This window comes from Corynebacterium sp. c7Ub_26, assembly GCF_053760365.1.
On sequence record NZ_JBSNBL010000002.1, the window covers coordinates 288,356 to 517,802 of the forward strand.

The following is a 229,447-nucleotide window of genomic DNA, read 5'->3' on the forward strand; positions in this document are numbered from 1 at the left end:
AAGCACATCTCGTCAGTCACGAAGAGGCTAAAGACGCTTATAGGATAGAATATAAGTTCGAACTGGTAAACTTTATTTTGCATAATCCACGGGGGCGAGCATATGGGGGTATGTCTTAGCGAAGAGGCTCCTGACGGCGCGTGGGTGGTTGGACGACCTCTACTCAACGCAGTCAACGAGACTCACGCATTGTTTTTTAGCCAAGGCGACTACATGACAGGACGATCGGTGATGGAATCACTATCCCCGACACTGCACACGCTATTATCGAATAAACGTTCGACAGGCAAGTAAAAGAGGGGTAACTATGCCACTGTACGGACTCGATGTCTCTGAACATCAAGATGGAATGTATCTACACCGCGCACAAGCCGAGGGCTATGACTTTGTCATCATCCGACTCTGCGACGGCACCTACCGAGACAAGATCTTCGGCTCCCACCTTCAAGACGCCGAAAGCGCAGGTCTGATCACGTCGGCGTACTGGTATCTCCGCTCCCCCTCAGAGGGAAGCACCATCGCCCAACAAGTCGACGTTATTGACCAACAAATGGGAGGACGCCGCGACCTCGGCGTATGGATCGACGTCGAATCAGTCAGTAGAAACCACCAACTACTACTCACTGGCGACGACGTATGGGCCGCCAAACGCGAACTCGAATCACGCGGCTACCACGTACCCGGCATCTACTCCGGTGCCTGGTACTGGGAAAACATGCCAGGTGGTGAACCACCCATGGACGGACTCGGTGCACTCTGGGTATCCAACTACGGCTCCAACGGCTACGGAACCGCCGCCCAACTCTACCCCGGCGACACCGACCGCCGATGGAACTATCCACTCGGCAACCACGCCCCCGACATCCTCCAATACGGCTCCAACTGCCATGCCGCCGGCTACCCCGGCGTCGTCGACGTCAACGCCTACCGGGGAAGCCACGACGAACTCCGACACCTGTTCACCGGCAACTAACCACCCCCTAGCGCAGCCACCACAATCCTGACCGCGAACCACGTAGAGGATCACACCATGGCTAAGCACAACATCCCACACATCAACAATATTCATCCAGGCGAATTCCACCTCGACCGAGGCATCACCCACTCACCCTGGTACCTCAGGCAAGTCGTCTACACCACCGCAGGGATCATCGGGCTAGCCGTCACCGCCCTCGGTATTGCCACACCAGGACAAGTCAGCGACTGGTTCCAAACCGCCGCCGGCATCGCCGCAGCTATCAGCGGCGCACTCGCAGCCGTCTCCACTGGAGAGCACTCCGACTATCGCCCCACAGGGCGCCCGAAAGACGCAGAAACCCAACCCGGCGACAACAACACACTCCACGCCCCACAAACACCCCCATCACCGCCCATCACCTACGCCCCCACCACACCCAACAACGACACCTACCAGCCACCACGCCCCACCATCACACCCCAAGGCGGAACACCCGGCCACCCCACACCAGCCCCCGAACACTAACCCCGGCCACACACCCGAAAAAACACCAACTAACCACACAGGGGGCACTATGCACGGGCCACTCACCACCCTCCTCATCACAGGAGTCTCCAGCGCCATCGCAGGGCTTGCCTCATGGTTCGCCGCCATCACCAACACCCACGGCAAAGAAAAAGTCGCCAAAGAACAAACACGCTACCCCGAATGGAAAGCATTCGTCGACGCAATCCAAAAGGAAACCGAACGCACCAAAAATGAACTCACCGGAAGAATTAACAACCTACAAACCCAAGTCGACACCCTCCGTGAACGAGTCAACACTCTTAGCAACAAATACGATGCTGCCCTCGGCCACATAGCCGAATGGCGCCGCGCCCACCCCGACGAAATTCCCGACAGGCCAGCCCCCGCCGCCATCAAACACGACCTATGAACACACACAACCCGAACAAACCCGAAACGCCCCGACACCTCCGCACACACATACGGCAGCGAGACCACTACACCTGCCAGGTCTGCGGAGCCCCCGGCAAAGAAGTAGACCACATCATTCCCACCAGCCAAGGCGGCACCCACCACCCCACTAACCTGCGAGTTCTCTGCCACACCTGCCACAGCCGCAAAACCACCCAGGAAACACGCGCAGGAAAACGCGCCAAAGACCAGCTCCTGCGCTTACCCGCCGAACATCATCCCGGAGTGACATGGAGGTAGCACCGAGTGAGGGGCCGCCGACAAATTGTATTTTGTGAAAAGCCGAAGTAATCTAGCTTTCCAATCTGGTACCTAACCAAAGTAACGACCGAATGCGGGGAGATAATGAAGAAGAGCAAACTGGCAGCCACTACCGCATCACTGATCGCTGGGACTGCCCTAGCCATATCCATGTTCCCCGCCCAATCAGCACCACTGGGTAGTGATGATCGCCAGCTTCCCACGTTTGACTTCAACCGGCTCACTCAGGCGGACCTAAACCAAGACTACGATCACCAACAGCCACAACCGGGAAACCTGGTCACTTTCGGTGATTCCATCTTCGCAAACCCCACGGCTGGTGATGCTGTGTTTGGTATCGCAAGTAGAAAAATACCTGACCAAACCGTAGCTAAGACCATTCGACGCGCCGATCCCAACATAAACCCCCAGGGCTGTGCACAGGGCCAACCAAGCATTCCTAAAAACCTCGCGGCCGACCTTGGCGTTCCCCTCAATGACTACTCATGCCCAGGTGCCACGGTCTACCACGAAGGGAATAGTGCCTCGCCATCATCCCCTGGTCAGCAAAACGGTAACACTTTAGCCACCCAGGTGGAACATGCTATTCAGGACAACACCCTTAACCCAGACACCCGGTATGTCGCGATCCAGGGCGGGTACAACGACATATACAATAACTACCTCAAACCAAGTGGTGAGCTCCCCTTCGACGAGCAGCTCGCTCAAGCTACTAATCAGCCCACCCAAAAAGCAGCTTTTGCCGAAGCTATGGATGCCGTCCTTAATCGGATTAAAGAGGTAGCCCCCAACGCACAGATTAAAACCATCGGCTATCACACAATCACCGAGGACACCCCCTCCGGCTGGCAATGCCTGTACCACGTAGGCGAAGGAACCGAAGCGAACAACAAGTGGGACATCACCTACGCGTTCCCCGTCTATTGGGACACACGTGGCGAAATCAACACTAATAATTGGCTAAGAGAAGCCGCTGACCGCCATGACGGCGTAGAGTATGTAGACACCAGAGAGTTCTCCAAGGACCACGGCGAATGCGCCGCCCCCGAGGAGCGGTGGGTAGGTGGCATCCTCATCGACACCACCACCGGTGAACATAACCTGGCGCTTCACCTCACAGACACCGGCATCGATCAAGTTTCCGGCCATATCGCGTCCAACTACCAAAGATAGGGATATCCCCGTTGCTCATCGACACAAAGAACCCCGATAGTTTTCTGACACAGACCTTCTACAGCGGATCAGTTTTACTCGACCGTTCTATAGAAGCAACGATCGGATTCCTCGAACAAAACCTCCCCGCTTTCCTAGGCAACCTCTCCCAACTCTGGTGACCAGTATCATGCATGCGCTAAGCAAAAAGGCCACAGCAGCTTTCGCAATCACTGTCATCCCCGCGACATGTCTTGCCTATACCAATAGCCCGGCTCACGCCGATGCCCCCAACGCAGGAGACAAGTACGTCGCTTTAGGCGATTCCTACGCAGCAACTGGGACTGTCAGCAAGCGAACACCTAATGCTAGTTTCGCTTGCGTCCAAGACCAAGACAACTATCCCCACCAACTCGCCAACAAGCTTGGCCTCAAACTCGACGACGCTAGCTGCAGCTGGGCGTTCACCGCGCAATACGACCAACCACAAAACCACGCCCTACCGGGCACAGCCCCCACCCCCCAAAAAGAACACCTCACACAAGACACCAAACTCATCACCATCAGCCTCGGCGGCAATGACGCCGGACTAGCTGATGTCTTCCTCGAATGCTTCTCCCGCATCCACATACCAGGGCTACCAGACTGCAAAGACGCTGCAGCCCCCGTAGTAGACGCGAAAATCAATAACCCCGACCCACAAGGCCGAACCCTCCACCAACGCCTCGTCGACATCGCCAACGACGCTCGACAACGCTCACCGCACGCAAAGATAGTATTCACCGGCTACTACACCGCCGCAATGAAAGACTACCGATGCATCGACGACGGCTTCCTCTCCGACAACGACCGCGCATTCCTCGAACAATACGTGGCAAACATCAACAACGTCATCAAATCCGCCGCCGAAGAGGCCAACGTTACGTACGTCGCCCCACCGAACCAACCCGACGGATGGTGCAGCCCACCTAACGAACGCAACTCAAGCTACTTCGGAATCCCCGAAGGCAGCCTCACCGCCCACCCCACCCACACAGGACAACAACGAATGGCGGATTCTATAGCCAACCAAATCTAGCCCCCTGACGAAAAAGCCTTGGAAGGACAATACGATGAAAAAGGCAACGCTCATATCCCCTATTTTTTGCTGCGCGCTAGCAATGAGCGCCTTCTTCACAGCACAAGCGGAACCTAACGACCCCGCGCCACAAGACACCCAACAGCAACCACCTTCACCAGGGGAATTCCAAAACCAACTCCCCTCCCCACCACCCGAACCGGAAGACGGCAAAGACCTCATCACCATCGGCGACTGATTCACCGCCAACGGCCCCACACCAAACCCCCTCGTACACAACTACAACACCCCACCACGCCAACCAGACATCGGACCAAACGGCTGCAAGCAAGACAAAGAGAACTGGCCCCGATTAGTCGCACAAGAAAAACAATGGTCCTTCGCCGACTACTCATGCAACGGAACAGAGGCAGCACAAGTAGCCTTCTACCTAAAGAAAGCGGTCGACAACAAAGACCTAGGCCCCAACACAAAGAAAGTCATCATCTCGTACGGCGCGCTCCAAAAACGAGAACACTTCAAAACAGCAATCCAAACCCTCAACCTCCCCGACCTCACCCCCAACCTCTACGCCGCATACCTCAAATCCATTAAAAACTGGCTCCCCAGCGTCGCGCCAAACGCCGAACTCCTCACAGCCAACTACCAACCACTCAGCGCACCCGGCGACCACATCTGCCCCGCCACACCCCAAGCCAACAACCCAATCCCCCTCTTCATCCCCTTCATCAACAAAGCCGAAGAGACGCTCAACAACAACATCACAGCATCAAGCCAGCAAGCCGGAATCCGGACGATCGACATCCACAACGCAGCCAAAGGCCACGACACCTGCAACCCCGACGACAACGAACGATGGACCGCCGGATGGTGGGCACCAACCACAACACAAAACATGGTCTACCACCCCACCATCACCGGAACCCATGCCGTCAGCAAAATCGTCACCGACCAGCTCTAACACAACCCCACGAGCCCCACAGTCGAGGTAAACACATCTTTCTCCAAAGCGATCAGTCGCGGATCGCTTATAACGACAGGTGAAAGATAGTCAGCCTATGTAACGCAACCGAACCCCACATGAACGACTCTTCCGCATGCAACCATGTGTACTAGATACTCCAAGCTCGGTATGGTATGCTCCTAACGTCAGATTCTGGTACGCAAAACGTACAGCCCGGTAGGAAGTCCGGACGATGACCTTAGTGCAGGCATCCATCGCTCCAGTACCTTAATATTGGAGAATCCAGCGTCCCCAGGTTACCTTCGCATACCTGGAGACAACTATGCCTGCACAATTCACCCTTTTTCACGACGGCCAATTCTGGCGCGGCCTATACGAAACATCAGATCAGCGTGGACTCTATGCAACCACAATCATCTTTGGTTCCGAACCAACGAACGCAGAATTCTATGAATGGTTCATCGCCCACGGATCCGAGCTGATTCGACAGGTATACCGCACCCAACCAGTCCCAGGACAAGTAACCACCCCAACTCGAGGCAACCCCAAACGACTACGACGAGCCATCAACAAACAACAACATAAACCCACATCATCGAAAGCACACGAAGCACTCAAACTAACCTTTGAACTCGAAAAAGCTCAACACAAAAAAATAAAATCCCAACACCGACAAGCACATAAAGAATACACGCGCGCCGTACGCGCAAAAAAGAAAAAAGATAAACACCGAGGAAAATAGAAACCCCAAACCACACCCCCAGACACAAACCTCACCCCAGGGGCAAACCCCCTACCCCACACCACCCCCGAGCGACTAAGACGCTATCGGTGTGTACGAGTCTTAGCCGTTAGGCGTATGACGTGCTTTGTGCTTTTAGTGGGCTGAGGGTTAGTTTTTGTTGTAGTCGGGTTTTGGGCTGTGTACTGGTTCTTCGGGTTGTGGCAATGAGTAATACCCCATGATATTAGTCTGGCTGTTATCATGGTGCGTTACTTTTCTTCCGGTTATAGTTGGGGGTACAGGTGTACTGGCTTTGCCGGAAGTTTTTCGTGGGCGGTAGTCTGGGATCGTTAGGGCTGGGGTGATCTACTTTTTGGTTGGGGCGTCAGAGGTCGAGTTTTGGTTCTTTGCCACATTGTTCCTGTTAGGCTCCACCGCACAGTCTATGAGGCAGTAGATGAGGCGTGCGGAGGCTTCGATGACCCCGGGTTCTTCTTTCCCAATTGCGGCGAAGTCTTGGAAGACTAGTTTGGCTGCTTGGTTGATGTGATGTTTATCGAGGGATTCTTGGATGGCGTTTGAGTCGGCGTCGACGCATTCGTTGAACTTTTCGAGTTCTTTGACGCGTTCTATGATTCTGTTGACGTTGACTTCGCCGAGGTTTTCAGCGGCTTTTTTGTGGTCGAAGATTAGTTCGCCGTGCTTGCCTTTGCTGAGGACTTTGTCTTTGACTTTGGAGAGCATGAGCGCCTGTTGTTTTGATGGTGCGCCTGTTTTGGTTGTGGTGGGTTCTTCGGCGTTTGCGATTGGGGTTGTGCTGATGCCGATCGTTGTTGCGAGTGCGGCTGAAAGTGCCAGTTTCGCGGTTTTTAAATGCATGGATTTGCCTTTCTTGAGTTGGGCTGTACTTCCGAATATTTACAAAACCATGTTGTGAGTTTGTCGGCTACTCGAGCGACTAGCGACCGCCCCTTTTTGGGTTAGTGTGGGTTTTTGTGAGCAGTGTTTATTTTTCCAGGAATCTATTGCGTTAATATTTGGGTTCGGTTATGTTTCTTATTGGCATTTGTTCCCCCGAGGAAAGGTTCCCTCTATGATTGATGTAATGCTTCAAATCAATGAAATCACCGAAGGCCCTATTAAGGACTTAACCCTTCATGTCACCCAGTCGTTGTTCCCTTCTCTTCCCGATGTGGAAGTGAAGCTTCCTGAGACTGTTGGTGATTTTGCGCCAAACTTCTCTCATGGTGATTTTGCGCCGCATCTCGAGGGCAGCTTGCTCCCCCAGGGTCAGGATAACTAACTATTGCAGGCTAATTCCTGAAATGGTAGGATCAAGGTGGAAGTTTTTCTGGTGTCGTGACTGCCAGCTTTTGTGGTAGTTTCGATTTCTTATTGGCCCATCTTCAGCCCCGTTACCGCTTGTTGTGGTGGCGGGGTTGTTGCTTTGAGGTAGTGATTGGCCGGTCGCCACGAATGAGGGCGACCAGATCATTCACGGTCATCAATACGTATTGGGCTCCGGGGTTGGTGGTGCCCCTGCGTTTGGCGACGACTATTCCCGCCACGGCAGAATCGTTGCCCATTTCGATGTGGGCTTCTTCAACCCACGGGCCGGGGGTGATGCGCCCTCCGTAGTTTTTGCATTCGATGACGAGTCTTTATCCTCGCGCGTCGCGCACGCCAGCAATATCCCCACGGTCATTAGCGCCGGTGAGACGTCGCCTCTCGATGAAATCGCTCTCCAGCTCACGGGCTAGGTAGGTGGCTATCGCGGTTTCAAACGCAGTCCCGGCTTTCTTCGCAGACTGTCGGTTACGCGGCATAGGTGCGCTCCTCTCGTCGTTGAGCTGTATAGTTGCGTTGGGTGAGCTGCTCGCACGTTCTGCAGTAGAGGTAGCCGGATCGCATAGCTGTGGTGTTGGGGGTGAGTGGGTCGCCGTTGCGGCAGGTGACGCGGCCGGTGTCTCCCCATTCACGCCCGGCGATGACACCGGCGATGGGGAGTTTGGCATCTTCATAGGCCTTTAGGTAGGCCTCGCATTGAGCGAGGGCCGGGCACTGGTGGCAGATGCGTGTGAGCCGGTCGCGTGCACTCTCGGGTGGATTAGGCGTTGACCATTCCGGTCTCCCCTCACACAGCCTGCGGCGTGTAATAAGAGGTGGGTCAATATCGGGTGTTTTCGGTAGAAGTCTCGGGTCTTTCATGAGGTTTCCTTCTTGCGGTAGGTTCTGCCCGCCACCACGCCAAACACCGGGACACCGGCCCGTTCATGAGCCTTCAGGTAGGCCTCGCACTCGGTGAGGGCCGGGCATTGGTGGCAGATGGCGATGAAATCGTCGGCCATATCCTCCTTGTCGCTGTCAGTCGTCCATTCGGTGTTGCCGTCACACAGTCTGTGTGCGGTGATGGGTGGAGGGCCGAATTCTTTGGGTGTTTCTATCCTGAAGAGGTTGAAAGTGCTCACGGTTGTGCTTTTCGTGGGGTGATGTCGAGCCAGACGGGGTGTGGGTTTCGTCCCGGCGGGTGGAGTTGGGGGGTTTCAACGGTGGCTGTGGGGTACATCGTGCGGGCTACTTGGTTCAGCAGCCTGTTGGTGAGTGCGAGTCTGAGTTTGTCGTCTGGCTCGGGGTGTAGGGGCTGGTAGTGCAGTGTGATTGTTCCCGGTGTGTGAGTGTGGTGGGTGCTGCACCATTGGCGGATGTGGGCTTCGAGCATGCGGCCCATGAGGGTGGCGAATTTTTTGTTTTGTGGTGTGGGTCTGGGGTCGTGGATGGGTGGGTGTGTGTAGGGGATTTTGATTGTGCTCATTGCGGCGTCTCCTTGGTGGGAATGTCTATCAGAAGGGAGGTTCATCGTCGGCGCTGAATCCTCCCGCGTTCCACCCGTTGTTGCCCGGGGTAGTGTTATTCCAACCGTTTCCGTTTGACAGGTTTTTGTGTTGGTTTCGGGGCTGACTTGTGTTGCCCCCGTTTTTGTCGCCCGCGACTAGAACACTTGTTCCAGCTTCGCCGGCTGTCAAATCCAACTTCGACCGTTTCTGACCGTCCCGCGACTCCCGCCTGCAGCGCCTCAGCGCACCTAAGCGGACTCACACTGGGTAAAGTCGTGCTGTTAAACAGACTCTTAACCGGGTGAAGTGGTGGAGCGTGGAACTGCCGCCCTGATAAGATGAAGTCGATACGGGACACCCCGTCGCTAAGATAGCGACACACTGTTGCTAACATGTAACGTGCCAGCTTGGCAGCTTGCCTTTCCCCACCTCTATCCAGAAAGTCTTCGCATGTACCTAGCTTGGCGCGAAATGTTGTTCGCGCGTACCCGGTTTCTCCTGATGGGCGCCGTATTGGCACTCATGTCCGTGCTTGTTGTCATTATCTCCGGCCTGACAGCGGGACTGGTTAACGACGGCGTTTCCAGCCTCAAGTCCTTGGATAGCGATGTCATAGCCTTCGCTGATGGAACCCAAACGGATTCCGCCTTCACCCGTTCTGTTGTTGATTCTGCCGCGGCCGAGGATTTCTCCCACATCGACGGCGTGACCGATTCCGCCCCATTGGGGTTGTCCATCGTCAACGCACACAATCAGGACGCAAAGCCCGTGGACCTCACGCTTTTTGGTGTTAACCCCGACTCGTTCCTCGCTCCGGAGGGGTTGCCGAAAATCAACTCCCGGCCACATCCGGGCAGCCCCACAGAGACGAAGCACGACATCATCGCATCCTCCACGTTCCAGGAAAAAGGAATCGCGGTGGGTGACACCATCACGATCGATCGCCTGGACATCCCCCTGCATGTCGTAGGCTTCACTGACGGCCAACGCACCTTTGGCCACGTCGATGTTGCCTATCTTCCGCTCGACGTGTGGCAGGAAATCCAGGCCGGTGCACGCAACGGTGAGCCGGTAAATCCCGCCGCCTACGAAGAAGCGTCCGTCATTATCGCGCGCACCCAGGACAAGGCCGATACGGAGGCATTGTCGGAGCAGTCCGGGTTGGACGTTCGTACCCCACAGGCGAGCTTCGACTCGTCACCCGGGTACACCGCGGAGATGATGACTCTATCCATGATTAAATGGTTCCTTTTCGCCATCGCCGCTTTGGTGACGGGTGCTTTCTTCCTTGTCTGGACAATCCAGCGTGCGGGTAACATTGCCACCCTGCGCGCCATGGGTGCGACAAAGGGGTTCCTCCTGCGCGACAGCCTGGGCCAGGCGATCGTCATCCTCGCTATTTCGATCCTTGCAGGGCTCTTGATCGCAGTGGGCATTGGAAGCCTGCTTGAAACCACCGCAATGCCCTACGTCACCGAATTCGCCTCGGTTCTCGGCGGAGGAGCAATCCTCTTCGTCTCCGGATTTATTGGCGCGCTCGTTGCGGTCGTGCGTGTCACTCGAACCAACCCGCTCGCAGCACTAGGAGAGAATCGATGACCCCCGCGTTGGAACTGACAGATGTCACCGTAACTTACAGTGACGGTGATTCACAGGTCACTGCACTCGACGATGTAAGTATCAGCGTCGAACCCGGAGAGTTTGTTGCGGTCGTGGGCCCGTCTGGGTCAGGAAAATCAACGCTGCTCGCGGTAGCTGGAGCATTGACCACCCCTGCCTCCGGGCGCGTCTCGGTAGCGGGTGAAGACATCACCGAGTGCGACGATGCCACCCTGGCGCGTGTCCGACGCGACCACATCGGTTTCGTTTTTCAATCCTCGGGGAACCTTCCGTCCGCACTCACCGCAGAGGAGCAGCTCGAGTTGGCCGCCCGGGTGTCGGGGAAGTGGGGCCGGTACACGGGCGCGGAACTGTTGGACAAGGTGGGTATGGCTCAGAGGTCGAATCACCGCCCGGGCGGTCTGTCCGGTGGTGAGCGGCAGAGGGTGGGCATTGCGCGTGCCCTTGTCGGTGACCCGCAGGTCCTCCTTGTCGATGAACCGACCGCAGCTCTCGACCGGAACCGTTCGCAGGAGATTGTCGCGCTTCTGATGCAGGAATGCCACGACTTCCACATCGCCGGCGTCATGGTCACGCATGATCATGAAGTCCTGGGGAATTGCGACAGGGTCTACGAAATGGTTGACGGGCGTCTTAACCTCGTAAAGTAACGGCTATCTAAACTCGGGCACTGCCGAAAAACATGGTGACAACTGCCACCTCCAGCACCGCGCGGTGCTGGAGGTGGCAGAGCGGTTGATCGTCGTTGGTGTAGCACTGTTCGGGGTCGGCGGCGAGGCGGCCGACGACTGTGCTGTGGATAGTGTTTTGTGCCATGTGGGGCACTCCTTTCACAAAACAGGGTTTTAAGACGTTTGAACACCCGTCGGTAGGCTTACTACACCCGGGAGGGTATGTTCGTGCCCCTAAGGGGACAATGAGAGCGAATTTAGAGCTTCTTAGGACTCCAACAGTGGCCCGGCTCAGCCTTGTACGGCGGGGAATTCGTCCGACGCTCGACCATCTCAGCGATCATCCGGGCTACTCGCGGATGAACACGCTGCTGGTACTCACGCGGCGTTTCACCGCTTTGAACAGCTCTTTTGTCGTAGTAGGCCTCGATCTCCGCCCGCGTGGTGGGCTGGTCACCCCGAGCTTTCGCTATCGCTGCGCGACCTTCCGACGACCGCTCCCACCTGGACTTAGCCACCCGAGCAGCCTCCAGAATGTCCAGCGGGGTCACCATCCGCTGGTTGATCTTCTCGGTGCAGAAGATCGTGACCGCCTCGAGCCACAGCCAGCCTGGCAGGTGGTAGCGGCCCACCACCTCAGCCCAGGCCTGCACGGTCTTCGCGTCAGGGACGGGAAAGCGGTCTTTGGCCAGGTAGCGACCCTTTTCAAGGATGTCGAGGGTCAGTTCTTCAGCCTGATCTTGGTTCATGGCTCGATCTCCTGCTGGTCCAGGACTTCGCCGTCAACGATGGTTGCTTGGTTGCGCATTTCTCGTTGTTGTCGCAGCTCACGGCGCACATCGTCCCACTGCTCGGCTTCACTCTTCCGCTGCGGTACCTGCCTAAACGGGGAACGGGACGGGAGCGGTTCGTCGTCCCAGCCGCCACGCTCCAACCAGGTGGTCGGGTGAGGAATGAACTGGTTATCCGGGAGGTTGGGATCAGCCGCCAACCTCAGTGCCCCGTCAATGACGCGTTGAGCATCCCCGGCGGCCTTACCGGCCGCCGCGAATTTGGCACGAGCTTTCTTCTTGCCGACCTTCCGCGGGTAGGCATCCCAGAATTCATCAAACCGATCAGACTGTGGATCACACTCGCTCAAGTTGTGGGTTTGCGAACCAAAGGTTCGTGAACCAACGTTTTGAGCATTAGTGTTATCTAGTTCAACTGGTTCTAGTTTGTGTGACCTATAGGTCACTACCCCCGTTACCTATAGGTGACGGGGGTAGTGACTTTTTTATATCCCCGGTGGGTATCCCACAGTGTCATAGATCACATAGCCATTCGATGTCCGAACGTTGAACTCATCCGACATTTCAAGCGACACATTCCCCTCCGTATCCCGATACCGAGGGAACGTTCGAACCAGCCCTAAAGCCTTCAACTTATCCAGCGCTCGATACAACGGCCGATACGACGTATACCCCAACGCCTCATATAGCGTTTTCCTTGACGGGTGAGACTCCCCATCCCCATTCGCGTACTTCTTCAAGATCGCATACAAGGCAATGGCGTTCCCATCCTGAACAGTCTTAATCACATCGTGGGGGACCATCGCAAACTTCCGGGAGTGGTCATACACGTCAACCCGATTACGACTGTTAGTCATCATTTTTCACCTCCTACGGGTTTCGCTAACTGCATCCGGGCCAACCAATGAGCACAAAAATCCTCACCATGCAGCCCGGCCATAAACTCAGTCCATGACTTCACAACAAACTCCAAAAATAAAACACACATTCGATACAATGATTAGAAAAAAGGCGAAACAAAATACTCACAAAACAAACGTCGAAAAAATACCGCCTACCCAAAAACCCGTACCGCCAGGTACAATCGCTAACGAAAGAAGGAAGGAGGACTGATGTCACATGACAACCCCCACCAGCCTGAAAGCCGCGACCAAGTGGCAGGGGATAAGACTCGGGATACTGTCCCTGTTTGACCTCAAAGGAGCCTGGACGATGCGTCAGACACAGAAACTGATGCCACCCCGAGAACACGGACATCAGTAACCGGAACACTCCTCAACGGAGCTCAACTAGTGAACAGCCAGAAGAGCCCGAAAAACTCATAGCTTTTCTTCAACAAATCAACATCTCCCTACCGCTTCCCATCCCTGATGTTGAGAAGATGTCCGAGCTAAAGAAGGAAACTCCCGAACTCTATTCCGCCTATATTCACGCCCTTAACAGCTCAATTGAGGCTGACTATATCGAGCGAACAGCCCCCTACACCAAGCCTATCAACAACGCTGCGAGTGGCCGAAAGTATGGCTTGATTGTCGTACTAGCAGTTCTCATTGTCGCGACAATCGCGCTATATCTTGACCATCCCTGGTTTGCTGCCTTTCTCGCAGGTCTTGATCTAGTTGGGCTAGCTGCCGTATTTGGTTCAACCGGAGACAACAGCGACAACCGACAATCATCTGACTAGGACTACGTCTCCGGCTTATCGAGATACGAATACGTCACCCCGCCCACATCATCCAGCACAGCTGGGCGGCCCCGATACGCCACACGAACATCCCCCGGGTCCTGCCACCAATGAACACTCAAACCAATATCAGCGGATTCTTTCGGGTGCGTATGTATCCAGTCATGACAAGCCCTACAAATCGAAACTAAATTCGTGACCGTATGCTCACCGCCCCGCGACCTGTACTTCCTATGGTGAAGCTGCTCAGCACCCCCAGTACACACCGGAAACACCATCGCCTCACACCGGCCAGCAGCACGCTCAACAACAACACGGGCCACCTCACCAGGCATCCTCTTTCTACCCATCGTGACCCGCCGCCTGATACGCCGCATTCACCGACTTCTGCACCGACTGCAACGCCGACAACTTATCCCTATACGAGCGCTGATAATCCACAATCCGCTTATACTTCGCCTCCGCAACACGAGCCGCCGTCGCAGCATCATACGACTTCAAAACCGCCTTTTGTTTACGGTCCTCGACAGACCCCGACTCAGAGACAAAATACTCAGCGAACACCTTCTTAAACTCCAGCTCCGCTAGCTGCCATTGGCTATACGCCTCACTCGCTGGCTCGATACATTGAGCAATCTTCGTTGTCGCTCTACGTACCTCAGACTCAATCTGAACCGGATTCAACGGCGCATACTCACTCATCCGGCCCGCCACCTTCCAGCTCATCCGTGCGCTTCTTAAACGCCTGCCACAACGACTGGTCAGTAACCTGAGCAGCCTTCGCATCCTCCCACAACGCGCGCAAAGCCCCCACATCAGGCACCGACTTCAACCGATCAACAATCCCCCGGCGATCCTCATCACGCTTCACCTTCCGCATCTCCTCACGGGTGACACGCCTATTGCCCCCATACCCAAGATTCGCCAACGCCCGACCAATAGCCGACGTCTCACACGTCTCCAACGCCGCAGTCCGCTGGGTCATACCCGCACCATCAAGCTCAAACGCGTAGCCGGTCGCATCCGGCATCCCCGTATTCTCCGCATCCCGCCACACACTGGCCTTAATAATCCAGCGTGTTTGACCCGGATCACCCTCATACGTCAACTCAGTCAAACAACGAAAATTCGGATAATCCCTCCGAAAACGCAGTATGCGCTCCTCAACAGACTCATAATTTTCAAGATCAATCTTGGCCATTACGCGGCCCCCTTCCACTTCAATGTGACCCGCTGAGAAGGGGCCTTCCCCGGCTTCACAAACCGCTCATACAACTCAGGCTCCGCCCTCTTGAACCCCGCGGTATCAAACCGGGACGACCGCTTCGGCGTCGACAGCGTTACCTGCACATCATCATCCGAATAACTGAAATCCTCCCCGCCCGTAAGCTCCCTGATCTCCGCCTTCAACTGGTCCTCCAGCTCGCGGGCCTGCTCCTTCAGCTTCGACAACTCGCGGACACGAACAGCAAACAAATCAGGCAACGAAGCCTCCACATGCCCGGCCTCAAAATCCTTCTGCCGGGCCAACAAAGCCACAAGCCGGTCCTGCCTATCCTTATCCGGGCGAATGATAAAACGGTCAATCCCGCGTGACTCGAAATCCTCGTGATACTCAAACACCAGAACACACGCCTCAGCGCCCGTCACCAACAACTGCCACTGAACCTGCCACAAATACCGCTCCGGCACATCCTCCAGCTTCCACCACATATTCGTCGTGGTCTTCACCTCGGCCAGCACCGCAACAGTGCCATCCTCACGACAACCCACCGCATCCGGGGTATACGCAGCCCCCTCTACTGCCGTGGACACATACAACCCAGTGTTATGCTCCAGCCTGGAGTCCACATGCTCACGTGCGTAATTCACCAACACCGGCTCACGCTCATGCCCCCACTGCGTATACGAATTACCCGCAAACGGCTTACTCAAACCATGCCGATCCCGGTAGACTTTCTCACACGCAGCCGAGCTGCCCGTCGCCAGATCAGCCATCATCGTCGCTGTAAAATACTGCTTCCTAGCTTCCAGCCACTCCTGCTCATCATCAAACGAAAGAACTTCAAAAGGTAAACCATCCACCGCTACAGCACCCCAAACGTAGTAATTGAAACGAACAACATAATCAACGCCACAAGCAGGCAAAACACGTCAAAAATCCACTCCAACGGAACCCTCCACGGCTCATCGCCATCATCAAGGAACGGCAAATCCAGCTCCCCCTCATCGCCGTGGCAACGTCTCCCGGCCGGGTGATCTACCATCGACTTGAGCCACTCTTCATCCTGAGTCAACTCCTCACGGACATGTGGAGTAGGTGACAACCGTTCTGTATGCTTTCCCACTACAGACTCCTTTCTTATTGGTCTGTGAATGTGTGAGACCCCGCGCGTAGATCGCCAAATCCATACCGCGGGGTCTCCTTGTAAAACAGGGAACACCGACGCGTTCCCCTTGTGCCCTGGTGGGGAATCGAACCCCACGCCCAGCCTCATAACACCAGGCCAGACCCACCACAACAAGGCTCATGAAATAATCAAAAACATGACTAACTCCGCCCACATACTCCACGACATATTCATCACCTGGAACACAGCCCCCAAACCGCAAGAACGAGAAACCACGCCACTAGCCACACATCGCCGAGCAGTACAACTCCTCGACGACGTCGAAGACATCGCCATCCGACTCGCCGACGACACACCAGCCGCCAGCGTCTACCAAAAACACTTTCCCACCTGGGCGGCATTCATCTACAACTACCCATATAACTGGCAATCTAAGAACACCATCAATGAAAACAGCCTCGACCAGCTCTATACCCTCAGCATCATCGCAGACAGATACACGCCGAACATCGACACTGATACCTTCGACCAATTCCGCAACTACCTCGACAAAGTCGAAGCCAAACTCGCCAAAGAGCCAGAACTACCTGCCACGACCCGAAAAACAACCCATCTACTCATCGACCACATCCGGGACGTCCTCGACCATTACGACCAGTGGGGGCCAACCCAACTCGATAAAGCCTGGAAACAATTCACTGGCCAACTCGTCGTCGTAGCCAACACCAGCGCAGACCAAGCCACATGGAAAACACTTCTCAACCAGCTAGTCATCCCCTACGCCGTAAACCAACTGCCCGGGGTACTCACTATCGGCGCAGTTCTCGGCATCACCAACTAGTAGCGGTAAATCTTTCACACAGTGCCGCATAGGCGTTATCAGCAGCCTGCTCAAAACCAAGCCTCTCAGCGTCCACATGTAACTGCGCAAGGAATTCCCTCAACAGCATGACCTGAGAGCGGTCAATCGGCCCCAACGTATCAAGATTCATCGTCCTTGCCTCTTTCCTTAAAAATTGTCACGAACCCAGACCCCATTCGGGCCCTTGTGGGTGGGTGAGGAATCGAACCCCACAAGTGGCCATAAAGCGTTGACCACCCCGCAATACCTTGTTGCACGGGCACACCAGCGCCACCCCAAAAAAATTGTTAACACCCTGTGTCGTTCCCTCCACCACGGCCGACGCCAGCAGCAGGTGTAGGAAGGTTCATCGCGATCTAAGAAACACGCTCACTCCCCGTATCCCACAGGGCTATTCACTATGCGATTAATCAAATAACACCGGCCGTGAGGCCTTGTGCCCGGACACGGAATCGAACCGCGTAGTAACCATTCGGGCTAACATCCGTTTTATGAACATTGAGAACTGGATCGCAGCCGTATCAGCAGCAATCGCATTCGCCTCGTTCCTCTTGTCACTGTGGAAAGCACACCAAGCAAGCGAATCTGAGCAGCAATCTAGAAGCTCTGCTGAGCGCGCCACCTCCGCTGCCGAGCAAGCAGCGGACTCCCAACAGCGCATCGCGAATGCATTGGAAAAGCTTGAATCGAGGTATTCCAACCCGTGGAAAGTCAGACACCAAAAGGGCGCCATATACCTGCTCATCAATGACTCCGATGAAAACGCTGTCGACGTCGAGTTCGCCACCGACTCGCCCTCTGACCAGGGGCAGGTGCACGACCTCGGCGCTCTCGGACCCGGCGAGGAAGTGCAATTCTGGTATGAGGCAGTTACGGGGTGTGATCGCCAGATCGTCGTTCAGTGGCGTCGCCCCTCCGAGACGGAGCCTCGTCAATGGAGGGGTCATCTCCCCGCCTGAACTCCCATATAGTCACCGCCACCGTGCCTACAGCCGAGATGGCTGCGATGATCGCTGAAATGAGTGCTACCATTTTGCTTTCTTTCCCTTCTGATGTTTTTCTGAATTACCTCAACGCGGGCGCATTTTGTCACCGTGACTTATATTTTGGTTAGTAGTACCAACTACCCACTAGACAGCAGTGCAGTGTTACCGCGATGAGGTAGGCACAATTCGCCACTCATCGCCAAATTAAAGACCCCAACTCTCAACACCGAACAACTTGTCAATATGAGCCTTCGGAAACACCGTCCGAGTTCCACACCGAACAGGCCGAAGCTCAGGACAACGCCCCTCCCTGATCTGCCCATACAACGTCTGCTTGGGGATGCCGCTAATCTCCGACACCTCCGCCACCGTGTACGCCCTGCACACCAAGCCCCTCGTCTTCATGTGATAACCTTTCCTTGTTGTAACTCTCTCTTGCCCCTCGCCCCACAGCGGGGGCTTCACTTATACGCCCGGCTGGCCTCATTTCCGTGGGACACTTTTACGCAGTGACGGCAAAGTATTCGTCCCAGACCTCCTGCATCAAAGACCGGTCCGCCTCCGTGTAGCCATAAGCCTCAATAACTCGACCATTCGGCAACTCCACCGGAACCTTCTGTGGAACCACGCCATGAGCATCCGTCCACGCAGCCTTCAACCGCTTCCCAAACATGGGGGTTTTAGCTGACAACTGCTTTTTGGATAGGCCCTTCTCTTTTAGAAACATTTGCACGTAGAGAGGCTTGCGGGCCGGGTCCAGCTGTGGAGTTTCCCCCATTCCCCGGGCCAGGATGATGCGGGCCTTCGCCTCAAGAAAATCGTCATGAATGAGGCCTTTAGCCGCCCGGGCTAGCTCCATTTGCGAGCGCAGATCGAACATCAACGCCTTTTGTTGGTGCTCGGTCGCGCGAGGATTAATCGCACCGCCCTGGTGGAAGTAGCGGTCGAGCGCGTCTGCTGCTTCGTTCTGGAACGCTTCGAGCGTGGGCCGGGCTTCCGGGGCGACGCGGTTGGTGTCGATAGTGGCTAGCCACATCGTGAGTGTGCGACGATCAACCATGAACATCTCACGCTGCTTGCCATCCTCAGCAACCGAGGTCATCATGACCCCAGTTGCCCATGACTTGTCATGAAGCTTGCGACGCTGCGACTTACCGTCAATGCCAAGAGCGTCGCAGATCGGGCGAATAGCCGCCCATTGTTTACCGTCCTCAGTCTGCACAGCTTTCAGTTCCGCGTTAGCACCTGGAACTGGTATAGTTACTAACTGGTCCATTTTTCCTCCTTTGGAACTCCTCGCCCCTCGTTGCTGCGAGGGGCATTTTCTATGCGGCGATTGAATTGTCTTCGACCACGATCTGGTCGAGCAGCTCGCGAGCGAACTTCGCGACAATGAAAGCTGTCTCCAACGAAGGGGTTGTTTCCCCTCGGAAATACTTCAGTGTCGTAGCGCGCGATTTATTGAGAAACTTCCAGCCGCGTACCCTTTTCATCTTCATCAAGGCGTCGACACATATTAGAGGTATCTCGGTAGCCGAGGACTTTTGCCACGTCGGTGACGACCCATTCCGGCTCGTCTGACTCATTGACAATGATTCGGACGTCATCGCCCCGGAAGTTGAAAAGTTGAATACTCATTGGTAAGATCCCTACTAGGGAATCAGTTGTGTGGTTTTCCTTTTGCCCCTCGTTGCTACGAGGGGCATTTCTTATGCAGCTTGTGTGGTGGGTAATGGATCAATACACGGCAACCCCAGCTTCTTGCGGATGAAATCAATCCCACTAGGCTGCGCATACGTCGTATAGCTCGTACCCTGCGTTCCATCAGACCGCTCAAAATAATGAGGCAGAACCTCGAAATGGTGCATGTACTGCTGATACGGCGTGTTGTACAGGTGGCCCTTGGGAATGAATACCCCCACGTTTCGCAGCTGGCGGAACAGTTTGTTCTGCCCCATGCCCAGCATCTTCGCCACCGCCCCGACCGAGTATTTGCCAGTTGCGTCAAGGAAGGTGTCGTAGGCGTCCGCCTTCGGCTCCAACTCCTTATTCTTCGCTTCCAACGCGAGTCGTTCTTCATCAGCATTCAACGCAATCTGCAGAATGTCCGCCCGAGTCAACGTGGACGGATCAAAGGAAGGTTTCGTCTCCGCTTCGCGGGTGCGAAACGCAAAGTAGGCCTGGGCAGCCGCAACCTCAGACTTATTCGGGTCGCCATTCATAGCCACCAAGTAAGCTGCGAAACGGGTTAAGTGGAAGTCTGCGCGAGGCCGCCCGCCCTCCGGGGATTTTTCGGTGATCTCCGAAAACCCCCCTGCCCTGAATTCTTCGCAGATGCCTCGGCTCGACGAGTGATCTTGTAGAAGTCTTCCCACCGCACGTACCCCATGAGCGGCATGAGATCGCGGGCTGACCAGTATTCGGTACCGTCTTCACGAACTCGCTTAACCTGGTCGAACGGGGTCGCCCCGTGTGGTGTGGAAGTCTCTAAATACTTCATGGTTTCCTTTCAGGGAATCTCTTGCCCTCTGTTCCCTCAGAGGGCCTTTCTCTATGCGGCAACACTGTCATAGACCATGTCGAAAAGACCGGAAATATAGTTCTCATCGCCCTGCAACGTGCTCACACGCAACGCAAACCGAGGCGTCACCTCAGCACCAGCCCGCAGCTGCGCCAACTCATCAATAGAAACCAGCAACAATGCGGCAAGCTGAGAATCTGTCCTCAAATTCCTCGACCGCATAATGTGATCCAAAGCACCCGGCCGGAAACGGTATACAGGCCTAGTCTGCGTCGATGCCGTCATAATCTCCTCCTTCTTGCAACTGTGTTTGAGCACCACCCCACCGCTTAACAGCGGCGGCAATACGTTCCGCGCCCATCGGCGTCACCTTCAGCGTTTGCTTCACTTCGCCGTTGATACGCGGCGCTTCATGGCATGGAATAGGCCGGAAATAGCGTTTCTTATCGGAGCGCGCACGGTACTGGTTTTCAGTGACCACGGCTTCACATTTGTTTGACCAGCGTTTCCCAGTGATGCGGTAAATCCAGTTATGCTCAATGAGAAGCTCGCGTAGGTCTTGTTCCCCGATGTTGAGCTGATTAGCTAGTGTGCGGAACTGGATTAGGTCTTCATCGGCGACGTAGGTGTCCACATAGGCGGCTTTGGGTGCCATCTCTGCGTTGGCCATCTCGAGTTCACATACTTGCCGGTAGGTGACCTGGAGGGCACGCTGGACAAGTCTGGCTTCGTCGAGTTCGGATAGGTCGCCGTCTTTGTAGCGGCGTTCCACCTCGATGAAGTACTGCCGCGCTTGCTTGCCTCGGTCTGTGCGTTGGATCATGGCTATCTCTTTGGCCATATCCAATGTGAGTATGTGGTCTTGCATCGAACGACCACCGGTGCTTTTTTCGATTTTTCGAATAAAGTCCTTTCCCTCTTCGAAGCCGTAGCCAACCATCCGAGGAAACCACTCCATGTAGTTCGCCTTGACTTTGAGGAATTGGTGTAGGTCGCGCCCGAGGACGGCTTTACGCCTCTCTTTGTCATCATGGATGGGGATGAGATCGTTCATTTGTGAGTCTCCTCTGCGATTCCAGTCAGGCAGGTACACACTGCGACCAGCACGAAGTACCATTTCGACGAATTAGCTACGAGAAACAAAGCGATGCTGATCAAGTAACCCAGGTAAGGCCAGTAGCTCGGCAGCCTCATGTTTTCTCCTTGTGTGGTGGTAGTGTTAGGGGCTGTAGCCCGCCGGGGCTGGATAATTCTGGTATCCAGCGCCGGGGGCTACTTTCTTTGCCCTCTCCGGTATCTCTTTCGTCGCTGGTGTTTGCCTTTTGGTCTGTCCTGCGCGGTCCAGACGAAGGTAACTACCAGGTTGAGGAGTGAGATTCCTTCGAGGACGTGATGGAGGACTTCCATCTTGTCCCCTTTCAGCACTGCTCTCTGCGGAGCTGACTAACGATTGCCAGATTTGACTACTCATAGCAACGCCAACACAGTGAACTACCCCCTTTTACCACCCCCGCTACCTATTTTAAGCTGGGAATACAGTGTTTGACCACACTTTGCTATATACTACATCTTGTGAACGTCAATGACTGGCTAAACGAGATAAAAGGTAGCGACTCGATGCGCGCTGCCTCCAAGAAATCTGGGTATGCGCAAACCACTCTTCAAAGGCAGATCGACAAAGGTCAGCTTTCACCTGAGATGGTTATTGCGTTGTGTCGTGCGTATGAGCATTCCCCCGTCACCGGCCTCATCGAAACCGGCTACATCAACGAATGGGAAACCGAAGGCGTATCCATCCCCTACGCCCTCCGACAAGCCACCAATGAACAAATCCTCGACGAAATCAATCGCCGTTCCGATCCCGAAGCGCGCTACCTCTTCACCAACGACAGCGACGACACCCTCATAGACTTCGACCCCGGCACCCAAACCGACGAACTCGCACAGCGTCGTCATGTCACACTCCCCGCCTATAGTGACACCACACCCGACGAAGAGGACCTCCCCTACGTCGCCGACGACTCACCCGACGAACCCATGCCAGGAGATGACAACTACTCAGATGGCCCCTAACCTCGAAACACTCGCCGCCCTCCACCACATCACCATCACCACCCACACCGGCGGCGAAAAAGGCCGCTGGTACAGCGACACTCGAACGATCAGCCTTAGAAAACACCTCCACCCGATCGCCTACCGCTGCACACTCGCCCACGAACTAGGCCACGCCATCTGCGGCCACGACGGCAAAGCCGAAGGATGGTTTAAAGAACGGCAAGAGCACGAAGCCGACGTTTGGGCTGCTAATCTACTTATTGAACAAGCCGATTACATGGATGCCGAACTAATCCATAGCTCCTCCCCAGGAGCTATCGCCTTGGAACTAGGCGTGACTGTTCACTTCGTCGAAATCTGGCGCGCCACCCACATACCACAAACCCCAGGCCACCCACAGGCCGTTTAGCAACCAGGAATATCCTCATGGAATTCGGTACCAATCAAGACGCCATCACACTCGACGACACCACCCAAACCATCACTATCACCCACAGACACAGCAAAAGCTCCACCAAAACATCCACGCAAACCATCCCATACCAAGCCATCAGCAACTACACCATTACGGACAACCACCTACCTGACATTAGGAAACTCTCACTCGAATTCCCCAACTGTCCACCCTGCTCTAGCTACAGTCCCGACCCTTATTCCGTGTTACTCAACGCAGAAACAATCAACCAACTACAACCCGAGCTCGACCGCGTCATCGCCACCACCGGTCGCACTCATTGGAAACCCACCGCCCGCATCCAGTATCTCTGCAACTACAGCGACCAAAAAACGTTCTACAAAGACTTCGCCTACACCGACCCCAAACTCACCTACAACGTATCCATCGACAACGACGATCACTGCGCTCAAGATATCGTAGGAAGCCACTACTACCTCGACACCTACGAAAAAATCATCGAAATCAACAACGCCCAGCCACAGGTACCATTTTTCGTCGAAGTCCAACTCATACTCGAACCCGACAATCCCTACGCCGAAGACGGCCACGCCATCTCAGTACGCTGGAACAACAAACTAGTCGGGTACATCCCCCAACAAGACGCCCACCCCTACTGGCAACTAGCACGAATCACAGCCAGCGGATACACCCCGACTACTCGCTGCAAAATCTACTACAAACGAACCCAAACCGGCGAAGTATACGTCCGGCCAAGCATATCGCTTAGACCACCACACGCCATTGCTCCACTCAACGACCCACCCCAATGCACCTGGGCACTCTTACCTCGAAAAAGCCCTATTGCGGTAGCCAAAACATACAACCACACCAACACACTCCTCGATTTCGTCCCTCCCTCAGGAGACGGTGAACTCTTCGTCACCTTTGAAGAACAAAAGATCAGAGCAAGAACCAGACACCCCACCCTCACCGTTAAAATAGACGGTAAGAAGGTCGGAGTCCTCCCTAGCCCAATAGGCGCGCACGTCCTACCTCTATACAGGCACTTCGAAAACATCGGGGTAGAGTTAGTGGCTATAGGTCGCATAAAAGGGTCATCACACGTGGCCAGCCTTATCCTTGACACCTCTATCGCGGACACCTTTCTCGACGACCCTCACCTATCACCGCTGCCACGCCTGCTCCCCCTCGAACTTGACCCAGATCTCTACCAAGTACCTGACTGTTATAAGGCGTTCCCAAGTACCGTCATGCAGCTACCCCCCATTGAGATAGCAGACATGGTGGAAGAAAGTCTAATAAACGAAGAGAAGTTTTTTTCGACTACACCGGACGCCGATTCATCTCTTTTAGCCGAAGATAGCCGATTCTTCTACGAAAAGTCTGAAGCACTTTGGATTGAAGAGGAGCAGGTCGTTATCGAGACCGTGGATGCTGAGCCTGATCACGAATTCTACGACCAGACGATGCCTCCATCAGCTCCTGCAAAGGCAACGACCCCACAGCATGACTTTGTACAGCATATCCCAACGGTGGATAATCATGGCAAGCACCGAAGAGTCCACAGCACTTCCACCGCTAGACGATCCAGCCGAGCATCTACAGCAGTTTTCACTGTACTCATTGGAATTAATACGATCGGCCTTATCGCTAATCTATTCTCAGATAAAGCAAGGACACGGGAATTCCTCGGTACGCTAATATTCATTTTCAATCTCACGGTAGCCTTTGGCTATTTACTATATTGCCGATGTAAGGATGCGAAGAAATGGAAAGAGTGACAGGCTAGCCTGGTGCTCACTCTTGCTTGGAAACCTCTTAGTTGAACGTCGCGCGCTACTCATGGAAGCTTGCGGAGAAGGCTCCTGGAAGACATGACGGTTACGCCCTAGACCATAGGGATATTCAAAAGCATAAAACCAACAACGGGTAATGAAAGAACCTTCACTGTTTGCCTGAGCATAGTAAATAGCAAGGAGTGAAGGTTCTTTAGGCGACCCAATTCAATGTTACCACACTATAGCGCTTCATACCGACCCAAGAAACATTCGAATGGCTATCAGCAAACGCACCACCAGCACAGGAAAAACCAAATGGGTCGCCCGCTACCGCGACCACACCGGAAAAGAACACGCCAAAACGTTCCCCACACAAAAACAAGCCAAAGCCCACCTCCAAGAACAACAACGCGCACTCAGACGCGGCGAATGGATCGACGAAAAAGCAGCCCCCACACTCAACCAACTCTGGCCCACGTGGGAAGCCACCGCCACCACCCCCGGAACCCTCACCGCCCGACAACAAGTAGGCAGAAACCTCGGCGACCTCGCACCGCTACAAATCACCCAGATCACCCCCGCGCTCCTACGAGCCTGGGTAGCTCACCTACACACAGGGCGCCCCTGGGTCACCGGGGACACCGGGCTGGCCGACAACACCGTACGCAACTATTGGACGCAACTATGCGGATGCCTACACATGGCCGTCGAAGACGGGCTACTCGCCGCATCCCCCACCGATAGGGTCAGCATAGGCCACGCCTCAAAAAATACGGTCGAGAAATACCGCATCCCCACGATGGAACAAGTCAACAACCTGATTCAGGTTTGCGACTCCACAGGACGAGACACACTAGCCACTATGGTGATTCTGGCTGCATCCACAGGCATGCGATCCAGTGAAGTCGCGGGGCTGAGGTGGAGGAGCATTGACCGCCGACGACACATTGTGCGGGTCGTTGAGCAAGCCGCCTCCTCACACACCAAAGACCAAACAACCGGGGAGGCCAGGTGGGCGAAACTGAAAACACAAAGCTCCCGACGCGACATACCGCTACCCAGGGCGACACTGCAGAGGCTTCGACAACACCGGCTCAAGCACCATTCCTCCCCGGATGGGCCGTTGTTCCTCACCCCGTGCGGGAAGATGTGGAGGTTCGATAATGTCAGCGCGGCGATGGCCCCGTTCGGGTTCCGGTTCCATGATCTCAGGCACCTGTACGCGTCCCATTTAATCCGGCAGGGGTTAGGGGTGAAGGCGGTTCAGGAGTTGTTGGAGCACGCCTCGGCATCGACCACGTTGGATACCTATACCCATTTGTGGATGGATGACACGGAGCGTGCTCGCGGAGCTGCCGACGAGCTGGTGCGGACTTTTTGCGGACTGGACGGCGAAAATGGCGCTGATTTGGGCAGTGCGAAATGATCTACAAGGGGGGCAAAAATAGACTTTGACCTGCTATTTCAGTATCTGCCGCCCCATCACCATGCGGCAGATCTGGTTAGTTCCTTCGTAGATCTGCGTAATTTTGGCATCGCGCATCATACGTTCAACCGGGAAATCGCGGGTGTATCCGTAACCACCGAACAACTGCACAGCGTCCGTCGTCACCTGCATAGCAACGTCTGACGCGAAGGCTTTCGAGCCCGCCGCAAGCATACCTAAGCGCTCCCCGCCCTCGGCGTGGCCACGCTCGGCATTCGATGCCGCTGTGTACACCATGAGGCGCGCAGCGTCGATCTTCATTTTCATGTCGGCAAGCATGAATTGCGTGTTTTGGAAATCGGCAATCCGACGGCCGAACTGCTCACGCTCTTTCACGTACTTCACAGTTTGATCAAACGCCCCCTGTGCGATGCCGAGAGCCTGCGCACCAATCGTCGGGCGCGTGTGATCCAGGGTTTCCAGGGCAGTCTTAAAGCCTGTCCCTTCGTCGCCAATGATGCGGGCAGCAGGGATGCGGCAATCCTCGAAGTACAGCTCAGCCGTCGGAGACCCCTTGATCCCTAGCTTCTTTTCTTTGGGGCCTACGAGGAAACCTTCATCATCGGCGTGAACCATGAATGCGGAAATGCCGTTAGCGCCTTTATCCGGGTCGGTGACCGCCATCACGGTGTACCAGGTGGACTTGCCGCCGTTAGTGATCCAACATTTCGATCCATTGAGCACCCACGAGTCACCATCTTTGCGGGCACGCGTTTTCATCGATCCCGCATCGGAACCTGCACCACGCTCTGACAACGCGTACGAGGCCATCTTCCCGCCCGCGATATCTGGGAGGACCTGCTGCTTCAGCTCCTCCGAACCCTTCAAAATGAGCCCCATCGTCCCTAACTTGTTCACGGCCGGGATCAACGAGGACGAACCACACACGCGCGCGACTTCCTCAATGACGATGCACGCCATGACCGAATCCCCGCCGGCTCCGCCGTACTCCTCTGGAATGTGCACAGCATTGAAACCCGTCTCTACCAGCGCGTCCAGGGCTTCCTGAGGAAAACGCTCGTTTTCATCAACATCCGCGGCATGCGGGGCGATGCTTTTTTCCGCAATCTCCCGGATGGCTTCACGCACCCCTTGGTAATCCTCCGGCAGCTGGTACAGATCAAAATCAGAGTTCAGAGCCATGACGGTTCCTCTCACACATAGAAATTGGTAAGACGCACGCCCGCAATCAGACACAGATACGCCACTTTTTAACAACGAATGACTGTGATTTTAAAGGTTGCCGACGATCTATGAGACATAGTTCACGTAATTGGGCGCTAATTCGGTTTTCTCCACCCAGCCCCACCATTGCCGACGGCTACACTCGGATATATGAACCGCTCACCGAAGCCACAGCGACACGCACGCTCTCATGGACCGGCCCGGCGCCGCGTATCAGCCCGGCGCGGCGCCGTCTTCGGTGCACTCACGGTGAGCGCGTGCGTCCTCGCAGCATGTGGGAGCGAATCATCCCCCACGAACACGGGGTCAGAGTCAACGATTCCTTCCGCGAGCTCACAGGCACAGGGCACCCCGTCAGACTCATCCGCCGCGCCGTCGCCGTCGTTGTCTGGTTCGTCGACAGTAGAGCCGTCGACGAAGAATGGTTCAGGATCTAGTGACGCTGCAGCACAACAGGCGGCGGGTGCTGCGTCGAGCGGGCGCGGCGATCGGTGCCATACCGCGGATATCTCAGCTTCCCTGAAGACTGAGAGCGGAGCAGCCGGGTCCAGTTATCTCACGCTCACGCTGACTAACCAGTCCGATCATCCCTGTACGTTTTATGGGTATCCCGGTGTCAGTGCCGTCGGTGGGAATGATGGGCACCAGATTGGTAAGCCAGCCGACAAGGACCGCAATGCCACGGCGTCTCTGGTCACCGTTGCCGCTGGGGAGGCTGCCACTGTGACGGTCAAGAAGGCGCAGGCGGGGAATTACTCGCCAGAGTCATGTAAGCCCCAACAGGCTCGTGGCCTGCGGATATATCCGCCTGATGAGAAGGCTGCGCTCTTTGTTGATTACCCCACCGACGCATGTTCGGGCGATACCATTGACATGCATGTTGGGCCGATCACTAAGAAATAGGGATTTGCCGGAGCTGCCGGGGAGCTCGACCAGTAAACGCGGCCGGTGGGGACGGCGAAGCCTTATCCAGCAGTGAGGTCGTTCCATATAGCAACGGTTGGCTTTCCGCGGGAGGCTTCATATTCGTTTTCCTGTTCAGCCCACATCGCCCAAAGCTCTTTAAATCCTGGGTCGCGATGGAGTGCCCGCTGCTGTCGACGGTGTGCATCCGCACGCACCTCAATAGCCACGATGTCTGCATCTTCATGGGTTTTCGGCGGGTGACCACTCCGACGTGACCGCTGATCACGCAAATGCTGCTGATCACGGCCCTGATCTAACAGCCGCCGACGAGCAGCCTCCAGCGACGCGGGTGTGACCGCGCCGACGCCCTCAACGATGAGCGGCTCGGCAGGATCCACGGATACCCACTCTCCGGGAGCGTCGGCAGTCCAATCCCACCGACGATAACCAGCGTCGGCGGACGCCAACACGGAATCCGCCACGATCCGGGAGGCCTCCATCAGGCCAGACCATCCGGGATAAAACTCGTCACAATGGATCACCCGGGTCCTGGTCGCCTCCGCCATGTATTTCGCGAGCGTTGTTTTGCCCGAGCCCGATAATCCATCGATGAGCACTGTGCTCCCCGGCTCCGTCGAAAAACAATCGGGAATCGTTCCTTGGTCAACTAACCGACGCAGTTCGACAAGGCCTTCGTCGGTACTGGCCACTCTGATTCCAACAGCGGAGGCTAACCGAGATGACGCTGCCCCCGATTCACGGAACAACGTGGTGATGTCGTTTATCATCGCCGCCTCCGCATCATGCTCCCAAGAAGCGCAAATACCCGGTCATCCATGCCGTCACCAGAGCCATCAGCGCAACGAGGAGCGCGCCGATCATTAACACCCAGTCCGGCCACCGCAGGCGTGATTCTCGCGCCCAGGTCCGGGGCCGGTCCGAGCCGAACCCGCGGGCTTCCATGGCCGTCGCCAATTTCCCGCCACGCCGCAGCGCGAGCACCAACAACCCGAAGAAAATAGTGAGCGTCCGACGGATCCGGCCGGAATCTGCCAGGCCACGGGCGCGACGAGCACGGTGCATCGCCGAATAGTCACGCTCGAACAAACTCACCAAGCGCACTCCGGCCACGGAGCCGATGACGAATCGCTCCGGCAGATGCCAGATTTGCGCTAGGCCGTCGCCAAGGTCGGTGGGATCGGTATCAGCGGACAAGATGACGGCGGGCAGGGCGATGGCCAAAACCCTCACCATGATCGCTAGAGCTAGGGACACCGAATTGTCGGTGATGTGGGCGAACGCAAAGGACACATATTCTTTGCCCTCAGGCCGGCCATAGAGCAGCATCGACACACCCGTGAGCGGCGCGAGCATAAAAACCGGCCATCCACGGCGAATAATTCGGCCCCACCCCATCCCCAGGAACGGCGCAACCAGCAGTTCACATATCAGCGCCACACCGGCTGACACGATATCGACCGAAATGAGAAGTGGCGTCGCAATAAGAGCCATCGCGGCAATGCGCGCCGTCGGGTTGAAGTTCACGACTCGGGGCGTCGCGCGGGTCATCGCTGGACCTCCATTCCTCCCGAGGCCAACCGGACGTGGCGCACACCGAGTAGATCCACTACCAGCGGATCATGAGTAATGGCGAGCACCCCCACCCCGTCGTCGCTCATCTCACGCAGCAGCTCAATAAGCTGGATAAACGTGGTCCTATCCTGGCCAAACGTCGGTTCATCCGCAATCACCACATCGGGATGGGTGGACAGCACCGTCGCCACAGAAAGCCGACGTTTCTGACCGCCCGACAGGGTAAACGGATTCGCCTTGACTAGGTTCTCCAGGTGCAGTCGTCGGAGCAGCTCATCGACACGGCGCTCACCGACATCGGGATCAATCCCACACACCCGGGGGCCGACGAGCAATTCGTCGCGGACGGTGCGGGCCACAAATTGGTGCTCGGGGTCTTGGAACACGGTCCCGATGCGCTGAGCTAGAGCCCTCGATGACCACTCCATCGGGTTGCTGCTGGCGTCACGGTTTCTATGGATTGCTACCCACGCGGCCTTGTCCGACCTTTCCCTGGCGATGAGTGCTGATGCATCGATGTCCCCCTCCACCGGCGCCAATAGCCCCGCGAGCGTCAAGGCAACGGTTGATTTACCAGCACCATTCGGCCCGGTGATGACTGTCGGCTCGGGAGTCACATCCAGCGAGATTCCCGTGTTGACCGCGCGACCATCCCAGCCCACGGCCAGGTCATGCGTCCGAAGCAGGGTGTTCGTCGATGACGGCCCACGGCCCTCGCCTGCATCACCCGACGCAGCGCGGTGCTGGTCAGACGCAGCGGGGTCCTGACGCTTTCGTCGCCACGAAGTATCAAGTGGCAGAGGAACGTCGGGAATCCACACTCCATCATGCGCGAGCTGCTCCCCCATCGTGCGAATAACTTCGTCGGTGGGACCGTCGGCACGAATCGTGGAATCGCCCACCACCATGATGCGGTCAACGACATCGCGCCAGACGTCGACGCGGTGCTCCACGATGACGACTGTTGCACCGGTGCTCTCGGCGGCGGCGATCACGGCGTTGCGGACATCGGCCACGCCCTCGGGGTCGATATTCGCGGTGGGTTCATCCAAGAGGATCAAGCCGGCACCCATGGCCAGGACGCCGGCGAGGGCCAAGCGCTGCTTCTGCCCGCCGGAAAGCTGCTCAGTGGGGTGGTCAAGGGGAACAGTCAGCCCGACGAGGTCACAGGCCCGCCGGACACGCTCCCAGATTTCGGCACGCGGGAAACCCAAATTCTCGCAACCGAAGGCAATATCGTCACCAACCCGCGAGGAAATGACCTGTGAATCGGGGTCCTGCAGCACCAGGCCGGCCTGCCCGCGAACACTGCGAGCATCCACCCCGTTTATGAGCAATCGGCCAGCGTAATCGCCGTCATCCGAGTCGCCGAGGACCCCGGCCATCCCCGCCATCAGCGTCGACTTCCCCGAGCCTGATGTGCCGAGGAGCAGAACTTTCTCGCCGGGGTCGATGTGAAAATTCACATCGACCAGCGCCGGTTGCCGACGTCCCGCGTGCCGCCAACCGAAACCCTCGGCCACAACCCGCGCGGGCGTCCGAACGTCGTCGTGTACGTGCGCCACTAGACCAGCTCAGTGCTTTCCCGCCCAGCAGCGAACCGGTCCAACGCACCCGCATGCGCGAGCGCCCGAACCAGGAAGAAGCCCAGAGCGCCGGCGAGAATGGCCCCCGACACGGACAGGGAGACAAGGTAGATCAGGTTGTATTGGATGGACCGGGCATAGTTTCCCGACGCCCATTCGTAGCACCACTCGATGACCGACGCGCCCACCCCGGACAACATAGCGACGGTCAAGGTGTAGCGGGCGTACATGAACGCCATGAAGACGAGTTCGGCGCCGATTCCCTGGGCCAAGCCGGAATACACCGTGGTGATCCCCCACTGGTTTCCCAGTACCGCAGAGATGATGGCGGCGATGACTTCCACCATGATCGCGGCGCCCGGTTTGCGGATGATCAAGCCACCCAACACGCCGCCGAGCAGCCAGACCCCGGTCACGAGCCCGCCGAAACCAGGCAGTAGCGACTCGATGGCGCTGTACCATGCGCCGCCCAGGCCGTTCCAGACCCAGAAAATTAATCCCGTCGCCACACCCAAAACGGCTGCTGCAATAATGTCGACGACCCTCCACCGCCGGGCGGGACGCGCAGTACCGGTATTTTTGTTTTTCCTCACAGCTTTACTCCCTATCGCCGGTATAACCCGGATCAGGTTCATACGGTCAACATTCTTCCCCGGCGCGGGACATCCGTTCGCGATCTCGGCACGACGAAGATATCCACACGTTGAAGGAAAAGTGTTTTCTCAGCCCTCTATGCTGGGCTCCCGCGAAGTACTGATCTGAGGATAACACTCGGGTTATGCTGAGTTTATGATGTCATCTGCTGAAGATCCCTCGACCGCCCCGTGGGGAACGTCCGATTCTCCCCTCAACTGCCCAGATGTTGCCATTGTTTTCGAAGGTGGCGGAATGCGGAATAGTTACACCGTTGGTACAGTTCAGGCGCTGATTGACCACAAGGTTAATCCGGGGTGGGTCGGCGGAATATCAGCGGGAACAACGCATGTTGTCAATTTCCTCATTAAGAATCGGACGCGAGCGAAGGCGTCTTTTGTGGACTTTGTTGAGGACCCACGGTTCGGAGGGTGGAAAACCTTCGCTAAAGGTAAAGGGTATTTCAATACTGAATTTATCTACACGGAATCCGTTATGCCTGGCGAAATAGCGGAGATGGATTTCGACGCCTTTATGAAAAGTTCTCCCGAATTCGCTATCGGCGCTCTACGTGCTGATACCGGGGATATGACATGGTGGCGACGCGACGACGTGCAGACGTTGGAACAGTTATCTGCTTATACCCGCGCATCCTCAACAATTCCGTTCTTTATGCCTGTGACCCATGTTGACGGGCATGACTATTATGACGGCGCGATGGGGCCGACGGGTGGGTTTGCCTATGATGCTGCCATCGAAGATGGCTATTCCAAATTCCTCTTCATCCTTACTCGTCCGAAGTCTTTTCGACGGGAACCCATGTCACAGGCCCGTCTGATTCGGAGTTACTTCCGCAAACAACCTGCTGTTGCAGAAGCTATTCTTCAGCGCGCAGAACATTACAACCATTCGAAAGAAAAAATCGCACAATGGGAAAAGGAAGGACGGGCGATGGTGTTCTATCCCGACCAGATGCCTGTTCACAATAAAGAGAGAAACGTGGAGAAATTGCAGAAGTCCTATGAGATGGGCGTTGACCAGGTAGCACGCGAATGGCCGCGGTGGGAGGAGTTTTTACGCGGGTAGGCCGCAAATCGGTTCACCCCACGGGCCCAGGTTTATTTCCAGGTCTGCCTTTCCAGTCCACCGAGGAGCAACTCTAAGCCGTAGGAGTATTCGGCAATATCATCATGCTCGGTAAATTCCTCCACAATATCGTTAACGAACGGAAACTCCACTGGATCTAATTGTTCCCATTCGTTAATTTGAGCGTGCATATCTTTTTCAGTTTCAGCTGGATCTAAGTTTTTATGCCCTGTGTGGCTCGACGCTTCCGCACCAATTCCCGATGCATAATTGACGACGGCGTTGGTGGCGAATAGCTCTTCGCGTTTGTGTAAACCAAGCCGTTGAATTTGTCGGCCAATTAGCTCCCAAAACCGGAGCGCATACCACTGGTCGGGGCCATTATTCATTAATTGAAGCGCGAGCCAACGGTGTTCAATCATTTGTTCAAAAAGGCACAACAATAAGCGTCGAATCTGCGCCAAGGCCTCGGCCGCTACCTCACTCGTTGAGGGATGAGGTTCAGCAAAGGAAACTTCAGAGAAAGCGTCCGGCGCCAGTAGTCCGTGCTGCTCAAGTTCTTCACTCTTTGCGATCGCTCTGCGGATGAGTTCATCCGACACCATAGCGAGAAGTTGATCTTTTCCGCTGGCGTACCAATACAAACTCGCCACACCAGCGTCGAGTTCGGACGCAATCTTGCGCAAGGTCAGCTTGTCCGCGCCACCACGGTCCAGAAGCGCAATTGCCACGCGAATAATGGATTCTTCTGACAGCACCGCGCGGCGGGCCGATCGGCGGGCCGATGGTCGTTGCACCGAGGGAAGCAGCTTTTTACCTGGTGATGGCTTCCGATCGGTTGTCTTTTCGCTGCTGGGCATGTCTCGATCGTATCAGCCGGCCTCTCCCCTTGACACCAAACGAACGCCGTTCTATGTTCGAACACAATTCGAGTATACGGACACCGTTCGATAAGGATCAACCCCGATAAGGATCGCTGCTCAGAATGCGGTACTCAATCACTCTTTTCACGAATCTGTTCCACGAACACGAACTCACAAACACGAACAAAGTACACTCATGACAACCATCACAGCCCCACCACAAGAAGACAGAAAAGCTCAATCGCTACTCGAAGCGTGGCCGGCCCTCCTCGGCCTCTGCCTCACGATGCTCGTCGAAATGCTCGACAACTCAATCTTGAACATCGCCCTCCCCGTCATCGGACGCGACCTCGGCTCCACATCCACAGGTTTGCAATAGATCGTCAGCGCCTATTCACTCACCTTCGGTGCGTTCCTCATGGTCGGCGGCACCCTGGGAGACAGACTCGGTCGTCAACGAACATTATTGTGGGGATTAGCCCTCTTCGGCATCGCCGGATTATGCGTAATGTTCTGCCACTCCACAGGACAGCTCATCGCCATCCGCGCAGTATCGGGTGCCATCGCTGCCGCCATTGCACCACTGACCATGTCTCTGGTTTTTAGATTGCTTGACGACGACGCCCTGCGCGGAAAAGCCATCGGCGTGATCATCACCGTATCGATGGTAGGCTTCGCCATCGGGCCGGTACTGTCAGGTTTGGCCGTCGAAAACTGGGACTGGCACTGGCTGCTGATGCTCAATGCTCCGACAGCGCTAATCGCCTGGTTAGGCGTCTACTTCGGACTGGCCCACGACGACACCCAAACGAAAAAGAGTGGCCCGATCGATTTCGCCGGAGCGATCTTCTCCGGGTTGGCCGTTAGCCTGTTGCTCTACGCGTTGACGAACGGTGCAGAACTCGGGTGGGGTGCTCCACGAACCCTGATATCCCTTGGTGGATCCGTTCTCGCGCTCGTCGCGTTTATTTGGCGAGAACACACGGCTAAAGACCCGATGCTGGACCTATCCTTCTTCCGGATCCCCACCCTGACTGGCTCCGCTATCCTGCAGGTCGCAACCCAGTTGGCCATGGCCGCGGTCATGTTCGCCTCGGCCGAACTGTACCAATACGCCTGGGGATGGCGGCCCTGGGTCGCGGGCGTTGCAAACCTACCCTTCGTTATCGGCATGCTGGCCGCTGGGCCCGTCGTCGACAAGATGGTTGAGAAGTATGGGCAGCGTTTCACCTGTGCCGTTGGTACCGCATTCGTCCTGATCAGCTTGGTTGTGTGGTGGGTCGGTGTTGGCACGAACTATGCCTGGTGTGCGACCGGGATGCTGCTCATGACCATCGGCATGCGGACCGTGATGACCACGGCTGCTGTGGGATTGATTGGCTCACCGCCCGAGGAGCACACCTCGATCGGCGCGGCACTGAACGACACCGCGCAGGAGCTTGGCAACTCGATCGGTGTTGCGGTCATCGGTACTGTCATGGCGATCGTGGTTGGCGTGGACCTTCCGCATGGCGCATGGAGCGACGCCGTCGTTGACACATTCGTTCACTCGCAGCGTATTGCCTTCACGATTATTGCCGGATTGCTCACGGTCACGGCGGCTATTGGGCTCCGAACGCTCAGCAATTCACATGACACCGAAGGTCTGTAATGAGTTGTAGGGAAAGTGGCGATCGGGTGCAGCAAGGGGGTGGAAAACAGCTCGTGGGGGTTGTTCGTCGGCTCTCCGGGTAGACAGAATAAATACATGACCGCACCGGAACCGAAAACCCTTCCCCTGCCTTCACTTGAACAGACTGTCGCAGCGCTCGTTTCCGCTGCTCGTGCAGTCGCACCCGCGGACGTCGTGAACACCACGCTCACCGCGGGTTCAGCTTTCTTGCAGAACTCGGGGCCAGAAATCCAGGCCGAGCTTGAAAAATTCGCGGCCACCGAGCAAGAGGCGGGCCGAAGCTGGTTTTCGGCGGAATGGTTACGCGGCTACCTCTCTATCCGAACCTCATTACTTCACAGCACGAACGTGTCGTTTCAGATCAACCCGGGATTCTTGCCCTATACCCCGGGAGTCGGCCGGGCAGCCGAGTTCATCTACCGCGCCGCAACCATTCACCTCGACCAAGCCCGAGGCGCCACTTCTCAGGAAACCGATGCCCGCGGAAACCCCACCACCATGGACCAATGGGAGTGTTTCGCTGGCGGAATACGCCACCCACAACCCGGCCTCGACACCATCCATCGCGCCGACTTGGGTGACCGTAACAGGGAAATAGGTGTGTTCTGGTCGGGGCATCTCTTCGCCGTGTCCGTAACCGACCATAACGGCTCACTCCGCGATGTCGATTCCCTCGCGGCGTCGATCAACGCAATTATTCACCCCAGTGAGGACAACTCTGAATCACGTGAGCAGACCCCTGCTGAACTCGACTTTGCCGTACCGTCGGCCGTCGGTAGCAAGACCCTCGCCCCCATCCTGGAGCGGGCACTCAAGCAGCCCCACAACCAAAACACCTACCGACGCCTGACAAACTTCCTCTTCACCGTCACGCTCACCGACAAGGTCCGTGACGACGCCGACCACCTCTGTCGCTCCGCATTCGAACCCGGACACAGCTGGGCATACAAACCCATTAGCTACGAGATGAGCCTGGCCGACTCCTGGTTGGGCCTGAACGTGGAACACTCCACCGTGGACGGCGCGACGCTGGTCACCGCGATACGTCGTATGCACGATGTCACCGTTCCCACTCCTCATTCTTATAAGACTCCCCCACCCACCGGCAGATCAGCTCCCCTTCCGAATCAGTGGCGACGCTGCGCAGCAGCTTATCTTGACGATTGCACAACTCCAGGCCTACGGACGAGCGCGAGGAGTGTACGAAGCCGTTGACATGCGTAAATATTGCGCCGGGCGCACAGAGTGTTTGCGTGCGGTCACTCCGCAAGCTGTGAAATTCGCGTCATTGTTACTTAGTGGGAACGCAACGCGTCAGGATCTTGACGATGTCCTCGACGCCCATCGAGCGTGGGTCAAGGCGTGCAAGCGTGGGGACGGCGTTGACCGCCACCTTTTGGGTCTCCGGTTTACCGCCGCCACGATGGAAGCGGAAGGTAAGGAGCTCACCGGGACAGAGTTTCTAACCGATCCGGGTGTTGCTGCAACGACATGTGATTTTCTTTCTACGACGTCGATTGGTGGGGCCGACTATTTCGTGCGCTATGCCTTTGTTCCCAGTGTGCCGGAGGGTTTTGGGATCAGCTATACGCCCCAGCCAGAATCATTCGAATATTGCGTGACATGGCATCCTTCACGTGCTGATCAGCCTGATGTCTTCCTTCCTGCGCTTCCGCAGGCATCGGGCCTGTTGTGGTCTTTTATCACGTCACTCCACGAATAAGGAGCATGAGAACGTCGGGACTGTAACGGTCATGTATCAATAATTGGTCATAACACTAAATAGAGGGTTATATGCGCCCACTTTTGATGAACTAACTACTAAACTTGCTTCCGGCGATTGCCCTAACAATCTGGACTTAGAACTCAGGAGAATTATTCGTGTCAACGTCATTCATCTATAGAGATCCTTTTACCCACACTAAGCATCAGGTATCTGCGCCAGACGCTGCCACCTATGTGGTCGTTAAGAATAACGGTGAAAAGAAATCAGATAGTGACGTACTCGGCTTTTTTGATGACTACGACAGAGCACGCGAAGCGGTCATGGCGGAGCTGAATAAAGAACTCCAACAGCCCACCGGTGATCGCGAAGTGTTAGTCACTCATACGAAACTCTATAACCCCATGGCGTGACATTGGCATAGCTTTCCTTCGGGATCCGGTGGCGCACCACTCCGCTCGGATCCATAGAGTCGCGCTAGCCACATTTCGGAGCTGGCCATATCCCGACGCTGTCTGTCTTTCGACGCAGCGATTCCTCCTCTTCTGCCACTCACGCGTGTGAGCATCGCGGTTCTCAACCCCGCCCTTCGTCGGCACGTCGACGATACACACGTTGGCAAGTAATCCACGGAGTTGAATTGCCATGCCTGAACAATGGTTCGCCGACAATGGTGCGCAATAAAAGTAAACCGCTACCAACGTAAAAAGTGTCGTATTACAGTGGGCGTATTAGAGGTATAGAACAGCGAAGTATAAGAAATAAAAGAAGAGGGATCATGCGTTCATTACGCCGCCGAAGCCGTATTGCCTCACTACTCACTGTGGGCGCTGTCAGCACTGCACTCGTCCTCAGCGGGTGCACGATCGATGAGGATTCTGACCAGTCATCCGAGGACACGACCTCAACAACCACCACTGCGTCTCAGCAGTCGTCATCATCCGAAACGGGCACGTCAGAGTCGTCTGCACCGAGTGATTCTCAGGACAACGACGCTCACCAAGGGATGAATCATTCCATGGACGGCGGTGCCGCACCGGAGGGTATCACGGTTGATGCTCACCCTACCTACCCCGTTGACAGCACCGTCACGTTGACCGCTGACCATATGAAGGGAATGAAGGGCGCGAAGGCCACGATCGCAGGAGCGTTCTCCACATATACATATGAAGTGGATTACACGCCGACGGATGGTGGCAAGCCAGTGAAAAACCACAAGTGGGTGGTCCAGCAAGAAATAAAAGATGCTGGCACTGAAAGAATTCCTGACGGCACCGAGGTCACTATCGAAGCAGACCATATGAAAGGAATGAAGGGCGCCAAAGGAAAAATTGTGTCCTCTACAGACCAAACCGTGTACATGGTGAATTATGAAGCCGATGGCATGAAAGTCACCAACCACAAGTGGGTCGTCGAGGACGAAATCAAGCCCGCTAACAACTAATCTCCATCAGTTAATTAATCCTGGTTAGCTGGTTCCCAGCCGAGCTCAGGCGCGACATATAAAGCGAAGGACTTAAGAATTTTCTTATTCGCTTCGGCGCCGAGCTGGCTCGGAATGGTCAGCATGAGCGTATCCGCATCCATCACGGCTGCGTCATTACGCAATTGTTCGACGAGTTGGTCTGGCTCGACCGCGTAGGTCTTTCCAAAGGTTGCATTCACCCCGTCGATCACGCCAATACCGTCTTTGGATTGGCCCCCTAAGTACAGTTTGCGGTCGTAGCCGTCGATAATCGGGAAAATAGTCCTGCTTACCGACACACGCGGGGTCCAATCGTGGCCCGCCCGTTTCCACGCTTCGTGATAATGCTGTAGTTGTTGCGCCTGGAGGTCCGCGAAGGCTTCGCCAGTGGCCTCCGTAAGTAGCGTCGAGCTCATCAGATTAACGCCCTGTTCAGCAGCCCACTCTGCGGTTTCACGACGCCCAGCACCCCACCAGATGCGGCGATCCAAACCGGGCGACTGAGGCATAACCGGCAGACCAGCGCCCGGCCGGTACATCGCCGGATACTGATCCTCCGCGGCGGTGGCCATGGGTTCCCCGCGCACTGCACGGAGGAAGGTGTCGAAATGCTGGTGAGCAATATCAGCACCGCGAGGATCTGTTGAGCCGGTGTACCCAAAGGACTCCCAACCGCGGTCAGCAGCTTCAGGTGATCCCCGTGACACGCCGAGGGCAACGTGGCCATTACTGAGTAAATCGAGGGCAGCGGCCTCTTCTGCCAGGTAAAGCGGGTTTTCGTAGCGCATATCAATGACGCCAGTGCCCACTTCGAGATTCTTCGTTACCGCTGCCATGGCGGACAATAACGGAATGGGGCTCGCGTGCTGCGGAAGATAGTGATGCACACGAAGATATGCACCATTGACGCCTAACTTATCGGCGGCTTTGGCTAATTCGACGGCTTCTTGCAAGGCATTGCGTGCCGTGTATCCGTTGCCGTCGGTCGCGCGTCCCGAATAATGGCCGAAACTCAGAGACCCAAATTTCTTCATGCTTATAGGAACACCGTTGATTAGTAAGACATTCCTCACGAAGAAAATGAGGGGATACATGATCCCCTCATCGTGGCGACGGTTCAGTCGCTTCTTACTCAATCACTCGCTGCTAAATCACACCCTGTGCGAGCATGGCATCGGCAACCTTCTTGAAGCCGGCGATATTGGCGCCGACAACGTAGTCACCAGGGACTTCATACTCGTTGGCGGTATCGTTGCAAGCCCTGAAGATGTTATGCATGGTGTCACGCAAACGCTGGTCGGTGTAGTTGAACGACCATGAATCACGCGACGCGTTTTGCTGCATTTCCAGCGCGGAGGTCGCCACACCGCCGGCGTTAGCCGCTTTACCAGGGGCAAACAGTGTGTGGCGGGTATTGAAGACGTCGATCGCTTCCGGCGTGCAGGGCATATTCGCACCCTCGGCCACATACTTGCAGCCATTGTCCGCGAGCATCTTGGCGTCTTCCTCACCCAACTCGTTCTGCGTTGCACACGGGAGCGCGACGTCGGCCTTACCTTCCCAAATGTTGCCTTTTTCGTGGAACGTCGCCTTGTCGGTTTCGTTGGCATAATCCGACACACGGCCACGACGCACCTCTTTGACATCTTTGAGAAGCTCGACGTCCACCCCTTCGGGGGTAGAGACATACCCCGACGAATCGGAAAATGCGACGACCGTGGCACCAAGCTCTTGCGCCTTTTCGATGGCGTAAATAGCTACGTTCCCCGAACCAGAGACGATGACTTTGGCGCCATGAAGCCGCTCTTTGTTCGACGCCATCATTTCCTGCATGAAATAGACGACGCCGTAGCCTGTTGCTTCCGTGCGGACGAGGGATCCGCCCCAGGTGAGGCCTTTACCAGTGAGAACTCCGGACTCGTGACGGCCCGTGATGCGTCGATACTGACCGAAAAGGTAGCCGATTTCGCGCCCACCGACGCCGATGTCACCTGCAGGAACGTCGATATCCTCGCCGATATGGCGTTGGAGCTCCAGCATGAACGACTGGCAGAACCTCATCACTTCGTGTTCGGACTTACCTTTCGGATCAAAGTCAGAACCACCTTTACCGCCACCGATGGGTAGGCCGGTCAAGGAATTTTTGAAGATCTGTTCAAAACCAAGGAACTTAATGATGCCCAAGTTCACCGAGGGGTGGAAGCGGAGACCACCCTTGTATGGTCCGAGGACGGAGTTAAACTGAACACGGAAACCGCGGTTGACCTGGACATTCCCCTGGTCATCAATCCACGGAACACGGAAGATAATTTGACGTTCAGGTTCGGCGAGACGTTGGATGAGCCCTTCATCTGCGTAGTGATCGTCTTTTTGGAGGACGTACTTCAGACTGCTGAGGATCTCCTGAGCGGCTTGATGAAATTCAGGCTCGCCCGGGTTCCGCTTGAGAATCTGCTGGTAATACTCATCAACTGTCTTGTCGACGTCCATGATCTCCCTTCCAGGGTTGATTTCAAACATGCGTCGATCAGTATAGTGCACGAAATTCCAGCGACGATCGAGTTGTGACTTATCCCTCAGGGCGGACTACACCATTGGTGGAGTCTGGCCGAACCAATGGTGTGTGAATGGAGCGCGAATAGTCGTAACGGGGTGGACTATGCACCCAGCAGCGAGCTTTATTTCCCGGAATACACGGGGAATTGGCTGCTCTCGCCATAATCCCGGGCATCTAGTTTCTTCAGAGCATCCATTTCTTCATCCGATATAACGAAACCAACGTCTACATTGCTCTGCATATGATCCGGATTGGCGGTCTTTGGCAGTGATACCGTTCCCAATTGCAGGGTGTAACGAATGCACAGTTGCGGAATACTTACGCCATATTTCTCCGCTATCTCGGCAACGTCTTTATTCTTCAGCATTTCGCCGTGAGCAATTGGCGAATAGGCTTCAACAAGTATGTCGTTAGATGCGCAGAAAGACAGCAGTTCATGGGGTGTATTTCCCACATGCACAAGCAGTTGATTAACTAGTGGCTTGACCGAACAAGAATCCAGGATGTTATTGAGGTCCGACTCCAAGAAGTTCGAAACGCCGATAGCACGAATTTTCCCAGCTTGATACGCTTCCTCCAAAGCACGCCATGCTTGGCGGTTCCCCTCGGAGTAGTCGCCACCACGGAAATCACCCCACGGTTGTGGCGAATGAATGAGCATCAGATCCACATAATCCAAACCCATGGTCTCCAGGGACCCATCGATGGCCTTAACTGCTTCATCATAATTTTTAATTTCAGCAGCTAGCTTCGTTGAAACAAATAAGTCTTCTCGCGGAATATCCGCCGTCCGTATTCCTTCACCAACGCCACGCTCATTGCCATACGCTTGAGCAGTGTCGATGTTGCGGTAACCAATCTTCACGGCGTCGCGAACAGCTTGCGATGCTTTGTCGTCGTCAACAAACCAGGTACCAAGTCCTAGTTTCGGAATCTCAACTCCATTGGACAACGTATATTTCTCTTCTATGACACTCATGTTGTCACCTCTCTCAAATAAATGAAACTATTACAACAATTGGGAGCCACTTCGCGAACCACATGGTTTTCTACAACGAATAAGCATGAACTGACTGAAATAACCGAAAATGTTAGAGTGGCCGACAATATAGTGATAGTTAGACCGCGATTCATCTACGTCACGGTTAGGAAAAATCCTTCCCGAGTTTCGGCGGTACACCGTTCGAGCCCAAGAGGGCGTGGGCTTGCGCCATGGTTAAAGGATCGACGGGCAAGGGCGAAACACCATCACGCGCAGGTTTGAGACCGTCAAGCATCATCCACAGATACCGTCGATACACCTCTGCAACATCATCACGTTTACTCACACCTTCTCGATCTGCGCAGGTCAACGCGACTGATACGACGGCAATCTGAATCATGACAAGATCCGTTCCGACAATGTCACGTCGAATCACCCCTGCCCGACGAGCACGGTCAGCGAGGGAATTAATCAGCGGAGCAAGCCGATCCCGTTCGCGGTCGAAGCTCTCGGGTGACATATGGCGTCCAGAAAGCAACTGTGCCATGGCGCGGTCGTGCGTCTGGAGGACCAACGACCTCTCTAGATACGTGACGATGCCCGCCCATGTATCATCTTCCTCGAGCGCATCGTGAAGAATCTCTTCCAATTCGTCTACTTGTCGTTCGACGATCGCCTCCAGCAGCGCTTCCTTATTTGGGAAACGGCGGTAAGCAGTTCCAACCCCTACCCCGGCGTGATGAGCAACATCATTAAGAGTGACGCGCAAGCCCCGCTCGGCGAACAGGTCTCGCCCAGCCTCGAGGAGCAACTCACGATTGTGTGCAGCATCTTTTCGCAATTTTGATTGAGCCATCAGGGTAGGTTTCCTCCACTGTTTTCCCACTCGGAGCTAACGAAGGTATCGGTTCGCGCGCTCTCTCCACAGCAACCATAACAAGCGGATGCACGATATCCACATCTTTGCTACGATACATGGTAGCGGATACCTGATATCCACTTAAGACCCCGCACCGAACTCGCACCCGACAATGACTTCGTGTAGGTGACATTAGTGAGCAGCAAACCAACAGCGACCGTTGCCAAAGGCATATGACGTCCTGTCGGGTAAGCAACTCGAGACCCCCAACTTTTTGCTAATAATTCCACCAAGATTCACAACGTTTTTATCGTCGTCGCGATTGTGTAAAAAGAATTTATTTTCTCAGCGAGCATTTCCGACGAGTGCTTGTCGACGCGCACTGCGATGAACAGCTATCAAATCTGATTGGAGAATCATGACGAATTCCATCCCTACCCTAACTTTGAACAATGGTGTTGAACTCCCATCCCTGGGTTTCGGCGTTTTCCAATCCAGCCCGGAAGACACCGCACAAGCTGTAGAAACAGCGTTACGAACCGGATATCGCCATTTCGACACGGCGGCCATCTATGGCAACGAACGCGAAGTTGGCGAAGGCCTCCGGAACTCCGGTGTTCCCCGCGACGAGGTTTTCTTAGAGACCAAGGTGTGGATTAACGACTTCGGCTATGACGAAACCCGCCACGCTTTCGATAAATCCGCTGGGAAATTGGGTGTTGACACTATTGACCTGTTGATTTTGCATCAATCACTGCCTTCCCACTTTGACCGCACGTTCGATGCATATCGTGGATTGGAATCCCTCTTAAAAGAGGGACGTGTGCGAGCCATCGGCGTCAGCAATTTCCTGCCCGAACACCTCGACAAACTTGTCGAAGAGACAGAGGTAGTTCCCGCGGTGAACCAGGTGGAAATTCATCCTTATTTCCGAAACACGGAAACACTCGAGGCCGACGCCAAACATGGTGTTCTGTCACAAGCATGGTCACCGATTGGTGGAATTACGTTCTACCCGGGATGGGGAGAAAACCGGACCAGTACTCTTGATAACCCCACTCTCAAAGAAATTGGGGCGAAGTACGGCAAAACCGCAGCACAAGTTATGTTGCGGTGGCATATTGATGAGGGTCGTTCTGCAATTCCAAAGTCAGTGCACAAGTCTCGAATCACGGAGAATTTCGATGTATTCGATTTCTCGTTAACGGAAGATGAACTGGCCACCATCGATGCGTTGGATACCGGACACCGTACTGGCCCGGCACCCACTGACATCACGATCGAAGAATATGGTGCAGATATTCCCGAAGCATAGCGTTTCATATCACCCAATTACCTCCGAACCCCGATCGACGAGAATATCGTTATAGGACAAGGACGGTGATTGTTATGCCTCAACAAGCATGGAATAAGAAACACGAACGGCAATACGAGCACATTAAGGATTCACTCAAGGACAAGGGGCGCTCGGAAAGTACTGCCGAAGAGATCGCAGCCCGCACGGTCAATAAAACCCGTGCACAACAGGGTGAATCTAAGCAGGCTTCATCGACGTCTGTCAATGACAAGTCTCCCTCTGAGCGAGGGGGACAGCGCTCCCATCAGTGTCCACAAGGTCGGACGAAAGCTCAGCTCTACGAAGACGCTAAGCGCCTGAATATCGGGGGCCGATCCGACATGGATAAAAACGAGCTCGAGCACGGCGTCAAGCAGGCAAAGCGTCAGAAAGGCGCTAAGAAGGATTAAGCATCCAGGAAATCAGCCATTGTTAGTTCAGCACGGAGAAGTCCAAGTGCTGAGCTAACGACACGCTGTCCGTGTAATCGACGGACACATCAACGATGGACACCCCGTCGTCCTCCATTGCTTGGGAAAAAGCGATAGAAAAGTCTTCCAACGTGTGAACGCGGTACCCTTTGGCCCCGAATGCTTCTGCGTATTTCACCGCGTCATAGTCCCCTAATTCAACGGCTGACGGGCGGCCAAATTTGTTCTCCTGTTGGAACTTGACCATGTCATACGAATTATCTCGCATAATAACGTGGACAAGATGAAGTCCTAAACGTGTCGCTGTCTCCAATTCCTGCGCTGAATAAAGGAAACCGCCATCGCCGGACACAGAAACGACTGGATGATCGCGGTTAACTAATGCCGCTGCGATTGCCCACGGCAACGCAACGCCGAGGGTCTGCTGCCCATTAGAAAACAGCAACGTCCGGGGCTCATACGTGCGGAAATACCGCGCGAGGTAAATGGAATGCGTCCCGATATCCGCCGCCACCGTTGTTTTGTCGTCGGTAATAAGCTCCCGAAGAGTAACCACCAGCCGAGCAGGATTAACACCCGAATCGCTCGTCGCCTGCTCTGCACCCTGACGCTGAGTACGAGCCAAGGCTTCAAGCCGTCGATCAATAAATGAGCGCTCAGTCTCTTCAACGTCAATCGGATCCATCACACTATTTAGCTCATGAAGTGTGCCCGAAATATCGCCGACAAGTTCTAGGTTTGGCCGGTAGTGAGTATCGATGTCGGCCTGAATGGAATCAATGTGGATGATGTCGTGCTGGCCATTGAAATTCCACACACGCGGATCGTATTCCACCGAATCGTAACCGACAGAAATAATTAAGTCTGCCTTATTAAGCAAAACATCACCAGGTTGGTTTTTAAACAAACCAACACGCCCAAGGAAGTTATTCTCTAATTCACGAGAGATAACTCCCGCTCCTTGGAAAGTTTCAACAACAGGAAGATTCGTGGTCTTCACTAATTGGCGGAGTTCGCGGACCGCACTCTCCCCTGCCCCTCGCATTCCCACGAGCAAAACCGGCAATTTAGCGTTTTCAATACGTTCTTTAGCCTTTTCGACGAGCGCCTGCGATGCCGGCCCCAGAGGCGCCGGGTCAGGGAATTCAAGAAGAGGGGCAGATGTTTCAGATCCCGCGACGTCCGCCGGGACCATGACAGCGGCGGCACCGCGCGGCTCTTGCTGGGCTTCACGGAATGCGTTGGTGATCAGTTCCGAAACATCATCGACACACGTCGATTCAGCAGTGAATTTGGTGACCGGCGCTAAAAAGTTCACAGCATCGAGAGACTGGTGCGTTCTCTTCAGCCTGTCTGGTAACCCCACGGTGCCCGCAATTGCAACCACGGGATCCTGCTCGGTATTTGCAGTAACAAGCCCGGTTGCCAGGTTCGTTGTTCCTGGCCCCGAGGTAACCAAAACAACCCCCGGTTTCCCCGTCAATCGGCCGATAGCCTGGGCCATAAACGTGGCATTTTGCTCATGACGGCATACAACAACCTCGATATCGTCCGCGTCGACAAGGGCGTCGTACACTTCATCGATTTTCGCCCCGGGAACACCGAAGATATACCGGACACCTTGAGCTCGAAGGGTTTGGACAATGAGCTGTGCGCTTTTCACTGAGTCACACTTTCTTATCAGACAGGAGAAAAGATAAGGATGAGCCGTTTGCTCCACACGTCAGACTCAAGAGCCGACGTGATTAAGAGACTGCGTTGTACCGTCCGCCGATGGTACACCATCAAGCATGACCGGCTATAACTTAGAGCTAAGCAGTTCAAACCGAAAAGCAGTAGATCGACTATTCAACCGAAAATAGAAATCCTTAATCCGGCCCCTTCTAACTAAAGAAGCGTGGAATAAGAGGGATCACTTTTCGTCATAGTGAAGCAATAAAAATTTTTCTTCGGTACCCCCAATGGCCCATGATGTATTAAAGAAGGATGCACTAAAGAAAACAGCATCGAGGGATTTGCCGAAATGCTATGCATCCTAAGATCAGGGCACCGTTAGAGCACGGCGACAGTTTTCCCTCCCGATTTGCCTGCAGCCATCTCCACGAGCCTATGCGGCACCTCTTCGAGACCAATCGTTGAGGTCACCATCGGATCAACATCGCCGTCGCGAACCAGGGCAAAGAGCTCTTCCAACATCAGCCCCAGCTCCTCAACATCACTGTCGGTTCCATGTAAGTAAGCCAGCCCGGTGGCCAGTCCAAACCATGACAGCCCGGTATCAAGCGAGTTCACTGTGCTGAAATCAGGGTCACCCGCCGTCGTCGCAATCCGACCACCAAACGCCAGCAGTTGAAGCTTTTCAGTCGCTGACTCAGACCCCACTACATCAAGAACGGCATCAACGCCCCGCCCGTTCGTGATCTCCTTCACCCGATCACCGACGTCGGTAGTCCGATAATCAATAAAATCGTGAGCGCCCAAGGACCGCACACGATTTTCATGCTTTCCCGACGCGGCCCCGACGACATGAGCACCTCGGTTGGCCGCAATTTGGACAGCAAAGCCACCGACACCGCCACCTGCACCGGTGATCAGAACCGTATCACTGCTCGTCACCTGCATGCAGTTTCCGATAAATTGCCTGGTAAGCGGTCAGGCCGGCAGAAGGAACAGCAGCTGCAGACGTGCACGACACATTATCGGGAATGATCGCGGTGGCACGCGCGTCCACCACCGCATATTCCTCAAATCCACCGCGTCGACGAATATCGTTATGGACAGCTACCCGATCACCGATCTGACAACGGCGAACATCCGGGCCGATCGCATCAACCACGCCGGCAACGTCGATTCCCAGAACAAATGGGTATGGAGCACCAGGTAACTCGTAACCAGCACGCTGGAAATCAGAGGGATTGAGCCCGCTCGCCCGAACCTTCACCCGGATCTCTCCCGGTCCGGGCTCGGGAATGGGGAGCTCGCCGGGCGGAGAAGAAACGCGAATCAGTTAAACATTGAATTTGAATTCAACAACATCGCCATCTTGCATGACATAATCCTTACCTTCTTGACGGACCTTGCCATGCGCCCGGGCCTCCGCCATGGAGCCCAACTCATTCAAATCGTCATACGAAACGATCTCTGCCTTAATAAATCCGCGTTCAAAATCCGAGTGAATAACGCCGGCAGCTTGAGGCGCAGTATCCCCCTGATGAATAGTCCACGCGCGCGCCTCTTTCGGGCCAGCAGTAAGGTACGTCTGCAACCCCAGCGTGGCAAAACCAGCGCGTGCCAGCTTGTTCAGACCGGGTTCATCCTGCCCCACGGATGCCAGCAGTTCCGCGGCTTCGTCGTCGTCAAGCTCCAGTAATTCAGCCTCGGTCTCGGCATCGAGGAACACCGCTTGAGCCGGAGCAACCAACTCCGTCAATTCCTTCTTCTTTGCCTCATCAGTCAGGACGGCTTCGTCCGAATTGAAAACATAAAGGAACGGCTTTGCCGTCAACAGGTTCAATTCTTTCAACGCCGATAAGTCAACCGAATCTTTCGCGGAGAACAACGTGTGGCCATCCTCCAGCACCTTCAAGGCCTCGCCGACGGCGTCGCGTTCCGCCGCCTTGTCTTTATCCTTCTTCGCTTCCTTCTCCAAACGAGGAAGAGCTTTTTCAAGGGTCTGCAGGTCCGCCAAGATCAGCTCGGTCTCAATAACGTCAATATCGCTCGACGGATCTGCCTTGCCGTCAACATGCACCACGTCGTCATCCGTGAAAGCACGAACAACCTGGCAAATCGCGTCTGCCTCGCGAATATTCGCCAGGAACTGGTTGCCTAGCCCCTCCCCTTCAGAGGCACCTTTCACGATTCCCGCGATATCAACAAACGAGACCGTCGCTGGGATGATCTCCGCAGAATCGAACATCTCCGCCAAGCGTTTCAGGCGTGCGTCCGGTAATTCGACCAGGCCGACGTTGGGCTCGATCGTCGCGAAAGGGTAATTAGCCGCCAGCACATTGTTGCGGGTCAAGGCGTTGAAAAGGGTGGATTTTCCTACATTGGGTAGACCGACAATTCCGAGGGTAAGACTCATGCCACACATCCTACGTGCAGTAAAAATCGCCAACGATGCGGGGACCTCGACTCAGCGGGGCAGCCCACCAGCGACACACTGTCGCACTTCACGCGCCCTTCGCGCTGACAGAACACCGGCACAACCTCGGCGGAACGCCGTCGGGACGTCGAACACAGGGTGATAGTATTTTCACGGTCGAGCACGCCACCACCCCCGGCGTGATGGCGGCTTGCGTCCCCCACCCGTACGGACCAATCCATTTCTCCCCATCACGGCAACTCCCGTCGAGCCATGCAGATGCGCTTACTAGCCGCCTGACTCGGTTGGGTCGAAGCCTTAGCGGAAAGGCATCTTTTATATGTCTCATTCCCCCTCAGAGAGTGACGCTTCCGCTGCATCGCGCGAAACGTTCTCTTCCCGCTCAGCTTTTCTCTTGGCTGCCATCGGTTCAGCCGTCGGTCTAGGAAATATTTGGCGCTTCCCCTATGTGGCGTATTCCAATGGTGGCGGCGCGTTCCTCATTCCGTACATCATCGCGCTGTTGACTGCAGGAATCCCGCTCCTATTCCTCGACTACACCCTGGGGCACCGGTTCCGCGGGTCAGCTCCCCTTGTGTTTAAGCGCATCAGCGGTTGGACCGAGCCCATCGGCTGGATCCAGGTCGGCATCGCCTTCTTCGTTTCGATTTACTACGCGGCCATCATTGGGTGGGCCGGGTTGTACACAATTAAGTCATTCACCCGCGCATGGGGAAGCAAACCCGACGCCTATTTCTCCGACGAGTTCCTTCACTCCGAAGCAACACAAACATTTTCGACCTCGATCGTCTGGCAAATCGCTATCGCCCTAGCTTTAGTGTGGGTGGCGACGATCATCGTGTTGGCAATGGGGGTCGACGAGGGCATCGGCAAGGTCTCTAAGCTGTTTATGCCCTTGCTCACTGTGCTGTTCCTCATCGTGGTGATCTACGCGCTGTTTATGGACGGCGCGTCAAAGGGATTGGACGCACTCTTCACCCCGAACTGGTCCGCGCTGACGAATACGGAAGTCTGGGTCGCTGCGTACGGGCAGATTTTCTTCTCCCTATCTGTGGGCTTCGGCATCATGCTGACCTATTCGTCGTACCTGAAACCGCGAACCAACCTCACCGGAACTGGGCTGGTCACCGGCTTCGCAAACTCGGGATTTGAACTTCTGGCCGGCATTGGTGTCTTCGCCGCATTGGGTTACATGGCGACGCAGGAAGGCGTCCCCGTGGACAAGGTCGTGTCCAACGGTATTGGCCTTGCATTCGTGGCATTCCCGACGATCATCAATTCCATGCCTGGTGGCGCTGTCTTCGGTGTCCTCTTCTTCGGTTCACTGGCCATCGCGGGCTTCACGTCGCTCTTCTCACTGCTGGAAGTTGTTGTCTCCGCGGTGAAAGACAAATTAAACCTTGATCGCAAGAGCGCGGCCATCGGCACCGGCGTGGTCATGGGCATTATTTCCTTGGCCCTATTTTCCACGACGTCCGGCCTATCCACGCTGGACATCATGGATAAGTACACCAACAACGTCGGCATTGTGTGCGTCTCCTTGATCACCATCGTGTGCGTCGATTGGATTTTGCGTCGGCTGGACGAATTCTCCCTGCACCTCAATGCGGTGTCGTCGTTCCAAGGGGGTAACTTTTGGCGAATCTGCGTCACCAACGTCACGCCGATCATTCTTGGCTACACGCTGATCCAGGAGCTCCAGAACCTGTTCAAGTCCAACTACGGCGATTACTCCGACCAGCAGATTGACCTCTACGGATGGGGCGTTGTCGGGCTCATCGTGGTCGTCGCCTTCATGATGTCCGTTGTTCCTTGGCGCGGAAACCCGTCTCTATCCGGCCCGCCCGGTACGGACTTCGGCGTGGAGTTCAACGTGCATCAGCGCATCGTCACACCTCAGAGCCATGAAGCGCGCAAAGCTGGTTTCGCCGCCGAACAGCGCCGACGCCAACGTCGCGGTCGCGTCGAAGCGGTCTCGCTCGATGCGCAGCGTGGCGGTTCAACGAGTCAGCCCGTCACGAGTGGCAACACCGCGGATACGACGTCGACAATGAACGACGCGAAGAACGGAAAGGATAAAGATCAATGAGTGGAACAGCAGTCATGATGATGGTCCTGTTCATGTTGGTCATCTGGGGTGGGCTCGCGACGAGCACGTACTCGCTGATGAAACACCCCGATGAGACCTCCGGGAAGCTCGGCGACAACCCCGAAGCCACCGATGAAAAGCTCTACGATCAGGGTTATTAAAAGCAACGGTGCTTCAGAGATCACACTAATCTGACCAAATAGTGCACAATAGTCCGTGATGATGAACTCCTCTTCCGAACCAGAACCGGGGCGCGTGCCCGGTTCGCTCGCTCCCCTCAGCCAAAAACATGCGAGTCAGCTGGCCAATCGCGATAACGCCGACGGTGTCATGGGCGTTCCGTATTACGCCCATGCACCGCTCACCGAGGCAAGCCGTTCGGCGTCGATAGCCGTAAATATCAAGCGCTTAGCCTTGTGGTGTTTGCGGTTCCTCGCGATTGCCCTAGCTGCGTTCCTTCTCTGGTATGGGTTAGGACTGATCTGGAGTGCGCTCCTGCCAGTGATGATCTCAATCATTGTCTGCACCCTGATGTGGCCGCCGGTTCATTGGCTCACCAAGTACAAGGTCCCGCATGCGCTGTCGGCGATTGTGGTGATCTTGGGTGCCGCAGTCATTGTGATTGGCACGCTCAGCCTCGTGACCACGAGCGTTATCGACCAGTCTGAGTCTTTGGCCCACCGCGCCTCCCACTCCTTACGGGAAACTAAAGAAGCGCTCAACGGACCGCCGCTCAACATCAAGGACGCCCAGCTTAACCAGGCTCTTGACCAAGCTGCGGCTCACATTCAGGAGCATTCCGGCTCCCTTGTTAGCTCCGTCTTGTCAGGAGCGTCGGCTGCATCGTCGGTCGCGGTCACCTTGGGCATTGTCCTCATGCTGACCTTCTTCTTCCTGAACGACGGCCACAAGTTTTTACCGTGGATTGACCGTCAGTTTTCCGGCTCGATTGGGACGCACCTCCACGAAATATTCGCCAGGTCGTGGAAAACTCTCGGAGGGTTCATCCGTGCGCAGGCGATCATTTCCTTCCTGAACTCCGTCTTTATCGCGATCGGGCTGTCGATTCTTCATGTCCCGCTGGCTCTCGCGCTCGCTGTACTCAACTTCTTCTGCGGGTTTATCCCGATTTTCGGCGCGCTCGTTGCGGGTGCTGTGGCGGTTGTCATCGCGTTCGTCACCAATGGGTGGATTTCGGCGCTGCTGACCGCGCTGCTCATTCTGTTGGTGCACCAAATTGAAGGCAATGTGCTCTCCCCCATCCTGCAATCGCGGGCAATGAATCTGCATCCGGTCATCATTCTGGCGTCGGTGGCCATCGGTGGGAGCGTTTACGGTGTTGTCGGAGCGTTCCTCGCCGTTCCCCTCGCGGCCGTGGGTGCTGTCCTACTCCGATACGCCAGTGAGCAGGTGGATAGTCACGTTGTTGATCCCGTGCAGCCCATCGTCGTTCTTGATCCTGAAACAAGCACAACGACGGACCACAGTTCGGTGACGGCACGGCCTGGGCCAGAGCCGGAACACTCGGACGCACGCGGTACCACATCTACTAACGACGACGGCACGGAGGAGAACAAATAATGTCACTCTTCAACCGCCGCACAAAGCACGGTCAGGACGCGGAAGACTCGGCCGCCTCGAAGGGAAGCCGCAAGGTAGACCCGTCGACGAACGCGGACAACGCGGAGGGCCACTCTCACGACCCCAGTACGCCATTCCGCGGTGGCGAACACCACCCCGAGGTCGACCCCTCGGACGCCCCCAAGGACCGCCTCGCAGTCATTGGTGACGTCGTCTCCATCACCGCTGCTTGGTCAATACGGCTGATCCTCCTCATCGCCGGTGGCATCGTCGCATGGCGAGCAATCGGTCTGCTGTGGCGCGGCGTTCTTCCTATCTTGATCGCCCTCATTATCTGCACGCTGCTCTGGGTTCCAACGAATTGGATGCGCAAAGCGCACTTCCCCCGGTGGCTCGCGGCCTTGGTCTCTGTCTTAGGAGCCTTGGCTATCATCGTCGGACTGTTCAGCCTCATCGCGCCGAGTGCTGTCGAACAATCCTCCCAATTGGCGGATCAATCTATCAAAGGGCTGGAAAAGGTTCAGAACTACGTTCAGGGCCCGCCGCTTAATCTCAACGATCAACAGGTCAATGATTACCTGGACGAGGGAATCGACAAGATTAAATCCAGCTCGGATCAAATCATTGCGGGCGTCGTCACCGGTGTGAATAAAGCATCAGAGTTAGCAGTGATGCTCGGCGTTATTCTGATGATCACCTTCTTCTTCCTGAAAGACGGCGATCGTTTCCTCCCCTGGCTTGGGAAAATTTCAGGCAAACGGGGCGAAGGCCACATCGTTGAACTCCTGCAGCGGTCCTGGAACACGCTCGGAGGGTTCATCCGTGCTCAAGCGGTTGTTTCCCTCATCGACGCTTTCTTCATCGGCCTGGGGCTGATCATTCTCAACGTGCCGCTTGCTCTGCCGCTGGCCGTCATCACGTTTATGGGTGGTTTCATCCCCATCGTTGGTGCGATCGTCGCGGGTGCCGTCGCCGTTCTTATTGCCCTCGTATCGAATGGACTCACGACAGCATTAATCGTGCTCGCCATCATCATCGCGGTTCAGCAACTTGAAGGAAATGTTCTCTCCCCTGTTCTGCAGTCAAAGGCGATGAATCTCCACCCGGTGATTGTTCTTCTTTCGGTCACCGTCGGCAGTAATCTGTATGGAATTATCGGTGCGTTCCTGGCCGTCCCCGTTATGGCCACCATTGCGGTGTGGTTGCGATACTTTAGTGAACTTATCGATAAAGAAGTCACGACCCGAAAGAAAGCGCTAAGCAATCGTCAATATACTGAAAATGTACGACGAGACTCCGAAACAACCCCAACAATGCCCGTTACCGGTCTGCCTACCAATAAATAGGACTTAAACGGGTACCCTAATTCCCTGTGTCAGAATATCGAACTCCTGCTGCCTCCCCGAGAACTTCTTCGGGGCGCTCCAACAGCAACGACAATCGGCTCTGGGGGCTGCTCTGGTGGGCTCCCCTGGCGATCATCGCTGCCTCCATGGCGACCGGCATGCTCATCAGTTCGGCCGGTGAAGGAACCCTGGGCCGGTGGTACTTCATTTTCTTCGTTGCATCGTCGCTCATCACGACGCTGCTCGTCCAGGTACAAGGGCTGCTCGTCACCGTCTGTGTGCAACCCATCCTTTTCACGGTGCTCACGCCCATCTGTTCCCTCCTGGCTGGAAAGCTGAGCGGGCATTCCGAGGGCGTCGGGGTGTTTTCTAAGACCTCACTGTTGGCGAACTTCTTCCCGGTTGTCCAGCACTTCTTCGTTCTCTTTTGGACGGTCCTGGTCAGCGCCATCATTGCGGTCGTGCGATGCTGGTTGTATCGACGACAAACCGCGCGCGTCACTGCACGACGTCAAGCTTCCTCATCGCGAGCACCTCGCAATGGGCAACAGAAGCAACGCACTTCTGCATCGCGTGGCCACCGCCCGCAGGACTATCGCTCGGACTCGACGAGCACGTCGGTAGATTCGGCACGCACCGATTCCCGACGGTCCTCGTCGCCGCCGCGACGTCACCAACCGCGTTCTTACGAGACGAACCGCTCCTCGCGAGTGAGCAGCCGGTATGAGGATCGATATGAGGGCTCCGAAGTATCGCGTCGGCAGCATGACGCCCCTTCCCGGCCGACGCACCAAGGGGATCGCGAACGGTACCGGGATCAGTCTCCCACGTATCCGCCGAAGAAATTCACGCCACGCACTTACCGTCCTGACGACGGCACATCCTCCCTTCCGCCGCGGACGACGCGGCCGCGGCATTCACGTCGGAACTGAATCGGCGCCCGCGGCGAAGCTACATAGCCCACGTCGAAGCCACAGAGAAAACCAGTGGCAATCAGCACTTTCGCATGAGCTGTCGGTTGTGTCCTAGATAGCCATTAAAGTGGGGCATATGACTGCGAAACAGGATCCGACCACGTCGGGGTCACGCACCGCTCGAGGCGGACTTACCTCCCCCGAAGCCCCGTGGCCCGTCCGCATCCTTAACCGCAAAATCGGAGACTGGATTTCTAAGCTCGGTTCAGTGTGGGTCGAGGGTCAGCTCACTCAGATGAAGCAGACCCGGTACTGGACGTTCCTTACCCTCCGTGACGTCGAAGCGGAGATGTCGATTGAGCTGATCGCCAAGAATCATGTCATTACGTCTCTTCCCACTCCCCTTTCACATGGGGACCGGGTCATTGTTCTGGGGAAACCGAATTATTCCGTCAGCCGTGGCCAGCTGAAGCTATCCATTACCGACATCCGCCCGGTTGGGATTGGTGAACTACTCGCTCGCATCGAGCAACTCCGTAAACTCCTTGCTGCTGAAGGATTACTCACACCGGAGCGGAAAAAACCACTCCCCGTTCTCCCCCAACGCATCGGGCTCATTACCGGCCGAGGCTCCGCTGCAGAACGCGACGTGATCTCTATCGCGCAAGAGCGATGGCCTGCGGTGAACATTCGGACACTCAATCCACCAGTCCAGGGCGCCAGCGCTGTCCCTGAAGTCAAAGAGGCGCTCACCATTCTTGATCGTGATTCCACCGTCGACGTTATCATCGTGGCGCGCGGCGGCGGTTCCGTCGAAGATCTTCTTCCGTTTTCCGACGAAAACCTCGTTCGCCATGTCAGCACGCTGAGAACACCCATCGTCAGCGCTATTGGTCACGAGACCGATAACCCTGTTCTCGACGACGTAGCCGACCTGCGGGCGGCGACTCCCACGGATGCGGCAAAACGAGTCGTGATCGATATGGCTACTGAGCTCGAGGGAATCCGTGATTGTCGACAGCGCGGGCAGCAAGCGCTCTTCCGGTGGTTGGACTACGAGCGCGATCGTCTGAATGATCTGCGCCAACGGCCCGTGATGGCTGACCCGATGACGCCGATAAACCGCCACGCAGAGGACGTGGCACGTGATGCGTCGTCCATTAGGCGAAATATCACGCTCTTGCTGGAACGAGCGAACTCCGAGATCGCTCATCTGCGCGGGCAAGTCTCAGCATTGGGCCCGTCGGCAACACTTGCACGAGGATATTCCATCGTCCAAGTACAGCGTCCCGGTGAAGAGTCCGAAGTGGCGACCTCGATTGACCAAACCCCACCGGGGTCTCAGCTGCGAATCCGGCTCAACGACGGATCAATCGTTGCGGCCACGATGTCGACCTCCCCGGCTCAATGAGCCAACTCCACACATCACGATTATCCACACACCACGCTTAACCACACGTAACGCTTTCGAAGGAGCTATCTATGACACAGCCCGACCGCAACGATTCCGACTCATTCACCATCGGTTCCGGCGAATCCAACCCCCGCTTTAAACCCGTCGAAGAATTATTCTACGAAGAAGCACGTCAGGAACTCATTGAAGTCGTACGCATCCTCGAACTTGGCCAAATGAGCCTTGATGAGTCGCTTCTGTACTGGGAACGGGGCGAGGCACTGGCCCGGACCTGCGAAGACTACCTCGAGGGAGCCCGCCACCGCGTGGAGAAAGCCTTAGAGGATAGTGATTACGCCGAGGGTGAAGACGACACGTCGGACGGGGCCGATTCTCCCGCAGACGGCTCTGGCTTTGCTTCCTGAATAGCCTTCGCCATCGTCGAAAATTCATCGGTGCTGCCGGTGCCCGATACAGCCCATCGCACGTCTTTCTTATCCACGACCCATGCCGTGCGGACGTCATCGTCGGAACCCTCAAACACATGCCACGTTGTTCCGTCGATGTCTTTCGTTCCTTTTTCTTGCCGGGCTTTACCATCGAGCCCCTGGGCTACGTCGTCGACGGATGCGCTCGTTTGAACAAACCGGATCCAGTCTTTGTCGTGGACCCACCCGACTGAGGAGCCAGAATGGCCGTTGAGGTTGATCCGAAGGGCTGAATTGGGAATCCACCCCTCGGGCGACGCAGGTATGCGAACGGGATAATCGGCGGATTGCGCCTCGCTCTGTAAGAACGTGGTGTAGTCAACGCGGGTGACCTTGCCTTCTTTGGGGTTGCCCGGCTGGTAATGGCACAGGCCTGTCCCTCCGATGACGACGAACATCACGATGAGCATGACTCCGAGCGAGATAATCATGTCACGGCCGTCTTGGAAAATCCTTGGCTTCTCCACCTTTTTCGTGCGCACGCGAACGATTATGGCTGTTCATCATGGGGGATCACAAAACCACCGGTGGACGTCCGCCACCAACCACCCACGACGACCACTCACTATGGGTTCCGTCTTGGGCCCGCACCACCCGCATCGCGGTGGTCACACCAACCAACAGGGAGAACCTGTGGTCACCTCCGAAAAAGTACAAGATTCACCACATTTTGCCCCTATTTGGGAGTGAGATTAATCGGCTATTGGGCGCATAAGTGAAACAATGAAGATGATCAACCCCATCACTGAAGCCAAAACAGGAGGCATGTGCCACCCATGAGTGACCACAAACAAACACCACCGGACCGTAACCTTGCTATGGAACTGGTCCGCGTGACGGAAGCCGCCGCCCTTGCCTCGGGCAGGTGGGTCGGCCGCGGAAAGAAAAATGAAGGCGACGGAGCCGCTGTCGACGCCATGCGCCAGATGATCAACACCGTGGCAATGCGCGGTGTGGTCGTTATCGGCGAAGGTGAGAAAGATGAAGCCCCGATGCTCTTCAACGGTGAAGAGGTCGGAACAGGCGAAGGCCCCGATATCGACATCGCTGTCGACCCTGTTGATGGGACCACATTGATGGCAGAAGGCCGTCAGAACGCTATCTCGGTGCTCGCCGCAGCAGAGCGTGGAACCATGTACGACCCATCCGCCGTGTTTTACATGAAGAAAATCGCGGTCGGCGCGGAAGCCCGCGGCGTTGTTGACGTCAACGCCCCCGTCAAGGACAACATTCGCGCAGTGGCGCACGCCAAGGGTAAGAGGGCGTCTGACATTACCGTCGTCGTTTTGGATCGTCCCCGCCACGAGCACCTCATTCAGGAAATTCGCGACGCCGGAGCCAAGGTTCGTTTAATTCACGACGGTGACGTCGCTGGTGCTGTGGCAGCCGCCCAGAACCAGACCCAGAACAGCATCGACATCATGATGGGTGTCGGCGGAACCCCAGAAGGCATCATCACTGCGTGTGCTATGCGATGCATGGGCGGAGAGATTCAGGGCGTGCTGACCCCGCGTAATGATGAAGAGAAACAGAAGGCCCTCGATGCTGGCCACGAACTGGGCAAGGTTCTCACGACCGAGGACCTCGTTCATTCACAGAACTGTTTCTTCGTTGCGACGGGTGTAACCAACGGCGATATGCTCCGTGGCGTCACGTATTCACCGCGCGGTGCGATCACGCGGTCGCTGGTCATGCGGTCGAAGTCCGGCACTGTCCGCATGATTGAGTCGCATCACCAGTTGACGAAGCTGGAAGAGTACGCCGTCGTCGATTACAGCTAGGACCCGTTTTTGGGTCGGTGTGATGCCCGGGGATATCTGTTGTTCTCCGGGCATTCACGCGTACACACAAACCACGCGCTTGCCGCATGCCTCGCTGATCTATGACCTACACCACTAGGTTGTATTTTTGGCAACATCGGTCACACATCGAGGCTCCCGATGGGCCATACTTGAAGTGGCATGAATTCTGCCACTTTGCACATATCCTCATAGCACATATGAAGGTGGGACTTACATAACATGAGCGATCAGGAATACCGCATCGAACACGACACCATGGGTGAAGTCAAGGTTCCGGCCACAGCACTGTGGCGCGCGCAAACCCAACGTGCGGTTCAGAATTTCCCAGTGTCGGGGCGTGGCCTCGAACACGCACAAATCCGCGCCATGGGCCTGCTCAAGGCCGCATGTGCGCAAGTCAATCTTGACCGTGGCCTACTTTCAGAGGACAAAGGCAAAGCCATCATCGCAGCGGCCACCGAAATTGCCGACGGCAAACACGACAAAGAATTTCCTATCGACGTCTTCCAGACTGGCTCCGGTACGTCGTCGAATATGAACACCAACGAGGTTATCGCCTCTATCTGTAAGAACGACGGCGTTGAGGTTCACCCTAACGACGATGTCAACATGGGCCAGTCTTCGAACGACACCTTCCCCACCGCGACGCACGTTGCCACCACGGAGGCTGCCGTTAAGGATCTCATCCCCTCATTGACGACGCTGCACAAGTCGCTGTCCGCCAAGGCGACCGAGTGGGAAGAGGTTGTGAAGTCCGGACGCACCCACCTGATGGACGCGGTACCGGTGACCTTGGGGCAGGAGTTCTCGGGCTACGCTCGGCAAATCGAAGCTGGTATCGAGCGCGTGAAGGCCACCCTGCCGCGCGTCGGTGAACTCCCCATCGGTGGTACGGCCGTCGGAACCGGGCTGAACACCACCGAAGATTTCGGCGACAAAGTCACCGCTGAGCTGGTGAAGCTGACGGGCGTTGAGGAACTGCGTCCATGTGTTAACCACTTTGAGGCTCAGGCAAACCGCGACGGGCTCGTCGAGATGTCGGGTGCGCTGCGGAGCATTGCTGTCTCCCTCAACAAGATCGCTAACGACATCCGGTGGATGGGCTCCGGCCCGCTGACCGGCCTCGGCGAGATTCACCTTCCTGACCTCCAGCCGGGCTCGTCGATTATGCCGGGCAAGGTCAACCCGGTCATGTGTGAGACCGCTACCCAGGTTGCGTGCCAGGTCATTGGTAACGACGCCGCGATTGCTGCCGGTGGCATGCAAGGCGCGTTCGAGTTGAACGTGTTCATCCCGATGATGGCACGCAATGTTCTGGAGTCAATCCGCCTGCTGTCGAACACCGCGGTGATCTTCGCCGAAAAGATGGTGGACGGAATTGAGCCCAATGCTGAGCGCATGCGGACACTGGCTGAGTCGTCGCCGTCGATCGTTACTCCGCTCAACAGCGCGATCGGTTACGAGGCTGCCGCGAAGGTTGCCAAGACCGCGCTGAAGGAGGGCAAGACTATTCGCCAAACTGTCATTGACCTCGGGTTTGTCGACGGTGAGAAGCTCACGGAGGAAGAGCTGGATAAGCGCCTCGACGTGCTTGCGATGGCATACACGGATCGCGATAAGTAAGCGAATGCATCGCTAGTCGCCTGCGTCGTCTAGTCGCCTACAAATACTGGGCCGCCCCTTGAGGGTGACCCTTTTTTATGGCCTCCAGCGGCCCCACCATGACCCAAGTCACACTTGAAGGGCTTTTGATTTCTTTCACACAATGCAGACTTATACCGCCCGCAACTTTGCACTCAGTGCATAATTGGGTCTAAGGTTGGCTCTCGTGGAAAGCAACCGTAACTACCTCGACACCGAGGGAATTCATGCGCCACGGGGTCTTCGGGAACGCAAGCGCTTAGAAACCCTGTGCGCTATCGAAGATCACGCCACTCGGCTTGTCCTCGACAAAGGCTATGACAACGTCACCATCGAGGACATCGTCGACGCGGCCAACATTTCGAAACGTACGTTCTTCAACTATGTCGACTCCAAGGAAACCGCCGTCCTCGGCCACCCTGTTGTCGACCTCCCTGAGAAAGAACGAAAAGAATTCCTTGCTGCCGACCCGCAACATGTGACCGTGGCCTTGGTGGACCTCATCCTCCAGACCAGTTTCGCGTCGCGCGGCCGCAGTGACGAGTTCTCAACGCTGCTGCTGAGCCGTCGGAAGCAAATCTTCCGCAACAACCCTAATATTGCAGCTCCGCAATTTGGACTGACTATCCAACGCTTCCACAACATCGTGGAACTGATCGACGAATTCTTCACCCTCCACCCGGAGCACCGATCGCTTCCACAAACTGCTTTTCCGGCCACAGAAAGCACAGGTGGCGTCTCTGAGGAAGCCGTCACTCTGGCAATGCTGTGCCAAGACGCCGTCCGGATCGGAACGCTCCGGTGGACCAGGCAACCCGATGGCACCAATGGGCATCGTCGCCTCCGCGATTGCTGCCTGGGCGCTTTCACCCTGTTCTACGACGTTTTAGGAGCTCCTCCCCCAGAATGTTTAGCCAGCACGACGCCACCGAGTGCAGCGTCGGAAAGAAAAAGCAGTGACTACATCAATCTGGACATCACTGACGACCACTCAACCAACGTCGACAAACAAACCAACAGCAAACAGAACGTCGACAAGAAAAATAAAAACAACAACAACGACGAACGTAACGATGAGAAATGAGAGGATGATGCACAGTGAGTAAACACAATGGCGCACACAGCGACGCCACCAGCGACAACGCTGTGAACACGTCCGGGCAGCACATGTCCAGCCGTGTGATTACTCCGGAATCAGTGAAGGACATTGATTCGCCGGCAGATCAGACGTCACCAACCACTGAGAGAACATCCTCCAGGCCGAAGAATAAGAGCAACATTCCGGCGATCATGGTGGCCATCATGTCCGCCATGCTGCTGGCGAGTTTGGACCAGATGCTGTTCTCGACGGCCCTTCCGACGATCGTCGGCGACCTTGGTGGCGTCGAGCACATGTCGTGGGTCATTACTTCCTACCTGCTGTGCCAGACGATTATGATGCCGATCTACGGCAAACTCGGTGATCAAATCGGCCGCAAACCGATCTTCGTCGGCGCGATTGCTATCTTCCTTATCGGGTCGATCATCGGTGGACTCTCGCAGTCGATGGCACAGCTGATCATTGGCCGCGGTATCCAAGGCCTCGGCGGCGGCGGACTCATGATCCTCTCGCAGGCGATTATGGCCGACGTCGTTCCCCCTCGGGAGCGCGGAAAGTACGCGGGCTGGATGGGGTCTGTTTTCGGTGTGTCTTCGGTGCTCGGCCCCGTGCTTGGTGGTTGGTTCACGGATGGCCCCGGATGGCGATGGGCTTTCTGGATTAACCTGCCGGTCGGCCTTCTCGCGGTTGCTATTGCACTGTTCACTCTGAAGCTGCCCATGCTCGGAACCGGACTAAAGCTCGATTACTTCGGCATTATCTTCATGGCGACGTCCGCATCATGCCTCATCCTCTTCACGTCGTGGGGCGGAAACCAGTACTCCTGGAGCTCACCCACGATCATCGGTTTGGAGATCGGAACCGTCGTTGCGGCCGCAATCTTCGTCTTCATCGAATTGCGCGCTAAAGATCCGCTGATCCCGATGTCGCTGTTCAAGAACCGCAACTTCAACCTGGTCACCCTGGGCGGTCTGTGCGTCGGAATCGTGATGTTCGGCGTCATGAGCTACATGCCCACCTACTTCCAGATGGTCCACAACATGAACCCGACCACCTCTGGTTTCATGATGATCTCCATGATGGTCGGATTGATGGGAACGTCCATCGGGCTGGGCAATGTTGTCACCCGAACCGGCAAATACCGGATCTATCCCCCTCTCGGCATGCTCATTGTGGTTGCCTCCTGTGTGCTTCTGCACCGGATCACCGTTGATACGTCGCTGTGGTACCTCGGCCTGTGCCTCTTCATCATGGGTGTTGGCCTGGGTATGACCATGCAGATCCTGATCCTGGTGGTCCAGAACTCATTCCCGATCCAAAAGGTCGGCGTTGCCACAGGAAGCAACAACTTCTTCCGCCAGATCGGTTCGTCACTCGGCTCTGCCTTGGTTGGTGGGATTTTCACCAACCGCATTAGCGAGCTGGTCGCAGAGCGTGTGCCGGCCGCCATGGCGCAGCTTCCGCCGCAGGTGCAGCAGAAGTTCGGACAGCAATCGAGCGGGCTCGACGCCGATAGCCTCACGCCGGAACTGGTTGCTTCGCTGCCTGGTCCGCTCAAAGACATGTTTATGGGAGCCTACAACGACGCATTGACTCCGGTGTTTATCGTCGTGATCCCGTTCGCTGTTCTCGCGTTCATCTTGTTCGCCCTCGTCCGCGAAGAAAAACTGCGGAACTCGGTGTAAAGACGTGGTATAAATACAACGCTGCTATAGAACGGCCCCCCCCCCCGCGCGTCGGCACAACCCGTATTGTGTCGGCACGCTATTCTGGGTTATACGACAAAATGTGTCCGCGTGCCGGAAAACTGCGGGGGAATATGCGGGGTGCGTGGCAAAACTGCGGGGGAATATGGCCAAAAAATGGCCGAAAATTGACCATACACCCCCGCACTTTTATTCGAGGCGGATATATGGTTGCCGAGCATATATCTTTCATTTTTCCTAGATCAGAGGCCAGAAATCACCGGGCTCGGACACGCTTTCTTTCGTATTACCCGCGATTTTTTAGCCGACGGTATTATGCCGGCCCGGGTCGTTGCGCAGCCCCGGGTTGTTGTGCCAGCCGAAGCTATTGCCCCGACCCAGGTTGTTCTACAGGAGCTTTTCGTAAATGGCGCACTGGCGGTATTGGTCCGACCACGGACCAATAATCCATCCACCCGTGACGCTGGAGTGTGCCTACTTTCCTGAACCCCGCCTTCGCATGCAGCGCTTGGGACGCGGAGTTGTCCTCAAAAATCCACCCAGTGATGGTCCACGCACCCCACTCCTTCGCCTTCACGGCAGAGTGCTTCAGAAGAGCAGTACCCACTCCACGTCCCGACGCAGCCGGATCGATATAAATCGAGTCCTCTAAGAAACCAGTCAGGGCCGGCCGATGGTAGAACGGCATGAGAGCAACCCACCCGAGAATCGTCCCCTCATCTTCCGCGACGAAACACAGCTCAGGGATTTTCTTGTCGACGAACTCCTCCCACGTGACCGGTGACGCTTCATATGCACCGTTGCCCGTATCCAGCCCGGCCTGGTGGATACGGGCCACGTCTGGATAATCGTCGCGCATCATAGGGCGGATAGTTCCTGTGAACGATGCTGTCATGGCGCTCTATTGTTCCATCCCGTACAGACGTCCCGTGTACGCGTCCCAGGACCCTATCGCGACGACCGTGCCGTGCGCCCCCGCACGATCCCGACAAAATTCTGTATGTCGCGGTCGTCACGGGATTGCAACCACACCATGGCCAGCTGCGTCGGGCGAGCATCGCTCAAAGCAACATCTTTCACCCCGCGCTTATTAATTACCCGCAACAATGGGCGGGGCGCGATAACAACACCGACGTTCGCGGCAACAACCTCAAGCGCGGCACGAACGCCGGCAATATCGACTCGGAAGTGAGGTGGCTGCGGTGCCCACATGATCTTTTCGTCCTCCAGATCATGGGAACTGACCTGCGGAAACAACGCAATGGCATTGTCCTTCGGGACTGCGACGCCGGGCTGTTCCTCGTACAGCTCAATGAGGTGGATAGATTGACCACTCGCTTCAGCATCCTTGACGACGCCCTCACGTCCACGATCATCCATGCGGACGAAAGCCACATCGGCCTTTCCGTGCAAGACATAAGGAAGTGGATCGTCAGCGACGGCCGACGCAATGCGCACACGACGGTTCGAGTCACGCGATGCACCACCATGGCGTTCATCAAACCGTCGGAACCACTTGTCGGGAAGAAGTCCCGGAACGAAAACGACCTTGAGATATTCGGTCATGAACAGATCGTAACGTACGACGCTCACACCTGGCGTGGAGAGTGACTCGAACTTGAGGGCGTCGGGATCGGAACCGCTTATGCATTACTCTGGTGCGCATGAACGATGCTCATTCACATAATGATCACGCGTCCCGGGCGCAGCCGTCAAGTACTCGTATGAAGCCCATGACGGCGGCGAAAAAGTTGAATATTTTTCTCCCTGCCACACCTGAGGAGTTCCAGAAGACGGCGCTGACCCATGAGGAGTTTGTGGGCTTACAGAACAATCCGCCTCAGTGGTTGAAAGACTTGCGGGCGAATGGGCCTCATCCTCGGGCGGAAGTTGCGCGGAAGCTCGGCGTCACTGCTGCAGCATTGAAGCGCAATGACATGGATAAACCACTCACGACTGCCGAAATTAACGATCTTCTCAACGATCAACCCGAGTGGCTGAAAGAAGAGCGGAAGTCATTGGCAGAGGAACGCGAACGTCGTCACGCTGCCAACGAAAGCCATAAGTAATTCGTGTGGGGTGGCGCTACTAGCGCCCTTTGAACTGGGGTTTTCTCTTTTCGACGAAGGATCGCACTGCCTCTTGATGATCCTCCGTGAAAGCTAGGCGCGCTTGTGCATCCGCCTCTCTGGCAGCCGCGGCCATCACCGCCTGCTCGTCTCTCACCAGGCTTTTGATTTCGCAGAACGACTTCGTTGGGCCATTCGCCAACGCTAGGGCGAACTTGGTCGCGGCCTCGTCGGCTCGGTCGTCGTCGGTGACCTCGGTGACAAGTCCCAGGTCATACGCTCGCTCGGCTGTGAGCTGCTGGTCGCGGCACAACAGATCCAGAGCCTTCGCAGGTCCCACGATGGATGTGAGTGTGTGAGATAGCCCGCAATCGGAGGCCAATCCGACGCCAGCGAAGGACGCCGTGAAGGATGCTCCCCTGGAGGCAATGCGGAAGTCGCAATTCAAAGCTAAGGACCACCCTGCGCCGGCCGCTGGTCCAGAAATAGCCGCAACAATAGGGACTTTGATACCGAGTAAGGCCTCAACCATGGGGTTGTATTCGTCGACAACCTTGCCCATCCCCTGCCCAGTGGACAAGTCCTGGAGATGCTCCTTCAGGTCTTGCCCAACGCAGAAGGACTTCCCCTCAGCGGCGATAAGCACGGCACGGACGCTCGGGTCAGTGGCCGCTTCAAACTCTTCGCGGAGACGCGTACGAAGTGCCTTGTTGATGGCGTTATATCCCTCTGGCCGCCGCAGCGTGATCACACGCACAACGCCCGAGGCAGCCTCGGCCGCACTGGTTGGTTGTCCTGTCTCAACATCCAGGTTATCGACGCCCACCACGTCTTGTTCGTCCGACATAACAGCCTTTCTGGTTGCCGTGGGGCATGCGGAGCCCGCTCACCGCACCGTGGTTTCGTCGTGCCTTACTTGCCAGCGCCCTTGGCAAGGCGACGGGCGATGATTTCCTTCATGATTTCGTTCGGGCCACCGTAGATTGGCTGCACGCGCGTATCCAGGTAATGCGTGGCGATCGGGTATTCCATCATGAAGCCGTAGCCACCGTGCATTTGCAGGGCGTTGTTCACCACTTCGACCTGCAGGTCCGTGGTCCACCACTTGGCCATCGCCGCTGTTGTTTCATCGAGTTCGCCCTTGACTTTTGCTTCAATACAGGCGTCGACGAATGACTGGGCGGCTTGGATCTTGGTTGCCATTTCGGCGAGCATCCACCCGTAGGCCTGGTGGTCAACCAGTCGTTTTCCGAACGTCTTACGGTCCTGGCTGTGCTGGTAAACGAGATCGAAAGCGCGGCGTGAAGTCGCTACAGAGCCAACGGCAATCGATAGCCGCTCTTGCGCCAAGTTGTGCCTCAGGTAACCGAAGCCGGCACCTTCCTCACCGAGGAGGTTCTCGGCGGGAACGGTGACGTTTTCAAAGGACAATTCCGCGGTGTCCTGCGCCTTAAGGCCGACTTTCTTCAGCGGCCCCGTCTTGGTGTACCCTTCCATACCGTCCTCAACAATGAGGAGCGAAACACCGGCGCGGCCCTTTTCAGGGTCAGTAACGGCCACGATAATCGTGAAGTCTGCTTGGACACCATTGGAGATGAATGTCTTGGCGCCATTCACGATGTAGTTGCCGTCGGCGTCTTTCTTAGCGAGCGTGCGGATTCCCGCGAGGTCAGCGCCGGCACCCGGCTCCGTCATAGCAATAGCGGCGATCTTCTCACCAGCACAAAGTGGACGCAGGAAGCGCTCTTTCTGCTCGTCATTGGCGAAACGCTCGAGGTACGGAACGACCAAGTCATTGATCGTCTGCACGGAAACAATGACCGAACCGCAATCAGACTGGGCCAGCTCTTCCGAGAGGATGGCGTTAAATCGCCAGTCGTCCATGCCTCCACCGCCGAATTTTTCGTCGGCAGTAATTCCTAAAAGTCCGAGTTCACCGGCTTTTTTGTACATGTCGCGGTCGCAATAGCCCTGTTCATGCCACTGATCAACATGAGGGGTGATTTCCTTGGCAACGAAATCGCGGGCGGTTTCACGAAACATCTTGTGCTCGTCATCGAAAATCGTGCGAGGTAAGAAGTTCTTCATGGGATATGCGCTCCTTATCTGTCCTTTTTGTGATTAGCAGCAGTTTTCGAGGTCTGACAGTGACCGCGACGTGAACACTACTTTAGGTGGTAGGTCATGATTTACATGCGATCGTAACCCATGTCACAGATTTACGAGAGCTAATTCTCAATCACGACATGGCGAGATAAGAAGGCCGGGGGTAAAAATTACCCCCGGATTAGATTGGTCAAAATCCCACTGACCAGGCGATTTCAATTATTGATACAAATAAGTTGCTTAAATCATTGACGGATTGCTTTAGGTAAGGCTAAATTGAAGGTCGTACCGCAGCGGGATGTTCGAGAACGCTCTACCACCCGGGGACATCAGGGGTTCCCTAGGTAGGCGGAGCATCTCAGAGTGGTGCACAGTGATGAAAATCGATACTGGTTGTGCTGGCTCGATCGGCAAGGGTCATTCCTCTTCTCCCCTTCCTGATCTGCCTTCCCTCAGCGCTCGTCACCTCCTCCAGGCGCCGAGGACACCAGCACTGTCGTCGCCAATATCGACCTCCGGAATAGAAACGGCACTGTGATGGCCTCGTCAACCATCACAGTGCCGTTTCACTTATCAGAATCAAGAGCTAGCGCACCGACACACCTGCATGCTTCATATCTTCCACAGCTTTCATGCTGGACTCGGGGGCAACACCTGCACATAAGTCCGGGAGAAGAGTGACAGCGAATCCCTCCGCGATACCATCGAGCACCGTCGCCTTAACGCAGAAATCTGTCGCGATCCCGCAGACGTCGATGGACTCGATCCCCTGCTTACGCAACCAGGGGCCTAGCCTCTCCGGCTGCCCGCCGCCCGAGGCCTCATCGGTTCCTTCTAGATACCCCTCAAAGCCGCTATATGCAGCTTCATATTCGCCCTTCAGGAACCAGTAGTCGACAGATGAGACATCAAAGTTAGGGTGCGAGTCAGCCCCCGGGGTACCGACCTTGCAGTGGACGGGCCACGTCTCGACGAAATCGGGCTCCACACCGGGTGGTGCAAAGTGCGAACCAGGGTCGATGTGCCAGTCCTTAGTCCCCACAATGAAGTCATACTTGGCAGCCACGTCCGGACGCTGGACATAGTCGGAGATTCCCGTGGCCACAGTGTCGCCGCCCTCGCAAGCCAGCGCACCACCTGGGCAGAAATCATTCTGAACGTCGACAATGACTAAGCATCGGTGGGTGCGTGAGGAACTATTTGTATCGCGCATGATTACATCAGTGTCCAATCTTCCAGACCGTCATAGAGGGGGAATTGTGCCGCTAGGGCCTCAACCCGCTGACGTAACTCATCGCGGACCTCGTCGGATTTACCTTGATGGCCGCTGATCAACGTCTCCGCGATAATGTCGGCAACTTCCCCAAATGCTTCTTGATCAAATCCGCGGATCGCCAGTGCCGACGTCCCGATCCTGAGTCCAGAGGTGACCATGGGCGGACGCGGATCAAACGGCACGGCATTGCGATTCACCGTGATTCCCACATCATGGAGGGCATCCTCAGCTTCCTGGCCATTTAACGACGAATGACGCAGGTCAACGAGGACGAGGTGAACGTCGGTACCGCCGGTGAGGACGTCGATACCCGCCTCACCCGCATCGTCCTGAGTCAGACGGTTGGCCAAAATACGGGCTCCGGCGATGGTTCGTCGCTGGCGATCCCGGAATTCCTCTGACCCCGCGATTTTCATCGCGACGGCTTTCCCAGCGATCGCGTGCATCAAAGGACCACCCTGCTGGCCTGGGAAAACAGCCGAGTTGATCTTCTTGAAGAGGTCGAGATCATTCGTCAGGATCATTCCCGACCGAGGACCACCCAAGGTCTTATGAATCGTCGTAGAGACAACATCCGCGTACGGAACCGGAGATGGGTGCAGACCCGCAGCCACCAACCCCGCGAAGTGAGCCATATCCACCCACAATGTGGCGCCCACCTCATCGGCGATCTCCCGGAACGCCGCGAAATCCTCATGACGTGGGTAGGCGGACCACCCGGCAATAATGACGGAGGGCTTTTCCTCCAGAGCCTGCTGGCGAACCTTCTCCATGTCGATGGTCATGGTGGTGGGGTCTACTTCATAAGCGACCGCGTTATACAGCTTTCCGGAGAAGTTGAGCTTCATTCCGTGGGTCAAGTGTCCCCCATGAGCCAGGGAAAGGCCCAGGATCGTGTCGCCCGGCTTCGCGATGGCCATCAGCACGGCTGCATTCGCCTGAGCACCAGAATGGGGCTGCACATTGGCGTACTTCGCGCCGAAGACCTTCTTGGCACGGTCCCTGGCGAGGTCCTCAATGATGTCCACATTTTCGCAGCCCCCGTAGTACCGACGCCCCGGATATCCCTCCGCATATTTGTTCGTCAGCACCGAACCTTGGGCTTGAAGGACCGCTCGGGGAACGAAATTCTCACTCGCAATCATCTCGAGCGTATTCCGTTGGCGGCTCAATTCGCCGACAATGGCGTCGGCAACCTCGGGGTCGAGCTGGGATAAAGGCTGATTAAGTAGCTGATCAGGGGTGTTAGCGGTTGACGGGGTCGTGCGTGATGAAGAATTACTCATGAAGGCCCTTCCTCGCTGGGGATGGCGTGATTGCAGAACTACCCCATAGCTTAATGGGAGTATCGATTATGTACCCCACTTATGAGATAGGTCATTCGGCGGGGCACAATGGAAGACATGTCACGTGCGACTGAATCCAGCCCCTATCTGGAATTCAACAGACACCAATGGAAACGCTTGCGCATGTCTCAACCTCAGGTGCTGACCGAGGCCGAGGTCAAAGAGCTCCGCGGTGTAGGCGAGAACATTGCGCTGGATGAAGTGACCGAGGTGTATTTGCCGTTATCGCGTCTCATCCATCTTCAGGTGGAGGCCCATCAACGGTTGGGCCAGGCGACAGCGACGTTCTTGGGGGAAGACGTTCCCCATATTCCTTTCATCATTGGTATCGCGGGGTCCGTCGCCGTCGGCAAATCGACGACAGCTCGTTTGTTACAGAGGTTGCTTCAGCGGTGGGATTCTCATCCTAAGGTTGATCTGGTCACAACGGACGGCTTTCTTTATCCCACTGCCGAGTTAACGCGACGCGGCATTTTGGATCGAAAGGGCTATCCCGAAAGTTTTAATCGGCGTGCATTATTGCGTTTTATTACCGACGTGAAAGCCGGCTCTCGTAATGTTCGCGTACCGGTGTATTCCCACGAGTTGTATGACATTGTCCCCGATACGTTTATTACTGTTGACCGGCCGGATATTTTAATTATTGAAGGGCTCAATGTTCTTCAAGCAGGCCCGACGCTGATGGTTTCTGATTTCTTTGAATTCAGCGTTTATGTCGATGCCCATCCCCGTGACATTGAGCAATGGTATGTAGATCGCTTTTTGCAATTGCGACATATCTCATTTTCCGATCCCGACGCGCACTTCCACCATTTTGCCGAACTTGACGACGACACCGCCATCCGGGAAGCCCGTGAAATCTGGCAGCGAGTCAATTTGCCGAACTTGACAGAGAATGTCTTGCCGACGCGACCTCGTGCGTCTTTGGTGCTCATGAAGGGCGAAGACCACTCCGTACAGCGCGTTCGCATGCGGAAAGTGTGATGCGTTACCGGCCGAATCGACGGTTCCGTCGTGAAAAGTCGCGTAATGCGCGGAGGAAATCGACCCGTCGAAAAGCTGGCCAATACGTATCAGTGAACCAAATCTCCGAATAGGCCGATTGCCACAAAAGGAAACCGGACAACCGCTGTTCCCCGGACGTGCGGATAACCAAATCCGGATCAGGCTGGCCAGAGGTGTACAAGTGGTCAGAGATTCCTTGTACGGTGATTGCTTCCGCTATGTCGTCAAGAGAGAACCGCTGGTCATCCCCCAGTTCGCTGGCCTTGGAAGCGGACGCCGAATCAACCTGATGAGCGCTTTCACCGTCCTTCGCCGAGGATTCCCGAGATGCCTCATGCTTCTCTTTAACCCGGTCTTCCAGCAAGGACCTCACGGCGTCAACTATTTCCTGCCGCCCACCGTAGCCAACGGCCATGTTGACGCACACTCCGGTATGGTCAGCGGTCGCTTTTTCATTCGCCGCAAGACGGTCGGTGAGAGCGTCGGGAAGAATATCCCGGTGGCCGACCACCCGAAGCCGTGCATTCAACTTCGATTTCGCCAATTCATCGGACACATCCCCAATGATTCTGTACAAAAGTTCCAGCTCAGCCTTATCGCGGTGGAGGTTCTCCGTGCTCAGCAGGTAAATAGTGACAAGTTCAACCCCTCGTTCACCGGACCACTGAACAAGCTCACTGATTTTCTTCGCGCCGACGCGGTGGCCGTGACTCACGTCGATAAACCCGGCTTCCCGCGCCCACCGTCGGTTACCGTCGCACATGACGGCGATGTGCCGGGGTACGGGCTTCCCCTCAAGTGCCCTCACCAAGCTGGCCTCGTACAACGGATAGGTCGCCATGAGGGCAACGCGTTTGCAAGCGGCGCGAGCACGTTTCCCAGCTTGGCGCGCTGATGACACCAGCCGGCTTTCGGGCGCGCGGCCATCATCGCAGCGGGTGTTGGGCGGAATAGTCACGCTCATATGGTACGCCTATGCGCCGTGTCCCCTCGTGTGAACGGCACGGGCGAGTTCGTCGAGCGCACTCACCGTGGCATCCCACCCCATGCAGGCGTCGGTTATCGATTGACCATATGTCAAGGCCGCTTTTCCGTGCCGACGGATCATGTCCTCATCGTGGGCCTGTTTGCCGGGGACCAGGAAGGATTCCATCATCACACCATTGATTCCCGGCTCCCCCTCGGCGATCCGTTCGGCAATATCAATGACGACGGCACGCTGGCGGATGTGGTCTTTGCCAGAATTCCCATGTGAGGCGTCAATGGTCACTGCCGGGTGCAGGCCGGCTGCCGTGAGCCGGTCGGTGGCGGTGAGGACGCTCTCTGTTCCGTAATTCGGCCCGGATTCGCCGCCGCGGAGAATCACATGGCCGTCTGCATTTCCGGGAGAGCTAATCACTCCGACGTGGCCGTCGTCATCAGCCCCGACGAAGCGATGGGCCGCCGACGCTGCACGAATCGCATCAATGGCCTGCTGAATACTGCCATCAGTGGCGTTTTTGAATCCGATGGGCATGGGCAGCGATGACGCTAACTGCCGATGTACTTGGCTCTCGACGGTTCGGGCTCCGATGGCGCCCCACGACACTGCGTCGTGGATGTAACTTGTTGCAAGCGGTTCCACAAACTCGGTCGCCGTCGGCAAGCCTAAAGAAAGAACGTCGCGGAATACTTCTCGCTCTAGAGCCAAACCCCGGGCGATATCCCCGCTCCCGTCGAGGTCGGGATCGTTAACAAGTCCTTTCCATCCCACCGTTGTCCGAGGCTTTTCGCCATACACCCTCATAACGATGAAGAGGCGATCGGAATAACGCCGAGACTGTTCAGCGAGCCGAGTGGCGTAGCCATATGCTGCATCACGGTCGTGAATAGAACACGGACCAACAATAACGAGCAAACGACGATCCCGCCCGTGAATAATGTTCGCGATAGTTCGCCGGCTCGACTCGACTAACCGACGGGCATCCGCGTCCAGCTCAATGTCGTGCCGGAGTTCCCGAGGCGACGACAAAGGACGAACAGGTGAGACGTCGGTACGCGGAGCAGATGCGGTGGTCGCGGCATTATGCGATGCGACAGGCGAGGTTCCAGAAGTAGGGCGCATAAGAAAAGTAAACGATCGTAGCTAGATTCTATTTATCCGTTGTTCCATCTGCTTTTTCAACCGTGCTTGTGTTGGCCGTGATTTATGCTTCAATCGAACTTCCGGAAAACGGGAATTCGCATTGACGTCTTGTATGCCATTTTCAGCCATGCGACGATCGATTTCTTCGGCGTCAAAGACGTCGATGCCCTCTTTTTCTGCAAATGCGCGGCGCCGGTTTAAATTTTTAATTCGCTTCGTTGCTGAGCGGCCAAGAATAATAACGACGACTAAAAGCGCAATGAGTATAAGAAGGCCCACCGGTGACGCTTTACCGAATTCAGGCCCCAGCGGACCGCCCTTTTCCTGCTGGGCGAGGATCCCTCCCGTAGTAACCGCCAGGTGAGTAGACATCGTAGAGAGTTTCGCCCCACCGAGAGACACCAACTCTGCTGCTACGTCATATCCCATGATCACTGCCACTACTCCTGCTCCTTTTTCATGACCGTCCGACTAACCACGCGACGCTTCCGCCACGGCCGAAATACGCGGTGGGTAAACGACACAGCGGATTAGCCTCGGGAATAGTGTACGCCGTTGCGCTCCCCCTGTGACATCACCGTCGAAAAGCGATGTCATCGACGGTGGGCGTGCTATCCGCGGCGCGCGCACTAAAACCCAGCGTCGCGTTAAAGCGACAGGCTAGTCGTCGTCGCCCTGGGAATACTCTTGACGAGCAGCTTCGGACACCATCCCCGGAACATTCTCCGGCTGGTGATCAGGATCGATGCCAGCAAACAGATCGTTTTCCGGAAGCGACGTGTCAACGCGGCTGGCAGCCAACTCGAATTCCTCGGTCGGCCACACTCTTCTCTGGTCCTCGGGCGAAACCGCGAACCACCGGCTGTGCGGATCGATTTGCGTGGCATGAGCGCGGAGAGCATCATCACGCTTGTGGAAGAAATCTGCCACATTCACCTGCGTGGTTACCCGCTCCATCAAATCCGGCCACTCATCGGCCTTGTCGACGCGGTCCTGGTACGGGCTAGGCAGTCCGCGATTAATAAAGTCGTTGTTGAGGGCGAGGAACCGGCTCTTCACGAATCCGTGGGTGTAGTACATTTTCGACACAACCCACGGCTCGCCTTTTTCTGGGTGGAAGTCCGGGTCCCCGGCGCGCAACCATGCGCGGACAGAGACCGCGTGGGTCTTGATGTGGTCGGGATGCGGGTATCCACCGTTCTCGTCGTACGTGATCATGACGTGCGGGCGGAATTCGCGAATGACCTCAACGACGTCTGCGGTGGCTCCCTCTGTATTAGCTAATGCGAATGAGCCCTCCGGCAGCGGTGGCAACGGGTTCCCTTCGGGCAGGCCGGAGTCGACATAACCTAACCAGCGCTGCTTAATTCCCAGAATTTCGGCAGCTTTGGCCATTTCTTTCTTACGCAATTCAATCATGTTCTCGCGGACCTCGGGGCGGTCCATGGCAGGGTTAAGGATCGAGCCACGCTCCCCACCCGTGCAGGTCAAGACCATAACTTCATTGCCTTCGTTGGCGTACCGGGCTAACGTCGCTGCGCCTTTACTAGATTCATCATCCGGGTGCGCGTGAATTGCTAAGAGTCGAAATCCGGTCATGACATATCCTCCGAGTTTGTTAATAAATTAATCGGCCTTGTTGAACCACTGTTGGCCTTGTTGAGCCGTCGATGTACGAGCTTAACGCGCTCACACTATCGGGTATAACCAAGATATTTGGTACCAGCAAGAAATCCACATAAGGGTTGCAAACAAAGTTGATATCCAAAGTTGATAACACGAAATGGTTGTCACCAGGACGGTGCGATCGCCCGCAACTACCCCATGGCCAAGCCACAACAGCCATTTCTGTGACATATCACTTTTTACGTGGAATGTCCCCGGTTTTCAACTAGATCCGGTTTCTGAGCGTCGCCAGGTTCCACATCCCCTGCGGCTCTATCATCGGTAACTCCTGTCGTACTATAGGAGACATGACCGACCAGGATTCCCAGTCGCCCACAAGCCAGACCATCGAAGAACAACGTTATGGCTCATCACGGTCGGCATCGATCTCCGGCAAAGTCATCATTATCGGAGTTGTTCTCGTGCTGGTCATCAGCGGTTTATACATGTGGAATCAGTGGCGCAACGAATCCTCCCCCGACGTCTCTATTTCGTCGGCAGGTTTTGACCGCCCCAACGATTCGCTCCTGAATTTTACTGTCGACGTCACACGTGACGACGCTTCTCGCGCAGCGTATTGCATCGTGACCGCGCTGGATTACGACAAAAACGAGGTCGGGCGTCGAGAATTCGTGATCCCGTCAGGTGGCGAGAAGACCGAGCGCTTTAAGGTGGCTATTCCCACACGTGCTCGAGCGGTCGCCGGTAAAGAATATGGGTGTTCGACGGAGATTCCGGGCTATCTCGACAACTCGGATACATAAGCCACCGTTGCTGGCTTTGAATCCACCATCTCAGTGGTACCATGCACTGCGTTATACGAATCGAAGCATTTTATCTTCATGGAATCTTCATAGACCGCAACGATTGAGAGGCTGAATAAACATGGCTGAGGACACAAACACCCGTTGGCTAACCCAAGAAGCCTACGACCGTCTGAAGAAGGAACTCGACGATCTTAAAGCTAACCGCCCCGTCATCGCTGCCGAGATCAACGAGCGCCGCGAAGAGGGAGACCTGAAAGAAAACGGCGGTTACCACGCAGCCCGCGAGCAGCAGGGTCAAGAGGAAGCCCGCATCGCTTACCTCGAAGAGCTACTCGATTCCGCAACGATCGGCGAAGCGCCCTCCCAGAGCGGTGTTGCCCTCGTCGGTTCCGTTGTCCACGTGTACTACGACGGCGACGAAGATGACACTGAAACCTTCCTCATCGGTACCCGCGGTGTTCACTCACCCAACACCGACCTGGAAACCTACTCCACCGACGCTCCGCTCGGCGCGGCTATCGTCGGAGCTAAAGAGGGAGAGACCCGCGAATACCAGACTCCCAATGGTTCGACGGTGTCGGTCACGATCGTTAAGGCAGAGCCGTATGACGAGTCGAAGAAGTAATTCTTTACCGCGTCTTTAACAGCAACGCGAAAAGCCCTCCGTGAATGGTTACGGAGGGCTTTCTTATTGCCAGGGCAAGCGTACGGATTCTCGACGTGTCTGCTTTCTCGAGATGCCTGGCGTCTCAATATCGCGATATCAAAAATGCCGGCCAACAAACGATGCTGGCCGGCTACTTTCTCACCACGGAGAACCGCGGTGAGATCAATGATCTTGCGCTAGTTTCTGTTCGCGTACGAGAGCAGACGGAGGATTTCGGTGTAGAGCCAGACCAGCGTCACGGCCAACCCGAGAGCAACGCCCCACGCCATCTTCGACGGTGCACCTGCACGAACCAGTTGATCTGCGGTGTCAAAGTCCTGCAGGAAACTCAGCGCAGCCAAGCCGATGCACAGCAGCGAGAAACCAATGGCTAGCGGGCCACCGTCGGTAAGAGGATTGTGACCGGTGAAGACCGCGAGAAGCATGTTGCCTAGTGCCAGAACCAGCACGCCGACGAGCGCGCCCAACATGATGCGGTTGAACTTTGGAGTGACGCGGATAGCACCGGTCCGGTAAACGATCAGCATCCCGATGAACACGCCGATGGTGCCCAACACTGCTTGACCAATGATAGTGCCGGCATTCGCACCACTGACCATAACATTCGCAAAGACGCTAGTCAGGCCACCAACAAAGAGGCCCTCAAAAGCGGCATAAAGAAGAGTAACGACGGGTGAGCCGAACTTTTTACCGAACGTCGACACCATGACCATGATGAGTCCGCCGATCGCGCCAACCATGGTCAGCAAGCTGGAGACCTGGGGGTTCGACAGGGACAGCATGTAGTTGATGACGGCGCCGACGATAATGACCCCGAGCGTAATGCTGGTCTTGACGATCACGTCGTCAATGGTCATTCCGCGCTCTGCAGTTGTGCCCTCGGCCTGCTGCTGCATGGTCTGTTGACCGAACTGCTGGGCACCAGCCATCGATGCACCCCGCTGGCCGAACTGCTGGGCGTCTTGGCCTTGGCCGAATACGTACTCGCCCTGACCGGAACGGGCTTCACGCTTCCGTTCTTCCGTCAGGGAGCTGAAGTATGGATTTGAACTACGCACGGGGGGTAAATCCTTTCATCGTGCACTTAACTCATTAAGCGTCATCGTGGTGACCACTATAGGTGATCACCATGTTTGCGTTAACTATCTTCGCCACCACGCGGTATCTCAGAGCCGAGCTGACCTCAACAGATGAGGCTCGGCTGGCACCTGCGCTGCCGAAGACAGATACAACGGCTCGTCGTTAAGAGTAACGGACAAAGTAGAAGGTTTGTTCCCGCCCCTCCGCATGACAGGAAGTCTCGTCCCGCATAAACGAAGAAATCGATGTGACGCCCATAACGGATCGGAGCGACAAAACGATGTATCGTACAGGGTTTTAACCACCGTAGATCCCTTTACACAGCAAGCGATAACAAACGGTGGCATTTACAATACATCCGACGACAATTACGAAACCACACCAACAATTTAAGGAAACGAAAACACTATGCGCCTTTCCCGTTCCACCGTTGCACTCGGTTCCGTTGTCGTTGCCGCAACACTCGCTCTGACCGGTTGCTCTCACGACAACTCATCGTCGTCAACATCAACATCGCTCGTGACGTCATCAGTGACGACGTCTCCCTCGTCTTCACCTCCTCCGTCACCGTCCTCTGAGTCCCCTTCTTCTGAAGAGCCGAAGAGCACGGACAATCCTGACGATAAAGACAAGGCTGACAAAGAGAACGATCGCAAGGACGACAACAAAGACAAGAAGGACAATAAAGACGGGGATAAGGATAAGGACAAAGAGAACAAGAAGCAGGCGGACAACAAGCCGAACAACAACAAACCGGCCGACAATAAGCCAAAAGACAATCCCGCCCCACCTGCTGCACCAGCCCCGGCACCTCATAACGACGGTGGCAACCAGCAAACTGAGGCGCAAAGCCAGCAGCCCAGCAAAGAAGAAACACAGCCCAGCGAGACTTACCAGTTGCGACCGTGGGAAAACTTCACCGTAAAGCACCCAGTCGTGGAAAACTCACCGTGTGGTCCGGAACTTGATCGCGGTGCCACTGGACAAACAGAGCAAGGAAAGCCACTGCATTGCTCAGACAGCACGAACCCCAAGTGGGTTCCCTGGTGACCACACCACCCGGGAGAACTGACCGGTAAAACGTCTGTAAAAAGTGGGTCAGCCGGTATGAATTATCGCTCAGGGGGGTGGTGTCCAACCTGGGATTAATATATAATATATGTTGTACATGTCACCATCGAGATCGTTGAACCTGTATCAGCCAGGAAGACGTGCGGTGGCGTGCCCATCCCTCTGAAAGGACACCGTAATGAAGAATACAAAGGCTATCCTCGGTAGTCTGGCGCTCGCAGGTGCACTCACCGTCGGAGCCCCGGCTGCACAGGCGGCAGAAGCTCCCTCAACCCCCGCTGCAACTGCAACGCACCAGGAGGAATCCGCAGCTTCCGCCACGGATCAGCAAAAGGAATCTGCGACGGATGGCTCTGACAAGGATAGCGCTGAGCACAAGGCTTACGTTGCCAAGTGCACGCTCAGCACACTCGGTGGAGCGCTTACCGGCATCTTGACCGGCGCTACTGCTGGCACTGTCTTCGGCCCCGGCGTCGGCAACATCGTTGGAGCAGTAATCGGTGGCCTCGGTGGAGGCATCACCGGTGGTCTGAAAGGCTGCTTGCCCGCTGAGAACGGCGCGGCCAAGTAAAAACCTCGGCCCCACGACCAAATAAGGTCGATTCCATACCGCCCCGACGTGGGCGGTTTTTTATTTTTTGAAGAAGTTTTCTTATCTTCGTTTTGTACCGCTAAAGGGTTCACCCTTTAGCGAGAGGGATAAACGGAATTGCTACTACCGTCCCTTTACTGAGCGAGTATTCATCTTTAATGCCCTCATCACCCAGGGAATGGTGTATCAACTCTTTTTGCCAATACTCGGCATTTGTGAATGGCGATTTCTGTTAGGAGCGGGGTTCGTCGCGATTCAACATTGCCAGTCCGAAGGTAGCTTCAGTCCCTCCGAAAACCGATACGAGCCACCTTGCATTACCTTCCGAAAGTGGGAGCCCGAGTTCGTTTGCCAACGCCCTATTAGCCACCGCAAGACACGCCGGGTCATGAACGGGGGGAAGGATTGCCGGCCAGCGATACCCCCATTCGGCGGCCGAAATATTCCCTATAACCCAGTACTGCCGCCTCGAACACGAGCTAGCCTGCGCATTTACATCTAGAACAGTACAAGTGAAGCGCTTATACGACGGGAAAAGATGTAAAGCTGACATTTTCTCAGCTAACGTCGTGACTTTCCCGCGCGAATATAGAGTTGCCAGACTGATCCACTGCCCCGAATCCCTGGGGTGTAGCCGAAGAACTAGGTGTATTTATCCACCTAATTCAGGTGTGGACAGCGGAACAAAGGAACACCTAAACATGCACAAGCAACGTCAAGGCGTCGCCCTCGCCTTGCTACTCACAGCACTACCTCTTTCGGCTTGTTCCGACAATGGCGGAAACAACACAAAAGCATCATCCGTAACGACAGTGACATTAACCAGCCCGACATCCTCCTCGTCCAGCAGCGCACCATCCCAACCAACGCAACCCGAAACTACTCCTGCTAATCCGTCGGCTGAACCAACAGAGCAACCCGCCGTCACACAAACTCAGACTCAGGCTGATGGCGTCATTGGCTACACCGGGGCACCAGGGTTTGATCACCCACATCTTCTCAACAAGACAATTAGCAGCTGCGGAAACCCCCAACTACACGAAACCGGAACCACATTTTTCACTGACGGGACCTCAGGGTGGACGCAGCATTGCGCCGCCCAAATGGCAAACCAGCGGACCGTAACCACCCAACCACCGCAGGTTGGGCCAAGCTCTGGAGAGATCCAAAGCTGGTGGATGGGCTGTATCTCATCCCACGATGAACAGTACTGCCGAGACACCGACCCCTACCAGTAATCCATTACGAAAGAGAGAGCATCTCATGAAGATCGTCCCCACAAACACAAAGACCGGTAAAGACAAAGCTATCATTGTTGCCTGGTGGTTAGTGGTATTATTCGCAATTATCAGCTTGTTTACTGGTGGCAACGCATCTAGCAGGATCGGCGGATTTTTATGCTTCGCTATCATCGCTGCACTTCTCTCCTACGTCGCCGCTCGCCGTATTCAGGATCAACAGACCGGGGAGCACACACCAAGAAACTGGAAGGTCGTTGCACCGGTGGCTGCCATCGCGCTAATCGCCGCTATGGCAATTGGTGGATCCGGCAGTGGCACAAATGCGAAAGATAGCAGTACAGCTGCCACAGGGAAAAGCGCTTCCACGGAGCCTCCAACCCAAGAGGTTACAAATGATACTGCGGACGCAGTAGCTCCAAATCCTGCACCACAAGAAACTTCCACAAAGGTCTCGGCTCCAACGACAGACAGTGATAAATCATCCTCCTCTGTTGAACAGAAGAAGGCGCTAGCTAAAGCCAAGGTCTACACCACAATGGCGGGTTTTTCTAAGGACAAACTTTACGAGCAGTTGACCAGTGATTACGGAGAAAAATTCTCGCCTGACGCTGCGCAATACGCGGTCGATCACGTAGACGTCGATTGGAATGAACAAGCGCTGAAATCCGGGAAAAACTACGAGAAAACGATGAATATGTCTCGTAACGCGATCTACGACCAACTGACCAGCGATTATGGGGAGAATTTCACTCCTGACCAAGCGCAATACGCAATCGATCACCTTCACTAGTTTGAAAGTTTTCCGACAAACAGAATCACAGAAGAAAAACTGCTATGCAATGTACACAATGCCACAGCGATAATGTTCAAATAAGCATGATTCAAGAGGCGGGAAGAGTACGTCATACCGGGGTAGGAATCGCAGGTCACACTAACAACGCTGCACGTGGCCTCATGGCCGTATCCACGCTGGGAATGTCGAATCTCGTCTGGAAGAAATCAAAAGGCGGCAGCTCTCAAAAGTTTAAAAATCGAAAGATGTGCGTCTGCCAGGACTGCGGACACAGTTGGAGAATTAAATAACCCTGTGCCACAGAAAACTCTCGATCTCATGACCGGCCAATCACGTGATTATGCCGGAGCAAGCATCACCAGCGAAAGCACCGCCTAGGGCCCCGAGCATCACAAAATAACTACGGCATATCTTTGTATGTACACGGTTCATCTACAGGTGGCTGAGAGCCCACCTCCTAGTGGGACTCTCCCCCTTTCCCCTCACTGGTGGCGGGACTGAATTCGGTGCGGACACTTTTCTGGATCACCGTGTAAACCGTCATAGGCACTATCAATACTGGCCGAGCAGGCGTTTGGACTTATTCACACATGGCTCAGTTCTTTCATATGAGGTCGCCGAATGACAAGCCGAATCCTTTTAGCTGACCAGTAAATCCTCTGGAGTGAGGTCTCCTTATCACTGCGCTACTCGTAACATCCGCCACAAACCGCACTCAACGCAAAGGCCAGTCTGGGAATAAAACAATCCTTCGAACACACCAATACCCGAGCTTCCGGGGAAAGATTCACAACTTTACGATCGACGACAGTCCAGAAGGGGCCGAAACTTTCCGACGAACATGCCGGTGAGGACCACAGTGTAAGCTACATCCGCACGCAGTGAATGGGGCACTAATAAAGCCCGGCGGGGTCTCAGTCCCGGGCAAACGCAATAGAATAAGCAACAGTTCATTAAATTAAGGGGCGGGCGGAATCATGACTACGATCCGACAGACCCTGACGAGCATGTCTCAGATCAGCATGGACCAAACTCCACGAATCAAACAAGCGGAACGGGAAGCACACCAGAGAAACGCGACTCGGACATTCCGGGCATACCACAAGATCAACCGAACAATTCAGAACCGAATCACTCAGGCTTACCTGGATTGCCAGATGTAAAACCTGTACGCCTCGAAATGGCGCAATACAGTGAGCCTACTCCACATTCGTCGGAAATAAAGCGACTTAATGACATTGCGCCTCTGTTGGGGAACCCGAAACAAGTAACCGGGCCCCAAGCCAAGGCCATGCGCTCCATGCGGGACTAAACATAGAAGAAACGGGCGGAATAGCACTCGTACCGAGACGCTAATTCTTAACGAGCGATTCCGCGTTACGTCCCCATATGAACCACACAATCGGTCCCAGGATGGGGAAGCAGAATGTAACAACAATCCAGATTACTTTTCCGAAAACGGTATAGCGGCTCGATGACACGATTGAAATCAGAGCACCAATAAAAATCACAAGCGGGATCGCAATGAGCGCTACTACCCCGATTAACAGCACCGCTGATCCCCAATCATCACTAGTGGCAGCTAAGTTTACTAAAGATAATCCAAAAATAATTAAGCCCCTTTTCCTAAGACAGCCAAATCACTCGACCATAGCTAACCTAAACGGTCGAGTCCCAGACTATCCGAGGTTGCGGAGCAAAGAAAGTGGAACGAGGATTACACTTCTAGTGCACGACAGCCTCAGGGAACTGCAGAATCCTAAACGCACCTCCTCTTGCTACTTACCCCGCTATGGATATTAGTAAGGTTCCGGTGTGCTAACCGTTTGTCGGCCGGTCGCGGCAGATAGCAGACAATACATACTCGGGTCTGCCGTCACCCCTGTTAGCCCCGGTTTATTACAGGACAGAGTGATCCGAATGTATACTGTAGTAGCGTGCTTGCCCCTATGACATACCGAGTGGGTTGCGGTGTCATGTTGTGGAGTCTTTTTTCATGGTGTTGTAGCTGACGTGGTAGGGATCGGCTAGCTGTTGGGGTGACCATGCACCGGTTGAGGGTGGGGTTTGCGTTGGGCTAACTTTGGCTTGGAGTTGTACGAAATCATAGAGTTCTTATTCGTAGTCGTTCCGCCAGGGTGCTTGGAGTATGTCACCGTGTTGATTGACTAGCCGAGTGACCCACCATTGGCAGCTTGTATGATAAGCCCATGCTTACCGAGCCGAACACTGCTATTGACCGTGGGACAATTCGCCGTCGATTGCAGAACATGTCGACCCATTGGCAGGAACGAGTGGAGGGGTGGAAACAATCGGGGGCGAAACATATAGAAAAGTCTTACGCCCAGCAATTGTGGTCAGACTTATTGAAGTGTTTTGGTGTCATCCCTGAGCGCATTGATTTGTTTGAGCAGGACGCTGTTCGTGCTTCATCTGGCCGGACTGGCTATATTGACCTGTTTTGGTCAGGGCTGCTTCTGGGTGAAGCGAAGTCGCCAGGAGAAGATTTGGCCGCTGCATACGATCAAGCCCTGGATTATCTTAGGGGAGGTTCAATCGGGCAGCATGAGTTTCCGCGCTATGTTCTAGTCACCGATTTCGATTCTTTCGATCTCCGAAAGTTAGGAGATGAGGGTTGGAAAGTTCATTTCGACCTTGCCGAATTAGCCGATCATGTTGATCAGCTCATTTTTTTAGGCGGCCAGGAAGCAGTCAGTAAGGCGGAGGAAGAGGAAGCATCCATCCATGCCTCTAAGCTCATGGCAACCCTCTATACCGCCATGCTCGACGATGAGGATGCTGATGAAGCCGTCGGTGAGGACGCACCCACAGACCCGGACGAAGAGGACTGGCAGGTTCAGAAAACCAGTGTGTTTCTTACTCGGGTGTTGTTCTTGCTATACGGTGATGATGCCGGTCTGTGGGAGGAGGACCTCTTCTATCGATTCGTGTTGTATGACACGACCGCAGACAATCTCGGTGCTCAGCTGGCCCAGTTGTTCCAGGTTCTCAACACTCCGGAAAATCGTCGTCGTCACCTCCCGGACTCTATGGCGAAGTTCCCCTATGTCAACGGTGGCTTGTTTGCTGATTCCTGGCCGTCGGAGTTTTTTACTGCTCACATGTATGAGGCGTTGCTGGCTGCTTGCCGCTTCAGGTGGACTCGAATCTCCCCTGCTGTTTTTGGTTCGATGTTTCAATTGGTGAAGTCGAAAGAGGCAAGGCGGGCCGATGGTGAACACTACACTACCGAGACGAACATTTTGAAGGTCATCAAGCCACTATTTTTGGACGGGTTGCGGGACAAGGCCCGTCGCCTGATTAGCAATAAGTCCACCACAGCCAAAGCTCTGCGAAAATTCCGCGACTCCTTGGCTGAGATGGTTTTTCTCGACCCTGCGTGTGGCTGTGGTAATTTCCTCGTCGTCGCTTACCGTGAGCTTCGAGCTATTGAGACCGATATCATCGTCGCGCTGCGCGCCAAGGAGGGACAGTCCACAGCATCAATGGACGTATCGCTGGATCAGCGTCTGTCTATCGGCCAGTTTCATGGTTTCGAGTTAAATTGGTGGCCGGCGAAGATCGCCGAAACAGCAATGTTTCTTGTCGATCACCAGGCCAACCGCGCGTTGGCCGCTGCTGTCGGTGATGCCCCGGAGCGGCTGCCCATTACTATCACCGCGCATATTCACCACGTCAACGCACTGCGACTCGGGTGGGAGGCCGAGATCCCCCGCACCAGTGGAGCAACCTACGTCTTCGGCAACCCGCCATTCCTCGGGCATAAAGAGCGTTCAGAAGCACAAGGAAAAGAGCTCAGAGACGCGTGGGGAAGAAAGAATGTAGGGCATCTCGACTATGTGACCGCTTGGTTCGCTAAGGCACTTTCGCTGCTAAAGGAGAGGCCGGGGGAGTTCGCATATGTGGCAACAAACTCTGTCACACAAGGTGAGTCTGTAGCTGGATTGTTCGACGTTATCTACAAACAGAGATGGAGAATCAAGTTCGCCCATAGATCGTTCGTTTGGGACTCTGATGCTCCAGGGAAGGCTGCAGTTCACTGTGTCGTTATCGGTTTTACCCGAGACAAGGAAACATCACCTCTCCTGTACGGGATGGATGACCGAGGCGCTTATCGCGAGAGAGTTCGTGAGGTGAGTCCGTACCTAATTCCCGGCCCCCCGGTCACAGTGGTCCATCCCACACGCAAGGTGCAGAGTCCTGCTCTTAGTCCGCTAAGAGCAGGGTCTACTCCGCTGGATTGGGACAATTTTGTAGTGACTCAAGAGCAGTACGATATGGTATCGGCGGATCCTGTCGCGTCAAAGTACTTACGCCCGTATATCGGTGGAGATGAGCTTATTAACAACCTCCCCAGGTGGTGTCTCTGGCTCGCGGGAGAAGATTTTGATCCCGCAGACATAAAACGGTCTGAAGTGCTCAAAAAACGAATTAACACCGTGCGTATCCATCGCCTATCACGAAAACGGGTCGCCACGGTAAAAGCCGCTGCGACACCCCACTTATTTGGTGAGATACGGCAACCGGAGACCGACTATCTTGCGGTTCCAAGTCATTTGCTGAGAAACGGCGATACGCGACGGTGAAACGCCTAACAGCGGACAACATCGCATCTGTGAAGCTATTCACTGCAGAAGATCCGGATGGCTTCTTGTTTGCCATTATCAGCTCTTCGATGTTCATTCTCTGGCAGAAGACGGTAGGTTGACGAATCAAATCCGACCCGAGTGTTTCAAGTACGCTGGTATGGAACACATTCCCTGTCCCTAAGCTCAACGAGAAAACCCGTACTGCGATTATCGAAGCTGGTCAGGGCGTCATCGACGCAAGAGCGCTGTACCCCGAACGCAGCTTGGCTGACGCCTACAATCCTCTGGCTATGGATTCCGCCCTGGTAAAAGCGCATACCAGGCTAGATCGCGTAGTAGACAAGGCTTTCGGTGCGGACCGGAAGCTAACCACCGAGCGCCAACGCCTTGAGATTCTTTTCGCACGATATGCTGAGCTAATTAAGGAGCCATGACCTTCAGTAAGCCTGTTGGCTCATTTTATCTGCCGGTGGAGCCGTGGCGATTGTTTCCGCACCGGGTTGTTCTGTGTTGCTCGACCAGACTATATCCGGTAGGTTGCGATGGCGGTTATGACGAGTTGTGCCATGCGGTGGCCTTTGTTTGTACGGTGGTTGAAATGGCTGTTGTTAATGAGGTTGACCATGATCTCGCCCGTATATTTGGCATCGACCACACCGGCCACGTTCCCGAGTGAAGTGTCCGCACCGTCTTTTGTGGGCTAGACCTGAGCGTGGGCAGATGAGTTCCCCGTAGCCTGCCGGTATGCCACCCCTGGTTTCGACGGGAATAAATTCGCAACTTCCTCAGATAGGACGTATGCCGCGGACGGCGGTGAGGCCTATCCCAGCAGCATAGGTGGACTGACTATTGGCGAGCACCGTCGTGTACTGACGGCATAGCATCTCCCAAAAGTGTCTGCACCGCCTTTTGCTACTTATCCCCAAAAAGCCTGATTCGACAAAAAACCACCCTCTGAACTGCGCATACAGCAAAGAGGGCGTTGTGCCCCCAGTGGGATTCGAACCCACACTGAATGGATTTTAAGTCCACTGCCTCTGCCAATTGGGCTATAGGGGCACCGCCATTGACGACACACCGAACCACGCCGGTGAGCACAACAGCGAGCCTCATCTTACCGCGTTACCCCACAGACACAGAATCCCGTGGTCACGCCTCAAAAGACGCACGTTGCCTGGCTAATCCTGCAATAATCCCGTCCAAAATATCCTTCTCGCTCACGGTGATCTGTTCGATGCCGGCCTTAGCGCGGAAGAACTCCACGATCGCGTCAATAATCAGCGTTCCTCCACCAATAACATCGGCACGGCCAGGCAAAATCTCCGGCCGGGCCTTCCTCTGCTCCACCGTCTCCGCGCGAACCTTCGCCGTCGTCGCCAAAATATCGTCCGCGTCAAGCGTCGAAAGGTGAATCTTTTCTGGCACGTATTCAGGCAAGTCCTGAACCACTGCGGAGACCGTCGTAAAAGTACCCGCACAACCAACAACTGTCGCCACTTCAGCAAGAGGCAATTCTTCCGCAGCCTCACGCAGATTCTTGTCGACGATCTCCCGCGCGGCCGCGCACTCCGCGTCCGTCGGAGGATCCGTGTGCAAAAAGCGCTCCGACAACCGGACGCTGCCCATCTGAGTCGAAACCGCCCCCACAACGTCCCCATCCTTGTCCCCCACGACGAACTCGGTCGAGCCGCCACCGACGTCAATAACAACGACGGGCCCCTCGGCATCCACATCCATTGTCGCGCCGAGATATGACAGGCGAGCTTCTTCCGTGCCCTCGATCACTTCCGCAACCGCCCCGGGAGCAACCCGACCGAGCTCGGCCTTCGTCATGGCGAAGAAATCATCCCGATTCGATGCATCCCGCGTTGCCGACGTCGCAACCATACGAACAGCACATACGCCATGATCGACCACCATGTCAACGTATCCGTGCAGCGCAACCCGCGTCCGCTCAATCGCAGCTGGCGACAATTGCCCAGAACTATCGACGCCCTCGCCAAGACGAACAATCGTGTTCTTCCGGGTAACCTCGCGCACAACGTGACCAGACTGCGCATCGACGTCGGTGATGAGGAGGCGGATGGAATTGGTGCCACAATCCACGGCAGCTAAAGAGAGCGTGCCGGGGGCGTCGTTCGGGCCACTACTCGATTCCGACGACTGAGCATCGAGCGTCGAATCGGTAGCCATGGCCAGGCTAATCCCCAGTTCCTCAACCGTCGGCCATTGATCCGGGAGAGCAGTCCCGCGCAACTCGGGATTGTGGGCCAGCGCCAACGCGACGGTCTCGGTACCCAGGCGAACGGTGTCAGGCCCCTCCGCCAGAGCGTAAGCCATAAGAACGTGCAGGCACTTCACCCGGTCAGGCATTCCGCCGCCGGAAAAGGAGGTTCCCAAGTCCTCAATGCTGTTGCGGACGCTCAGGTAGTGTTCGTGCGCGGCCCGGTAATCGGCCGCCAGCGCTTCATCGGTTTCCAGCCGCTCGGTCATCCATTTCATGACTCCGGCGACTTCGAGTCGCGACGCCTCCGCCGTCAGACGCGGGTCAGTCAGGTAATACAGCGTCGGAAAAGGGGTACCGTCGTCGAGCCGGGGGGCCGTCGTCACGACAGCCGGCTGACCATCGGGAGTGCGATAGGCCACCTCGAGGGCACCACGGGGACGCCGCCCTAATTGGTCGGTCATGATGGCCATATCTTCGTCGGACACTCCGGAGAAACTCGTCATGTCCACTTATTTTAATTCTCCCCCATGCCGAAACGAATTCCTCGGCCGGACCTAATTGCCGGGCTGAACCTGATTCCCGTTAGCCGGTGCAGGCGCTTGACTGTTCGGATCCGGATCATTCACCGTCGGAACGCCCAATGATGGAGCTTCGTCGTCGTGCTGCTCTTTATCCGACGGCTTCTCGCGGACCGAGCTCCACAACTGTGTGTACCACGGATCCTGGTGTTCGTCTTTCTTTGAATCCGATTCCTCCGGGGTGCCCGTCGTAATCGAAGGGTCGATAATCCGCCAGGAGGTCTCCCCCCGCTCGACCATGCCTAGCCGTAGCCGAGCCTGCTCTTTGACGAAATCATCGTCGTTGTACAGATCCAGCTGTTTTTGCAGCTCAGCCTTCTCTTCTTCCTGGTGAGCTATATCAATATGGAGTTGTTGCAACTCACTACGTTGCTGAAAGTATGACTTCAGTGGCGGGGCAACCGTCATCGTCATCGCCACCACAAGACAGGCCAAAATAATCAGCCTCACCGCGGACTGTTGACTAGGAACAGTCAACACCCACTGTTTACGGCTCCCGCCGAAGCGGAATTCCCGCAATCGACGTTGCGCACGACGCCGACGCGACTGGCGCGTCGGCTTGGGCAACGTGCCCTTACGTTCCGACGCGGTAACCGACTCAACACCAGCGTCGGAATCGGACACAGTGACACCCTCATCAGGTTTGCCGACCTGCCGGCCGTTCATGCGATGGTCGGCAGCCGTTGACGCAGCAGTAGCGCTATCGACGTGATCGCGCTCTCCCCCTGCTGCGAGAGAATCCGATCCTGCCGGCGATCCTGATTCAGGTGTACGTGCCATAGGCTGTGATCTTAGCCGTTAAAGCGCGGGAAAGCTGAGCGCCCAGCGTAAACGGCAGCGTCGCCCAAGAATTCCTCGATACGCAGCAACTGGTTGTACTTCGCAACACGCTCAGAGCGAGCCGGAGCACCGCTCTTAATCTGGCCACAGCTGTAAGCAACCGAGAGGTCAGCGATGGTCGTGTCCTCGGTCTCACCGGAACGGTGGGACATCATGCAGCGGTAGTTGTTGTTCTGAGCCAGCTGCACAGCGTCGGCAGTCTCAGAGAGGGAACCGATCTGGTTAACCTTAACCAGCAGGGCGTTCGCAGCCTTCTTTTCGATGCCTTCCTTCAAGCGAGCCGGGTTGGTGACGAAGAAGTCGTCGCCGACGATCTGGACCTTGTCGCCGATCTCAGCGGTGAGCTTGGTGTAGCCCTCCCAGTCGTCTTCCTGCAGCGGATCCTCGATGGACACGATCGGGTAGTTCTCGACGAGCTCCTCGTAGACCTTGACCATATCCTCGGCGCTGTGCTCGCCGCCCTCGAAGTTGTAGACGCCCTTGTCCTTGTCGTAGAACTCGGAAGATGCAGCGTCCAGGGCGAAAGCGATGTCCTCGCCGAGCTTGTAGCCGGCCTTCTTCACAGCCTCAGCAATGAGGTCCAGAGCTTCCTTGGTGGAATCAACCGACGGAGCGAAGCCGCCCTCGTCGCCAAGACCCGTGGACAGGCCCTTGGACTTAATGACGGACTTCAAGTTGTGGTAAACCTCCGCACCCATGCGGAGAGCCTCGCGGAAGGAATCTGCACCAATCGGAGCAATCATGAATTCCTGAACGTCGACGCCGGAGTCCGCGTGAGCACCACCGTTGACGATGTTCATCATCGGTACGGGGAGTACGTGAGCGTTCGGGCCGCCGAGGTAGCGGAAAAGCTCAAGGTTGGCGGAGCTGCCAGCGGCCTTCGCCGTAGCCAGGGAGACACCGAGGATCGCGTTCGCGCCCAGGTTGGACTTGTTGTCCGACCCGTCAAGATCCAACATCACCTTGTCGACGAGGCGCTGGTCGTCAGCTTCAAGACCGGTCACTGCCGGAGCGATCTTTTCATTGACGTTCTCGACGGCCTGACGAACGCCCTTGCCCAGGTAGCGGTCGCCACCGTCGCGGAGTTCGTGAGCCTCGTGAACACCGGTGGAAGCACCGGACGGAACGCCTGCACGGCCGAACGAAGCGTCGTCAAGAAGAACCTCAACCTCAACAGTCGGGTTGCCGCGTGAGTCTAGAATCTCGCGAGCTTGAACATCGATAATCTGAGCCACAATGGCCTCCTGTTTATTCGACTACAACCTATCTAATCAGGGCCCCGCGCAATCAACTGACGCCACCGGCAACGCTGTGGCTAACACAGCACATGATGGCGAGGACGCAGCGCGACCTACGCCTTCTATTGTGGCACGATCCCGAAATAATGGCATCCATGATGAAGGTCACTCCGTTATGACGGTTACCCTACAAACCGGGCACAAAACAACAATTATCCTGCATAAATGGATATTTATAAACGCAAACGGACATTTTGGCGGGCTGGACTGTGTCCAAGAACACGCCCGTAAAGTGCGCTCGGCGTCGCGCTAACAATGTATTCAGCGTCGCGCCAGGACTTTTATGCCGGCTTCTGTTGGAGCGAATAATTGGCTGCAGCTCGTCGCACATCCTCCACGTACTGCGCCGAGTTATTGTACGAGCGCACGGCCGATTTCCACCCGTCCGCCGTCGATAAGTCACGATCAAAATCGCACAAAAGATTCACTGCTGCGACTGCAGCATCATCAATATTGTCGGGGTCAGCCTTCCCATCAGCATTGGCATCAACCCCATACTTCTCCCACGACTGCGGAATGAACTGCAAGGGGCCCATCGCGCGGTCCTTTTCCTTATCGCCGTCCAGTTCGCCATTGTCAGTATCGGGCAGGTTCTCCAAACCGGGTGCACCGTCCAGCTGAACGCCGCAAATGTGCGGCTTAACGTCGCCATTGGAATCAATGGAAACCGAATCAAAATGGTGCCCGTTGTAGCTGCCGTGGCGGGTTTCTACCCAGCCCAGACCAGCCAGCGTCGTCCAATCCAGATGACACCCGGGCTTCGAATGACGGGCCACCACATTCGCATTCGCGTACGCGCTCAAGGCCTCAACAGAAATGCCGGTTTTCTTCGAAATCGGCTCCGCCCAAGTCCGAAATTCTTCCGACGTGCGCGTGTGTTTAGACGTATCGACCGCCGGAGCCGCAACCCCATTGGGCGGCGGAACGTCGGACGGAATCGGCTTCCGCATCGACGAACTATCGGTATGGACGTGTGACACCAACCAACCAATAGCGACGATAACCAACGCCAACACCGCGAAAACAGCAATGAGGGTACGTGCAGATTTCATAACCCAGAACACAGACTCCGATTCGGTGAGATAACGGCGTTACGACGACGAACCGGGGTCCTCGTGAGAAGCCGGAGCCGACCACGACTCGTTGGCAGCCGACTGCTCACGTCGTTTCCCTTCCTCCCACAGACGGTTCTGCTCATCCAGGCCGACTGGACGCTCCGTCTCCTCGAACAGATAGGGAGCGCGCGTCTGCATCTTGTGAACAAACGACGCCGCAACGTGCCCAATATCGAAAGCGCCGCGTCGGTTAGCTATCTCCGCGTGGAACAGAACCTGCAAGAAAATATCCGACAACTCATCACACAGCCGCTTTTCCGACGCCAGATCCCCGGCCTGCCACGTGTCGATGGACTGGGCTAACTCCTCAACTTCCTCACGCAGATACGCAAAAAGAGACTGGTGGCTCTGGCTCTGCTCCCACTCCCCTTGGCGCAACGCCCGCGACATCACCGCAATGGCCTCTTCGATCTCGTTGAGGACAGCCTCCGGGATCTCGCTCTGGCTAGGGCCGGAAGCGTCGCCCGATTCGGTGGTTTCGTCGACGCCACCAGTGTTCTCGTCGTCAGCGGTTTCGCCATCGGCACCATCGCCCACGACAGCGGTCCCGTGAATCACACCGGCACCGGCGCTCCCCGTACCGTCCTGGTCTCCCCCGTTGCGTTGGTCAGAAGGATAATCGGACTCCCCTGCCGACGAATCCTCTGCGTACGCTTCTTCCGACGTCTCCGCACCATCTGTCAACTGCGGAATTGCTTTCAATGCGAAGTCATAATCCGGATACGCCGCCGGATTCTCCGCCTCAATCCCCTCAAACTCGCCCGAAGCACCAGAGCTCAGCGCATTATTCGACGAGCCCGAAGCCAGCGCGCGGTCCGGCCGTCGTTGGAAATACAAGGAGGGCGCTACTAACAGCTGGTCACCACTGTGGAGCCTCTCGCGCACCCATTCGTTATAGGGATCAGTGGTGATCAATGTGTCGGTGTCATCCACCACATGGCCGCCTAGATCGGCAATCACCCAACGGATGCGGACTGGGACTTCTTCGGTGTAGCACACGTCATTGCCCACCAGAGAAACAGCGTCGACGGGCAGCATGCCAGGGAAACGAGGATCGAGGACAATGACAGACATGGCTATATATTAACGGACCTTACTTTTAGTGGAATTCTTTTGGTGACTCTTGCCCCCAGTAGTGTCCGGCTGCACACCAGAAGCAACCTCCCGGTGCGGCTTACCCAGCAACGACGTCATCACGTCCGCACACCACTGCAACAATTCCTCATCTTTGACGGCTTGGGCCCGAATACCCCGCCCTTTCTTGGGCGCTGGAACCACAACATTATGGGTTGTGGCACGGTATTGCGCACCGGGGTACAGCCGGCCCAAACGCACTCGCCCTGAATCGGGCAGTTCAATCGGCGAGAACGAAATAGCGGCCTTGTTCGCGCCGGTTGCCACAACATCGGTCACGCCACATTCGCGGCAGACCATGCGTAACCGGGCGACGGCGAGCAGCCGGTCAATTTCCTGTGGTGGCTGGCCATACCTATCCACCAATTCCGCGCGGACATTCTGCAAGGCCTCTTCGCTCTTCGCTTGAGCGAGGTCCCGGTACGCGGCCAAACGTAACCGTTCAGAGGCGATATAACTGGTCGGAATGTGTGCATCGACGTTGATATCAATGCGCGTTTCCTTATTCTCTTTATCGCTTCCGTCGATTGGCTTGCCGTCGGCCATCGCTTTGAACGCCTCGACGGCCTCACCAACGAGGCGGACATAGAGGTCAAAGCCGACGCCAGCGATGTGGCCCGACTGCTCAGCGCCCAACACATTGCCGGCCCCGCGCATTTCAAGGTCTTTCATGGCGACGGCCATCCCGGCGCCGAGATCATTGTTCTGCGCAATCGTCGATAAACGGTCATAGGACGTTTCGGTCAATGTTTGCGACGGAGGATACAAGAAATAGGCATAGCCTCGTTCGCGCGACCGGCCGACGCGACCACGAAGCTGGTGCAGCTGGGCCAATCCCATGTGGTGGGCATTCTCGACGATCAGCGTGTTGGCATTCGAAATATCCAATCCCGTTTCGACGATCGTCGTGCAGACCAACACGTCGTACTCGCGGTCCCAGAACCCTTCGACAGTGTTCTCCAGCTGATCCTCATTCATCTGCCCATGTGCCACGACCACGCGCGCTTCCGGAACAAGCTCACGAATATGTTGCGCGACCTGTTCGATAGAACGCACACGGTTGTGCAGATAAAACACTTGCCCATCGCGCAACAATTCACGACGAATAGCCGCCGCGATTTGCTTATCCTCTTGCACACCGACGTAGGTCAACACGGGGTGACGATCTTCCGGAGGGGTGAGGATCGTCGACATATCGCGAATCCCCGCCAGCGACATCTCCAACGTGCGGGGAATCGGCGTCGCGGACATTGTCAACATGTCAACGTGGGAACGAAGCGCCTTGATGTGCTCCTTGTGTTCCACACCGAAACGCTGTTCCTCGTCGACAATAACGAGCCCCAAGTTCTTCCATTGCACCCCTGTCTGCAGCAGGCGGTGGGTACCGATCACGATGTCGACCTGTCCCTCGGCCAGCCCGGTCAGGACTTCGCGGGCCTGCTTCGGCGTGGTGAAGCGGGACAGTTGGCGGATCGTAATGGGGAAACCTTCCATGCGCTCGCTGAAGGTAGCGAAATGCTGCTGCGCCAGCAACGTCGTAGGAACAAGGAGAACCACCTGTTTGCCGTCCTGAACAGCCTTGAATGCGGCACGGACGGCGACCTCGGTTTTGCCGTATCCCACGTCGCCCACAATCACGCGGTCCATGGGGACGGGCTTCTCCATATCCTCTTTGACCGCTTCGATGGCGTTGTACTGGTCTTCCGTTTCCGTGAACGGGAAATTATCCTCCATTTCCCGCTGCCACGGGGTGTCCGGTGAGAACGCGTAACCCGGCGCGGCTTGGCGCTTGGCATAGAGTTGCACGAGGTCGGCGGCTATATCGCGAACCGCGGCGCGCGCTTTCTTCTTGGTGTTTTTCCAATCGGATCCGCCCATTTTCGATAGCGACGGGTTTTCACCGCCGACATACCGCGAGAGCAAATCCAGACTGTCCATAGGAACGTAAAGGTGGTCGGCTGCACCGCCTCGCTTCGACGGGGCATATTCCAGGACCATGTATTCCCGACGGGTCGCGTCAGTACCCTTGCCGACGGTGCGCTCCTGCATTTTCACGAATCGGCCGATGCCATGAGTCTCATGGACCACGAGATCGCCCGGGTTGAGCGAGAGCGGGTCGACGCGGTTGCGTTTACGCCGTGGCCGACGACGGCCATCGCCATAAGCAGCGATGCGGTTACCGGTGAAGTCGGTTTCGGCGACGACGAGCAGGGGCCGGGCGTCATCAACGTGCGGGATGACTAAGCCCCCGTGCAACACTGCCCGAATAACAGTGGCTTTACCCGGCGCGGGCGGATTCTGGGGATCCGCATCGGGCGTCACACCGATTCCGGCCTCACGGAAACGACCGCTCATGCGTTGTGCGGAAGCGGGGGTGAGTGCCGTAAACACGAGCCGGCCACCGTGTGCCACGTGGTCGTGAAGCTCCGACATCGCTTTCTCCACGTCGCCCGGTTTCCCCTTGGGCTGAGGCCCGGGGGAGAAATCCAACTCTAGGGTGGACGATGCCTCCGCGCTGCCCAAGAACCCCGGAGGAGCACACGTCCACCAGGACAAACCGTGGTGTTCCGCCGTCTTCTCCATGGCACCCAGGGAGCGATACGCGCTCTGGTCCACGTTCAGATCATCGTTGCCGTCCTCAGCTTCCGCCAGCGCAGCGGTGTCAATCGGTGACTCCGCCCCCATCGCGGCAGCCTCCCACCCGGCTTTGACAAACTCTTTGCCGGTGGCAATCAAGTCGTCGGCCCGGCGCTGTACTTTCTCCGGCGACATCACCAGCACCGTGGTCGTCACCGACGGATCTGCGGCGGCCACTTCCTCAGGAAGCGTCACCATCGGACCGTCGAAAAGCACAGGAATGAGGGACTCCATCCCCTCAACGGCGACACCTTCGCTGATCTTCGTCAACGCGTCCGCCAGCGTGGCATTCGATGCGTGGGTACGTGCCATTTTCTCGGCGCGGGCTCGGACGGCGTCGTCAATAAGAAGTTCACGGCACGGGTAAACAGGCACGACACCAGGATCAAAATTCTCGATTGTTCGCTGGTCGCCCACCGAAAAAGCGCGCAAATCGGAGATCTCGTCGCCCCACAATTCGGCGCGCACGGGGAGCTCGGCGGTGGAGGGGAAAATATCCACCACACCACCGCGAACGGCGAATTCCCCCCGCTTGCCGACGAGATCCACGTGCTGATAACCCATCTCGGCTAAACGAGTGGCGATCCCCGTGACATCGGTGTCCTCCGCGAGGATGATCGGTTCGCGCTCCCCCAGGCCCTTCATGATGGGCTGGATGAACGACCGCGCCGGGGCAACGACAATGCGAATTGGCAGCTCACCGGGGATGTCATGGGGGTGAGCAAGGCGGCGAAGGACCTTTAACCGGGCACCTACTGTTTCCGAACCAGGGGACAAACGCTCATGCGGGAGCGTTTCCCAGGCGGGGAACATGGCGACGGCATCACCCATCATGTCGCGCAATTCTGCAGTGAGATCCTGGGCTTCGCGGCTGGTCGCGGTCACGATGACAACGACGGATTTTTCGGCGATTGCCCTGGCCACCCACGAACGCGCCTCGTCGATGGCTGAGATGTGCAGCCGTGGCTCCCCCACTGAGGCCAGGACTCCTTGGAGTTTCGGCGATTGCAGCGCCAACTGCACCACCCCGGCCAAGGGTGGCCAGCCCAATCCTTCCGACGCGTCCTTCCCTTCAGGTTTGCGCGCTGCCGCACGAGCAGCGTCGGACGCGGACGCATCGGATGAGGGCATGGGAGTCTGTGCAGAGGTGTGCGTCATGAGGCTGATTGTAATGGGGAGCCTTGCGGCGGAGTGTCGCGGATACTAGTCGTCGGCCTCCTCCAAAGCCTGGCCCTCTGAGGTGGACGAACTGGACTGCTCCGCGTCCCGCTGCTGTTGTCTGTACACCTCGGCCGGGTCGGCATCCTTACCGGCACCCAGCCTGACACCTTGCTGGCCGGCTTCACCCTCGACGTCCTCATGGAGGATCGGGTCCTTCTCCATTCCCGCGAGGCCATTCCACATGAGGTTCACGATGTGGGCAGCAACCGCGTCCTTGGGAAACACGTGTGTGTTATCGCTGTCGCTATCGCCGTCACTACTGCCTTCTGCGGCTCCACCTTTTTCACTGCCGACGCTGTTCGCACTGCTTTCACTGCCGACGCTGTTCGCACTGCTTTCACTGCCGACGCCCATCGAGTTGACGGTCCACCACTGCGCCACCATCGCCACGCACCCCATCATGCCCTGGGCATAGAGCTCCGCGAGACGCTCATCTAAACCATTCCGTTTAAAAGCGTCGGCAAGAATATGGGACGCGCGATTCACCGAAAGGCCGAGCAAAGTGGAATGGACACCGTCCTCAGCCGACGAGTGATCCTCCTCCGACTTCCCATGATGCGATGCCGCCTTCGACTGCGACGATCTCCCCACAGCCCCCACAACAGCTCCATCGCGAGCGAGGATCCGGAAACCTTCCTCATTTTTCTCCGCGAAATCCAGGACCGCGTAGACCGCCCGTTCAATTCGGATACGCGACCGCCCCTGAACGAGTGCTTCGTCGATAGTGCGGTCGAGAGCGACCATATCTTCGTCGATAACTGCCTGGTAGAGGCCCTCTTTCCCACCAAAATGTTCATAAATGACGGGCTTGGACACCCCGGCGCGCGCAGCGAGCTCTTCGACGCTAGTACCTTCAATGCCTTTTTCAGCAAAGACAGGCCTACTCATAGCGATCAATTGGGAGCTACGTTCTGCTGCCGACATACGTTGACGTGTCATGTCTTCAGGATATCTGGAACGCACCCCCACGTTGTCGTAGTGCTAGAAAAATGTAGAACATCATGATTCGAGGGGCAGAACTCTCACGATGGCTAGGCATTAATCGCGCCTGATCGCGGGGTTGCGCGGGACGAAGTATGGGGTGGTTGGTGTGTTGTTCAGGGGAAATGGCACTTTGGGCGCCTCGTCGGGTAGAGTAAAGCGCCGCAGCGACGGACATTGTCCCGCAGTGTTCTCCTGTGTTTTCTCCCGTGGTGTAATAGGCAACACAGCTGGTTTTGGTCCAGCCGTTCTAGGTTCGAGTCCTGGCGGGAGAGCCACAACTATATGATCGGATCTATCACCCGAATACACATAAACGATGGGAGAGTCCGTGAGTACTACCCCAGTTGCAGTCATTGTTTTGGCCGCAGGGGCTGGCACCCGAATGAAGTCAGATACCCCAAAAATGCTTCATCAGATTGGGGGGCGCTCACTACTCTCCCATTCTTTATATGCCGCGAAGGGGTTAAGCCCCGACCACCTCGTGGTCGTCGTCGGCCATCAGAAGGAGCTCGTTGCGCAGGCTGTTGAAGCCTGGCAAGAAGAAACCTCGACGACGTATGGCGTCGCATTGGCGCATCAGGAGCAACAGAACGGCACCGGTCACGCCGTCATGTGCGGCATGGACAGCGATGAATTAGCTGGCTTCACGGGGACGGTCGTCGTCACGAATGCCGACGTTCCTCTTCTGTCGTCCTCGACGCTCGATTCGCTGGTCAACGCCCACACCCATGCACCGGCAGCGGCCGTGACCGTACTCACTGTGGAGGCACCCACCCCGACGGGCTACGGACGCATCATCCGCAATGCCGATGGCGAAGTAACCGCCATCGTCGAGGAAAAAGACGCCACCGAGGACCAGCGCCGAATTAAAGAAGTCAACACCGGCGTCTTCGCGTTCGATGCCGACGTCTTGCGCAACTCATTGGGCAAGTTGGACACCAACAACGCTCAGGGCGAGATGTACTTGACCGATGTTCTTGGCATTGCCCGGAACGAGGGGCTCATCGCTCGCGGGCACATGGCGCATGATCCCGCGGAATTGGCCGGTGTGAATGATCGCGTCCAGCTTGCCGCCGCCGGGCGAGTGCTCAACCGGCATATTTGCGAGCAGCATATGCGCAACGGGGCCACCATCGTTGATCCCGAATCCACGTGGATTGATGTCGATGTCACGATCGGACGTGATGTCACCATTCATCCGGGGACCCAGCTTCACGGCACAACGCACATTGAAGACAACGCGGAGATCGGGCCCGATACCACCCTCACCAATGTCACCGTTGGTCCGGGAACGCAGGTTGTTCGCTCGCACGGTTCTGACTCCACCATTGGCAGCAACGCCCACGTCGGGCCGTTCTCTTACCTGCGCCCCGGAACTCACTTGGGCGACGAGGGGAAGATCGGGACCTACGTCGAGACCAAAAATGCCACCATCGGCCGTGGTACGAAGGTTCCGCACCTGACGTATGTGGGCGACGCCACCATCGGCGAGTATTCGAATATCGGATGCTCCTCGGTGTTCGCGAACTATGACGGGGTCAATAAGCACCACACCACCGTCGGGTCCCATGTCAGGACAGGCTCTGATACCACCTTTGTCGCACCTGTGACCGTCGGGGATGGCGCCTATTCCGGGGCTGGAACGGTGATTACCGACGACGTTCCCGCTGGTGCTCTCGTTGTCCCCGGTGCTCGGCAGCGGATCATCGAAGGGTGGGTGGCCAAGAAACGCCCGGGAACTGCAGCGGCACGCGCGGCAGAGGCTGCAGGTAAGGGAAAGGGCGTTGGCTCCGCCAACACACAGGCCGGTGACAAGCACGCCAGTACCCCCGAAAGCACAGGTAAAGCCCCCGACACTACTGCACCTACCGACAACTCGCTGACTGATAGGACGTAGTATCACTAAGTGTCGGTGATAGTTGGTGAGTCCCACTATCCCACGCCTGCATAGTCGATCAGATTTCCACTCTGACTGTTGATAATCGTGATCACCGTGGTCAACACAGAAAGGCATACCGTGAATTCACACTGGACGGAAAACCAGAAAAACCTCATGCTCTTCTCTGGGCGCGCCCACCCCGCCTTGGGAGAGCAAGTTGCCAAAGAACTAGGTATCGAGCTCACCCCCACTACCGCCCGCGACTTCGCCAATGGAGAAATCTTCGTTCGCTTCGAGAAATCCGTCCGTGGTTGCGACGCTTTCGTCTTGCAGTCCCACCCGCAGCCGCTGAACAAGTGGCTGATGGAACAGCTCATTATGATCGATGCACTCAAGCGTGGATCTGCAAAGCGCATCACAGCAATTCTCCCCTTTTACCCCTATGCCCGGCAGGATAAGAAACACCGTGGCCGCGAGCCGATTTCTGCTCGCCTGGTCGCAGACCTCTTGAAGTCTGCCGGGGCAGATCGCATTGTGTCTGTTGACCTCCACACAGACCAGATCCAGGGGTTCTTCGACGGACCTGTTGATCACATGCACGCCATGCCGATCCTCACGGATTATGTGAAAGCCAACTACGACACGTCGAATATCGTCGTGGTATCCCCCGACGCTGGACGTGTCAAGGTGGCCGAAAAGTGGGCCCAAGTGCTGGGTAACGCACCCCTCGCCTTCGTCCACAAGACTCGCGATATCGACGTCGCAAACAAGATTACGTCCAACCGCGTTGTTGGTGACGTGTCCGGACGCACCTGTGTGCTACTCGACGACATGATCGATACCGGTGGGACCATTGCAGGCGCTGTCAAGGTGCTTCGTGAAGCGGGGGCGAATGACGTCATCATCGCCACCACCCACGGTGTGTTCTCCGATCCAGCCCGCGAGCGCCTCTCCGAATGTGGAGCGCGCGAGGTGATCACCACCGATACTCTCCCGCAAAATACGGACCACTGGGACAACCTCACTGTTCTGTCGATTGCCCCGCTGTTGGCGAAGACCATTCACGAGATCTTCGAAAACGGATCCGTTACCAACCTCTTTGAGTAAGCAACCTGCATCGTCGCTACGCTTTGAGCAGGTGTTCGGCCGGAGGAACGTTTGGTTCTCCCGGCCGATCTTGCTATCCTGGGCCAATATGTCTCGGCGAGGGTGGCCCAGAAAAGTACAGGTATAGTAAAAGTACAGGTATAATACAGGGCCCCGTTATCGACGCGATGAAAATCTACAGCGGTTTTGGAATTCAGACCATTCCGCTTTTTCTGCGTGATCCTCTCTCCGGGGCGACAGGCGCGCAGATATCCTTTATGTCCTTTCTATCTGCGCGTTCATCGCTGATGATTGGAGATTATTGTGGCAACTAACATTACTGACCTTGAAGCTTTGCCCCGTCACGAATTCGGCAAAGGTGCTTCCCGTCGTCTGCGCCGCGAAGGCCGCATCCCTGCCGTGATTTACGGCAAAGAGCTCGACGAACCGATCCACATTTCGGTTGACTCCATCGAGTTCCACGCAGTCCTGCGTAACCACGGCGCCAACGCCATCGTCGACCTGAATGTTGATGGCGAAAAGCACCTGACCATGGTTAAGGCCGTCGACCAGAACGTCTTGACCCTGGATGCCGACCACGCTGACCTCTTGGCTATTCGCCGCGGTGAGAAGGTTGAGGTTGAGGTTCCGGTTGTCACCGAGGGCGACGTCGCTCCGGGCGCCATGCTCATGCAGGATGTCGACGTCATCGACGTTGAGGCCGACGTTCTGTCCATTCCGGAAGAAATCACCATTGATGTTGAGGGTCTGGAAGTTGGTACCCAGATCACCGCTGGCGACGTTCAGATGCCGGCCAACACCACGTTGATCTCTGATCCGGAGACCTTGATCGTTAACGTCGTCATTCCTGAGGTTGCCGACACCGATTCGGACAACGAGGAAGACACCGAGGGTGAAGAGACCGAGGGCGAGTCCACTGATACTGAGGGCTAGTCCGAAGCCGGCGAACCCGAAGAGTAATCCAAAACCTTGACCTAGGCTTTGATCTGGGTTTCTAACCTGTTGTCGTATCAATCTTGATAGCTCCTAGACAGCTCCTTAGGAGTTTTTTGGGAGCTGACACCATCCTTATTAAGGCCGTTTTCCGTGGGTATGTTTTCACCGTCTCAACCACGTGGCAAAGGTGCGCCGCGACGCATTCCTCGGAGCACCGACTCAGAGTCATTTCTAGTTATCGGTTTGGGGAATCCTGGCCCACAGTATGTAGGCACCCGCCACAACATTGGCCAGATGGCTCTCGACGAGTTGGCGTCCCGGGCACTTCCCGTCCCCGTGACCTTATCTCGACACAAGAAAACGAACACGGATTCGGCGCAGATGTCACTGTCTAGTCCGACTGATTCGCCCGTCTCCATCATTCTTGGCCGTCCTCGGTCATACATGAATCTTTCGGGTGGACCGACCTTTGCTTTGGCTCGTTTCTTCCATATTCCTCCCCGGAACATCATTGTTCTCCATGACGACCTCGACCTCGGTTTTGGGGCAGTTCGCCTCAAGCGGGGAGGTGGCGAAGGTGGTCATAACGGGCTGCGGGACATCACAAAAGCCTTGGGAACGAAGGATTATCTCCGAGTGCGGTTAGGGATCGGCCGCCCACCAGGGAGTATGTCTCCCGCAGACTTTGTTCTAAAAAAGTTTTCGACGCGCGAATCCACCGATGTGGCTCTTATGTGTTCTGCTGCTGCCGACGCTGTAGAGCTGCTTGCAACTCAGGGGCTTGCTTATGCCCAAAATACGATTCATGGACGCTGATTAGGGCCGGTCTATCGTCGGATCGATAATCGCCTCATGGGGCGGCTATTGCATAATTCGGAAGGCAACTATTTCTGGCTTTACGCGCGGTTTCTTAACTTCTTAAGTGTTCGCTTAAGATTCTCGTCATCCAGCCGTGCGACGTCGGCTTTGCGCAATTGCGCGAAAACATAGGGGCATCGCATACACCGCGGGGATGAGTGACAACACTTCTTTTTAGGACCCTTTTTTAGGCACTTCGCAACTTCCTCGTGCAGCGCGGTGGAGCCCATCATAGACGGTGTGTCATTAAAAAGTACGCCGTTTTTCCGGGCTTTTAGCCGGGCATAATATTGCGCTTCATATGCCGCCTCGGCATCACGAAAAGGACACGGTTTTTTTAAGCCCTCGCATTCCGGTCCCGAATCACAGCTACGCGAGAAAGTTAAATCCGACGTGGAATGTGAGTAAGCGGTCACCACGCGCTGAGTTAGCGAGGTCCTCTTTTGCTTACCCACAGTGATCACCCCTTATGACTCGCCCTTGACCTCACTATGACGGCCGGATGAAACCTGAGGTAGGCTAGCAACTCCGTCTCTAGTGAAGCTTCCGTGCACTCTCGATGATCACCATAACACCACATAGCGAGCCTTCGTAAGAAAAGGGGCAATTTTTTGGCCCCCTTAATTACCAGCGTCGCCATCGTGGAAGGATCACTACGCTCGCCAGCCTCGAGGAGGCGTCAGCACATATTCTCCCCCATCCTCAGTTTTCTCAGTGATCACGGCGAGTATTCCACGAGCTGCCTCATCCATAGAAAGAGTGGGTAAACCTGGTACTTTTGTGACGCTACCTTTCGATACAACGTCGACCGAACCTTTACTCTTATCAGTAACTTTGAGATTGACAGGGTAGATCAACGAGTAGGGTAATCCAGATTCTCGAACTAGCTGGTCAGCTTCCGCCTTATCTGCAAGGAACCCACGTAGAACAGTTCGATAGATCACGCGAGCAAACCACGATGCTTTATCAAATGTGTCGCCCGCACCAAAGACGGAGGTCACGACAATCCGGGGTCCGCCAGCGTTCGTCAACGCCGTTATAACCCCTGGCATACGTTTCTTCATGAACGACGAATCACTCATCTTCCCTGTTATGGCTACGAACACTACGTCAACGTGACGAGCAGCCTCGGTGAGACTAGCTGTATCTTCAACTGCGCCTTTCACCACCGTGATATGTGAGTCAGTAGCCACAGCTTCGGGACGGCGGACAAAAGCTACGACATCATGCCCGGCCTGTGCTGCCTGGCGAGCAACCCGTGAGCCTACGTTTCCTGTTGCCCCAACAATTAGCATTCTCATTATGCACCAACACCTTTCTCGACTATGAGAGACCATGCCACTATTTATGTCTCAGCGATCCTTGATTCCGTTGTGGCAGTTAAAGCTTGCGATTAAGTGCACCCTCCAAAGCTCGTATGCACAGATCTTCGATGTCCGCAAGTTTCTGACCATCGTTCATTGCGACGGTTCCGCGGACAATATGTTGGACAAAAACCAGCCAACCCCCTATCACCAGGCGATTGTGAGTTGAATCATCCATACCAAGCATCTGAATAATCCACGTCTCTTGTTGGCGGTGATTGTTTTCCACCAGTTCCGATGCTGGTAAGGCTATTCCCTCTGGGTTATACAGCTGACGCACGTCCTCACCCGCTGCAGAAATATGGCCTAGATAACTGCTGAGCGCTTTCCGCAGATTGTCACGACGGCTAAGGGCTGGATCTGGGCGTGTGGCCTCTAACAAGCTACGTGCTTCGCGACGCCACAATCCCTCCAAAAGGGCGTTTTTACTGGGGAAATAGTGATATATCAAAGATCGCGTCACACCAGCATCACGCGCAATCGCACTAACCGATGCTGACGCCACACCATGACGAACAAAGTGTGCTGCCGCAACGTCAAGAATTTGGTTTGCCCGAGCGTCCGGTTCCATACGTAGTTGACTTTGGGTGAATGGCGGGGTGGCTGGATCGGAACCTGATGTTAAAGGCATGCGCTCATGTTACCATTTATTATACAGGTGTAAAATAAAACACCGTCTACTAACCGTCCCTCACATTCTCGAAACTAGAGTAAGAAACTGGAGTAAAAAGACTCATCACACTCCCATGCCAGTACAGAAAAACAACAAATTCTACCTTCATCGAAGACCTTCGACATAAGAAGGATTGCCTCTTACCTGGCTTATTATCGACCGCGCATTAACAAATCAACCACGCTACCAGCAGTTCCCCCATGGACTTGTGCAACGCTCTGCCCAGACCACAGTGACATGTAATCCGTCTCTCCTTGCTCAGTTGCTGCCTTCCGAATCGGTGAGGTGAGCCCATTGACCGCGGGATAGACCGATGGTGCGTCGGGGTGCGCATCAATAAAGGCGTTGCGACGCCCGCGTGCTGGTCGCCCGGAATACGCGCGAGTAATTACGGTGTCATCGGCCGTCGCTGAAATGAGCGCCTGTTTGTAGGGGTCATTCGTTCCCGCTTCGTCGGTCGCGGCAAATATGGTTCCGGCTGCGACAGCGTCAGCACCATGTCGTAAAACTTCCCCTACGTGATCCGGAGTAGCGATTCCCCCTGCTGCGATGATGGCTGGGCGTGTCGAAGAGTCTATTTTCGCGAATAGATCGGATACTGCCTGCACAAGGGACATCAATGGTTCGGAGCTGGGCCCTTCATCGGGTGTCGCTGTCGCGCGATGCCCACCGGCTTCCGGCCCCTGGACTACGACCGCGTCCACACCTCGCTCGTCCGCGACCTGCGCCGCGTGAGTGGTGGCGACAGTTGCCCACACTTCAATTCCGCACGATTGGAATTCGTTGACCAGGTCCTCGGGCGGGAGACCAAAAGTAAAACTCAGGACATTGGGAACCGAGGCACCCTTAGCGTGATTATCACCGTCAGCGTGTCCGCCTCCTTGCTGCTCTCGCCGTCCGAGACACCGCGAGCTTCCCCTCCCAGTGGTCGTCAGTGGTCCAGTTCAACTCCGGTTCGGCCACACCAACCCGTTCATAATCCTTCGCCAGCTCATCGCGATATGCCGCAGCGCGATCGCGGTCCACTCCGGAAGGGCTGGGTTGAGGCACAAAGAGGTTGAGGCCATAGAAGGGTTCCGCACCGCATTGTCGTGCCCGGCGGGCGACGTCGTCAAGTTCTTTGTCTACTGCTTCTGGAGTTTTATATCCTGCTGCTAAGAAACCGAGCCCTCCGTGGGCAGCGACTGCGTCAACCAGCGCCGGCGAGGAGGGGCCTCCCGCCATGGGGGCGGCTATAACGGTCCGGTAGGCTCTCGATCTCACTGTCAAGGAAGTGTCTTCTGTCGATTGTGTGTTCTGTATCTTATTCATGGCACTGAGAGTACAGGGTCATAACCACGCAGAAGGGTAAATCACTAAAAGCACTGCCCCACAGAGGTGCGGCTATCATAGAGCGGTTAGGTTAACGACGGCCTACACTAACGGCATCGTGGCAGCCGAACATAACCGGCGAGACGACCCGGCGAAATAAAGGCGAAATAAGACAGCCCAGAGACCAGCGAGAGGAAAAGGAACGCTCAGATGAGTACAGTCGCGGAGGAAAGCGCACGACGCCGCACATTCGCAGTGATTGCACACCCCGACGCTGGTAAATCCACTCTCACCGAGGCTTTAGCGCTTCACGCCCATGTGATCGCCGAAGCGGGGGCTGTTCATGGCAAGGCCGGCCGTAAGTCCACCGTGTCGGACTGGATGGAGATGGAAAAAGATCGTGGTATTTCCATCGCATCGTCGGCTCTCCAGTTCGAGTATCTTCCCGAAAATGCGCCGAAGGGCACCGAGCCCTATGTCATTAATCTCGTTGACACCCCTGGTCACGCGGATTTTTCGGAGGATACCTACCGTGTCCTCACAGCGGTGGATGCTGCGGTCATGCTCATCGACGGTGCGAAGGGCCTGGAGCCCCAGACGCTCAAGCTGTTCCGCGTGTGTAAAGCGCGTGGGCTTCCCATCATTACGGTGATTAACAAGTGGGACCGCCCCGGCCGCGCTCCCCTCGAGTTAATGGACGAGATTGTCGACGAAATCGGCCTCCAACCAACCCCACTCTTCTGGCCCGTCGGAATGGCCGGTGACTTCCACGGCCTCGCCCGGCGCGACGCCGAGGGTAATGTCACGGAATATATCCACTTCTTGCGCACCGCGGGTGGGTCAACAATCGCTCCGGAGGAGCATTACTCTCCCACCGAGGCATCGTCGAAAGAAGGCGATGTGTGGGATACGGCGGTCGAGGAGTGCGAGCTTCTCACGATGGACGGCGCGGTCCACGACCAGGAGCTTTTCCTGGACTGCACAACATCTCCTGTGGTGTTCGCGTCGGCAATGTTGAACTTTGGTGTTCACCAAATTTTGGACTTGCTCTGCCAGCTTGCCCCTGAGCCGGGGCCACGCAAAACAGATCCCAAGGTTCTCGAATCAGCAGGCAAGGCGACAGGGGCAATCGATACGGAGCGTTCACCAGAAGATCCGTTTTCCGGCGTAATTTTCAAGGTCCAGGCTGGCATGGATACTCATCACCGAGACAAGCTGGCCTTTATGCGGGTGGTGTCGGGCGAGTTCGATCGCGGGATGCAGGTTACTCATGCGCAATCTGGCCGCTCATTTTCGACGAAGTATGCGCTCACCGTGTTTGGGCGAACGAGGTCGACGGTCGAAACGGCGTATCCCGGCGACATTGTGGGGCTCGTTAACGCGGGATCATTAGCTCCTGGCGACACGATTTATGAGGGCACGAAGGTGCAATTTGCCCCCATGCCCCAGTTCGCGCCGGAGAATTTCCGTACGTTGCGTGCTCGCTCGCTGGGAAAGTATAAGCAGTTCCGCAAAGCGTTGGAGCAGTTATCGTCCGAGGGCGTAGTGCAGATTCTCCGCAACGACGCCCGTGGCGACGCTGCGCCGGTGATGGCTGCGGTTGGGCCTATGCAGTTTGAGGTGATGCAGGCCCGAATGGCCAACGAATACAACGTCGAAACGGAAACGAGCCCTGTACCGTATTCGGTGGCTCGGCGTACCGACCACGAATCCGCCCCGGAACTCAACCGCCAGCGCGGTGTGGAGGTGTTCACCCGTGATGATGGCGAGCTCATTGCCCTATTCGGCGACAAGTGGAAACTGCAGTTCATTGAGCGTGAGCATCCGGAGTTCACACTCGAGCCGATGATTGCTGACTAGTCGGGGCCGTACTGATCCTGGCTGCCTCGTCTACGACGCCGTCTTTACGACGCGAACGTTTCAGCAAACCTGTCTGTCGCCGACACTAATGTCGACGTTGTTTCTTCTTCATACGACGCATGTCCGGACGTCGGTGACCACACGAATGTGGCTTCAGGCCAAGCTTGATGCAGCTGCCACGCTGTGATGGGCGGGCACACAACATCGTAACGTCCTTGGGCAATAACGGCTGGGATATCGCGGATCTTATCGACGTCACGCAAAAGCTGCCCTTCCTCAAGGAACCCATGATTGACGAAATAGTGGTTCTCGATGCGTGCGAAGGCGAGGGCGAACCGCTCATCTTCATGGGTGTCGGTGGGCTGTTCGTGCAGGTAGGACGTCGATCCTTCCCACACGCTCCACGCCCGGGCGGCAGCGACAGCTGTGTCATGGTCGTCCGACCGCAGCAGTTCATGGTAGACGTCGATGAGGTTGACATCGGGTAGGTGTGTCAATCCAGCCGGGTTGAGCGGATCAGGTTTTTTCTCATCGGGAATGACAGAGACGAAGCGTTCCCACTTGTCGGGGAACATGTAAGCTGCGCCGCCGTTGTAGTACCAATCGAGCTCGGTACGTCGCAGCATAAAAATGCCTCGAAGGATGATAGCCAGGGTGCGCTCTGGATGGCTCTGGGTGTAGGCGAGTGACAATGTGGAGCCCCATGATCCGCCGAAGACGACCCACTTCTCGATGCCTAAGTATTCTCGGATCGCTTCGATATCACCGATCAATTCAGATGTGGTGTTCACCGAGAGTTCTGCGTCGATATTGGTATCAGGATCTGCCAGGTGCGGAGTTGATTTCCCACATCCGCGCTGGTCAATGAGGATAATTCGGTACTTCTCGGGATTAAAGAAACGAGCATCCCTGGCTGTGGTTCCACCGCCTGGGCCACCGTGAATAAAGACGGCAGGAACTCCCTCCGGATTTCCATATTCGACATAGGCGATGTGTTGGGTGCTAGCTGGGGACTGAGGGTCAACCGGTCGTTCGATGGTCCCTTCATTAAATGGGGTCGTCTCCGGGTAGAGACCCTTGTTTACTGCCGCAATCTGGACGTCATGTACGTTCATGGGTTCCACCTAACCACATTGGCCCGAGTTCCGGCCCGCGGCCCGTTTTCCGGTCCATCGCCCATTTTCCGACGGCTCACCGTTATCTACGCATCCGTAAAGTAACAATTTCATATCGACGTCCTGAAAAAGTTGCACACAGCATGCAAGTTTTTCTACTGTGGCAACGTCTTCCTCCTACGCGTCGAGAATGAGGTTCGCGTAGCGCCCCCTTAGGAGACACCTACCCCTCTAAGAAAGGCTGGCTACCTATGGCGCGGTTCCTTTACCGTGTAGGCACTGCTGCCTACAAGCACAAATGGCGGTTTATTGCCGTCTGGCTGCTCATCCTCATCGGGATGGGCGCGGCTTCAGCTGCTTTGTCAACCACAACAAGCTCCACCTTCTCGATCCCTGGTATTGAGAGCGAAAAAGCTCAAAACACCATGAAGGAGCGTTTCCCTGGTTCGGAAGACCAAACCACCCCCCCCACCGGCACACTTGTCTTCCAGGCTGAAAATGGAAAGAAGCTCACTGATCCCGACGAGCAGCAAGCGGTCAATGCCACTCTGACCAAGCTCAAAGACGCAGGCATCCTCAAAGACACCGATTCGATGGTGGATCCTGCTACCGCTGCTGCTGGCATCACCCAGAAGATTACGGCCGTCGGCCAGCAACAACAGTTGCCGGAAGAGCAGATTGCCAAGAATGTTCAGTCGGTCTCACCGCTCTCGAGCGATCAGAAAACCGGCACCGTGGACATCACCTTTGATGCCGATACCGTGTCCGATATCCCTTCGTCGGATATCGACAAGTTCGAAAACATTGTCGACGATTCACGGTCGTCTAATCTCGACATCCAGTATGAAGGCCAGGCCTTCACGATGGAAGAACCGAATTCTGCCACCTCAGAACTCATCGGTATCGCCGTCGCCCTTGTCGTCCTGATCATTACCTTCGGTAGCCTGATTGCGGCTGGTATGCCGATTATCACAGCCTTGGTCGGTGTCCTCATCGGTAACTTGGGCGTGATGGCGCTGACCGGTCTGGTCGATAGCGTGAATGACTCTACCCCGATCTTGGCTTCGATGCTCGGTCTCGCGGTGGGTATTGACTACGCGCTCTTCATTACGTCGCGGTACAAGAACGAGCTATCGAACTCGACCTCGAACCGGGTTCATGCCGCTGGACGCGCTGTGGGGACCGCCGGTTCGTCAGTGGTTTTCGCTGGTCTCACCGTCATTGTGGCTCTGTGCGCACTATCCGTCGTGAGGATTCCATTCTTAACGACGATGGCGCTGACCGCTGCCGCAACGGTTGCCATCGCTGTCCTCGTTGCCTTGACTTTGCTTCCCGCTGTCTTAGGTCTCTTCGGCAAGACGTTCTTCAAGGGCAATGTGCCCTTTATCGAGGCACCTGATCCGGAACGTGAAAAGCCAACCATGGGTCTGCGCTGGGTTCGCATCATTCGTAAGCAGCCGTGGGCCTTTTTGGGTGTCGGAGTCATCGCGCTAGTGTTGGTTGCACTTCCTATGGCCCGTATGAATCTCGCTTTGCCGACGGACGCTACCTCTGACCCGAGCGAATCTCCCCGGCAGGCCTATGAGATGGTTGACGACGCTTTCGGCCCCGGCCGTAACGCACCTCTCGTTGCCGTCATCGACGCCAAGGACGTGCCAGAGGACCAACGCCAACCGGCATTTGCCAAGGCTGTTCAGGAGTTCAACACTATTGACGGTGTTGAGAACGCCATGCTCAGCCAGGTTAATGACTCCGGTGACACTGCACAGGTGTTGATTGTCCCCACGACAGGCACGGTGGATGACAAGACGAAGGACACCATGCAGGCAGTTCGTGATAAGGAGGATGCATACTCTGAAGAGACCGGCGCACACTATGGCGTCACAGGTGTCACAGCCATTGAAACGGACATCTCCGATCGTCTGAACAATGTGCTGGTCCCCTACATCGCTATCGTCCTCGTCCTGGCGTTCTTCATCCTGATGCTGGTCTTCCGTTCAATCCCGGTCCCGCTCATCGCGGCTCTCGGCTTCGGTCTAACAGTCTGCGCTACCTTCGGTTTGACCGTCGGGTTCTTCCAAGAGGGTTGGTTGGGCATCATTTCCGACCCGCAACCCATCATTTCGTTCCTGCCGATCATCCTGATTGGTATCGTCTTCGGCCTGGCCATGGACTACGAAGTGTTCTTGGTATCCCGTATGCGCGAGGGATGGCATCACGGAAAGACAGCCGGCAATGCGACCGCGAACGGGTTCAAACACGGTGCCCGCGTCGTTACCGCTGCTGCCTTGATCATGATCTCCGTGTTCGCAGCCTTCATGCTGCAGGATATGCAGGTCATTAAGACAATGGGCTTCGCGTTGGCCGTCGCAGTGTTTATCGACGCCTTCCTGGTACGCATGACACTGATCCCAGCCACGATGTTCATCCTCGGCGAAAAAGCCTGGTGGCTCCCCAAGTGGATGGACAAGATTACGCCACGGGTCGACGTCGAAGGTGAAGGTATTAAAGACATCACTCCCGACGACGAGACCCAGGATGGCTCGCAGAACGGATCTCATGCCGCGTCCGACGACGATGCCACCGACGATCCGACCGTGTCTGAACCAGTCGTCCCTGAAACTCGCAATCAACGCCCTGATGGGGGCCACTCGGCAGGCAGTACGAAAGTAGATGCTGACTAATGACTGGCCTTCGTGAATCGAAGAAAGCGGCCACAAGACAGACAATCGGCGACGCTACGCTCACCGTCATCACGAATCGTGGGATCGACGGGTTCACCGTAGCGGCCGTTGCCGAGGAGGCCGGAGTGTCCGTCCGGACATTCCATAACTACTTCTCCTCAGTCAACGAAGCCCTGCAGTACCAGTGCTCTACGCTGCTTGATTCGTTTGCGCCGATTTTCGGCGATGCACCCGCGGAGTGGGACACGATTTCGTGCTTCGAGCACGCGGCCGAACAACTTGTTCGCACGATCTTCGATAAAGGATGGGCGGCAACGAACCCGGAAGCCATCGGACTCTATCTCCTGAGATCCGACAATTCCGAGTTCGCGGACCAGTTCAAAGCGAATATTGAGACCTTGCACGACGCCATCGCCGACCGAGAGTCGGCCCGGTGTGGCAGGCCTATCTCTCCCCATTCGTTACACGTGTGCTTACTCTATGAGCTCTCCATCGCCGCGATGAACGCCGTCATCACCAGCTTCGGTTTGCGGCGCGGCAAGTCTCTGGCTGACCAGGGCATCACCAAGGAGGAGTTCTTGACGGCAATGCATAAGTCCTTCGCGACGATCCGTGAACATTTCATCGACGCGCCTATGGACTCATAGTGATCGACGATTGCTGAGTAATATAGCGACAGTGGCTCACCCACCGACGGGTGAGTGATGTCGTGGCGCTGCTGCTTCCCGTTATTGGGTTGCGGCAGCGCTATTTGTGTGAGTGAGTAATATAGAGATCATTCTCAGGGCGGGGTGAAATTCCCCACCGGCGGTAAACCTCTTCTGATAGAGAGGACGAGGCAAGCCCGCGAGCGCCCTCGTGCGCACATCCGTGCACACGAGGGGTCAAGCAGATCCGGTGTAATTCCGGAGCCGACGGTCATAGTCCGGATGGAAGAGAATGTAGTTCTGTATGCCTCTGAGGATCACGTCGTCTTGCTACGGAGAACATCGTGAATCCTTTTTCTCATCTTCTCAACGCCACAGTCGTCATCGCCGGCTACCCGATCTTGTGGAGGGAAATCGTCGGCAATCTTTTTGGTCTCGCGTCCGCCATTGGTGGCATGAAACGCGTGGTGTGGGCATGGCCGGTGGGCATCGTCGGCAATATTCTGCTTTTCACCGTGTTCTTGGGTGGGGTGTTTGACACCCCACAGAATCTTGATCTCTACGGCCAGGCTGGACGCCAGGTCATGTTCCTCATTGTCAGTGCCTATGGCTGGTATCAGTGGCGAGCCGCCCGGCTGCGCGGAATCCGGGAATGCCAAGACACCGACCCGTCGCGATCAATCGTCTCGGAACCCACCGAAGCAGCGGTGGAGCCTCACTGGGCAACGGCACGTCAACGCCTCACCATGGCCGGTGTGGCGGTCATCGGAACTATTGTCTGCGCCTGGATTTTCAGCGCCCTGGGATCGTGGGGACCGTGGTCTGACGCCTGGATTTTCGTCGGCTCGATGCTCGCCACCTACGGCATGGCGAAGGGGTGGACCGAATTCTGGCTCATTTGGATCGGCGTCGACCTCGTCGGGATTCCGCTCCTTCTCGCAGCCGGCTACTACCCTTCCGCCGTGTTGTACATCGTGTACGCCGGCTTCGTCATCTGGGGATTCGTTGTGTGGGCGCGGCTACAGCAGCACACACAATCCCTGCAGATAGACCACCAGAAACACTCAGTCACCGTGTAGTGCCAGTGCGTAGCAGCCCGTGTTACGTAGCAGCTGCCCGTGCGACGTCGCAGGCCGCGTTACTCGGATTGAGCGGCAGCTAACGCTTCTTCAAACGGCTCCGGATTCACCTCACCGGTGACATGTGGGTCAAAGCTCGCTCGCATGTCTTTATCCACCAGGACCGCACGCACGCCCTCAGCAAAATTCTCCTGATAGCGCAGGACTTTCCCTACCTCAAACTCATTCTTCAGGCCTTGGCGCAGATCTTCCGCTTTTTCATTCGCGCGGAATAATAACGTCGTTGCCACCAGCGATGATGGATTTGCAGAGCTCAGTAGGTTATCAATGACAGCGATGAGTTCCTTGTCATAGCCACCCTTGTCGAGTTTCGCCTCAATATCGAACCAATCACCCTCGCTGAAGATGTCGTTAATCTCCTCGATATGGCGAGCTAAATACGACGGACCGGCCTCCGCTGCCGGGCGGGCGTACGTGTCTAATGCGGAATCGAGTCCGTGCTCATCAATCGTAGCCACAACGTTCTCCACCTCGTGCGAGGAAATAATGTGCGTGGCCACCCCTGACCACAACATGTCGGCCTGCGTAAAGCGGTAGCCGGTCAAACCCATAAACAGCGCTAAACCGTTCGACGTCGTCCCGTCGGGATCTCCACAGGGCTGACGAAGGTGCTGCATGGCGTAGGACACTCCCACGTCCGTCGAAAAGCCAATAGCCATTTCTGGCATCGAGGCCCACGTGCGTTCCGTAATCACCCGGTGGGAACCGTGCAAGGAAATCCCCAGGCCACCGCCCATGACGATGCCGTTCATCACGGCCACGAAGGGCTTCGGGAACTCTGCCAGCAGAGCGTTCATACGATATTCGTTCGTGAAGAACTCATCAGCGGCTGCGCGCCCCTCTTCCGTGCCTTCGAGCTGAAGTTCACGGACACGCCTCACGTCACCCCCGGCACAGTACGCTTTCGGCGTCGACGATGTAATAACGACAACATCAACCGCCGGATCAGTTGACCACGCGGTCAATGCATTTTCTATCGCCGCGCACATGTCGGTGTTCAGCGAGTTCAGCGCCTTGGGCCGGTCAAGAACAATATGGCCCACAGAACCGTGGACAGAGAGGTGAACATCATCCGTCGGTGACGTCACCGACGCGGTATCCCCTGCATTGGCTGCGGTGTGCTGATTGTCACTACTATGTTGCTGGTCACTTTTTTGTGCGTCTGCCATGAACGCAGTTTTCCACTCCCCACCCGTTTATGACAGTGATTTCGCCAAAAAAGAGCGAAATTACCCTCATTTATGCCCCCGGAATGGAGAGCACCGCACTCCCCCCGAGCGGTGGCTTCCCACCAGTGATTACTTCTTCTTATCTTTGTTCTTCTTGCCCTTCTTCTTGGCCTTCTTTTTCGCCTTGACCTTGTCTTTCTCTAAGTTCGAGGCCACATCAGGCACATAGCGGAAATCACTGCGCGGCGGGCGCTCATAGTCACGTCGCGCCGGATGCTCGGGCATTTCAGGAATGTCCTGTTCAATGTGCTCATACGGAATCGAGGAGAGGAGATGGTTGATCACGTTGATACGCGACCGCTTTTTATCCTCGCTCTCGACGGTATACCACGGCGCGGTGGGAATATCCGTGTGGACGAACATCTCGTCCTTCGCCTTTGAATAGTCCTCCCACCGGGTGATGGACTGCATATCCATCGGCGATAGTTTCCACCGACGCAGCGGGTCATCCCGGCGCGACTCGAACCGACGCAGCTGTTCCTCGTCGGACACCGAGAACCAATACTTACGCAGCATGATCCCGTCTTCGACGAGGAGACGCTCGAAAATCGGCGCCTGGTGGAGGAAACGTCGGTACTCTTCCGACGTCGCAAACCCCATTACACGTTCCACACCAGCGCGGTTGTACCACGAGCGGTCGAAGATGACGATCTCGCCCTTCGTCGGCAATTTTTCGACGTAGCGCTGGAAATACCACTGCCCCTGCTCACGCGAGTTGGGAGCCGGCAGGGCCTCGATGCGGCACGTCCTCGGGTTGAGATACTGGGTGATCCGCTTGATGGCAGAGCCTTTACCTGCGGCGTCACGGCCCTCCATGATGATGACCAGGCGAGCGCCAGTGGATACCACCCACTGCTGCATTTCCACGAGTTCAGCTTGCAGACGCTTCAGCTCTTTTTCATAGGCTTTCTTGTCGAGTTTCTTCGGTTTCTGCCGAGATTCCTCTGATCCAGAATCCTGTGTATTCGTGGTCTGCGGCGAATCGCTCATCGTGGGGCCTCTCCTGGTTGATCACATACCCTATTTCGAATAGTACATACCGGCAGGTGACACCTAACATTCAGGCACATTGACGGCGACGTGCAAAGCAAGGCCACCGCCGGCGGTCTCCTTATAGCGATCAGACATGTCCGCGCCGGTTTCCTTCATTGTGGTGATGACCTCATCCAGGCTCACGCGGTGAGTACCGTCGCCACGCAAGGACATGCGGGCCGCGTTAATGGCTTTACCAGCAGAAATGGCGTTCCGCTCAATGCACGGGACCTGGACTAGCCCACTAATCGGATCACACGTGAGGCCTAACGAATGCTCCATCGCGATTTCCGCGGCATTTTCCACTTGCTCGGGTGTTCCGCCCAAAACCTCGGCTAACCCCGCGGCGGCCATCGACGCTGCTGAGCCCACTTCACCCTGACATCCCACTTCGGCCCCGGAAATCGAAGCCCTCTCCTTATATAAGGACCCCACTGCTGCGGCAGCTAAAAGGAATCGACGCGCAGTGTCCTGAGGATCCTTGCGACCCGCCGGGGTGAAGGTGAGGGCATAAAAACCGACCGCCGGAATGATCCCCGCCGCCCCATTCGTCGGCGCTGTCACAACGCGGCCACCAGAAGCGTTTTCTTCGTTCACCGCGAGGGCAACTAAGTTCACCCAATCGGTGGAAAACTCGGCCGTCTGATGGGGATCGTCGACGATAAGATCGCTATACCACTTCCGAGCACGACGCCGCACGCCCAAGCCACCAGGCAGAATGCCCTCCTGGGTAACTCCGCGTTTAGCGCAGTCAGACATTGCCTCCACGATGGCGTCGAGGTCAGCGTTGATCTGCGGATCGCTCCGGCGCGACTGCTCACACTTGCGCTGAACTTCCGCGACGGAACCTCCCAGTTCCTCGGCTTTTGCCACGAGCTCTTTGCTCGAGGTGAACAACCACGGGCCGGTCAAGGCGTCTTGATCAGGGACTTCTTCCTTTGTTCGGATAAAGCCCCCACCAATAGAATAGAACGTTTGTTTATAGCGCTGGCCACGCACGATGGCGGAAAAGGTGACCGCATTCGTGTGAATGGTCCGCACCACCGTCGGGCGAAGAACGATATCTTCAAAACCACACTGGACCTGCAGGGATTCATCCCCCGCAAGATTGATTGTCCGTGTGCGCCGAATCTCCTCCAACCGTGGCCCCATGAAGTCAGGGTCAACGGTTGCCGGATCTGCCCCGTCGAGCCCCAACAGGCACGCGCCTAAGGTTCCGTGCCCAGCCCCCGTCGCGGCGAGCGAGCCGTAGAGAATAACGGTGATGCTCTCTGGATCTTGAGTGACAGCACCACCGACCAGCTCGACGTACTCGTCGTCGGCAAGACCCGAATCGGCCGTGGACGGGATGTCGTCGGCCGATGTCGTGGTTAAGCGCTCACGTAAGCTGCGTGCAAATTCGAGCCCAGCACGCATTGGTCCCACAGTGTGCGAACTCGATGGCCCCACACCAATGCGAAATAGTTCAAATGTGCTCACAGTCATATGGACGAGGATAACGCGCTACCTACGCTCCTGTAATGTCACACGTGCTGTCGAGTGAAAATATCACTCATCACCATCAATGGTGACCTCGGACATATCGTCCCAGCCGGAGCGATCTTCCATGGTCGTGTTGATAATCTTCGGCCTGGACTGCAGAACTTTGTTCATCTCCTCAATGCCCTTGGCAAAGTGATCGGACTCGGCATGGACTTTGCCGGCTTCCGCATCCTCATAGGCCTCGATCAGGATGTATTCGTTGGGGTCATCGGTGTTCCGGTACCACTGGAAGAACAGGCATCCGGGCTCCTGGCGGCATGCCTGGGTGAATTCATCCATTTTCTCGCGGAATGATTCGACGAATTCTGGCTTCGGGCGGTACCTCACATTAATAAGAATCATGCCACCCAGGGTAGCGATTCGGCTCTGCCTTCGTGGGAGGGGTGGAGGCCCCGGGGCGACGGTCCTCCCGCCGGCGGAGGCCCTCGCTAGTTGCCGTTCATCTTCTTTTGGTCGACGCCGACTTCCTTCTCAGGGCCTTGCCCGTCCATCGCCGTCGCTAACTGCTTCTTCAGACGCGGCATGTCATCTTGGGTGAATTTCCCGTTCCCCGCAACCGCGGCCAACCCGTCGAGGAGCTGGTATCCATAGTTGTGGCCGTGCCCGTTGGGGACATTCGCTGCGACGGGGAGATCCAGCGTGACCTGCCAAAACGTGAGAATCGGCACCCACGTCATCGCGGGCGAACGATCTCCTTTAGGCGGTTCTTTCAACCAATCGGGCCGGTGGAAGAGAAGCTTCGGGGACCACCACACCACCGGATCCGACGGGTGCTGCAGATACAGCACGCGGGGACCCGGCCACAGCGGGCTATCTTCACGAGTCGCTTGTTCGTGCGACTCTTCCCACGACCAAATCTTCTTCGGGCCATTGGCGAAGCGCACGGTCAACCCATCGGAATAGGTGGGCTCTATTTCCGGAGTTCCGAGGTCGCGTCTGGCCACAAATTGGCTCCACAAATTATTACTATTTTGCGGGCCCACCCACAGAACGCCATTGACCGAGTTCACGATGTCTCGAAGGCCGGAAAAAGCGCCCTCACCTGCCGATGTACCCAGGGACTCGCCGTACACATAGATGCGTGGCCGATGATCTTTGGGCAACGTATTCCACCAATCGACCACGCTGTTAATTAAAACCTTGCCGGCCTCTTTCACTCGCTGTCTGTCCGCAACGAACTGCAAACCACTGGGGAGGAATGAATACTGATCCGCCGCAATCGCGGTATTTCCGTTAAACATCAACTCGATGGCCTGAGCAGCAGTCGGATTCACCCACCCGGTCCCCGTCGTCGGGATAACAAAAAGAACTTCGCGGTTGGCAGCGTGTGTTCGCTCGAGCTCACGGACGACGAGATTCGCGCGGGCTTGATCATCCGGCTCATTCTTCAGCCCGCCGTAGACACGGATCGGCTCCTTCGCAGGCTGGCCAGTGAGTTCTTCCAGCTCATCCTTGTGCAAACCCAAACCCGTGAACCGCGTGCCAAACGCACCAAGCCCGTCCCATGCCGCCTCAGACTGTTGGCTGCCCGAGCGCTCGGGGACCGTCGGCTGGACCAGGTCAGAACGGATCTTGTTATTCCGTACCGAAAACACCCGTTCGGCCACCGACATCGTCGTTCCCGGCACGATTTTGTCGCCCACAAAAACCAACACGACGACAACGACGAGCCACGCGGCGATGGTTCTCGTGGCATCGCCCCATCGCTGCGGGCCATGGTCGGCCAACCACTCGACGAGGTTAATGAGCAGGCGGACAACCCCCACGACAGCAGCCCAGAGACCCAGGCCGACCGGGATGACCAGCAAGAACTTCGCTGGCGTGTAGGCTTCCGCCCCCATCGTCCGGGCGATCTGGTTCTGCCACCGGACCGCGAACAGAGACATGATGATCGTCGCAATCGGGACAGCGATAAACAGCGCCGCGTCAAGAGCAAACCGCCACCGGAAACGTAACGATCCGCCCATGAACGTGGGTTTTCGTGCTTCGGCCTCTAGACGACGCATCGCGGTTTCGAGCCGACGGTCCGACCCCCACCGCCATCGGGGCAGACGCAAGGACAAATCCTCCACCCGGGGCGCGATGAGGTCGTCGAGCCACAGGTCCCATATCCAGTGGATGATCACGCCGAACGCGTACGCCGTCACGGCCGACACCCCACAGACCACGCCTTGGAAAAGCCATGTGCGGGGCAGAAGGGACGGGGTCATGGCCATCAAGAACGCAACCGTTCCCAGGACTACACCAACAGGATCAGGGCGGAGCCACAACCAGGCCAACATGAGCCGGCGTCGAATCGGGGCATCACGGTCCGAATAAGAGTCCACCGCGGTGCTGAGGAAAACGGGGGCATCGTCGGCACGGCGATAGAACTCCACGTCACGGTCGAAGTCTTTTCCAAAGTCAAAGGTGAGCTGCTGGCCTGGTTTCGACACATCCCGTGACGAGCGTTGTCCCTGGTTCGCCGACGCCATCCGCTACCCTCCTGGTCCGTTCTGACCGCCGCCGGATGTTGTCCACTCCCTCAGCGAGAATCCGGGGCGAGCTTACTGTTGCTCGAGCTTTTCACCGTACTCCATCCAGACCATTTCCAGTTCTTCCCTTTCTTCACGGGCCTGGGATAGATCTCTATCCAATTCAGTCAATTTTTCTGTGTCCGCGCCATTCGAACTGCTCGCGACATCAGCCATGTCCTGCTGGATTTTCTCTTCTCTCTTCTGAACTTTGGCGATCTTTCGTTCAAGAGAGTTCATTTCCTTAGAGATTTTATGTTTTTCAGCCGCCGAAAGGGAACCCTGCTTCTGTTGGCTCCCCGTAGCAATGGCCTCTGTTCCCGCGGCAAACCCAGTTCCCGACGCCGCATGATCGTCCATGGACCGTCGGCGCTCGAGATATTCGTCGATACCGCCAGGTAGATGGGTTACGTCGCCATCGCCGAGTAAAGCGAAAACGCTATCGCAAATACGCTCAATGAGGTAACGATCGTGCGAAATCACGATCAGCGTTCCCGGCCACCCGTCTAGCATCGACTCCAATTCCTGGAGGGTGTCGATGTCGAGATCATTGGTGGGCTCGTCGAGAAGCAAAAGATTAGGTTCCGACATCAAGATTCGGGTGAGTTGTAGCCGACGACGCTCGCCACCCGACAAGTCACGCACGGGCTGACGCTGCCGCTTGACCGGGAAACCTAAGCGCTCGGCGACTTGCGAGGCGGACATTTCCTTCGTGCCCAAGACGACGTACTCGGCCACCGCCTTGATCGCGTCGATGACGGTGAGGTCCTCGGGAATATCCTCGAGTTCCTGCCGCAACCAGCCCAAATGGAGCGTCTTACCCTCGCGACGATGCCCCGCCACCATCGAGTAATCGCCGGCGATCGTCCGCATCACCGTCGTTTTGCCCGAACCATTGACCCCGACGAGGCCGATGCGCTCCCCCGGGCCGATCCGCCACGTCAGGTCATCCACCAACACGCGCCCATCGGGCGTGGCAATCGTCGCGTCCACGAGGTCCACAACGATTTTCCCCTGGCGCTGCTTGGAAAACGCCATCAGTTCCACCGTGTTGCGCGGCGCCGGGACGTCGGCGATGAGTGCTTCGGCGGCTTCCACCCGGTATCGGGGTTTCGACGTACGGGCGGGTGCTCCGCGACGCAGCCACGCCAACTCTTTCCGCGCCAGGTTTTGGCGGCGCTGCTCTGCTGCGTCGGCTTGGCGTTGGCGCTCGGCGCGGGCGAACATCCAGTCGTTATATCCGCCTTCATAGGTGTCCACCGAACCGTCGTGGACCTCCCATGTGCGCGTCGCCACGGTGTCCAGGAACCAGCGATCGTGGGTCACGATCACTTGAGCGCAATTCCTGTGTCGCAAATGATCGGCCAACCACTGGACGCCCTCGATATCGAGGTGGTTGGTGGGCTCGTCGAGAACTAGGACATCGACTTTTCGCACCAAGGCGGCGGCGAGCATCACTCGACGGAATTGGCCACCGGAAATGGAATCGGTCGGCTCGTCCAACAGTTCCGACAGGTCAAGGCCGGCGATGATGGACCGCACCTCGGGGTCGGCGGCCCACTCGTAGGCGGCTTTCTCCCCGACGATCGTCTGGATAACGGAGGCTGAGGAGCTCTGCGTACGCTGGGCCACGGTCGCGATCTGGACAGAGCGCCCATGGGTGACTCGGCCCGAATCGGGCTCGATGCTTCGAGTCAGAACACCGAGCAAGGTGGACTTTCCGCCGCCGTTGAGCCCCACGACACCGATTCTGTCGCCCTCATTCACCGCCACCGTCACGTCGTCGAGCACCGTCGTGATGCCGCGGGTCATGGTGACGGAATCCGTCGTGATGAGCGGGCGTACTGCTGCCATTAGTTCTGTGAACTCCTTACTCGTGTGGGCGTGGAACAGGCGGCGCTGGTGGCATTCGATCCAGGCAGGCACAGGGTGACGGTTAGGGCGATTTTTCATCCTCATCAGAGACAAGGTGCGCACCACTCTGGCTTCCCGGCCTGTGGCTGGGTGCAATTCTAGCTGTGCGGACAACGCCACTCCCCGCCAATTCGGCCTGCACGTCGCGGGCGTGGTCCTCGTCGGCACACAGCATTGCGCAGGCTGGCCCTTGCTGAGCCACGATGGTGCCGAACGCACCCGCCCGCGTGCCCGCTTGAATCACCCGACGAAGGGACGGGACGACGCTGGTCGCTGCCGGGTACAGGTCGTTGCCCATCGTCTTCGCAACGTCCACGGGATCACCCGACACGAGCGCGCGCTCAATGTCTTCTATATTGCCGACGCTGTACTGCGATCTCTTTCCCGACGCCATCTCCGCACGTTGTACGGCCAAGCGCTCGACGACGCGGTGGCACAGCTTTTCCCCGCTCTCGTCGGCGTCCTCGTCTTCGTCGTCACTGTGCTGGACGGATGGGCCTCGGCGGCCGTGAACGGCCTGTTCCTCGTGGACTGGCGATGGCGCGGCCCAAGGCATCGCCATCTCTGGCGACGTCACCACCGGCATCGTTATCACCCACCACAAGGGACCTCGCGCCAAAAGAGGTGTCCGCTGGGATGTGACGTCGGATCCTGGTTGGGCATCGTGGTCCAGGTTGATCAGGCTCGTCCCGCCCTCGAGGGCAAGTTCGATCGCGGCGTATTCGTCAGGGCATTCTTCCCGCGCAATGCGGCGCAGAACGTCACTGGACAGAGAGCCGACGCTGCTGGTCTCGGTTCCGCCTGGTGCGGAGAATCCCATCGCGCGCACGATGAAGTGATAGCCAAAGAATCGGTCGGCGGCCACGATAGCTGCTGCGACGTCGGCTGCTTTACTTCCTAAGCCCGCCGACAACGGAATGCGCTTCGTGATCTTCACGTCGACTCGTGGCAGCGCGAGAGATGGCGACATCACGGAGCGGTAGGCGTCGGCGATCCGCTCGATGACCCTCCATACGACGTTGTCCGGGCCGGTAGGCAGCTGACCCATCGGCACATTGCCGCCGACGGAAAGATCGTGGACGACGTTGCCCGTCGTCAGTGGCGATCTATCGACGGTTGATGTATCTCTTAGACCACGGTGAGACACACTTTCCACGTCCGTGACCGGCTGGATGGTGACGGAATTCTCTAAGGAAACCGACTGCGCGACGGATGTGAAACCTGACGAGTGGGCCTGGAGATACACCGACAGGACGGCTGGTGCTTGTCCCGTGACACCGTCCCAGCCGTCGATGTACTGGTCCCAGTCTGAATTGAACACAGGTCTATCGCTGTTGCTGGACGTCATGGTTTCACCTCCTCAACCACCCGTTATCGACTAGTGGGGTGCTTCTGTGCCCGCCGGCAGCTGTGCCAGCGAGATAAATTCGTCGATGGACAGCGTCTCCCCGCGACGTTGCGGATCAATTCCTGCTTCGCGGAGAGCGTTCTCTGCTGCGGACGCGTTTCCATAGTGCCCTTTCAGGGCAGCGCGTAGGGTCTTTCGACGCTGGGCGAACGCGGCATCAATGATCGGCCATAGTTGGGCTCGTGCGGCGGAATCAGTTGGCCACGGCCGGTTGCCACGGGTGAGTTTGACCAACCCAGAATCGACATTGGGCGCCGGCCAGAACACGTTTTTCCCGATGGCACCTACGCGCTGAACCTGGCCGTAAAAGCGAGCCTTCACGCTGGGCACACCGTAGACGCGATTCCCCGGTTCGGCGGCAAGGCGGTCGGCGACCTCAGCCTGGACCATGACAAGAACGCGCGTGATCGTCGGGAAGATCTCCAGGACGTGCAGAAGAATCGGAACTGCCACGTTGTAGGGCAGGTTGGCGACGAACGCTGTCGGAGGATTCGTACCCAAGTCCTTGGCAACTGAGCCGGTGAGTGCTAACGCATCAGCGCAGATCACGTGGAGGTTTTCTGCGCGTGTCGGGGCGTACTCAGCTACGGTGTGCGGGAGTTGTTCAGCCAGCGTGGTATCGATCTCCACCGCCGTCACTTTTGAGACAACATCAAGAAGGCCAAGCGTTAACGAGCCCAACCCCGGACCGACTTCGAGAACGTGATCGTCGGGCGACAAGTCAGCAGTGGCGACGATTCGCCGGACTGTATTGGGGTCAACGACGAAGTTTTGTCCACGTTTTTTAGTTGGAACAACCCCCACGGTCCTCGCGAGGTCTCTTATTTCTTTCGGCCCCAAAAGCTGGACGGCTGAAGAAACATGATCGGCGGTACGCGGAGGAGTGGGGGGTTGATTCACACCGTTAGGTTAGCGGATTCCGAGCTTCGACGTGCAGGCCGGCCATGCTCCCCAACCCTGGGCAGCCTGAACCTTGTTAGCGACGGCGATCTGCTGCTCGCGGGTAGCGCCGGCAGCGGTAGGAGCGTATGCCCCACCACCGAATGCTTGCCAGGTCTGGTCGGTGAACTGCAGGCCACCGGAGAAGCCGTTGCCTGTGCTGGTGTTCCACTTTCCACCAGACTCACACTGAGCGATGGAGTCCCATACCGATCCGCCAGCAACAGCGGGAGCCGATGCCGAAGAGGACTTGGTCAAGGCGACGGCTGCCTTCGTGCCGCGGGAGATGACCTTTTCAGTGGCCTCAGAGAGGATCTTGGAGGCTTTTTCCCAGCGCTGAACTTCCTGGCCGTTACGGGACTTGACGGTGTAGGTCACTTCGCGCTCGCCAGCTTTACCTGGCTTAACGACAGTCTCCGAACCCTTCGGGCTGTTGGGGTCGTCAACGTAACGGACGGTCGGCTCCACAGCCTCTTTCACCGTCTGGTCTTCGGTCTTGTTGCGCTCAATGGTGATCTTATCGCCACTGACCAGCTTCTTACCGAGCTCCGGCGTGACTTTGTCGTCGGCACCCAGCTTGATTCCACGACGGTCAAGGAAGTCCTTCACCGTGACAGCGGGGACCTTCATGTCGCCGAGCTGGCCACCGTCGTCAAGGGTGATGTCCTTGAGCGGCACAACCTCGAGCTTCATGCCACTTTCCGGGATCTTGGTGCTGCCCTGGGCAGACACGTAATCGTCCGGATTGATGGTGCCGACTTGGTTAAGGAAGTCCTTAACAGTGAGGGCGGTGGACTGGATGGTCTTTTGGACGCCATCGACAGTCAGGGTGACGGGGCGGGCGGTGCGAACCGTGATCTCCTGCTTGTCCTTGACGGAGCTGTTCGCAGCGGGGGAAACGAAGTCGCCATCTTTAAGGTCGACATCGTGTGAGGCGAGAATGCTCTTGACATCCCCGGACATCGCGCTGACGTGGGAGGTTTCGCCGTTAACGTTCAGGATGAGGTTCTTCTGAGCGTTAACTGCAACAGCGCCACCGACAACCAAGGTGGCCAGCATGCCGCCGGTAGCGACACGCACTGGCGTGGAGGAGGTGTGGTTAATGCGGTGGATGCGAGATTTCTTCTGAGTGCTCACGTCTTTCTCTCCGGCTCAGAATGGTGGAGCCTGCCCAAAGTCACGATCTGATAACAACTTCGACAGAGTAGCAACTAGATGGGGGTGAAGCAACGGATCCGTAACCAAAAGTTGCCATCACTTGTGACACTTTCGTAACATTTGGCCAATTTTCCTTCTATGAACTGGCCATATGCTGAACTTAGCCTTGGAACCAACCCCCTCGATTTGTGATAGAGGACACAGAAAAACGGGGCCGATCGCCCGAAATTAGTCCTCCGAGCTCGAGCGCTCCACCCCGAAAATCCTTGCTGCGGTCTGGCCTGTGTGGAGGGCAAACTCCTCAGACGTCTCCCCTCTTACTTCAGCCAACCGACGGGCCGTGTAGCCGACATATGCGGATTCGTTCTTCGCACCGCGGAATGGCTCCGGAGTCATATAGGGCGCGTCGGTCTCTACCGTGATCTGCCCCACGGGGGCGCGGCGGGCCGCTTCGCGAAGCTCGTCGTTACGTTTAAATGTGGAGTTCCCCGCGAAGGACAAAATATATCCCCGACTCAGCGCTTCCTCAGCGACGTCCAGTGGCGACGAGAAGCAGTGCAGCATCACCGTGAGATCGTCGCCATAGTCGGCGAGAATGGCCAGCAAGTCCTCGTCGCCCTCACGATTGTGAATCATGAGCGGTTTATTAACCCGGCGCGCCAAGTCCGCGTGCCAGCGCAGGGCCTCGCGCTGGGTGTCCTTATCCGCACACTCGTCGAGCTTGCCTAGCCAGTAATAATCCAGCCCGGTCTCCCCGACCGCGACACAGCGGGGATCCTCAGCCATTTCTTCGATTCGGGCGCGCACGCTGTCGGTCAGCTCGCCGGCTCGCGTCGGGTGGATGGCGCACGCTGCGACAACATCGGGATGGAGATGCGCGGCCTCGAGGGCTTTCTCCGCTTCGTCTAATCCGTCGCCTACGGTGCACACCCATTCCACACCACTGCCGGCGGCTCGGGTCATCAGCTCCGAAATCCCGGCTGCATCATGGGCTCCGGTGGCCCATAAATGGGTATGAGCGTCCACAAGGTGCGGCAGGAATTCGGGCGGTTTCGGTTCAGGGCGACGCTTCTTGCTCATACCTTTAGGCTAACTAATCCAGTGGGCTGGACGTGAACAGTCATGTCCCCGTCCCCTACTATGTTCACACATCACACACAATGCCCGAGCACACCCTGTTCGTGGCCCATCTGTACCCCATGTGTGAAACGCTATGTCGAGCCACATTGCTGAACTGTATTGCTGAACCGCATTGCTAAGGAGACAAGCATGACCGAATCTTCGTCTACCTCACCATTGACTGCGCTGTCAGATACACGCCTATCTGAGCTTCGTGCCAATATTGCCGACGATCCCACCCACCGCGTCGCGATGAACGCCGTGACCACCACCGACGTCGATCATGTTGCTCTGAACAGGGACGCCGTCGTCGCATTAGATGAATCGTCAGAAATAAAGCTCGATGCCTTAAAGGTGACCGATCAGAAACAGTCTGGCCGGTGCTGGATGTTCGCGGCGTTGAATGTTTTCCGTCACGATATCGCACGTTCTCTTAATCTTGAAGATTTTGAATTCTCGGAGTCTTATCTTCAATTTTTCGACAAGTTCGAAAAAGCGAATTACTTCTTGCGTTCCGTCGCAGGACTGTATGACGGCTCCATAACATCAGCGGATAGCCCGTCACATACTGGCTCACCACAAGAATTACGCGATCGCGCCATTGATACATTATTTACTTTCACCGTCAGCGACGGCGGCCAGTGGAGTTACGTCGTTAATTTGGTGAAGAAATATGGTGTTGTTCCCAAATATGTCATGCCGGAAACGCAGTCGAGTTCCTCGACCTCTCACATGGATCGGGCGTTAAACACCATTGTGCGCAAGGCCGCTCTTCAGCTGAGGGATGCGCTGGACACTGAACGGGACACCCACACTGAGGGCTTTGACCCGAATGGCATCATTGCCTCCGCACTTCGCGACGTTCACCGCGTGCTATCCATTCACCTCGGTGTTCCACCCACCGAATTCGTCTGGCAGTATCGCGACAAAGACAACACCTTCCATCGCGGTGGCACCTACACACCGCAGCAATTCGCGCAGGAATTCCTGCCCGATGACCTGGACAATTACGTCAACATTGCGCATGATCCGCGCGCGGACGTGCCCGTCGGGCATCGGTACACAACCCAGTTCCAAAATGACATGTGGGGCACGGAGGACTTCACCTATCTCAACGTGAATCTGCACACCATGAAGTCGCTGGCCATTGATCGCCTCCGCAAAGACAAGCCGGTGTTTTTCTCGTGCGACGTCAACCGCCAGTTCCGGGCGGATCTCGGAGTGTGGGACGCCGATCTGATTCAGCTGGACCAGCTCTACGGCATCACCACCGAAACGACGAAGGCTGACCGCATGCTGACCGCCGAGTCCCGGTTGACCCACGCAATGGTCTTCACCGGCGTTGATTTCGACACCGATTCCGACACTCCCCGTCGGTGGCGAGTGGAGAACTCGTGGGGAACCAAGCACCACAAGGAGCACAAAGAAATCGCTGGTAAGGGCTACGGAACGATGGCCGATTCCTGGTTCAACGAGAGTGTGTTCCACATTGTTGTTCATCGCGACGAGCTGCCCGACGAGCTTCGCGCACACCTCGACGACGAACCCACTGTCCTTCCTCTGTGGGATTCCATGGTCTAACCCGCTGCACATCACGCAGAACTCCCGCACCAACCACCAACTATGACAAGGACACCTATGACTTCCTCTGACAACCACAGCACCCCGGCACCGCAGTATTCTTCGCGCAACACCGGCGTTCTGGCTCCTCAAGCCGTAGCGAGTCTCTCTGAGGCAGTGGCCTCCGACTCGTCTGCTCGGATCGCGATGAACGCGGTCACCACGACCGACGTCGATAAAGTCGCTCTGAACCGCCAGCGCGTCATTTCCCTCGACCATTCTGTTTCGCATAAAACGGATACGTGGGCCGTCGCTAATCAAAAGAAATCTGGCCGGTGCTGGATTTTCTCGGGACTTAATTCCATGCGCGGCAATGTTATGTCAGAAACTGGGATTAAAGACTTCGAGCTTTCTCAAAACTATGTTTCTTTTTATGACAAGCTAGAGAAAGCCAATTATTTCCTCACCGCGATGCGAGAATTAGCCGATCGCCCTATCGAGGATCGGACTATTCAGCATCTTTTGCAGGCACCCATTGACGACGGTGGCCAATGGAATATGTTTGTCGCTTTGATCAACAAATATGGTGTTGTTCCGCAATACACAATGCCCGAAACGCAATCGAGTTCTAATACGCGGCATATGAACCGCGACTTGGCGTCGGTTCTGCGCGCTGGGGCGACACGCATCCGCAATGCCGTCGCAGAGGACAACGAGCACAACACCGATAGCGACGCGGTCAAGGCCATTCATGACGAGACCATGACCAGCATTTACCGCATTCTCACCATCCACCTCGGTGTGCCGCCGGAAAAATTTGTGTGGCAATACCGCACGAAGGATAACGAGTTCGTGCGGAAGGGCACGATGACGCCGCAGGAGTTCGCCGCGACCTACCTCCCTAGCGACCTCGACGACTATGTGTGCGTCGTAAACGATCCGCGCTCGACCAGCCCCTACGGTGACACATTTACCGTCGAATACCTGGGCAATGTTGTCGGCGCGAAGCCGGTCACTTACCTCAACGCGCCTATCGAGGTGCTGAAGAAAGCTGCTGTGGGTGCGCTGGTTGATGGCAACCTTGTGTGGTTTGGGTGCGACACGCTGGCACAATCGAACGCTGACCAGGGATATTGGTCGCTTGACCTGTACAATTACGACACCCTTCACGGTGTGGACCTCTCCATGTCCAAGGAAGACCGGCTGCTGTCTGGCGATTCCATGATGACTCACGCCATGGTGTTCACCGGGGTTGATCTTGTCGACGATTCCAACGACGATTTCGACCCGACCTCTGTCACGTCGTCCGACGATCTGCCGGAGACTGTCCACCCCCGCCGGTGGCGCGTCGAAAATTCCTGGGGTCCGGATAAGGCCGACAAGGGTTTCTGGACGATGGATGATTCCTGGTTCTCCGAGAACGTGTACGAAATCGCTGTTCCGAAGTCACGGCTGCCCAAGGAATACCAGGACGCGTTGAGCAAGGAACCCCATGTCCTCCCCGCGTGGGACCCTATGGGCGCACTGGCTTAGGCGCACTAGCTCTCGGATAACAGCCAGCGCTATTCTGAATGTCATGCGTACGTGGAATGACATTGTTGCTGCCAACCCTGACCACTCCCATCGCTATGCAAAGCGGTGGGATGTTTTCGTTGCCCAAGGGAGGGATATCGACGGCGAGGCACGCCTCATTGACGCGTTGGCCCAGCGCGGCTCACGGATGCTCGACGCCGGGGCCGGCACCGGGCGAGTAGGAGCATATCTGCTTAAGAAAGGGCACTCGGTCACGGGCGTCGATATTGACCCCTACTTAGTGTCGGTGGCGCAGAACCGTCTGCCCGACGGCGACTGGCATGTTGCCGATTTAGGCGATGAATCCCCCGACCCCCAGGACTTCCCCGAGGGGCCGTTCGACATTATTTACTCGGCCGGAAACGTGTTCCCCTTCATCGCCCCCGACCACCGCCCAACGGCCGTCGCAAACCTATCGAACCGGCTTGCCGACGGCGGTCGGATGGTCCTTGGCTTCGCCCTCGACCGGGGCTACACGGCACAACAATTTCTTGCCGACGCTGACGCCGCCGGCCTCACACCACAACACATGTTCTCATCGTGGAATGCGGATCCGTACGACGAGACCAGCACGTTCCTCGTTGCCGTGCTGACGCGGAACTAAGGAATGAGCACCAACGATCCTGTCGTCTTCCGCGCCTGCAGCTGCTCATGAGCTGTGCGTGCCTCAGAGAGCGGGAAGGTCCCTCCAATGCGGAATTTCACTGACCCGTTGGCAACCATGCCAACAACCGCCTGAACTCGCGATTGCAGTTCACCCGGGCGCGAAGTCCAATCCTTAATGCTCGGCCGGGTCAGGAACACCGACCCCGCCTCATTCAACAGTTGCGGATCAATCGGCGGCACCGGCCCGGACGCCGCACCAAACAACACCATCGTTCCCGTCGGCCGCAGCGAAGGAATGGACGTATCAAACGTGGTCTTCCCCACGCCGTCATACACGACGTCCGCACCGCGCCCATCCGTCAACTCACGGATTTTCTCCGGCGAGTAGTCGTCGTAATTAATGGTGTAATCAGCACCATTATTCCGCGAGAGCTGCGCCTTTTCCTCCGTAGAGGTGATGCTGATGACAGTGGCTCCCCGCGCTTTCGCCATCTGCGTCAGAAGCAAACCGACGCCACCCGAACCCGCGGTAATGACGCACGTGTCGCCCTCACCCAGCGAGTAGCAGCCGTCGGAAAGGTAATGGGCCGTAATCCCCTGCGTCATTAACGACGCGGCCGTCGGATCGTCGATTGTTTCCTCGATAGCCACGGCTGCCGACACGGGCACCGCCGCGTACTCCGCGTACGAGCAGTTCGTGTTATAGAAAGCGACGCGATCTCCGACGGACAATTCGCCCGAGGAGGAAGCGTCGCCATTATCCTCCCCCTTGGCGACGATGCGCCCGACGCCCTCAACGCCTGGTGTGTAGGGCATGTCCGTGGGATAAATTCCCTCGCGGAAATAGGTGTCGATGTAGTTGACGCCGGCGGCGTCAATCTTCACCAGAACCTCGTCGGGCCCGGGCTGGGGAACGGGGACGCCATCCTTGTATTCCAGGACGTCAGCGCCTCCCGTGTGGGATACCCGGATCGCGTGCATGGTGTTAGGGATAGTTACTGTTTGAGAAGAGCTCATGACCCCCACCATAGGTGAAGACCGCGCGTCCAGCAGGGAGAGAATCCCCGGTAGGAGGAATAGAACCCCGGCTTAGTGGACGACGGGCGCCCACTCCGGGCCGGTTTCCGCCAACTCGGGGTCCAGCTTCGCGAAGATCGGCTTCGGCTTCTTCAGTGTCGTGCCGGCTTCGATGGGGATACGTTTCCAAGCTGCTTGCTGGTGGGAATACTCACCGGTGATCACGTGGTAGGTCCGCCCTTCCTCGGGAAGGCCAACCCCCATGAGCTCAACCGGGGTGTCATCCGTCACTTCGTCGATTCGCGGCATGGCCGCCCACTCGCCGGTGCGCCCCAGGGTTTCATGTACCTTCTGCGCAGCGTGTGGCAAATACGGGGTGAGCAGCACATTGCAGTCGGACACGACCTGCAGCGCCGTGTGCAAAACGACGGCCAGGCGGTCACGCTGGTCCTCATCATTGGCCAGTTTCCACGGCTCCTGAGCAGCAATGTAGGCATTGGCCTCACCGACCACATGCATGGCCTCGTTAATCCCGGCGCGGAAACGCGAATGCTCGATGTTGTCCGCAACAATGTCGAAAGTTTTCTCCGCGAGGTCGAGGAGGGCGTTATCGTCGTCGGTAAGTTCAAGCCCGGAAATATCGGGGACTTCACCGAAGTTCTTCGCCGCCATAGACACCGTGCGGTTGATCAAGTTGCCCCACGAGTTGGCTAGCTCGTTGTTGTTGCGTCGGACGAATTCGTCCCAGGTGAAGTCCGTGTCGTTGTTTTCCGGCCCGGCGACGGCAATGAAGTAGCGCAACGGGTCGGGGCCAAAGTCGCGGAGGAAATCTTGCACGTAGATCACCACGCCCTTGGACGACGAGAACTTCGATCCCGACATGGTGAGGTATTCGGATGACACGACTTCCGTCGGCAATTGAAGGTCACCCAGCTTGCCTTCGGTGCCTCCGCGTGACCCGAGACCACGGTATCCGAGCATTTCAGCGGGCCAAATCTGGGAGTGGAAGGTGATGTTGTCCTTGCCCATAAAGTAGTAGGACTTGGCCTCAGGGTTGGTCCACCACTTTTTCCACGCGTCCGGGTCCCCAATGCGATGAGCCCACTCGATGGATGCAGACAGGTATCCGACGACGGCGTCGAACCACACATAGAGCTTCTTGAACTTGTTATCGGCCCATCCTTCGAGGGGGACGGGAACACCCCAGTCGATGTCGCGTGTCATCGCGCGGGGTTTGATGTCCTTCAAGATGTTCAGGGAGAACTTGAGGACGTTGGGCCGCCAGTCTTGGCGGGATTCGAGCCACTCCCCTAGCGCGTCGGCGAGTGCGGGCAGATCGAGCAAAAAGTGCTCGGTTTCGACGAACTTCGGTGTTTCGCCGTTGATCTTCGAGACGGGATCAATCAGGTCGGCGGGGTCCAGCTGGTTGCCGCATGTATCGCACTGATCGCCGCGCGCGCCGGGAGAGCCACAGATTGGGCAGGTGCCTTCAATGTAGCGGTCAGGAAGGGTGCGCCCCGTCGACGGGCTAATAGCGCCCAGGGTTGTTTGCTTCACCATGTAGCCGTTGGAGTACAGCGTCGTGAAAAGCTCCTGGACGATGGCGTAGTGGTTGCGCGTCGTCGTCCTGGTAAAGAGGTCATAGGAAAGACCAAGTCCGGCCAGGTCTTCAACGATTTGCTTGTTGTATGTATCGGCAAGTTGCTGCACACTGACGCCTTCTTTTTCCGCCTGAACCAAGAGCGGAGTTCCGTGCTCATCAGTGCCGGAGACCATGAGTACGTCGCGCCCACGCATTCGCTGGTAACGGGCAAAAACGTCGGAGGGAACACCGAAGCCGGCGACGTGTCCGATGTGGCGGGGCCCATTGGCATAGGGCCAGGCGACAGACGTAAGTATGGGTGCAGACATACCGTCTAGGCTACAACGCGCTGCAAATTTTACCGACATGAAGGGCAGTCTTAGTGCTCGCTTAGTGCCCGTCGTAGGCCTCCGACGTCCCCACCGGCCGTTCAGGCCGACGCCCACGCCGGCAGTTACAGTATTTTTATGCTCCCCGGCATCTTCGACGCGCCTCACGACGACTCCACATCCGTCACACGCCTTGGTTACAGCTCACTGGACCCCGTCGATGTGGGTGTATCACTTCTTATCGACGACGACCTCCCCGCGATGGCTATCGGCGCCTGGGGTGGGCTCGAGGCCGTCATCGCACCGGATGCGTTATGCACGTACTGCGATCCGGACGACGCGTTAACGCCCCCACCTGGAGTTTTCCCGCCTTCTGGCGACGACAATAAATCGACGCCGAACGCTTCTGATCCCAGCAAGGGCGTTCGGTTTGGTTTTATCTCGTACCCCGACCCCACGGTGTATGCCGCCGGCGTTACCGCTCACCAGGTGATCTGGCGACGCGACGGGGAATGGTTCACCAACGGCGACCCCGATTGGGCTGGGAACATTCTCGCTACAGCGGATCATCGTCGCCACCATCACTCCGCTGAAGAACTCTCCGTACCCACGCGCTGGAGCACCGGCGACCGTGACGCCCATCGCCGGGGTGTCCTCAGCTGCCTGGACGCCATTCGCGCCGGGGAGGTCTACCAAGCGTGCATCTCCGCTCAGTTTCGGACACCAATGACGTCGCGTGCCGAGGCTGCCCGGTGGTGGCTCTCGACTGTCCATCGCACCCGCCCCAGGTACGCGATGTTCCTGGCAACAAATGACCGCGCCATTGCCTCGCTGAGCCCCGAACTGTTTCTGGAACGCAGGGGCTCCACGGTGTGGTCGTCGCCAATTAAAGGGACTATTCCCATCGATCGCGATCCCGAGGAACTCGCGCGGAGCAGGAAGGATGTTGCAGAGAACATCATGATTGTGGACCTTGTCCGCAATGACCTCAGCCGCGTGTGCAGAGATGTGACCGTGCCCTCGTTGCTGAAGGTCGTCCCGGCACCGGGGGTGTGGCATCTCGTATCGACGGTGTCTGCGCAGGTGGACGATGTGTCGCCGGCGCGGGATTCCCGCATTATCGATGCCTGTTTCCCGCCGGCGTCGGTGACGGGCACACCGAAGTTACGGGCGCGGGAATATCTGGCCGAGTGGGAGCCGGTGACGCGCGGTATTCATTGTGGAACAGTGGGGATAAACTGGGGAGATATCGTGGCGAATGTGGCCATTCGCACCGCGGAATGGGTGAATGGCGAGCTGGTTTTGGGCACCGGGGGCGGGATCACCATTGACTCCACTCCCGACGCTGAATGGGCTGAGATCATGGCCAAAACGTCGACTTTACGCTGGTAGCAGCGTCGTCAATGCCGCGTTGATCACAGAAACCACGCGGTCATTCACACAACAAATCACACGAACCACACGTGAATCGTCGGGCCGGTTCTCGTATTTTTTGGCCCTGGCCCGTGGCGCTACGCTGAAACTGTGAATCTTACGAAGTTCTCTGATCTCGGTTTACGTGCCCTCATGCATATGGTGGGGTCAGGGAATGCGCGGACAACAGCCCGCGAGGTAGCCGAAGCGATTAACGCTCCGCGAACCCATGTTTCGAAGGTCATATCGCGGTTGACGGAATTCGGCATTATCGACGCCACTCGTGGCCGCGGAGGGGGAATCACTTTGGTCGACGGCGCCGAGGATTATTCCGTCGGGGCCATCGTCCGTTTCCTCGACGGGCCGAGCCCGGTGATCGACTGCGAGCACCCCCACCCCTGCCCTTTTAACGTCAACTGCCGGCTGCAGCACGAATTAGCTCAGGCACAGGAGGCGTTTTTCGCTTCCTTGGATGCAGTGACAATAAAAGACATCACGCCCGCGAGGCCTCAGGTTCCTCACCAGGCGTGATGTCTTTCGTGTTCCTTCATTGACGACGGCTAGTCGTCGGCCGTCACCACGGTTCAGCTAGTCAGCTGCTAGTCAGCTCTCGTCATCGCTGTCGACGGTCCGTCTGACGAACCGCCAGTAGCTTGCTCAGAGGTCTGTTCAGACCGCCGGTCCTTTCCTCGGATCTTGTCAGCGCGACGACGCTGGCGCGCAGCATGAGCCGCCTCCACCCGTCGCTCGCGAGCAAGCTTCAACGCGAAGCGTCGGTGCTCACGGTGATCCAAGTACACAGGGTCTTCCCTAAACCCTTTCACCAGCGCAAACATCAGTGCAATGATAATCAGGAGGAAGGGTGACGCCGCAATAATCGTGACCGACTGCAGGTTATTCAACGCGTCCGATCCGCCGGAAACCAGCAGCACAACACCGATTGCGGCGGTGAGCACACCCCACAGGCACGTGACGCGAACGTCGGCAACAATACGGCCGTTCTGGGACATCGAGCCCATCACCGTCGAGGCCGAGTCAGCGGACGTGATGAAGAACGTAGCAAGCAGAATCATCGCCAAGATGGAGAAGATCTGCGCCCCAGGCATGGTCTTGAGCAGCGAGAACAGCTGGTGGGTGGAATCACCGTCACCCCAAATGGAGCGGCCAGTTTCCTCCAGGTGAACAGCCGTCCCACCGAAGATGGAGAACCACACCACCGTAATTGCCGACGGAACCAGCAACACCACGCAGACGAACTCGCGGATGGTGCGTCCGCGCGAAGTGCGGGCAATGAACATTCCGACGAAGGGTGACCAGGAGACCCACCATGCCCAGTAGAAGATCGTCCAGGTGCCCAGCCATTTACCGGCCGTACCATTATCGGTGTCGGCAGTGCGGGCAGCCATTTCGAAGAATTGCTGGACGTAGCTGCCGAATGCCGTCGGGATCATATTCAGAATAACGACGGTCGGGCCCACGATCAGCACGAAAATCCCCAGGACGGCGGCCATGACCATGTTCGCATTCGAGATGTACTGAATTCCCTTGCCGACGCCCGACGCGGCGGATGCCAAGAAGAACAGGGACAGGATGACCACGACACCGACCAGCACCGGCGTACCCGGGTTGTGGATGATGCCGGTTTCGTCCATCCCTGAGCCGATCTGCAGCGCGCCCAGACCCAGCGATGCGGCGGTACCGAACACAGTGGCAAAAATGGCCAGGACGTCGATGGTTTTACCCATCCAGCCTTCGGCCCTCTTGGCACCAATAAGCGGGATGAATGCAGAGGACAAAAGTTGTTTACGGCCCATGCGGAAGGTGCCGTAGGCGATGGCCAGTCCCACGATGGCGTAGATTGCCCAGGGGTGCAGAGTCCAGTGGAACAGTGTCGACGCAAATGCCGAGTTCAGGTCTTCAGGCTCTGAGCCGGGCACACCTTCGCGGAAGAACGTGAGCGGCTCTGTCGTGCCATAGAACATCAGGCCGATTCCCATGCCTGCCGCGAACATCATCGCAATCCAGGATGGCGTCGAGAATTCGGGTTCTTCATCGTCGCGGCCTAACCGGATGGAGCCGAACCGCGAGAACGCGATGGACAAAATGTAGAAGACGAAGACCGTCCCGAACAGGACGAACATCCAACCAAGGTTGTTGACGATCCAGCTCAGGGCGTCAGAGGCGAACTCCGCGAACCCGTTGGGCGCGATAAGTCCCCATAGGATGACAGCGAGCACGAGTGCTGCCGCGGGTCCTACGACTCTCCAGTCCGTGGGAGCGTCGTCGGTAGCGTCGGACATGCCGAGCTGCCCCTCCCCCGTCAGCACTTCGGGATCATAGTCACCAAGAATGACTTCAGGATCGATATTCTTATGGTCCATTCGTCCACTATGTAACAGGACTCTTTTTTATTCAATTGCTACTCAGTTTTCAGCAATTATTAAGCTCCGCCTATTCACTGCCTATTGGCTGCCTATTCACTCGCCTTTCTGGCGTCGACGACGGCCTCATAAAGATCCTTTTTCCGCATCCCCCACTGGTCAGCGACAACTTTGCACGCGTCCTTGAGACGAAGACCGTCAGCCCGCACACGCGCTTCAACATCATCAATGAGGTCTTCCACCGGCGGATGAGTATTTGCGTCACGAGCACCTTCCAGGACGACGGTGATCTCACCACGGATCCCCTCCGCAGCCCAGGAGGCAAGCTCCTCCAGCGTCCCGCGACGAACCTCCTCATAGAGCTTGGTGAGTTCACGGCACACAGCGGCACGACGATCGCCACCAAGAATCTCCACCGCCGCGTTCAAAGTCTCTTCAATGCGGTGAGGCGATTCGAAGAACACGCAGGCGCGTCGTTCTGTGACTAACGACGCTAACCACTCCCGACGGGCCCCGGCCTTGCGCGGCACGAAACCGTCAAAACAGAAGGTACCGACGTGAAGGCCGGACATCGCCAGCGCGGTGGTCACGGCCGAGGGGCCCGGGATACAGCCCACGTGGGTGCCCTCGTCGTGGGCTCGTTCCACAACGGGGAACCCGGGGTCGGAAATGACGGGCATACCGGCGTCGGAAATGATGAGAACAGTTCTGCCACGCTGGGCTTCTTTAATGAGAGCATCGACGCGGCTGGATTCATTGTGGTCAAAATTCGACACCAGATGCCCGGAGATGTCGATGCCCAACGCATTGGCAAGATTGCGTGCTCGGCGGGTGTCTTCTGCTGCGATAACGTCCGCGGTGGCGAGGGCATGACGCAGCCGTGGCGACGCGTCGTCGATGTTGCCTAATGGCGTTCCCGCGACGACGATCCCGCCGCGATAGGACGAATTATCCTGACTCATATGTCTAGCTTCCCATACAGCTGGCATACTAATTTGCGTGACTGCCCGGAATTCTTCGCCGACACCTCTCATTTCGCCCTACCGGTGGACTCAAATCGTGATAGGCATCCTGGCTTTCTTGACGCGGTTCATCGGTTTGAGTTCTCCGACAGATAAAGGTGCCCCGGTTTTCGACGAAAAGCACTACGCGCCGCAAGCGTGGCAAATGGTGAGATCGTGGAGTAACCCCTTTGTCGGCGGGATTGAAGATAATCCAGCGTACGGCTTGGTGGTGCACCCGCCTGTGGGCAAACAGATCGAAATGATTTCCGAGTGGCTCTTTGGCTACAACGCGTTTGGGTGGCGGGCAGCCTCCGCAACGTGCGGTGTCATCATCATCCTGCTGATTATGGGCACCGTGAAGCGCTTGGCGGACTCCACCATGATCGCCTGCATGGCGGGCATTATCGCCATTTGCGACGGTGTTCTGCTGGTTACGCAGCGCACGGCAATGCTGGACGTTTTCCAGTGCATATTTGTGGTGGCGACGGCATATCTGTTGGTGCGCGATGCACAACAGATGCAGGAGCGGATGAAAAAGGTCCGTCACGAAGACCGGATGACAGATTCCCCCTGGGGACCACGCATGGGATATCGGTGGTGGCGATTCGCCGCCGGAATCAGCATTGGTTTGGCGACCGGAGTGAAATGGTCAGGTCTCTTTTACATTTTCTTCTTCGGATTGCTGTCGGTCATGGCCGATTTAGCCCGACGACGCCGCTTCGGTGTACAGCGCCCTGTGTTGGGCACGCTGCGCCGGGATACGTTCCCCGCGATTGCGTCGCTGGCTATTCTTCCTCTGGCGGTCTACATGTTCTCGTGGCGGGCCTGGTTTGCCGACCAAAACAGTGTGTACAGGCATGCTAAAGAATCGGGGCTCATTGATGATGGAAGCATTCTGAAACATGTTCCCTCCCCTTTGAGCAATTGGCTGTATTACCACCAGCAAGTACTCCAGTTCCACGCGACCTTAACGAATTCCAACGGGCATTATCATCCATGGGAATCCAAGCCGTGGTCCTGGTTGGCCTCAACGCGTCCCATGATTTACTACGACTCAGTTCACGACGACGGCACTCACTACGCGCAGATGCTCTTCGGGACGCCCATTATTTGGTGGATATCTGTTCCTGTCATCGCGTGGGCCGCCTGGTGCTGGATTGTGGGTAAGGATCGACGCTGGGCTGTGCCGGTTGTCGGCTACGCGGCCGGATTCCTGCCGTGGCTCACCGACGTAGACCGTCAGATGTATTTCTTCTACGCGACAAATATGATCCCATTCCTTATCATGGCGATTGCGCTGTGCCTGGGGCAGCTGTATTCGTGGTCCATTGCGGATTCGCGCTTGAAGAACCGCGCTTTGGGCAAGCATCTTGGGGGCTACCTGTCACGGCGTCGACAAGGGGGTGCTAGCCGACGTCGGGCTGATGCACAGTCTGGTGTCGCAGGGAACCCGGGCTCGTCGCGCATTCGACCGCGCGCGGTAGGAGCGTCGGGAAGTGTAGCGATGCGCGCTGCCTCGTCCTCCCGCTGGGCACGCGTGAAATCGCTGTGGATCAATGACACCGGATCCATCCTGGCGTGCCTGTACCTGGGTGCGGTGGTCGCGATGTTTATTTACTTCCTGCCACTCATGGTGGCCATGCCCTTGTCCGGCTCGGAGTGGGATGCTCATATGTGGCTTCCGAGCTGGAAATAAGCCACGCTCCCCGGCGCCGGGAAGGGGCCCCCGGCACGGGCACAAAACACTGTCACGCGGCCTACTGATCCCCCACGTGATGGTGGACGTCGTCATTGGCCTCGTTAATGAGGCGGGCCGTTTCCCTGGCATCGGAAAAAGTGGACTTGACGGGCCGGGCGCTAAATGATTTCAAGGAGCCGGTCACGTCGCCGGCGCTGACCCCAAGGTGGCTGAACCAGCACCACACCATGACAAGGACGGTCACGATGAAGAGAACGAGGCCCATCAGCTGCTGAGGTGTGGCAAGCCCGAGGACAATGTCCCTGGAGGCGAAACCCGCGGTAAAGGCCCAGAGGGCACCGAAGAGGGGGATCATTCCGGCGGTCATGCGTGGACGCCACGCACACCAGAAGAGGGAGAACCCGAGGGATAAACGCATGGCGGCGGCGTCGATAAATAAACGTGCGACGTCGGGGTCGTGAGAATCCCCCACTGCACCATCGGAGTCGCCGCCCGACGGGACTGGACTTCCGGTGAGCGTCGTCGAGTGGCTCAACAAATAGATGGCCCAACCGACATAAATGAGCCCAAGAACGATGAGGACGATCCGGGATAAGGACAGGGAAATGACTCGCCATGACCGGCGGTGTGGCAGTTGATCTTCCGGTACGGATTGGACGAGGGACTCGGAAAAATCGGGGATGGATTCGGAGTCGTCAGCGGGGGCCACGCGCAAGGTGCGCCCGAGAGTCAGAGCTTGGGTGTACCAGTTTTGGCAGTCTTCGCATTCCGCCAAGTGGGCGTCGATCACGTCGTCGTCCCAGGTTGCGCGGGACCGTTCGCCGTCTATGCGCGCTGATAGTGCTTGACGCACCTCACTGCACTCCATAATTCCCCTTCATCATGCCGACCAGACCGTCACCTCAGGGCAACTACCCCAGAACAGCCGTTCCAAAGTAGCAGCCCCAGAATCGTCAGGATCGTCGCTGGAAGAAGTAATCGAGGCTAGCTCTGCCGGCACCAAAAATGGCGATCACGATGAGAGTGACGATAAGGAGAGCAACAAACTCCACTCCGTCGTTGGCGACAAAGAAGCCTCGATGAAGATGGACAAAACAGAGCGCACCGACCATGTCCATAATGAGGACAACAGAGGCAGCGGGTGCCAGGATCCCCACAAAGATCATGGCGCCGCCGATCATTTCGACGAATGAGACCAGAGCAGCGATGAGCTCTGGCTGAGGGATCCCGAGCTGATCAAATTGTCCCCCGGTTACGGATAAGCCTGTCATCATCGCTTTATCCCAGCCGTGGGCAATGAAGATCAAACCGACGACAATGCGCAGCAAGAGAAGTGCTGCGTCACGAACCTCCGGTTTATTCATAAACACGACCGTACCCGAGCTAGACCCGGAGCCGGAAAAAAGAGGATTTGCACATCGTGGTAATAAAGACCCCATCTTAGGCAAGAGTGGGTTCTAAGCCCTCACGCGGCTGGGTGATCTCGCTATGCGTGGGCCCCACGGTGGAGCTCTTCTTCCACCCAAACAGGAGTTTGTCAATACTAACCGCACCGGCTCCGGTCAAGAGGAGTAAAAGTGCACATGCGCCCAAGATGAGGACGTATTCATAGCCACCATCGCTGCTCCACAAGCCGGCATCCTTATGCGCAAACCAGAACGCTCCTACCATATCGATCAATAAGACAAAGCTGCTAAGACGAGTGAGAAAACCCAAGATTAAAAGAACGCCAGTGACCAGTTCACCCCAGCTCGCCAGGGTTGCTGCTACATCAGTAGCCGGGATGTTCATGGCTGCGAAGGAGTCGCGAGTACTCCCCCAGCCTTTAGTGACGGCGTTTTGCCAGCCGTGCATGACAAAGAGAAAACCAAGGACGAGGCGAAAGATAAATAAGCCTGCGTCACGGAAGAAAGAATCCAATTTCATTGACATATCAACTACATTAGCAAACATAGCCAACCAAGTATAGAAAGCAGAGCGTCGATATGGGTAGCCAAACTCTAGGGCTCTAAAGAGCTTTTGTTAGACCAACTATAATGAAGTGCATGCCAACAGATACTCACCCCTCGTCGACAGGACCTATTCACTTTGAACTCAAAGTGCCTGGCGGGAAACTCATTGTTATTGACACCACCGTCGACAACGACACCATCACATCATTACGGCTCTCTGGTGATTTCTTCCTCGAACCCGATGAAGCCTATGACGAAATTGGGCCTGCATTGGTAGGAACAAAAACCTCCGCGTCTACTGAGGCACTTGAATCGCGACTTAATTCCGCATTAGCTCATTTCGACAATCTCGATCTCGAAGGACTAACCATTCACGACATAGCCGTCACCGTGAAACGAGCGGTCTCAGCCGGCAAAGATTTCACCGATTACGAGTAGGAAATTCTTCGCCCCGGTGTGCTCCCCACCCCAGTCAACGTTGCTCTCGACGAACTGCTCTTGAACCAGGTCGCCGATGGACGCCGCGGCCCCACCCTCCGTTTCTGGGAATGGGATGATAAAGCCGTCGTTTTTGGTTCCTATCAATCGTATTCAAATGAATTAAACCAAGAGGGAATCGACAAATACGGAATTACTCCCGTGCGTCGAATCTCCGGTGGCGGCGCCATGTTTATGGAAGGCGGAAACTGCATTACCTATTCGCTCTATGCCCCCATCGAACTGGTCCAGGGCTATTCGTATGTCGCATCCTACGAATACCTCGATCAATGGGTGCTAGCAGCTCTGGCCAAGCACGGGGTCAACGCCTGGTACGTTCCCATTAATGACATCACGTCCGACGGCGGAAAAATCGGTGGAGCTGCACAAAAACGCCGGCATGGAGCTATCCTTCATCACACCACGATGAGTTACAACATTGACGCCGACAAGATGATGGACGTCCTCCGTATCGGGAAGGTCAGGGTGTCGTCAAAAGGTCTGGCGTCGGCAAATAAGAGAGTTGATCCCCTGCGACGTCAAACCGGTGTCCCCCGAAAGACGATCATCGACACCATGGCTCACGAGTTCATGACGCGGTACGGCGCGACACCCGCGTCGCTGACGGACGCGGATATGAAGGAAGCGGAAGAACTGGTCGCCACCAAGTTCGGTAATGATGCATGGACAAAGCGGATCCCGTGACAACCAGGCTGTCAACTAATCATTCCGGCGAACGTGCTGACTAATCTGCTTCTGGCGCAATGGATCGACAATTACTACTGCGACCACTGATAAAATCAAGCTCATCACGAAAGCTGCGATAATCCACGTTAATTGCGGCCCCACTGAGAGGTCCTCGACAAACTGTCCGTACGAAGTCCAACCCAAATACAGGCCGAATAGGAACATAAAACCACTGGTCATGAGGAGCGGATAAAAGGTCTGCTTCATCGCCACCCTCTTATGCAGTGACGAGGGCACTCCTACGAGATCAAGCGCACGGGTAAGCTCCGCTTCTTCAAAAACAGTGGATGCCTGGTTCAACATGGTTCCACTGATCGAAATGAGCAAGCCAACACCATAAGTAACGACTGCTCCAGTGAACGTGTCCCGACTGACTGTGGGGTCACCTAACTCATCCCCCGGATTCTCTGGCATGACTGCTACGTAGCCCAACAGGAGTGCGAGGAAAGTGAGGGCATTCGTCCGTTTCCATGCGGTACGTCCGTCGGTCATGACCCTACGCGTCGCCAAGAAATTAAGCCGACCCGGAAGAAAGCTTGATATGCGGGCAGCGATCTGGATCAGCCAGGGGACCACAAGGTTGATGCCGAACACGATCACATACAAGATGACGGCGACGATAGTTAGTGTCTGAGTTAAGTTTTCGGCATCGGCCTTGATGTGGGACAAAGCGACGCGGGCAATCACGAAGATCGCGACAAAAAGAATCAGACGCCAGAACCGTAAAGCCGTAGGAACGTCCCGCTTCGATACCCCCAAAGGGGACACCATGACGCGCTTGAGACCAACTACCGCAGCTACCGCTGCTAAGACAAGGATGATTGTCCATAACGCTGGGTAGCCCCACCACGGCAAGAGGATTTCCCAGAGACCGATGTGGGTGTTTTGGAAACTAACTAGCGACCACGCCGGTGCCGTCACCACATAAAGCACAGTTCCCAGCACTAAACCGAGGAATGCTAACGCACTGGTTTCCACCAAGGTAAGCCGTGTGATGTCTCGGTTGGATAGCCCCAGTAACCTGAGCATTGCTAAGCGCCGCTCACGGCCGGAAGCTCCTAAAACAGCTGATTGCGCCACGAGAGACATCATCGCGGGAACAACAAACACACAGGCGAGGGCGGCAAGGCCAACATAGGTTTGCCGTAACCCATCACTCATCGCCCGGAGTGATGCCGCCGAGGGGTGGCGGTAGCGTTCATAGAACATCCACGTCCCACCGGCAACAGTCATAGCCATCCACGTACTCACGGTAAAAGCAGAGACCGCTAACGCTGACAGCCATTTATTTCCCGTCCCCGCCGTGTGAGACGCTTTTTGTAGCTGGACGCCTAGGCGAGAGAGCGTCGACAAGGAAACAGCCATTTAACTCACCGCCCCGGACAACATGCGATCGTCGTGAATGATGCCATCGCGAATTTCAATCCGACGCTGGCACCAATTCGCGACACTTTGATCGTGAGTCACCATCACCAACGTGGAGCCGGCCTGCTCGGTGATCGCGATCAGCTGCTGCATAACTTCATGACCGGTCGATTGGTCGAGAGCACCCGTCGGCTCGTCGGCAAAAATAATTGCCGGTTTAACCGCGATAGCTCGGGCGATGGCTACACGTTGCGCTTGGCCACCAGACATTTTTCCTGGTCGACGACGAATCAGCTTCCCCAACCCCAAGCGCTTCAGTATGTCAGTGGCGTCAGCATAAGCTTGCTTACGGGACTCGCCCTGAAGAATTGCCGGGAGAGCCACGTTTTCCTGGGCCGTGAGCTCTGGGAGGAGTTGTCCGTCTTGGAACACAAACCCGAACTCGCGCAGCCGGAGCGCCGACCTTTTCGCATCATTCAGCCGTGAAACGACGGTATCACCGTACCGGATTTCACCGTCGTCCGGAACAAGCACACCGGACATGCAATGCAAAAGAGTGGACTTGCCCGACCCCGACGGCCCCATGACCGCAACGGATTCGCCCTGACCGATCTCCAAGGAGATACCCGTCAACACGGGGGTTGAGGCGAACGATTTCGTGATGTCGTGGACAACCAGCGAGGACCGGGAGGAGCGTCGCTGGCTCTGTTGCGCGTTGTGATCTTTCATGGCACCTATTTCACAGTTTGTCCACCGAGTTCACCACAGCTCTAGCGCCCGAATCGTGGTAGATCTAGCACTACCCCCATCGCTGGTGGAGAGGATGCGGCCGCTACTCACGCGGGGTTTAAATTTCTATCATGGCACACATGGCATTATCAGCCTGGCAACGATTATCGCACCACTTACGGCCCTGGAACCGGTCCGCTGATTCACGGTCGCATGAAAGCGTGGCCGCCGAGCGCATCAACGAGTTGACGGCGTCGCGCCGGGCAATTGCCGATGCTTATGAAGTCGAGCGGCGTCGCATAGAAAATGACCTTCACGATGGGGCTCAGCAGTATTTTGTGGCTGCGTCTCTTAAGCTCGGGGAAGCCGAACTTGAGGCAGAGAATGGGAGCCCGGAGTTACAGCAGCTCCTTGAGGAGACGCGCTCGCACCTTGACGATGGGCTTGATGCTCTCCGCCGGACTGTCCACGGTATTCATCCGCAAGTGCTGCGCGACCAGGGCTTATATGCCGCCGTTCAGGAGATAGCCGAATCATATGGCTCGAATATCGCCGTGCATTGTCCGCATCCACTCCCCGAGCTTCAGCCCAGTGTGCTGGCGTCGGCCTATTTCTTCTGTGCCGAGTGCCTGACCAATGCTGCAAAGTATGCTCCCGGCGCGCCCGTGACCGTGCTTTTGGTCTCTGACCAGGATTTACGGATTTCTATTGTCGACGAGGGGGACGGCGGAGCTCGCCTGGGCCCGGGATTATCGGGAATGCGTGAGCGCTTGGCCGCCTTCGGAGGCTCGATGCAGCTGAACTCGCCGGTGGGCGGGCCGACGACGGTGATTGCGTCGATTCCTGTCATGCTCAACCGCGGGCAGAGCGGATATCCCACGGCCGACTCCCCTAGTGCCGCGACTGCTTCTACGACTACTTCCACGGCTGCTTCCGCGGGGTCTACTTCCGCGACGTCCGGTCGGAATGTGAACCAGGTTGGTGGGGATTCATAATGAAAATTGTCATCGCCGACGATTCCGCCTTGTTGCGCGAAGGCGTCGCAGGGTTAATTGAAAAACGCGGATATGAGGTTATGGCGAAGCCGACGTCCGCCACGGAATTACTCGACGCCGTAACCACCCTCGGTAATGATCACGGATTACCTGATCTCCTCATTACCGACGTGCGCATGCCTCCTGACATGCGTGAAGACGGTTTACGAGCCGCTCTTCAGTTGCGCGAGCGTTTTCCGTCGTTAAGCATCATGGTGCTCTCTCAATACGTGGCTCCTGCTTATGCGCGTGAACTCTTCACTCCTGGAACCTCCCACGGTGCGGGCACGGGCTACTTGCTGAAAGATCGGATCGGAAAAGTCAAAGACTTCCTGGAGTCCATCACGATCGTCGCGCAGGGCGGAGTGGTCATCGATCCGGATGTTGCCACAGCATTGATGAAATCCGGCAGATCAGGTTTGCGGCTGCTCACCGCGCGCGAACGTGAAGTGATGGAACTCATGGCGCGCGGAAAATCCAACGCCGAAATAGCGCAGGACCTGTTCCTTTCTGGTGCTGCGGTGGCGAAACATGTGTCCAATATTTTCCTAAAGCTCAATCTCGAACCGGGTGAAGATAATCGCCGGGTACGCGCGATTCTGGAGTATTTAACGGAGACGACGGGGCTGATCTGACCGAGTTAATCCGAGGGGTTAATCCGACGCGGTTAAACGATAAACCTGCAGTACACTCCGGCTCTAGATTTGGGGCTATCTTTACTTTTGCACGTCCAGTAGTATGGGGACCCTCATTTGTTTGTTTCTCTAGAAGGAGTCACCTTCGTGTCCCGTTTCAGGTCTCCCCATCGCTTGCGCTCAGTGCGGGCGGTTGTAGCGTCAACACTCGCTGTATCACTCATCATGGGTACAGCCGCATGCTCACACAATGAGGATTCAACCCAGTCGTCATCGGATACGGCCTCTTCTTCATCTTCTGAATCAGGTCAGAGCTCATCCGCACAGGCCAACGAAACGTGGCCCCGCACTGTGGCCACCGATCACGGGGAAGTCAAGATCCCGGCCAAGCCGAAGAAAGTCGTGTCGGCTGCGGTAACACTGACTGGTTCCTTGCTTGCCATTGGTGCACCGGTCGTAGCGTCGGCAGGCGGACAAAAGGGGATGCCTCTCACCGATGACAACGGCTTCTTCACTCAGTGGTCCCAGGTTGCGGACAAAGAGCATGTGAAGGTCCTGGATCTCAACCCCTCGGCGGAGTCCATCCTTGCTGAAAAACCTGACTTGGTCGTGATGTCCTCCACGGGCCAGGACGCCACGCCTGACCTCTATGAACAGATTTCAGAGGCTGTCCCCACAGTGATGATCGACTACTCCGACAAAGACTGGCAAGATATCGCCACAATGCTCGGGAAAGCGACAGGCCTCGAGAAGAAAACCTCTAACGTCATTAAGAAGTTTGATGACACCGTGGCCGAAGCTCGTGATGAGATCAAGAAGCCTGCGCAACCGGTCACACCGTTGGTATACACGCCACAAAACAAGTCGGCACGTGTGTGGACAAAAGAGTCTGCACAGGGCAAGTTGCTCACCAAGCTCGGTTTCACCCTTGCCGACGTTCCAGAAAGCGCACGCGGAGCAAATTCGATGGGTCCCCGGTCTGACGTTTATGTGGTCTCCGCTGAAAATCTACCGACGGCGGCCACCGGCAAGACCGCGTTCCTCTTCGCCGCAGATGATAAAGCCGTGGATGCATATAAGAGCAATCCGGTGCTGGCCGATACCCCGCTGTGAAGAACAAGTCCGTGTATTCCATGGGGACTGACACGTTCCGGATGGATTACTACAGCTCACTGGCCATGATTGACCGTTTAGAGGACCTGTTCGATTAAGACTCCGCCTCCCGCATCGTTGAGATCAAATCCCGTTGTGTGTCCCGGGCCGACTGCCACTACTCGGACCTTGGTTTTCTGGTGGCAGGAACCGCAAGCCCCTGACGCGCAAACATCACTGTCGCGTGGCGACGGCCATCGTCGTCGCTATGACACAGTGTTTTCCACCTCTCTGGAGTTCATGATCACCACGATGCTGCCCTCCACCGAATGACGGATCACCACGATGGGTGGTGGTCATTCACGGTGACCGTACCGTCGGATCTTTGCGGCTCCTACTACATCATGCCTGCAGAAGCGGTTCCCGACGAGGTCGTGGAGACTCCCCGTCACGACGATACCTGATCAACAGATCGATTTTCGGGCGCGCTGGAAAGCCCTCATGACACTCATGGTGATCGATCCGCGCGCCCAGATACCTCCTCTACGATCAGGACGATCGTCACAGCCCTCACCCGATACTGACCATTCCTACCGCGCGAAGTCATCCGGGATTGTTCGGCTCGATGATGCCTTGCCCGAGCCTGGTTGGGACACCGCGAACACATCCGACGCACCTGCTGGCACCACGACTGCCGGGTTTACCCCCTACACATGGCACTCATCGTCGGAGTTTTTCCAGGACAGACATGTGTGGGTGCGGACTCCCGTCGGCAATCAAAGCGATAATTATCGCCGTCAACCGTGGCTGCTCATTCTTCTCGACGGCCAAAATTGGTACGGGGCGCACACCGGTTTTGATTATGCACTCCGCGCGCCCGAGACCAGCGGCAGCATTCCCGAGGTCACGGCGGTAGCCGTCGAAACGACAGATTCCACAGAGCGCGGACAGAACCGCCTCCGCGATCTCGGCTGTAACCCTGGCTGGAGGCGTGCGCTCAAGGACGACCTCATCCCCGCCATCACGCGCGACTACGGCATTGCCGATCCCTACGTCATTGTTGCTGGCCAGAGCCTTGGCGGGCTATGCGCCGCCGACTGCGTTATTGAAAGCCCCGAAGCGTTCCATGCCGCTATCGGGAGTTCGCCATCATTCTGGTTTCCGACGCGACAGGGGCCACGCCTCCCCGGCCCACCTGGGGGACTCATCGCGGAGAAGCTCCAGAAACAAGCCACTGTGGCAGCACTCGCGCAGAATGATTCACGGTTCTATTTCGACGTGGGAGCCGGCGAAGGGTTGATGGAGTCTCATGCGCGCGCGGTCGTCGAGGAGCTGGAACGAGCCCATATTCGCTGCCACTTTGATATATCCACACATGGGCATGATCCTGCAGCGTGGCGGGGTGCCCTGACGCGGGGACTCTACTTCATGGCGGCGCAGTAGCGTTCCCCAAAAGCGCATTATGAAAAGCCGCGCCAATTCCCACACTCACCCCGGAGTCAATACCCCATTTCCACACCTTAAATAGGGTGGTTTTGGTCTTTATCTTTCAGAAAAACTTGGGTTCGCAGCCCAAAAACTAGGCTGGAGTTAGTGGGCCAGCAACAACGCCTCTCACTGGTTGACGCCGATTTTTCAACCCCAGCATCCGCTGTTAGCTGACCATTTTTATGCGCAGCATGCCCACCTCACAGGACGTGTTGCAGATATTTCATTCATCTGCCTGCTTTTGGAGGCGACTTACAATGGCTGATGAACTAACTGGCACCACATTCGAACAATCCACTACCGAACGCGGTCGTGAGCTCTTGGCCCGCATGGATCGCTTCCCTGCGTGGCCACTGCGCAAGCGTGATTTCTTAGTTATCGGTATCGCATACTTCTTCGTTTTTTATGACATCAGCGATATCGGTTTCGCCATGCCGGCTATCGACGAGCAAATGAATTTGGGCCAGGACATGTCCTTGTTCGTGGCCCTTGCCGTTGGCCTCGTGGGCTACATTATTGGTTCACTGCTCGCTGGCTGGCTTTCCGACGCAAAAGGACGGAAAGTCTCCTTCATCGGTTCCCTCGTTTTCTCTGGAGCGGGATCTCTCCTCTGCGGGTTCTCCTTCACAGTGTGGGACCTTTCGCTCTGGCGCTTCTTGACCGGCATGGGCGTGGGAGCAGCGCTCAACCTGGCGTCCACTTACGTCGGCGAAATTGCACCGGCTAACCAACGCGGCAAGCTTTCCGTCGCCACCTTTATGGTCGGAATTATCGGCCAAGCGATCACACCGTTCGTTGCCCTGGCATTGGTTCCGAACTTCCACACCGGATGGCGCTGGCTATTCTTCATAGGCGCACTTGTCGGCGTCTTCGGTGTTCTCTTTGCCCTGGCCCTCCCCGAGTCGCCCAGGTGGTTAATTTCCCAATGGCGCTGCGATGATGCCGAAAAGATCATCGAGAAGATGGAAACGAACTTCACCGATGAGCAGCTGCGTAAAGGCCAGAAGATTCATGAGGAATTCCGGAAAGAGGTTGAAAAAGAAGAAGAGAGGCAGGATCGCTCTCTTGGGCTCACCGGGACAGACAGCGCACCGTCGCTCACTGAAGGAAAGTACCTGCGCACCGCCATTGTTATGGCTCTGATGTGGTTCCTGTGGTACATCGGCAACTACGGCTTCTTGGGTGATGCCCCCGACCTTATTTCGTCGCACGGCGAGAACATTGCCGGGTCGATTCTGTACCTCGCCATCGGTGCGATCGGCTACCCGACCGGCGCGCTCATCATGATCTTTATCTCCGATAAATTCGAGCGCAAGTACCTCATCTTTGTTTGTACGCTGGTGTGGGCAGCCGGAATGCTGTGCATCGCGACGATGGCAAGCTCCTTCATGGTGACCCTTGGTTCATTCCTGGCGTCCATGGCATTGGGATCCTACCTACAGATGGGCTATACCTTCACCGCGGAATCCTTCCCGACGACGTTACGTGCGCGCGGGTTCTCCATCGCGGATGGCTGTGGTCACCTCGGTGGCGCGGTTGGTTCGCTCCTGCTGCCCTTCGTCGTTAACAAGACGTCGTTCTTCGCTGGCTTTGCGATGATTGCGTTGACTGGTGTCGCCGCCGGATTGCTGGCATTGACAGGGCCGAAGTCGTCGTCGAGGTCGTTGGAAGACATTTAACGGCGGTTAATGCCGATCTCATACGAGTCATGGCGGGGTTGAGCTTCCCCGCCATGTCAAGGCCCGATTCTCAGGTTCTTCAACACGTGACTTTCTTTTGAGTCACGTGTTTTTCGTCGTCACGTGGTTGTTAGACGGCAGATGAAAGGTTTTCTTTGTCGTCCCACTTTTCTTTCATCTTCTCGGGTCTTGATGGGAAAATCACCATGATGAAATACGCTATAACACCAATACCCGTGAAGATAATGAACCACCACGGTCCGGCAAAGCCAGCATCATGCAAGCGTCGCCATGTGAGCGCAAGACTTGGCACCAAAATAATCAAATTAAAGATAGCGTTGGCGATCCCCAATGGATTGCTCAGATCATCCGGATTCACACCAGCACTAAGCCCTGCTATGAAAACCGCACCGCTGATAATGAACAAGACCAGCTGGACCCACCAGTATTCGGACCTCGAGGAGCGCCCTTTAAAACGGAAGGCCCTGGTGAAGAATCTCTTGACGGCTGCAGGTAAGCTTGCACCGTAAAAGGGCTGCGACAATGGCGGCTCACCTTTGTACTCAGGGGCATCATCGGGGCCGTGGTATCCACCTGGAGTAGCGGCTCCGTATTGTTGGGTGTCGTTCTGCGACGGGAATGGCTGCATATCAGTCATGCTCCCTACCCTAACAATTTTTCCCATCGTTTTTTAGGCCAAAATAAATCTTTTTAGCTTTTTAACTAAATCCGAACATCGGGCTAGCGCCACACATGGCCACACGTGATGGAATACATCTCCCTCATACGTGTTGGATCTAAACGGGAGGACGGAACAGGACCGCCATATGATCGCGTTTTCATTCCGCGGTGCGCTCTCTTCTCTGGAAAGAGAAGCCGTTCGCTCTCCAGAACATATCAACGCAATAAATCTATTCGAATTTCTGAGGAGATAACGTCATGGCAAAGAAAGCAGTCATCATCGCAACCGATTTCGGCGTCGAAGAGCCAGAAATTATCTCACCACGCGACGCCTTATCGTCGGCCGGCATTGATGTCACCATCGCCTCCAACTCTGGCAACGACATTCAAACGGTGACCGGCGACAAAGACTGGGCATCCACTGTCAAGGCCGACACAACCCTCGACAAAATCAGTGCCGACGATTACGACCTGGTCGTTCTCCCCGGAGGGACCGTCAACGCCGACACCCTTCGCATCGATACGGAGGCTCAGCGCATCCTTAACGAGTTCGCGTCGGCCCACAAGCCGGTGGGCGCCATTTGCCACGCACCGTGGGCGCTGATCGACGCCGGACTGACCGAGGGCAAGACTATGACGTCGTATCAGTCCATTCGCACAGACCTCAAGAACGCGGGTGCTCACTGGGTGGACAAAGAAGTCTTCCGTTGCCCCGGGAATGACTGGGTATTGATCACCTCACGCAACCCGCATGACCTGCCGGCCTTCACCAAGGCACTCACCGACGAACTGTCTTAACGAGCTGCAGCGGGATTCAGCTCGGCCCCGTGGCACCCAACAACCTGTTTGTTTTGGGGATCACGGATCCTCGGAGTAAAGTGCTGGGGGTCCGCGGGGCATTGGCGCAGTTGGTAGCGCGACTCGTTCGCATCGAGTAGGTCAGGGGTTCGATTCCCCTATGCTCCACAAACACTGTTTTCCCTGGTCTCTGTTGGCCAGGGATTTTCGTATATCTGCAGGTGGGGGCGCCTCTAAATAACTACATCCGGAAACATCGAATCACTACCAGTTTTATCTTTCGAATGAACGTGTAGCTCAGATACTCCTTCGGTAACTACTACGCATGACTCTTTAGCCAGGAAAGTGTTGCTATCGACTTCCGGCCTCGGTCAGGGGTTCCGTTTGTACAAGGCTAAAGATGATGATTTACCACCTCTTTCGTGCCTTTCGCTCAGATGGTGTCTGCTTTCTTTGAAGACAAACAGCCCATCCAAGGATCGCGAGGCATGCCCCGGCAGTTACTGCCGATCCCCAGCGGGCTGAGAGCATATCGGCAGTCCAAGGGGTCACGGCCGCCGCAAGTGAGTAGCCGATGCCGCCGGCAGCGTACAACAGAGAAAAGGCGGATGCCCTACGTTTGTGCGAGACTAGATCAGATACGATCACTTGCCTTAAGACCATGGATGGCGCCTGAACAACCCCTATGAGCACTGCAATGCCTAGCAGGATTGAGTAAGACTGGACGCTTCCTACCGTCGCTAAAAGGGCAATCATGAACACCGTTGAGATCATCGCAAGTAACTCGGGCTTCGGCCACGACTTCTTGATGCCGAAAACCGACGAAGCAGCAACGCTCCCCAAGGCCAATAAAGCTAAGACAAAACTTGCTTTCTCATCTGACCCAAACCAGTGGGTCAAAAGGCCAGGAACCAGTGTGTCGAAGGAGGCCGTGACAGCCATGATCACACCAGACGCGACAACTGGAACTGCGATGGGACGGAATGATGCTTTTCCACCCTCTCCAGACTCATGGCGATAATTGCTGGGAATTGCAAGAGGGGCCACTACTGCTGCTCCAAGCAATAACAGCGCTAAGGAAACGTATGCAATTACCGTATTCGTTTGGTGAACCAGCACGACACCCAGGATTGGCCCCAGAACCCAACATATTTGGTTCACGACATTGTCAATCGCGAGTATCCGCTGGGAACTGCTTGTCATTTGAGTGGCAGAGGACCTAAGAACACCTGGTATTGGTGATGAAATCGCCCCAAGGACAAGGATGGCTAAAGCGGCACCCAGCCATAAAGAGGGGATGAACCACAGTATTGCCCCAGCTACGAGCAGTAGCATGGCCCCGACAAGGCAAATTGTTCTTAATTCCCGACCAATCGCTACTTGTTTCATCTTATGGGTGAGCCATATTGCCCCAGCTGCTTCTCCCGCCGCATAGCTACCAGAAATCAGACCTCCGGCAGCATAGCTTTTCCTACCGCTGCCGTTCCAACCACGGCCACCATTGGGATGGTGGTTACGACTAGCCGCGTAACCGGGGTTGCTATCGCCCATGCGAGTTGATTACTCGAAAAGTGTCCCATCTAGGTTTTCTCCTCGGAAGTCGTTTCTCTGGTATGCCTAGACGTCATCAAAATGCGGTCGTTACAGTAGACGATACTTTGGCTTAAGTAGGCCAGTCCGGAGGCGTCCAGCAGCATCATCAGCGGTAGATGTGTAAGGCGGCGATGAACTGCGTTTTATGCCGATTACTCAGCTCACCGGGCACGACGCTGGCGTCTTTTTACCAGTTCAAACTCCTCGTCAACCAGAGCTTTCTCAACGGTCAGCTTCGCTAGTTGCCGCTTGAGCTCGTCAACATCATCGGGGAATGACGCTTCCAGGCTCGCCCGCGAGGGAAAACCGGCTCGGCTTTCTCGTTCACGTTTACCCATTAAGCCCTACTCTCCCTTGTCGCAGTACGTGTGGGCCCAACTATAAACAATCATTGTCGAGCGCAGGTCAAACTTATCCGCAGATAAATTCTTCTAGTCTTCCGCCCTATTCTCTAGCGTGTATGTGGCGGCATCGATAACAGTGTCTTCAATGGGCCGTGGATCCCACCCAAGCAGCCGTTGCGCTTTACTTGTGTCATAGTGGTGCTCCATGCCGATCAACGTATTCATAACCGCCATAGTGGAATTGAACCGAGCACCAACCTTAATAACGAAATCGGGGATGGTCATCGTACTAATCTTGCGGCCCTGCTCCCCAAGACGATCTTTAAGTAACCTCGCCATCTGAGGCATTGTAATTTCACCGGGCTGGGCGATAAAACGCTCCCCGTCAGCTCGATCGTCGAGCATTGCAAGAATGTGCAGATCGGCCAGATCGCGGGCGTCAACTGCCTGGTACGTAGCCTTCAGACTCGGTGCACCGCGCAAAATCGACGTGAACAATAGCTCGGTACTGGAGCGTCGCCCATTCATAAACGGCCCGAAAATTGCTCCGGGAAGGATCGTGACGAGCTTTGTTCCCGCCTGCTTGCCAATGATGTCCCACGCGGTTCTCTCCGCCACAACCTTGGACCGCATGTAATTGGTGACAAGCTTGTCATCGATATCAGTCCAGAAGGTTTCGTCGATGGTGCGGTGCATATCCGCACGGCCAGGGAAGACCGCTGCTGCCGAAGAAGTCATGACGATTTTCTTGACTCCCGCATCGATAGCGGCATTAAAAACGTTGATTACCCCAGCTTTTGCGGTTGGAATTAACTTTGGGTCATTGTGGTTCTCCCCACCGAGGGGAGACGCCAAGTGCAATACATAGTCGATCCCTGTAGCGGCTTCCGGCCACCCTTCAGAGGAGCCGAGATCCGCGACGGCGAACGACACATTGCTGGTATCGACGCCTTCAGCAGCAAGCATGTCAACGATGACGGTGCTCTTGGCCGAGGAACGAACGGTGGTGCGGACCGTGTGACCCTGCTCTAAGAGTTTGCGGATAGTCCAGCCGGCGAGGAAACCGGTGCCACCGGTGACGAGTACATTACTCATAGGACTGCTCCTTCGGCGGGTAATAGCCACTCACGATGCATGAAGCCAAGAGCAGGTTAAGCAGATTTGGTTAAGCTACTTAACCCCTCTACCCCACACGACGGAAGTGCGTCACGCTTGCGCGCCCATCACCGTCTGTCTCATAGAGATCGTACTGGCGGTCGATGTAATCGCCGTCGTCCTGCATGTCATCCGATTCCTCAACACCGAAGTAATCGGCAGCGTCCACGTACTCCAGCTCAGCCAACTCCGGATCAGTGTCATTCGTTTCAATAACAGTCCCGGCTGGCCGACGTAACCGCGACGCCACAGCCCGATCATCATGATCATCCTCGGCGTTCCGGACACCCATCCGGGCACGCCGCATCCGGCGAAGACGGCGAGCCGCCAGGCGCTGCTCCTCAATGGCCTGCTTCCGCAAGAACGCTAGGTACACACCGGTAGCGACAGCGCCGACAACAGCTCCGGCCCACATAGCACCACCGAACGCAAAGCCGAGGACCAACAGAACAACCGTCACCGCAGCCAAGCCGAAGAGCGCACGCTTACGCTGGGTAAACCGCCGCCGGGCATTCCGCTCGGCGAGCTCAGGGTCGTACACGCCCCGACCACGCCGACGGTCCACATACGCCCGATCCTCATCCGTCACCGCGATGTCGTCGTATTCAGAGCGCGCAAGTTCCTCGAGCTCTTCGTCCGATAAAGCATCCAGCCCGTCGTCGAAAAGCATGGTGCTCGAGCGCCGTTGAGCTTCACGACGCTCCTCGCGCTCGTCGTCTGATTCATCGGCAAAGTCGTACGCGTGCTCAAATGCCGGGTCGCCATCGCGATAATCCACGACATCCTCCGGGCGATCATAGGCATCGGGGAACCTCTCTCTGTCCTTCGCCACGGCGTCGTCGGACCCGAAATAACGGCCATACACGATTGAGGTACGGCCTTCACCGGTGAGCACATCATCAGCCGATTCCTTGTCGACGGAAACCGGTCGACTGCCCCGTCGGGAACCGCGATCCTGAGACGAAGCCGCATCCGCAGACTCCAGCTCGGGAACGCCCTGGACCGCCCCGGACGAATCCATAATGACGTCGCCATCGACAACGCCCACCGGGACGCTCGATTTCTCGCCCGATGCCGTTTGATCGTCCTTCGTCTCACCGACCGATCCGGAGGCTTCATCCTCGGCGTCGTCGGTGTCGTCGACGAACTCTTCAAACTCGGCATCATCGACCGGTTCTGTCACAGCGTCATCGACGTCATCAGCCACAACAGACGAGGCAGCAAACGATTGATCGGAATCCTCAGGTTCCAGCTCCCCTACCACGACATCTTCGTCATCATGTGTGTTATCCCCCTCGACATGCTCCCCGGCGTGAGCCTCCGAATGAACTTCCCGCACCGAAGCATCGTCAGCGTCGGACTCACCGTGATGCACAGAGTCACCGGAATACACAGCGTCGCGGTCATCGTACGCGCGGAAGTGGACGTCGTCCTCGTCCAACAAGCGGTACTCGTCCTCGGCCGGCTCGGTTTCCACATCGGGTAAGGCAGACCGACGTCGCACATGCTTCGTCAACCGACCAGAGGACGCTACTGACCCAGACCCGCCACGGTACAGAACGCGCGTTTCCTTCAACGCCTTCGACGTACGACGCACTGGCCCCTGGTTTCGCAAAAGCAGTGGCGCCAGAACAGCAAGCCACAGCACCACAATAAGAACGATCAAGAGGGAACTCGACACGTCGGAATCTCCTTAACTGACGTCAGCCGCGGGGAATCGAACACGGACAACGATATTTCTCACTAAAGAGTAGCCCGTCACACCCGTAACATGCGTGTGCCACGCCCACAGATACGAATACCGAACGAATGCCGGAACATTCGCAATCCAACCAGACATCCGACCCAACCAGGGATCTATCATTAGCTTTCACGTCTCCCCCGCCCGCTACTCTCTAACCATGACACCACTCCACCGGGGCACTCCTCCGATGTCAACGCATACAAGAAATGATCGCGCCACTGCCCATCAATATTGATACTGCGGACCAACTCCCCCTCATAATGAAAACCGACGTTCTCCAAAACGCTTATCGACGCGACATTCTCGGGCAACACTGTCGCCTCGACCCGATGCACACCCACGGACATCATCGCAGCATCGACGCCTAAAGCCACGGCGGCTGTTCCCACACCGCGCCCCCAGAATGGGCTCGCAATCCAATAACCGATCCAGCACGTCGAAAGCGAACCATGCTGAATCCCGCCCACAGTGACCTGACCTGCGAATTTCCCGTCACACTCTACGGCGAACGGGACCGACGCACCCCGCGCAGCGGACTCATACAGCGAATCCACCACGGACAACCACGAGGGCACCGTGTGCACCTCATCCCACGAATCGGTCGCCGTCGGTTCAACCGCCCGCAACGTAGCCTCATCATTGCGGCGGAGACGCGCCCATTCCGGCCCATCATCCTTCACAACCGGGCGGAGCCTCACCGAACCACCGGGCACGTGAAGTACCTGCGTTTCTTCCGGCCACCCAGGATGCGCACTGCTCAGCTTCACGCCATAGCGTCGATACAGATCGCGATCTTTCACGGACCCCACACCGACGCGATCCAACAGACGAGTCAAAACCCCCATGACAGCCCCTGCTATTTACGCGCGATTCGACAAGAACAAAACATCAACAACATCACCCGGCGCGATCCCCACCACGTCCTCAGGCACATGGATAAGGCAATTCGCCTCAGCAAAGCTCCCCAACAAATGCTGCGGGGCGCCAGGGGAGGCACCGAGGGGATCTACTAAGTACTCGTCGGTGCCACGATCGCGCATCAACTGGCCGCGGATGAAACCACGCCGTCCCGGCATCGAACTCACGCCGTGTAATGCCCTGGCCTGGATAATCCGACGCCGGCCACCGCGTCGTCCAGCTTCATATTGAATGAGCGGACGGATCATCGTCTCGAAAATAATCAGGGAACCGACGGGGTTCGACGGCAAGAGGAACGTCGGCACTTTATTGGGCCCCAACAGGCCAAAGCCTTGGGTCGAACCTGGGTGCATTGCGACGCGGGTGTACTCGATGTCGCCTAAATTACTGACGATATCGCGCATCCGCCGGGCCGCGGATCCTCCCACAGCGCCTGCGATAACGATGATTTCGCTGCGGAGAATCTGCCCCTCCATGATCTCCTGGAGGCGGCGCGGTTCACCCGCGATCACGCCGACCCTGTGGGCATCTGCTCCCGCCTCTTCCGCAGCAGCGGCCAGCGAATACGAATTCACGTCGAAAACCTGACCACGGCCGGGCGTTCGGTCTGAATCAATCAGCTCTTGACCGATCGACATCACAGCGACCCGCGGCCGTGGATACACGAGGACCTTCGACCGCCCCACCGCAGCTAAAAGGCCAATATGCGCTGGGCCAATAACGATCCCCTCGCTGACAATAACGTCGCCTTCCAGGACGTCCGTGCCAGCACGATGAATAAAATCGCCCGACTTCACAGGAAACAGAGGCCGGATACGTCGGCCATGACGCTCCACCCACGCTTCCGGAATGATCGCGTCAGAGAGCGTCGGTACGGGCGCACCAGTTTCTACCCGGACTGCCTGATTGGGCTGCAGACGCAGTGGCCTGTGCGAACCCGCGCCCACATCGCCGACGACGGGCAGTTCGGCAAGTTTCCGATGCTCACGGTCACCACGACGATCAGGCTCATAATCCTCATCGGGCAGTGGCTCAGGTGGGCGTTGATCCTCTGGACGATCATCCGCCGGGGCACCTTTTGCACCCCGCGGTACAAGGTCGACAGCGCGAACAGCGTAACCATCGATGGCAGCTTGATTGAAACCTGGAACCTGCCGGTCACCACGGACTTCTTCAGCACTACGCAACCCCAGCGAATCCGAAATAGCCACACGAACGGGCTCCGGAGTTACGGCAGCGTCCGCGATAATCGCAAGCTGCTCTTCCACTGAGCGCACGTTACGTCCTTTCACCCGGGTAACACAGCAGCATATGCTGCCTACTAACTCTACCCCGGGTGAGACCGGGGCATATCACATTAAGGCTAGCTGTCCTGGGCCAACCTTTCCGTCATATACGCCCTCAGCGAGTCGCCATACTCGGGATCCTTCAGGCCGAAGTCAATACAGGCCTTGATGAACCCACCCGGGTTGCCCAAATCGTGGCGAGGGCCACGGTGAACCACCACATGCACGGGGTGATCCGACTTGATGAGCAGCTCAATGGCATCTGTGAGCTGCAGCTCGCCGCCCTTACCGGGCTCGATCTTACCCAGCGCCTTGAAAATATCGCGATCCAACAGGTAACGGCCGGTTGCCGCCAGCGTCGAGGGTGCGTCTTCCGGTTCAGGCTTTTCCACCATGCCCGAAACGGCGTAGACATCATCATCGGGTTGACCACTGACCTCGAAGACCCCGTAGTCGGAGGTTGCTTCCTTATCGACGTCCACCGCGCAGAGCACAGATCCGCCGTATTTTGCGCGGACCTCAAGCATCTTGTTCATGACACCATAGGGCATGACAAGGTCATCGGGAAGTATGACGGCCACGACGTCTTCGTCGGGGTCAAGAACCTCTTCAGCCTGAGCGACGGCATGACCAAGCCCTAAGGGGCGCTCCTGAGTGACCGAAACAGCGTCGATAAGTTCGGTCGAGTGCTGCACTTTCTGCAGCCGATCCTCTTTGCCGCGCTTCTTGAGTGTCTCTTCCAGGAGATCATCATGGTCGAAGTGCTTCATCAGCCCTGACTTGCGCGGGGAGGTAACGATAGCCAAGCGTGAAGCGCCAGCCTCGCGGGCTTCCTCCGCAATGAGCTCGATACCGGGCCGGTCAACAACCGGGAGAAGCTCTTTGGGTACGGTCTTCGTCGCCGGAAGGAAACGGGTACCCAAACCAGCGGCTGGTACGATGACTGTACGCAACGCAGCCTGACCATTTCCGCCATTATCATCTTTGTTCATAGGAGCCATGCTAACCGACAACCGACGCAGAATCCGCTTTCCGAGCTAGGAATTTTCCTACGGATTACTGATAAAACCGTAAAATGGTCGGTCTTGGCGCCCATCTCCTTATGAAAATCCCTTGCGACATCGTGGTTGATGGGGTGCTTGGTGACGTGGTGTTGGATGCCCCTACCGATTTTGTTGGTTAGCGCCACAACCGCTTTGTTACGCTGAATTTGTGCAGCAGAGCGACGGCCTATGCGGGAGCGACTCGGCGGGTAATTCGATCGCTGAGCACAAACAGGCCTACCGACGCCGAATCCGGCGCATGCGTCGAGAGTTGCCCGACGCGACGCTCAGGGCCTGGGACGAACAGCTCGTGGCTCAGCTCATAACGGCTATTGATGACATCGCCGCGACATTGCAGCGAACAGACGACGAGCCGCTGGTTATTGCGACATATCTGCCTGTCGGCAACGAACCAGGTGCACACACGCCCGGCGGTTTTATTCCGTCGCTACTTGCTGCGCTGGACGAGCGAATTCCCTGTCGAATCGTCATTCCGCGTGTCGAAGACAAGCGGCAACTCTCGTGGCACCCATGGTCACCGGATAACCTCGTCACCACCTCGTTCGGTATTCGCGAGCCAGATGAGCGATCGACTCCAGTCCCTTTCGACAACGTCGACATCGCTATCGTTCCGGCGCTTGCGTATGACGTCGCTGGGTACCGGCTTGGACAGGGCGGCGGATACTACGACTGCGCACTCGCTGCCCGACGGTCGTCTCGGCAATCGTCCGGACAATCGTCGACGTTCCGCACCATCGGTCTAGTTCATCCCCACGAAATCCTGCCGGCTGTCCCCCACGATGACTGGGACGTTCAGCTCACAACGGTGGTCACAACCCTGGGACGACATCGCTTCCCTGGCAGCTAAACACCGGGCGCACAAGCAGCACAAACATCAGCGGGAACCCTGCCGATAGTCTCGCGTCGGTATGAGAATGCGATCCTTGTTCTCCGGTCATGATGCAGACTCCGCCCGTTATTCGCTAAAGTCGTGGCACACTCGCCGTCACCCCGAGCCCCACCCGCGGCCGTTAAAGGGTATTCGACTACGGTTGGTGTACTTCATCTCCGATATCTCTCGCCCCAACTGGCGCCGCACGCGACGCTTACAGCACAGTTGTAGAACGCTTTTTATTGTTCTCACAGTGGCCATAATTATTCAGGTAATAATATGAACCTTTGCCGTGTGGGTAACCTATTTCTGAGGAGGAATAATGCTTAAAGGTTTCCGCGATTTTATTATGCGAGGCAATGTTATTGAGCTTGCTATCGCGGTTGTCATTGGTTCTGCCTTCACCGCAATTGTGACGGCTTTTACCAAATACATCATTAACCCGCTCATTGCGTGCTTTGGTGGCGCAAATACAGATGGCTGGGGATTCCGCCTTATCCGTGGAAATGAAAAAACTTTTCTTGACTTTGGATCGGTCCTCACGGCCGTCATTAATTTCCTTATTATTGCGGCCGTCGTGTACTTCATTCTTGTGGCGCCCATGAATAAGCTCGAAGAGATCAGGAAAAAGCATATGGGTGTCGAAGAGGAAGAAGTACCGGTTACAGAGAAAGATCTTCTTCTGGAAATCCGCGATCTCCTCGCTGCGCAGAACCAAGTGAGCACCCCCAGCCAGACGCTCGCAAGTACCGAGCTTGCGCAGACTGCCGCCGATTCATCGTACAGCCAGGCGTCCTTGCACGGAACTCAAACTGGCTCGTCTCAGGTAGGCACACCTTCGTCGACGACGAGCTCGACCACATCCGGGAAGCACGCCAAAGAGTAATTCCTGCGCGGGTTTATTCCGGCCCGGAGTGTCGCTTAGCCCCAGTGTGGTGGCCGATTTTCCTGCCACTCCTGACGGGACATCGCCCCCACATCACGGCCCTCGGATCCATACGCAGTATCGGAGCCGCCATTGAACTCACTATCACGCCCGGAGCGCCCATCACCAGCACCGATGTCCCCGTCGCCGGGTGTGGCACCGTCATTCTCATCGTCCGGGGTCAGGTCCGCCATGCGATCGTCGTTAAGCCCCCGGCGCGGTTGATCCTCCATCGCGCGAACGGCGTCGACAACATTGGCCAATGCGGATTCGCCCGAGCGGTCATAATCAGTATCCGACACACGTCGCGCGTGCCGACGTTGACGTCGAGAATGATTCATGGGAAGCCCCTACTGGTTCCAGCGGTCCATATCGTTAATGACGTATCGCACCAGGGGCGTCAGCGTGGCCATGCCATCCCGGATCGCAGCACGTGACGAGGCCAAATTCACCACAACGGTCGAGCCTGAAATGCCAGCAATCCCGCGAGACAATCCAGCGTCGGTAGCCCCGCAGGCCAACCCCGATGAACGCAAAGCCTGAGCAATACCTGGAATACGCCGGTCCAACACCGCCTTGGTGGCCTCCGGGGTTTTATCTCTCGGCCCGACGCCCACGCCACCGATAGTTACGGCGAGATCAACGCCGCCGACTACGGCAGTTTCCAGCGCACCGCGGACCTTCGATTTCCGGCTAGCAACACGCACGACCGCGTCCACGCCGAAGTGGTCCTCCGCTAGCAACTCGGCAACCAAGGAGCCGATGCGATCGGACTTCTCCCCCGCGTTATCGTCGACAATAATGACTAAGGCTCGGGGAACCTGTTCGCCCTGGTCATGGGCTCTTTCTGAAAATGACGCATGGGCAGCTTCCTCGGCACGCTCAAGATCCATCAGCATTGCGTCATCGGGTTCGACGATAACCTCGCCAAGCCGATCAACTTTCGCGTGGTCAATACCGCGCAGTGATTCCGGCATTTCCCGGGCATCCGATGAGCTCCGAGCCAACTCCGCTGGATCGATGGAATCAAAGGGCTCATTGTCACTCATTGGATTGTCTCCTTTTCTACGGGATAAAGACTTCTACGGGGAAAACGTCGCCGGTTACCGGGTTAGAGGATTGAACTGATCACCTTGCTATTAACTTTAAGTTCCGACGGTGAAGCGCGGGGCAATAAAACTATTTTCCTTACACTTCACCAGCTACCCGGCACCTAGTCAATAGAAGCCCCATATGGGGAGTGTCCAGCCATCATCAAGACCAGACGCGATAGTGACTGAGCAGCGCTTTTATTCCCCTGAAGTCTCTTGCGAACTCAGGGTCATGGTGATTTCTCGGGCGTCTTTCCCGTCCTGATTAGTCACTTCCATCTTGACCGTATCGCCCACCTTATGCGAGCGAATCGCCGCGATCAGCGATAACCCTGAATCAATCGTTCGGCCGTCAACTTTAGTAACGACGTCACCCCGTTTCAGACCCGCTTTGGCGGCGTCGCTATCGCTGGGCACATCAACGATGACAGCCCCATGCGCTGTGGATTCCTTAGCCACTTGAACGCCAATAACAGGGTGCTGAACTTTACCGTCCTTAATAAGTTGCTCAGCAATGTCACGCGCCTGGTTAATGGGGATAGCGAAGCCCAAACCAATTGAACCGGACCCCTGAGACATAGAGCTCGAGCCGAGCGACGCGATCACCGACGGGATGCCGATAAGGTTTCCATCCATATCGACGAGGGCACCACCGGAGTTACCGGGGTTAATCGCAGCGTCCGTCTGAATGGCGTCGATAAGAGTGGACTGGTCAGAAGACTCTGAGGACGCCTGTACCGGGCGATTTTGAGCGGAAATAATGCCGCTGGTCACCGTGGCATCCAGCCCCAAGGGAGAACCAACAGCAACGACTTCCTGCCCAACCTCAAGCTTGGACGAATCCCCCAAAGAAATCGGGGTCAAGCCCGACGCCCCCTGAGCTTTAATGACCGCGATATCGGTTTCGGGGTCACGCGCAACAATATCCGCGGGGTACGTCGTTCCGTCATTTAATGTTACGGAAATCTTTCCACCATTAGCTGCACCAGCAATAACGTGGTTATTCGTTATGATCGTTCCATCTTCGCTAATGATTGAGCCCGAGCCCGTATCCCCCGAATTGCCGGCTTCGACAGTAATAGAAACCACAGAAGGCAAGACTTTCTGAGCAACTGATTGCACAGAACCATTAGTGTCGACGTTCTTCGTCTTGGCCGGCGACGCTTTCAACGCGGATACTGCCGACGAATTGTCAGACGATGAGCCCGAATCCCGATTGCTCACCACCGCACCCGTCACCGCTCCCGACGCGACCGCAGCAGCGAGAATTAAAGCCGCCACCGCTGGCGTACTAAAGCGCTTAGTCTTTTGCGGCGACTGGGGAGGAGCTTGCATCACTCCGGTGGGCTGCCCAAAACCTGCAGACTGGTTGGGATCTACGAATTGATTCGAGCCTGAAGGCTGACCAGGCATCCCGAACCGGTCAGAGCCTGTGGCATGAGCTGAGGGGGTTGAAGAGAACCCGGTTTGGGTGCTCTCAAAAGAGGATTCTCGATCGCTTCGTGGAGCGTGAGCCTCGGGTTCACGATCATGATGAACGGAGTTGTTGCTAGATGAATCGTCGGAGGATGGATCGATCTCCCATGCGGATCGCTGATTTTCGTCGCTCATGGTTTATCACTCTTGCTCACTATGCACGTCGCGCGCTTTGAGTCACCTGAAATTTGGCTGTGAACCCTCAGCGCCCCTAATAAAAATCCCGTGATGGAACCGAAGCTCCAATCACGGGACATGAGGTTGTTACTACTAGTCAGTCTCAACCAGGCCGAGCTGAGCGGCCTTGACCAACCGGCGCGGCAACCGCGTGGTGTTGCCGTTAACCCGAACCTCCTGCAGAGGCGCGTTGTTGGCCTTCCACTGGGACCGACGGGTGTGAGTGTTGGCGCGAGACATACGTCGCTTCGGTACTGCCATGGTTTCCTCCTAAGCCTTGCTCACACACATCGCGAGCCAGGCATGATCACTGTGAGAATAGTGAAAATGAATGGTGACGGATTGACGTCTTACTTCTTCGCGCGACGCAGGCGGTTGCCGTAACGACGCTGGAACTTTTCGACACGACCAGCGGTGTCCATCACACGCTGTGCACCCGTCCAGAAGGGGTGAGACTCGCTGGTGACGTCAACGACGATCAGCGGGTATTCGTTGCCATCTTCCCATTCCACAGCCCGATCTGACGTCGCAGTGGACCGAGTCAAGAACTGGTGGCCGGTGCTGGCATCCTTGAAGACAACCGGGTGGTAATCCGGATGAATATTCTTCTTCATCGTTATCCTTTAACAGAACATGGACAATGCTAGTCTGGCGTGCTGCTTGTGCTGACTTGCTTCATAACGACATCCTCCGACCACCTCGACGGCGGAACGGCGGCCTATCGCAACACGCGTCGCGACTGAAGCTGGCTCAGCACCTTGCACCGGTCGCGCACTGAGTCCTCGTACCTAACCATAAAAATGATGGATAACCGCGCCTGGATATCAGCCGGCCCACGGGACTGTCCTGCCATCAACGACGAGCGTTGACAGGCATAAACGACCCGTGAAGGGGAAGAGGGTAACAGTGCGACACGCCTCCGGCGCACATGCATCGGCCCATCATACAGATTTAGGCCTTAACTATGAAATTGGCGCTAACCAGCGCGTAAAGGCCCAAAGATTTGGGAATCCTTGCCGAGGACGGTAAGGTGTCAAGACGCTGTTGTCGAAAAGCAAACGTCATCGCCCACTAGCTAGGCATCTTAGCGCTTTAACCTGCATTTTTAGTGTCGAAGAAAATGTATTTCCCCCGTCGAAGGAAAACGGTTGGTGCTTTGCAGATCCCATGGTGGGCGGAAGGAGAAGCCCATGTCGGCATATTGCCAAGTCACGGGACGGAAACCGAGCTTCGGTAAGTCCGTCTCGCACTCGCACCGCCGCACGAACCGTCGTTGGAACCCGAATATCCAGCGTCGTTCGTTCTACTTGCCCTCTGAAGGACGCACGATCACGTTGAACGTGTCCACCAAGGGCCTGAAAACCATCGACCGCTACGGAATCGAATCCGTCGTGGCGAAGCTCCGCGCACGTGGGGAGAAGATTTAATGGCACGAAATGACATTCGCCCAATCATCAAGCTGAAGTCCACTGCGGGCACCGGCTACACGTACGTCACCCGCAAGAACAAGCGCAATAACCCGGATCGCATCACTTTGAAGAAGTTCGATCCGATCGCGCGCAAGCATGTTGAATTCCGCGAGGAGCGCTAAGAATGGCTAAGAAATCTAAGATTGCGAAGAACGAGCAGCGCAAAGAAATCGTTGCACGCTACGCTCAGCGTCGTCAGGAACTCAAGGCCATCATCAAGAACCCGGCCACCCCTGACGAAGACCGCATGGAGGCTCAGTACGAGCTGAACCGCCAGCCCCGCGACGCTTCCCCGGTGAGGGTTCGTAACCGTGACTCTGCTGATGGTCGCCCCCGTGGCTACCTGCGCAAGTTCGGCCTGTCCCGTGTTCGCGTTCGTGAAATGGCACACCGCGGTGAGCTCCCAGGTGTCCGCAAGTCCAGCTGGTGAGGAGTAGCAGTATGAAGCGCAACAACTCTAAAAAGGTTCGGGTTGAACCAACCCGCCGTCCCAAGAAGAACCCCTTGAAAGCTCGCGGCATCGAGGCCGTCGACTACAAGGATATCGAAAACCTGCGTACGTTCATTTCTGAGCGTGGCAAGATCCGGTCGCGTCGCGTTACCGGCTTGACCCCGCAGCAGCAGCGCCAGGTGGCAACTGCCGTGAAGAACGCACGTGAGATGGCTCTCCTCCCGTTCACCAGCCGCTAAGTCGCCCCTGAGCACCTGGTCTTGGGTACATTTCCCGGGATCAGAGCTGCAGGTAAGAACCTAGTGGTGCTTCGATGGACCCAGCGGTCCGTCGGAGGCCAACGGCGTGAACATTTGGAAGCGATAACAGCAGGTTTCGACATTCGCCGCTCCCGGTACCTACCGAGGGGCGGTTTTCGCTTATCCACCAGGGAGTGAGGCTCCGCACGTGCCCCAAGTACTATCCGGCTTCGCAACCATCGCCATCGTCATCGCAATAGGATTCTTCGTTGGCAAAGCCAATCTCCTGGGCAAGCACGCGCAATTCACGCTCCAGATGTACGTGTACTTCCTGGCGACACCGGCACTCCTCCTGGACAAGCTCCACGTCACCGACCCACTCGACGTCCTCGGCCCGCAATTAGCGGTCGCCAGCGGCTCCGCACTAACGATCGGGCTGATCTACTTCCTATGGGCGCGAACCGCCCTCCACCGCCCCATTCACGAATCAGCCGTCGGCAGCTTAGCCAGCTCCTACTGCAACGCCTCCAATCTGGGCATACCCGTCGCCGCCCACGTCGTCGGCGATAGCACAGTGGTCGTACCGACGCTGCTTTTTCAAATAGCGTTCTACGGACCCATCGTCCTCGCCATTCTCGACGTCGTCACCGCCAAGGAAGCACACGCGGATGGCCGAGCTGGGCGAGTCAACACGCGGAGTTTGTTCATCACCCCGTTTAAAAATCCGATGCTGCTCGGAGCGCTGACGGGGCTCGTGATATCGATTCTTCACTCCCACGCTGGGGTCTCAGTCCCCCACCCCATTGTTGAGCCGATTCACCTCATCGGGCAGTCAGCGGTGCCGGTGGCCCTCATCGCGTTCGGCATGTCGTTGGCAGGGCAGAAAGTGCTTGATCCCTCAACGTCCCCCAGGCTCGAGGTGGGGGTCGCGTCGGCGACAAAAATCATTGGCCAGCCGCTAGCGGCTTTCCTTATCGCGCACTTTGTTTTCGGGATGACGGGGCACGCCCTTTTCGCCGCCTGCGTCGTCGCAACGCTACCGACGGCGCAGAATGTGTACACCTACGCCACCCGATACGGGCGAGGTTTAATCCTGGCGCGGGACGCAGGGGTGATCACCACAGCCGCATCGTTTGTCATGATTATGCTTCTCGCGCTGGTGTTTACGTAACAGGCCGGCCACTGGTCGGTCACAGCCCGGCGCGGAACAAAACCTCACATACCTAGCGCATCTGCTCGGGCCGCCAGCACTTCTGCCTGCCGGAACAGTGGCGCGTCGACCATTTTCCCGTCGATGTTTAACGCGCCCGGGTGATCCGCAGACTCGCGGACAATCCGTCGAGCCATCCGCACCTGTTCCTCACTCGGCCGATATGCGTTGCGAATAACGGGAACCTGGGCTGGGTGGATACAAGCCGTCGCCGCGAACCCAATCCGAGCAGCGTCCAGCGCCTCATCGCGTAACCCGTCGACGTCGTGAATGTCGGCAAAAACCGCATCCAGAGCAACAATCCCTGCCTCCGCGGCGTGCAGCAACGTCTGGGTGCGCAGGTAATTCACCGTCGTTCGGTACGGGCCCTCGGCTGAGCCACGGTCAGAGTCCCACCCTCGTTCGTCCCGCTGCAGCCGGCTGTACACACCGCCGAGCGACGCCGTGAAATCCTCCGCCCCCCACAACAAACCGACGACGAACTCTTGGTGCGCAATGTCACGCGCATTCATAATTCCCGACGGGGACTCCAGCATCGCGATCACGTCGTAATTCTTCAACGTGTCCGGTAACGGCTGGTCAACCTTAGGAACCATCACGGTGGTGTACGGCGTCTTCGCCACCATGGCAATGTCACCGTCGAAAAGTTCCGAATCGGCAGAGTGGACGCGGACAATCGTCGTCGCTGGATCGAGATCACTGTTCACGATGTTGGTGCGGGCCTCGTCGAACGAATCACGCCCGGCACCATCCTCGAGATCGAGGATGACGACGTCAGAGCGCGCCGCTGCCTTGGCAAACCGCTCAGGACGGTCGGCGGGGGCGAACAGAATGGCCGGCCCCGCAGGTGTCCACCGTCGATGGGGTGAATCGTGACCTACGCTGGTAGTTCCTCCTGCGGGAGCGCTCTGATTAGTCTGCGTCATAGCTCATTATGCTAGTGACAACCCTGGTCCCGTACCTACTATTTAGCTAGACTTATCGCCAAGATTTGTAGCACGCACCTGTGATTGAGGGTCCCCTCCGCGGACCAACGTGCCAATGCTCCCGATTCAGAATCGCCATACACGACGAGATGAGTACGACGATGCCTTCCCACGAGTCGACAGATTCCAAACCACGTGAGACCGCTGGGCTCCGTCCAGCCCTGGCAGGTGTAATTAACCGTGGCTTCGGCTACTTCTTCGACGCATTCTTCTTCTCAATCGCGATGCTCCTTGTGCAGTGGGGGATCAACCAGGTAGTAGCAAATAACACTGCTCAATTCTGGATAGGATCATCAATAGCGGGCATTCTATTCTTCTTATACAGATTTCTCATGGATGCTCATGCCGAAGGAACCTTTGGAAAGGCTGTCGTCGGCGTCAAAGTCACCACCGAAACGGGCGACCGACTAAGCTACGCCGGGGCATTAAAGCGAAACTTCTACTGGCTGGCATTCGGGCCGGCTATCGTCGGAGCGGATAATTATCCCCGTCTCCATATCGGTAGCTGGAGTGTAGAGCTAGAACCACTTCTGTGGATATGGATTACTGCACTAGCAATTTCTATTTACCGGGATAAAAACAGCCGATCATTCCTTGATCGCTGGGCAGGCGCTTATTTTTACCAGAACAAGCGCCTTTAGAGGCCCGTGCGCTTTATGCCCACAGCGTCAAGGCATCACCCTGACCACCGCCGCCGCACAAGCTCACCCCGGCGCGCCCGCCACCTCGTCGCTCTAACTCATGAGCCATATGAACAACCAGGCGCGCTCCCGACGCACCAACGGGATGTCCCAAAGCGATACCTCCCCCATTGACATTGACGCGGTCCATATCCACCCCGAGGTCCTTAATGGACTGGGCAACAACAGCGGCAAAAGCTTCATTGATCTCAATGACGTCGAGATCGTCAATTGACCATCCCGACCGGTCAAGCGCAGATTTCAACGCGCTCGACGGTTGAGAATGCAACTGCGTCGTATCCGGCCCCGCCGTTTGGCCATACTGCCCAACAACAGCCAGAACTCGGAGGCCCCTCTTCTCAGCCTCCTCACGGGTGGTGAGCACGACGGCTGCAGCCCCGTCGGAAATTTGCGATGAACTCGCCGCGGTAATCGTGCCGCCCTCCAGGAATGCTGGACGGAGCCGAGATAATCCCTCTTCCGTCGTCCCGGGCCTAATGCCCTCATCGGCCCGAACCACGACGGGATCACCCTTACGCTGCGGGATCTCTATCGGCACAATCTCATCATCAAACAGCCCCTCATCTCGCGCTTTCTCAGCCCGTTGATGGGACAGGGCCGCAATGTGGTCCTGCTCTTCGCGGGTAATCCCACGATCCTGATTCCCCCGGTCAGTCTCCTCCCCCATCGTTTTCCCGCTCACGGCGTCGTGAAGGCCGTCGCGGTTAATCGCGTCGACAAGCCGTAAATCACCATAGGTCTTCCCCTGACGCACTCCCGCAGCAATATGGGGAGCGTTCGTCATGGACTCCATACCTCCGGCGACGACGATAGATGCGTCACCCACGCGGATCATCCGCGTTGCGTGAATAATCGCGTCCAGGCCGGACAAACACACCTTGTTGACGATCTCGGCCTGAACATCCAACGGAATACCGGACTTTACAGCGACCTGACGGGCCGGATTCTGCCCTGCACCTGCCAGGAGAACTTGGCCCATGACGACATAATCCACGTCCCCGTTAGAGACACCGGAGTCTTTCAGTGCCGACGACACCGCCGCAGCCCCGAGGTCAACCGACGTTTGCGACGCTAAGGATCCCAATAATCTCCCTTGCGGGGTTCGCTTCGCCCCAACAATGACGACGTCGTCTGGGCGGGGATGGCATGAGGCGTGGGAATCAGACATTTTTCCTCCAGGATGGCTACGCAATACAGATCACATTCACAGTAGCCATAAATGAGACCCGCGCGTGCAAAGACACCGAGAAAACATCATTTCCCTAGCCGTTAAAGAGCCGGCCCCATGAACCAACCACACAAACCAGCTAGTGGAAGAAGTGACGCTCCTTGGTCAGGTACATGGTGACTCCCGCTTTGCGAGCAGCCTCAATAACTTCCTCGTCACGGATGGAACCCCCGGGTTGAACAACCGCGCGCACACCAGCGTCGGCAAGCACCTCGAAACCGTCGGCGAAGGGGAAGAAGGCATCCGATGCGGCAACAGCACCACGAGCACGATCTTCACCGGCACGCTGAACGGAAAGCCGGGCAGAATCAACGCGGTTGACCTGTCCCATACCGACGCCCACTGTCGCGCCATCCTTGGCCAGCAAAATAGCGTTGGACTTCACGGCGCGCACGGAGCGCCACGCGAAGGCGAGGTCGTTGAATGTCTCGTCATCGGCTGGATCACCAGCAACGAGTTCCCACGTTGAGGGATCGTCGCCGTGAGCATCCAGCACATCGCGCTCCTGAACAAGCACGCCACCGGATACTTCTTTGAGCTGCAATCCCTGACGCTCGGGCTTCGGCGCGACCAGGATGCGAAGATTCTTCTTCGTCTTCAAAAGCTCGAGGGCATCGTCGTCAAATGATGGTGCAATGATGGCCTCGGTAAAAATCTTCTTCACCGTTTGAGCCATCTCTAACGTCACCGGCTTGTTCGCAGCAATGATTCCGCCGTATGCCGACACGGGGTCGCAGGCGTGGGCTTTGCGGTGAGCGTCGGCAACCGACTCACGGGAAATCGCGATGCCGCACGGGTTGGCATGCTTAATGACGGCAACACAGGTCTCGCCCGGATGATCCCACACGGCACGCCAGGCAGCGTCGCCATCGGTGTAGTTGTTGTAGGACATCTCTTTGCCGTGGAGCTGCTCGGCCTGAGCCAAGCCCGGATGACCATGCTGATCGACGTACAATGCCGCAGCTTGATGCGGGTTTTCGCCATAACGGAGAGGGTGCGACAGCGTGTAGGTGCTACCCACGAACTCACCGAACGTGGTCTTGTCCGAACCGGCATTATCGTTCGCCGACGCCTGGGTCAACGCAGATTGCTTCGACATCCACGTCGCGACGGCAACGTCATAGGCCGCAGTGTGCTGGAAAGCGCGGGATGCGAGATCCACACGCTGCGCAAAAGTAAAACCACCGCCGTGCACAGCCTTGGCAGCCGCTGCGTAATCGTCAGGATTCACAACAACCGCGACAGACTCGTGGTTCTTCGCAGCGGCACGAACCATCGATGGCCCGCCGATATCAATCTTTTCCACACATTCGTCACGATTCGCACCCGACGCGACCGTTTCGGAGAAGGGGTACAAATTCACCACAACAAGCTGAAAACCCTCAATCCCCATGTCTTCGAGCTGCTTAACATGGTCCGGGTTTCGCGTGTCAGCCAAAATCCCCGCATGAACTTTGGGGTGCAGAGTTTTGACTCTCCCGTCGAGGCACTCAGGGAAAGCGGTGAACTTTTCGACGAGCGTCACCGGGATTCCCGCATCGGCGATATGAGCAGCGGTAGACCCCGTCGACACGATTTCAACGCCATCAGCGTGGAGGGCGCTAGCCAAATCTGTGAGCCCAGTTTTGTCATGTACGCTGATCAGTGCGCGTTTTACGGGGATTTGGGAATCGGATGTGGAGGTTGGAGCGGGAGAAGGAGTTGCGGATTGGGAGTCGGTCATGGAAAGAAAGATGCCTTTCGTCCGTCTGAAATGTAACCGCGCCGCGCGATCGCATCCAATGTTGAGACGAGTAACCGTCGTTCAACAGTTTTGATGCGGCGGTGGACAGTATCGGGCGTGTCACCATCGTGAATGGGAACAGCCTCCTGATCCAGGATAGGCCCTGTGTCCACACCGGAATCGACCAGGTGAATAGTGCTACCGGTAATTTTCACTCCATAGGCGACGGCATCGGCCACGGCGTGTGCTCCGGGGAAAGCGGGGAGCAGCGCGGGATGGGTGTTAATCATGCGGCCCCCGAACCTGGCTAAAAACTCATCGCCGACGATGCGCATGAAGCCCGCGCTCACGACAATATCGGGGTCGTAGTGCTGAACTGCCTGCGCTAAGTCACTGTTCCATTGCCGACGACGTTCTGCGTAGGTGTCCTGGTGGCAGGTGGCAGGGTGGCCTTCGGGTGTTGCCGGGGCGTTCTTACGAGGGGGAGTAATAGTGGCGACCGGGATGTCTGCACGACGAGCGCGATCGATCGCGGGGCAAGGTTTGTCCGTGACCAAGGCCCGGACGCTCAACGAGGGGGTTTCCCGGCGCGCGTCGAGAAGAGACTGAAACAACGTTCCCTCCCCCGAGGCCAACACGACGAGCCGAAGAGGGCGACCGGGAAAGACGGGATCAACGCGGATCATCGGTCGTACCACCTTGAGGCGAGGCATCGTGAGAGGTGCCGTCTTGAGACGAGCCGCCGGCAGATGACTCTGAATCGTTATCTGTTTCCGTGGTGTCGCTGTCCGCCGACTCGGTTTGTTCAGCTTCGGAGGCTAACGCGGTTGTGTCAGCTTCTCGCTCAGTCTCTTTAACCTCATCCGCTTCTGATTCAAGAGCATCACCGTGGCTGGACTCGTCTTTGGCCTTTCCGTCAGAGGTATTTTCCTCGTCGGAGTCCTCGCTGCCACCCTCGTCACCGTCGGACCCACGATCAGCCGACTCATTGTCGGCATCCGACTTATCACCGACGTTCGGCTCATCGTCCACGTTCGACTCCTCGCCAGCCACTTGATCGTCGCCAGCCGATTCATCCTCGGCGGATTCAGCTCGCTGCGCGACGGGCTTGTCGTCGTCACGAGATTCAGCAGCAGCGTCCGGCTCAGCGCTATGGCGATCGCCTTTAGTGGCGTCAGCTTCACGCGAGCCGCCACGCTCCGAAACATTCACCTCACGAGGCGATGCACTCCTGCCTCGGCGTATGCCGATCACCGCCATGGTGATCACCCCCACGGCAAACATCCAGCCAGCAGCGACCGCGCCGGTCAGCCAGGGGTTTGGCCCGGACCATCCGTACGCACCGACCACGCCGCTGTTCAGCCACGCGGCAACCATTCCAACGATCCCCGCCGACAGGGCAGCCACTCCAACAGTCCCATACGGGGAAACGACAACGCGTCGCTGGCTCAGGAATCGTCGATAAACAAGAATGGCGACCGCAGCAGGAATAAAAAGTGCAAGCCATGCGGCGGGGAAAACATCGCCGGGCATCGCGGCAAGCACCGGCACCGGAGGCAGCTCCGCGCGCGTCGCTGTAAACAAGCTGACCTGCGCCGCACCGAAATTAGCCTCGACACCCGCAAGAACACTTGCCGACGCTAGAGCCATGTTCGGGAAGTAAGCGATCCACAGCAGGGTCAGCCCTATTTTGCTGCCGACGCCCGAGGCGATGGAATACGCGTCCGTAAAGGCCGACCAGTGGGCAATAAGGCTAACAATCACGACGAGAGCACCGATACCGCCCATCGCCGCGAGAAAAGCCATACCCAGGCGGAACGCGTCGACAGGCCACTGGGGCATGCCGTAAAAGCGCAGCAGGGCTCGCCACAAACGCTTGCCCATGCCAAAAATGATCGCCAGCGCGTTGAGAGCGAACGTCGACAAGACCGACATCCAGACCGACGGCACGTTCACCGGAAGGACCGGCTGCGCGTCCCACAGCATGGCCAGGGCGGTTAATGTCAGCAAGATAGGAACGGCCAGCGAACAGCCGACGAGCATGCGCACGTCGCTGACGCTGATTCGTTCTCGGACGACCGACCGGATTCGGAGCGCTATCCACAATGCGTAGCCCAGCGCGGGAAGCAGCGGCAGGAGGCCAAGATCAGCGCCGGACATCGAGAGCGGCGCGAGATTGAACGTCAACCACAGGGATGCGATTGTCGCCGGAGCTGCAACGAAGGAGAGGTCCAGCGCTAATAAAATAATGAGCGCGACTGCGATGATGACGCCGATCACGGAGACATGGGTGGCTGCAATCCCCGGCAGGAATTTCCTCAACCGGGTAGTAAAGGATCCACCCGCGGCGCTGCGAGTAGCATTGCCGCTCCTCTGCCACCATTGAGTCCAGCGGTTGAGTCCGAATCGCCGTCCGCGGGGAGATGCGCCCGCGGCACCGCGGTTACCCCCAGATCCCCGACGGCCGTCGTCCGGGCCGGCACCCGTGGCACGAGCACCCCGAGTACCTCGCGCACTCGCATTTTTCTTTCCGACGGCTGCTGCGTTATCGAGGTCCCCTGCGCCGCGTACCCGTGATGCCCGGCCCTCATTTGTTCGACGTGAGCCTCGCATTGCCCGAGCTTGCGGACGCTGCTCGCGAACATATTGTTCGGACGCGCGAGGCGCCTGGTTTGCGCGCGAATCGCCAGCAGTTGATCGCGGCCTGGAAGAATCACGATGCGCAACGTCGTCAAACGAAGGGCGACTGGATTGATGTGACGATCGCTCCGCACCCGTCTCCGACTGACGCGATGAGCGGTCGGGGCGATGCTGTCGTGACGACGATGGGGAGTCCCACGTCAAGCGTTGCGCATCCGTGCCGCGGGATCGGCGGCCATTCTTCCGTGACCGCCCATCCCCCGGACGTCGAGAATTCGATGGGGTGGTATTTCTCACTTGTCTATCCTGACACCTTCCGCGCGTGGGGCACATGAGGCACTCCGGCTTTCGGGGCGACAAACCCAAAAAGTCCAGGCCAGCTGAGACAACTGTAGTCGCCTGTGATTAATGTTCCCACCCATACCAAATCTGTGACACATCACATAATTCGCCCGCGGCACGAACCCGTGTTCCCATGCTCACACCTTGGTGAGAAAAAGATGGAAAACAGCTTGCCGCGACGCTAGCCGTTCGTTACTATTTCGGTCGGAGATTACAAAACGATTACGCTTACCTGTTAAAACAGTTAAGCAGTACGGTCGATGTGAAACACACAGTAGCCAGCCGAGTGCGTGGTGCGGCTGGCCACAATTTTTGCTTGAGAGGTGTACACGTGCGGACGAATCGAGGCAGCCATTATGTCGGGACGCATCGCCGCCAGACAACTCCTAAGGCCAGCCGGGTAGCCTCGGTCGCCGTTGCAGCCGGTGCGTTGGGCACCGCGGGAGCTGTCGGCGCAGGAGCCGCCACCATTGGCCATAGCGATAGTGTCCGGTTGGTCGCCAAGGACGCCGACGCTATACCTTCTGAGGCAACTGCTTCAGAGTCCTCGCCTCAGATTCTTCAGCTTCCTCAAGCTAAGCCGGTCGCGAACCTGCACGATCAGATCGCGAAGACTGTTGAGTTTAATAAGCAGCGCTTGGCCGCCGACGCTGCTGCACGGAAACCTGAGCCCGCCGCACAGCCTGCTTCAGTGGGGCCGGTTGGCAATGCCATCATGAACGCTCTCGGGATTGTTAAACCCGCTCAGGGCATTCTGACCACCGGTTTCGAGATGCGGTGGGGAGCCTTCCACAAGGGCATTGACATCGCCAACGTGCTGGGCACCCCCGAGTACGCCGTCATGGATTCCACCGTCATTTCCGCAGGCCCTGCCTCTGGGTTCGGACAGTGGGTTCGTCTTCGTGCCGACGACGGCACCGTGTTCGTGTACGGCCACATGGAAACAATCAACGTCACTGTCGGACAGCGCGTTAAGGCCGGCGACGTTATCGCCGGGATGGGCTCGCGCGGATTCTCCACCGGATCGCACTGCCACTTCGAGGTCCACCCCAATGGTGGCGAGGCTATCGATCCGCTGCCGTGGTTGGCCGCGCACGGAATTAACCTTGGCCCGATTCAGCGCTAACGCTAGCTCTCTTTATCCATCGCTGGTCCCCTTGTGGGCCAGCGATTTTTTCTACGCGGGACTGAGGCATTCGCAGGGTAATACGGCAGAAGGCGGTGCGGACAGAATCCTGGGGCGCGAAGCACCGACGCGCATATGGCCCCGCAGTTTTCCCGCACGCGGACACACTTTTGTCGTATAACCCCTATTCACATATTCCCGCATCCCGATATCCCCGGCTTCGCTGGCCGACGTTGTTCGCGTCGACCAACTTTGTCCGAGCTGACCAGAGCGCACACTCGCCTCCCTGTAAGAGCGCCAAGTAGCGGTCTTACAGCTTCTCCATGGGAACATTGCCAATCAGCATGAGGCGGACGGTGCCTTCCTTCCCAAAATTGATCACCACGCTGGTGTGCTTTCCCAAGCCTGAGACTGATTCCACAGTCCCCAACCCATACTTATCGTGATTAACTTGGTCGCCGACCTCGAGATGAAGCGCCGACGCGGGCGTACCCGAACGACGGTCCGAGGACGAACCGACTCCACGCCCAGCACCTCGTCGGCCACCGGAACCATGAGCCGACGACCCAGCGCCGCCATATTGAGAGCCACGATACCGAGAGTTCCCCCGTCGATACCCGGACGTTGACTTGTCTGGCCATCCCAATGACCAGTCGCCGCTATCCCAGCTTTGCTGAGGTTCCTCACGTTCCCAATGAATAAGATCCTCGGGAATCTCCGCAATAAACCTCGATGCGGGATTATTCACCGGCTGACCCCAGGACCCCCTGGTCACAGCTCGGGAAATATACAACCGGCGCTGCGCACGCGTGATACCCACATAAGCCAAGCGTCGTTCCTCTGACAGCTCTGACGGATCACCCAGCGCCCGCATGTGCGGGAACTGCCCGTCCTCCCAACCGGTGAGGAACACGACCGGGAATTCGAGCCCCTTCGCCGTGTGGAGCGTCATGAGAGTGATAACGCCGTTTTCTTCATCAGGAATCTGATCCGCATCGGACACTAAAGAAACGCGCTCCAAGAACGCTTGCAAACTCCCCGGCTGCGGCTCGCCCTCCTCGAGAAAACCTTCTTCACCTGCAGGAGCATCTATTTCTTCGCCGCTCCCGACGCCATCACTGCCGACGTTGGAATCATCCGCCGCGCCAACTCCTGGGGAAGTCTCCGATGCGGTAGCGCTAGGCATACGTTCATAAGCCAACTGATGCGCGGCTTCGGAGGCGAATTCACGCGCAACGGACACGAGCTCATGGAGGTTATCCAGTCGGGCCCCATCCTGCGGATCATTCGACCCCTCCAAGCTTTCCAGATAACCGCTGCGTTCAATCACGTCATTAACAATCGCGCCCAAATCCGGAATGCCCAAGTCGTCCCCGTCATGGGATACCAGCTGGTTATCAGCGATATCGTCGCGCAATCCGTCCATCATCTCGACAAAGCGGCCCACTGCCTTATTTCCGCGCGACCCTAACGCTGGAATGTCCCCGTTGGCAGCGGCCCGCAACGCGGCACCCATACTGACGCCGTGATCTTCCGCATACAGAGAGAGCAAAGACAGAGCACGGTTTCCGATTCCTCGTCGTGGCGTGTTTATTATCCGTCGCAAGCTAACCGAATCATCCGGATTATCCAGAACTTTCAGATAAGCAATGATGTCTCGGATTTCTTTGCGCTCATAGAATCGCGTTCCACCAACCACCTTGTACGGAAGACCATTGCGAATAAAGATATCTTCCAACGCTCGGGACGCATTATTAGTGCGGTAGAAAACTGCGATATCGCCATAATTAATGGCGGAGTTGTCAACTAACTGATCAATTTCTCGGGCCACAAATCGGGCTTCATCATGCTCATTGTCGGCCACATATCCGACAATTCGTTCACCCTCACCCAACGCCGTCCACAGATTCTTCTCACGACGCCCAGAGTTTTGGGAAATCACAGCATTGGCTGCAGAAAGAATCGTTTGGGTAGAACGGTAATTCTGTTCGAGCAAAATCGTTTCTGCGTGGGGATAATCGCGTTCAAACTCTTCAATGTTGCGAATCGTAGCCCCACGAAAAGCATAAATTGACTGGTCAGCATCGCCCACAACACACAATTCACTCGGTGGAATAGCGTCCCCCTCAGAGTGCTCGTCCCCCACTAACGTGGAGACCAACACATACTGAGCATGGTTCGTATCCTGGTACTCGTCCACCAACACATGGCGGAACCGTCGTCGGTAATAAAGTGCCACTTCCGGATACTCTCGGAAAATACGAACAACTTCGCCGATTAAATCGTCGAAATCAACAGCATTCGATGCACGCAGACGCTTCTGATACTCAGCGAAGATCTGCGCTACGGTCCCATTAAAAGGATTCTTATCCTCTCCGGCGTCGGCAAGTGCTTCGTCGGGAGTTCGTAATTCATTCTTGAGATTTGAAATCGCCGACGCTACCGTCCGCGCCGCAAAACGTTTCAGGTCCAAATTCATATCGCGGGCGATCATCGTGAGCAGACGTCGCGAATCATCACTGTCATAAATAGTGAAGTTAGTATTTAGACCCGGAATAAGATTGGCTTGCGCACGAAGAATGCGAACACACATGGAGTGGAACGTAGAGACCCACATACGTTCCACAATCGGACCAATAAGATCGGCGACGCGTTCCTTCATTTCCGTCGCCGCTTTATTAGTAAAAGTGATAGCGACGATATTCCACGGCGCTACCCCACGAACACCAATGAGATAGGCGATCCGGCGGGTCAGAACCGCGGTCTTCCCCGAACCAGCCCCCGCGACGACAAGCAACGGAGAGCCCTCATGCTCGACCGCCTGCCGCTGCTGTGGATTAAGTCCTTCCAATAGCTGCTGTGGAGTCAATGGCCCACCATCCGGCAAGCGAGTGGAAAGGCTATCGTTCATAGTCCGTATCTCTTCCTAATAAAGCAATAAAATCTGTCTAGCTCAAGGCGAGTTTCAAGGCGAATTGTGGTCCCGCGAAGTACGGAACGGTCAATGTCACGCGCTCGCACTCCAACCTACAACCCAGGTGTGACACAATAAGACCCATGACTGATCCTCGCGATTCTCTGTCTACGTCCAGCGAGGTCACTAGCGGAACTAGTGATCCGTTATCGAACGAACGTATCCAGGAACTAAGAAAAGAAATAAATCAGCTGGATAACACGATTATTTCTGCTATCAAACGCCGCACGGAGATCTCGCATCTCATCGGGCAATCGCGAATGGGGTCGGGCGGAACTCGCCTCGTACACACGCGCGAAGTCGCGATCATCAACGAGTTCCGGGAGGAATTGGGGACAGAAGGTCCCACCATCGCGTCAGCACTCCTCCGCATGGGGCGGGGACGGCTGGGCTAAACCCCACATTCCCGCATCCCCCCCGACATGCGAGCCGGTCCTCATGGCCACCCACCATGGCCGCAGCATGTCAACCGCTTGCCCGTGGAATTGCCGATTCGCGACTAGCATGGCTCAGGGGGCGCACACGACCTCAATGCGCCACAGTTATCGTCGATAAGAAGGATTTTTAATGAATTCATCATTGCCAGATATCACCGCGACCGACGAATGGTCCGAGCTGAAGGACAACGCGAAATCAATCGAGTCAACGACGTTGCGCGACTTGTTCGCCGACGACCAGGATCGCGCGAAGAACCTCAACTTTTCCGTGGCTGAACTGCACGTTGACTTGTCCAAAAACCTTATTAACGACGACACCCTCAAGGCTTTGATCGCCCTCGCGAAGAAGGCGGACCTTGAGGACCATCGCGACGCTATGTTCAGCGGCCGGCATATCAACGCGACGGAAGACCGAGCAGTGCTGCACACCGCGCTACGTCTTCCCGCCGAAGAGTCCCTGCACGTCGATGAGCAGAACGTCGCCGCCGACGTCCACAACGTCCTGGCGCGGATGCGTGATTTTGCGCATGCCTTGCGTTCCGGCGAATGGTTGGGCGTCACCGGCCACACGATTAAAACTGTGGTGAATATCGGCATTGGCGGGTCCGACCTCGGCCCCGCTATGGCAACGCAGGCTCTCCGCAGCTTCGCCACCGCGGGAATCTCGGGGCGCTTCGTCTCCAACGTCGATCCGGCTGACTTCACCTCAAAGGTCGCTGACCTCGATCCGGCGGAGACGCTCTTCGTCGTCGCGTCAAAAACCTTTACGACGCAGGAGACGCTGGCCAATGCGCATGCGGCTCGTCGTTGGTTCCTCGATAGCCTCCACCTGGAGGACGGGAACGATGAGGCAAATGATGCCATCGCCAAGCACTTCGTCGCGGTCTCGACGAACGCTGAAAAGGTCTCCGAGTTCGGCATCGACACCAACAACATGTTCGGCTTCTGGGACTGGGTTGGTGGCCGCTACTCGGTGGACTCGGCCATCGGTCTCTCGCTCATGGCCGTGATCGGGCCGCAGAACTTCATGAGCTTCTTAGAGGGCTTCCACGCCGTCGACGAGCACTTCCGGAACACCCCGCTGGAGAAGAATGTCCCGGTCCTGATGGGGCTCCTCGGTGTCTGGTACGACGATTTCTTGGGCGCACAGTCCCACGCTGTGCTGCCCTACTCCCAGGATCTGGCACGTTTCCCTGCCTACCTTCAGCAGTTGACCATGGAGTCGAACGGCAAGTCTGTTCGCATCGACGGTACCCCGGTCACCGCACCAACAGGTGAGATCTACTGGGGCGAGCCCGGAACGAATGGCCAGCACGCTTTCTTCCAATTGCTCCACCAGGGCACCCAGTTGGTACCAGCTGACTTCATCGGGTTTGCTACCCCCAACGACGACCTCCCCACGGCGGACGGCACGGGAAGTATGCATGACCTGCTCATGTCGAACTTCTTCGCGCAAACGAAGGTTCTGGCTTTCGGAAAGACTGCCGACGAAATTGCCGCGGAAGGCGTGGATCCCAGCATCGTTCCTCACAAGGTCATGCCGGGCAACCGACCCACGACGACGATCTTGGCTCCTGCTCTCACGCCGTCGGTACTTGGGCAGCTCATCGCTCTGTACGAGCACATCGTCTTCACTGAGGGCACGATCTGGTCGATTAACTCCTTCGACCAGTGGGGCGTCGAGTTGGGTAAGAAGCAGGCCGGCGAGCTTCTGCCCGCAGTCACCGGAGAGAAAGGCGTCGATACCGGGGATGCCAGCACTGACTCTCTGATTTCGTGGTACCGGGAAAATAGAAAGTAGATTCCGCCATGTCATAAGCTAGGGCTAAGCTATGTGGGCACTCAGGTTAGGCTATGGCCTGATACTGTGCATAAACATACCGCGGCATAGACATAGTGCCACTGACCATTGATGTTCACACTTAACTGATTTGCGCTCTCACTTATGACTGTTACTCATTCACCGGCGGCTTCGCCGACACCGACGTCCGCCGATGGCTCGCCCCAGCCACCTGGTAGCAGCAAGGCTGGCCGACGCCTCTATGTGCGTCGGATTACCGGCCTGGTTGTTTTACTCGTGCTGCTTGCAGTGTGTTTATGCGCTGCGATGGCACTGGGGTCACGGAGTATTCCGTTGCCCAAGGTATGGGATGTTCTCAGCCATTTCTCGTCATCATCCGATTCTTCAAATAGCGATACTGATACGCGGGTGATCATTGACCTCCGCATTCCCCGCGCCCTGCTCGGTGTGATTGTTGGGATGGCACTTGGTTGCGCGGGGGCGCTGATTCAGGGGCATACCCGCAATCCGCTTGCGGATCCCGGCATTTTGGGGGTCTCTGCCGGAGCGGCCTTTTCGGTGGTCGCAAGTTTCGCATTCTTCGGAGTAACGGGGAATGTTGCGACGACGTTCTGGGCGTTCGGTGGAGCAATCTGTGCCACTGCCTTGGTGTTCGGCTTGGCCTCTGTGGGGAAAGCGACGGCTAGCCCCTTGAACTTAGTGCTCGGCGGTGCCGCGCTGGGCGCTGTGCTGTCGTCATTAACCAGCGGACTGGTTCTCACCAACAACGACAACCTGAACCGCATGCGTTTTTGGACCGTGGGCGCGATCGCCGGCCGCGATATGAACGTCGTGATGGTGTCGGCTCCGGTGATCGTGGTCGCCCTCATTGCGGCCTTCACCACCGGTCCCACCCTCAACCTTCTTAACTTGGGTGACGACGCTGCAACGTCGTTGGGAGTTCATGTCGGGCGGTCCAGGATCGTCGGCGTCATACTCATCGCGCTGCTCGCGGGAGCGGCGACGGCTGCGGCGGGGCCCATCGGCTTCGTCGGATTGGTTGTGCCCCATGTGGTTCGTTCCATCACGGGTCCGGATTATCGCTGGATATTGCCCTATTCGGCGTTGACGGGCGCTGTGCTTGTACTGGTGGCCGATATTGTGGGCCGCCTCATCGCGCGCCCGGGCGAAGTGGAGGTTGGCATCGTCCTGGCGTTCGTGGGCGCACCGTTCTTCATTTACCTCATCAGCCGTAACAAGGTGGTGGAAGTATGACGACACCGCAGCAGAGTAAGGTTCGTTTACCGCACCACCGGAGGGCGTTTCGGTGGGGTCCCGTGTTGGGTGTGCTGTCGCCTCGCCCATTGTTGGTGTGTCTGGCCCTTGCCATAGCTGGGATTTTCCTCTTCGCTGTGGCTATTGGTATCGGCGATTTCCCTATCGCCCCCATGGACGTCTTGTCCGTCGTGTTTACGGGCGGTGGCTTGCGTATTGAACAACTCGTTGTGTTCGAGTGGCGAATGCCCCGCGCATTATCCGCCGTAATTGTTGGAGCAGCCCTGGCGCTCTCTGGTGCGCTCACACAGTCAGTGACCCGCAACGCCCTGGCCAGCCCTGACATTTTGGGCGTGACATCCGGTGCCTCTGCAGCTGCCGTGACGGTCATCGTGCTGGGCTCGGGTAGCGGCTTCGCTGGGTGGCTTGCCGGGGCAGGTATTCCGGCTGCTGCATTAATGGGTGCCCTGGGCACGACTGTTTTCATGTGGCTCATCGGATTCCGTGGCCGCCAGATGGATATTTATCGTCTGGTTCTGTTGGGCATTGTGGTCACTGCGCTGCTCAATTCGTATATCCACTTCCTCATGATTCGTGCCGAAACAAGCGACGCAGCTGCTGCCAAATTCTGGCTGACAGGTTCTCTTTCTTCGGTCACATGGAACCGTTTGCGGCCTGTCATGATTGTTCTGGGAATCTGCATCATCATCTGCGTCTGGATTTCTTTCGAGCTTCGCGCATCGCAACTAGGCCCCGACCTGGCGTCCTCTTTGGGCCAGCCCCGGCGACTGGTTGATGCCGCGATCCTCGTTGTGTCGGTGGTATTAGCTGCCTTTGCGGTCTCGGCCGGTGGTCCGATCGGTTTCATCGCCTTCGTCGCGCCCCAAGTGGCCATGCGTTTAGCCGGCACGTCTGCCCCGCCGTTGTTTACCTCAGTCCTCACCGGCTCGGTGCTTTTGCTCCTGGCCGATATTGCTACCCAGACGATTCTCCCCACGGAGCTTCCCGTCGGTTTGCTCACCTCAGCGATCGGTGGCGTATTCCTTATCTACCTCCTTGTCCGCACGTCACGAAAGGCCACGGTATGAGCCACACCATGAACTCGTCATCCAGCGCGTCAGGCTCCACACCCGCGCAGCCTGCAGGAAACTCGACACCGCGACACGAGGTTGTTCGACACGACGCTGCCCCGGCAGGTTCACTGACACTGTCGGGCCTGAGGGTCTCGTACGGGGATCGCAACGTTATCCCGAACCTGGATGCGTCCATTCCGGGGGGAGCTGTCACCACCATTATCGGACCCAATGGTTGCGGTAAATCCACGCTGTTGAGGGCTGCTGCTCAGCTGATTTCCTCCTCGGGGTCAATCATGCTTGACGACGTCGACGTCCGGTCGCTGCGTCGAAAAGAGTTAGCACAGCGGATTGGTGTGCTACCCCAATCGCCCATTGCTCCCCCGGGCGTTGTGGTGAGCGACCTGGTCGCTCGAGGCCGGCACCCCCATCAGTCGTGGTTCCGGCAATGGTCGTCGGACGATGAAGAAGAAGTAGCGCGGGCGCTTGAACTCACCCACGTTGCCGATTTGGCTGATCGACCAGTGTCGTCGCTGTCAGGTGGGCAGCGTCAGCGAGTGTGGATTTCGATGGTCTTGGCCCAGGACACCGAGGTGTTGTTCCTGGACGAGCCGACGACGTACCTTGACCTCTCCCACTCGATTGAAGTACTGAATCTGGTCACCGAGCTGAAGCATCGCTTGGGTCGGACCGTGGTGATGGTGCTGCATGATTTGAACTTGGCCGCACGCTATTCCGACAACGTGATCGTGATGGCCGATGGGCAGGTAACAGCGGCTGGTAAGCCATCCGAGGTTCTCACTGAGGAGCTGTTGGAATCATCATTTGGGCTGGACGCGAGAGTCATTGAGGATCCGGAATGCACTGACGCGCCGCTGGTGGTGCCCCGGAAACCTAAAGTGCTGAGCTCTGCACAGCATTAAACTAGCTGCGTAAATGAGGAACCGCCGTAGCCTTTACTCCACGGCGGTTTTAAGTGGCGGTTTTATGCCCCGACCTTTACTTCACAGTCTTTTTGCGCTCATCCAAAATGTAATTGGCTGCTACCACCGATGCATTGAGGAACCACGGATCCGGGTCCACCCCGACGGCGTGACCATTTTTCACAACGTCCAAGTTCCCCCACAAAGCATCTTTCGTGAGCTTCTCGCCTTTGGCATTGAAACCGTAGAACAGATAATCCGCGTCAAGCTGATCAAGGTTTTCCGACGAAATCGGGTGCGACACCTTGTCCTCGAAACGCTGAGATGTCGGCCGGTTACATCCCCCATCTTTCAATACCTGCCCAGCAAGCGATAGCGGCCCCAGCATCAGATAGTCGGTGCCCTTGTTCCTAATCAGCGACACGGTGGGCGATGTCCCGCGGTCCTTCTTCCATTCAGCAACGGCATCCTCATGATCATCAATGAGCCGCTGCGCGTCATCACGCTCCCCACGGCGTCCGCAATGGTGCGGAAATCGTCCTTCCAGTTCTCAGCCCCGCCCTTGCCCGTCACCACGGGAGCAATTGATTTCAGCTGGTCAAGGACATCCTTGCCCGTCCTGTCATTCGCCAAAATGAGGGTGGGATTAAGCGCGGCTATTTTCTCCATGTCAGGCTGCGTCCGCTGCCCGACGATGGTGATGGAGTCAAGATCGTACTTATCGCCGAACTTGTCCTTGATGTATTGGGGAATGCTCTCTGACGACGACGCCTGAGCGTTAGCGATTCCCATCCCCACCGGGGTTATGCCCAACGCCAGCAGCCCGTCGATCTGCCCAGTGTTCAGGGCAATAATTTTCGACGTATCGTGCGTGCCAGTACTTTTATTCGACGATTTCTTGGACGACTCTGCCTCGGCGTTTTCACCATCGCCGCTAGAAGATGAACATGCCGCTAACCCTAAGGCCGCGCCTGCTCCCATTCCGGCGACGAGGAATGAACGCCGCGAGAGCCTCCTCTCGTGGGCTCGGGGCGTTAACGATGACGAGCGATGGGCGCGTCGTAACGAATAATGGTGTGAGAACCATTCCTCCCGCGAGGTGTGCTGCTGACCTGCGTTAGCAGACGATTCCCGCTGATTCTGCAACGTTTCGTCGCCACGGCAGTCGTCTGGGGAGCTACTGGATATCTCTCGAGGATTCTCAACCATGAATTTAGGTTAGCCTAGGCGTTAACCTCAGCGAAAGAGGTATCTTTCGACGCGCTGTCGTGATCGCGTCGGCCTTTCCACCGCATCACGAAGCCGATCACGATATCCAGGGCAAGGAAAGCAAGGGCGCTGATCGCAAAGAGCGGAGCTAACAGGCCGTATCCAATCAGTAGAATCGCCGCTACCGCGAACCCAATGATCGAGGACCTCCTCCATGCGCCTCGGCGGGGCGCGCGTCCAAAGTTCGACCGGAAACCGTTCCGGTTTCGCGTCGGGCGTCGCTGCCACCACATCATGTAGCCGCGGACGACAATGATGCAGATCATGATGGCTAGCGCTCCCAGCGCGATCTGGCTCACAATGCCAAAGAGGATGCCCATGTGGAGTTGGATCCCCCACTCGGCCAGTTTCGCCGCGAAAGGCCAGTCTTTAAACCACACGGTATCGACAACTCGCCCTGTTTCCCCATCGACAGAGACGGAATCGTGGCTGAAGTACCACGGTACTCGCAGGTCAGTGACAGTCCAGGCTTCGCCCGGCGCGGCAGGAGCCGTCGCCTCAAAGCTGGCTTTAATCCCGGCTTGTTTGGCTGACGACATGACCGTGTCGACGTGGTTTTGCGCTTCGAGAACCGAATCGTGGGGTGTCAGCGCCGGTGAGTCAGAGCTCATGCCACCGTGGCCACTGTGGCCGCCGTGTCCTCCGTGGTGGCTGTGGTCCATGGACGCATCGGGGGAGCCGACGCTCTGCGAGACGGTGGTGTCGGGGGTGGGCTTGGCCCAGTTGAGCTGGACCCGCCAGTCCGCGATCTGTGCGCCCGCATACTTTGACCAGGTCAAACCGGTGGCAGTGAGGAACAGCATTCCCAAGCACGCCCATGTTCCGATGATCGCGTGCCGACGCATACTCTTCGGGCGCCCGGTTAACGGTTTCGGCGATGAGTGAGATTCTGATCCCGTGGCGCGCTTTTTCTTGTTCTTGTCATAGATTTTCCGCCACCACATGACGAGCCCAGAGACAGTCAGTACACCCAACCATGCGGCGGCGGTTTCAGCGTAGATACGCCCTGGCTCCCCGAGGAAAAGGTTGCGGTGCGCGCGGTCGGTCCATTCGCGGAATCGGAGTGAGGAGGAACTGCCGAACTGGACGGTGTCGCCAACGACTTCCCCGGTATAGGGATTGACCATGACCACTCGGCGGTAGCTCTTCGAAGGCAAGGAGGGGTCGTTGAAAAGAACGCGGGTGGTGGCACGATCGTCGTTGCGGATCTGCACCCCGCTGAACGTGAGGTTTGGGTGCCGCTCCGCTGCGGTGAGTATTTGGTCTTTGACGTCTACCCGCTGATGGCTATGGACATCCGAGGCCGGGACGTACATTTTGTCGTGGTCGACGATGGACTCAATACTTGGTGCAGCTGCGTACAACAAGCCGGTCACGGCTGCGATGAGGATGAAGGGGCCCACAAAAACGCCGGCGTAGAAGTGGATCCGGTGGATCATGACCCGCACGCTGCCGCCGCGATGCGGGAAGCGTGGTCCGCGACGACGGCTACGCTGGCCGTCGTTCACGTCGTCGTGGTTTTCACTCTGTTGTTCGGGATGAAAATCGCTTTGTGTTGTCAGGGTCACGTATTAATTAGTCGAGCGTTATGGTCTGATAGTTCCTTGCGAAGACGAATCGAGTTCCCATCACAGTCGCTACTACCCCCGTCAACCCCTGTAATCTGTTCTTTTTTCATCATTAACGGGGGTGATTGTCACGACTGCGTGTAACGACGAGATGCCCTTCCGACGCGATGTACCCACGTCGTCAATCCAGCGTGATCCATCAAGCGAGCCCCGAGGCACGCTTAGGCCGAGACCGACCCCGCCCCCCGTGGTGGAGACAAACGACTGACAACGGCTAAAGTCGTCTACGTGAGTGCTTACGTTGACGATGCTACCCTTGCCCTGCGCCTTGCGACGGGAACTAGTGAGATCCTGAAGGGCGTCCGTTCCGTCGGTTTGCTTGAAGGACCTGGCCTCGGCGCGGCGGGTGATGACTTAGCCCAAACGTGGATTGAGCGCGTGCTCTCCCGTCACCGCCCCGATGATGGTTTTTTGTCAGAGGAAGCCGCGGATAACTTAGACCGGCTGAAGAAAAACCGCGTGTGGATCGTCGACCCCCTCGATGGCACCAAGGAGTTTGCCGGCGGGCGCCAGGACTGGGCAATCCATGTTGCACTCGTAGAAAATGGCATCCCGACGCATGCCGCGGTGGGACTTCCCGACGCTGGCCAGGTCTTCCATACTGGTTCGGCCAAGGCTGTGATGGGCCCACGGGCTAACAAGATCGTTGTGTCGCACAACCGTCAGCCTGAGGTCGCGCAGGTTATTGCCGACAAGCTCGACAGCGAAGTTGTTCGCATGGGCTCTGCTGGCGCGAAAGCCATGCACGTGTTGCTCGGCGACTATGACGCCTATGTCCATGCTGGTGGCCAGTACGAGTGGGACTCTGCAGCCCCGATCGGCGTGTGCACCGACGCTGGCCTGCACTGCTCGCGTCTTGATGGTTCCCCGCTGCGGTACAACAACGAGGATGTTTACCTCCCCGATGTCGTTATCTGCCGCCCGGAGTTGAAGGACACCATTTTGGAGGCTGCCGCCGAGTTCAAGAAAGAGCACGGCCACTACTAAGCCCCCCGCCGCTAATTAGTCACAGCCTCCGTGACCAGGGGTTTGTGGGCATCCGGCCAATGAAATTAAAAAAGCGCTACCATGACTGGCATGTCCGCGAGCGAGAGTACTGATATTCCGACGCCATATGAGGATCTTCTCCGTGAGATTCTGAAAGACGGCAACCACCGGGATGACCGCACCGGCACGGGAACAACGAGCCTCTTCGGGAAACAGATGCGGTTCGATCTCTCCGAGTACTTCCCTCTTCTCACGACCAAGAAAGTGTTCATGCGTGGGCTTTCGGAGGAGCTGTTTTGGTTCCTCCGGGGCGAATCCAACATCCACTCATTACTCGAAAAGAATGTCCACATCTGGGACGAGTGGGCCGATGAGGACGGAAACCTCGGACCGATTTATGGGGTGCAGTGGCGGTCATGGCCGACGCCGGACGGCGGCACCATCGACCAAATTTCTCAAGCCCTGGACATGATTAAGAACAACCCGACGTCGCGCCGGATTATCGTATCTGCCTGGAATGTTGCGGACGTTCCATCGATGGCGCTGCCGCCGTGTCATCTTCTTTTCCAGTTTTATGTTGCCGATGGGAAACTATCCTGCCAGCTGTATCAACGCAGCGCCGACATGTTCTTGGGCGTTCCATTCAACATTGCATCGTATGCGCTCTTGACCCATATGATGGCCCAACAGGCAGGCCTTGACGTCGGAGAGTTCATTTGGACCGGTGGCGATTGCCACATTTATGACAACCACCGCGACCAGATTGACCTTCAATTATCTCGGGATCCGCGCCCTTATCCGACGCTCTCGTTAACCAAGGCCGCAGATTTATTCTCGTACACCTGGGATGATGTCGATATCCTGAACTATAACCCGCACCCAGCCATCAAAGCACCGGTCGCGGTGTAGCCAATTCCACTCCACAGGCGGTGAGCTCAATGTCTACTTCATCCTCCACAGGCGTTCACTCGCCCACTCGTGGCGACGCTTCCCCGTCCCCACGTCGAACAGTGGAACCCGAACAGCCGCTCATCGGGGTTATTTGGGCCTCCGATAGGGACGGGGTCATTGGCGACGGCACACGAATGCCGTGGCACGTTCCCGAAGACATGGCACACTTCAAACAGTTAACGTGGGGCGTACCCGTGATCATGGGCAGCGCAACGTGGTCAAGTATTCCCTCGCGTTTCACGCCGCTGCCTGGGCGTACCAACATCGTTCTCTCCCGACGCTGGAGTGACGAACACACCCCCGAGGGCGTCGTCCTTCACCATTCGTTAGAAGCAGCGTTTAAGGATATTCCCCACCCAGTGTTCACCCGGCGCGTCGCACCGGAAAATGTGGACGCATGGGTCATTGGCGGGGGCGAAGTCTACCGCGAGGCCCTCACGCGCCCGGAGATCCGGCTTGCCGTTCTCACGGAAATCGACGCAGCTGTCGGGCACTATTTCGACCGTCCCGTTACTGCCCGGTTGTCGTCGGAGTGGGTGCCGTCGTCGCGCAGTGAGTGGAAGACGTCCCGCAATGGAACGATCATCGGTGATGGCAACGATGGCCGCGACACCCAACCACTTCGCTATCGGTTCTGCTATTTCAGCAAGTAAACCATGCCAATCAATCCACTATGGCGCTATAGTGGGGCATTATGAGTGAAGTTATTCAGAAAAATAACCCATCCGGAAACGAAACCGCAGCCACGATCTACTACGCAACGTGGTGCCCGTTCTGCAAGAAGCTCATTGAGAATCTGGATCGCACCGAAACGCCGTATTCTCTTATCGACATTGACCAGTCAGAAGAGGCCGGCCAGTGGGTGGAAAGCGTCAACGACGGCAACCGCGTTGTTCCGACCGTGAAGTATTCCGACGACACCACCGCGACGAATCCGCCGGCCGGCGACGTACGTCGCAAAGTTGAAGAGCTGTCGTCCTAAACCCAGTTTCTACGTCATAAGCGTTTCTGGCTGGTCATCGCCGTCTGGATCGAAGTACCGCAACAGGTACGTATCCATGATCCAGCCGTGTTGCGCCCGTAATTGAGCTTTAGTCTGCGCAACGTCGTCGGCGATGTCGCCAACCCACCCTTTGCGCAGTACCTGTTTATCCGTGCTGACGTAGGCACCCCACCACATGTAGGTGTGGTCGCGGTCGATGCCGGGGTGGGTCCACGCGGTTTTGCCGTCGAGCATGACTACGGTGTTCGACACGGCCTTGATTCTCGAGGCCGTGTCGGGGGCGTCCAGGTCTTTCTGTAGCTGTCGGCCTGTCGTAACGGTGATCGGCTCACCAATCCGGTTAATGAGGATCCGATGAGCCGCGGTGAGTGCCTGAACAGCAGTAATGCCGGGATACACCTCAGTGCGGCACCCCAACCCCAGGTTCTGCATCCGCTCGATGATGCGCAAGGTGGAGTCGTACAACGAGGGATCGCCCCACACTAAGAATGCCGCCGTTTGGCCATCACTCAGAGAGGACGTAATCGTGTCGGCCAGCAGGCGGGCACGCTTCTGATGCCAGCGCTGAACCTCCCGGTGATACTCGGGGGTTCCTGCGGGGTGGCGGTCACGCGGCGGATCGTCGACAGTGAGTAACGGAAGATCTGGCGCGTGAGTAGCCAATATACGGCGGCGCAGCTCGAGGAGATCCGCCTTCGTGTCCCCTTTATCCAAGGCTACAACGGCATCCGAGGACGCCAACGCCGCGGCAGCATCGTGGCTAATATGCCCCGGGCTTCCTGCTCCCATACCAATGACACGGAGTAAACGCATATACCCTGTTTACTCCATGCCCACTCCGCGGCTCTAGCTCCCGGTTCGGCTGACCAGAAAACGACTAGCTTTTGTGCAGGTCGTCGTCGGGGTTGATCTCGGGGTCCTCGATAGCGTCGATCTCGTTTTGGTAAATGTTCATCCGGTCTTCCGCGGTGAGCATGCTATCCACGGTGGCGAACGAGACGGAGAACTGTTGCCGCAGGTACACCTCGCACACCGCGGCCATTTGCTTAGCATCGTACTTGTTCAGCACGAGGGAACGCTTCACCGTTCCATCTGGCTGAGAGGTCCCGATAATCAGCTGCGGGCCGTTCTCGCCCTCCTCAATCTTGGCGTACACTTCCCGTCCATTGACGTCAGTGAAGCTGGGTTTCTCTGTCATGGTCGTGTCATCCTCCAGTGTTTGTGGTGCACGCACGGGGTTCAGGCACCTGTCACCGTGCGCGGTGTATTAGTCACACGGTCTCAGCCAACCGCGTAACCACTTCCTTTCAGGCTATTCCGTTTGACCCCCCGATGCTCGTGTTATCAACCCGGAACGTGTCCGGCCTCACCCCCATACGGAGGTCGGCTCCCCTCCCCCGCTACTGCCACGCGCGAAAGCACCTACCCTGGTCGGTATGACTTCTCCACATAATTCTGACGACAACACATCCTCCGACGTCGATACGAGCATGTTTAATCCCGACGATTTTCGCCGACGGGTGTCTGTCACCATCGACGCCACTCCTGACGAGGTCTACAACGTCGTGTCGGATATCTCGCGGACGGGTGAATGGTCTCCGGTGTGCAAAGCTACGTGGTGGAAAGAGCGTGACGACGGCACAAAACCCACGGAACCCGAGGTCGGGGCGTGGTTCGTCGGCCATAATGAAACGCCGAAGCGCACGTGGGAAACGGAGTCCGTCGTGACTGCTGCCGAACGGCCCAAGGTTTTCTCGTGGGCCGTCAACGGTGACGTCGTCGAATGGGGTTATGAAATCAAACCTGCCGGAGATAACGGGTCAACTCTGACGGAGACCTGGGAAGTTACTCAACAAGGCTTCCGGTTCTTCATCAATAAGTACGGCAATGGCGCGGAGGCGGAGCTCAATGAGCGACGTGACGCCGCGCTGGAAGGTATCCCGGCGACGGTGAAAACGATCAAATCCATCGTGGAAAAAGGAGGCGACACACGACGCGAGCTAGGAGTCTGCGATGGAGCCGGTAGAATACCTACGCACGATTCCTATAGAGCGCCAAGGATTGATTGCTAATGCCGAACCGCGACAGTGACCCCCGTTACAACAACGCGAACGACGAAACTGAGATTTTCCCCAGTAGCTATTCTGACCGTTATTCGGGTTCAGAGAGCCAGTATTCAGGCGGGAACTCGGACTACTGTGATGACGGGTATTCGACGGGCGGCTACAACCGCGAATATAACTCCGGCGGATATAGCGCGCCCAGCAATCGGGGATACAACGACAGCAATTGTGGGTATAACGACGCCGGCTATTACTCTGACCAGCAGTATCAGAGCTATCAGCAGGCGCCCGCACAGTCGCCGGCGCCTCAGCAGTCACGGCCGCAGTCGCGACCCCAGAAGAGTGGCCCCTCGATCAGCGACCAGTTCGATATCCCGAAATTTATCGGCTCGGTGGTGGCTGTTGCCATCGTGGCCTCCATTACCGCTTATGTGGTGGCATGGATTCTTGAACTCGTCATGGAGCGCATCGCCACGTACGTGAACTGGACGTATCCGCCCATCGACCGGACGTATTACGCGATCTTCGCCGCCCTCGTGGCCATTTTCGCCGCGTTATTGTGGTGGGTGCTCAACATCGGAACAACGCTGCCGTCGCTGTTTTACAGTTGGATCGTCGGAGTTGTCCTAGTCGCGGCAGTCGTTCTTCCACTCTTATTAACGACGCCATTCTACAACGGCATTATCGAGTCCGTGATGAACCTCGTCGTAGGGCTGCCAGTGGTGTACCTGATCGCACCCATTGGCAATTCTGCTCGGAAGAATTAGTGGCGCTACTGCCCCGCCGCCCTGTTTCCGAGCCAACGGGGGAATCGCTCCAAGGGGCCGCGCCCGACGAACGCCATCCAGCCATTTGCGAAGATCACCGAACCAATTACGAGTGACCAATAGAGCGGATTAGAGACCACTGTTCCCGCCGGGCCACCCAGAACAACCACGACGATGACGTGCGCGGTGTAAATAGTTAACGGCATAGCCCCCGTGACGGCAAGAGGTATAAACCACCGCCGCGCACATGACACAACCAGCTGGCACAATGCCACGACGATGAGGGCGAACCCTCCGGATCCGACGAATTCTGCAGTGCCCCCACTGTGCGGTGCTGAATCCACAACAGACTTCTTGATGGAGTCTTTCAGTTGTTTCGAACTACCGAGCCCGTCCCAATACTGACCCCATCGGCTTTCAATTCCTTCGTCTGACGACGCGTCCCCCGATGATTCCGCCGCGGGATTTCCCGGCTGCATGCCATCAGCCTGCTTGGCTTTCTGCTTCTTTAATTTGGAGATCACCGCCGACCAATCAGGCTGGGAACCGCCATTCCCATTATCTTGGTTAATCCATACGTTCTTCGCCTCCTCGTCACTGCCCCATCTGGCTCCCACACCGTAACCAACAGCACTGGCACAAACCCCGACAGCGACAAGGCCGGCCAACACTCGGGTGCTCTGCAGATGAACCCGGCCCAGCGCCATCCCCAGCAGGAGAATGCCCCAGAACACAGGGAGCGGATACACCCCGCCGAGCACCAGTCCGATTGTTGGGCTGACATCCCCCTTTGGCAACAGGTATTGAACAACCGCTAACAAGGATGGTCCGAAAAGTCCCAAGCAGATCGCTGTGATGACGAGTGTTCGCGTCTTCGCCCACACAAAAGGTAGCGCGACGAAATACAGGACGCCATAAAAGGTCAAAATGACCGCAATTCCGGTACCAAGCTGCTCTAACAGCAGGCCGATCAAGAAAATAGCTAGAGCGCGCCCGATGAGTTTCAGCCTTGTTCCCCGCACATCGCTAACCGATGCTGGCCGCTCCCCGCGTCCCGTCATCAAACTGATAGACACACCAGCTAGCAGGGCAAATAACACGGCTGGCCGACCGTGAACGAGAGCTGGGTACGTCGACGGTTCCATAATGCTTACCGACGACGGTCCCGACGCAACATGAGCTGCGATCATCCCGAAGATCGCCAGTGCCCGGGCAACATCGATTTCCGGCATTCGTGGCGATTGAACGCTCCCCCGTAACCGCTCAATGGGGTGAATAGATTTTTTCATGCGGGGAGCCTAGCCCACCGCCTCCCTCAACTGAAAATAAATTTAATGAAACTGAATCTTCATAACAAAGAAGAGGTTTAGGTGATGCTTAATAGCGGCCTAGGGCGACCGTGGATGACGAACCATCACGATCGTTCGTTGATCGTCCGTCGAACCCGCCACAGAATCCCCGAACCCCAAAACATCGAGTAACCGTTTCTCAGAATCTTTATCCACATGTTCAGTAGGTTCGTCGATAAGCAGAATGGGAGCGTCACTTAGTAAAGCACGAGCCACTATCAGGCGACGCCGCTGACCACCAGATAGTGATTCTTCGCCATCACGCAACACAGTGTCGAGCCCACGCGGTAAGTGCTCTACCCACTGAGCCAACCCCACTCGGTCGATCATTTCACGCATTGCACTCTCGCTCGCATCGGCCGCACCCACTGCTAAATTATCGCGGACTGTTGTCGCGAAAATATGTTCATCTTCGGCGATAAAACGAGCTCCAACTGCGGAATACTTTCCACCCCATGCCGGGATTAGCCCCGCTAGCGTCATCAACAATGTGGTCTTGCCAGTACCTGAGGGGGCGACGATCTCGTACCGGCCACCGGGTGGAACGTCAAAGTTCGCCTCCCACACTGGGTGGTCCCACCCGACAACTAAATGATTCGCAGTTACGCGACCGCTACTCATTTTCTTACCTACAGCCGGGGAAGTTTCTCGAACGGCGAAGACAGGATTCTCATCAGAGACGTCATTACTGGTGGTTTGCTCGGTGTCGTTATCAATCGTCAGGACGTTACGCAGCCGTTGTTCTGCGTCGCGAGAACGAACAACCGCACGGGAAGCCTCGGCAAGTGGAGCGACAGCTTCGAAGGCGACCAAGGGCATAAGTGCTACGGCAGCCAACCACTGGGGGCTATGGTCCGGGCTGGCGAGAACTGCAACGAGAACAACAATAATAAGTGTAAATCCCGATGCTGCGGCCGACATAGCAGTCGACACCGATGACCAAGGGTGAGCCCACCCTCGGATCGACGAAATTCTCTGCTCTGCATCATCCGCGTGTTGGAGAACTTGATCTAGTTCACCGCGTACGCTCAGTGCAGCAGCATGATGCAATACATGATCAACAGCTGAGACATAGTCTTCCGTGGCCTGAGCCGTTGAGGCTTTCTTTTCGCCCTGAACCGCGATCCATGGAACAACGATCCCCGCGAAGCCTAAACCTATAGCCAAGATACCCGCAGCTAATAGCGATAAAGTAGCGGTCAGCGCAATTGCAAGGATACCGGTATAGATCGCAACCCGCCGCGGAATGGTTGCTCGTACAATTTTATCGGTGAGCGCATCGATGTCCGGCCCGATGAAGCTAAGTAGGCGACCTCTAGACATCCCCAAGACGGTAGATGGAGGTACAGCTACCAAGTTATGGTAAATCTGACTACGCGCATTCGCTGCAGCTGTTAACGCAACGTCGTGGGTTGCAAGCCTATAAATGTAACGAAAAACCGCGCGGGAGATTCCTAAAGCACGTACCGACGTAATAGCGACGGTCAGATTCATAACTGGGGGCATTTGCCACGCACGAGTAATCAGCCACGCAGATACCAATGTCAGTGCAATCGAGGACATCAGCGTCACTACACCGGCTAATACTGCTCGTTCTCGAGCCCAAACATTAACCGTCAAGATCGATCGCCCCCAGATCGTAAACACGATCCGCAGCTTCATACATCAGCGGATCGTGACTAGCCACCAGCACTGTCGCACCACGAGTGGCCAAATCGGCCAAGTCCCTAATCATTTCTTTGGCAGACAATTCGTCAAGATGAGCAGTCGGTTCATCGAGAACAATAAGTGTCTTTCCTGGAACTAATCGACGGAAGGATTCTTGTTGGCGCTGCCCCAAAGAAAGGTGGCTCGTGTCGCCCATGGTCCCCTCCGTTAGTACCGGTCGTTGAGGAAGGAACGCAGTGTTTTTCCACACTAATTCCGGAGGAAGTGCGCCATCGGCCCCACATACACCGGCTATTCCGCTACCACTGCCAAGGCCTAAAACTGCCATGAGGGCCGTCGATTTACCGGACCCATTAGGACCGGATAATACTGTAATGTTTCCTGGTCGTGCCCTAGCGGAAAGAGCGTGGGGCCGAATGCCATCACGGCCCTCACAGGAATAATTGTCAAGCACAACGTCGAGGCCTCCATCGGATACATGGCCACACTCAGGCAGCAGGGGACGTGGCGGCGATGGCGAGTCTAGTTCCGTAAGGACTGCATTTAGTGCTGTTATACCGTCCTGAGCTGCATGAAAGCGCTTTCCTACATCCCTCAACGGAGAATATACTTCAGGAACAATAATAAGAATAGCTAAGCCAGTGGCCAACGAAATATGGCCCTCTAAGAGCCTAAAACCAATGTTGACGGCGACCAATGCAACCGAAAGCGTGGCTATAAATTCAAGAACAAAAGTAGAGAGAAACGCTAATTTCAAGACGTCCATCGTCGACCGCTTGTGGGTGCTCGCTAAGCGACGAACTTCGTGCTCAGGATCATGTTGTCTCCCGTGGGCAACTAAGGTAGGCAGGCCTGCTACAAGATCCACGAGCTGATCGTTCAAACGCGTCAAGTCCCTAAGCTTACGTCCAGTTCGCGATTGTGTTAGCGTCCCCACCAACCACATGAAAAAGGGGATCAGGGGAATTGTCCCGGCAGCCCACAAAGCGGAGGGAAAATCTAACCAGACTATTGCTACCAAGACTAGAGGCGTTGATAGAGCAGAAGCCATGGCTGCGGGGAAAAAACCAGTTACGTAGGGCCGAAAAGAATCTAGCCCATGAGTCAATATAGTGTGCCAGTATGGCCGGTTAACGTGGTGCGGATCTTGATGAACAAGATGGTCCAGGAGACGATGGCGAAGAGTTGAGACCACCGAATCTGCGGCTGAATCACCTAATCGTGTCCTCGCCCCGCTAACGAGAACGCGCAATACGACGACAAGGACTAACCAGCCGAAAAGAGCATAGGGATACTCTGACGGCAAGTGGTGTGACATCATCTCGTGACGATTCACTGGCTCCACTGCACGTGCTACCAATGTCCCCACCGTTATGCCACTCACTACGGTCAGGACTGTATCAACAACGCTGAGAATCGCGGACACATACCCCCACCAGCGCGCCCGAGAGTTTAAGTGAGCCAATTGGAATATGTGCATCGCACTACCGATTTTTCTCTCTAGCTAAAACATTGCTTTGTCGAATCCACCACTGACCATCGAGTTATTCGGAGAGAACAGGATCAGCGGTAATTCTTTTCCTAAATATCCAGTACGTCCACGCCTGGTACATCACAACAAAAGGTGCTCCAAAGGCCGCACACCAGGTCAAAACAGTCAACGTATACCGACTTGATGATGCATCCCAGACATCCAAACCGGTCCATAGCGTCGGGAACATCGCACCAAAGGCGAGGCCAGTAATTGAAACGATCGCCACGCACGTGAAGAAAAAGGCCCAACCATCTCGGTCACGATGTGCACAGACTAGAGCAAGAACCAAGCCAGCCACTGCAAGCACAGTCCATCCCCACGTGGTTTCCTCTCCAAAAGAGAGTTGGGTCCATAACACAAAAACTCCGCCACAAAGAATAGATAAGCCAGCAAAAATGGAGGCTAGCTTTCGGGCATTAAGCCGTAAAATACCTGAGGTCTTCAAACGGATAAAGAGTGAACCGTGAAAGATGAAGACGAAAATAAATGCCAAAGCTCCCACCATGCTATAAACATTGAACAGTGGATATACCCGGGAAACATGATCTGGCAGGCCTCGTACCAGATTGGCTATCATCACCCCCCATATCGCGGGCGGTAACCCTGAGCCCAACACTATTCCGCCATCACACCATTGACGCCACTTCCGGGTATCAACTTTTCCCCTCCACTCAATGCTCACGGCACGAACAATAAGCGCCAAAAGAATTAAGAACAGCGGCACATAATAACCCGAAAAAATATCCGCATACCACATAGGAAAGGCAGCGAATATAGAACCACCAGCTGTGATGAGCCATACTTCGTTGCCATCCCACACCGGGACAATATACGAAATCATTGCTGATCTTTTACGCTCATCGGTACCCAAAAACGGCAGAAGCATTCCTACACCGAAGTCAAATCCCTCGAGTAAGAAATACCCCGAAAACAGAAAACCGATGAGTATAAACCATAGAGTAGGTAAATCGAGTTCAAACATCGTCTTTTTACTCCTTGGTGTTTTTCACTGCTAAATGGGAGAAGCTCACTGTTCCTACCTCGTCAGCATTACCCGAGTCAGCCCGTCCACCTACATCACGGCAAGAGTTTTCCTGATCGTCGGTCGGATGATCGTCCTCAGTTGGCCCGCTAAGAACTGCCCGCTTTGTCAACCAGAACCAAACAACGAACAGAGCGAGATAAGTTATCGTAAATCCAACCAGAGTAAGAATTACATTCCACGCCGCATGATCTGATACACCCATGTCGACAATCATTCGAATGTTGTCGGTGCGAGGATCACCGACTGAATCGGGATTTGGATGAACAATCCACGGTTGGCGCCCCATTTCAGTAAAAATCCAACCCGATGAGTTAGCTAAGAATGGGAACGCAATAGCCGCGATACTGCCGAAGCTGAAAATTTTCTGCCATCTACCTCGCGGAAGGCGCCCGTGCCGCGTGAAAAACCAGGCAAAGAATGCCAAGGCAATGGACCCGAGCATCAGACCAATCATGGCCCGGAACGACCAATATGTTACAAAAAGATTTGGGGAGTAGTTACCTGGTCCATATAATTTCTCCGCTTCCTTCTGCAACTCAGAAGCACCCTTCAAAGTAACACCAGTGAATTGTCCTTTCGCGAGGAAAGGAAGCACCCAAGGGACTTCAATCAAGTGGATAACTGAGTCACAATTATTGTGAGTTCCGATAGTTAAAACAGAAAACATCGGATCAGTATGGGTGTGGCACAATGATTCAGCGGACGCCATTTTCATCGGCTGCTGCCGAAACATCATTTTTGCTTGCGTATCCCCTGTAATTCCGAGAGCAATCGCTGATATCGCAACAACACAGATTCCAAAGTGTATGAGCGGACGATACATGGAGTAGGGATTGTCGGGTTCAGCAGCACCGGTATCCGCGCTATCGCTTTCCGTCTGCAACTTTCCGATGCGGTGGGCATGGACGAGCCACCAGCATGAGATGCCTAAAACAAAGGTACCTGCGGTGAGGAATCCCCCTAAAACGGTATGTGGGAAAGCAGCCAATGCCGTAGGGTTCGTGAGGAGCTTACCGAAATCAGTCAATTCAGCCCGATGGGTATGTGGATTGTATTCGGCACCCACAGGATGCTGCATAAAGGAATTCGCCACAATAATGAAAAAAGCCGAGATGTTTACGCCGAACGCGACCATCCAAATGGCACCTGTATGGAGCCATGCTGGTAATCGGCCCCAACCGAATATCCACATTCCTAAGAACACGGATTCCATAAAAAAGGCAATAAGCCCCTCAATCGCTAGTGGACCACCGAATACATCTCCCACCATGCGCGAGTATTCCGACCAGTTCATTCCGAATTGGAATTCCTGAACAATACCGGTAGCTACCCCCATAGCAAAGTTAATGAGTAATACGTTGCCAAAAAAACGTGTGGCCCGATACCAGTAAGGCTTTGAGGTTAAGGCCCACATTGTTTGCATGATAGCCACCAATGGGGCCATACCAATGGTAAGCGGAACGAAAATGAAATGGTAGACGGTGGTAATCCCGAACTGCCATCGCGAAATATCCACGACATCCATCGCTGCCTCCAATGTTGAACACTAGACAAATTAACGAGGATTTCACCGCTCCCCAATAATGGTGGCTAACTGAGAATCCACCGAGATCGCGACGCTAAGTACAAAACATCAGGACCCTAAACAAAATCACGCCGTACCTACGACTCCGTAGGTACGGCGTCTAGTCATGTAGTCGTGATGAACTTGATGAAAGTTCCTTACCAACAAAAATAAGCTGAAACCCAGACCGTTTTTCAGGGAATCAGCCGCACAGCAATACCGCATGAGCATTTTTCATGCCCGCGATCGACAAACTATTGTGCCCCAGAGAGGAATCGAACCTCCGACACCGGCTTTAGGAGAGCCGTGCTCTATCCACTGAGCTACTAGGGCAAAAGCACTTCAGTCACCATTCCCGCTGGCAAAGGCCCACATACGCGGTTCCTCAACCACCAGGAGTTGGAACTCAGAGCAGAACCAGGATAGCCGACAACCGCCGCGACCAGAAAACCGCGTTACAGCTTCCTCTTGTCCTTAGGCTGAAGCGCGGCAGCAACCAGCGGGAAGAGCAGAACCGTCACCGCACCACCAGCGACCAGAAGAGAAGCCGCCGATTCTTCCAAAAGGTGCGCATTCGTCGCCACTTCGGTGACCGCAACGATGATCGGCAGACCCGTCGAGGCATAGCAGGCGAGCTGAAGCTTCTGATTCGTCGTCGTCAGCTTCGAACCGGTCTTGGTGAGCATTTCGCGCAGGAACACCGGCACCCCACGGGCCACCAGAATGACGCCGACCACAGCGAACAGTTCCCCAATGTTGGCCCCAACGGTCTGCACGTCGATATTGATACCTGAACACACGAAGAAGACGGGGATGAAGAAGCCGTAGCCCACCACGTCCAAGCGTTCCTCGATAAGGCCGTGAGCACGCTCTGGGACAAGGCCGCGCAGAACAATACCAGCGGCGAACGCTCCCAAGACGACGTCAAGGTCAAACACTGCCGCGACTGTCATCAGGATCGCCAGCATCAGGACCACCATGCGGACGATCGACTGGTTCGTCGCCGAGGCACCGTCGATAATCGCGCGCCCCACCCACGGGACGAGAGCGGCCACGGTTCGCGGCACCACCGCCACCATGGCTGCGATGGCGAAGAACGCGAGCAGAATCAGGAATGTCACGCCCATGGACCTCGCGGAGAGCAACAGAGCGATGGCCATGATGGGCATCAATTCGCCGACAGCACCGTGTAGCATGACGGATTTACCGACGTTGGTCCGCAACAAATCCGACTGCTTCAAGATCGGCAACAACGTACCCAAGGCGGTGGATGTGACGGCGATGGCCAGCGTGACCGCAGTCAGTGCTCCGTTTCCTTTCAGGAAAACCAGCGCACCAATGAATGCCAAGACGAGGCACATGAGCCACGTCAACGCGGCATTACCGCCCTCTTTGCTGCGCAACGAGTCCGTGTCTAACTCGTAACCGGCCAGCAGGAACAACATTCCCAAGCCCAGCTGACGCAAGATCGAAATACCGGAATCGATCTCCGCGACGCCCCACACGCTGGGGCCAATAATGACGCCCAAAACAATGAGGAACACCACGGCCGGGATACGTTTGCCCGTCATAAAGGACAAGATGGGAGCCAACAGTGCCACCGCCAGAATTGCGGTGAGCAAAATCATGGTGTCGGTATTTGCCTGGCCCGACGCCAGCACCGTCTGAGAGACCGCCATTGTGTCGGCTACTGGGACTGAAGTCATGGATGACAACCCTACTGATTGGTTAATCGTGAATCGAATGAGCCTGACCACAATGTACAGCTAATTAACCGTGACCGCCTGCGAGGAGAACGACGACGGGCAACGGACACGGGAACGGCTACGGGGGCACGGAGCGATCTGCGCGCACTTAGTATTTGAACACGCCCTCGGCCTCCGAGTGATCCCACAACTCCGCATCGCCTCGCTTCGTGTGGCTAATCCACCACGCGATTTCGATGGCAACACACCCGACTGCGCCGACGATGAGTGCCTGGGACATCAGCCCAAGGTTCGTCGGATCCAGCAACAGAATGTGCGCAATCCACGGAACCGAGAAAATCACGACATAGGCCAGAGCCGAGACCACCAGCAGGACGATCTTCCACAACTTGTAGGGGCGAGCAACCACGATCAGCACCCACAGCGCCATCGTGATCATTACAGTCAGCGTCGCAGTCGAGGCTTGTGATCGGTCAAAGTTGTCGCCTCGTGTGACCCACAACCAGAACCCGACTGTCACGGCACCGATAAGGACTCCCGACGGGACCGCCAGCCACAGGACGCGACTGACGAAGCCGGACTTTGCCCGTTCGTGGTTCGGGGCCAGCGACAAAATAAACGCCGGAATTCCGATGGTGAACCAGCCGGTCATGGTCACGTGAATGGGTTGGAAGGGGTAGCTCATTCCGAAGATGCCGACGATCAGCGCCAGCAGCACCGAGTACACGGTCTTCGTCAAGAAAAGGTTAGCTACGCGCTCGATGTTGCCAATGACCCTGCGGCCTTCGGCAACCACATGCGGCAGCGTCGCAAAGGAATTGTTCAGCAACACCAACTGGGCAACCGATCGCGTCGCCGGGGAACCTGCACCCATCGCCACACCGATATTGGCGTCCTTCAGAGCCAGCACATCGTTCACGCCGTCACCCGTCATCGCGACGGTGTGGTTGTTGCGCTGCAGCGCGCCGACCATCGCGCGCTTCTGCTCGGGTGTCACGCGTCCAAACACCGTGGACTCTTCCACGACCTCGTCGAATTGATCTTGGTCGGACTCGAAATCGGGGAGTTCGCGGGCATCGATAGTCTTCGAACTATCAATACCCACCGACGACGCCACGGCCCCCACAGACTCCGCGTTGTCCCCGGAAATAACCTTGACGTGCATTTTCTCGCGGTCGAAGTACTCGATCGTCTCCTGCGCATCATCGCGCACTTTTTGCTCAAGGACGATCAGCCCCCGCGGGGTGAGGTCATCATCGCCGGGGTCTTTAGGCGTCGCGGTAATGTCGTCGAGCTTTTTCGACGCCTGGGCCAGGAGCAGAACACGCAGGCCACGTCGGCCCACCTCATCGGCTGCTTCGGCTGCATCCGACCCCGGTAGCGCAATAACATCTGGAGCGCCCATCACCCACGTCGTCTCACCAAAACTAGCTCCCGACCATTTTCGTGCCGACGAAAATGCCTTGGTATCCGTGGGGTCCATGACTTCGGTGTCCGAGTCGAGATCGTGGATTCCTTCGGCGATGGCCTCTGAGGTGTCGTTCTTGTCGTCGTCCGCCGCGATTAACGACGCCAACGCGCCCAGAACTTCCTGGTCGACGCGAACCCATCCCTCGTCCGTTTCTGAGAGTGGTTCGTCGACCGACGAATCGCTGGTAGATCCGGATTTCCGATCCGACTTCACTTCCACGACGTCGTTGAGGACCATTCTGTTTTCCGTCAGCGTGCCGGTTTTATCGGTGCAGACGACGTCGACGCGAGCCAAGCCCTCAATCGCTGGCAGCTCATTGACCAGCGCTTTAAACTTGCCCAGGCGGACAACCCCGACGGCGAACGCGATCGACGTCATCAACACCAGGCCTTCGGGGACCATCGGGACGAGCGCGGCAACCATGGCCAACACTGCGTCGCGGAGTGAATCCCCGGAGCGGAACAACTGGGTCCAAATCGTCAAGATTCCGGTCGGGATCAGCAACCACGTAATAATGCGAAGGATCTTGTTGATGCCCGTCATCAACTCGGAATCGGTGAGCTCGAATTTATTCGCTGCCGCCGTCAATTTCCCAGCGTACGAATCCGCCCCGACCTTCGTCGCCTGGTAGAGCCCATGGCCGGACTGCACAAATGATCCAGAAAGAACTTCATCCCCCGGCGATTTCTCCACGGGGTCGGATTCCCCGGTGAGCATCGATTCGTCGATATCGACGTGCACAGACTCGACGACGACGCCGTCGACAACGACCTGGACTCCCGACTTCAAAATGATGAGGTCATCGAGCACAACCTCGTCGCGGGAAATCTCCTGCTCTTCCCCATCTCTCCGGACGGTGGGCCGCGCTTCGCCGACGATGGTGAGCTTGTCTAGCGTCCGCTTGGCGCGAAGCTCCTGGATAATCCCGATGCCCGAGTTTGCGATGATCAACAGCCCGAACATCGCGTTAATAAGCGATCCCGTTGCCAGCACGATGACGAGGAGGACGCCCAGCATTGCGTTAATGCGGGTAAAAACATTCGCCTTAATAATCGACCAGGTTGAGCGCCCGGACCGTTCAGGCAGCGTGTTGCCTTTACCGTCACGACGACGTTCCTCGACCTCCTGCGAGGTCAACCCCACCGACGGATCCGTGTGGAAAGTACGGTCATCATCAGCAGCAGAAGAATCGGACGACGCCGCAGGATCGTGAGACGACGAAGCGTCGGACTGTTGTTGAGCCATGTGCTCATTGTAGAGAACGCCTTATTAACACGACTCGGCTATCGACGTTCGACTCCCGGGGCCGGGTTGACGACGCTCGAGTCCCGACGCTCGGCTGCCTGTGCCGGAGCCTATTTGCCCTTGAACACCGGGGAACGTTTTTCAAACCGCGCAGCCCTTGCCTCGGCGGCGTCGTCGGAATTCCAGCACTCTGTGCGCAAGCGTTCATGAACAGCGGTGAGGTCAGCGCCGTCATGCCCAGTCCCTTCGGTGGGGCTGCCCTCGAACGTTCCCGTCGGAACCATCTGATTAAAGACGGCTTTGAGATACCTAAAGGTCAGCGGAGCATTCGTGGCTTGGTCGACGGCGACCTGCCAGGCGTCGTCGTGGTTTCCTCGTGACGACGCCAACCCTGCTGCTACCGCAGCATCAGGGCCGAGTCGCTCAGCCGTGTAGAGGAAGGACCGTGCCCGGGCACCGCCGAGCACTTCGACGGCACGATGGATCGTCCACGGATCGACGGCAATACCAAGGCGAACGACAGGAACGCGGAACCAGCCGCTCTCCCCCACGACGCGGAGGTCGCACGCCATGGCCAGCTGGGTGCCCGCGCCGACCGCGGGGCCGTGGACGTCGGCAATGACGGGGAGAGGCGAATGAGTAATAGAGGTCAGCACTGCATCAAGATTGTGATGGAAAGCGGAGGTATACACGCCACCGGCGAGGTCTGCTCCGGCGCAAAAAGCCTTCCCCTCCCCGCGGAGAAGGATGGCGCGAACGGACTCCGTATTTTCCGCCTCGTGAACATATGTCGCGATCTGGCTGCAGACGTCGGCGTTCAGCGAGTTTCTCTTGTGATCGCGACGGATTGTGATGACTGCTACCTGTGGCTGCGCCGTGTCGTCGGTTGGAGTGTCGTTATCCACGGGCAGGATGTCTAATGTGACCTCGCCGTCGGGTGATGCGGATGTGACATTGTTCTCATTCGTCATAAATACAGGCTAGGTGCCGGGCAAGCCCCCCCGCGGCGTTTTGGCCAACGTGCCCGCACCACGCCCGCGTGTCACACGGGCTGCGTGGGGGATCACTCAAAGTTAGCAGTGCTGGGATCAGCACCAATGCGCCCGTCTTCACGGTCCAACGCAGTAATCTGCTCAACTTCATCGGCCGTTAAGGAGAAGTCGAGAATATCGAAGTTGGATTCCACGTGTTCTTTGGACTTGGAGCGGGTCAAGACGGAGAGCCCCATATCAAGGTGCCAGCGAAGAACAATTTGCGCTGGTGTCTTTCCATACTTAGCAGCCAAATCCTTAATAACTGGCTCATCAAAGTACTTACCCTGGGCTAGCGGAGACCATGATTCCGTCAGAATGGAGTGCTGGTCATCGAAGGAACGTATCGCTGCCTGCGAGAACCCGGGGTGGAGTTCGATCTGGTTAATGGTCGGCGTCTTGTTATTTTCCGCAACAAGCTCATCCAACGTTTCCGGATAAAAATTGCACACAGCCAAGGAGCGAATACGGCCCTGATTTTGTAGCTCAATCATCGCCCTGAAAGATTCCTTATATTGATTCTTTTCAGGGTACGGCCAGTGGATGAAATAAATGTCGACGTAATCGAGCCCCAATTTCTCCATGCTGGTGTTGAATGCCTCAAAGGTGGATTCATAACCTTGATCGAAATTCCACAGTTTGGTTGAGACCGTGAGTTCCTCACGGGTTACATCACCATTCTCGATAGCATCGCGAATAGCTTTGCCCGTTGATTCCTCATTCTTGTAAATCATTGCGGTATCAATGCGCCGGAATCCAGCCGCAATTGCAGTACGAACCGAGGAATATGCCTCTTCCTGGGACAATTCCCATGTTCCAAATCCCAAGCGTGGGATCACAGTCCCATCGCTCAGCGTGGCCGTCGGGCCAGCATTGTTCTGCTGTGTCGTCTCTGCTTTCGAAGTGTTGTTAGCCATACGAGTCATTGAACACGCTATGACTCAGTCCTGCAGAACCCCAGTTCAGAGGGCTAAGGACGCGCTCCATCACCCACGGCATATCCCCCACACCCGACCTGCACATCATTTCACTAAAGCCCCCTCGCGGGTGACATATGAGAGTTACGCTAGAAAGATGGTGTCACATTCCGGTTCATCCACTCCGACTTCTTCTTCCCCGTCAATCCCTCAACCCGAGCGCCTATCCGCCCATGACCTCATTCATGACATTCTCGATACCGATTCATGGGATAGTTGGGACACTAAGCCTGATTATGGAGAGGTTTCCGACGATTACGCCGCGTCATTAGCTCGCGCGCGGGAGAAGTCGGGGGTTGATGAGGCCGTGATCACCGGGGCCGGAACGATTGACGGTCACCGCGTTACTGTGGTTGCCTCGGAATTCTCTTTTCTCGGTGGGTCCATCGGGGCTGCGACATCACGACGAATTATCGACGCCATCCACCGCGCGACAGCGGAAAGTTTGCCCCTTCTCATTTCGCCCGCGTCCGGTGGCACGCGAATGCAAGAGGGAACGCCGGCCTTTGCGCTGATGATTTCGATCACCGCCGCGATTCACCGGCATAAAGACCAGCACCTGCCCTACCTGGTGTATCTCCGCCACCCCACGACGGGCGGAGCTATGGCGTCCTGGGGCTCCGCGGGGCACCTCACCTTCGCCCAACCCGGCGCCACGCTGGGGTTCCTGGGCCCCCGCGTCGTTGAACTCACGACGGGTAAGCCTCTCTCGCCTGGCGTTCAGACGGGCGAGTATCTCTCCCGCCACGGGGTCATCGATGGTGTCATCGATCCCGCTGGCCTTCGTCGGCAATTTACAAAACTTTTCGACGTTCTTATCCGCCCTGATCATGCGACGGAACCGGCCGAGCCGACGCCACCGTCGGATGAGGTGAGGTCAGCGTGGGACGCCATCACCCGAACCCGGAATCCACAGCGAACCGGTGCCGCTGATCTCGTAAATGCTCTCTCTGACCACTGGATTCAGCTCTCTGGCACCGGGGACGGGCGAATGTCTGAGGCTGTGATCGTGGGGCTAACCAGGATCAATGACCAATCTCTCGTGTTCGTCGGAATGGACCGGACCGCGCAGGAACCGTTGGGCGACTGGCCGTTAAGCACAGAGGCCATGCGATTCGCCCGGCGCGGAATTACGTTGGCCCATGAGCTGGGGATTCCGCTGGTCAGCGTCATTGATACCCCTGGTGGCGAGTTGTCCGACCGCGCGGAGCGAACCGGTATGGCTGGCTCTATTGCACGCACGCTGGCTGAGATTCTCGATATCGACGTGCCGACGGTGTCGGTCATTATCGGCCAGGGGTGTGGCGGTGCCGCGCTATCGATGATTCCTGCCGATCAGGTTCTGGCGTGTGAAGATGCGTGGTTGGCTCCTCTTCCCCCGGAGGGAGCCAGCGCGATTATTTACCGGGACGTCGATCATGCACCGGCGATGATGGAAAATCAGTCCGTTGCGGCGGATAAGCTTCACGAGCGCGGAATTGTCGATCGTCTTATCCCAGCGTTGAGCAGCACCGATGCCGAGGCCGACAGCAAGGTGGTCATTGACTCGATTGCTCATGCCTTGTGGGAGATTAAGCTGAATTCCACTTTGCGACGCGGGCGTGAGCAGCGTCTAGCGCATTATGAACGCCTCGCCACCATTGTGTGAGAGCCGCCATGGTGTAGCGGCGATCCGCGTAGGCGCCGCGTAGCCCCCTCTTACTTCACGTCCACCAGGTCAATAACAAACACGAGGGGTCGGCCGCCCAGCGGGTGGCCGGTGCCGGCAGGCCCATATGCCATGTCCGGCGGAATGGTCAATTTACGGCGCCCCCCGACGCGCATGCCCGGAATGCCTTCCTGCCAGCCGGCGATCAGGCCGGTGAGCGGGAACGTGATGGTTTGTCCGCGATCCCATGAAGAATCGAACTCTTCACCGGTTTCAAAGTCCACACCTACGTAATGGACCTCAACGTTGGATCCCGCTTGTGCTTCAGGGCCGTCCCCTACCGTGATGTCTTCAATGAGGAGATCCTGCGGGGCTGGCCCCGATTGGACCTCGATAGTTGGCTTACTCATGAGATTTTCTCCTTTTGTTACAGACTCGCTGGTATAGGGGAACTGACGAAGCAATGAGCCAAGCTCGGCTCACCAGAGTAGCTGGTAATGACGAACTTGGCTCATGGCGGGGTACCTAGTGGCACCGGAGCATCATGTGTGGCGCTCGTGACTTAGCGTTCTTTACGCGGAATGACGTGGCGCTCATCGTATCCCGTGTACACCTGACGCGGACGGTTGATGCGTGACGACTTGTCGTTCACGAGCTCGAGGTGCTGAGCAATCCAACCCGGCAAGCGGCCCATGCCGAACAGAACGGTGAAGAAGTTGGTCGGGAAGCCCATGGCACGGTAAATGAGGCCAGTGTAGAAGTCGACGTTCGGGTACAGCTTGCGGTCGATGAAGTAGTCGTCCTTGAGGGCGACTACTTCCAGGTTCACGGCAATTTCCAGGAGATCGTCGTTGACACCAAGGTGGTTGAGCACGCGGTCCGCGGTCTTCTTCACAATTGCAGCGCGCGGATCGTAGCTCTTGTACACGCGGTGGCCGAAGCCCATCAGCTTCACGCCGTCTTCCTTGTTCTTCACCTTGTTCATGAACTCGGTAGCGTCGCCACCGTTATCCTTGATCTCCTGGAGCATTTCCAGAACTGCCTGGTTAGCGCCACCGTGAAGCGGACCGGACAGAGCATTGAAGCCGGCAGCAATGGACACGAACATGTTTGCCTGCGCGGAGGACACCATGCGAACCGTCGATGTGGAGCAGTTCTGCTCGTGGTCCGCGTGGAGAATAAGGAGCTGGTCAAGAGCCTTCGTCAGGACGGGGTCAACTTCATAATCCTCCGTCGGGTAGCCGAACATCATGCGCATGAAGTTCTGACGAGCGTTCAGGCCGTTATCCGGGTACATGAACGGCTGGCCACGACGTGCGCGGTGGGAGTAGGCAGCCAGCACGGGAACCTTCGCCATCAGGCGATAGGTGTTGAGCTTCTGCATATTCGGGTCGAGCGGGTCGAGCGAATCCTGGTAGTAGGTGGACAACACGTTCAACGCAGAAGCGATAACGGCCATGGGGTGTGATGACCGCGGGAAAATGGAGAAGTGGTCCTTAAAGTCTTCATCGACCAAGGTATGCCGGCGGATATTGCGGTTAAATTCGTCGAGCTGTTCTTGGTTGGGAAGCTCACCGTTAATCAGTAGGTAAGAGACTTCGTTGAAGGTTGCTTTTTCAGCCAATTCTTCGATGGGGTACCCGCGGTAGCGCAGAACCCCATTTGCACCATCAATATAGGTGATATTGGACAGCGTGGAACCTGTATTTACATACCCCGGATCGAGGGTAACGTAGCCAGTTTCCTGGAGCAGCTTTCCTAGGGCAATGCCATCGTTCCCATCGGTTGCTTTAACGATCGGCATTTCATAGCTGCCTCCCGGGTAGGTAAGTACAGCCTTATCCTTGGCCTCTGCAACATTGTTGTCAGCCATGTTTTCCCTTTCTCCGAAAGCAGTGGTTATGCCGTATGGAGCTGATGCTCGCTTAAATTTTTCCTGCACTCATACACTTTCGAGGGCAGTCTCCTCTTTGTTGGTCGATGTTCACCGGTTCACGGCATCCATCATGTGGACGACAAGACAAATACTGAAGACCTGCCCTCTTCACGATCTAGTGTAGAACCTCACTCACGTGGGGGCGACAGCAGACATACCCGAGTAATGGTATGCCGCACAGTTTAACAAAGGTTGTGACGTGGACTACAGTTACCAATCAATGGCCAGAAATCCACCCTCTTTCAGGGTTACTCACCGGCAGAACCGAGACCAATGTACGCATTTTAAACAGTTTTGTGGTTTTTATTCGCTTATCCACGAGCGCGTCACTATGATCCCCACCAACACACAGTCTCTAGAGATATACGAGCCATCCATGACACCCACCACATCATCAACCCCCTCCGACGCACCTCAACTGCCTCAGGAACTCCTCCCCCACGACGGCCGCTTCGGTTGTGGCCCCTCCAAAATCCGCCCGGAGCAAATAAAGGCCATTGATCAGGGCGCGACCACCATTATGGGAACCTCCCACCGCAAGCCCGGGGTCAAAAATATCGTCGCCTCTATTCAGGAAGGCCTGACGTCGCTCTTCCAGCTTCCCGACGGGTACGAAGTCGTCGCTTCATTGGGCGGGGCCACCGCGTTCTGGGACGCAGCGACCTTCAGCTTGATTGAACGTCGTTCCGCTCATCTGAAGTACGGGGAGTTTTCCGGCAAGTTCGCGGCCGCATCCGAGCGAGCCCCCTGGTTGGACGCCCCGATCGTCCTCGAAAGTGATCCTGGCACCGCCCCTTCCCCGTCGGAACTTAACAATGTCGACGCGGACGTTGTTGCGTGGGCACACAACGAAACGTCGACGGGGGCGATGGTTCCCGTGGAGCGGCCGTCTGGTGACGCGCTCGTCCTTATCGACGCGACCTCGGGGGCTGGTGGTTTACCCGTCGATATTCGGAATGCGGATGCTTACTATTTTTCGCCGCAGAAATGCTTCGCGTCCGATGGTGGCCTGTGGTTCGCTGCGATGAGCCCGGCCGCGCTGGAAAGGATTGAGCGGATTTCGCAGTCGGATCGATTTATTCCTGCGTTCCTGGATTTGCAGACTGCGGTGAATAATTCTCGGAAGAACCAAACGTATAACACGCCAGCAGTAGCGACGCTGCTACTGATGGATCAGCAAGTGCAGTGGATGAATAACAACGGCGGGCTCGACGGAATGGTCCAGCGGACGTCTGCCTCGTCACGCGTGATTTACGACTGGGCTGAAAAGCGCCCCGAGACGCAACCATTCGTCGCCGATCCGCAGGGGCGGTCCCTCGTCGTCACGACCGTTGATTTCGACGACGCTATCGACGCAGCGCGAATCGCCGCCATCTTGCGCGCTAATGGCGTGTTGGATACTGAGCCTTACCGCAAGCTTGGACGAAACCAGCTGCGTATTGGCACATTCCCGGCTATCGATACCGCGGATGTAGAGAAATTAGTATCTGCCATTGATTACATTCTGGACAATGAACTAGCCAACAAGAGCGCGTAGTACCAGTTACTCCGGGGCGTAGCGGACCAGATATGTGCGCACTATCCAGCGCGTATATCACCGCTATTTGCTTAATCCAGCTAAGGTAAAGGGGTATCTGAGAAAAAGTCGGGATATGTATGGCTTGCCATTCGCGGCCTTCGTAGCCATCCGCGACCATTCATTGCCATTCGTTCTCTGGAGCTTTCACATAAACGTACGACAGCGAACGAGAATGAAAGACAGTGAACGGCGATTCACGATGGCATAAGGAATGGGAATTCCGCCCCGACTTGTGTGACCAGGAGGTAGTAATGCAGACAATTTCCCTCGTCCCCGAGGAATGCACCGACGACTACCTGGTTTTTGCTGCCTCGGAACCACACAGTCCCGACGGGTCCGCCGCGACGGATACTTTGGCAGAAGCTTCGGTGGATTCCGAGGACACTACCGCTCCGGCGCACTTCAGGCTGCCGCTAACTGCGGATACACGATCCGCGCTCCAACGGTTGTTGGGCGACACTGCCGACGCTGCCGACGTCAGCGGCTCGGCTGACTCCACCAGCACCGATACCGCCACCCCAGAGGCGGCACCTCAGTCCGACGGATCCGACGCATCACACGCGGGCAACGGTTCCGCCGTCGATAATGACAAAGACGCCGATGACCATGCCGCAGCGGACACAACCGGACTAGACACAGCCGGATCAGAACAGAGCGAATCACTGATGGCTCCGTCGACCCCGACCGTCGTCCTCACCCCGCGAGAAATCCAGGCGCGCATCCGCGGCGGCAAATCCATCGAAGACCTCGCCCGCGCCTCAGGAATGTCGCAAGGGAGAATCGAGCCCTTCGCGCACCCGATCCTCGCCGAGCGCGAGCGCATGACCACTGTTGCCCGCCAATCGCACCCCGTTCGACAAGACGGCCCGTCCACACTCACTCTCGACGACGTCCTCGCCACCGCATTCACAGCGCGCGGAATGGACCTGTCAGAGGCCACGTGGGACGCCTACCGCAACGACGCCCGACTGTGGATCATCACCCTGACCTGGACATCCGGCATGACCGACGTCACCGCGGAATGGAGCTACCACTCCGACGGGCTCTCCGCCACGACAGTGGCACGCAACGAAGCCGCCACGAAACTTGTTGACCCCGACTTCGGCCGCCCATCGCCTGGCCGCCCCCGGTCCCGCACCAGAGGCCGGGGAGGATCCTCGCGTTTCTCGTCGGCAATGAGTTCCGACGATCACCCTCAGGAATCAGAGCAGATCCATGGCCTGCACACCGACGGCGACCCCGACTTCGATTACGACGAAACCGCCGAGGACTTCGACGACGCTACCTCCTCCATCCCCTCGTCACCCGAGGATGACGCAGCCCTCGGCGAAGGACAACCCGGCGCGGGCACCGACGTGCAGCCCCACCACCCGTCTCGAGCCGTCGGTGGCCGCGGGCGGCGGACACAACGTCGCCGCACAGGGCGCATGGAAATCGTCGGACTCGATGACCACCGATCCCGGCGGGCAAACAAATTCTCAGACACAGGATCGTCGGCAAGTAGCGATCCCCACAATGGTGGACCAGCCAGCGCAAACGATGACCACAACAGTTCAGACCACGATCAGGCATCCGATAGCCACAGTGGATCGTCCGACAGTGAGGACGCGTTCTTACAACACCCGGACACTGAACCCCGGCCTCGTCGCCGTCGGAAAGCTGTGACTCCCCATTGGGAAGATGTCCTGTTGGGAGTGCGAACGAACCGGTCGGATCCGCCGCGCAACCGGGGCAACCACACCCGCGACCACGACTAAGCTGGACACTGTCCACACAGAAACTCACCGCACACCTGTGTGAGACGGCATATCTGTGAGTAACGGAGGGACGACATGGCTCATGCGTCGGATTCATCTGGATCACGTTCCAGTGACGGCTTCACTCCCCACGGGTCCGTGCCTATCGTGAAATACCCGTTCCCCTCGGCCACGGTCACTATTTGGTGTGTTAGCACTGCTCACCCGCGGGATGTCTTCGCCAATGACCCCGCCCCCGATCGCGGCTTTGGGCGGAAACTGCTTGCCCAGCTCAACCCGCAATGGCCCGTCACGCACATGGGGGACTTCCCGCTCAATCGGTCGACGTCGGCCGGCCATGGGGAGATCTATATCGGCGGGTTCGACGGTGTTGCCATTATTCAGTACGTGCCGGCCTCATTTCCTGGCTACGAGTTTGATGTGTCGCACTTGTCCGCGTTGCCCATGAAATTGATTGAGTCGATCCCGGCCTCCGATATTTATGCTTTCGCCGCCGACGATCACAGCCAGCTGGGCGGGTTCGCGCATTGGCACGAGGGCAGGTTGGAGCGATCGTTCTGTTCTAATCGGGCCTCGGTTTTCGAGGACACGGGCCTGCCGGAGCCTTTTGAAACGCCGTTTTGGGCTGGTGAGCGGTCACACGGGGCTCACCGTGGGATCGAGCTGTCCTTCCTCCCCGCAGAGTTAGCCATGGAGGCGCTCCACTCCTGGCTAGGCCTTTCCTTGACGTCAACATCTATGGACGTTCCTGTCGCGGCTTTTGCTATCGACGGTCGCCCCGCGTCCCGTCTCCCCCTTGATCGTGCGTCCGGTTCTTCTTCCCGGCGGGGGCACTCTGCTTTCCGACGACACACCGACGCTGCCGATGGAGCAGCGTCGTCTGATAACCCGCATTCGCGAACAGCGGATGATGAGGAATGGATTAACGACGGTCTCCCGGCCGATCACGATTCTGATTACGACGACTACGCCCACGTCCCGCCATTTTCTGTACGTGAATGGGCCGACATTGACCGCTCTGATGTCTCCGCGTTCATGAAACGCGGTGCCGCTCGTGCGGGGCGCGCTGCCCTCCGAGGAGGGCGGGCGCTGGCGTCACTTCCTCACGCTGTGGGTGATCGCGTTCGGGCGCGGGCGCGAAAGACCGGGCGTCGCGAACCGCGCGATTAAGTCCGCCGCCACGGATGTTGCTACCGCCACGGGCCGGCCGATGTGGTCACCCTCGCCCCACTATCGATTTTCGAGCACGCTCATAAAAACCCATCGCTGCTGCCGTCGCCACATTCAGCGAGTCCGTCTCCGGAGCCATCGGAATGCGGGCCCTCACATCGCTAGCTCTCATCGCATGTTCGGTTAATCCTGGCCCTTCGGCCCCTACTATGAGCGCCGCCCTCTGCGCGCCATCCAGGGCCTCAGGCAACATGACCGCATCGTCAGACGGCGTCAACGCCACACATCGATACCCGCGCTGCTGCAGTTCCGACAATCCACGCTGCCATGTCGAACGGTTGCCCTCGAAATAGGCAAAGGGAACACGCAGCACATGGCCCATCGACACGCGCACAACACGCCGGTACAGCGGATCCGCGCACCCAGCCCCAAAGAACACGGCATCCACCCCCAGACCCGCGGCATTGCGGAACAAGGCACCGATATTCTCATGGTCGCCCACACCCTCCAGCACGGCGATTGTCCCGCTCACAGGAGGCTGGTCGGCGCGGTCCCGTCGGGCATCTAGCTCATCAAGAACATCACTGATCGACGGCACCTCCACGCGGTCCGCCGATGCCAACAAACCGCGGTGCATATCAAAACCGACAACCTCGGCCATGACCTCGCGGGACACACACCACACGGGGATATTGGCCTTCGCGATGGTCGTCGCGAGGCTAGCGTCGTCAAGAAGTGAATGAAGCTTAGCCTGGGTCCCCATGATGGCCCGCACGGGAAAACGCGAGCGTATCAGGCGGGGAACGACCAAAAGGCCTTCCGCGATCACTAACCCCTTCCCACCAGGCATATCGGGGCGCTTATCTGAGTGGTTGAGGTTTCGAAAATCATCAAGCCTCGGATCTGATGGGTCGTCGATATAGACGACATCGCACTCGTCCATTGTCACCTCCACTGAGTCACAGCCACCCTTTTACCGCATCCCCTCATCTAACTCACGGCGTCCCGAATGGGATCGATGCCGAAGTACACGACGAACAAAATCGCCACAATCCACATCAGCGGGTGCACTTTCTTCGCCCGCCCGGCTGCGGTTTCCATCACGGCGTAAGTAATAAAACCTATGCCAATACCGTTAGCAATGGAATACGTAAAAGGCATGACCACGATCGTTAAAAACGCCGGCAGGGCCGTCGTAAATCGTGAAAAATCAATTTCGCGAATCTGCCCCACCATCAAGGCCCCCACGATCACGAGTACAGGAGCAGCCGCCTCCGTGGGAACAACCTCGTAGAGCGGAGTCAGGAACATGGCAACGAGGAATAAAACACCCGTCACGACGTTCGCCATGCCTGTGCGGGCACCGTCGGCAATACCCGCAGCAGAATCCACGAATACCGTGTTCGACGACGAGGAGACCGCACCGCCGACAATCGCCCCGGTGCCCTCCACAACCAGGGCCTGCTTCATGTCCGGCAACACGCCGGTCTCATCGACCAAACCGGCTTGCTTACCTAAGCCAGTCATCGTCCCCATGGCGTCGAAGAAGTTGGCCAGGACAAGGGTGAACACCAACAGCGTGGCCGTCAGCGCGCCCACCTCGGTAAACGCACCGACGAGGTCCACCTTGCCCACCAACGACAGGTCCGGGGCCCCCGCCCACGAATCGGAAATACCGGGGACCGCCAAGTTCCAGCCCTTCGGGTTAGGCTGGCCATTCTTCACCGACGCCCCGGAGCGAGTGAGCGCCTCGACGACCATCGCGATAATCGTGTTCGCCACGATGCCAATAAACAGTCCGCTGCGAACATTGCGGGCCACCAGCACACCACAAATCAACAAGCCCACCAAGAAAACGACTGTCGGCCATGAAGCGATAGACCCGCCGATGCCGAGTTCAACAGGCACCGTGGTGTGGGCGGAATCAGGAACGCGGCGGACGAAACCGCCGTCGACAAAACCGATGATGGCAATAAAAAGACCGATGCCGACAGTCATTGCTGTCTTCATCGGTGCGGGGATGGCGTTGAAAACCGCGACGCGGAACCCAGTGACGGCCAGTATCACGATGATGATGCCGTCGATCACAATAAGTCCCATCGCTTGGGGCCATGTGAGGCCTTCGGTCGACACCAGTGTGACCGCCACCAGCGTGTTAATGCCGAGACCCGTCGCGATGCCGAAGGGGTACCGGGCGATCAGGCCGAAGACGATGGTCATCACACCGGCGGCAAGGGCGGTGACGGCCGCGACTCGGGGAATACCCAGCTCCATACCGGTGTGATCGGGGACGCTGCCCAGAATGAGCGGGTTCAGAAGCACGATGTACGCCATCGCGAAAAAGGTCACAACACCGGCACGAACTTCCGTGCTCAGAGTGGATCCTCGGTCAGAAATGTGGAAATAGTTGTCCAGCGCGGATCGTCTTTTCTTTTTCGACGACGGCGCCGTCGCCGTGTCCGTGGAGGAAGCATTGTTGGACATCGGAACTCCTGCACATGTGTGAAGCCGCACCGAGGAGGGCTTGGTACGGGTGAGATTTGGGACGGGTGGGGAGGAAAACCCCACAAGGGTAAGTTGGCACGTGTGAGCCCTAAATTCCAATTCCACTCCGAACCGCTACAGGACGTTACTCTTCCCCAGCTGCCCCGTGCACTCGAAGATCCGAGGCCCGCTCTCATCGTGGGGATCATCGTATGGGTGCTGGGTGCGGTGTGTTTTGGGCTCACTCGTGGGTGGACTGACCAGTTGGTGTGGACCAGCATTATCGGCGCCGTCACGGGTGTTTTAGGTTATGGGGTTTATATGTGGCAGCGGGAAGCTGTCCGCCGTGGAGCACAATGGGTTCAAGACGGTTTAGATTAACCCTCATCACGGTACTCGTGGGCACCGTTCTTAGTGCAGTGTGCGGACTGATCATTGTCGCGTCGTGGTCACAGCGATCCCGTACCGACGGGGCTTCGCGCGCACCGTCCACTTCATCTATGTCCGCTCGTGGGGCGGTTCCGACCCGGTCGATCACGGTTCTTGACACGCTTCCCTGGCCTCAGGATGCGTTTACTGAAGGATTGGACCGCTTTCCACAGGGGCAGAGTCTGGTCAGCACTGGACGTTACGGCAGGTCAGAGGTTTATTTTCTAAACGACGACGGCCATCGCGCTCATGTTCACTACCTCCCCCGAAAGTATTTCGGTGAAGGAATCGCGGCAACGCCGACCGCCCTGTGGCAGTTAACGTGGAAAGCGGGCCACGCGATCCGACGCGACCGCCAGTCATTAGCGGCGACAGGTTCTGCCCACTACGAAGGCGAAGGGTGGGGATTGTGTTACGACGGCCATAACCTTCTTATGAGCGACGGGAGCAATAGGCTGACCCGGCGCGACTCCAGCACGTTCGAGAAGCGCTCCTCGCTATCGGTGACACTGGGCAGTCGGCCCGTCGGCAATATCAATGAATTAGATTGCGCCCACAACCGCATCGTGGCCAATGTGTGGCATCGCGATGAACTCATTGTTATCGACCCCGCGAGCGGCCGGGTGACCAGCGTGATCGATGCGTCGGAATTGGCCCCGGCGCGGGACGCTACCGGTGAGAATGTGTTGAATGGCGTGGCCAGCGATCCTGAGGATCCCACCATTCTCTATCTGACTGGCAAGTTGGGGCCGCACATGTATCGGGTTCGTGTCGACGGCTTGGGTGGCTAGCACAAATGCATGCCCACCCGACGATGGTGCAAGAATGGGTTCATGAACAACCACGGAGAGCCGCCCACCACTGGCGAGCTACACGAGCCACTGGCCGATGACACGACGCCACGGCCATCTCGTGTTCGCCGTGTGTTGTCGGCCCCTGGCCGCCTGGTGGGTAGCTGGATCGAGGCCGACGGTGCGAAAACCTCGGGCCTGTCGTCGCTGACATACACGACGATCTGCAACTCTGGTGTCGACGCAGCACTCGCGGTTGCTCTGGCGGGCACGCTGTTTTTCTCCGCGACGAAGGGTGAATCGCGCGAAGGCGTCGCACTGTACTTGCTTGTGACCATCGCCCCCTTCGCGGTCATTGCTCCGCTGATTGGGCCCGCATTAGACCGTGTGTACGCCGGGCGTCGTTTTGCGTTATCGCTGACGTTCGCTGCGCGCATTGTATTGACGGTGTGGCTGCTCACGAATTTCCACTCGTGGGTCCTCTACCCCGCTGCACTGGGCATGATGGTGATGAGCAAGTCGTTCGGTGTGCTGAAATCATCGGTTACCCCACGGCTCATGCCGCCAGATATCGATCTGGTTCGCACGAATGCTCGGCTCACGATTTTGGGGCACATTGTGGGCTCGGGTGTCGTCGGAGGCATCGCGGCTGGTGTGTCGTTCCTGTTCACACCTCGCGAAGCGTTGTGGGTCATTATCGTCATTGCGCTTATGGGTTTGTATTCCTGCGTTCTCATTCCGCGGAAAGCAGAATCGTCTCCCGACGAATGGGCCACCACGTCCCCGCTGTCTGTGCCAGGAGCACCCCTCACCGAGGACTCTTCTCTTGACGACGATCCGACGGCCGACGCGAACGCGCCCGACGCGGCAGCCACCGACACTGCGCCAACGGAGTCGGCGTCACAGTCTTCCCCACGTCGGCGTGCCGTCCGCCAGCGCGTCACCCGTGCAGCGCAACAGCTCCATATCGTTCCTTTCCCTCACGATGCCAAGACGTGTTTGTGGTCCGTCATGACCAGCCGGTCTGGCACCGGATTCCTCACGATCTTCGTCGCGTTTGCTGCTAAATCGACCCACGGACTGAGCGCGTGGGAGCAGCTCGCAATGCTGGCCGTTGCGGGCGCCGCAGGAAGCGTCGGCACGTTCTCGGGAAATTTATTGGGAGCGCGGATCCCCCTCGGCGCCCCGCGAGTGACTGTGCTCACGATTGCAGGTATCGCGTGGGCGGGAGTGATCTGTGCAGCCATCTGGCCTGGGCTGATCTGGACCGCGGTCGCGACCTTCGCATTGTCGCTATCTAGTTCACTGTGCAAAGTAAGCCTTGATGCAACCATCCAGGAAGGCCTCCCCGAAGAAGCGCGATCCAGCGCATTCGGCCGCAGTGAAACGTTCGGTCAACTCGCGTGGGTGTTCGGCGGCACGATGGGCATTGTCCTTCCACCGCAGCTTGGCACAGGGTTCATCGCTCTATCCATCATCATCGGCATCGGCTATCTACGGACGCTTTTCCTCGCTGTCAAGGTCCCGCATTTACGACGTCATTAGGGCCTCGCTATTGTGGACGCCATGACTGATCCGGGTTCGTCCTCCAGCTCAGAACCATCACCCCAGGCCCCAGCGCGACGTGGTCGTCGCGGCCGTCGAAAGACCAAGGCAGAGCGACGTCGGGAACGACGCACCATGATCATCGTGGGATCTGTGATGGCTGTCATCGTGCTCGTCGCGATTGTCGGTGGAATTGGGTTCACCTATTGGGAGCAGCGACGCAACTCTGTGGACCCCACCACGGTCACGCTATCGATCACTGATTCTAAGGGGAAGAGCGTCACGGCGGATCCTTATCAGGCCTGCGCACTGGGGTCGACGGACTGCACGGAGAAGTCGATGACAAAGATTTCCCTGCCCAAGGATGGGGAGGCCACTATCGACGTCCCCTCCACGGTCTCTGATACCCAATGGTCGTTGCTGACGATCTATGAGGATAACGCCAAGAATGACGAGTCCGTTTACAAGGCGAAAGACAAAAAGTCGGTCACCATCGATGGAAGTAAAGATGGTTCCCGACTGAAAGTCGCTGAGGTTCATGCCGTTCTGTTGGGCGATAAATCTCACGGTTCTGATTCGTCTGATGACGAGGATGCCTACACCATGGTGTGGGCTATTTCCCCGGAGTAGCGCCTGGATAAGTGGCCGCTTGGAGAAATAGCACGGCGCACGATCGGCGCTATGGCTGCGCCCCACCCCAGGCCTCGAGCTTATTAAGCATCAAGTTCCCGGGCCACAGCGCGGAGGACCTCAGCCACCTGACGGCTTTCTTTCCGCCCTGGGTAGCGTCCCGCTTGGAGACTCGGCTGAACATGTCCTTCTAAGAGCGTCATCAAGTCCTGGATCATACTTTGCAGCTGATCTGGCTTGTACTTATGGGAAGGGCGACGCCGAGGCCGACCGGTCTCCTGAATATCCGTAATCCTGAGCACCTGCGGACCTTTCCGGCCTGCAGCGAACTCATACTCTATTTTCTGCCCCTGGTGTAGTTCTTCCACACCATCGGGTAATACTTGGGTGCCGACGAAGACGTCGTCATCGCCCGGGTTGGTGACGAACCCAAATCCCTTATCGGGATCAAACCATTTGACTCTTCCGATTGGCATGAGGGTTTTCCTTTCTCTGTATTTCATGAGCTGGGTATGTCTACATCTGACTCTGCAACCCTGTGTCGGGTTAACCGTGTATCGAGCGGTGAGCTTGCGACCATCCCAGCGTGGATAGGCGAAACTCCTTATTCTAAACGATCCACAACTTTTAGCCCATCCCGATGTTTCGTATGTAGGTTTTACGTTTTTACTCGTCAATCAACGCGCAGTCCTACCTGCCGCATGCACGAATAATAGTGTTCTTAATCACATTTTAACGGCACTTTTCGTCAATAATTCGGTCAAAATATAGCTTTACGCTGCACTGTTACCCATGTTACTCGCTCCCGACCGACCCCAAGTCGCTACCGGAATGTGACCTTTTCGTAACCTTCATGTAGCGTGGCCGTCCAGTACGTCAAGAAGCGGTCCGCCAAGGACGCCGATTATCGCACAGAGAGGTTATACCCCTTTATGGGACAGCACTCCAAGAACACCAACCGTATTTCTACCGGCGCCAAGGTTGCCCTGTCGGGCTTGGCTATCACAGCTAGCGGCATTGCTGTCGCTCCGTCAGCGTCGGCAGCACCAGATTCCGATTGGGATCGTTTAGCTCAGTGCGAGTCTGGTGGCAACTGGGGCATCAACACTGGCAACGGCTTCCAGGGTGGTCTGCAGTTCGCACCGTCCACCTGGTCTGCATACGGCGGAACCGAATACGCTGCTACCGCTAACCAGGCAACCCGTGAGCAGCAGATCACGGTCGGCGAGCGCGTCCTCGCTGAGCAGGGCTGGACCGCTTGGCCGGCTTGCTCCGCGCAGCTCGGGTTGAGCAGTGCCCCTTCTCAGCGCGATAACGCCTACGCGAACGGTGCTCAGGCTGCCGTTCAGCCCGCAGCCGCTCCTGTTGAAGAGGCTGCACCCGCCGAAAACGCTGCACCTGCAGCTCAGGCTCCTGCCGAGGCAGCCGACGAGGCTCCGACCCCGCAGAAGGCTGTGACGGACCTGGCCGCGACGCAGAGCATCGCTAGCTTGGACCAGATCTTCGACACCATCCAGGCTGCCTTCAACAAGGCTGGCATTCCGATGCCCGCCGTGATCACGGATTACTACCACGCCCATCACGACGAGCTCGTTGGTGCCTACAATCAAGCCATTGGCGCAGCTGTAAACGGTTACGCCGAGGCCACTGCCCAGGCTACGAAGATTTACGACGCCGTGGAGAAGAACTTCCACCCGTCACGCAGCGCTGCATAAGTAACGCGCTTTATAACGAGCACCCCTCGGGAAACACCATCATTGGTGGGTATCTCCCGAGGGGTTTGTTTTATGTAGCCAGGCTATGGGAGCCCGGCATAAGGCACGCTTGACCTAAGCCACGTTGGCAAGCAACCAGCACGCAGTTGAGGCACGCTTGAGCAACACTAGAGCACTCAGCCGCGCAGCTAGCCAGCAATTAGCGCTTAAAAGGCCTGTTCACAGGGGTGTACGGGTGAACGTAGTTAAGCTCGCTGGAATCGACAGGGAACTTCGTGTCCTCACCGTAGGGGCTCGTCGCGCCCGACACGTGGGAGACCACCTCTGTCACAGGGTGCTCGCCCTCCTCTAAATGCTGAGGCCAACCTGGATCAACATATTGTTCTTTATCTTTCGCCATGGCTCCATCTTTTCAGATCAGTGCGTATTAGTCACCCTACTAAGAACGATTGCCCCCGGTTAGAATGGGGGTTTATGTCTTCTCCCGGTTCCGTTCCCGATCGCTTGTCTGAGTGGCTCGCACAGATTAGCGACGATCAACTCTCGCTGATTCTTCGCGAGCGCCTGGAGAATCTCTTCCCGATGCCCGTCGGCAGTGGCCAACTAGCTGCGCGACTGACCAGCCCATTTACGGTCACACAGACTGTCGAAGCCCTCGATATGCTGTCGTCGGCATGTCTCGAGGTCATGGCCGATCTGACGGATCACGGCCGGAACAGCGGTCCTCTAACGGTGTCGGATCTCTACGACCGTCTCACGGAGTCATTAGCCGAGGTCGGCGTCGATGAATCGTCCATGCCGACGAAACAGCATGTTCTCTCCGCGTTGGAATACTTGTCGGAGCATGGGCTTGTCTGGGGCCTCCCCTTCCCCGATACCGCGGATCACGCCACAGTGGAGTCACAATTCCGGGTCGTTCCCGACGCGGTACGGTCGCTGACCTCGCAAATTGCTTTCATCGAGCCGCCCTTGCCGACGGGCGAGGACTGGACAGCTTTGCTGGACACGGTGACTCCCCAAGAACGTCGTGTGCTGCAGCGCCTCCACGACGCAGGAGGCCGAGGAGTCCATTCTCCTGCAAAGAACTCGGATCCTTCTGCCCCCGTCCCCCACCTCATTTCACTCGGTTTGCTGGAGGTGTACGACACCGTTCAATCGACGGGCGGTCGTCCCTCGTCGACAGGCAAAGGCCACAGACAAAGCGGCACGGACGAATCCACACCGCAACCACCGGCCGACGTCTACGTCCGTCTTCCTCTCCGCGTCCATAACTACCTCGCGGGACGCCACGATAATTTCGTACCGACGTCCCTGCGTCCGCCGGAAGGTTTTCATTTCCCGCCGTCGCCCATTCCGATGAAGCAGACGCCCAATGACATTATCGGTACCGTCTCCACGGCCCGCGCGCAGTTGTCGTCGGCAGCCGCGGCAGAAGTGTCCCTGACCCTGTTCCATATGCGGGAGCTTTTGCGGTTCGCTGCGCGAACACCGTTTAAGGCGCTACGTAATTCGGAAATCGGCGTCCGCGAACTGCGGCGTGCGGAAAAAGAAATGTCGGATATCGGGCTTACCCGCACTAGGCTCATTACTCTCCTTGAGCTAGCCCGTGGCCTCGGCTTTCTCGACTGGGGTGATCCGGAATCTCTTTATGATGAGGCGGATTATGGGTGGTGGGGCCCGACGCGCCTGGCCGAAGAGTGGATCCACGCCGACGCCGGCACGCAATGGGCGCTGCTGGCGATGGGATGGTTTGGGTCGCTGGCGCAGACGTGGGTCGTCGGCAAGGATGAGGACGGCAAGAACATCAATGTCTTCGACGAGGAGACGGTGTCACCGGGTGCTCTCGTTCTGCGTCGGCACCTCTTAACTGCGGCGCGCGGTTTTGATCCTTCCGCAACCGGGAAAACGGAGGATGCGTACTCGGCGTACGGGTACATGTATCCGCAGCATGTGGTGTACATGGATCCGCGGGCCGTCCCCAATATGGTGGCCAATGCGGAGGCGTTCGGGCTTATCTCTGGGCGAGCAACCACTGGTGTCACCGACATTCTCCTCCCGCTGTTCCGCGACATTACCCCAGATCGCGAGACACATTCCACGCCGATGGCCGATTACGTGCTACGCCTGTCGCGCACCTACGCTTCTCAGGCGACGTCCCAGCCAGCGTCAGCGGGGAGTGATTCGGTGGAGAGCAATGAGAACACCGGTGATTCTCGAGCGGACACAACAGGTTCGTCGACAACAGATTTGTCGCTCTACGACGCGTATGTCGTCGCTCTAATCCGGCACTGCCAGGCCTCCTTTCCTGCTCCGTCGTCGACACTGATTGCTCAAGGCGATATGACCGTTCTGGCCCCTAGTCCTCTTGATGACACGACAACGAGCATGATGGATCGTATTGCCGACGTGGAAAGCCCCGGGCTGGCAACGCTGTACAGAGTGTCGGAGGACAGTCTCCGCCGAGGGATGGCGTCGGGCCTCACACCTGAGGATATTTCGTCGTTCCTGTCGCTTCGGGTGCTCAATGGTGTTCCCCAGGGGCTCATTTTCCTCATTAACGACGTGGGCCGCTTCTATGGATCATCGGTGCGCGGTGGCGAGGCTTCGTGTTATCTACGCACTGATGATCCGCAGGTCGTCGACGATGTGCTGGCTTCTCCCGCGGCATCGTCGGCAGGTTTACGAAAGATCGCGCCGACGGTGTTGGTGGGTTCGGTACCGCTGGTAACGGCGCTGAGGGATGTGGCTGCCGAGGGGTTCCAGGTTGTCCAGGAAGATGCCGGCGGTATGGCTGTACAGTCGGATTCGGTTGCCCGGTTTGATAGCCACTTTGATCTGTCACCAGCGGATGAGTCCGAGATGCTGACTCGGTATTCGGTAAACGTGACACCCACTCCGGAGGGTGGCATTGCTGGTGCAATTGCCGCGGTTCGTCGGGAGGATGCCGATGACGTCGAGGGACGGGTTCTCACTCACCCGCAGGATTGGGTTCCGCAGCTTTCTCATTATGCGCGGTCGGGAATGCACGTCATTGTGACGTACGTTGAGAAGAATGGCGCAACTAAGCGATACCGCATGGAGCCGTTAACTGTGACATCGGGCTATTTTGATGGGTTCGACGTTCATTCGTCGGAAGTTCGACGTATTGCGTTCCACCATGTCACAAGCATTACGCTCATGGACCGCTGAGCAACGAAAGGAAAGGGTTTGTATGGCGCAGGGCACTAACGCCTTCGATGGGCCTCTTATTGTTCAATCAGATAAGACAGTTCTGCTTGAAATTGATCATCCGAAGGCCGAGGAGGCCCGTGCTGCTTTAGCCCCGTTTGCTGAGCTTGAGCGAGCACCTGAGCACATCCACACATACCGCATTACGCCACTGGCGTTGTGGAATGCGCGCGCTGCCGGGCACGACGCTGAACAGGTTGTCGACGTGCTCGAGAATTATTCTCGCTTCCCTGTTCCGCAGCCCCTGCTGGTGGATATTGCCGACACGATGGGCCGCTATGGTCGCCTGACGTTGCACAAGGACCCGATCCACGGGTTGGTTCTGCACACCACAGATAAGGCCGTGTTGGCGGAGGTTATTCGCCACAAGAAGATCAAGCCCATGTTGGGCTCTGCTATTGCGGATGATGCGTGGACTGTCCACCCCTCCGAGCGCGGTCGCCTCAAGCAGGAATTGCTGAAGGTCGGGTGGCCTGCCGATGACCAAGCGGGCTATGTCGACGGCGAGGCTCATGATATTTCCTTGTCGACGGAGAACGTGGACTGGCAGCTTCGCGATTACCAAAAACTCGCGGCGGATTCGTTTTGGGATGGCGGGTCCGGCGTCGTTGTTTTGCCCTGTGGTGCAGGTAAAACGATGGTCGGGGCTGCTGCCATGGCGAAGTCCAAGACGACGACGCTGATCCTGGTGACGAACACGGTGTCGGGACGCCAGTGGCGGGACGAGCTGATTCGGCGCACCACCCTCACCGAAGATGAGATCGGCGAGTACTCCGGCGAAAAGAAGGAAATTCGCCCGGTGACGATTGCTACGTACCAGGTCGTGACCCGGAAGACTCGTGGTGAGTACCGCGCACTGGAGCTTTTTGACTCGCGCGATTGGGGCCTCATTATTTACGACGAGGTGCACTTGCTGCCTGCCCCGGTGTTTCGTTTAACCTCTGATCTGCAGTCTCGTCGTCGGTTGGGTTTGACGGCGACGCTGGTGCGTGAGGATGGCCGTGAGGGCGATGTGTTCAGCCTGATCGGGCCCAAGCGCTATGACGCACCGTGGAAGGATATCGAGGCCCAGGGCTGGATTGCGCCGGCGGAGTGTATTGAGGTGCGGTCCATGATGACCGAGTCCGAGCGCATGGTGTACGCCACCGCGGAAAAGTCGGACAAGTATCGGTTGTCGGCGTGCTCGGGGACGAAGATTCGCGTGGTGCGGAAGATCATGGCCCAGCACCCCAACGAACCGACGTTGATCATTGGCGCATACATCGACCAGTTGGAGGAACTGAGCGAGAAGCTGAACGCTCCCCTTATCGACGGCAAGACGCGGAATAAGAAGCGCGAGGAGCTTTTCGAACAGTTCCGTTCTGGGGAGATTTCGACGCTCGTCGTCAGTAAAGTGGCGAACTTCTCTATTGATTTACCTGAGGCGTCGTTGGCGATTCAGGTGTCCGGGACGTTTGGTTCGCGGCAGGAAGAAGCGCAGCGTTTGGGCCGTTTGATGCGCCCCAAGCGGGACGGCGGGAGTGCGCATTTCTACACAGTGGTGTCGCGCGATACGATCGACGCCGAGTATGCGGCCCATCGTCAGCGTTTCTTGGCTGAGCAGGGGTATGCGTACCGGATTGTGAACTCGGCGGATTTACCGGACCTTGAGGATGACTAACACTATGAGCACTTTTCAGTTCACCGTGGACGAGGCTTTTAACCGCCAACATAATGAGTTTGTGCGAGATTCTCGTCGGCTCCAGGTGAGTGCCGGCGTGCTCGGTGGGATCCTCGTTATCGCAGCTGTCCTCATCTTTATTTTTGCGGGCCACGACGGTGCCTTCGTATTGTTCGCCATAGTTCTGGGGCTCTTCGGGCTGTTTAGCCTGGTGATGGTTCAGGTCATTCCGCGCATGGTGGGTTCGGGACAATCGTTGTATGACCGGTATGAGCTGGCACCGGCGATGGTTGCTCGCGTAAATCCTCACGACGTTGAGATCATGGCGCTAGTGAATACGTCAGTGAATGCGGATGATGAGCCACGGTGGGCGCTCTCCGCACGAACGGTGGCACGAATTCCGGGTACGGTGCGCGAGGTCGGCGAGCGTATTCCGTCGGTCGCGGTCACGGCGACGAGGTCGGTTCAGCATAAGGATCGGTGGGATGAGATTAATCCCATGCCGATCGGGTGGGCGACGAAGAACCAGAACGTTGTGCGCGATGCCGAGGCTGCCATTGCACCCCAACAGTGGAAAATGCTGGCCGACAACCTTGACCGCATTGACGACGTCATGGGCGCGAAGCGGAACCTCCTGCCGCTTTAGCTGACGGCGTGGTCGACAACCCCTTGGTGCCAAACCTCAGTGAAACGATCCTTAGCGAACAGACCGGTCCTGGAGGAAGTTGGCGGCTTCTTGGGCGCACTCTCTTTGTACCGCCGGAGTAGCCAACGCGTGGTAGCCGAGGTGCTCGGTCACTGTTGTGGTTGCTCCTAGCTCTTCAAGGTTATGAGAAATCGCTTCTGGATCGACGGCGATGGTGTCGCGCGTGGCTTTCTGAACAAGAACTTGGGTCTGGCTGAAATCGTGGTTCTGCCATGTTTCGTTCTCTGGACTGGGCTGGAATAGCCGAGGGTGCTGCAGAACTATGCGCTCGCTATTCCACCTGGCTGCGAGCTCTAACCCAGCAGATGTACCGCTACCGAAGGCCACGATGTCGTAGCCTCGGCCCTCGTCGTCCGTAGCGGTTGTGCTGTCTGATTCACGTGTATCGCTGCGGATACTGCTGAGCACGCCTTCCGCCGCGTCGACTGCGGCGAGTGCATCACGAATGATTCCTTCTGTGCCTTCGGCGTGATCGCTGTACACAGCGTTCCCTTGCGCATCGTCGGAAAGACGCCGTCGTATGAGGGGAAGCTGATAGTCGACGTCGACAATTGTTGTGCCGGAGAGCTCTGCGATCGCGGCGATGGTTGGCCGCCAGAAAATCTCGAGTTCCTGTCCTGATCCGTGCCACCCCGGGCCACCATGTAGCGATACTGCTATCCGCCCTGTGGGGTTTGAGGGGACGAAGACTGCCGTGTTGCCGTCGACGGTGTGCATGTCCGGTCCGTTCGACGTGAATGCCACGCCCGGGATGGAGTGG

Annotated in this window: 225 protein-coding genes, 4 tRNA genes, 4 pseudogenes and 1 riboswitch (2 of these 234 cut by a window edge); of the genes and pseudogenes, 108 read left to right on the forward strand and 125 right to left on the reverse strand. The window is 56.7% G+C overall.

Annotated features, from left to right (window positions below; translation table 11 throughout):
- The 8 genes from ACWORE_RS04605 to ACWORE_RS04640 all read left to right on the forward strand — a co-directional run.
- On the forward strand, positions 1-48 hold the final stretch of the coding sequence (locus ACWORE_RS04605; protein ID WP_455302892.1) for a Gp37-like protein. Its footprint begins 1,491 nt before the window's first position; only the last 48 of its 1,539 coding nucleotides appear in the window; its start codon lies off the left edge, out of view; the stop codon is at positions 46-48.
- A 259-nt stretch (positions 49-307) separates the two neighbouring features.
- On the forward strand, positions 308-973 hold the full coding sequence (locus tag ACWORE_RS04610; protein ID WP_455302894.1) for a glycoside hydrolase family 25 protein: 666 nt from the start codon (positions 308-310) through the stop codon (positions 971-973).
- A gap of 57 nt (positions 974-1,030) precedes the next feature.
- On the forward strand, positions 1,031-1,483 hold the full coding sequence (locus ACWORE_RS04615; RefSeq protein ID WP_455302896.1) for a hypothetical protein: 453 nt from the start codon (positions 1,031-1,033) through the stop codon (positions 1,481-1,483).
- 49 nt (positions 1,484-1,532) lie between these two features.
- Positions 1,533-1,895: a hypothetical protein gene (locus ACWORE_RS04620; RefSeq protein ID WP_406605778.1), complete on the forward strand. Its 363-nt coding sequence runs from the start codon at positions 1,533-1,535 to the stop codon at positions 1,893-1,895.
- Positions 1,892-2,176 (forward strand): HNH endonuclease, encoded by a 285-nt coding sequence (locus ACWORE_RS04625; RefSeq protein ID WP_296106141.1) that lies wholly within the window; start codon positions 1,892-1,894, stop codon positions 2,174-2,176. The genes ACWORE_RS04620 and ACWORE_RS04625 overlap by 4 nt, the downstream gene beginning before the upstream one ends.
- 105 nt (positions 2,177-2,281) lie before the next feature.
- Positions 2,282-3,370, forward strand: a complete 1,089-nt coding sequence (locus tag ACWORE_RS04630; protein ID WP_406605777.1) for a GDSL-type esterase/lipase family protein — start codon at positions 2,282-2,284, stop codon at positions 3,368-3,370.
- 169 nt (positions 3,371-3,539) lie between these two features.
- Entirely contained in the window at positions 3,540-4,427 is an 888-nt protein-coding gene (locus ACWORE_RS04635) for an SGNH/GDSL hydrolase family protein (protein WP_455302899.1), read from the forward strand.
- Positions 4,428-4,461: 34 nt separating this feature from the next.
- Complete coding sequence (locus tag ACWORE_RS04640) at positions 4,462-4,665, forward strand: hypothetical protein (RefSeq protein WP_455302901.1); 204 nt, start codon at positions 4,462-4,464, stop codon at positions 4,663-4,665.
- 404 nt (positions 4,666-5,069) lie between these two features.
- On the opposite strand, the gene ACWORE_RS04645 is transcribed toward ACWORE_RS04640, so the two are convergent.
- Complete coding sequence (locus tag ACWORE_RS04645) at positions 5,070-5,324, reverse strand: hypothetical protein (protein ID WP_455302903.1); 255 nt, start codon at positions 5,322-5,324, stop codon at positions 5,070-5,072.
- A 389-nt stretch (positions 5,325-5,713) separates the two neighbouring features.
- Between ACWORE_RS04645 and ACWORE_RS04650 the strand changes: the two genes are divergently transcribed.
- A complete protein-coding gene (locus ACWORE_RS04650; RefSeq protein WP_455302904.1) occupies positions 5,714-6,133 on the forward strand; it encodes a YjdF family protein in 420 nt (139 codons plus the stop codon).
- Positions 6,134-6,481: 348 nt separating this feature from the next.
- Here ACWORE_RS04650 and ACWORE_RS04655 read toward each other — a convergent pair whose 3' ends face one another.
- Positions 6,482-6,994: a hypothetical protein gene (locus ACWORE_RS04655; protein ID WP_406605773.1), complete on the reverse strand. Its 513-nt coding sequence runs from the start codon at positions 6,992-6,994 to the stop codon at positions 6,482-6,484.
- A gap of 226 nt (positions 6,995-7,220) precedes the next feature.
- Here ACWORE_RS04655 and ACWORE_RS04660 point away from each other — a divergent pair, with 226 nt between their 5' ends.
- Entirely contained in the window at positions 7,221-7,418 is a 198-nt protein-coding gene (locus ACWORE_RS04660; RefSeq protein ID WP_406605772.1) for a hypothetical protein, read from the forward strand.
- 112 nt (positions 7,419-7,530) lie between these two features.
- Here the strand turns inward: ACWORE_RS04660 and ACWORE_RS04665 are convergent, their stop codons facing one another.
- The 4 genes from ACWORE_RS04665 to ACWORE_RS04680 all read right to left on the reverse strand — a co-directional run bounded on the left by ACWORE_RS04665 (position 7,531) and on the right by ACWORE_RS04680 (position 8,583).
- Positions 7,531-7,701: a hypothetical protein gene (locus ACWORE_RS04665; RefSeq protein ID WP_406605771.1), complete on the reverse strand. Its 171-nt coding sequence runs from the start codon at positions 7,699-7,701 to the stop codon at positions 7,531-7,533.
- Positions 7,702-7,776: 75 nt separating this feature from the next.
- The gene (locus ACWORE_RS04670; RefSeq protein WP_406605770.1) at positions 7,777-7,941 is read right to left on the reverse strand and encodes a hypothetical protein; all 165 of its coding nucleotides are present in this window, start codon (positions 7,939-7,941) and stop codon (positions 7,777-7,779) included.
- Positions 7,931-8,323, reverse strand: a complete 393-nt coding sequence (locus tag ACWORE_RS04675) for a hypothetical protein (protein ID WP_455302906.1) — start codon at positions 8,321-8,323, stop codon at positions 7,931-7,933. The genes ACWORE_RS04670 and ACWORE_RS04675 overlap by 11 nt, the downstream gene beginning before the upstream one ends.
- The gene (locus ACWORE_RS04680) at positions 8,320-8,583 is read right to left on the reverse strand and encodes a hypothetical protein (RefSeq protein ID WP_406605768.1); all 264 of its coding nucleotides are present in this window, start codon (positions 8,581-8,583) and stop codon (positions 8,320-8,322) included. The genes ACWORE_RS04675 and ACWORE_RS04680 overlap by 4 nt, the downstream gene beginning before the upstream one ends.
- 816 nt (positions 8,584-9,399) lie before the next feature.
- Between ACWORE_RS04680 and ACWORE_RS04685 the strand changes: the two genes are divergently transcribed.
- Positions 9,400-10,548: an ABC transporter permease gene (locus tag ACWORE_RS04685; protein WP_455302907.1), complete on the forward strand. Its 1,149-nt coding sequence runs from the start codon at positions 9,400-9,402 to the stop codon at positions 10,546-10,548.
- Positions 10,545-11,219 carry an ABC transporter ATP-binding protein gene (locus tag ACWORE_RS04690; protein WP_406605765.1) on the forward strand — a complete coding sequence of 225 codons (675 nt, stop codon included), beginning with the start codon at positions 10,545-10,547 and terminating at the stop codon, positions 11,217-11,219. The genes ACWORE_RS04685 and ACWORE_RS04690 overlap by 4 nt, the downstream gene beginning before the upstream one ends.
- Before the next feature lie 7 nt (positions 11,220-11,226).
- Here ACWORE_RS04690 and ACWORE_RS04695 read toward each other — a convergent pair whose 3' ends face one another.
- From ACWORE_RS04695 to ACWORE_RS04710, 4 genes are all read right to left on the reverse strand, one after another.
- A complete protein-coding gene (locus ACWORE_RS04695) occupies positions 11,227-11,385 on the reverse strand; it encodes a hypothetical protein (RefSeq protein ID WP_406605764.1) in 159 nt (52 codons plus the stop codon).
- Between the two features lie 112 nt (positions 11,386-11,497).
- Complete coding sequence (locus ACWORE_RS04700; RefSeq protein ID WP_455302908.1) at positions 11,498-11,989, reverse strand: hypothetical protein; 492 nt, start codon at positions 11,987-11,989, stop codon at positions 11,498-11,500.
- Complete coding sequence (locus ACWORE_RS04705) at positions 11,986-12,477, reverse strand: hypothetical protein (protein ID WP_455302910.1); 492 nt, start codon at positions 12,475-12,477, stop codon at positions 11,986-11,988. Before ACWORE_RS04705 ends, ACWORE_RS04700 begins: the two co-directional genes overlap by 4 nt.
- Positions 12,478-12,516: 39 nt before the next feature.
- Positions 12,517-12,891 (reverse strand): helix-turn-helix domain-containing protein, encoded by a 375-nt coding sequence (locus ACWORE_RS04710; RefSeq protein WP_455302912.1) that lies wholly within the window; start codon positions 12,889-12,891, stop codon positions 12,517-12,519.
- Positions 12,892-13,412: 521 nt separating this feature from the next.
- Between ACWORE_RS04710 and ACWORE_RS04715 the strand changes: the two genes are divergently transcribed.
- On the forward strand, positions 13,413-13,715 hold the full coding sequence (locus ACWORE_RS04715) for a hypothetical protein (RefSeq protein ID WP_455302914.1): 303 nt from the start codon (positions 13,413-13,415) through the stop codon (positions 13,713-13,715).
- Between the two features lie 2 nt (positions 13,716-13,717).
- On the opposite strand, the gene ACWORE_RS04720 is transcribed toward ACWORE_RS04715, so the two are convergent.
- Genes ACWORE_RS04720 through ACWORE_RS04740 form a run of 5 tightly spaced genes read right to left on the reverse strand, consistent with a single transcriptional unit; the run spans position 13,718 to position 16,063 of the window.
- The gene (locus ACWORE_RS04720; RefSeq protein ID WP_455302916.1) at positions 13,718-14,050 is read right to left on the reverse strand and encodes an HNH endonuclease; all 333 of its coding nucleotides are present in this window, start codon (positions 14,048-14,050) and stop codon (positions 13,718-13,720) included.
- 7 nt (positions 14,051-14,057) lie between these two features.
- Complete coding sequence (locus ACWORE_RS04725) at positions 14,058-14,417, reverse strand: hypothetical protein (protein ID WP_455302918.1); 360 nt, start codon at positions 14,415-14,417, stop codon at positions 14,058-14,060.
- Positions 14,410-14,916 (reverse strand): hypothetical protein, encoded by a 507-nt coding sequence (locus ACWORE_RS04730; protein ID WP_448235328.1) that lies wholly within the window; start codon positions 14,914-14,916, stop codon positions 14,410-14,412. The genes ACWORE_RS04725 and ACWORE_RS04730 overlap by 8 nt, the downstream gene beginning before the upstream one ends.
- Positions 14,916-15,800: a YqaJ viral recombinase family protein gene (locus ACWORE_RS04735; protein WP_455302919.1), complete on the reverse strand. Its 885-nt coding sequence runs from the start codon at positions 15,798-15,800 to the stop codon at positions 14,916-14,918. Before ACWORE_RS04735 ends, ACWORE_RS04730 begins: the two co-directional genes overlap by 1 nt.
- Before the next feature lie 2 nt (positions 15,801-15,802).
- The gene (locus tag ACWORE_RS04740) at positions 15,803-16,063 is read right to left on the reverse strand and encodes a hypothetical protein (RefSeq protein ID WP_455302920.1); all 261 of its coding nucleotides are present in this window, start codon (positions 16,061-16,063) and stop codon (positions 15,803-15,805) included.
- Between the two features lie 199 nt (positions 16,064-16,262).
- On the opposite strand from ACWORE_RS04740, the gene ACWORE_RS04745 reads away from it, so the two are divergent.
- Entirely contained in the window at positions 16,263-16,907 is a 645-nt protein-coding gene (locus ACWORE_RS04745; RefSeq protein WP_455302922.1) for a hypothetical protein, read from the forward strand.
- On the opposite strand, the gene ACWORE_RS04750 is transcribed toward ACWORE_RS04745, so the two are convergent.
- Positions 16,897-17,058, reverse strand: coding sequence for a hypothetical protein (locus ACWORE_RS04750; RefSeq protein ID WP_455302923.1), 162 nt, complete (start codon positions 17,056-17,058; stop codon positions 16,897-16,899). The two genes, ACWORE_RS04745 and ACWORE_RS04750, sit on opposite strands and share 11 nt — an antisense overlap.
- Positions 17,059-17,419: 361 nt before the next feature.
- On the opposite strand from ACWORE_RS04750, the gene ACWORE_RS04755 reads away from it, so the two are divergent.
- Positions 17,420-17,887: a hypothetical protein gene (locus ACWORE_RS04755; protein WP_455302924.1), complete on the forward strand. Its 468-nt coding sequence runs from the start codon at positions 17,420-17,422 to the stop codon at positions 17,885-17,887.
- Between the two features lie 231 nt (positions 17,888-18,118).
- Here ACWORE_RS04755 and ACWORE_RS04760 read toward each other — a convergent pair whose 3' ends face one another.
- From ACWORE_RS04760 to ACWORE_RS04785, 6 genes are all read right to left on the reverse strand, one after another.
- A complete protein-coding gene (locus ACWORE_RS04760; protein WP_455302926.1) occupies positions 18,119-18,319 on the reverse strand; it encodes a helix-turn-helix domain-containing protein in 201 nt (66 codons plus the stop codon).
- Positions 18,320-18,416: 97 nt separating this feature from the next.
- Complete coding sequence (locus ACWORE_RS04765) at positions 18,417-19,190, reverse strand: phage antirepressor N-terminal domain-containing protein (RefSeq protein ID WP_455302928.1); 774 nt, start codon at positions 19,188-19,190, stop codon at positions 18,417-18,419.
- A gap of 182 nt (positions 19,191-19,372) precedes the next feature.
- Positions 19,373-19,552, reverse strand: coding sequence for a BRO family protein (locus tag ACWORE_RS04770; RefSeq protein WP_455302929.1), 180 nt, complete (start codon positions 19,550-19,552; stop codon positions 19,373-19,375).
- Positions 19,553-19,623: 71 nt separating this feature from the next.
- Entirely contained in the window at positions 19,624-20,289 is a 666-nt protein-coding gene (locus tag ACWORE_RS04775; RefSeq protein ID WP_455302930.1) for a phage antirepressor KilAC domain-containing protein, read from the reverse strand.
- A gap of 176 nt (positions 20,290-20,465) precedes the next feature.
- The gene (locus ACWORE_RS04780) at positions 20,466-20,720 is read right to left on the reverse strand and encodes a hypothetical protein (RefSeq protein ID WP_455302931.1); all 255 of its coding nucleotides are present in this window, start codon (positions 20,718-20,720) and stop codon (positions 20,466-20,468) included.
- Positions 20,698-21,489, reverse strand: coding sequence for an antA/AntB antirepressor family protein (locus ACWORE_RS04785; protein ID WP_455302932.1), 792 nt, complete (start codon positions 21,487-21,489; stop codon positions 20,698-20,700). Before ACWORE_RS04785 ends, ACWORE_RS04780 begins: the two co-directional genes overlap by 23 nt.
- A 518-nt stretch (positions 21,490-22,007) precedes the next feature.
- Between ACWORE_RS04785 and ACWORE_RS04790 the strand changes: the two genes are divergently transcribed.
- Together ACWORE_RS04790 and ACWORE_RS04795 are read left to right on the forward strand one after the other, a co-directional pair.
- Positions 22,008-22,508, forward strand: a complete 501-nt coding sequence (locus ACWORE_RS04790; protein WP_455302933.1) for a hypothetical protein — start codon at positions 22,008-22,010, stop codon at positions 22,506-22,508.
- The gene (locus ACWORE_RS04795; RefSeq protein WP_455302935.1) at positions 22,498-22,899 is read left to right on the forward strand and encodes an ImmA/IrrE family metallo-endopeptidase; all 402 of its coding nucleotides are present in this window, start codon (positions 22,498-22,500) and stop codon (positions 22,897-22,899) included. Before ACWORE_RS04790 ends, ACWORE_RS04795 begins: the two co-directional genes overlap by 11 nt.
- Here ACWORE_RS04795 and ACWORE_RS04800 read toward each other — a convergent pair.
- Positions 22,896-23,069: a hypothetical protein gene (locus ACWORE_RS04800; protein WP_455302936.1), complete on the reverse strand. Its 174-nt coding sequence runs from the start codon at positions 23,067-23,069 to the stop codon at positions 22,896-22,898. The two genes, ACWORE_RS04795 and ACWORE_RS04800, sit on opposite strands and share 4 nt — an antisense overlap.
- 78 nt (positions 23,070-23,147) lie before the next feature.
- Between ACWORE_RS04800 and ACWORE_RS04805 the strand changes: the two genes are divergently transcribed.
- Both ACWORE_RS04805 and ACWORE_RS04810 read left to right on the forward strand, forming a co-directional pair.
- Positions 23,148-24,689: a hypothetical protein gene (locus tag ACWORE_RS04805; RefSeq protein ID WP_455302937.1), complete on the forward strand. Its 1,542-nt coding sequence runs from the start codon at positions 23,148-23,150 to the stop codon at positions 24,687-24,689.
- A 271-nt stretch (positions 24,690-24,960) separates the two neighbouring features.
- Positions 24,961-26,112 (forward strand): tyrosine-type recombinase/integrase, encoded by a 1,152-nt coding sequence (locus tag ACWORE_RS04810; protein ID WP_455302938.1) that lies wholly within the window; start codon positions 24,961-24,963, stop codon positions 26,110-26,112.
- A gap of 33 nt (positions 26,113-26,145) precedes the next feature.
- Here ACWORE_RS04810 and ACWORE_RS04815 read toward each other — a convergent pair whose 3' ends face one another.
- Positions 26,146-27,315 (reverse strand): acyl-CoA dehydrogenase, encoded by a 1,170-nt coding sequence (locus ACWORE_RS04815; protein WP_455302940.1) that lies wholly within the window; start codon positions 27,313-27,315, stop codon positions 26,146-26,148.
- Between the two features lie 192 nt (positions 27,316-27,507).
- On the opposite strand from ACWORE_RS04815, the gene ACWORE_RS04820 reads away from it, so the two are divergent.
- Positions 27,508-28,260, forward strand: a complete 753-nt coding sequence (locus tag ACWORE_RS04820; RefSeq protein ID WP_455302942.1) for a DUF4232 domain-containing protein — start codon at positions 27,508-27,510, stop codon at positions 28,258-28,260.
- A 62-nt stretch (positions 28,261-28,322) separates the two neighbouring features.
- On the opposite strand, the gene ACWORE_RS04825 is transcribed toward ACWORE_RS04820, so the two are convergent.
- From ACWORE_RS04825 to ACWORE_RS04840, 4 genes are read right to left on the reverse strand one after another with little or no spacing between them, the layout of a single operon-like run.
- Positions 28,323-29,051 (reverse strand): hypothetical protein, encoded by a 729-nt coding sequence (locus tag ACWORE_RS04825; RefSeq protein WP_455302944.1) that lies wholly within the window; start codon positions 29,049-29,051, stop codon positions 28,323-28,325.
- A 13-nt stretch (positions 29,052-29,064) separates the two neighbouring features.
- The gene (locus ACWORE_RS04830) at positions 29,065-29,832 is read right to left on the reverse strand and encodes an energy-coupling factor transporter transmembrane component T family protein (protein WP_296139661.1); all 768 of its coding nucleotides are present in this window, start codon (positions 29,830-29,832) and stop codon (positions 29,065-29,067) included.
- Entirely contained in the window at positions 29,829-31,421 is a 1,593-nt protein-coding gene (locus ACWORE_RS04835) for an ABC transporter ATP-binding protein (protein ID WP_455302946.1), read from the reverse strand. Before ACWORE_RS04835 ends, ACWORE_RS04830 begins: the two co-directional genes overlap by 4 nt.
- On the reverse strand, positions 31,421-32,035 hold the full coding sequence (locus tag ACWORE_RS04840; protein WP_296139668.1) for an ECF transporter S component: 615 nt from the start codon (positions 32,033-32,035) through the stop codon (positions 31,421-31,423). Before ACWORE_RS04840 ends, ACWORE_RS04835 begins: the two co-directional genes overlap by 1 nt.
- A gap of 196 nt (positions 32,036-32,231) precedes the next feature.
- Between ACWORE_RS04840 and ACWORE_RS04845 the strand changes: the two genes are divergently transcribed.
- A complete protein-coding gene (locus ACWORE_RS04845) occupies positions 32,232-33,161 on the forward strand; it encodes a patatin-like phospholipase family protein (RefSeq protein WP_455302947.1) in 930 nt (309 codons plus the stop codon).
- A gap of 32 nt (positions 33,162-33,193) precedes the next feature.
- Here ACWORE_RS04845 and ACWORE_RS04850 read toward each other — a convergent pair whose 3' ends face one another.
- Positions 33,194-34,021 carry a helix-turn-helix domain-containing protein gene (locus tag ACWORE_RS04850; RefSeq protein ID WP_455302949.1) on the reverse strand — a complete coding sequence of 276 codons (828 nt, stop codon included), beginning with the start codon at positions 34,019-34,021 and terminating at the stop codon, positions 33,194-33,196.
- Positions 34,022-34,220: 199 nt separating this feature from the next.
- Here ACWORE_RS04850 and ACWORE_RS04855 point away from each other — a divergent pair, with 199 nt between their 5' ends.
- From ACWORE_RS04855 to ACWORE_RS04880, 6 genes are all read left to right on the forward strand, one after another.
- Positions 34,221-34,403: a hypothetical protein gene (locus ACWORE_RS04855; RefSeq protein ID WP_296139679.1), complete on the forward strand. Its 183-nt coding sequence runs from the start codon at positions 34,221-34,223 to the stop codon at positions 34,401-34,403.
- Positions 34,404-35,675: an MFS transporter gene (locus ACWORE_RS04860; RefSeq protein WP_455303118.1), complete on the forward strand. Its 1,272-nt coding sequence runs from the start codon at positions 34,404-34,406 to the stop codon at positions 35,673-35,675.
- A 96-nt stretch (positions 35,676-35,771) separates the two neighbouring features.
- Complete coding sequence (locus ACWORE_RS04865; RefSeq protein WP_455302951.1) at positions 35,772-36,911, forward strand: choline/carnitine O-acyltransferase; 1,140 nt, start codon at positions 35,772-35,774, stop codon at positions 36,909-36,911.
- Positions 36,853-37,419 (forward strand): choline/carnitine O-acyltransferase, encoded by a 567-nt coding sequence (locus tag ACWORE_RS04870; RefSeq protein ID WP_455302952.1) that lies wholly within the window; start codon positions 36,853-36,855, stop codon positions 37,417-37,419. The genes ACWORE_RS04865 and ACWORE_RS04870 overlap by 59 nt, the downstream gene beginning before the upstream one ends.
- Positions 37,420-37,577: 158 nt before the next feature.
- Positions 37,578-37,832, forward strand: coding sequence for a hypothetical protein (locus ACWORE_RS04875; RefSeq protein WP_455302954.1), 255 nt, complete (start codon positions 37,578-37,580; stop codon positions 37,830-37,832).
- A gap of 365 nt (positions 37,833-38,197) precedes the next feature.
- The gene (locus tag ACWORE_RS04880; RefSeq protein WP_455302955.1) at positions 38,198-38,863 is read left to right on the forward strand and encodes a YdhK family protein; all 666 of its coding nucleotides are present in this window, start codon (positions 38,198-38,200) and stop codon (positions 38,861-38,863) included.
- Positions 38,864-38,877: 14 nt separating this feature from the next.
- Here the strand turns inward: ACWORE_RS04880 and ACWORE_RS04885 are convergent, their stop codons facing one another.
- The 4 genes from ACWORE_RS04885 to ACWORE_RS04900 all read right to left on the reverse strand — a co-directional run bounded on the left by ACWORE_RS04885 (position 38,878) and on the right by ACWORE_RS04900 (position 43,279).
- Positions 38,878-39,918: an LLM class flavin-dependent oxidoreductase gene (locus ACWORE_RS04885; RefSeq protein WP_455303119.1), complete on the reverse strand. Its 1,041-nt coding sequence runs from the start codon at positions 39,916-39,918 to the stop codon at positions 38,878-38,880.
- Positions 39,919-40,030: 112 nt separating this feature from the next.
- The gene (gdhA, locus tag ACWORE_RS04890; protein ID WP_455303120.1) at positions 40,031-41,374 is read right to left on the reverse strand and encodes an NADP-specific glutamate dehydrogenase; all 1,344 of its coding nucleotides are present in this window, start codon (positions 41,372-41,374) and stop codon (positions 40,031-40,033) included.
- A 188-nt stretch (positions 41,375-41,562) separates the two neighbouring features.
- Positions 41,563-42,420, reverse strand: a complete 858-nt coding sequence (locus ACWORE_RS04895; protein WP_455302957.1) for an aldo/keto reductase — start codon at positions 42,418-42,420, stop codon at positions 41,563-41,565.
- 166 nt (positions 42,421-42,586) lie between these two features.
- Positions 42,587-43,279 carry a TetR/AcrR family transcriptional regulator gene (locus tag ACWORE_RS04900; RefSeq protein ID WP_455302959.1) on the reverse strand — a complete coding sequence of 231 codons (693 nt, stop codon included), beginning with the start codon at positions 43,277-43,279 and terminating at the stop codon, positions 42,587-42,589.
- A 421-nt stretch (positions 43,280-43,700) separates the two neighbouring features.
- Here ACWORE_RS04900 and ACWORE_RS04905 point away from each other — a divergent pair, with 421 nt between their 5' ends.
- A complete protein-coding gene (locus ACWORE_RS04905) occupies positions 43,701-44,597 on the forward strand; it encodes an aldo/keto reductase (RefSeq protein ID WP_455302961.1) in 897 nt (298 codons plus the stop codon).
- Between the two features lie 74 nt (positions 44,598-44,671).
- Entirely contained in the window at positions 44,672-45,028 is a 357-nt protein-coding gene (locus ACWORE_RS04910) for a plasmid stabilization protein (RefSeq protein WP_455302963.1), read from the forward strand.
- Positions 45,029-45,050: 22 nt separating this feature from the next.
- Here ACWORE_RS04910 and alsS read toward each other — a convergent pair whose 3' ends face one another.
- The 4 genes from alsS to ychF all read right to left on the reverse strand — a co-directional run bounded on the left by alsS (position 45,051) and on the right by ychF (position 49,136).
- Entirely contained in the window at positions 45,051-46,712 is a 1,662-nt protein-coding gene (alsS, locus tag ACWORE_RS04915) for an acetolactate synthase AlsS (RefSeq protein WP_455302964.1), read from the reverse strand.
- Positions 46,713-47,101: 389 nt separating this feature from the next.
- Positions 47,102-47,665: a zinc-binding dehydrogenase gene (locus ACWORE_RS04920; protein ID WP_455302966.1), complete on the reverse strand. Its 564-nt coding sequence runs from the start codon at positions 47,663-47,665 to the stop codon at positions 47,102-47,104.
- Positions 47,652-48,056, reverse strand: coding sequence for an alcohol dehydrogenase catalytic domain-containing protein (locus tag ACWORE_RS04925; protein ID WP_367270433.1), 405 nt, complete (start codon positions 48,054-48,056; stop codon positions 47,652-47,654). The genes ACWORE_RS04920 and ACWORE_RS04925 overlap by 14 nt, the downstream gene beginning before the upstream one ends.
- Positions 48,057-49,136: a redox-regulated ATPase YchF gene (ychF, locus tag ACWORE_RS04930; RefSeq protein WP_455302968.1), complete on the reverse strand. Its 1,080-nt coding sequence runs from the start codon at positions 49,134-49,136 to the stop codon at positions 48,057-48,059. It lies immediately after the preceding gene.
- 340 nt (positions 49,137-49,476) lie between these two features.
- On the opposite strand from ychF, the gene ACWORE_RS04935 reads away from it, so the two are divergent.
- The 7 genes from ACWORE_RS04935 to ACWORE_RS04965 all read left to right on the forward strand — a co-directional run bounded on the left by ACWORE_RS04935 (position 49,477) and on the right by ACWORE_RS04965 (position 56,905).
- Entirely contained in the window at positions 49,477-51,246 is a 1,770-nt protein-coding gene (locus ACWORE_RS04935) for a sodium-dependent transporter (protein WP_455302970.1), read from the forward strand.
- Positions 51,243-51,407: a methionine/alanine import NSS transporter subunit MetS gene (gene metS / locus ACWORE_RS04940; RefSeq protein ID WP_046203096.1), complete on the forward strand. Its 165-nt coding sequence runs from the start codon at positions 51,243-51,245 to the stop codon at positions 51,405-51,407. Before ACWORE_RS04935 ends, metS begins: the two co-directional genes overlap by 4 nt.
- 58 nt (positions 51,408-51,465) lie before the next feature.
- Positions 51,466-52,827 (forward strand): AI-2E family transporter, encoded by a 1,362-nt coding sequence (locus tag ACWORE_RS04945; protein ID WP_455302972.1) that lies wholly within the window; start codon positions 51,466-51,468, stop codon positions 52,825-52,827.
- On the forward strand, positions 52,827-54,173 hold the full coding sequence (locus ACWORE_RS04950; RefSeq protein ID WP_455302974.1) for an AI-2E family transporter: 1,347 nt from the start codon (positions 52,827-52,829) through the stop codon (positions 54,171-54,173). The genes ACWORE_RS04945 and ACWORE_RS04950 overlap by 1 nt, the downstream gene beginning before the upstream one ends.
- Positions 54,174-54,199: 26 nt before the next feature.
- Complete coding sequence (locus ACWORE_RS04955) at positions 54,200-55,105, forward strand: DUF6542 domain-containing protein (protein WP_455302976.1); 906 nt, start codon at positions 54,200-54,202, stop codon at positions 55,103-55,105.
- Between the two features lie 118 nt (positions 55,106-55,223).
- The gene (xseA, locus tag ACWORE_RS04960) at positions 55,224-56,498 is read left to right on the forward strand and encodes an exodeoxyribonuclease VII large subunit (RefSeq protein WP_455302978.1); all 1,275 of its coding nucleotides are present in this window, start codon (positions 55,224-55,226) and stop codon (positions 56,496-56,498) included.
- A 71-nt stretch (positions 56,499-56,569) separates the two neighbouring features.
- The gene (locus ACWORE_RS04965) at positions 56,570-56,905 is read left to right on the forward strand and encodes an exodeoxyribonuclease VII small subunit (RefSeq protein WP_296139726.1); all 336 of its coding nucleotides are present in this window, start codon (positions 56,570-56,572) and stop codon (positions 56,903-56,905) included.
- Here the strand turns inward: ACWORE_RS04965 and ACWORE_RS04970 are convergent.
- On the reverse strand, positions 56,833-57,450 hold the full coding sequence (locus ACWORE_RS04970) for a DUF4245 domain-containing protein (protein WP_455302981.1): 618 nt from the start codon (positions 57,448-57,450) through the stop codon (positions 56,833-56,835). The genes ACWORE_RS04965 and ACWORE_RS04970 overlap by 73 nt on opposite strands.
- Positions 57,451-57,744: 294 nt before the next feature.
- On the opposite strand from ACWORE_RS04970, the gene glpX reads away from it, so the two are divergent.
- From glpX to ACWORE_RS04990, 4 genes are all read left to right on the forward strand, one after another.
- The gene (glpX, locus tag ACWORE_RS04975) at positions 57,745-58,749 is read left to right on the forward strand and encodes a class II fructose-bisphosphatase (RefSeq protein WP_455302983.1); all 1,005 of its coding nucleotides are present in this window, start codon (positions 57,745-57,747) and stop codon (positions 58,747-58,749) included.
- Between the two features lie 240 nt (positions 58,750-58,989).
- On the forward strand, positions 58,990-60,393 hold the full coding sequence (locus ACWORE_RS04980; protein ID WP_455302985.1) for a class II fumarate hydratase: 1,404 nt from the start codon (positions 58,990-58,992) through the stop codon (positions 60,391-60,393).
- A gap of 205 nt (positions 60,394-60,598) precedes the next feature.
- Entirely contained in the window at positions 60,599-61,495 is an 897-nt protein-coding gene (locus tag ACWORE_RS04985) for a TetR/AcrR family transcriptional regulator (RefSeq protein WP_455302987.1), read from the forward strand.
- 14 nt (positions 61,496-61,509) lie between these two features.
- Positions 61,510-63,195 (forward strand): MDR family MFS transporter, encoded by a 1,686-nt coding sequence (locus ACWORE_RS04990; protein ID WP_455302989.1) that lies wholly within the window; start codon positions 61,510-61,512, stop codon positions 63,193-63,195.
- A gap of 385 nt (positions 63,196-63,580) precedes the next feature.
- Here ACWORE_RS04990 and ACWORE_RS04995 read toward each other — a convergent pair whose 3' ends face one another.
- Together ACWORE_RS04995 and ACWORE_RS05000 are read right to left on the reverse strand one after the other, a co-directional pair.
- Positions 63,581-64,111 carry an N-acetyltransferase family protein gene (locus tag ACWORE_RS04995; RefSeq protein ID WP_455302991.1) on the reverse strand — a complete coding sequence of 177 codons (531 nt, stop codon included), beginning with the start codon at positions 64,109-64,111 and terminating at the stop codon, positions 63,581-63,583.
- A gap of 53 nt (positions 64,112-64,164) precedes the next feature.
- Positions 64,165-64,782: a LysR family transcriptional regulator substrate-binding protein gene (locus tag ACWORE_RS05000; RefSeq protein WP_455302993.1), complete on the reverse strand. Its 618-nt coding sequence runs from the start codon at positions 64,780-64,782 to the stop codon at positions 64,165-64,167.
- 158 nt (positions 64,783-64,940) lie between these two features.
- Here ACWORE_RS05000 and ACWORE_RS05005 point away from each other — a divergent pair, with 158 nt between their 5' ends.
- The gene (locus tag ACWORE_RS05005) at positions 64,941-65,285 is read left to right on the forward strand and encodes a DUF5997 family protein (protein WP_406606037.1); all 345 of its coding nucleotides are present in this window, start codon (positions 64,941-64,943) and stop codon (positions 65,283-65,285) included.
- A gap of 19 nt (positions 65,286-65,304) precedes the next feature.
- Here the strand turns inward: ACWORE_RS05005 and ACWORE_RS05010 are convergent, their stop codons facing one another.
- The 4 genes from ACWORE_RS05010 to glyA form a co-directional block, all read right to left on the reverse strand.
- Complete coding sequence (locus ACWORE_RS05010; protein ID WP_406605713.1) at positions 65,305-66,132, reverse strand: enoyl-CoA hydratase/isomerase family protein; 828 nt, start codon at positions 66,130-66,132, stop codon at positions 65,305-65,307.
- Positions 66,133-66,197: 65 nt separating this feature from the next.
- Entirely contained in the window at positions 66,198-67,373 is a 1,176-nt protein-coding gene (locus ACWORE_RS05015; RefSeq protein ID WP_012731229.1) for an acyl-CoA dehydrogenase family protein, read from the reverse strand.
- Between the two features lie 604 nt (positions 67,374-67,977).
- A complete protein-coding gene (locus tag ACWORE_RS05020; RefSeq protein ID WP_455302995.1) occupies positions 67,978-68,604 on the reverse strand; it encodes an isochorismatase family protein in 627 nt (208 codons plus the stop codon).
- A gap of 2 nt (positions 68,605-68,606) precedes the next feature.
- The gene (gene glyA / locus ACWORE_RS05025; protein WP_455302997.1) at positions 68,607-69,953 is read right to left on the reverse strand and encodes a serine hydroxymethyltransferase; all 1,347 of its coding nucleotides are present in this window, start codon (positions 69,951-69,953) and stop codon (positions 68,607-68,609) included.
- A 117-nt stretch (positions 69,954-70,070) separates the two neighbouring features.
- Between glyA and coaA the strand changes: the two genes are divergently transcribed.
- Positions 70,071-70,997, forward strand: a complete 927-nt coding sequence (gene coaA, locus ACWORE_RS05030) for a type I pantothenate kinase (protein WP_455302999.1) — start codon at positions 70,071-70,073, stop codon at positions 70,995-70,997.
- Positions 70,998-71,001: 4 nt separating this feature from the next.
- Here coaA and uppS read toward each other — a convergent pair whose 3' ends face one another.
- The 4 genes from uppS to mca form a co-directional block, all read right to left on the reverse strand.
- Positions 71,002-71,859, reverse strand: coding sequence for a polyprenyl diphosphate synthase (gene uppS / locus ACWORE_RS05035; protein ID WP_296139425.1), 858 nt, complete (start codon positions 71,857-71,859; stop codon positions 71,002-71,004).
- A 132-nt stretch (positions 71,860-71,991) separates the two neighbouring features.
- Complete coding sequence (locus ACWORE_RS05040) at positions 71,992-73,122, reverse strand: 3-deoxy-7-phosphoheptulonate synthase (RefSeq protein WP_455303001.1); 1,131 nt, start codon at positions 73,120-73,122, stop codon at positions 71,992-71,994.
- A 21-nt stretch (positions 73,123-73,143) separates the two neighbouring features.
- Positions 73,144-73,584 carry a hypothetical protein gene (locus tag ACWORE_RS05045; RefSeq protein ID WP_455303003.1) on the reverse strand — a complete coding sequence of 147 codons (441 nt, stop codon included), beginning with the start codon at positions 73,582-73,584 and terminating at the stop codon, positions 73,144-73,146.
- A gap of 219 nt (positions 73,585-73,803) precedes the next feature.
- The gene (gene mca / locus ACWORE_RS05050; RefSeq protein ID WP_455303005.1) at positions 73,804-74,742 is read right to left on the reverse strand and encodes a mycothiol conjugate amidase Mca; all 939 of its coding nucleotides are present in this window, start codon (positions 74,740-74,742) and stop codon (positions 73,804-73,806) included.
- A gap of 374 nt (positions 74,743-75,116) precedes the next feature.
- Between mca and ACWORE_RS05055 the strand changes: the two genes are divergently transcribed.
- Together ACWORE_RS05055 and greA are read left to right on the forward strand one after the other, a co-directional pair.
- Entirely contained in the window at positions 75,117-75,572 is a 456-nt protein-coding gene (locus ACWORE_RS05055; protein WP_046203112.1) for a DUF4307 domain-containing protein, read from the forward strand.
- Between the two features lie 121 nt (positions 75,573-75,693).
- A complete protein-coding gene (gene greA, locus ACWORE_RS05060; protein ID WP_455303007.1) occupies positions 75,694-76,200 on the forward strand; it encodes a transcription elongation factor GreA in 507 nt (168 codons plus the stop codon).
- A gap of 218 nt (positions 76,201-76,418) precedes the next feature.
- Here greA and ACWORE_RS05065 read toward each other — a convergent pair whose 3' ends face one another.
- Complete coding sequence (locus ACWORE_RS05065; RefSeq protein ID WP_296139383.1) at positions 76,419-77,300, reverse strand: Bax inhibitor-1/YccA family protein; 882 nt, start codon at positions 77,298-77,300, stop codon at positions 76,419-76,421.
- A 430-nt stretch (positions 77,301-77,730) separates the two neighbouring features.
- On the opposite strand from ACWORE_RS05065, the gene ACWORE_RS05070 reads away from it, so the two are divergent.
- The 5 genes from ACWORE_RS05070 to ACWORE_RS05090 all read left to right on the forward strand — a co-directional run bounded on the left by ACWORE_RS05070 (position 77,731) and on the right by ACWORE_RS05090 (position 82,182).
- Positions 77,731-78,372: a hypothetical protein gene (locus tag ACWORE_RS05070; RefSeq protein ID WP_455303009.1), complete on the forward strand. Its 642-nt coding sequence runs from the start codon at positions 77,731-77,733 to the stop codon at positions 78,370-78,372.
- 199 nt (positions 78,373-78,571) lie between these two features.
- Complete coding sequence (locus ACWORE_RS05075) at positions 78,572-78,964, forward strand: hypothetical protein (RefSeq protein ID WP_337448297.1); 393 nt, start codon at positions 78,572-78,574, stop codon at positions 78,962-78,964.
- A 722-nt stretch (positions 78,965-79,686) separates the two neighbouring features.
- A complete protein-coding gene (locus ACWORE_RS05080) occupies positions 79,687-80,223 on the forward strand; it encodes a hypothetical protein (protein WP_455303011.1) in 537 nt (178 codons plus the stop codon).
- Positions 80,224-80,248: 25 nt separating this feature from the next.
- Positions 80,249-81,016 carry an Ltp family lipoprotein gene (locus ACWORE_RS05085; protein WP_455303013.1) on the forward strand — a complete coding sequence of 256 codons (768 nt, stop codon included), beginning with the start codon at positions 80,249-80,251 and terminating at the stop codon, positions 81,014-81,016.
- Between the two features lie 980 nt (positions 81,017-81,996).
- Entirely contained in the window at positions 81,997-82,182 is a 186-nt protein-coding gene (locus ACWORE_RS05090) for a hypothetical protein (RefSeq protein ID WP_455303015.1), read from the forward strand.
- A gap of 189 nt (positions 82,183-82,371) precedes the next feature.
- Here the strand turns inward: ACWORE_RS05090 and ACWORE_RS05095 are convergent, their stop codons facing one another.
- Positions 82,372-82,572, reverse strand: coding sequence for a PLDc N-terminal domain-containing protein (locus tag ACWORE_RS05095; RefSeq protein ID WP_455303017.1), 201 nt, complete (start codon positions 82,570-82,572; stop codon positions 82,372-82,374).
- Between the two features lie 717 nt (positions 82,573-83,289).
- Between ACWORE_RS05095 and ACWORE_RS05100 the strand changes: the two are divergent.
- Both ACWORE_RS05100 and ACWORE_RS05105 read left to right on the forward strand, forming a co-directional pair.
- Positions 83,290-85,748: pseudogene (locus tag ACWORE_RS05100) on the forward strand (DNA methyltransferase).
- A gap of 126 nt (positions 85,749-85,874) precedes the next feature.
- Positions 85,875-86,063 carry a type IIL restriction-modification enzyme MmeI gene (locus tag ACWORE_RS05105; protein ID WP_455303121.1) on the forward strand — a complete coding sequence of 63 codons (189 nt, stop codon included), beginning with the start codon at positions 85,875-85,877 and terminating at the stop codon, positions 86,061-86,063.
- A gap of 89 nt (positions 86,064-86,152) precedes the next feature.
- On the opposite strand, the gene ACWORE_RS05110 is transcribed toward ACWORE_RS05105, so the two are convergent.
- The 10 genes and pseudogenes from ACWORE_RS05110 to ACWORE_RS05155 all read right to left on the reverse strand — a co-directional run bounded on the left by ACWORE_RS05110 (position 86,153) and on the right by ACWORE_RS05155 (position 97,618).
- The gene (locus ACWORE_RS05110; RefSeq protein WP_455303122.1) at positions 86,153-86,254 is read right to left on the reverse strand and encodes a hypothetical protein; all 102 of its coding nucleotides are present in this window, start codon (positions 86,252-86,254) and stop codon (positions 86,153-86,155) included.
- 360 nt (positions 86,255-86,614) lie between these two features.
- A tRNA-Leu gene (locus ACWORE_RS05115) sits at positions 86,615-86,688 on the reverse strand.
- A gap of 90 nt (positions 86,689-86,778) precedes the next feature.
- Positions 86,779-87,735, reverse strand: coding sequence for a Ppx/GppA phosphatase family protein (locus ACWORE_RS05120; RefSeq protein ID WP_455303123.1), 957 nt, complete (start codon positions 87,733-87,735; stop codon positions 86,779-86,781).
- Positions 87,736-87,951: 216 nt separating this feature from the next.
- Positions 87,952-88,359: pseudogene (locus ACWORE_RS05125) on the reverse strand (DUF501 domain-containing protein); the annotation flags it as partial.
- A 51-nt stretch (positions 88,360-88,410) separates the two neighbouring features.
- Positions 88,411-89,214, reverse strand: a complete 804-nt coding sequence (locus ACWORE_RS05130) for an FtsB family cell division protein (protein ID WP_455303018.1) — start codon at positions 89,212-89,214, stop codon at positions 88,411-88,413.
- A gap of 11 nt (positions 89,215-89,225) precedes the next feature.
- The gene (gene eno, locus ACWORE_RS05135; protein WP_455303019.1) at positions 89,226-90,509 is read right to left on the reverse strand and encodes a phosphopyruvate hydratase; all 1,284 of its coding nucleotides are present in this window, start codon (positions 90,507-90,509) and stop codon (positions 89,226-89,228) included.
- A 344-nt stretch (positions 90,510-90,853) separates the two neighbouring features.
- Positions 90,854-91,624 (reverse strand): lytic transglycosylase domain-containing protein, encoded by a 771-nt coding sequence (locus ACWORE_RS05140; RefSeq protein WP_455303020.1) that lies wholly within the window; start codon positions 91,622-91,624, stop codon positions 90,854-90,856.
- Between the two features lie 39 nt (positions 91,625-91,663).
- Entirely contained in the window at positions 91,664-92,761 is a 1,098-nt protein-coding gene (locus ACWORE_RS05145; protein ID WP_455303021.1) for a MazG nucleotide pyrophosphohydrolase domain-containing protein, read from the reverse strand.
- 9 nt (positions 92,762-92,770) lie between these two features.
- On the reverse strand, positions 92,771-96,616 hold the full coding sequence (gene mfd, locus ACWORE_RS05150) for a transcription-repair coupling factor (RefSeq protein WP_455303022.1): 3,846 nt from the start codon (positions 96,614-96,616) through the stop codon (positions 92,771-92,773).
- A 45-nt stretch (positions 96,617-96,661) separates the two neighbouring features.
- Positions 96,662-97,618 carry a TetR/AcrR family transcriptional regulator gene (locus ACWORE_RS05155; RefSeq protein WP_455303023.1) on the reverse strand — a complete coding sequence of 319 codons (957 nt, stop codon included), beginning with the start codon at positions 97,616-97,618 and terminating at the stop codon, positions 96,662-96,664.
- 245 nt (positions 97,619-97,863) lie between these two features.
- Here ACWORE_RS05155 and ACWORE_RS05160 point away from each other — a divergent pair.
- The 5 genes from ACWORE_RS05160 (at position 97,864) to pth (ending at position 102,401) form a co-directional block, all read left to right on the forward strand.
- Positions 97,864-97,938: transfer RNA gene (locus ACWORE_RS05160), tRNA-Gln, on the forward strand.
- A 41-nt stretch (positions 97,939-97,979) separates the two neighbouring features.
- Positions 97,980-99,560 carry a bifunctional UDP-N-acetylglucosamine diphosphorylase/glucosamine-1-phosphate N-acetyltransferase GlmU gene (gene glmU, locus ACWORE_RS05165; RefSeq protein ID WP_406605696.1) on the forward strand — a complete coding sequence of 527 codons (1,581 nt, stop codon included), beginning with the start codon at positions 97,980-97,982 and terminating at the stop codon, positions 99,558-99,560.
- Positions 99,561-99,680: 120 nt separating this feature from the next.
- The gene (locus ACWORE_RS05170; protein ID WP_455303024.1) at positions 99,681-100,649 is read left to right on the forward strand and encodes a ribose-phosphate diphosphokinase; all 969 of its coding nucleotides are present in this window, start codon (positions 99,681-99,683) and stop codon (positions 100,647-100,649) included.
- 303 nt (positions 100,650-100,952) lie between these two features.
- Positions 100,953-101,582 carry a 50S ribosomal protein L25/general stress protein Ctc gene (locus ACWORE_RS05175; protein ID WP_455303025.1) on the forward strand — a complete coding sequence of 210 codons (630 nt, stop codon included), beginning with the start codon at positions 100,953-100,955 and terminating at the stop codon, positions 101,580-101,582.
- 159 nt (positions 101,583-101,741) lie between these two features.
- Complete coding sequence (pth, locus tag ACWORE_RS05180; RefSeq protein WP_455303026.1) at positions 101,742-102,401, forward strand: aminoacyl-tRNA hydrolase; 660 nt, start codon at positions 101,742-101,744, stop codon at positions 102,399-102,401.
- Positions 102,402-103,096: 695 nt separating this feature from the next.
- Here the strand turns inward: pth and ACWORE_RS05185 are convergent.
- The 4 genes from ACWORE_RS05185 to ACWORE_RS05200 form a co-directional block, all read right to left on the reverse strand.
- The gene (locus ACWORE_RS05185) at positions 103,097-103,744 is read right to left on the reverse strand and encodes an NAD(P)-binding oxidoreductase (protein ID WP_455303028.1); all 648 of its coding nucleotides are present in this window, start codon (positions 103,742-103,744) and stop codon (positions 103,097-103,099) included.
- Between the two features lie 79 nt (positions 103,745-103,823).
- On the reverse strand, positions 103,824-104,438 hold the full coding sequence (locus tag ACWORE_RS05190) for a TetR/AcrR family transcriptional regulator (RefSeq protein ID WP_455303029.1): 615 nt from the start codon (positions 104,436-104,438) through the stop codon (positions 103,824-103,826).
- 194 nt (positions 104,439-104,632) lie between these two features.
- Positions 104,633-105,415 (reverse strand): NAD(P)H-dependent flavin oxidoreductase, encoded by a 783-nt coding sequence (locus ACWORE_RS05195; RefSeq protein WP_455303124.1) that lies wholly within the window; start codon positions 105,413-105,415, stop codon positions 104,633-104,635.
- On the reverse strand, positions 105,345-105,791 hold the full coding sequence (locus ACWORE_RS05200; RefSeq protein ID WP_455303030.1) for a nitronate monooxygenase: 447 nt from the start codon (positions 105,789-105,791) through the stop codon (positions 105,345-105,347). Before ACWORE_RS05200 ends, ACWORE_RS05195 begins: the two co-directional genes overlap by 71 nt.
- Before the next feature lie 210 nt (positions 105,792-106,001).
- Here ACWORE_RS05200 and ACWORE_RS05205 point away from each other — a divergent pair, with 210 nt between their 5' ends.
- Positions 106,002-107,651 (forward strand): peptide chain release factor 3, encoded by a 1,650-nt coding sequence (locus tag ACWORE_RS05205; protein ID WP_455303032.1) that lies wholly within the window; start codon positions 106,002-106,004, stop codon positions 107,649-107,651.
- 44 nt (positions 107,652-107,695) lie between these two features.
- On the opposite strand, the gene pip is transcribed toward ACWORE_RS05205, so the two are convergent.
- Entirely contained in the window at positions 107,696-108,766 is a 1,071-nt protein-coding gene (pip, locus tag ACWORE_RS05210) for a prolyl aminopeptidase (RefSeq protein WP_406605689.1), read from the reverse strand.
- 251 nt (positions 108,767-109,017) lie between these two features.
- On the opposite strand from pip, the gene ACWORE_RS05215 reads away from it, so the two are divergent.
- From ACWORE_RS05215 to ACWORE_RS05225, 3 genes are all read left to right on the forward strand, one after another.
- Positions 109,018-111,450 carry an MMPL family transporter gene (locus ACWORE_RS05215; RefSeq protein ID WP_455303033.1) on the forward strand — a complete coding sequence of 811 codons (2,433 nt, stop codon included), beginning with the start codon at positions 109,018-109,020 and terminating at the stop codon, positions 111,448-111,450.
- Positions 111,450-112,097, forward strand: a complete 648-nt coding sequence (locus ACWORE_RS05220; protein ID WP_406605687.1) for a TetR/AcrR family transcriptional regulator — start codon at positions 111,450-111,452, stop codon at positions 112,095-112,097. The genes ACWORE_RS05215 and ACWORE_RS05220 overlap by 1 nt, the downstream gene beginning before the upstream one ends.
- Positions 112,098-112,223: 126 nt before the next feature.
- A riboswitch (FMN riboswitch) is annotated at positions 112,224-112,395 on the forward strand.
- 46 nt (positions 112,396-112,441) lie between these two features.
- Positions 112,442-113,176 (forward strand): nicotinamide mononucleotide transporter family protein, encoded by a 735-nt coding sequence (locus ACWORE_RS05225; RefSeq protein ID WP_455303034.1) that lies wholly within the window; start codon positions 112,442-112,444, stop codon positions 113,174-113,176.
- Positions 113,177-113,235: 59 nt separating this feature from the next.
- Here ACWORE_RS05225 and ACWORE_RS05230 read toward each other — a convergent pair whose 3' ends face one another.
- The 10 genes from ACWORE_RS05230 to ACWORE_RS05275 all read right to left on the reverse strand — a co-directional run bounded on the left by ACWORE_RS05230 (position 113,236) and on the right by ACWORE_RS05275 (position 126,051).
- Entirely contained in the window at positions 113,236-114,405 is a 1,170-nt protein-coding gene (locus ACWORE_RS05230) for an enoyl-CoA hydratase/isomerase family protein (protein ID WP_455303035.1), read from the reverse strand.
- A 129-nt stretch (positions 114,406-114,534) separates the two neighbouring features.
- The gene (gene ppk2 / locus ACWORE_RS05235) at positions 114,535-115,455 is read right to left on the reverse strand and encodes a polyphosphate kinase 2 (protein WP_455303036.1); all 921 of its coding nucleotides are present in this window, start codon (positions 115,453-115,455) and stop codon (positions 114,535-114,537) included.
- A gap of 63 nt (positions 115,456-115,518) precedes the next feature.
- Positions 115,519-116,982, reverse strand: coding sequence for an L-serine ammonia-lyase (locus tag ACWORE_RS05240; protein WP_455303038.1), 1,464 nt, complete (start codon positions 116,980-116,982; stop codon positions 115,519-115,521).
- 63 nt (positions 116,983-117,045) lie between these two features.
- On the reverse strand, positions 117,046-117,381 hold the full coding sequence (locus ACWORE_RS05245) for a putative quinol monooxygenase (protein ID WP_406605682.1): 336 nt from the start codon (positions 117,379-117,381) through the stop codon (positions 117,046-117,048).
- 86 nt (positions 117,382-117,467) lie between these two features.
- Positions 117,468-119,513, reverse strand: coding sequence for an alpha/beta hydrolase (locus tag ACWORE_RS05250; RefSeq protein ID WP_455303040.1), 2,046 nt, complete (start codon positions 119,511-119,513; stop codon positions 117,468-117,470).
- A 72-nt stretch (positions 119,514-119,585) separates the two neighbouring features.
- The gene (locus ACWORE_RS05255) at positions 119,586-121,406 is read right to left on the reverse strand and encodes an ABC-F family ATP-binding cassette domain-containing protein (RefSeq protein WP_455303042.1); all 1,821 of its coding nucleotides are present in this window, start codon (positions 121,404-121,406) and stop codon (positions 119,586-119,588) included.
- Positions 121,407-121,488: 82 nt separating this feature from the next.
- On the reverse strand, positions 121,489-122,814 hold the full coding sequence (locus tag ACWORE_RS05260) for a GHMP family kinase ATP-binding protein (protein ID WP_455303043.1): 1,326 nt from the start codon (positions 122,812-122,814) through the stop codon (positions 121,489-121,491).
- 30 nt (positions 122,815-122,844) lie between these two features.
- Positions 122,845-123,774, reverse strand: coding sequence for a 16S rRNA (adenine(1518)-N(6)/adenine(1519)-N(6))-dimethyltransferase RsmA (rsmA, locus tag ACWORE_RS05265; RefSeq protein WP_455303045.1), 930 nt, complete (start codon positions 123,772-123,774; stop codon positions 122,845-122,847).
- A 9-nt stretch (positions 123,775-123,783) separates the two neighbouring features.
- Positions 123,784-124,950, reverse strand: a complete 1,167-nt coding sequence (locus tag ACWORE_RS05270) for a transglycosylase family protein (RefSeq protein ID WP_455303047.1) — start codon at positions 124,948-124,950, stop codon at positions 123,784-123,786.
- 249 nt (positions 124,951-125,199) lie between these two features.
- On the reverse strand, positions 125,200-126,051 hold the full coding sequence (locus ACWORE_RS05275) for a TatD family hydrolase (RefSeq protein WP_406605676.1): 852 nt from the start codon (positions 126,049-126,051) through the stop codon (positions 125,200-125,202).
- A 189-nt stretch (positions 126,052-126,240) separates the two neighbouring features.
- On the opposite strand from ACWORE_RS05275, the gene ACWORE_RS05280 reads away from it, so the two are divergent.
- From ACWORE_RS05280 to ACWORE_RS05290, 3 genes are read left to right on the forward strand one after another with little or no spacing between them, the layout of a single operon-like run.
- Positions 126,241-127,671 carry a C1 family peptidase gene (locus ACWORE_RS05280; protein WP_296139279.1) on the forward strand — a complete coding sequence of 477 codons (1,431 nt, stop codon included), beginning with the start codon at positions 126,241-126,243 and terminating at the stop codon, positions 127,669-127,671.
- Between the two features lie 57 nt (positions 127,672-127,728).
- Positions 127,729-129,183 (forward strand): aminopeptidase C, encoded by a 1,455-nt coding sequence (locus tag ACWORE_RS05285; RefSeq protein WP_455303049.1) that lies wholly within the window; start codon positions 127,729-127,731, stop codon positions 129,181-129,183.
- A 43-nt stretch (positions 129,184-129,226) separates the two neighbouring features.
- Entirely contained in the window at positions 129,227-129,826 is a 600-nt protein-coding gene (locus ACWORE_RS05290) for a class I SAM-dependent DNA methyltransferase (protein WP_455303050.1), read from the forward strand.
- Here the strand turns inward: ACWORE_RS05290 and ACWORE_RS05295 are convergent.
- Both ACWORE_RS05295 and metG read right to left on the reverse strand, forming a co-directional pair.
- The gene (locus ACWORE_RS05295; RefSeq protein ID WP_406605673.1) at positions 129,823-130,845 is read right to left on the reverse strand and encodes a quinone oxidoreductase family protein; all 1,023 of its coding nucleotides are present in this window, start codon (positions 130,843-130,845) and stop codon (positions 129,823-129,825) included. The two genes, ACWORE_RS05290 and ACWORE_RS05295, sit on opposite strands and share 4 nt — an antisense overlap.
- Positions 130,846-130,917: 72 nt before the next feature.
- On the reverse strand, positions 130,918-132,756 hold the full coding sequence (metG, locus tag ACWORE_RS05300; protein WP_455303053.1) for a methionine--tRNA ligase: 1,839 nt from the start codon (positions 132,754-132,756) through the stop codon (positions 130,918-130,920).
- A gap of 138 nt (positions 132,757-132,894) precedes the next feature.
- On the opposite strand from metG, the gene ACWORE_RS05305 reads away from it, so the two are divergent.
- Together ACWORE_RS05305 and ACWORE_RS05310 are read left to right on the forward strand one after the other, a co-directional pair.
- Positions 132,895-134,148, forward strand: coding sequence for an aminodeoxychorismate synthase component I (locus ACWORE_RS05305; protein WP_455303054.1), 1,254 nt, complete (start codon positions 132,895-132,897; stop codon positions 134,146-134,148).
- Positions 134,149-134,280: 132 nt separating this feature from the next.
- On the forward strand, positions 134,281-134,700 hold the full coding sequence (locus ACWORE_RS05310) for an RrF2 family transcriptional regulator (RefSeq protein WP_455303056.1): 420 nt from the start codon (positions 134,281-134,283) through the stop codon (positions 134,698-134,700).
- Between the two features lie 68 nt (positions 134,701-134,768).
- Here ACWORE_RS05310 and ACWORE_RS05315 read toward each other — a convergent pair whose 3' ends face one another.
- Both ACWORE_RS05315 and rsmI read right to left on the reverse strand, forming a co-directional pair.
- Positions 134,769-136,550 (reverse strand): BCCT family transporter, encoded by a 1,782-nt coding sequence (locus tag ACWORE_RS05315; protein ID WP_455303057.1) that lies wholly within the window; start codon positions 136,548-136,550, stop codon positions 134,769-134,771.
- Positions 136,551-136,642: 92 nt separating this feature from the next.
- Positions 136,643-137,512 (reverse strand): 16S rRNA (cytidine(1402)-2'-O)-methyltransferase, encoded by an 870-nt coding sequence (rsmI, locus tag ACWORE_RS05320; protein WP_406605668.1) that lies wholly within the window; start codon positions 137,510-137,512, stop codon positions 136,643-136,645.
- 37 nt (positions 137,513-137,549) lie between these two features.
- On the opposite strand from rsmI, the gene ACWORE_RS05325 reads away from it, so the two are divergent.
- A complete protein-coding gene (locus ACWORE_RS05325) occupies positions 137,550-139,250 on the forward strand; it encodes a dolichyl-phosphate-mannose--protein mannosyltransferase (protein WP_455303058.1) in 1,701 nt (566 codons plus the stop codon).
- A 61-nt stretch (positions 139,251-139,311) separates the two neighbouring features.
- On the opposite strand, the gene ACWORE_RS05330 is transcribed toward ACWORE_RS05325, so the two are convergent.
- From ACWORE_RS05330 to ACWORE_RS05340, 3 genes are all read right to left on the reverse strand, one after another.
- The gene (locus ACWORE_RS05330; protein WP_455303059.1) at positions 139,312-140,121 is read right to left on the reverse strand and encodes a zf-HC2 domain-containing protein; all 810 of its coding nucleotides are present in this window, start codon (positions 140,119-140,121) and stop codon (positions 139,312-139,314) included.
- A gap of 85 nt (positions 140,122-140,206) precedes the next feature.
- Positions 140,207-140,617 (reverse strand): DoxX family protein, encoded by a 411-nt coding sequence (locus tag ACWORE_RS05335; RefSeq protein WP_296139252.1) that lies wholly within the window; start codon positions 140,615-140,617, stop codon positions 140,207-140,209.
- A gap of 76 nt (positions 140,618-140,693) precedes the next feature.
- On the reverse strand, positions 140,694-141,185 hold the full coding sequence (locus tag ACWORE_RS05340) for a DoxX family protein (protein WP_455303060.1): 492 nt from the start codon (positions 141,183-141,185) through the stop codon (positions 140,694-140,696).
- 113 nt (positions 141,186-141,298) lie between these two features.
- Between ACWORE_RS05340 and ACWORE_RS05345 the strand changes: the two are divergent.
- Positions 141,299-142,387 (forward strand): annotated as a pseudogene (locus ACWORE_RS05345) (lipoate--protein ligase family protein).
- 15 nt (positions 142,388-142,402) lie between these two features.
- On the opposite strand, the gene ACWORE_RS05350 reads toward ACWORE_RS05345, so the two are convergent.
- Entirely contained in the window at positions 142,403-143,794 is a 1,392-nt protein-coding gene (locus ACWORE_RS05350) for an FtsX-like permease family protein (RefSeq protein WP_455303061.1), read from the reverse strand.
- Positions 143,795-144,523, reverse strand: a complete 729-nt coding sequence (locus tag ACWORE_RS05355; RefSeq protein WP_406605664.1) for an ABC transporter ATP-binding protein — start codon at positions 144,521-144,523, stop codon at positions 143,795-143,797.
- A 140-nt stretch (positions 144,524-144,663) separates the two neighbouring features.
- On the opposite strand from ACWORE_RS05355, the gene ACWORE_RS05360 reads away from it, so the two are divergent.
- The 6 genes from ACWORE_RS05360 (at position 144,664) to ACWORE_RS05385 (ending at position 150,451) form a co-directional block, all read left to right on the forward strand.
- Positions 144,664-145,518, forward strand: coding sequence for a sensor histidine kinase (locus ACWORE_RS05360; protein WP_406605663.1), 855 nt, complete (start codon positions 144,664-144,666; stop codon positions 145,516-145,518).
- A complete protein-coding gene (locus ACWORE_RS05365) occupies positions 145,518-146,192 on the forward strand; it encodes a response regulator transcription factor (protein WP_296139238.1) in 675 nt (224 codons plus the stop codon). Before ACWORE_RS05360 ends, ACWORE_RS05365 begins: the two co-directional genes overlap by 1 nt.
- Positions 146,193-146,339: 147 nt before the next feature.
- Positions 146,340-147,305 (forward strand): Fe2+-enterobactin ABC transporter substrate-binding protein, encoded by a 966-nt coding sequence (gene fepB, locus ACWORE_RS05370; RefSeq protein ID WP_455303062.1) that lies wholly within the window; start codon positions 146,340-146,342, stop codon positions 147,303-147,305.
- A 308-nt stretch (positions 147,306-147,613) separates the two neighbouring features.
- The gene (locus tag ACWORE_RS05375; RefSeq protein ID WP_296139233.1) at positions 147,614-147,748 is read left to right on the forward strand and encodes a hypothetical protein; all 135 of its coding nucleotides are present in this window, start codon (positions 147,614-147,616) and stop codon (positions 147,746-147,748) included.
- 37 nt (positions 147,749-147,785) lie between these two features.
- Positions 147,786-148,727 carry an alpha/beta hydrolase gene (locus ACWORE_RS05380; RefSeq protein ID WP_455303063.1) on the forward strand — a complete coding sequence of 314 codons (942 nt, stop codon included), beginning with the start codon at positions 147,786-147,788 and terminating at the stop codon, positions 148,725-148,727.
- Between the two features lie 302 nt (positions 148,728-149,029).
- Entirely contained in the window at positions 149,030-150,451 is a 1,422-nt protein-coding gene (locus ACWORE_RS05385; protein WP_455303064.1) for an MFS transporter, read from the forward strand.
- Between the two features lie 130 nt (positions 150,452-150,581).
- Here the strand turns inward: ACWORE_RS05385 and ACWORE_RS05390 are convergent, their stop codons facing one another.
- On the reverse strand, positions 150,582-151,109 hold the full coding sequence (locus ACWORE_RS05390) for a DUF805 domain-containing protein (protein ID WP_406605659.1): 528 nt from the start codon (positions 151,107-151,109) through the stop codon (positions 150,582-150,584).
- Positions 151,110-151,390: 281 nt separating this feature from the next.
- On the opposite strand from ACWORE_RS05390, the gene ACWORE_RS05395 reads away from it, so the two are divergent.
- Both ACWORE_RS05395 and ACWORE_RS05400 read left to right on the forward strand, forming a co-directional pair.
- Positions 151,391-151,930, forward strand: coding sequence for a type 1 glutamine amidotransferase domain-containing protein (locus tag ACWORE_RS05395; protein WP_406605658.1), 540 nt, complete (start codon positions 151,391-151,393; stop codon positions 151,928-151,930).
- Between the two features lie 95 nt (positions 151,931-152,025).
- Positions 152,026-152,098: transfer RNA gene (locus tag ACWORE_RS05400), tRNA-Ala, on the forward strand.
- Positions 152,099-152,338: 240 nt separating this feature from the next.
- On the opposite strand, the gene ACWORE_RS05405 is transcribed toward ACWORE_RS05400, so the two are convergent.
- The 7 genes from ACWORE_RS05405 to ACWORE_RS05435 all read right to left on the reverse strand — a co-directional run bounded on the left by ACWORE_RS05405 (position 152,339) and on the right by ACWORE_RS05435 (position 159,971).
- Positions 152,339-153,133, reverse strand: a complete 795-nt coding sequence (locus ACWORE_RS05405; protein ID WP_455303065.1) for an MFS transporter — start codon at positions 153,131-153,133, stop codon at positions 152,339-152,341.
- A 551-nt stretch (positions 153,134-153,684) separates the two neighbouring features.
- Positions 153,685-153,861, reverse strand: a complete 177-nt coding sequence (locus ACWORE_RS05410; protein WP_406605656.1) for a hypothetical protein — start codon at positions 153,859-153,861, stop codon at positions 153,685-153,687.
- A 93-nt stretch (positions 153,862-153,954) separates the two neighbouring features.
- Positions 153,955-154,962 (reverse strand): NAD-dependent epimerase/dehydratase family protein, encoded by a 1,008-nt coding sequence (locus ACWORE_RS05415; protein ID WP_455303066.1) that lies wholly within the window; start codon positions 154,960-154,962, stop codon positions 153,955-153,957.
- An 88-nt stretch (positions 154,963-155,050) separates the two neighbouring features.
- Positions 155,051-156,703, reverse strand: a complete 1,653-nt coding sequence (sepX, locus tag ACWORE_RS05420; RefSeq protein ID WP_455303067.1) for a divisome protein SepX/GlpR — start codon at positions 156,701-156,703, stop codon at positions 155,051-155,053.
- A 182-nt stretch (positions 156,704-156,885) separates the two neighbouring features.
- Positions 156,886-157,611, reverse strand: a complete 726-nt coding sequence (locus ACWORE_RS05425) for a GNAT family N-acetyltransferase (protein ID WP_455303068.1) — start codon at positions 157,609-157,611, stop codon at positions 156,886-156,888.
- A gap of 15 nt (positions 157,612-157,626) precedes the next feature.
- On the reverse strand, positions 157,627-158,961 hold the full coding sequence (gene glp / locus ACWORE_RS05430) for a molybdotransferase-like divisome protein Glp (protein WP_455303069.1): 1,335 nt from the start codon (positions 158,959-158,961) through the stop codon (positions 157,627-157,629).
- An 86-nt stretch (positions 158,962-159,047) separates the two neighbouring features.
- Entirely contained in the window at positions 159,048-159,971 is a 924-nt protein-coding gene (locus tag ACWORE_RS05435) for a UTP--glucose-1-phosphate uridylyltransferase (RefSeq protein ID WP_455303070.1), read from the reverse strand.
- Positions 159,972-160,182: 211 nt separating this feature from the next.
- Between ACWORE_RS05435 and ACWORE_RS05440 the strand changes: the two genes are divergently transcribed.
- Together ACWORE_RS05440 and mscL are read left to right on the forward strand one after the other, a co-directional pair.
- Positions 160,183-160,881: a 5-formyltetrahydrofolate cyclo-ligase gene (locus tag ACWORE_RS05440; RefSeq protein WP_455303071.1), complete on the forward strand. Its 699-nt coding sequence runs from the start codon at positions 160,183-160,185 to the stop codon at positions 160,879-160,881.
- A gap of 346 nt (positions 160,882-161,227) precedes the next feature.
- Positions 161,228-161,620, forward strand: a pseudogene (gene mscL, locus ACWORE_RS05445) (large conductance mechanosensitive channel protein MscL); the annotation flags it as partial.
- Positions 161,621-161,826: 206 nt separating this feature from the next.
- Here the strand turns inward: mscL and ACWORE_RS05450 are convergent.
- The 5 genes from ACWORE_RS05450 to ACWORE_RS05470 form a co-directional block, all read right to left on the reverse strand.
- Positions 161,827-162,171 carry a hypothetical protein gene (locus ACWORE_RS05450; protein ID WP_296139197.1) on the reverse strand — a complete coding sequence of 115 codons (345 nt, stop codon included), beginning with the start codon at positions 162,169-162,171 and terminating at the stop codon, positions 161,827-161,829.
- A 9-nt stretch (positions 162,172-162,180) separates the two neighbouring features.
- Positions 162,181-162,879, reverse strand: a complete 699-nt coding sequence (locus ACWORE_RS05455; RefSeq protein WP_455303072.1) for a MogA/MoaB family molybdenum cofactor biosynthesis protein — start codon at positions 162,877-162,879, stop codon at positions 162,181-162,183.
- A 240-nt stretch (positions 162,880-163,119) separates the two neighbouring features.
- Positions 163,120-164,532 carry a S1C family serine protease gene (locus ACWORE_RS05460; protein ID WP_455303073.1) on the reverse strand — a complete coding sequence of 471 codons (1,413 nt, stop codon included), beginning with the start codon at positions 164,530-164,532 and terminating at the stop codon, positions 163,120-163,122.
- Between the two features lie 135 nt (positions 164,533-164,667).
- Positions 164,668-164,835: a 50S ribosomal protein L32 gene (rpmF, locus tag ACWORE_RS05465; RefSeq protein WP_012731147.1), complete on the reverse strand. Its 168-nt coding sequence runs from the start codon at positions 164,833-164,835 to the stop codon at positions 164,668-164,670.
- Positions 164,836-164,924: 89 nt separating this feature from the next.
- Positions 164,925-165,188, reverse strand: coding sequence for a type B 50S ribosomal protein L31 (locus ACWORE_RS05470; protein ID WP_296139190.1), 264 nt, complete (start codon positions 165,186-165,188; stop codon positions 164,925-164,927).
- A gap of 576 nt (positions 165,189-165,764) precedes the next feature.
- Here ACWORE_RS05470 and rpmB point away from each other — a divergent pair.
- The 5 genes from rpmB to ACWORE_RS05495 all read left to right on the forward strand — a co-directional run bounded on the left by rpmB (position 165,765) and on the right by ACWORE_RS05495 (position 167,904).
- Complete coding sequence (gene rpmB / locus ACWORE_RS05475) at positions 165,765-166,001, forward strand: 50S ribosomal protein L28 (RefSeq protein WP_012731145.1); 237 nt, start codon at positions 165,765-165,767, stop codon at positions 165,999-166,001.
- Positions 166,001-166,165 (forward strand): 50S ribosomal protein L33, encoded by a 165-nt coding sequence (gene rpmG / locus ACWORE_RS05480; RefSeq protein ID WP_005279910.1) that lies wholly within the window; start codon positions 166,001-166,003, stop codon positions 166,163-166,165. Before rpmB ends, rpmG begins: the two co-directional genes overlap by 1 nt.
- Positions 166,166-166,167: 2 nt before the next feature.
- Positions 166,168-166,473: a 30S ribosomal protein S14 gene (rpsN, locus tag ACWORE_RS05485; RefSeq protein WP_012731144.1), complete on the forward strand. Its 306-nt coding sequence runs from the start codon at positions 166,168-166,170 to the stop codon at positions 166,471-166,473.
- An 11-nt stretch (positions 166,474-166,484) separates the two neighbouring features.
- A complete protein-coding gene (gene rpsR / locus ACWORE_RS05490) occupies positions 166,485-166,733 on the forward strand; it encodes a 30S ribosomal protein S18 (RefSeq protein ID WP_455303074.1) in 249 nt (82 codons plus the stop codon).
- A 208-nt stretch (positions 166,734-166,941) separates the two neighbouring features.
- Positions 166,942-167,904, forward strand: a complete 963-nt coding sequence (locus ACWORE_RS05495) for an AEC family transporter (RefSeq protein WP_455303075.1) — start codon at positions 166,942-166,944, stop codon at positions 167,902-167,904.
- 44 nt (positions 167,905-167,948) lie between these two features.
- Here ACWORE_RS05495 and ACWORE_RS05500 read toward each other — a convergent pair whose 3' ends face one another.
- On the reverse strand, positions 167,949-168,869 hold the full coding sequence (locus ACWORE_RS05500; protein ID WP_296139185.1) for an HpcH/HpaI aldolase/citrate lyase family protein: 921 nt from the start codon (positions 168,867-168,869) through the stop codon (positions 167,949-167,951).
- 149 nt (positions 168,870-169,018) lie between these two features.
- Here ACWORE_RS05500 and ACWORE_RS05505 point away from each other — a divergent pair, with 149 nt between their 5' ends.
- Positions 169,019-169,570, forward strand: a complete 552-nt coding sequence (locus ACWORE_RS05505; RefSeq protein WP_448235250.1) for an RDD family protein — start codon at positions 169,019-169,021, stop codon at positions 169,568-169,570.
- A 13-nt stretch (positions 169,571-169,583) separates the two neighbouring features.
- Here ACWORE_RS05505 and ACWORE_RS05510 read toward each other — a convergent pair whose 3' ends face one another.
- The 4 genes from ACWORE_RS05510 to ACWORE_RS05525 form a co-directional block, all read right to left on the reverse strand.
- A complete protein-coding gene (locus tag ACWORE_RS05510; protein WP_406605646.1) occupies positions 169,584-170,798 on the reverse strand; it encodes an acetyl-CoA C-acetyltransferase in 1,215 nt (404 codons plus the stop codon).
- 139 nt (positions 170,799-170,937) lie between these two features.
- Complete coding sequence (gene purH / locus ACWORE_RS05515) at positions 170,938-172,581, reverse strand: bifunctional phosphoribosylaminoimidazolecarboxamide formyltransferase/IMP cyclohydrolase (protein WP_455303076.1); 1,644 nt, start codon at positions 172,579-172,581, stop codon at positions 170,938-170,940.
- Entirely contained in the window at positions 172,578-173,267 is a 690-nt protein-coding gene (purN, locus tag ACWORE_RS05520) for a phosphoribosylglycinamide formyltransferase (RefSeq protein ID WP_406605644.1), read from the reverse strand. Before purN ends, purH begins: the two co-directional genes overlap by 4 nt.
- On the reverse strand, positions 173,254-175,194 hold the full coding sequence (locus ACWORE_RS05525) for a cell division protein PerM (protein ID WP_455303077.1): 1,941 nt from the start codon (positions 175,192-175,194) through the stop codon (positions 173,254-173,256). The genes purN and ACWORE_RS05525 overlap by 14 nt, the downstream gene beginning before the upstream one ends.
- Between ACWORE_RS05525 and ACWORE_RS05530 the strand changes: the two genes are divergently transcribed.
- Both ACWORE_RS05530 and ACWORE_RS05535 read left to right on the forward strand, forming a co-directional pair.
- Positions 175,182-175,556 carry a hypothetical protein gene (locus tag ACWORE_RS05530; protein ID WP_448235245.1) on the forward strand — a complete coding sequence of 125 codons (375 nt, stop codon included), beginning with the start codon at positions 175,182-175,184 and terminating at the stop codon, positions 175,554-175,556. The two genes, ACWORE_RS05525 and ACWORE_RS05530, sit on opposite strands and share 13 nt — an antisense overlap.
- 338 nt (positions 175,557-175,894) lie before the next feature.
- Positions 175,895-176,689: a M23 family metallopeptidase gene (locus ACWORE_RS05535; RefSeq protein ID WP_448235244.1), complete on the forward strand. Its 795-nt coding sequence runs from the start codon at positions 175,895-175,897 to the stop codon at positions 176,687-176,689.
- Between the two features lie 310 nt (positions 176,690-176,999).
- Here the strand turns inward: ACWORE_RS05535 and ACWORE_RS05540 are convergent, their stop codons facing one another.
- Positions 177,000-179,600 (reverse strand): UvrD-helicase domain-containing protein, encoded by a 2,601-nt coding sequence (locus ACWORE_RS05540; RefSeq protein ID WP_455303078.1) that lies wholly within the window; start codon positions 179,598-179,600, stop codon positions 177,000-177,002.
- A 146-nt stretch (positions 179,601-179,746) separates the two neighbouring features.
- On the opposite strand from ACWORE_RS05540, the gene ACWORE_RS05545 reads away from it, so the two are divergent.
- The 5 genes from ACWORE_RS05545 (at position 179,747) to ACWORE_RS05565 (ending at position 185,151) form a co-directional block, all read left to right on the forward strand.
- Positions 179,747-180,058: a chorismate mutase gene (locus ACWORE_RS05545; protein WP_296139152.1), complete on the forward strand. Its 312-nt coding sequence runs from the start codon at positions 179,747-179,749 to the stop codon at positions 180,056-180,058.
- A 172-nt stretch (positions 180,059-180,230) separates the two neighbouring features.
- Complete coding sequence (pgi, locus tag ACWORE_RS05550; protein WP_455303079.1) at positions 180,231-181,901, forward strand: glucose-6-phosphate isomerase; 1,671 nt, start codon at positions 180,231-180,233, stop codon at positions 181,899-181,901.
- Positions 181,902-182,045: 144 nt separating this feature from the next.
- Positions 182,046-183,155, forward strand: coding sequence for a FecCD family ABC transporter permease (locus ACWORE_RS05555; RefSeq protein WP_455303080.1), 1,110 nt, complete (start codon positions 182,046-182,048; stop codon positions 183,153-183,155).
- A complete protein-coding gene (locus ACWORE_RS05560) occupies positions 183,152-184,243 on the forward strand; it encodes a FecCD family ABC transporter permease (RefSeq protein WP_455303081.1) in 1,092 nt (363 codons plus the stop codon). The genes ACWORE_RS05555 and ACWORE_RS05560 overlap by 4 nt, the downstream gene beginning before the upstream one ends.
- The gene (locus tag ACWORE_RS05565; protein ID WP_455303082.1) at positions 184,240-185,151 is read left to right on the forward strand and encodes an ABC transporter ATP-binding protein; all 912 of its coding nucleotides are present in this window, start codon (positions 184,240-184,242) and stop codon (positions 185,149-185,151) included. The genes ACWORE_RS05560 and ACWORE_RS05565 overlap by 4 nt, the downstream gene beginning before the upstream one ends.
- A gap of 76 nt (positions 185,152-185,227) precedes the next feature.
- Here ACWORE_RS05565 and ACWORE_RS05570 read toward each other — a convergent pair whose 3' ends face one another.
- The 3 genes from ACWORE_RS05570 to ACWORE_RS05580 are packed head-to-tail and all read right to left on the reverse strand — an operon-like array spanning position 185,228 to position 187,988.
- Positions 185,228-185,575, reverse strand: a complete 348-nt coding sequence (locus ACWORE_RS05570) for a hypothetical protein (protein WP_455303083.1) — start codon at positions 185,573-185,575, stop codon at positions 185,228-185,230.
- A complete protein-coding gene (locus ACWORE_RS05575; RefSeq protein WP_455303084.1) occupies positions 185,566-186,360 on the reverse strand; it encodes an ABC transporter substrate-binding protein in 795 nt (264 codons plus the stop codon). Before ACWORE_RS05575 ends, ACWORE_RS05570 begins: the two co-directional genes overlap by 10 nt.
- Positions 186,361-186,374: 14 nt before the next feature.
- Positions 186,375-187,988: a PepSY-associated TM helix domain-containing protein gene (locus ACWORE_RS05580; RefSeq protein WP_455303085.1), complete on the reverse strand. Its 1,614-nt coding sequence runs from the start codon at positions 187,986-187,988 to the stop codon at positions 186,375-186,377.
- A 288-nt stretch (positions 187,989-188,276) separates the two neighbouring features.
- Between ACWORE_RS05580 and ACWORE_RS05585 the strand changes: the two genes are divergently transcribed.
- The 4 genes from ACWORE_RS05585 (at position 188,277) to ACWORE_RS05600 (ending at position 190,968) form a co-directional block, all read left to right on the forward strand.
- Positions 188,277-189,035 (forward strand): 3'(2'),5'-bisphosphate nucleotidase CysQ, encoded by a 759-nt coding sequence (locus tag ACWORE_RS05585; RefSeq protein WP_296139133.1) that lies wholly within the window; start codon positions 188,277-188,279, stop codon positions 189,033-189,035.
- A gap of 90 nt (positions 189,036-189,125) precedes the next feature.
- On the forward strand, positions 189,126-189,944 hold the full coding sequence (locus ACWORE_RS05590) for a thymidylate synthase (protein WP_455303086.1): 819 nt from the start codon (positions 189,126-189,128) through the stop codon (positions 189,942-189,944).
- Positions 189,945-189,973: 29 nt separating this feature from the next.
- The gene (locus tag ACWORE_RS05595) at positions 189,974-190,639 is read left to right on the forward strand and encodes a dihydrofolate reductase (protein ID WP_406605630.1); all 666 of its coding nucleotides are present in this window, start codon (positions 189,974-189,976) and stop codon (positions 190,637-190,639) included.
- Positions 190,640-190,680: 41 nt separating this feature from the next.
- Positions 190,681-190,968 (forward strand): mycoredoxin, encoded by a 288-nt coding sequence (locus ACWORE_RS05600; RefSeq protein ID WP_012731124.1) that lies wholly within the window; start codon positions 190,681-190,683, stop codon positions 190,966-190,968.
- Positions 190,969-190,977: 9 nt separating this feature from the next.
- Here the strand turns inward: ACWORE_RS05600 and cobF are convergent, their stop codons facing one another.
- The gene (gene cobF, locus ACWORE_RS05605) at positions 190,978-191,802 is read right to left on the reverse strand and encodes a precorrin-6A synthase (deacetylating) (protein WP_406605629.1); all 825 of its coding nucleotides are present in this window, start codon (positions 191,800-191,802) and stop codon (positions 190,978-190,980) included.
- A gap of 64 nt (positions 191,803-191,866) precedes the next feature.
- Complete coding sequence (locus ACWORE_RS05610; protein WP_455303087.1) at positions 191,867-192,187, reverse strand: hypothetical protein; 321 nt, start codon at positions 192,185-192,187, stop codon at positions 191,867-191,869.
- Positions 192,188-192,425: 238 nt separating this feature from the next.
- Here ACWORE_RS05610 and ACWORE_RS05615 point away from each other — a divergent pair, with 238 nt between their 5' ends.
- Both ACWORE_RS05615 and ACWORE_RS05620 read left to right on the forward strand, forming a co-directional pair.
- Positions 192,426-193,061 carry an SRPBCC family protein gene (locus tag ACWORE_RS05615; protein ID WP_455303088.1) on the forward strand — a complete coding sequence of 212 codons (636 nt, stop codon included), beginning with the start codon at positions 192,426-192,428 and terminating at the stop codon, positions 193,059-193,061.
- Positions 193,061-193,819, forward strand: coding sequence for a hypothetical protein (locus ACWORE_RS05620; protein WP_296139113.1), 759 nt, complete (start codon positions 193,061-193,063; stop codon positions 193,817-193,819). The genes ACWORE_RS05615 and ACWORE_RS05620 overlap by 1 nt, the downstream gene beginning before the upstream one ends.
- Positions 193,820-193,824: 5 nt before the next feature.
- Here ACWORE_RS05620 and ACWORE_RS05625 read toward each other — a convergent pair whose 3' ends face one another.
- From ACWORE_RS05625 to ACWORE_RS05670, 10 genes are all read right to left on the reverse strand, one after another.
- Positions 193,825-195,108 (reverse strand): heparan-alpha-glucosaminide N-acetyltransferase domain-containing protein, encoded by a 1,284-nt coding sequence (locus tag ACWORE_RS05625; protein ID WP_455303089.1) that lies wholly within the window; start codon positions 195,106-195,108, stop codon positions 193,825-193,827.
- Positions 195,109-195,207: 99 nt separating this feature from the next.
- A complete protein-coding gene (gene cydC / locus ACWORE_RS05630; RefSeq protein ID WP_455303090.1) occupies positions 195,208-196,815 on the reverse strand; it encodes a thiol reductant ABC exporter subunit CydC in 1,608 nt (535 codons plus the stop codon).
- Entirely contained in the window at positions 196,778-198,316 is a 1,539-nt protein-coding gene (locus ACWORE_RS05635) for an ABC transporter ATP-binding protein/permease (RefSeq protein WP_455303091.1), read from the reverse strand. Before ACWORE_RS05635 ends, cydC begins: the two co-directional genes overlap by 38 nt.
- A gap of 64 nt (positions 198,317-198,380) precedes the next feature.
- Positions 198,381-199,352 carry a cytochrome d ubiquinol oxidase subunit II gene (gene cydB, locus ACWORE_RS05640; RefSeq protein WP_455303092.1) on the reverse strand — a complete coding sequence of 324 codons (972 nt, stop codon included), beginning with the start codon at positions 199,350-199,352 and terminating at the stop codon, positions 198,381-198,383.
- Between the two features lie 7 nt (positions 199,353-199,359).
- Positions 199,360-200,940, reverse strand: coding sequence for a cytochrome ubiquinol oxidase subunit I (locus ACWORE_RS05645; protein ID WP_455303093.1), 1,581 nt, complete (start codon positions 200,938-200,940; stop codon positions 199,360-199,362).
- 299 nt (positions 200,941-201,239) lie between these two features.
- Positions 201,240-201,312 (reverse strand) — tRNA-Arg (locus tag ACWORE_RS05650).
- Positions 201,313-201,434: 122 nt separating this feature from the next.
- Complete coding sequence (locus ACWORE_RS05655) at positions 201,435-202,658, reverse strand: cation:proton antiporter (protein WP_455303125.1); 1,224 nt, start codon at positions 202,656-202,658, stop codon at positions 201,435-201,437.
- A gap of 175 nt (positions 202,659-202,833) precedes the next feature.
- Positions 202,834-205,401, reverse strand: coding sequence for an HAD-IC family P-type ATPase (locus ACWORE_RS05660; protein ID WP_406605622.1), 2,568 nt, complete (start codon positions 205,399-205,401; stop codon positions 202,834-202,836).
- 110 nt (positions 205,402-205,511) lie between these two features.
- Positions 205,512-206,372 (reverse strand): enoyl-CoA hydratase, encoded by an 861-nt coding sequence (locus ACWORE_RS05665; RefSeq protein WP_406605621.1) that lies wholly within the window; start codon positions 206,370-206,372, stop codon positions 205,512-205,514.
- 92 nt (positions 206,373-206,464) lie between these two features.
- On the reverse strand, positions 206,465-207,349 hold the full coding sequence (locus ACWORE_RS05670) for an aldo/keto reductase (RefSeq protein WP_367270430.1): 885 nt from the start codon (positions 207,347-207,349) through the stop codon (positions 206,465-206,467).
- A 157-nt stretch (positions 207,350-207,506) separates the two neighbouring features.
- Here ACWORE_RS05670 and ACWORE_RS05675 point away from each other — a divergent pair, with 157 nt between their 5' ends.
- Positions 207,507-209,057 (forward strand): carboxyl transferase domain-containing protein, encoded by a 1,551-nt coding sequence (locus ACWORE_RS05675; protein ID WP_296139091.1) that lies wholly within the window; start codon positions 207,507-207,509, stop codon positions 209,055-209,057.
- Between the two features lie 50 nt (positions 209,058-209,107).
- Here the strand turns inward: ACWORE_RS05675 and ACWORE_RS05680 are convergent, their stop codons facing one another.
- A complete protein-coding gene (locus ACWORE_RS05680; protein ID WP_296139089.1) occupies positions 209,108-209,467 on the reverse strand; it encodes an FKBP-type peptidyl-prolyl cis-trans isomerase in 360 nt (119 codons plus the stop codon).
- 152 nt (positions 209,468-209,619) lie between these two features.
- Positions 209,620-210,930, reverse strand: a complete 1,311-nt coding sequence (locus ACWORE_RS05685; RefSeq protein WP_455303094.1) for a citrate synthase — start codon at positions 210,928-210,930, stop codon at positions 209,620-209,622.
- A gap of 439 nt (positions 210,931-211,369) precedes the next feature.
- On the opposite strand from ACWORE_RS05685, the gene serC reads away from it, so the two are divergent.
- The 3 genes from serC to ACWORE_RS05700 all read left to right on the forward strand — a co-directional run bounded on the left by serC (position 211,370) and on the right by ACWORE_RS05700 (position 215,499).
- Positions 211,370-212,530, forward strand: coding sequence for a phosphoserine transaminase (gene serC, locus ACWORE_RS05690; RefSeq protein ID WP_455303095.1), 1,161 nt, complete (start codon positions 211,370-211,372; stop codon positions 212,528-212,530).
- Between the two features lie 293 nt (positions 212,531-212,823).
- Complete coding sequence (sepH, locus tag ACWORE_RS05695) at positions 212,824-214,329, forward strand: septation protein SepH (protein WP_455303096.1); 1,506 nt, start codon at positions 212,824-212,826, stop codon at positions 214,327-214,329.
- A 75-nt stretch (positions 214,330-214,404) separates the two neighbouring features.
- The gene (locus ACWORE_RS05700; protein ID WP_455303097.1) at positions 214,405-215,499 is read left to right on the forward strand and encodes a DUF6928 family protein; all 1,095 of its coding nucleotides are present in this window, start codon (positions 214,405-214,407) and stop codon (positions 215,497-215,499) included.
- A gap of 46 nt (positions 215,500-215,545) precedes the next feature.
- On the opposite strand, the gene ACWORE_RS05705 is transcribed toward ACWORE_RS05700, so the two are convergent.
- Positions 215,546-216,442, reverse strand: coding sequence for a TrmH family RNA methyltransferase (locus ACWORE_RS05705; protein ID WP_455303098.1), 897 nt, complete (start codon positions 216,440-216,442; stop codon positions 215,546-215,548).
- Between the two features lie 47 nt (positions 216,443-216,489).
- Positions 216,490-217,983 carry an NCS2 family permease gene (locus ACWORE_RS05710; protein WP_296139071.1) on the reverse strand — a complete coding sequence of 498 codons (1,494 nt, stop codon included), beginning with the start codon at positions 217,981-217,983 and terminating at the stop codon, positions 216,490-216,492.
- A gap of 102 nt (positions 217,984-218,085) precedes the next feature.
- On the opposite strand from ACWORE_RS05710, the gene ACWORE_RS05715 reads away from it, so the two are divergent.
- Genes ACWORE_RS05715 through ACWORE_RS05730 form a run of 4 tightly spaced genes read left to right on the forward strand, consistent with a single transcriptional unit; the run spans position 218,086 to position 221,378 of the window.
- Positions 218,086-218,364 (forward strand): DUF2530 domain-containing protein, encoded by a 279-nt coding sequence (locus ACWORE_RS05715; protein ID WP_406605614.1) that lies wholly within the window; start codon positions 218,086-218,088, stop codon positions 218,362-218,364.
- Positions 218,365-218,381: 17 nt separating this feature from the next.
- On the forward strand, positions 218,382-219,203 hold the full coding sequence (locus ACWORE_RS05720; RefSeq protein WP_455303099.1) for a glutaminyl-peptide cyclotransferase: 822 nt from the start codon (positions 218,382-218,384) through the stop codon (positions 219,201-219,203).
- A gap of 42 nt (positions 219,204-219,245) precedes the next feature.
- Entirely contained in the window at positions 219,246-220,748 is a 1,503-nt protein-coding gene (locus ACWORE_RS05725) for an MFS transporter (RefSeq protein ID WP_455303100.1), read from the forward strand.
- A 21-nt stretch (positions 220,749-220,769) separates the two neighbouring features.
- The gene (locus tag ACWORE_RS05730) at positions 220,770-221,378 is read left to right on the forward strand and encodes a DUF2771 family protein (protein WP_296139060.1); all 609 of its coding nucleotides are present in this window, start codon (positions 220,770-220,772) and stop codon (positions 221,376-221,378) included.
- Positions 221,379-221,461: 83 nt separating this feature from the next.
- On the opposite strand, the gene ACWORE_RS05735 is transcribed toward ACWORE_RS05730, so the two are convergent.
- Positions 221,462-221,854: a cold-shock protein gene (locus tag ACWORE_RS05735; protein WP_012731099.1), complete on the reverse strand. Its 393-nt coding sequence runs from the start codon at positions 221,852-221,854 to the stop codon at positions 221,462-221,464.
- 456 nt (positions 221,855-222,310) lie between these two features.
- On the opposite strand from ACWORE_RS05735, the gene ACWORE_RS05740 reads away from it, so the two are divergent.
- Positions 222,311-223,093 (forward strand): resuscitation-promoting factor Rpf1 domain-containing protein, encoded by a 783-nt coding sequence (locus tag ACWORE_RS05740; RefSeq protein WP_455303101.1) that lies wholly within the window; start codon positions 222,311-222,313, stop codon positions 223,091-223,093.
- Positions 223,094-223,292: 199 nt separating this feature from the next.
- Here the strand turns inward: ACWORE_RS05740 and ACWORE_RS05745 are convergent, their stop codons facing one another.
- Positions 223,293-223,493: a hypothetical protein gene (locus ACWORE_RS05745; RefSeq protein ID WP_406605610.1), complete on the reverse strand. Its 201-nt coding sequence runs from the start codon at positions 223,491-223,493 to the stop codon at positions 223,293-223,295.
- 74 nt (positions 223,494-223,567) lie between these two features.
- On the opposite strand from ACWORE_RS05745, the gene ACWORE_RS05750 reads away from it, so the two are divergent.
- The 3 genes from ACWORE_RS05750 to ACWORE_RS05760 are packed head-to-tail and all read left to right on the forward strand — an operon-like array spanning position 223,568 to position 228,627.
- Positions 223,568-226,282 (forward strand): helicase-associated domain-containing protein, encoded by a 2,715-nt coding sequence (locus tag ACWORE_RS05750; protein ID WP_455303102.1) that lies wholly within the window; start codon positions 223,568-223,570, stop codon positions 226,280-226,282.
- 22 nt (positions 226,283-226,304) lie between these two features.
- Complete coding sequence (locus tag ACWORE_RS05755; RefSeq protein ID WP_455303103.1) at positions 226,305-227,981, forward strand: DNA repair helicase XPB; 1,677 nt, start codon at positions 226,305-226,307, stop codon at positions 227,979-227,981.
- A gap of 4 nt (positions 227,982-227,985) precedes the next feature.
- Positions 227,986-228,627, forward strand: a complete 642-nt coding sequence (locus ACWORE_RS05760; protein ID WP_296139047.1) for a DUF3239 domain-containing protein — start codon at positions 227,986-227,988, stop codon at positions 228,625-228,627.
- 51 nt (positions 228,628-228,678) lie between these two features.
- Here the strand turns inward: ACWORE_RS05760 and ACWORE_RS05765 are convergent, their stop codons facing one another.
- Positions 228,679-229,447, reverse strand: partial view of a hypothetical protein gene (locus ACWORE_RS05765; RefSeq protein WP_455303104.1) — the 3' portion only. The gene runs 377 nt beyond the window's last position; the window shows 769 of its 1,146 coding nt (coding positions 378-1,146); its start codon lies beyond the right edge, outside the window; the stop codon is at positions 228,679-228,681.

Excerpts from the sequence above, each read along its gene's own strand:
- ACWORE_RS04610 (WP_455302894.1), top strand. The coding sequence starts at position 308 with ATGCCACTGTACGGACTCGATGTCTCTGAACATCAAGATGGAATGTAT.
- ACWORE_RS04615 (WP_455302896.1), top strand. The coding sequence starts at position 1,031 with ATGGCTAAGCACAACATCCCACACATCAACAATATTCATCCAGGCGAA.
- ACWORE_RS04620 (WP_406605778.1), top strand. The coding sequence starts at position 1,533 with ATGCACGGGCCACTCACCACCCTCCTCATCACAGGAGTCTCCAGCGCC.
- ACWORE_RS04625 (WP_296106141.1), top strand. The coding sequence starts at position 1,892 with ATGAACACACACAACCCGAACAAACCCGAAACGCCCCGACACCTCCGC.
- ACWORE_RS04630 (WP_406605777.1), top strand. The coding sequence starts at position 2,282 with ATGAAGAAGAGCAAACTGGCAGCCACTACCGCATCACTGATCGCTGGG.
- ACWORE_RS04635 (WP_455302899.1), top strand. The coding sequence starts at position 3,540 with ATGCATGCGCTAAGCAAAAAGGCCACAGCAGCTTTCGCAATCACTGTC.
- ACWORE_RS04640 (WP_455302901.1), top strand. The coding sequence starts at position 4,462 with ATGAAAAAGGCAACGCTCATATCCCCTATTTTTTGCTGCGCGCTAGCA.
- ACWORE_RS04645 (WP_455302903.1), bottom strand. The coding sequence starts at position 5,324 with ATGTTTTGTGTTGTGGTTGGTGCCCACCATCCGGCGGTCCATCGTTCG.
- ACWORE_RS04650 (WP_455302904.1), top strand. The coding sequence starts at position 5,714 with ATGCCTGCACAATTCACCCTTTTTCACGACGGCCAATTCTGGCGCGGC.
- ACWORE_RS04655 (WP_406605773.1), bottom strand. The coding sequence starts at position 6,994 with ATGCATTTAAAAACCGCGAAACTGGCACTTTCAGCCGCACTCGCAACA.
- ACWORE_RS04660 (WP_406605772.1), top strand. The coding sequence starts at position 7,221 with ATGCTTCAAATCAATGAAATCACCGAAGGCCCTATTAAGGACTTAACC.
- ACWORE_RS04665 (WP_406605771.1), bottom strand. The coding sequence starts at position 7,701 with ATGGGCAACGATTCTGCCGTGGCGGGAATAGTCGTCGCCAAACGCAGG.
- ACWORE_RS04670 (WP_406605770.1), bottom strand. The coding sequence starts at position 7,941 with ATGCCGCGTAACCGACAGTCTGCGAAGAAAGCCGGGACTGCGTTTGAA.
- ACWORE_RS04675 (WP_455302906.1), bottom strand. The coding sequence starts at position 8,323 with ATGAAAGACCCGAGACTTCTACCGAAAACACCCGATATTGACCCACCT.
- ACWORE_RS04685 (WP_455302907.1), top strand. The coding sequence starts at position 9,400 with ATGTACCTAGCTTGGCGCGAAATGTTGTTCGCGCGTACCCGGTTTCTC.
- ACWORE_RS04690 (WP_406605765.1), top strand. The coding sequence starts at position 10,545 with ATGACCCCCGCGTTGGAACTGACAGATGTCACCGTAACTTACAGTGAC.
- ACWORE_RS04695 (WP_406605764.1), bottom strand. The coding sequence starts at position 11,385 with ATGGCACAAAACACTATCCACAGCACAGTCGTCGGCCGCCTCGCCGCC.
- ACWORE_RS04700 (WP_455302908.1), bottom strand. The coding sequence starts at position 11,989 with ATGAACCAAGATCAGGCTGAAGAACTGACCCTCGACATCCTTGAAAAG.
- ACWORE_RS04710 (WP_455302912.1), bottom strand. The coding sequence starts at position 12,891 with ATGATGACTAACAGTCGTAATCGGGTTGACGTGTATGACCACTCCCGG.
- ACWORE_RS04715 (WP_455302914.1), top strand. The coding sequence starts at position 13,413 with ATGTCCGAGCTAAAGAAGGAAACTCCCGAACTCTATTCCGCCTATATT.
- ACWORE_RS04720 (WP_455302916.1), bottom strand. The coding sequence starts at position 14,050 with ATGCCTGGTGAGGTGGCCCGTGTTGTTGTTGAGCGTGCTGCTGGCCGG.
- ACWORE_RS04725 (WP_455302918.1), bottom strand. The coding sequence starts at position 14,417 with ATGAGTGAGTATGCGCCGTTGAATCCGGTTCAGATTGAGTCTGAGGTA.
- ACWORE_RS04730 (WP_448235328.1), bottom strand. The coding sequence starts at position 14,916 with ATGGCCAAGATTGATCTTGAAAATTATGAGTCTGTTGAGGAGCGCATA.
- ACWORE_RS04745 (WP_455302922.1), top strand. The coding sequence starts at position 16,263 with ATGACTAACTCCGCCCACATACTCCACGACATATTCATCACCTGGAAC.
- ACWORE_RS04750 (WP_455302923.1), bottom strand. The coding sequence starts at position 17,058 with ATGAATCTTGATACGTTGGGGCCGATTGACCGCTCTCAGGTCATGCTG.
- ACWORE_RS04755 (WP_455302924.1), top strand. The coding sequence starts at position 17,420 with ATGAACATTGAGAACTGGATCGCAGCCGTATCAGCAGCAATCGCATTC.
- ACWORE_RS04760 (WP_455302926.1), bottom strand. The coding sequence starts at position 18,319 with ATGAAGACGAGGGGCTTGGTGTGCAGGGCGTACACGGTGGCGGAGGTG.
- ACWORE_RS04765 (WP_455302928.1), bottom strand. The coding sequence starts at position 19,190 with ATGGACCAGTTAGTAACTATACCAGTTCCAGGTGCTAACGCGGAACTG.
- ACWORE_RS04770 (WP_455302929.1), bottom strand. The coding sequence starts at position 19,552 with ATGAGTATTCAACTTTTCAACTTCCGGGGCGATGACGTCCGAATCATT.
- ACWORE_RS04780 (WP_455302931.1), bottom strand. The coding sequence starts at position 20,720 with ATGACGGCATCGACGCAGACTAGGCCTGTATACCGTTTCCGGCCGGGT.
- ACWORE_RS04785 (WP_455302932.1), bottom strand. The coding sequence starts at position 21,489 with ATGAACGATCTCATCCCCATCCATGATGACAAAGAGAGGCGTAAAGCC.
- ACWORE_RS04795 (WP_455302935.1), top strand. The coding sequence starts at position 22,498 with ATGGCCCCTAACCTCGAAACACTCGCCGCCCTCCACCACATCACCATC.
- ACWORE_RS04810 (WP_455302938.1), top strand. The coding sequence starts at position 24,961 with ATGGCTATCAGCAAACGCACCACCAGCACAGGAAAAACCAAATGGGTC.
- ACWORE_RS04815 (WP_455302940.1), bottom strand. The coding sequence starts at position 27,315 with ATGGCTCTGAACTCTGATTTTGATCTGTACCAGCTGCCGGAGGATTAC.
- ACWORE_RS04820 (WP_455302942.1), top strand. The coding sequence starts at position 27,508 with ATGAACCGCTCACCGAAGCCACAGCGACACGCACGCTCTCATGGACCG.
- ACWORE_RS04825 (WP_455302944.1), bottom strand. The coding sequence starts at position 29,051 with ATGATAAACGACATCACCACGTTGTTCCGTGAATCGGGGGCAGCGTCA.
- ACWORE_RS04830 (WP_296139661.1), bottom strand. The coding sequence starts at position 29,832 with ATGACCCGCGCGACGCCCCGAGTCGTGAACTTCAACCCGACGGCGCGC.
- ACWORE_RS04845 (WP_455302947.1), top strand. The coding sequence starts at position 32,232 with ATGATGTCATCTGCTGAAGATCCCTCGACCGCCCCGTGGGGAACGTCC.
- ACWORE_RS04850 (WP_455302949.1), bottom strand. The coding sequence starts at position 34,021 with ATGCCCAGCAGCGAAAAGACAACCGATCGGAAGCCATCACCAGGTAAA.
- ACWORE_RS04855 (WP_296139679.1), top strand. The coding sequence starts at position 34,221 with ATGACAACCATCACAGCCCCACCACAAGAAGACAGAAAAGCTCAATCG.
- ACWORE_RS04865 (WP_455302951.1), top strand. The coding sequence starts at position 35,772 with ATGACCGCACCGGAACCGAAAACCCTTCCCCTGCCTTCACTTGAACAG.
- ACWORE_RS04880 (WP_455302955.1), top strand. The coding sequence starts at position 38,198 with ATGCGTTCATTACGCCGCCGAAGCCGTATTGCCTCACTACTCACTGTG.
- ACWORE_RS04885 (WP_455303119.1), bottom strand. The coding sequence starts at position 39,918 with ATGAAGAAATTTGGGTCTCTGAGTTTCGGCCATTATTCGGGACGCGCG.
- gdhA (WP_455303120.1), bottom strand. The coding sequence starts at position 41,374 with ATGGACGTCGACAAGACAGTTGATGAGTATTACCAGCAGATTCTCAAG.
- ACWORE_RS04895 (WP_455302957.1), bottom strand. The coding sequence starts at position 42,420 with ATGAGTGTCATAGAAGAGAAATATACGTTGTCCAATGGAGTTGAGATT.
- ACWORE_RS04900 (WP_455302959.1), bottom strand. The coding sequence starts at position 43,279 with ATGGCTCAATCAAAATTGCGAAAAGATGCTGCACACAATCGTGAGTTG.
- ACWORE_RS04905 (WP_455302961.1), top strand. The coding sequence starts at position 43,701 with ATGACGAATTCCATCCCTACCCTAACTTTGAACAATGGTGTTGAACTC.
- ACWORE_RS04910 (WP_455302963.1), top strand. The coding sequence starts at position 44,672 with ATGCCTCAACAAGCATGGAATAAGAAACACGAACGGCAATACGAGCAC.
- ychF (WP_455302968.1), bottom strand. The coding sequence starts at position 49,136 with ATGAGTCTTACCCTCGGAATTGTCGGTCTACCCAATGTAGGAAAATCC.
- ACWORE_RS04935 (WP_455302970.1), top strand. The coding sequence starts at position 49,477 with ATGTCTCATTCCCCCTCAGAGAGTGACGCTTCCGCTGCATCGCGCGAA.
- metS (WP_046203096.1), top strand. The coding sequence starts at position 51,243 with ATGAGTGGAACAGCAGTCATGATGATGGTCCTGTTCATGTTGGTCATC.
- ACWORE_RS04945 (WP_455302972.1), top strand. The coding sequence starts at position 51,466 with ATGATGAACTCCTCTTCCGAACCAGAACCGGGGCGCGTGCCCGGTTCG.
- ACWORE_RS04950 (WP_455302974.1), top strand. The coding sequence starts at position 52,827 with ATGTCACTCTTCAACCGCCGCACAAAGCACGGTCAGGACGCGGAAGAC.
- xseA (WP_455302978.1), top strand. The coding sequence starts at position 55,224 with ATGACTGCGAAACAGGATCCGACCACGTCGGGGTCACGCACCGCTCGA.
- ACWORE_RS04965 (WP_296139726.1), top strand. The coding sequence starts at position 56,570 with ATGACACAGCCCGACCGCAACGATTCCGACTCATTCACCATCGGTTCC.
- glpX (WP_455302983.1), top strand. The coding sequence starts at position 57,745 with ATGAGTGACCACAAACAAACACCACCGGACCGTAACCTTGCTATGGAA.
- ACWORE_RS04980 (WP_455302985.1), top strand. The coding sequence starts at position 58,990 with ATGAGCGATCAGGAATACCGCATCGAACACGACACCATGGGTGAAGTC.
- ACWORE_RS04995 (WP_455302991.1), bottom strand. The coding sequence starts at position 64,111 with ATGACAGCATCGTTCACAGGAACTATCCGCCCTATGATGCGCGACGAT.
- ACWORE_RS05000 (WP_455302993.1), bottom strand. The coding sequence starts at position 64,782 with ATGACCGAATATCTCAAGGTCGTTTTCGTTCCGGGACTTCTTCCCGAC.
- ACWORE_RS05005 (WP_406606037.1), top strand. The coding sequence starts at position 64,941 with ATGAAGCCCATGACGGCGGCGAAAAAGTTGAATATTTTTCTCCCTGCC.
- ACWORE_RS05010 (WP_406605713.1), bottom strand. The coding sequence starts at position 66,132 with ATGTCGGACGAACAAGACGTGGTGGGCGTCGATAACCTGGATGTTGAG.
- ACWORE_RS05015 (WP_012731229.1), bottom strand. The coding sequence starts at position 67,373 with ATGAAGAACTTCTTACCTCGCACGATTTTCGATGACGAGCACAAGATG.
- ACWORE_RS05020 (WP_455302995.1), bottom strand. The coding sequence starts at position 68,604 with ATGCGCGATACAAATAGTTCCTCACGCACCCACCGATGCTTAGTCATT.
- glyA (WP_455302997.1), bottom strand. The coding sequence starts at position 69,953 with ATGAGTAATTCTTCATCACGCACGACCCCGTCAACCGCTAACACCCCT.
- coaA (WP_455302999.1), top strand. The coding sequence starts at position 70,071 with ATGTCACGTGCGACTGAATCCAGCCCCTATCTGGAATTCAACAGACAC.
- uppS (WP_296139425.1), bottom strand. The coding sequence starts at position 71,859 with ATGGCGACCTATCCGTTGTACGAGGCCAGCTTGGTGAGGGCACTTGAG.
- ACWORE_RS05040 (WP_455303001.1), bottom strand. The coding sequence starts at position 73,122 with ATGCGCCCTACTTCTGGAACCTCGCCTGTCGCATCGCATAATGCCGCG.
- mca (WP_455303005.1), bottom strand. The coding sequence starts at position 74,742 with ATGACCGGATTTCGACTCTTAGCAATTCACGCGCACCCGGATGATGAA.
- ACWORE_RS05055 (WP_046203112.1), top strand. The coding sequence starts at position 75,117 with ATGACCGACCAGGATTCCCAGTCGCCCACAAGCCAGACCATCGAAGAA.
- greA (WP_455303007.1), top strand. The coding sequence starts at position 75,694 with ATGGCTGAGGACACAAACACCCGTTGGCTAACCCAAGAAGCCTACGAC.
- ACWORE_RS05070 (WP_455303009.1), top strand. The coding sequence starts at position 77,731 with ATGCGCCTTTCCCGTTCCACCGTTGCACTCGGTTCCGTTGTCGTTGCC.
- ACWORE_RS05075 (WP_337448297.1), top strand. The coding sequence starts at position 78,572 with ATGAAGAATACAAAGGCTATCCTCGGTAGTCTGGCGCTCGCAGGTGCA.
- ACWORE_RS05080 (WP_455303011.1), top strand. The coding sequence starts at position 79,687 with ATGCACAAGCAACGTCAAGGCGTCGCCCTCGCCTTGCTACTCACAGCA.
- ACWORE_RS05085 (WP_455303013.1), top strand. The coding sequence starts at position 80,249 with ATGAAGATCGTCCCCACAAACACAAAGACCGGTAAAGACAAAGCTATC.
- ACWORE_RS05090 (WP_455303015.1), top strand. The coding sequence starts at position 81,997 with ATGACTACGATCCGACAGACCCTGACGAGCATGTCTCAGATCAGCATG.
- ACWORE_RS05110 (WP_455303122.1), bottom strand. The coding sequence starts at position 86,254 with ATGGTCAACCTCATTAACAACAGCCATTTCAACCACCGTACAAACAAA.
- ACWORE_RS05130 (WP_455303018.1), bottom strand. The coding sequence starts at position 89,214 with ATGGCACGTACACCTGAATCAGGATCGCCGGCAGGATCGGATTCTCTC.
- ACWORE_RS05140 (WP_455303020.1), bottom strand. The coding sequence starts at position 91,624 with ATGAAATCTGCACGTACCCTCATTGCTGTTTTCGCGGTGTTGGCGTTG.
- ACWORE_RS05145 (WP_455303021.1), bottom strand. The coding sequence starts at position 92,761 with ATGTCTGTCATTGTCCTCGATCCTCGTTTCCCTGGCATGCTGCCCGTC.
- mfd (WP_455303022.1), bottom strand. The coding sequence starts at position 96,616 with ATGACGCACACCTCTGCACAGACTCCCATGCCCTCATCCGATGCGTCC.
- ACWORE_RS05155 (WP_455303023.1), bottom strand. The coding sequence starts at position 97,618 with ATGACACGTCAACGTATGTCGGCAGCAGAACGTAGCTCCCAATTGATC.
- glmU (WP_406605696.1), top strand. The coding sequence starts at position 97,980 with ATGGGAGAGTCCGTGAGTACTACCCCAGTTGCAGTCATTGTTTTGGCC.
- pth (WP_455303026.1), top strand. The coding sequence starts at position 101,742 with ATGTTTTCACCGTCTCAACCACGTGGCAAAGGTGCGCCGCGACGCATT.
- ACWORE_RS05185 (WP_455303028.1), bottom strand. The coding sequence starts at position 103,744 with ATGAGAATGCTAATTGTTGGGGCAACAGGAAACGTAGGCTCACGGGTT.
- ACWORE_RS05190 (WP_455303029.1), bottom strand. The coding sequence starts at position 104,438 with ATGCCTTTAACATCAGGTTCCGATCCAGCCACCCCGCCATTCACCCAA.
- ACWORE_RS05200 (WP_455303030.1), bottom strand. The coding sequence starts at position 105,791 with ATGAATAAGATACAGAACACACAATCGACAGAAGACACTTCCTTGACA.
- ACWORE_RS05205 (WP_455303032.1), top strand. The coding sequence starts at position 106,002 with ATGAGTACAGTCGCGGAGGAAAGCGCACGACGCCGCACATTCGCAGTG.
- pip (WP_406605689.1), bottom strand. The coding sequence starts at position 108,766 with ATGAACGTACATGACGTCCAGATTGCGGCAGTAAACAAGGGTCTCTAC.
- ACWORE_RS05215 (WP_455303033.1), top strand. The coding sequence starts at position 109,018 with ATGGCGCGGTTCCTTTACCGTGTAGGCACTGCTGCCTACAAGCACAAA.
- ACWORE_RS05220 (WP_406605687.1), top strand. The coding sequence starts at position 111,450 with ATGACTGGCCTTCGTGAATCGAAGAAAGCGGCCACAAGACAGACAATC.
- ACWORE_RS05230 (WP_455303035.1), bottom strand. The coding sequence starts at position 114,405 with ATGGCAGACGCACAAAAAAGTGACCAGCAACATAGTAGTGACAATCAG.
- ppk2 (WP_455303036.1), bottom strand. The coding sequence starts at position 115,455 with ATGAGCGATTCGCCGCAGACCACGAATACACAGGATTCTGGATCAGAG.
- ACWORE_RS05240 (WP_455303038.1), bottom strand. The coding sequence starts at position 116,982 with ATGACTGTGAGCACATTTGAACTATTTCGCATTGGTGTGGGGCCATCG.
- ACWORE_RS05245 (WP_406605682.1), bottom strand. The coding sequence starts at position 117,381 with ATGATTCTTATTAATGTGAGGTACCGCCCGAAGCCAGAATTCGTCGAA.
- ACWORE_RS05250 (WP_455303040.1), bottom strand. The coding sequence starts at position 119,513 with ATGGCGTCGGCGAACCAGGGACAACGCTCGTCACGGGATGTGTCGAAA.
- ACWORE_RS05255 (WP_455303042.1), bottom strand. The coding sequence starts at position 121,406 with ATGGCAGCAGTACGCCCGCTCATCACGACGGATTCCGTCACCATGACC.
- ACWORE_RS05260 (WP_455303043.1), bottom strand. The coding sequence starts at position 122,814 with ATGACGTCCAGCAACAGCGATAGACCTGTGTTCAATTCAGACTGGGAC.
- ACWORE_RS05275 (WP_406605676.1), bottom strand. The coding sequence starts at position 126,051 with ATGAGCAAGAAGCGTCGCCCTGAACCGAAACCGCCCGAATTCCTGCCG.
- ACWORE_RS05280 (WP_296139279.1), top strand. The coding sequence starts at position 126,241 with ATGACCGAATCTTCGTCTACCTCACCATTGACTGCGCTGTCAGATACA.
- ACWORE_RS05285 (WP_455303049.1), top strand. The coding sequence starts at position 127,729 with ATGACTTCCTCTGACAACCACAGCACCCCGGCACCGCAGTATTCTTCG.
- ACWORE_RS05290 (WP_455303050.1), top strand. The coding sequence starts at position 129,227 with ATGCGTACGTGGAATGACATTGTTGCTGCCAACCCTGACCACTCCCAT.
- ACWORE_RS05295 (WP_406605673.1), bottom strand. The coding sequence starts at position 130,845 with ATGAGCTCTTCTCAAACAGTAACTATCCCTAACACCATGCACGCGATC.
- metG (WP_455303053.1), bottom strand. The coding sequence starts at position 132,756 with ATGTCTGCACCCATACTTACGTCTGTCGCCTGGCCCTATGCCAATGGG.
- ACWORE_RS05305 (WP_455303054.1), top strand. The coding sequence starts at position 132,895 with ATGCTCCCCGGCATCTTCGACGCGCCTCACGACGACTCCACATCCGTC.
- ACWORE_RS05315 (WP_455303057.1), bottom strand. The coding sequence starts at position 136,550 with ATGGACCATAAGAATATCGATCCTGAAGTCATTCTTGGTGACTATGAT.
- rsmI (WP_406605668.1), bottom strand. The coding sequence starts at position 137,512 with ATGAGTCAGGATAATTCGTCCTATCGCGGCGGGATCGTCGTCGCGGGA.
- ACWORE_RS05330 (WP_455303059.1), bottom strand. The coding sequence starts at position 140,121 with ATGGAGTGCAGTGAGGTGCGTCAAGCACTATCAGCGCGCATAGACGGC.
- ACWORE_RS05335 (WP_296139252.1), bottom strand. The coding sequence starts at position 140,617 with ATGAATAAACCGGAGGTTCGTGACGCAGCACTTCTCTTGCTGCGCATT.
- ACWORE_RS05340 (WP_455303060.1), bottom strand. The coding sequence starts at position 141,185 with ATGTCAATGAAATTGGATTCTTTCTTCCGTGACGCAGGCTTATTTATC.
- ACWORE_RS05350 (WP_455303061.1), bottom strand. The coding sequence starts at position 143,794 with ATGGCTGTTTCCTTGTCGACGCTCTCTCGCCTAGGCGTCCAGCTACAA.
- ACWORE_RS05355 (WP_406605664.1), bottom strand. The coding sequence starts at position 144,523 with ATGAAAGATCACAACGCGCAACAGAGCCAGCGACGCTCCTCCCGGTCC.
- ACWORE_RS05360 (WP_406605663.1), top strand. The coding sequence starts at position 144,664 with ATGGCATTATCAGCCTGGCAACGATTATCGCACCACTTACGGCCCTGG.
- ACWORE_RS05365 (WP_296139238.1), top strand. The coding sequence starts at position 145,518 with ATGAAAATTGTCATCGCCGACGATTCCGCCTTGTTGCGCGAAGGCGTC.
- ACWORE_RS05375 (WP_296139233.1), top strand. The coding sequence starts at position 147,614 with ATGACGGATCACCACGATGGGTGGTGGTCATTCACGGTGACCGTACCG.
- ACWORE_RS05380 (WP_455303063.1), top strand. The coding sequence starts at position 147,786 with ATGACACTCATGGTGATCGATCCGCGCGCCCAGATACCTCCTCTACGA.
- ACWORE_RS05385 (WP_455303064.1), top strand. The coding sequence starts at position 149,030 with ATGGCTGATGAACTAACTGGCACCACATTCGAACAATCCACTACCGAA.
- ACWORE_RS05390 (WP_406605659.1), bottom strand. The coding sequence starts at position 151,109 with ATGACTGATATGCAGCCATTCCCGTCGCAGAACGACACCCAACAATAC.
- ACWORE_RS05395 (WP_406605658.1), top strand. The coding sequence starts at position 151,391 with ATGGCAAAGAAAGCAGTCATCATCGCAACCGATTTCGGCGTCGAAGAG.
- ACWORE_RS05405 (WP_455303065.1), bottom strand. The coding sequence starts at position 153,133 with ATGACAAGCAGTTCCCAGCGGATACTCGCGATTGACAATGTCGTGAAC.
- ACWORE_RS05410 (WP_406605656.1), bottom strand. The coding sequence starts at position 153,861 with ATGGGTAAACGTGAACGAGAAAGCCGAGCCGGTTTTCCCTCGCGGGCG.
- ACWORE_RS05415 (WP_455303066.1), bottom strand. The coding sequence starts at position 154,962 with ATGAGTAATGTACTCGTCACCGGTGGCACCGGTTTCCTCGCCGGCTGG.
- ACWORE_RS05425 (WP_455303068.1), bottom strand. The coding sequence starts at position 157,611 with ATGGGGGTTTTGACTCGTCTGTTGGATCGCGTCGGTGTGGGGTCCGTG.
- ACWORE_RS05435 (WP_455303070.1), bottom strand. The coding sequence starts at position 159,971 with ATGGCTCCTATGAACAAAGATGATAATGGCGGAAATGGTCAGGCTGCG.
- ACWORE_RS05450 (WP_296139197.1), bottom strand. The coding sequence starts at position 162,171 with ATGAATCATTCTCGACGTCAACGTCGGCACGCGCGACGTGTGTCGGAT.
- ACWORE_RS05455 (WP_455303072.1), bottom strand. The coding sequence starts at position 162,879 with ATGAGTGACAATGAGCCCTTTGATTCCATCGATCCAGCGGAGTTGGCT.
- ACWORE_RS05460 (WP_455303073.1), bottom strand. The coding sequence starts at position 164,532 with ATGAGCGACGAAAATCAGCGATCCGCATGGGAGATCGATCCATCCTCC.
- rpmF (WP_012731147.1), bottom strand. The coding sequence starts at position 164,835 with ATGGCAGTACCGAAGCGACGTATGTCTCGCGCCAACACTCACACCCGT.
- ACWORE_RS05470 (WP_296139190.1), bottom strand. The coding sequence starts at position 165,188 with ATGAAGAAGAATATTCATCCGGATTACCACCCGGTTGTCTTCAAGGAT.
- rpmB (WP_012731145.1), top strand. The coding sequence starts at position 165,765 with ATGTCGGCATATTGCCAAGTCACGGGACGGAAACCGAGCTTCGGTAAG.
- rpmG (WP_005279910.1), top strand. The coding sequence starts at position 166,001 with ATGGCACGAAATGACATTCGCCCAATCATCAAGCTGAAGTCCACTGCG.
- rpsN (WP_012731144.1), top strand. The coding sequence starts at position 166,168 with ATGGCTAAGAAATCTAAGATTGCGAAGAACGAGCAGCGCAAAGAAATC.
- rpsR (WP_455303074.1), top strand. The coding sequence starts at position 166,485 with ATGAAGCGCAACAACTCTAAAAAGGTTCGGGTTGAACCAACCCGCCGT.
- ACWORE_RS05500 (WP_296139185.1), bottom strand. The coding sequence starts at position 168,869 with ATGACGCAGACTAATCAGAGCGCTCCCGCAGGAGGAACTACCAGCGTA.
- ACWORE_RS05505 (WP_448235250.1), top strand. The coding sequence starts at position 169,019 with ATGAGTACGACGATGCCTTCCCACGAGTCGACAGATTCCAAACCACGT.
- ACWORE_RS05510 (WP_406605646.1), bottom strand. The coding sequence starts at position 170,798 with ATGTCTGATTCCCACGCCTCATGCCATCCCCGCCCAGACGACGTCGTC.
- purH (WP_455303076.1), bottom strand. The coding sequence starts at position 172,581 with ATGACCGACTCCCAATCCGCAACTCCTTCTCCCGCTCCAACCTCCACA.
- purN (WP_406605644.1), bottom strand. The coding sequence starts at position 173,267 with ATGATCCGCGTTGATCCCGTCTTTCCCGGTCGCCCTCTTCGGCTCGTC.
- ACWORE_RS05525 (WP_455303077.1), bottom strand. The coding sequence starts at position 175,194 with ATGCGAGGCTCACGTCGAACAAATGAGGGCCGGGCATCACGGGTACGC.
- ACWORE_RS05540 (WP_455303078.1), bottom strand. The coding sequence starts at position 179,600 with ATGAACGATAGCCTTTCCACTCGCTTGCCGGATGGTGGGCCATTGACT.
- ACWORE_RS05545 (WP_296139152.1), top strand. The coding sequence starts at position 179,747 with ATGACTGATCCTCGCGATTCTCTGTCTACGTCCAGCGAGGTCACTAGC.
- pgi (WP_455303079.1), top strand. The coding sequence starts at position 180,231 with ATGAATTCATCATTGCCAGATATCACCGCGACCGACGAATGGTCCGAG.
- ACWORE_RS05555 (WP_455303080.1), top strand. The coding sequence starts at position 182,046 with ATGACTGTTACTCATTCACCGGCGGCTTCGCCGACACCGACGTCCGCC.
- ACWORE_RS05560 (WP_455303081.1), top strand. The coding sequence starts at position 183,152 with ATGACGACACCGCAGCAGAGTAAGGTTCGTTTACCGCACCACCGGAGG.
- ACWORE_RS05565 (WP_455303082.1), top strand. The coding sequence starts at position 184,240 with ATGAGCCACACCATGAACTCGTCATCCAGCGCGTCAGGCTCCACACCC.
- ACWORE_RS05575 (WP_455303084.1), bottom strand. The coding sequence starts at position 186,360 with ATGGTTGAGAATCCTCGAGAGATATCCAGTAGCTCCCCAGACGACTGC.
- ACWORE_RS05590 (WP_455303086.1), top strand. The coding sequence starts at position 189,126 with ATGTCCGCGAGCGAGAGTACTGATATTCCGACGCCATATGAGGATCTT.
- ACWORE_RS05595 (WP_406605630.1), top strand. The coding sequence starts at position 189,974 with ATGTCTACTTCATCCTCCACAGGCGTTCACTCGCCCACTCGTGGCGAC.
- ACWORE_RS05600 (WP_012731124.1), top strand. The coding sequence starts at position 190,681 with ATGAGTGAAGTTATTCAGAAAAATAACCCATCCGGAAACGAAACCGCA.
- cobF (WP_406605629.1), bottom strand. The coding sequence starts at position 191,802 with ATGCGTTTACTCCGTGTCATTGGTATGGGAGCAGGAAGCCCGGGGCAT.
- ACWORE_RS05610 (WP_455303087.1), bottom strand. The coding sequence starts at position 192,187 with ATGACAGAGAAACCCAGCTTCACTGACGTCAATGGACGGGAAGTGTAC.
- ACWORE_RS05615 (WP_455303088.1), top strand. The coding sequence starts at position 192,426 with ATGACTTCTCCACATAATTCTGACGACAACACATCCTCCGACGTCGAT.
- ACWORE_RS05620 (WP_296139113.1), top strand. The coding sequence starts at position 193,061 with ATGCCGAACCGCGACAGTGACCCCCGTTACAACAACGCGAACGACGAA.
- ACWORE_RS05625 (WP_455303089.1), bottom strand. The coding sequence starts at position 195,108 with ATGAAAAAATCTATTCACCCCATTGAGCGGTTACGGGGGAGCGTTCAA.
- ACWORE_RS05635 (WP_455303091.1), bottom strand. The coding sequence starts at position 198,316 with ATGCACATATTCCAATTGGCTCACTTAAACTCTCGGGCGCGCTGGTGG.
- cydB (WP_455303092.1), bottom strand. The coding sequence starts at position 199,352 with ATGTTTGAACTCGATTTACCTACTCTATGGTTTATACTCATCGGTTTT.
- ACWORE_RS05645 (WP_455303093.1), bottom strand. The coding sequence starts at position 200,940 with ATGGATGTCGTGGATATTTCGCGATGGCAGTTCGGGATTACCACCGTC.
- ACWORE_RS05655 (WP_455303125.1), bottom strand. The coding sequence starts at position 202,658 with ATGGCGGTCTCTCAGACGGTGCTGGCGTCGGGCCAGGCAAATACCGAC.
- ACWORE_RS05660 (WP_406605622.1), bottom strand. The coding sequence starts at position 205,401 with ATGGCTCAACAACAGTCCGACGCTTCGTCGTCTCACGATCCTGCGGCG.
- ACWORE_RS05665 (WP_406605621.1), bottom strand. The coding sequence starts at position 206,372 with ATGACGAATGAGAACAATGTCACATCCGCATCACCCGACGGCGAGGTC.
- ACWORE_RS05670 (WP_367270430.1), bottom strand. The coding sequence starts at position 207,349 with ATGGCTAACAACACTTCGAAAGCAGAGACGACACAGCAGAACAATGCT.
- ACWORE_RS05675 (WP_296139091.1), top strand. The coding sequence starts at position 207,507 with ATGGTGTCACATTCCGGTTCATCCACTCCGACTTCTTCTTCCCCGTCA.
- ACWORE_RS05680 (WP_296139089.1), bottom strand. The coding sequence starts at position 209,467 with ATGAGTAAGCCAACTATCGAGGTCCAATCGGGGCCAGCCCCGCAGGAT.
- ACWORE_RS05685 (WP_455303094.1), bottom strand. The coding sequence starts at position 210,930 with ATGGCTGACAACAATGTTGCAGAGGCCAAGGATAAGGCTGTACTTACC.
- serC (WP_455303095.1), top strand. The coding sequence starts at position 211,370 with ATGACACCCACCACATCATCAACCCCCTCCGACGCACCTCAACTGCCT.
- sepH (WP_455303096.1), top strand. The coding sequence starts at position 212,824 with ATGCAGACAATTTCCCTCGTCCCCGAGGAATGCACCGACGACTACCTG.
- ACWORE_RS05700 (WP_455303097.1), top strand. The coding sequence starts at position 214,405 with ATGGCTCATGCGTCGGATTCATCTGGATCACGTTCCAGTGACGGCTTC.
- ACWORE_RS05705 (WP_455303098.1), bottom strand. The coding sequence starts at position 216,442 with ATGGACGAGTGCGATGTCGTCTATATCGACGACCCATCAGATCCGAGG.
- ACWORE_RS05710 (WP_296139071.1), bottom strand. The coding sequence starts at position 217,983 with ATGTCCAACAATGCTTCCTCCACGGACACGGCGACGGCGCCGTCGTCG.
- ACWORE_RS05725 (WP_455303100.1), top strand. The coding sequence starts at position 219,246 with ATGAACAACCACGGAGAGCCGCCCACCACTGGCGAGCTACACGAGCCA.
- ACWORE_RS05730 (WP_296139060.1), top strand. The coding sequence starts at position 220,770 with ATGACTGATCCGGGTTCGTCCTCCAGCTCAGAACCATCACCCCAGGCC.
- ACWORE_RS05735 (WP_012731099.1), bottom strand. The coding sequence starts at position 221,854 with ATGCCAATCGGAAGAGTCAAATGGTTTGATCCCGATAAGGGATTTGGG.
- ACWORE_RS05740 (WP_455303101.1), top strand. The coding sequence starts at position 222,311 with ATGGGACAGCACTCCAAGAACACCAACCGTATTTCTACCGGCGCCAAG.
- ACWORE_RS05745 (WP_406605610.1), bottom strand. The coding sequence starts at position 223,493 with ATGGCGAAAGATAAAGAACAATATGTTGATCCAGGTTGGCCTCAGCAT.
- ACWORE_RS05750 (WP_455303102.1), top strand. The coding sequence starts at position 223,568 with ATGTCTTCTCCCGGTTCCGTTCCCGATCGCTTGTCTGAGTGGCTCGCA.
- ACWORE_RS05755 (WP_455303103.1), top strand. The coding sequence starts at position 226,305 with ATGGCGCAGGGCACTAACGCCTTCGATGGGCCTCTTATTGTTCAATCA.
- ACWORE_RS05760 (WP_296139047.1), top strand. The coding sequence starts at position 227,986 with ATGAGCACTTTTCAGTTCACCGTGGACGAGGCTTTTAACCGCCAACAT.